The organism is Streptosporangium sp. NPDC050855, from assembly GCF_044456585.1.
GTDB lineage: Bacteria > Actinomycetota > Actinomycetes > Streptosporangiales > Streptosporangiaceae > Streptosporangium > Streptosporangium longisporum.
Genome location: NZ_JBITFY010000001.1, coordinates 339,262 through 563,827 on the forward strand (window position 1 = coordinate 339,262; position 224,566 = coordinate 563,827).

General features: G+C 72.0%; 214 protein-coding genes, 4 tRNA genes and 1 pseudogene (2 of these 219 running past the window's edge). 125 read left to right on the forward strand and 94 right to left on the reverse strand.

What is annotated here, in order from left to right; genetic code table 11:
• Both ACIBCT_RS01560 and ACIBCT_RS01565 read right to left on the reverse strand, forming a co-directional pair.
• Window positions 1-163: the beginning of a DUF742 domain-containing protein gene (locus ACIBCT_RS01560; RefSeq protein WP_399185443.1), read on the reverse strand. The gene continues 206 nt to the left of window position 1, outside the view; 163 of the gene's 369 nt are visible here — the first part of the coding sequence; the start codon lies at window positions 161-163; its stop codon lies off the left edge, out of view.
• Window positions 160-2,124 carry a nitrate- and nitrite sensing domain-containing protein gene (locus tag ACIBCT_RS01565; protein WP_399185445.1) on the reverse strand — a complete coding sequence of 655 codons (1,965 nt, stop codon included), beginning with the start codon at window positions 2,122-2,124 and terminating at the stop codon, window positions 160-162. The genes ACIBCT_RS01560 and ACIBCT_RS01565 overlap by 4 nt, the downstream gene beginning before the upstream one ends.
• A gap of 339 nt (window positions 2,125-2,463) precedes the next feature.
• Here ACIBCT_RS01565 and ACIBCT_RS01570 point away from each other — a divergent pair, with 339 nt between their 5' ends.
• The gene (locus ACIBCT_RS01570) at window positions 2,464-2,805 is read left to right on the forward strand and encodes a hypothetical protein (RefSeq protein WP_399185446.1); all 342 of its coding nucleotides are present in this window, start codon (window positions 2,464-2,466) and stop codon (window positions 2,803-2,805) included.
• Here the strand turns inward: ACIBCT_RS01570 and ACIBCT_RS01575 are convergent.
• On the reverse strand, window positions 2,715-3,284 hold the full coding sequence (locus tag ACIBCT_RS01575; RefSeq protein WP_399185447.1) for a barstar family protein: 570 nt from the start codon (window positions 3,282-3,284) through the stop codon (window positions 2,715-2,717). The genes ACIBCT_RS01570 and ACIBCT_RS01575 overlap by 91 nt on opposite strands.
• Before the next feature lie 211 nt (window positions 3,285-3,495).
• Here ACIBCT_RS01575 and ACIBCT_RS01580 point away from each other — a divergent pair, with 211 nt between their 5' ends.
• The 17 genes from ACIBCT_RS01580 to ACIBCT_RS01660 all read left to right on the forward strand — a co-directional run bounded on the left by ACIBCT_RS01580 (window position 3,496) and on the right by ACIBCT_RS01660 (window position 21,930).
• Window positions 3,496-4,476, forward strand: coding sequence for a DMT family transporter (locus tag ACIBCT_RS01580; RefSeq protein ID WP_399185448.1), 981 nt, complete (start codon window positions 3,496-3,498; stop codon window positions 4,474-4,476).
• The gene (locus tag ACIBCT_RS01585) at window positions 4,473-5,096 is read left to right on the forward strand and encodes a GntR family transcriptional regulator (RefSeq protein WP_399185449.1); all 624 of its coding nucleotides are present in this window, start codon (window positions 4,473-4,475) and stop codon (window positions 5,094-5,096) included. The genes ACIBCT_RS01580 and ACIBCT_RS01585 overlap by 4 nt, the downstream gene beginning before the upstream one ends.
• Window positions 5,097-5,154: 58 nt before the next feature.
• Entirely contained in the window at window positions 5,155-5,505 is a 351-nt protein-coding gene (locus ACIBCT_RS01590) for a hypothetical protein (RefSeq protein ID WP_344890858.1), read from the forward strand.
• A gap of 238 nt (window positions 5,506-5,743) precedes the next feature.
• Window positions 5,744-7,213: a sugar transferase gene (locus tag ACIBCT_RS01595; protein ID WP_399185450.1), complete on the forward strand. Its 1,470-nt coding sequence runs from the start codon at window positions 5,744-5,746 to the stop codon at window positions 7,211-7,213.
• Window positions 7,213-8,280 carry a glucose-1-phosphate thymidylyltransferase gene (locus ACIBCT_RS01600; RefSeq protein ID WP_399185451.1) on the forward strand — a complete coding sequence of 356 codons (1,068 nt, stop codon included), beginning with the start codon at window positions 7,213-7,215 and terminating at the stop codon, window positions 8,278-8,280. The genes ACIBCT_RS01595 and ACIBCT_RS01600 overlap by 1 nt, the downstream gene beginning before the upstream one ends.
• Before the next feature lie 79 nt (window positions 8,281-8,359).
• Entirely contained in the window at window positions 8,360-9,610 is a 1,251-nt protein-coding gene (locus ACIBCT_RS01605; RefSeq protein ID WP_399185452.1) for a methyltransferase domain-containing protein, read from the forward strand.
• Complete coding sequence (locus tag ACIBCT_RS01610; RefSeq protein ID WP_399185453.1) at window positions 9,607-10,404, forward strand: sugar phosphate nucleotidyltransferase; 798 nt, start codon at window positions 9,607-9,609, stop codon at window positions 10,402-10,404. The genes ACIBCT_RS01605 and ACIBCT_RS01610 overlap by 4 nt, the downstream gene beginning before the upstream one ends.
• Entirely contained in the window at window positions 10,401-11,051 is a 651-nt protein-coding gene (locus ACIBCT_RS01615; protein ID WP_399185454.1) for a PIG-L deacetylase family protein, read from the forward strand. The genes ACIBCT_RS01610 and ACIBCT_RS01615 overlap by 4 nt, the downstream gene beginning before the upstream one ends.
• A 5-nt stretch (window positions 11,052-11,056) precedes the next feature.
• Window positions 11,057-12,100, forward strand: coding sequence for an NAD-dependent epimerase/dehydratase family protein (locus tag ACIBCT_RS01620; protein ID WP_399185456.1), 1,044 nt, complete (start codon window positions 11,057-11,059; stop codon window positions 12,098-12,100).
• Between the two features lie 59 nt (window positions 12,101-12,159).
• Window positions 12,160-13,521 carry a DUF4910 domain-containing protein gene (locus ACIBCT_RS01625; RefSeq protein WP_399185457.1) on the forward strand — a complete coding sequence of 454 codons (1,362 nt, stop codon included), beginning with the start codon at window positions 12,160-12,162 and terminating at the stop codon, window positions 13,519-13,521.
• Window positions 13,518-14,630 carry a hypothetical protein gene (locus tag ACIBCT_RS01630; protein WP_399185458.1) on the forward strand — a complete coding sequence of 371 codons (1,113 nt, stop codon included), beginning with the start codon at window positions 13,518-13,520 and terminating at the stop codon, window positions 14,628-14,630. The genes ACIBCT_RS01625 and ACIBCT_RS01630 overlap by 4 nt, the downstream gene beginning before the upstream one ends.
• Before the next feature lie 26 nt (window positions 14,631-14,656).
• Complete coding sequence (locus ACIBCT_RS01635; protein ID WP_399185459.1) at window positions 14,657-16,288, forward strand: lipopolysaccharide biosynthesis protein; 1,632 nt, start codon at window positions 14,657-14,659, stop codon at window positions 16,286-16,288.
• A 95-nt stretch (window positions 16,289-16,383) separates the two neighbouring features.
• The gene (locus tag ACIBCT_RS01640; RefSeq protein ID WP_399185460.1) at window positions 16,384-17,277 is read left to right on the forward strand and encodes a glycosyltransferase family 2 protein; all 894 of its coding nucleotides are present in this window, start codon (window positions 16,384-16,386) and stop codon (window positions 17,275-17,277) included.
• Between the two features lie 69 nt (window positions 17,278-17,346).
• Window positions 17,347-18,240 carry a hypothetical protein gene (locus ACIBCT_RS01645; RefSeq protein ID WP_399185461.1) on the forward strand — a complete coding sequence of 298 codons (894 nt, stop codon included), beginning with the start codon at window positions 17,347-17,349 and terminating at the stop codon, window positions 18,238-18,240.
• 167 nt (window positions 18,241-18,407) lie between these two features.
• Complete coding sequence (locus ACIBCT_RS01650) at window positions 18,408-19,667, forward strand: hypothetical protein (RefSeq protein ID WP_399185462.1); 1,260 nt, start codon at window positions 18,408-18,410, stop codon at window positions 19,665-19,667.
• A gap of 74 nt (window positions 19,668-19,741) precedes the next feature.
• Complete coding sequence (locus tag ACIBCT_RS01655) at window positions 19,742-20,476, forward strand: hypothetical protein (RefSeq protein WP_399185463.1); 735 nt, start codon at window positions 19,742-19,744, stop codon at window positions 20,474-20,476.
• Window positions 20,473-21,930, forward strand: coding sequence for an O-antigen ligase family protein (locus tag ACIBCT_RS01660; protein ID WP_399185465.1), 1,458 nt, complete (start codon window positions 20,473-20,475; stop codon window positions 21,928-21,930). Before ACIBCT_RS01655 ends, ACIBCT_RS01660 begins: the two co-directional genes overlap by 4 nt.
• On the opposite strand, the gene ACIBCT_RS01665 is transcribed toward ACIBCT_RS01660, so the two are convergent.
• Window positions 21,869-22,417: a dTDP-4-dehydrorhamnose 3,5-epimerase family protein gene (locus ACIBCT_RS01665; RefSeq protein WP_399185466.1), complete on the reverse strand. Its 549-nt coding sequence runs from the start codon at window positions 22,415-22,417 to the stop codon at window positions 21,869-21,871. The two genes, ACIBCT_RS01660 and ACIBCT_RS01665, sit on opposite strands and share 62 nt — an antisense overlap.
• A 393-nt stretch (window positions 22,418-22,810) precedes the next feature.
• Here ACIBCT_RS01665 and ACIBCT_RS01670 point away from each other — a divergent pair, with 393 nt between their 5' ends.
• From ACIBCT_RS01670 to ACIBCT_RS01680, 3 genes are all read left to right on the forward strand, one after another.
• The gene (locus ACIBCT_RS01670; RefSeq protein WP_399185467.1) at window positions 22,811-23,548 is read left to right on the forward strand and encodes a WecB/TagA/CpsF family glycosyltransferase; all 738 of its coding nucleotides are present in this window, start codon (window positions 22,811-22,813) and stop codon (window positions 23,546-23,548) included.
• Window positions 23,545-26,013 carry a glycosyltransferase gene (locus ACIBCT_RS01675; protein WP_399185469.1) on the forward strand — a complete coding sequence of 823 codons (2,469 nt, stop codon included), beginning with the start codon at window positions 23,545-23,547 and terminating at the stop codon, window positions 26,011-26,013. Before ACIBCT_RS01670 ends, ACIBCT_RS01675 begins: the two co-directional genes overlap by 4 nt.
• A gap of 92 nt (window positions 26,014-26,105) precedes the next feature.
• On the forward strand, window positions 26,106-27,557 hold the full coding sequence (locus tag ACIBCT_RS01680) for a hypothetical protein (protein WP_399185470.1): 1,452 nt from the start codon (window positions 26,106-26,108) through the stop codon (window positions 27,555-27,557).
• A gap of 134 nt (window positions 27,558-27,691) precedes the next feature.
• On the opposite strand, the gene ACIBCT_RS01685 is transcribed toward ACIBCT_RS01680, so the two are convergent.
• Window positions 27,692-28,360 (reverse strand): LysE family translocator, encoded by a 669-nt coding sequence (locus ACIBCT_RS01685; protein ID WP_399185472.1) that lies wholly within the window; start codon window positions 28,358-28,360, stop codon window positions 27,692-27,694.
• A 306-nt stretch (window positions 28,361-28,666) separates the two neighbouring features.
• On the opposite strand from ACIBCT_RS01685, the gene ACIBCT_RS01690 reads away from it, so the two are divergent.
• From ACIBCT_RS01690 to ACIBCT_RS01705, 4 genes are all read left to right on the forward strand, one after another.
• Window positions 28,667-28,804: a hypothetical protein gene (locus ACIBCT_RS01690; RefSeq protein WP_399185474.1), complete on the forward strand. Its 138-nt coding sequence runs from the start codon at window positions 28,667-28,669 to the stop codon at window positions 28,802-28,804.
• Window positions 28,805-28,891: 87 nt separating this feature from the next.
• Window positions 28,892-29,893 carry an MvdC/MvdD family ATP grasp protein gene (locus tag ACIBCT_RS01695; RefSeq protein ID WP_399185475.1) on the forward strand — a complete coding sequence of 334 codons (1,002 nt, stop codon included), beginning with the start codon at window positions 28,892-28,894 and terminating at the stop codon, window positions 29,891-29,893.
• A complete protein-coding gene (locus ACIBCT_RS01700) occupies window positions 29,883-30,995 on the forward strand; it encodes a TIGR04500 family putative peptide maturation system protein (protein WP_399185476.1) in 1,113 nt (370 codons plus the stop codon). The genes ACIBCT_RS01695 and ACIBCT_RS01700 overlap by 11 nt, the downstream gene beginning before the upstream one ends.
• Window positions 30,996-31,070: 75 nt before the next feature.
• On the forward strand, window positions 31,071-33,215 hold the full coding sequence (locus ACIBCT_RS01705; protein WP_399185477.1) for a peptidase domain-containing ABC transporter: 2,145 nt from the start codon (window positions 31,071-31,073) through the stop codon (window positions 33,213-33,215).
• Between the two features lie 47 nt (window positions 33,216-33,262).
• Here ACIBCT_RS01705 and ACIBCT_RS01710 read toward each other — a convergent pair whose 3' ends face one another.
• Window positions 33,263-33,733 (reverse strand): ATP-binding protein, encoded by a 471-nt coding sequence (locus tag ACIBCT_RS01710; RefSeq protein WP_399185478.1) that lies wholly within the window; start codon window positions 33,731-33,733, stop codon window positions 33,263-33,265.
• A gap of 701 nt (window positions 33,734-34,434) precedes the next feature.
• On the opposite strand from ACIBCT_RS01710, the gene ACIBCT_RS01715 reads away from it, so the two are divergent.
• Together ACIBCT_RS01715 and ACIBCT_RS01720 are read left to right on the forward strand one after the other, a co-directional pair.
• Window positions 34,435-35,250, forward strand: a complete 816-nt coding sequence (locus ACIBCT_RS01715; protein ID WP_399185479.1) for a Scr1 family TA system antitoxin-like transcriptional regulator — start codon at window positions 34,435-34,437, stop codon at window positions 35,248-35,250.
• The gene (locus ACIBCT_RS01720) at window positions 35,241-35,453 is read left to right on the forward strand and encodes a DUF397 domain-containing protein (RefSeq protein ID WP_399185480.1); all 213 of its coding nucleotides are present in this window, start codon (window positions 35,241-35,243) and stop codon (window positions 35,451-35,453) included. The genes ACIBCT_RS01715 and ACIBCT_RS01720 overlap by 10 nt, the downstream gene beginning before the upstream one ends.
• A 144-nt stretch (window positions 35,454-35,597) precedes the next feature.
• Here the strand turns inward: ACIBCT_RS01720 and ACIBCT_RS01725 are convergent, their stop codons facing one another.
• The gene (locus ACIBCT_RS01725) at window positions 35,598-36,284 is read right to left on the reverse strand and encodes a hypothetical protein (protein WP_399185481.1); all 687 of its coding nucleotides are present in this window, start codon (window positions 36,282-36,284) and stop codon (window positions 35,598-35,600) included.
• Between the two features lie 144 nt (window positions 36,285-36,428).
• On the opposite strand from ACIBCT_RS01725, the gene ACIBCT_RS01730 reads away from it, so the two are divergent.
• A complete protein-coding gene (locus ACIBCT_RS01730) occupies window positions 36,429-36,950 on the forward strand; it encodes a 2'-5' RNA ligase family protein (RefSeq protein WP_399185482.1) in 522 nt (173 codons plus the stop codon).
• 95 nt (window positions 36,951-37,045) lie between these two features.
• Here the strand turns inward: ACIBCT_RS01730 and ACIBCT_RS01735 are convergent, their stop codons facing one another.
• A complete protein-coding gene (locus ACIBCT_RS01735; protein ID WP_399185483.1) occupies window positions 37,046-37,546 on the reverse strand; it encodes a MerR family transcriptional regulator in 501 nt (166 codons plus the stop codon).
• A gap of 28 nt (window positions 37,547-37,574) precedes the next feature.
• Between ACIBCT_RS01735 and ACIBCT_RS01740 the strand changes: the two genes are divergently transcribed.
• Entirely contained in the window at window positions 37,575-38,261 is a 687-nt protein-coding gene (locus tag ACIBCT_RS01740) for a methyltransferase domain-containing protein (RefSeq protein ID WP_399185484.1), read from the forward strand.
• A gap of 147 nt (window positions 38,262-38,408) precedes the next feature.
• Entirely contained in the window at window positions 38,409-38,933 is a 525-nt protein-coding gene (locus ACIBCT_RS01745) for a hypothetical protein (RefSeq protein WP_399185486.1), read from the forward strand.
• 34 nt (window positions 38,934-38,967) lie between these two features.
• On the opposite strand, the gene ACIBCT_RS01750 is transcribed toward ACIBCT_RS01745, so the two are convergent.
• From ACIBCT_RS01750 to ACIBCT_RS01765, 4 genes are all read right to left on the reverse strand, one after another.
• A complete protein-coding gene (locus ACIBCT_RS01750; RefSeq protein WP_399185487.1) occupies window positions 38,968-39,909 on the reverse strand; it encodes an NAD-dependent epimerase/dehydratase family protein in 942 nt (313 codons plus the stop codon).
• Between the two features lie 95 nt (window positions 39,910-40,004).
• Window positions 40,005-41,066, reverse strand: a complete 1,062-nt coding sequence (locus ACIBCT_RS01755) for a 2-oxoacid:ferredoxin oxidoreductase subunit beta (protein ID WP_344890778.1) — start codon at window positions 41,064-41,066, stop codon at window positions 40,005-40,007.
• On the reverse strand, window positions 41,059-42,912 hold the full coding sequence (locus tag ACIBCT_RS01760) for a 2-oxoacid:acceptor oxidoreductase subunit alpha (RefSeq protein WP_399185488.1): 1,854 nt from the start codon (window positions 42,910-42,912) through the stop codon (window positions 41,059-41,061). Before ACIBCT_RS01760 ends, ACIBCT_RS01755 begins: the two co-directional genes overlap by 8 nt.
• A gap of 345 nt (window positions 42,913-43,257) precedes the next feature.
• The gene (locus tag ACIBCT_RS01765; RefSeq protein WP_399185489.1) at window positions 43,258-44,724 is read right to left on the reverse strand and encodes a polysaccharide deacetylase family protein; all 1,467 of its coding nucleotides are present in this window, start codon (window positions 44,722-44,724) and stop codon (window positions 43,258-43,260) included.
• A gap of 247 nt (window positions 44,725-44,971) precedes the next feature.
• Here ACIBCT_RS01765 and ACIBCT_RS01770 point away from each other — a divergent pair, with 247 nt between their 5' ends.
• The 5 genes from ACIBCT_RS01770 to ACIBCT_RS01790 all read left to right on the forward strand — a co-directional run bounded on the left by ACIBCT_RS01770 (window position 44,972) and on the right by ACIBCT_RS01790 (window position 48,515).
• Entirely contained in the window at window positions 44,972-45,343 is a 372-nt protein-coding gene (locus tag ACIBCT_RS01770; protein WP_344890770.1) for an NADH-quinone oxidoreductase subunit A, read from the forward strand.
• Between the two features lie 68 nt (window positions 45,344-45,411).
• Window positions 45,412-45,894, forward strand: a complete 483-nt coding sequence (locus ACIBCT_RS01775) for an NADH-quinone oxidoreductase subunit B family protein (protein WP_221206268.1) — start codon at window positions 45,412-45,414, stop codon at window positions 45,892-45,894.
• Complete coding sequence (locus ACIBCT_RS01780) at window positions 45,887-46,471, forward strand: NADH-quinone oxidoreductase subunit C (protein ID WP_399185490.1); 585 nt, start codon at window positions 45,887-45,889, stop codon at window positions 46,469-46,471. The genes ACIBCT_RS01775 and ACIBCT_RS01780 overlap by 8 nt, the downstream gene beginning before the upstream one ends.
• 21 nt (window positions 46,472-46,492) lie before the next feature.
• Window positions 46,493-47,449, forward strand: a complete 957-nt coding sequence (gene nuoH / locus ACIBCT_RS01785; protein ID WP_399185492.1) for an NADH-quinone oxidoreductase subunit NuoH — start codon at window positions 46,493-46,495, stop codon at window positions 47,447-47,449.
• 127 nt (window positions 47,450-47,576) lie between these two features.
• The gene (locus tag ACIBCT_RS01790) at window positions 47,577-48,515 is read left to right on the forward strand and encodes a hypothetical protein (RefSeq protein ID WP_399185494.1); all 939 of its coding nucleotides are present in this window, start codon (window positions 47,577-47,579) and stop codon (window positions 48,513-48,515) included.
• Window positions 48,516-48,528: 13 nt separating this feature from the next.
• Here ACIBCT_RS01790 and ACIBCT_RS01795 read toward each other — a convergent pair whose 3' ends face one another.
• Window positions 48,529-50,073: a protein kinase gene (locus ACIBCT_RS01795; RefSeq protein WP_399185495.1), complete on the reverse strand. Its 1,545-nt coding sequence runs from the start codon at window positions 50,071-50,073 to the stop codon at window positions 48,529-48,531.
• A 371-nt stretch (window positions 50,074-50,444) separates the two neighbouring features.
• On the opposite strand from ACIBCT_RS01795, the gene ACIBCT_RS01800 reads away from it, so the two are divergent.
• The 7 genes and pseudogenes from ACIBCT_RS01800 (at window position 50,445) to htpX (ending at window position 59,144) form a co-directional block, all read left to right on the forward strand.
• Window positions 50,445-51,527, forward strand: coding sequence for a 4Fe-4S binding protein (locus ACIBCT_RS01800; protein WP_399186085.1), 1,083 nt, complete (start codon window positions 50,445-50,447; stop codon window positions 51,525-51,527).
• Window positions 51,524-52,060, forward strand: a complete 537-nt coding sequence (locus tag ACIBCT_RS01805; protein WP_399185496.1) for an NADH-quinone oxidoreductase subunit J — start codon at window positions 51,524-51,526, stop codon at window positions 52,058-52,060. The genes ACIBCT_RS01800 and ACIBCT_RS01805 overlap by 4 nt, the downstream gene beginning before the upstream one ends.
• Window position 52,061: 1 nt before the next feature.
• Window positions 52,062-52,358 (forward strand): annotated as a pseudogene (gene nuoK / locus ACIBCT_RS01810) (NADH-quinone oxidoreductase subunit NuoK); the annotation flags it as partial.
• A 149-nt stretch (window positions 52,359-52,507) separates the two neighbouring features.
• Entirely contained in the window at window positions 52,508-54,706 is a 2,199-nt protein-coding gene (locus ACIBCT_RS01815; RefSeq protein WP_399185498.1) for an NADH-quinone oxidoreductase subunit L, read from the forward strand.
• A 79-nt stretch (window positions 54,707-54,785) separates the two neighbouring features.
• Window positions 54,786-56,519, forward strand: a complete 1,734-nt coding sequence (locus ACIBCT_RS01820) for a NuoM family protein (RefSeq protein ID WP_399185500.1) — start codon at window positions 54,786-54,788, stop codon at window positions 56,517-56,519.
• Complete coding sequence (locus ACIBCT_RS01825) at window positions 56,516-58,222, forward strand: NADH-quinone oxidoreductase subunit N (protein WP_399185502.1); 1,707 nt, start codon at window positions 56,516-56,518, stop codon at window positions 58,220-58,222. Before ACIBCT_RS01820 ends, ACIBCT_RS01825 begins: the two co-directional genes overlap by 4 nt.
• 73 nt (window positions 58,223-58,295) lie before the next feature.
• Window positions 58,296-59,144, forward strand: a complete 849-nt coding sequence (gene htpX / locus ACIBCT_RS01830; RefSeq protein WP_399185503.1) for a zinc metalloprotease HtpX — start codon at window positions 58,296-58,298, stop codon at window positions 59,142-59,144.
• 39 nt (window positions 59,145-59,183) lie between these two features.
• On the opposite strand, the gene ACIBCT_RS01835 is transcribed toward htpX, so the two are convergent.
• Together ACIBCT_RS01835 and ACIBCT_RS01840 are read right to left on the reverse strand one after the other, a co-directional pair.
• A complete protein-coding gene (locus tag ACIBCT_RS01835) occupies window positions 59,184-60,029 on the reverse strand; it encodes a hypothetical protein (RefSeq protein ID WP_399185505.1) in 846 nt (281 codons plus the stop codon).
• Between the two features lie 501 nt (window positions 60,030-60,530).
• The gene (locus ACIBCT_RS01840; protein ID WP_399185506.1) at window positions 60,531-61,025 is read right to left on the reverse strand and encodes a YajQ family cyclic di-GMP-binding protein; all 495 of its coding nucleotides are present in this window, start codon (window positions 61,023-61,025) and stop codon (window positions 60,531-60,533) included.
• 509 nt (window positions 61,026-61,534) lie between these two features.
• Between ACIBCT_RS01840 and ACIBCT_RS01845 the strand changes: the two genes are divergently transcribed.
• Window positions 61,535-61,619: transfer RNA gene (locus tag ACIBCT_RS01845), tRNA-Tyr, on the forward strand.
• A 246-nt stretch (window positions 61,620-61,865) separates the two neighbouring features.
• The gene (locus ACIBCT_RS01850; protein WP_399185508.1) at window positions 61,866-62,459 is read left to right on the forward strand and encodes a DUF4291 domain-containing protein; all 594 of its coding nucleotides are present in this window, start codon (window positions 61,866-61,868) and stop codon (window positions 62,457-62,459) included.
• 166 nt (window positions 62,460-62,625) lie between these two features.
• On the opposite strand, the gene ACIBCT_RS01855 is transcribed toward ACIBCT_RS01850, so the two are convergent.
• From ACIBCT_RS01855 to ACIBCT_RS01870, 4 genes are all read right to left on the reverse strand, one after another.
• Window positions 62,626-63,768, reverse strand: coding sequence for a pentapeptide repeat-containing protein (locus tag ACIBCT_RS01855; protein ID WP_399185509.1), 1,143 nt, complete (start codon window positions 63,766-63,768; stop codon window positions 62,626-62,628).
• A 386-nt stretch (window positions 63,769-64,154) separates the two neighbouring features.
• Entirely contained in the window at window positions 64,155-65,078 is a 924-nt protein-coding gene (locus tag ACIBCT_RS01860) for a zinc-binding dehydrogenase (protein WP_399185510.1), read from the reverse strand.
• Between the two features lie 43 nt (window positions 65,079-65,121).
• Window positions 65,122-65,949 carry an NAD(P)H-binding protein gene (locus ACIBCT_RS01865; protein WP_399185512.1) on the reverse strand — a complete coding sequence of 276 codons (828 nt, stop codon included), beginning with the start codon at window positions 65,947-65,949 and terminating at the stop codon, window positions 65,122-65,124.
• A gap of 18 nt (window positions 65,950-65,967) precedes the next feature.
• A complete protein-coding gene (locus tag ACIBCT_RS01870) occupies window positions 65,968-67,050 on the reverse strand; it encodes an alkene reductase (RefSeq protein ID WP_399185514.1) in 1,083 nt (360 codons plus the stop codon).
• Window positions 67,051-67,191: 141 nt separating this feature from the next.
• On the opposite strand from ACIBCT_RS01870, the gene ACIBCT_RS01875 reads away from it, so the two are divergent.
• Window positions 67,192-67,617: a MarR family winged helix-turn-helix transcriptional regulator gene (locus ACIBCT_RS01875; protein WP_399185515.1), complete on the forward strand. Its 426-nt coding sequence runs from the start codon at window positions 67,192-67,194 to the stop codon at window positions 67,615-67,617.
• 441 nt (window positions 67,618-68,058) lie between these two features.
• On the opposite strand, the gene ACIBCT_RS01880 is transcribed toward ACIBCT_RS01875, so the two are convergent.
• On the reverse strand, window positions 68,059-68,580 hold the full coding sequence (locus ACIBCT_RS01880; protein ID WP_399185516.1) for a hypothetical protein: 522 nt from the start codon (window positions 68,578-68,580) through the stop codon (window positions 68,059-68,061).
• Between the two features lie 67 nt (window positions 68,581-68,647).
• The gene (locus ACIBCT_RS01885) at window positions 68,648-69,385 is read right to left on the reverse strand and encodes a phosphotransferase family protein (RefSeq protein WP_399185518.1); all 738 of its coding nucleotides are present in this window, start codon (window positions 69,383-69,385) and stop codon (window positions 68,648-68,650) included.
• Between the two features lie 155 nt (window positions 69,386-69,540).
• On the opposite strand from ACIBCT_RS01885, the gene ACIBCT_RS01890 reads away from it, so the two are divergent.
• From ACIBCT_RS01890 to ACIBCT_RS01925, 8 genes are all read left to right on the forward strand, one after another.
• Window positions 69,541-70,125: a GNAT family N-acetyltransferase gene (locus tag ACIBCT_RS01890; RefSeq protein WP_399185519.1), complete on the forward strand. Its 585-nt coding sequence runs from the start codon at window positions 69,541-69,543 to the stop codon at window positions 70,123-70,125.
• A gap of 275 nt (window positions 70,126-70,400) precedes the next feature.
• Complete coding sequence (locus ACIBCT_RS01895; protein WP_399185520.1) at window positions 70,401-70,919, forward strand: SigE family RNA polymerase sigma factor; 519 nt, start codon at window positions 70,401-70,403, stop codon at window positions 70,917-70,919.
• The gene (locus tag ACIBCT_RS01900; protein WP_399185522.1) at window positions 70,916-72,007 is read left to right on the forward strand and encodes a hypothetical protein; all 1,092 of its coding nucleotides are present in this window, start codon (window positions 70,916-70,918) and stop codon (window positions 72,005-72,007) included. Before ACIBCT_RS01895 ends, ACIBCT_RS01900 begins: the two co-directional genes overlap by 4 nt.
• A gap of 93 nt (window positions 72,008-72,100) precedes the next feature.
• A complete protein-coding gene (locus ACIBCT_RS01905) occupies window positions 72,101-72,682 on the forward strand; it encodes a TetR/AcrR family transcriptional regulator (protein ID WP_399185523.1) in 582 nt (193 codons plus the stop codon).
• Between the two features lie 103 nt (window positions 72,683-72,785).
• Window positions 72,786-74,036 carry an MFS transporter gene (locus ACIBCT_RS01910; protein ID WP_399185524.1) on the forward strand — a complete coding sequence of 417 codons (1,251 nt, stop codon included), beginning with the start codon at window positions 72,786-72,788 and terminating at the stop codon, window positions 74,034-74,036.
• A 15-nt stretch (window positions 74,037-74,051) separates the two neighbouring features.
• Complete coding sequence (locus ACIBCT_RS01915) at window positions 74,052-74,810, forward strand: SDR family NAD(P)-dependent oxidoreductase (RefSeq protein WP_399185525.1); 759 nt, start codon at window positions 74,052-74,054, stop codon at window positions 74,808-74,810.
• A gap of 225 nt (window positions 74,811-75,035) precedes the next feature.
• Window positions 75,036-75,368: a hypothetical protein gene (locus ACIBCT_RS01920; protein WP_399185527.1), complete on the forward strand. Its 333-nt coding sequence runs from the start codon at window positions 75,036-75,038 to the stop codon at window positions 75,366-75,368.
• Window positions 75,365-75,817, forward strand: coding sequence for a MerR family transcriptional regulator (locus ACIBCT_RS01925; RefSeq protein WP_399185528.1), 453 nt, complete (start codon window positions 75,365-75,367; stop codon window positions 75,815-75,817). The genes ACIBCT_RS01920 and ACIBCT_RS01925 overlap by 4 nt, the downstream gene beginning before the upstream one ends.
• A gap of 438 nt (window positions 75,818-76,255) precedes the next feature.
• Here the strand turns inward: ACIBCT_RS01925 and ACIBCT_RS01930 are convergent, their stop codons facing one another.
• From ACIBCT_RS01930 to ACIBCT_RS01950, 5 genes are all read right to left on the reverse strand, one after another.
• Window positions 76,256-77,494, reverse strand: coding sequence for an RNA polymerase sigma factor (locus tag ACIBCT_RS01930; RefSeq protein ID WP_399185529.1), 1,239 nt, complete (start codon window positions 77,492-77,494; stop codon window positions 76,256-76,258).
• 42 nt (window positions 77,495-77,536) lie between these two features.
• Window positions 77,537-77,941, reverse strand: coding sequence for a YciI family protein (locus ACIBCT_RS01935; protein WP_399185530.1), 405 nt, complete (start codon window positions 77,939-77,941; stop codon window positions 77,537-77,539).
• A 205-nt stretch (window positions 77,942-78,146) separates the two neighbouring features.
• Window positions 78,147-79,439, reverse strand: a complete 1,293-nt coding sequence (locus tag ACIBCT_RS01940) for a PP2C family protein-serine/threonine phosphatase (protein ID WP_399185532.1) — start codon at window positions 79,437-79,439, stop codon at window positions 78,147-78,149.
• 264 nt (window positions 79,440-79,703) lie between these two features.
• Window positions 79,704-79,952, reverse strand: coding sequence for a hypothetical protein (locus ACIBCT_RS01945; RefSeq protein WP_399185533.1), 249 nt, complete (start codon window positions 79,950-79,952; stop codon window positions 79,704-79,706).
• A 377-nt stretch (window positions 79,953-80,329) separates the two neighbouring features.
• Window positions 80,330-80,641 (reverse strand): hypothetical protein, encoded by a 312-nt coding sequence (locus ACIBCT_RS01950; RefSeq protein WP_399185534.1) that lies wholly within the window; start codon window positions 80,639-80,641, stop codon window positions 80,330-80,332.
• A 393-nt stretch (window positions 80,642-81,034) separates the two neighbouring features.
• Here ACIBCT_RS01950 and ACIBCT_RS01955 point away from each other — a divergent pair.
• The 8 genes from ACIBCT_RS01955 (at window position 81,035) to ACIBCT_RS01990 (ending at window position 86,112) form a co-directional block, all read left to right on the forward strand.
• Window positions 81,035-81,107: transfer RNA gene (locus ACIBCT_RS01955), tRNA-Thr, on the forward strand.
• A gap of 203 nt (window positions 81,108-81,310) precedes the next feature.
• Window positions 81,311-81,384, forward strand: a tRNA-Met gene (locus tag ACIBCT_RS01960).
• 78 nt (window positions 81,385-81,462) lie between these two features.
• Window positions 81,463-81,627 (forward strand): 50S ribosomal protein L33, encoded by a 165-nt coding sequence (gene rpmG / locus ACIBCT_RS01965; protein ID WP_030921771.1) that lies wholly within the window; start codon window positions 81,463-81,465, stop codon window positions 81,625-81,627.
• A gap of 277 nt (window positions 81,628-81,904) precedes the next feature.
• Entirely contained in the window at window positions 81,905-82,351 is a 447-nt protein-coding gene (locus ACIBCT_RS01970) for a MaoC family dehydratase N-terminal domain-containing protein (protein WP_344890670.1), read from the forward strand.
• A 1-nt stretch (window position 82,352) separates the two neighbouring features.
• Complete coding sequence (locus ACIBCT_RS01975; RefSeq protein WP_399185535.1) at window positions 82,353-82,781, forward strand: MaoC family dehydratase; 429 nt, start codon at window positions 82,353-82,355, stop codon at window positions 82,779-82,781.
• Window positions 82,782-82,907: 126 nt separating this feature from the next.
• Entirely contained in the window at window positions 82,908-84,140 is a 1,233-nt protein-coding gene (locus ACIBCT_RS01980; protein WP_399185536.1) for a glycosyltransferase, read from the forward strand.
• A 34-nt stretch (window positions 84,141-84,174) separates the two neighbouring features.
• The gene (locus tag ACIBCT_RS01985) at window positions 84,175-85,212 is read left to right on the forward strand and encodes a UDP-N-acetylmuramate dehydrogenase (RefSeq protein ID WP_399185538.1); all 1,038 of its coding nucleotides are present in this window, start codon (window positions 84,175-84,177) and stop codon (window positions 85,210-85,212) included.
• 330 nt (window positions 85,213-85,542) lie between these two features.
• Complete coding sequence (locus ACIBCT_RS01990; RefSeq protein WP_399185539.1) at window positions 85,543-86,112, forward strand: TMEM165/GDT1 family protein; 570 nt, start codon at window positions 85,543-85,545, stop codon at window positions 86,110-86,112.
• Between the two features lie 53 nt (window positions 86,113-86,165).
• Here ACIBCT_RS01990 and ACIBCT_RS01995 read toward each other — a convergent pair whose 3' ends face one another.
• Window positions 86,166-89,030 carry an AAA family ATPase gene (locus ACIBCT_RS01995; protein WP_399185541.1) on the reverse strand — a complete coding sequence of 955 codons (2,865 nt, stop codon included), beginning with the start codon at window positions 89,028-89,030 and terminating at the stop codon, window positions 86,166-86,168.
• Window positions 89,031-89,172: 142 nt separating this feature from the next.
• Window positions 89,173-89,340, reverse strand: coding sequence for a hypothetical protein (locus ACIBCT_RS02000; protein WP_399185542.1), 168 nt, complete (start codon window positions 89,338-89,340; stop codon window positions 89,173-89,175).
• Between the two features lie 285 nt (window positions 89,341-89,625).
• Here ACIBCT_RS02000 and deoC point away from each other — a divergent pair, with 285 nt between their 5' ends.
• From deoC to ACIBCT_RS02015, 3 genes are all read left to right on the forward strand, one after another.
• Complete coding sequence (deoC, locus tag ACIBCT_RS02005) at window positions 89,626-90,564, forward strand: deoxyribose-phosphate aldolase (protein ID WP_399185543.1); 939 nt, start codon at window positions 89,626-89,628, stop codon at window positions 90,562-90,564.
• A 10-nt stretch (window positions 90,565-90,574) separates the two neighbouring features.
• Window positions 90,575-92,002, forward strand: coding sequence for an aldehyde dehydrogenase family protein (locus ACIBCT_RS02010; RefSeq protein ID WP_399185545.1), 1,428 nt, complete (start codon window positions 90,575-90,577; stop codon window positions 92,000-92,002).
• Window positions 92,003-92,394: 392 nt separating this feature from the next.
• Window positions 92,395-93,300, forward strand: coding sequence for an aldehyde dehydrogenase family protein (locus ACIBCT_RS02015; protein WP_399186086.1), 906 nt, complete (start codon window positions 92,395-92,397; stop codon window positions 93,298-93,300).
• 228 nt (window positions 93,301-93,528) lie between these two features.
• Here the strand turns inward: ACIBCT_RS02015 and ACIBCT_RS02020 are convergent, their stop codons facing one another.
• From ACIBCT_RS02020 to ACIBCT_RS02030, 3 genes are all read right to left on the reverse strand, one after another.
• Entirely contained in the window at window positions 93,529-94,935 is a 1,407-nt protein-coding gene (locus ACIBCT_RS02020) for an amidase (RefSeq protein ID WP_399185547.1), read from the reverse strand.
• A 171-nt stretch (window positions 94,936-95,106) separates the two neighbouring features.
• Window positions 95,107-97,692, reverse strand: a complete 2,586-nt coding sequence (hrpB, locus tag ACIBCT_RS02025) for an ATP-dependent helicase HrpB (protein ID WP_399185548.1) — start codon at window positions 97,690-97,692, stop codon at window positions 95,107-95,109.
• A gap of 215 nt (window positions 97,693-97,907) precedes the next feature.
• Window positions 97,908-98,315 carry a winged helix-turn-helix transcriptional regulator gene (locus ACIBCT_RS02030; protein ID WP_399185549.1) on the reverse strand — a complete coding sequence of 136 codons (408 nt, stop codon included), beginning with the start codon at window positions 98,313-98,315 and terminating at the stop codon, window positions 97,908-97,910.
• Between the two features lie 127 nt (window positions 98,316-98,442).
• Between ACIBCT_RS02030 and ACIBCT_RS02035 the strand changes: the two genes are divergently transcribed.
• Window positions 98,443-99,273: an NAD(P)H-binding protein gene (locus ACIBCT_RS02035; RefSeq protein ID WP_399185551.1), complete on the forward strand. Its 831-nt coding sequence runs from the start codon at window positions 98,443-98,445 to the stop codon at window positions 99,271-99,273.
• Between the two features lie 255 nt (window positions 99,274-99,528).
• Window positions 99,529-99,681, forward strand: coding sequence for a hypothetical protein (locus ACIBCT_RS02040; RefSeq protein WP_399185552.1), 153 nt, complete (start codon window positions 99,529-99,531; stop codon window positions 99,679-99,681).
• Window positions 99,682-99,930: 249 nt separating this feature from the next.
• Here ACIBCT_RS02040 and ACIBCT_RS02045 read toward each other — a convergent pair whose 3' ends face one another.
• The 6 genes from ACIBCT_RS02045 to ACIBCT_RS02070 all read right to left on the reverse strand — a co-directional run bounded on the left by ACIBCT_RS02045 (window position 99,931) and on the right by ACIBCT_RS02070 (window position 109,009).
• Window positions 99,931-101,454 (reverse strand): RICIN domain-containing protein, encoded by a 1,524-nt coding sequence (locus tag ACIBCT_RS02045; RefSeq protein ID WP_399185554.1) that lies wholly within the window; start codon window positions 101,452-101,454, stop codon window positions 99,931-99,933.
• Window positions 101,455-101,544: 90 nt separating this feature from the next.
• Entirely contained in the window at window positions 101,545-102,858 is a 1,314-nt protein-coding gene (locus tag ACIBCT_RS02050) for an RICIN domain-containing protein (protein ID WP_399185555.1), read from the reverse strand.
• A gap of 49 nt (window positions 102,859-102,907) precedes the next feature.
• Entirely contained in the window at window positions 102,908-103,873 is a 966-nt protein-coding gene (locus ACIBCT_RS02055; RefSeq protein ID WP_399185556.1) for an SGNH/GDSL hydrolase family protein, read from the reverse strand.
• A gap of 961 nt (window positions 103,874-104,834) precedes the next feature.
• The gene (locus ACIBCT_RS02060) at window positions 104,835-105,665 is read right to left on the reverse strand and encodes an undecaprenyl-diphosphate phosphatase (protein ID WP_399185557.1); all 831 of its coding nucleotides are present in this window, start codon (window positions 105,663-105,665) and stop codon (window positions 104,835-104,837) included.
• 174 nt (window positions 105,666-105,839) lie between these two features.
• A complete protein-coding gene (locus tag ACIBCT_RS02065; RefSeq protein ID WP_399185559.1) occupies window positions 105,840-107,342 on the reverse strand; it encodes a M28 family peptidase in 1,503 nt (500 codons plus the stop codon).
• A 95-nt stretch (window positions 107,343-107,437) separates the two neighbouring features.
• Entirely contained in the window at window positions 107,438-109,009 is a 1,572-nt protein-coding gene (locus ACIBCT_RS02070) for a M28 family metallopeptidase (protein WP_399185560.1), read from the reverse strand.
• Window positions 109,010-109,224: 215 nt separating this feature from the next.
• On the opposite strand from ACIBCT_RS02070, the gene ACIBCT_RS02075 reads away from it, so the two are divergent.
• Window positions 109,225-109,410: a PspC domain-containing protein gene (locus tag ACIBCT_RS02075; protein WP_386238611.1), complete on the forward strand. Its 186-nt coding sequence runs from the start codon at window positions 109,225-109,227 to the stop codon at window positions 109,408-109,410.
• Between the two features lie 15 nt (window positions 109,411-109,425).
• Window positions 109,426-110,064 carry a lipoyl(octanoyl) transferase LipB gene (gene lipB, locus ACIBCT_RS02080; RefSeq protein ID WP_399185562.1) on the forward strand — a complete coding sequence of 213 codons (639 nt, stop codon included), beginning with the start codon at window positions 109,426-109,428 and terminating at the stop codon, window positions 110,062-110,064.
• 167 nt (window positions 110,065-110,231) lie between these two features.
• Here lipB and ACIBCT_RS02085 read toward each other — a convergent pair whose 3' ends face one another.
• Both ACIBCT_RS02085 and ACIBCT_RS02090 read right to left on the reverse strand, forming a co-directional pair.
• On the reverse strand, window positions 110,232-111,800 hold the full coding sequence (locus ACIBCT_RS02085) for an amino acid permease (protein ID WP_399185563.1): 1,569 nt from the start codon (window positions 111,798-111,800) through the stop codon (window positions 110,232-110,234).
• Window positions 111,797-112,750 carry a phosphotransferase gene (locus ACIBCT_RS02090; protein ID WP_344890612.1) on the reverse strand — a complete coding sequence of 318 codons (954 nt, stop codon included), beginning with the start codon at window positions 112,748-112,750 and terminating at the stop codon, window positions 111,797-111,799. The genes ACIBCT_RS02085 and ACIBCT_RS02090 overlap by 4 nt, the downstream gene beginning before the upstream one ends.
• Before the next feature lie 75 nt (window positions 112,751-112,825).
• On the opposite strand from ACIBCT_RS02090, the gene ACIBCT_RS02095 reads away from it, so the two are divergent.
• Together ACIBCT_RS02095 and ACIBCT_RS02100 are read left to right on the forward strand one after the other, a co-directional pair.
• Window positions 112,826-115,477, forward strand: a complete 2,652-nt coding sequence (locus tag ACIBCT_RS02095) for an FAD-dependent oxidoreductase (RefSeq protein WP_399185564.1) — start codon at window positions 112,826-112,828, stop codon at window positions 115,475-115,477.
• Between the two features lie 203 nt (window positions 115,478-115,680).
• Window positions 115,681-116,724: a hypothetical protein gene (locus ACIBCT_RS02100; RefSeq protein ID WP_399185565.1), complete on the forward strand. Its 1,044-nt coding sequence runs from the start codon at window positions 115,681-115,683 to the stop codon at window positions 116,722-116,724.
• Window positions 116,725-116,867: 143 nt separating this feature from the next.
• Here ACIBCT_RS02100 and ACIBCT_RS02105 read toward each other — a convergent pair whose 3' ends face one another.
• The 9 genes from ACIBCT_RS02105 to ACIBCT_RS02145 all read right to left on the reverse strand — a co-directional run bounded on the left by ACIBCT_RS02105 (window position 116,868) and on the right by ACIBCT_RS02145 (window position 123,592).
• On the reverse strand, window positions 116,868-117,536 hold the full coding sequence (locus ACIBCT_RS02105; RefSeq protein WP_399185567.1) for a hypothetical protein: 669 nt from the start codon (window positions 117,534-117,536) through the stop codon (window positions 116,868-116,870).
• Window positions 117,537-117,587: 51 nt separating this feature from the next.
• On the reverse strand, window positions 117,588-118,292 hold the full coding sequence (locus ACIBCT_RS02110; protein ID WP_399185569.1) for a hypothetical protein: 705 nt from the start codon (window positions 118,290-118,292) through the stop codon (window positions 117,588-117,590).
• 198 nt (window positions 118,293-118,490) lie between these two features.
• Entirely contained in the window at window positions 118,491-119,423 is a 933-nt protein-coding gene (locus tag ACIBCT_RS02115; RefSeq protein WP_399185570.1) for an STAS domain-containing protein, read from the reverse strand.
• A gap of 89 nt (window positions 119,424-119,512) precedes the next feature.
• Window positions 119,513-119,710 carry a hypothetical protein gene (locus ACIBCT_RS02120; RefSeq protein WP_399185571.1) on the reverse strand — a complete coding sequence of 66 codons (198 nt, stop codon included), beginning with the start codon at window positions 119,708-119,710 and terminating at the stop codon, window positions 119,513-119,515.
• A gap of 80 nt (window positions 119,711-119,790) precedes the next feature.
• Window positions 119,791-120,360 (reverse strand): TetR/AcrR family transcriptional regulator, encoded by a 570-nt coding sequence (locus ACIBCT_RS02125; protein WP_399185572.1) that lies wholly within the window; start codon window positions 120,358-120,360, stop codon window positions 119,791-119,793.
• 150 nt (window positions 120,361-120,510) lie between these two features.
• Entirely contained in the window at window positions 120,511-120,795 is a 285-nt protein-coding gene (locus ACIBCT_RS02130; RefSeq protein WP_399185574.1) for a YiaA/YiaB family inner membrane protein, read from the reverse strand.
• Between the two features lie 184 nt (window positions 120,796-120,979).
• Complete coding sequence (locus tag ACIBCT_RS02135) at window positions 120,980-122,239, reverse strand: RNA polymerase sigma factor (protein WP_399185575.1); 1,260 nt, start codon at window positions 122,237-122,239, stop codon at window positions 120,980-120,982.
• A gap of 132 nt (window positions 122,240-122,371) precedes the next feature.
• Window positions 122,372-122,746, reverse strand: coding sequence for a YciI family protein (locus ACIBCT_RS02140; protein ID WP_399185576.1), 375 nt, complete (start codon window positions 122,744-122,746; stop codon window positions 122,372-122,374).
• A 138-nt stretch (window positions 122,747-122,884) separates the two neighbouring features.
• Window positions 122,885-123,592, reverse strand: coding sequence for a DUF998 domain-containing protein (locus ACIBCT_RS02145; protein ID WP_399185577.1), 708 nt, complete (start codon window positions 123,590-123,592; stop codon window positions 122,885-122,887).
• A 290-nt stretch (window positions 123,593-123,882) separates the two neighbouring features.
• Here ACIBCT_RS02145 and ACIBCT_RS02150 point away from each other — a divergent pair, with 290 nt between their 5' ends.
• The 5 genes from ACIBCT_RS02150 (at window position 123,883) to ACIBCT_RS02170 (ending at window position 130,455) form a co-directional block, all read left to right on the forward strand.
• On the forward strand, window positions 123,883-124,470 hold the full coding sequence (locus ACIBCT_RS02150) for an MFS transporter (protein ID WP_399185578.1): 588 nt from the start codon (window positions 123,883-123,885) through the stop codon (window positions 124,468-124,470).
• A 309-nt stretch (window positions 124,471-124,779) separates the two neighbouring features.
• Window positions 124,780-125,385 (forward strand): copper chaperone PCu(A)C, encoded by a 606-nt coding sequence (locus ACIBCT_RS02155; protein ID WP_399185579.1) that lies wholly within the window; start codon window positions 124,780-124,782, stop codon window positions 125,383-125,385.
• Window positions 125,386-125,406: 21 nt separating this feature from the next.
• Window positions 125,407-126,660 carry a Dyp-type peroxidase gene (locus ACIBCT_RS02160; protein WP_399185580.1) on the forward strand — a complete coding sequence of 418 codons (1,254 nt, stop codon included), beginning with the start codon at window positions 125,407-125,409 and terminating at the stop codon, window positions 126,658-126,660.
• A 254-nt stretch (window positions 126,661-126,914) separates the two neighbouring features.
• On the forward strand, window positions 126,915-128,174 hold the full coding sequence (locus tag ACIBCT_RS02165) for an ROK family protein (protein ID WP_399185581.1): 1,260 nt from the start codon (window positions 126,915-126,917) through the stop codon (window positions 128,172-128,174).
• 304 nt (window positions 128,175-128,478) lie between these two features.
• Window positions 128,479-130,455, forward strand: coding sequence for an acyltransferase family protein (locus ACIBCT_RS02170; protein WP_399185582.1), 1,977 nt, complete (start codon window positions 128,479-128,481; stop codon window positions 130,453-130,455).
• Between the two features lie 58 nt (window positions 130,456-130,513).
• On the opposite strand, the gene ACIBCT_RS02175 is transcribed toward ACIBCT_RS02170, so the two are convergent.
• Window positions 130,514-131,143, reverse strand: a complete 630-nt coding sequence (locus ACIBCT_RS02175) for a TetR/AcrR family transcriptional regulator (RefSeq protein ID WP_399185583.1) — start codon at window positions 131,141-131,143, stop codon at window positions 130,514-130,516.
• Window positions 131,144-131,224: 81 nt separating this feature from the next.
• Here ACIBCT_RS02175 and ACIBCT_RS02180 point away from each other — a divergent pair, with 81 nt between their 5' ends.
• The 3 genes from ACIBCT_RS02180 to ACIBCT_RS02190 all read left to right on the forward strand — a co-directional run bounded on the left by ACIBCT_RS02180 (window position 131,225) and on the right by ACIBCT_RS02190 (window position 133,831).
• Window positions 131,225-131,992: an SDR family oxidoreductase gene (locus ACIBCT_RS02180; RefSeq protein ID WP_399185584.1), complete on the forward strand. Its 768-nt coding sequence runs from the start codon at window positions 131,225-131,227 to the stop codon at window positions 131,990-131,992.
• A gap of 104 nt (window positions 131,993-132,096) precedes the next feature.
• Entirely contained in the window at window positions 132,097-132,993 is an 897-nt protein-coding gene (locus ACIBCT_RS02185; RefSeq protein ID WP_399185585.1) for an alpha/beta fold hydrolase, read from the forward strand.
• Between the two features lie 100 nt (window positions 132,994-133,093).
• Window positions 133,094-133,831 (forward strand): AAA family ATPase, encoded by a 738-nt coding sequence (locus ACIBCT_RS02190; RefSeq protein WP_399185586.1) that lies wholly within the window; start codon window positions 133,094-133,096, stop codon window positions 133,829-133,831.
• A 208-nt stretch (window positions 133,832-134,039) separates the two neighbouring features.
• On the opposite strand, the gene ACIBCT_RS02195 is transcribed toward ACIBCT_RS02190, so the two are convergent.
• Entirely contained in the window at window positions 134,040-134,600 is a 561-nt protein-coding gene (locus ACIBCT_RS02195) for a flavoprotein (RefSeq protein WP_399185587.1), read from the reverse strand.
• A 437-nt stretch (window positions 134,601-135,037) separates the two neighbouring features.
• Between ACIBCT_RS02195 and ACIBCT_RS02200 the strand changes: the two genes are divergently transcribed.
• From ACIBCT_RS02200 to ACIBCT_RS02210, 3 genes are all read left to right on the forward strand, one after another.
• Window positions 135,038-135,445, forward strand: a complete 408-nt coding sequence (locus ACIBCT_RS02200) for a hypothetical protein (RefSeq protein ID WP_399185588.1) — start codon at window positions 135,038-135,040, stop codon at window positions 135,443-135,445.
• Window positions 135,446-135,517: 72 nt separating this feature from the next.
• The gene (locus tag ACIBCT_RS02205; RefSeq protein ID WP_399185589.1) at window positions 135,518-136,189 is read left to right on the forward strand and encodes a hypothetical protein; all 672 of its coding nucleotides are present in this window, start codon (window positions 135,518-135,520) and stop codon (window positions 136,187-136,189) included.
• Window positions 136,190-136,578: 389 nt separating this feature from the next.
• Complete coding sequence (locus ACIBCT_RS02210; RefSeq protein WP_399185590.1) at window positions 136,579-137,205, forward strand: phospholipase; 627 nt, start codon at window positions 136,579-136,581, stop codon at window positions 137,203-137,205.
• 225 nt (window positions 137,206-137,430) lie between these two features.
• On the opposite strand, the gene ACIBCT_RS02215 is transcribed toward ACIBCT_RS02210, so the two are convergent.
• The 4 genes from ACIBCT_RS02215 to ACIBCT_RS02230 all read right to left on the reverse strand — a co-directional run bounded on the left by ACIBCT_RS02215 (window position 137,431) and on the right by ACIBCT_RS02230 (window position 140,521).
• Complete coding sequence (locus ACIBCT_RS02215; protein WP_399185591.1) at window positions 137,431-138,069, reverse strand: SRPBCC family protein; 639 nt, start codon at window positions 138,067-138,069, stop codon at window positions 137,431-137,433.
• A 9-nt stretch (window positions 138,070-138,078) separates the two neighbouring features.
• Entirely contained in the window at window positions 138,079-138,468 is a 390-nt protein-coding gene (locus tag ACIBCT_RS02220) for an ArsR/SmtB family transcription factor (RefSeq protein WP_399185592.1), read from the reverse strand.
• Between the two features lie 157 nt (window positions 138,469-138,625).
• Window positions 138,626-139,507 (reverse strand): aminoglycoside phosphotransferase family protein, encoded by an 882-nt coding sequence (locus tag ACIBCT_RS02225; RefSeq protein WP_399185593.1) that lies wholly within the window; start codon window positions 139,505-139,507, stop codon window positions 138,626-138,628.
• A 57-nt stretch (window positions 139,508-139,564) separates the two neighbouring features.
• Window positions 139,565-140,521 (reverse strand): helix-turn-helix transcriptional regulator, encoded by a 957-nt coding sequence (locus ACIBCT_RS02230; protein ID WP_399185594.1) that lies wholly within the window; start codon window positions 140,519-140,521, stop codon window positions 139,565-139,567.
• Between the two features lie 39 nt (window positions 140,522-140,560).
• On the opposite strand from ACIBCT_RS02230, the gene ACIBCT_RS02235 reads away from it, so the two are divergent.
• Entirely contained in the window at window positions 140,561-141,040 is a 480-nt protein-coding gene (locus ACIBCT_RS02235; protein ID WP_399185595.1) for a hypothetical protein, read from the forward strand.
• Window positions 141,037-141,486, forward strand: a complete 450-nt coding sequence (locus tag ACIBCT_RS02240; protein WP_399185596.1) for a hypothetical protein — start codon at window positions 141,037-141,039, stop codon at window positions 141,484-141,486. Before ACIBCT_RS02235 ends, ACIBCT_RS02240 begins: the two co-directional genes overlap by 4 nt.
• Before the next feature lie 190 nt (window positions 141,487-141,676).
• On the opposite strand, the gene ACIBCT_RS02245 is transcribed toward ACIBCT_RS02240, so the two are convergent.
• The 4 genes from ACIBCT_RS02245 to ACIBCT_RS02260 form a co-directional block, all read right to left on the reverse strand.
• Complete coding sequence (locus ACIBCT_RS02245; protein WP_399185597.1) at window positions 141,677-142,120, reverse strand: SRPBCC domain-containing protein; 444 nt, start codon at window positions 142,118-142,120, stop codon at window positions 141,677-141,679.
• Window positions 142,121-142,167: 47 nt separating this feature from the next.
• The gene (locus ACIBCT_RS02250; RefSeq protein WP_399185598.1) at window positions 142,168-142,521 is read right to left on the reverse strand and encodes an ArsR/SmtB family transcription factor; all 354 of its coding nucleotides are present in this window, start codon (window positions 142,519-142,521) and stop codon (window positions 142,168-142,170) included.
• Complete coding sequence (locus ACIBCT_RS02255; protein ID WP_399185599.1) at window positions 142,518-142,970, reverse strand: SRPBCC family protein; 453 nt, start codon at window positions 142,968-142,970, stop codon at window positions 142,518-142,520. Before ACIBCT_RS02255 ends, ACIBCT_RS02250 begins: the two co-directional genes overlap by 4 nt.
• 223 nt (window positions 142,971-143,193) lie before the next feature.
• Complete coding sequence (locus ACIBCT_RS02260; RefSeq protein ID WP_399185600.1) at window positions 143,194-143,940, reverse strand: AraC family transcriptional regulator; 747 nt, start codon at window positions 143,938-143,940, stop codon at window positions 143,194-143,196.
• A gap of 118 nt (window positions 143,941-144,058) precedes the next feature.
• Between ACIBCT_RS02260 and ACIBCT_RS02265 the strand changes: the two genes are divergently transcribed.
• Window positions 144,059-145,204, forward strand: a complete 1,146-nt coding sequence (locus ACIBCT_RS02265; protein WP_399185601.1) for a MalY/PatB family protein — start codon at window positions 144,059-144,061, stop codon at window positions 145,202-145,204.
• Window positions 145,205-145,258: 54 nt separating this feature from the next.
• Here the strand turns inward: ACIBCT_RS02265 and ACIBCT_RS02270 are convergent, their stop codons facing one another.
• A complete protein-coding gene (locus ACIBCT_RS02270; RefSeq protein ID WP_399185602.1) occupies window positions 145,259-145,966 on the reverse strand; it encodes a DUF998 domain-containing protein in 708 nt (235 codons plus the stop codon).
• Window positions 145,967-146,155: 189 nt separating this feature from the next.
• Between ACIBCT_RS02270 and ACIBCT_RS02275 the strand changes: the two genes are divergently transcribed.
• Window positions 146,156-146,710, forward strand: coding sequence for a YciI family protein (locus ACIBCT_RS02275; protein WP_399185603.1), 555 nt, complete (start codon window positions 146,156-146,158; stop codon window positions 146,708-146,710).
• Window positions 146,711-147,164: 454 nt separating this feature from the next.
• Here the strand turns inward: ACIBCT_RS02275 and ACIBCT_RS02280 are convergent, their stop codons facing one another.
• Together ACIBCT_RS02280 and ACIBCT_RS02285 are read right to left on the reverse strand one after the other, a co-directional pair.
• A complete protein-coding gene (locus tag ACIBCT_RS02280; RefSeq protein ID WP_399185604.1) occupies window positions 147,165-147,320 on the reverse strand; it encodes a nucleotidyltransferase domain-containing protein in 156 nt (51 codons plus the stop codon).
• Window positions 147,321-147,486: 166 nt separating this feature from the next.
• Window positions 147,487-148,626: a serine hydrolase domain-containing protein gene (locus ACIBCT_RS02285; RefSeq protein WP_399185605.1), complete on the reverse strand. Its 1,140-nt coding sequence runs from the start codon at window positions 148,624-148,626 to the stop codon at window positions 147,487-147,489.
• Between the two features lie 196 nt (window positions 148,627-148,822).
• Here ACIBCT_RS02285 and ACIBCT_RS02290 point away from each other — a divergent pair, with 196 nt between their 5' ends.
• The 3 genes from ACIBCT_RS02290 (at window position 148,823) to ACIBCT_RS02300 (ending at window position 150,738) form a co-directional block, all read left to right on the forward strand.
• Complete coding sequence (locus ACIBCT_RS02290) at window positions 148,823-149,362, forward strand: helix-turn-helix transcriptional regulator (protein ID WP_399185606.1); 540 nt, start codon at window positions 148,823-148,825, stop codon at window positions 149,360-149,362.
• Between the two features lie 313 nt (window positions 149,363-149,675).
• Window positions 149,676-149,933, forward strand: coding sequence for a helix-turn-helix domain-containing protein (locus tag ACIBCT_RS02295; RefSeq protein WP_399186087.1), 258 nt, complete (start codon window positions 149,676-149,678; stop codon window positions 149,931-149,933).
• Between the two features lie 469 nt (window positions 149,934-150,402).
• Window positions 150,403-150,738 (forward strand): hypothetical protein, encoded by a 336-nt coding sequence (locus ACIBCT_RS02300; protein WP_399185607.1) that lies wholly within the window; start codon window positions 150,403-150,405, stop codon window positions 150,736-150,738.
• Between the two features lie 347 nt (window positions 150,739-151,085).
• On the opposite strand, the gene ACIBCT_RS02305 is transcribed toward ACIBCT_RS02300, so the two are convergent.
• Together ACIBCT_RS02305 and ACIBCT_RS02310 are read right to left on the reverse strand one after the other, a co-directional pair.
• Window positions 151,086-151,478 (reverse strand): DUF4440 domain-containing protein, encoded by a 393-nt coding sequence (locus tag ACIBCT_RS02305; protein ID WP_399185608.1) that lies wholly within the window; start codon window positions 151,476-151,478, stop codon window positions 151,086-151,088.
• 253 nt (window positions 151,479-151,731) lie between these two features.
• Complete coding sequence (locus tag ACIBCT_RS02310) at window positions 151,732-152,862, reverse strand: helix-turn-helix domain-containing protein (RefSeq protein ID WP_399185609.1); 1,131 nt, start codon at window positions 152,860-152,862, stop codon at window positions 151,732-151,734.
• A 185-nt stretch (window positions 152,863-153,047) separates the two neighbouring features.
• Here ACIBCT_RS02310 and ACIBCT_RS02315 point away from each other — a divergent pair, with 185 nt between their 5' ends.
• The 3 genes from ACIBCT_RS02315 (at window position 153,048) to ACIBCT_RS02325 (ending at window position 156,085) form a co-directional block, all read left to right on the forward strand.
• Window positions 153,048-155,084 (forward strand): SufS family cysteine desulfurase, encoded by a 2,037-nt coding sequence (locus ACIBCT_RS02315; protein ID WP_399185610.1) that lies wholly within the window; start codon window positions 153,048-153,050, stop codon window positions 155,082-155,084.
• 327 nt (window positions 155,085-155,411) lie between these two features.
• Complete coding sequence (locus tag ACIBCT_RS02320; RefSeq protein ID WP_399185611.1) at window positions 155,412-155,675, forward strand: CopG family transcriptional regulator; 264 nt, start codon at window positions 155,412-155,414, stop codon at window positions 155,673-155,675.
• A complete protein-coding gene (locus ACIBCT_RS02325) occupies window positions 155,672-156,085 on the forward strand; it encodes a type II toxin-antitoxin system VapC family toxin (protein WP_399185612.1) in 414 nt (137 codons plus the stop codon). The genes ACIBCT_RS02320 and ACIBCT_RS02325 overlap by 4 nt, the downstream gene beginning before the upstream one ends.
• Before the next feature lie 129 nt (window positions 156,086-156,214).
• Here ACIBCT_RS02325 and ACIBCT_RS02330 read toward each other — a convergent pair.
• Window positions 156,215-156,288 (reverse strand) — tRNA-Gly (locus tag ACIBCT_RS02330).
• A 131-nt stretch (window positions 156,289-156,419) separates the two neighbouring features.
• Here ACIBCT_RS02330 and dcd point away from each other — a divergent pair.
• The 3 genes from dcd to ACIBCT_RS02345 all read left to right on the forward strand — a co-directional run bounded on the left by dcd (window position 156,420) and on the right by ACIBCT_RS02345 (window position 159,382).
• The gene (gene dcd / locus ACIBCT_RS02335) at window positions 156,420-156,995 is read left to right on the forward strand and encodes a dCTP deaminase (RefSeq protein WP_399185613.1); all 576 of its coding nucleotides are present in this window, start codon (window positions 156,420-156,422) and stop codon (window positions 156,993-156,995) included.
• A gap of 764 nt (window positions 156,996-157,759) precedes the next feature.
• Entirely contained in the window at window positions 157,760-158,377 is a 618-nt protein-coding gene (locus ACIBCT_RS02340; protein ID WP_030924556.1) for a DUF47 domain-containing protein, read from the forward strand.
• Window positions 158,378-159,382, forward strand: a complete 1,005-nt coding sequence (locus ACIBCT_RS02345) for an anion permease (protein ID WP_399185614.1) — start codon at window positions 158,378-158,380, stop codon at window positions 159,380-159,382.
• Between the two features lie 130 nt (window positions 159,383-159,512).
• Here ACIBCT_RS02345 and mshD read toward each other — a convergent pair whose 3' ends face one another.
• Complete coding sequence (gene mshD, locus ACIBCT_RS02350) at window positions 159,513-160,436, reverse strand: mycothiol synthase (RefSeq protein ID WP_399185615.1); 924 nt, start codon at window positions 160,434-160,436, stop codon at window positions 159,513-159,515.
• A gap of 140 nt (window positions 160,437-160,576) precedes the next feature.
• Between mshD and ACIBCT_RS02355 the strand changes: the two genes are divergently transcribed.
• From ACIBCT_RS02355 to ACIBCT_RS02370, 4 genes are all read left to right on the forward strand, one after another.
• Complete coding sequence (locus ACIBCT_RS02355) at window positions 160,577-161,683, forward strand: RNA-guided endonuclease InsQ/TnpB family protein (protein ID WP_399185616.1); 1,107 nt, start codon at window positions 160,577-160,579, stop codon at window positions 161,681-161,683.
• Window positions 161,684-161,938: 255 nt separating this feature from the next.
• Window positions 161,939-163,735, forward strand: a complete 1,797-nt coding sequence (locus ACIBCT_RS02360; protein WP_399185617.1) for a bifunctional metallophosphatase/5'-nucleotidase — start codon at window positions 161,939-161,941, stop codon at window positions 163,733-163,735.
• Between the two features lie 399 nt (window positions 163,736-164,134).
• Entirely contained in the window at window positions 164,135-165,334 is a 1,200-nt protein-coding gene (locus ACIBCT_RS02365) for a sensor histidine kinase (protein ID WP_399185618.1), read from the forward strand.
• Window positions 165,331-166,008 (forward strand): response regulator, encoded by a 678-nt coding sequence (locus ACIBCT_RS02370; RefSeq protein WP_399185619.1) that lies wholly within the window; start codon window positions 165,331-165,333, stop codon window positions 166,006-166,008. The genes ACIBCT_RS02365 and ACIBCT_RS02370 overlap by 4 nt, the downstream gene beginning before the upstream one ends.
• Window positions 166,009-166,179: 171 nt before the next feature.
• Here ACIBCT_RS02370 and ACIBCT_RS02375 read toward each other — a convergent pair whose 3' ends face one another.
• Window positions 166,180-166,893: a winged-helix domain-containing protein gene (locus ACIBCT_RS02375; protein WP_399185620.1), complete on the reverse strand. Its 714-nt coding sequence runs from the start codon at window positions 166,891-166,893 to the stop codon at window positions 166,180-166,182.
• A 207-nt stretch (window positions 166,894-167,100) separates the two neighbouring features.
• Between ACIBCT_RS02375 and ACIBCT_RS02380 the strand changes: the two genes are divergently transcribed.
• The 9 genes from ACIBCT_RS02380 (at window position 167,101) to ACIBCT_RS02420 (ending at window position 171,898) form a co-directional block, all read left to right on the forward strand.
• Window positions 167,101-167,352 (forward strand): MoaD/ThiS family protein, encoded by a 252-nt coding sequence (locus ACIBCT_RS02380; protein WP_399185621.1) that lies wholly within the window; start codon window positions 167,101-167,103, stop codon window positions 167,350-167,352.
• A gap of 101 nt (window positions 167,353-167,453) precedes the next feature.
• Window positions 167,454-168,134 carry a DUF2993 domain-containing protein gene (locus ACIBCT_RS02385; RefSeq protein WP_399185622.1) on the forward strand — a complete coding sequence of 227 codons (681 nt, stop codon included), beginning with the start codon at window positions 167,454-167,456 and terminating at the stop codon, window positions 168,132-168,134.
• A 48-nt stretch (window positions 168,135-168,182) separates the two neighbouring features.
• Complete coding sequence (locus ACIBCT_RS02390; protein ID WP_344890407.1) at window positions 168,183-168,695, forward strand: sigma-70 family RNA polymerase sigma factor; 513 nt, start codon at window positions 168,183-168,185, stop codon at window positions 168,693-168,695.
• A complete protein-coding gene (locus ACIBCT_RS02395) occupies window positions 168,692-169,612 on the forward strand; it encodes an anti-sigma factor family protein (RefSeq protein ID WP_399185623.1) in 921 nt (306 codons plus the stop codon). Before ACIBCT_RS02390 ends, ACIBCT_RS02395 begins: the two co-directional genes overlap by 4 nt.
• 79 nt (window positions 169,613-169,691) lie before the next feature.
• Window positions 169,692-170,108 (forward strand): TlpA family protein disulfide reductase, encoded by a 417-nt coding sequence (locus ACIBCT_RS02400; RefSeq protein WP_399185624.1) that lies wholly within the window; start codon window positions 169,692-169,694, stop codon window positions 170,106-170,108.
• 91 nt (window positions 170,109-170,199) lie between these two features.
• A complete protein-coding gene (locus tag ACIBCT_RS02405) occupies window positions 170,200-170,283 on the forward strand; it encodes a putative leader peptide (protein ID WP_362807785.1) in 84 nt (27 codons plus the stop codon).
• Between the two features lie 64 nt (window positions 170,284-170,347).
• The gene (locus tag ACIBCT_RS02410; RefSeq protein WP_399185625.1) at window positions 170,348-170,746 is read left to right on the forward strand and encodes a DUF4395 domain-containing protein; all 399 of its coding nucleotides are present in this window, start codon (window positions 170,348-170,350) and stop codon (window positions 170,744-170,746) included.
• A gap of 16 nt (window positions 170,747-170,762) precedes the next feature.
• On the forward strand, window positions 170,763-171,602 hold the full coding sequence (locus tag ACIBCT_RS02415; RefSeq protein ID WP_399185626.1) for a sulfurtransferase: 840 nt from the start codon (window positions 170,763-170,765) through the stop codon (window positions 171,600-171,602).
• Complete coding sequence (locus ACIBCT_RS02420; protein WP_344890394.1) at window positions 171,602-171,898, forward strand: DUF1416 domain-containing protein; 297 nt, start codon at window positions 171,602-171,604, stop codon at window positions 171,896-171,898. The genes ACIBCT_RS02415 and ACIBCT_RS02420 overlap by 1 nt, the downstream gene beginning before the upstream one ends.
• A gap of 195 nt (window positions 171,899-172,093) precedes the next feature.
• Here the strand turns inward: ACIBCT_RS02420 and ACIBCT_RS02425 are convergent, their stop codons facing one another.
• Window positions 172,094-173,137 (reverse strand): DsbA family protein, encoded by a 1,044-nt coding sequence (locus ACIBCT_RS02425; protein ID WP_399185627.1) that lies wholly within the window; start codon window positions 173,135-173,137, stop codon window positions 172,094-172,096.
• 60 nt (window positions 173,138-173,197) lie between these two features.
• Here ACIBCT_RS02425 and ACIBCT_RS02430 point away from each other — a divergent pair, with 60 nt between their 5' ends.
• Window positions 173,198-173,749, forward strand: a complete 552-nt coding sequence (locus ACIBCT_RS02430; protein ID WP_399185628.1) for a TetR/AcrR family transcriptional regulator — start codon at window positions 173,198-173,200, stop codon at window positions 173,747-173,749.
• Window positions 173,750-173,830: 81 nt separating this feature from the next.
• Complete coding sequence (locus tag ACIBCT_RS02435) at window positions 173,831-175,135, forward strand: hypothetical protein (protein WP_399185629.1); 1,305 nt, start codon at window positions 173,831-173,833, stop codon at window positions 175,133-175,135.
• Here ACIBCT_RS02435 and ACIBCT_RS02440 read toward each other — a convergent pair.
• The 3 genes from ACIBCT_RS02440 to ACIBCT_RS02450 all read right to left on the reverse strand — a co-directional run bounded on the left by ACIBCT_RS02440 (window position 175,125) and on the right by ACIBCT_RS02450 (window position 177,326).
• A complete protein-coding gene (locus tag ACIBCT_RS02440; protein ID WP_399185630.1) occupies window positions 175,125-175,763 on the reverse strand; it encodes a hypothetical protein in 639 nt (212 codons plus the stop codon). The genes ACIBCT_RS02435 and ACIBCT_RS02440 overlap by 11 nt on opposite strands.
• Before the next feature lie 205 nt (window positions 175,764-175,968).
• Window positions 175,969-176,673: a hypothetical protein gene (locus ACIBCT_RS02445; RefSeq protein WP_399185631.1), complete on the reverse strand. Its 705-nt coding sequence runs from the start codon at window positions 176,671-176,673 to the stop codon at window positions 175,969-175,971.
• Window positions 176,670-177,326, reverse strand: a complete 657-nt coding sequence (locus ACIBCT_RS02450; protein ID WP_399185632.1) for a hypothetical protein — start codon at window positions 177,324-177,326, stop codon at window positions 176,670-176,672. Before ACIBCT_RS02450 ends, ACIBCT_RS02445 begins: the two co-directional genes overlap by 4 nt.
• A gap of 166 nt (window positions 177,327-177,492) precedes the next feature.
• On the opposite strand from ACIBCT_RS02450, the gene ACIBCT_RS02455 reads away from it, so the two are divergent.
• The 4 genes from ACIBCT_RS02455 to ACIBCT_RS02470 all read left to right on the forward strand — a co-directional run bounded on the left by ACIBCT_RS02455 (window position 177,493) and on the right by ACIBCT_RS02470 (window position 184,885).
• Window positions 177,493-179,442, forward strand: coding sequence for a hypothetical protein (locus ACIBCT_RS02455; RefSeq protein ID WP_399185633.1), 1,950 nt, complete (start codon window positions 177,493-177,495; stop codon window positions 179,440-179,442).
• A gap of 204 nt (window positions 179,443-179,646) precedes the next feature.
• Window positions 179,647-182,622, forward strand: a complete 2,976-nt coding sequence (locus tag ACIBCT_RS02460; RefSeq protein ID WP_399185634.1) for an ATP-binding protein — start codon at window positions 179,647-179,649, stop codon at window positions 182,620-182,622.
• A 270-nt stretch (window positions 182,623-182,892) separates the two neighbouring features.
• Window positions 182,893-184,179 carry a MurT ligase domain-containing protein gene (locus ACIBCT_RS02465; protein ID WP_399185635.1) on the forward strand — a complete coding sequence of 429 codons (1,287 nt, stop codon included), beginning with the start codon at window positions 182,893-182,895 and terminating at the stop codon, window positions 184,177-184,179.
• Window positions 184,169-184,885, forward strand: coding sequence for a glutamine amidotransferase (locus ACIBCT_RS02470; protein ID WP_344890365.1), 717 nt, complete (start codon window positions 184,169-184,171; stop codon window positions 184,883-184,885). Before ACIBCT_RS02465 ends, ACIBCT_RS02470 begins: the two co-directional genes overlap by 11 nt.
• A gap of 117 nt (window positions 184,886-185,002) precedes the next feature.
• Here ACIBCT_RS02470 and ACIBCT_RS02475 read toward each other — a convergent pair whose 3' ends face one another.
• Window positions 185,003-185,917: an SDR family oxidoreductase gene (locus ACIBCT_RS02475; RefSeq protein WP_399185636.1), complete on the reverse strand. Its 915-nt coding sequence runs from the start codon at window positions 185,915-185,917 to the stop codon at window positions 185,003-185,005.
• A gap of 114 nt (window positions 185,918-186,031) precedes the next feature.
• Window positions 186,032-186,394, reverse strand: a complete 363-nt coding sequence (locus ACIBCT_RS02480; protein ID WP_344890362.1) for a DsrE family protein — start codon at window positions 186,392-186,394, stop codon at window positions 186,032-186,034.
• 67 nt (window positions 186,395-186,461) lie between these two features.
• Here ACIBCT_RS02480 and ACIBCT_RS02485 point away from each other — a divergent pair, with 67 nt between their 5' ends.
• Complete coding sequence (locus ACIBCT_RS02485) at window positions 186,462-186,968, forward strand: FABP family protein (protein WP_344890359.1); 507 nt, start codon at window positions 186,462-186,464, stop codon at window positions 186,966-186,968.
• 152 nt (window positions 186,969-187,120) lie between these two features.
• On the opposite strand, the gene ACIBCT_RS02490 is transcribed toward ACIBCT_RS02485, so the two are convergent.
• The gene (locus ACIBCT_RS02490) at window positions 187,121-188,674 is read right to left on the reverse strand and encodes an MFS transporter (RefSeq protein WP_399185637.1); all 1,554 of its coding nucleotides are present in this window, start codon (window positions 188,672-188,674) and stop codon (window positions 187,121-187,123) included.
• A 73-nt stretch (window positions 188,675-188,747) separates the two neighbouring features.
• Window positions 188,748-189,236, reverse strand: coding sequence for a MarR family winged helix-turn-helix transcriptional regulator (locus tag ACIBCT_RS02495; RefSeq protein ID WP_399185638.1), 489 nt, complete (start codon window positions 189,234-189,236; stop codon window positions 188,748-188,750).
• A gap of 105 nt (window positions 189,237-189,341) precedes the next feature.
• Between ACIBCT_RS02495 and ACIBCT_RS02500 the strand changes: the two genes are divergently transcribed.
• Window positions 189,342-189,647, forward strand: a complete 306-nt coding sequence (locus ACIBCT_RS02500) for a DUF2470 domain-containing protein (protein WP_399185639.1) — start codon at window positions 189,342-189,344, stop codon at window positions 189,645-189,647.
• Window positions 189,648-189,784: 137 nt separating this feature from the next.
• Here the strand turns inward: ACIBCT_RS02500 and ACIBCT_RS02505 are convergent, their stop codons facing one another.
• Both ACIBCT_RS02505 and ACIBCT_RS02510 read right to left on the reverse strand, forming a co-directional pair.
• Window positions 189,785-190,324 carry a hypothetical protein gene (locus tag ACIBCT_RS02505; RefSeq protein WP_399185640.1) on the reverse strand — a complete coding sequence of 180 codons (540 nt, stop codon included), beginning with the start codon at window positions 190,322-190,324 and terminating at the stop codon, window positions 189,785-189,787.
• 11 nt (window positions 190,325-190,335) lie between these two features.
• The gene (locus tag ACIBCT_RS02510; RefSeq protein ID WP_399185641.1) at window positions 190,336-190,836 is read right to left on the reverse strand and encodes a hypothetical protein; all 501 of its coding nucleotides are present in this window, start codon (window positions 190,834-190,836) and stop codon (window positions 190,336-190,338) included.
• Between the two features lie 199 nt (window positions 190,837-191,035).
• Between ACIBCT_RS02510 and ACIBCT_RS02515 the strand changes: the two genes are divergently transcribed.
• The 3 genes from ACIBCT_RS02515 (at window position 191,036) to ACIBCT_RS02525 (ending at window position 194,008) form a co-directional block, all read left to right on the forward strand.
• Window positions 191,036-191,971 carry an NAD(P)-dependent oxidoreductase gene (locus ACIBCT_RS02515; protein ID WP_399185642.1) on the forward strand — a complete coding sequence of 312 codons (936 nt, stop codon included), beginning with the start codon at window positions 191,036-191,038 and terminating at the stop codon, window positions 191,969-191,971.
• A gap of 597 nt (window positions 191,972-192,568) precedes the next feature.
• Complete coding sequence (locus ACIBCT_RS02520) at window positions 192,569-192,982, forward strand: Fur family transcriptional regulator (protein WP_344890344.1); 414 nt, start codon at window positions 192,569-192,571, stop codon at window positions 192,980-192,982.
• A gap of 42 nt (window positions 192,983-193,024) precedes the next feature.
• Complete coding sequence (locus tag ACIBCT_RS02525; protein ID WP_399185643.1) at window positions 193,025-194,008, forward strand: YgfZ/GcvT domain-containing protein; 984 nt, start codon at window positions 193,025-193,027, stop codon at window positions 194,006-194,008.
• Window positions 194,009-194,149: 141 nt separating this feature from the next.
• On the opposite strand, the gene dtd is transcribed toward ACIBCT_RS02525, so the two are convergent.
• On the reverse strand, window positions 194,150-194,575 hold the full coding sequence (dtd, locus tag ACIBCT_RS02530) for a D-aminoacyl-tRNA deacylase (RefSeq protein ID WP_399185644.1): 426 nt from the start codon (window positions 194,573-194,575) through the stop codon (window positions 194,150-194,152).
• A gap of 57 nt (window positions 194,576-194,632) precedes the next feature.
• On the opposite strand from dtd, the gene ACIBCT_RS02535 reads away from it, so the two are divergent.
• Window positions 194,633-195,574 (forward strand): asparaginase, encoded by a 942-nt coding sequence (locus ACIBCT_RS02535; protein ID WP_399185645.1) that lies wholly within the window; start codon window positions 194,633-194,635, stop codon window positions 195,572-195,574.
• Window positions 195,575-195,673: 99 nt separating this feature from the next.
• On the opposite strand, the gene ACIBCT_RS02540 is transcribed toward ACIBCT_RS02535, so the two are convergent.
• Window positions 195,674-197,491, reverse strand: a complete 1,818-nt coding sequence (locus ACIBCT_RS02540) for a DUF2207 domain-containing protein (protein WP_399185646.1) — start codon at window positions 197,489-197,491, stop codon at window positions 195,674-195,676.
• Between the two features lie 203 nt (window positions 197,492-197,694).
• On the opposite strand from ACIBCT_RS02540, the gene ACIBCT_RS02545 reads away from it, so the two are divergent.
• The gene (locus tag ACIBCT_RS02545) at window positions 197,695-198,441 is read left to right on the forward strand and encodes an SGNH/GDSL hydrolase family protein (protein WP_399185647.1); all 747 of its coding nucleotides are present in this window, start codon (window positions 197,695-197,697) and stop codon (window positions 198,439-198,441) included.
• Window positions 198,442-198,642: 201 nt separating this feature from the next.
• Here the strand turns inward: ACIBCT_RS02545 and ACIBCT_RS02550 are convergent, their stop codons facing one another.
• The 15 genes from ACIBCT_RS02550 to ACIBCT_RS02620 all read right to left on the reverse strand — a co-directional run bounded on the left by ACIBCT_RS02550 (window position 198,643) and on the right by ACIBCT_RS02620 (window position 219,439).
• Window positions 198,643-200,280 (reverse strand): endo-1,4-beta-xylanase, encoded by a 1,638-nt coding sequence (locus ACIBCT_RS02550; protein WP_399185648.1) that lies wholly within the window; start codon window positions 200,278-200,280, stop codon window positions 198,643-198,645.
• Window positions 200,281-200,615: 335 nt separating this feature from the next.
• Window positions 200,616-202,175: a cellulase family glycosylhydrolase gene (locus ACIBCT_RS02555; RefSeq protein WP_399185650.1), complete on the reverse strand. Its 1,560-nt coding sequence runs from the start codon at window positions 202,173-202,175 to the stop codon at window positions 200,616-200,618.
• A 379-nt stretch (window positions 202,176-202,554) separates the two neighbouring features.
• A complete protein-coding gene (locus ACIBCT_RS02560; RefSeq protein ID WP_399185651.1) occupies window positions 202,555-205,371 on the reverse strand; it encodes a glycoside hydrolase family 9 protein in 2,817 nt (938 codons plus the stop codon).
• A gap of 135 nt (window positions 205,372-205,506) precedes the next feature.
• Window positions 205,507-208,446 carry a glycoside hydrolase family 48 protein gene (locus ACIBCT_RS02565; RefSeq protein ID WP_399185652.1) on the reverse strand — a complete coding sequence of 980 codons (2,940 nt, stop codon included), beginning with the start codon at window positions 208,444-208,446 and terminating at the stop codon, window positions 205,507-205,509.
• Between the two features lie 585 nt (window positions 208,447-209,031).
• Window positions 209,032-210,195: an ice-binding family protein gene (locus tag ACIBCT_RS02570; RefSeq protein ID WP_399185653.1), complete on the reverse strand. Its 1,164-nt coding sequence runs from the start codon at window positions 210,193-210,195 to the stop codon at window positions 209,032-209,034.
• Window positions 210,196-210,439: 244 nt separating this feature from the next.
• On the reverse strand, window positions 210,440-212,017 hold the full coding sequence (locus ACIBCT_RS02575; RefSeq protein WP_399185655.1) for a cellulase family glycosylhydrolase: 1,578 nt from the start codon (window positions 212,015-212,017) through the stop codon (window positions 210,440-210,442).
• A 266-nt stretch (window positions 212,018-212,283) separates the two neighbouring features.
• Window positions 212,284-213,696 carry a protein kinase gene (locus tag ACIBCT_RS02580; protein WP_399185656.1) on the reverse strand — a complete coding sequence of 471 codons (1,413 nt, stop codon included), beginning with the start codon at window positions 213,694-213,696 and terminating at the stop codon, window positions 212,284-212,286.
• Window positions 213,683-214,744, reverse strand: coding sequence for a LacI family DNA-binding transcriptional regulator (locus tag ACIBCT_RS02585; protein ID WP_399185658.1), 1,062 nt, complete (start codon window positions 214,742-214,744; stop codon window positions 213,683-213,685). Before ACIBCT_RS02585 ends, ACIBCT_RS02580 begins: the two co-directional genes overlap by 14 nt.
• A gap of 48 nt (window positions 214,745-214,792) precedes the next feature.
• On the reverse strand, window positions 214,793-215,347 hold the full coding sequence (locus tag ACIBCT_RS02590) for a GNAT family N-acetyltransferase (protein ID WP_399185659.1): 555 nt from the start codon (window positions 215,345-215,347) through the stop codon (window positions 214,793-214,795).
• Between the two features lie 158 nt (window positions 215,348-215,505).
• Window positions 215,506-215,835, reverse strand: coding sequence for a DUF2516 family protein (locus ACIBCT_RS02595; protein ID WP_399185660.1), 330 nt, complete (start codon window positions 215,833-215,835; stop codon window positions 215,506-215,508).
• 172 nt (window positions 215,836-216,007) lie between these two features.
• Window positions 216,008-216,439 carry a hypothetical protein gene (locus ACIBCT_RS02600; protein ID WP_399185661.1) on the reverse strand — a complete coding sequence of 144 codons (432 nt, stop codon included), beginning with the start codon at window positions 216,437-216,439 and terminating at the stop codon, window positions 216,008-216,010.
• A 6-nt stretch (window positions 216,440-216,445) separates the two neighbouring features.
• Window positions 216,446-216,955, reverse strand: coding sequence for a helix-turn-helix domain-containing protein (locus tag ACIBCT_RS02605; RefSeq protein WP_399185662.1), 510 nt, complete (start codon window positions 216,953-216,955; stop codon window positions 216,446-216,448).
• Between the two features lie 261 nt (window positions 216,956-217,216).
• Entirely contained in the window at window positions 217,217-218,137 is a 921-nt protein-coding gene (locus ACIBCT_RS02610) for a M56 family metallopeptidase (protein ID WP_399185663.1), read from the reverse strand.
• Window positions 218,138-218,506 carry a BlaI/MecI/CopY family transcriptional regulator gene (locus tag ACIBCT_RS02615; protein WP_344890285.1) on the reverse strand — a complete coding sequence of 123 codons (369 nt, stop codon included), beginning with the start codon at window positions 218,504-218,506 and terminating at the stop codon, window positions 218,138-218,140.
• Window positions 218,507-218,638: 132 nt separating this feature from the next.
• Window positions 218,639-219,439 (reverse strand): class I SAM-dependent methyltransferase, encoded by an 801-nt coding sequence (locus ACIBCT_RS02620; RefSeq protein ID WP_399185664.1) that lies wholly within the window; start codon window positions 219,437-219,439, stop codon window positions 218,639-218,641.
• A gap of 88 nt (window positions 219,440-219,527) precedes the next feature.
• Between ACIBCT_RS02620 and mshA the strand changes: the two genes are divergently transcribed.
• From mshA to ACIBCT_RS02635, 3 genes are all read left to right on the forward strand, one after another.
• Window positions 219,528-220,811 (forward strand): D-inositol-3-phosphate glycosyltransferase, encoded by a 1,284-nt coding sequence (mshA, locus tag ACIBCT_RS02625; RefSeq protein ID WP_399185665.1) that lies wholly within the window; start codon window positions 219,528-219,530, stop codon window positions 220,809-220,811.
• 45 nt (window positions 220,812-220,856) lie between these two features.
• A complete protein-coding gene (locus tag ACIBCT_RS02630; protein WP_386247156.1) occupies window positions 220,857-221,336 on the forward strand; it encodes a YbjN domain-containing protein in 480 nt (159 codons plus the stop codon).
• Window positions 221,337-221,492: 156 nt separating this feature from the next.
• Window positions 221,493-222,236 (forward strand): phosphoglyceromutase, encoded by a 744-nt coding sequence (locus tag ACIBCT_RS02635; protein ID WP_399185666.1) that lies wholly within the window; start codon window positions 221,493-221,495, stop codon window positions 222,234-222,236.
• Window positions 222,237-222,412: 176 nt separating this feature from the next.
• Here ACIBCT_RS02635 and phoU read toward each other — a convergent pair whose 3' ends face one another.
• A complete protein-coding gene (phoU, locus tag ACIBCT_RS02640; RefSeq protein WP_399185667.1) occupies window positions 222,413-223,072 on the reverse strand; it encodes a phosphate signaling complex protein PhoU in 660 nt (219 codons plus the stop codon).
• A gap of 159 nt (window positions 223,073-223,231) precedes the next feature.
• Here phoU and ACIBCT_RS02645 point away from each other — a divergent pair, with 159 nt between their 5' ends.
• Both ACIBCT_RS02645 and ACIBCT_RS02650 read left to right on the forward strand, forming a co-directional pair.
• A complete protein-coding gene (locus ACIBCT_RS02645; protein ID WP_344893375.1) occupies window positions 223,232-224,416 on the forward strand; it encodes an ATP-binding protein in 1,185 nt (394 codons plus the stop codon).
• On the forward strand, window positions 224,413-224,566 hold the 5' end (the start) of the coding sequence (locus ACIBCT_RS02650) for a response regulator transcription factor (protein WP_344890264.1). Its footprint extends 536 nt past the window's final position; 154 of the gene's 690 nt are visible here — the first part of the coding sequence; its start codon is at window positions 224,413-224,415; the stop codon falls past the right edge of the window. The genes ACIBCT_RS02645 and ACIBCT_RS02650 overlap by 4 nt, the downstream gene beginning before the upstream one ends.

Below are 224,566 nucleotides of genomic sequence, written 5' to 3' on the forward strand. Positions count from 1 at the left end.
TCGACACGTACTCGGCGGGCAGGCCCCGGCGCGGGGCGCCGGTCGCCACCACCGGGGTCAGCAGGTCGAAGGGGGCTCCCGAGGCCCTGGTCCGGCCCCGGGTCATCGTGTAGGGGCGGACGACCGGACCGGCCTCCCGGTCGAACCGGCGCTCGCCCGTCACGGCCCGCCGTCCTGCCCGGCGCGCCGCCATCCGTCCCGGAACGAGGTGAGCACGCCGCCCGGCACCCTCTCCTCTCCGTCCCTTCCGTCCCTGCTCTCCCTACCGTCCCTGGCGTTCCGGCTCTCCCGGCCGCCGGTCCGTGCCGCGCCGCTCACCGCGGGGTCCGGTCCCCCGAGGGGGTCGCCGGGCACGCTCCGCCCCGCTCGTCCGGACGGGCCGCCCTCCGCCGCGGACCGTCTCTCCTCCTCGCCGGGCCGGGGGAGGCGCAGGGCGGCCGGGTCGACCACCAGCTCCTGGGGGAGCAGCACGATCGCCGTGGTGCCCCCGAAGGGGGAGGGGCGCAGCAGGACCCGGATGCCGTGCCGGGCGGCGAGCCGCGCCACGACGAACAGGCCGAGCCGCTCGCTGTCGGCCAGGTCGAACTCGGGGGGATCGGCCAGCAGCGCGTTGAGCCGGTCCGTCTCCTCGGGGGAGATGCCCAGTCCCCGGTCCTCCACCTCGATCGCGTAGCCCCTGGCGACCGTCTCGCCGTGCACCCGTACTCGGGTGTGCGGGGGAGAGAACAGGGCGGCGTTCTCCACCAGCTCGGCGAGCAGGTGGATCACGTCGGTGACCACCGGGCCGGTCACGCACGGCCCGTACGGGACGTCGATCGTCACGCGCGGGTAGTCCTCGATCTCCTCGGACGCCGCGCGGACCACGTCGTGGACCGTGACGGGCTCCCGCCAGCCGCGCCCGGGGGTGGCCCCGGACAGGATGATCAGCCCCTCGGAGTGGCGGCGCATCCGGGTGGTCAGGTGGTCGAGGCCGAACAGGTCCTCCAGGGTCTCCGGGTCACCGGCCCGCCGCTCCATCGCCTCCAGCATGGCCAGCTGCCGGTAGAGCAGGGACTGGCTGCGCCTGGCCAGGTTCACGAACACCTCGTTGACGCCCCTGCGCAGCCGGGCCTGGTCGGCGGCGGCCTCGACCGCGGTGCGCTGGACCGAGGAGAACGCCTCGGCCACCCCGGCGACCTCGGCGGTGCTGCCGACGTCGATCGCGGGCACCTCGGAGCAGACGTCCTCGCCCCGGCGGAGCCGCCGGACCACGTCCGGCAGCCGCTCCTCGGCCAGCTCCAGGGCGGCCCGCTGGAGCCCGGCGAGCTCGCGGGTCAGCCGCCTGCCGAACCGTACCGAGACGAAGACGGACAGGGCCACGGCCACCAGGCCGAGCCCGCCGGCCAGGCCGATCCGGATCAGGACCTGCCGGGCGAGCGGCACGGAACGCTCGCCGATGCGCGCGCCCACGTCCCCGGCGCGCCTGTCGAAGGCGTCGGAGAGCGCGGTGGCGGCCGTCGCCCAGGAGGGGGACGGCATGGCGTGGGCGACCACGGCGTCCTCGATCCGCTCGAACGAGGCGTAGGCGGCGGAGTCGTGCAGGGAGGCGTACAGGGCCCGGAACTCGGGGTCGAACTGTTCCAGCCCCAGCGAGTACAGCAGCCTCCGGCCGGTGACCAGCTCGCCGAACCTGGTGTGCTCGGCCGGGGTCATGGCCCCCTCGACCGCGGCCCCGGCCAGCAGCGCGGCCTGCCGGCTGAGCATCTCGCGGCTCCGCCCGACCGTGACCAGGGCCCGCGCCTGGTCGGTCAGCTCCATGTCACCGGATATCCGGATCTTCTCGTAGGCGTCGAACGCGACCGCGATGATCTCGCCGTAGGCGTCCAGGACCCGAAGCCGGGTCTCGGCCCGGGTGTCGACCGTGCCGCGGGTGCCGGCGAGCCGGTCCAGCGCGGCGCGGAACCGGTCCAGGCGTTCCCGGGTGCCGGGGGCGAGGTCCGGCCCGGCCCTGGTGATGGTCCGTTCCAGCTCGGAGCGGGCTCGGTCCGTCCGTACCCGCTGGGCCTGCAGTCCGGCACGCGAGGCGTCCACGTCCCCCAGCACGGAGAGCGAGAGCAGGCGCTCGTGCTGGAGCGCGGTGGTCATCGCCCTTACGGGCAGAACGACGTTCTGGTAACCGTCGCGGATCGCGAGGAGTTCCCGGCCACCCTGTAGGGTCAAACCGGCCGCGAACGCCCAGATCAATACAAGGGATACGATTGGTACAAGAAGCAGGGTAAAAATCTTTACCCCGATCGTGTACTTTCGGCCAGCCATAATCCCTCGCACCATTGCACTGCGCGGTTAACGGTGGCGAAACACTAGCAACATGGATCACTTACCAACAGCCATGCACATGATTCCCTTTGGCAGGATTTATCGCATCTTGTCAGCGCGGAACCATCGACCCTTCGGGTACGTCTCTTCATGAGGAGGGAGGCACCGATGCAAGAGATCGCGGATCTGATCGGAGCCGAGGCCGAGCGGGCGGAACCGGCGGCGCTGACGCGCGGCGGGGAACTGGCGGGGGCGGGAGCGGTCCAGCTGGTCCGGTTCAGCCCGGCGCTGGTGACCGCCGAGGTCGACGACGGCGCCGCGTGCGTCGAGTTCCGCGTCGTCGACGGCGTCCTGCGCCGGCACTGCAGCTGCCGCGAGGGGCGCGCCGGCGCCTTCTGCGCGCACTGCGTGGCGACGGCTCAGTCGGTCAGGATGAGAACCGACAGGAAGGACTCCCCGGGGGCGTCGTCGGCCACGGCGTCGGCGAGGACGGTCCGGACGGCCTCGTAGGCGGGCCGGTCCGCCGCCCGCAGCGCCGACGGCTCCGTCCAGACCAGCAGGTGCTCGCCCGGCGGCAGCCAGGACAGGTCGGTCAGCACGTCGTAGAGCGCGTCCAGGTTGTGCCCGAAATGGTCGGGCAGGTCGAGGGCCTCGGCGATCGCGTCCATGGCCTCGGCGGAGGTCGTGATCTTCGCGCCGTCGAGCCGGTGCACCGTGAGGGTGCCCTCCATGGTGCCGATCGCCGTGCCCGGGGCGGCCCCGGCCGCGCCGGACGGAAAGGTCTCGGCCGCGGTGTCCGGCGTGCCGCCCTGGGCGCCACCCGACGAGCCGTTCGACGTGACGTCGGGCGCGGTGCCGCCGACGCCGTCCGAAGGCGCGGTCCTTCCGGCGCCGTCCGAAACGGTATGGGCCGCGCCGTCCAGCGGTGCGCCGCCGAACACGACGCTCACCTCGCTCACCGGCCCGTGCCGGAACGTTCCCCTGGGCATCCCGATCACCCGATCCCGTCGCCGGCCCACCGGGGGCCGTTCCCGTGCACCCCGGCACTCGTCCTGTTCCCGCTGTTCGTGCTGTTCCGGGGATGTCTCACCTGGCCGAAGTACCCGCCCCCGCCGCCCGGAAAACCGGGGAACGCACCGGCCGGGGATGGTGCTCCAGAATTCTTGTCTGGTTGTCAGACAATATGCCTACAATCGACCCATGAGAATCGCCGTGATCGGAGCCGCCGTGCTCTGGGGCACCGCGGGCACCGCGGGCGTCCTCGTGGCCGGGGTCGACCCCGTCTCCCTGGCCGCGGCCCGCCTGGTGATCGGCGGCCTGGTGCTCGCGGCCGTCACCCTCCCGGCCCTGCGGCCGACGCTCGCCCCCGGCCGCGGCGCCCCGGGCGGCTCCCCGCGGGACCCCTCCCCGGACGGCCCCCCGCGGGCCCGCCCCGCCCGGTCCCTGCGGTTCCCGGCCCGTCCGGGCCCGCTGGTGGCGGCGGCGCTGGCCGTGGCCGCGTACCAGCTCTGCTTCTTCGCCGCGGTCGGCAGGACCGGGGTGGCCGTGGGCACCGTGGTCGCCATCGGCAGCGGCCCGGTCTTCACCGGCCTGCTGTCCTGGCTCCTCGACGGGGTGCGGCCCGGGCGCCGCTGGGCCGGGGCGACCGCGGTGGCGATCACCGGCTGCGCCGTGCTCACCGGTGGCGGGGGCCAGGTGCGCGCCGACGGTGTCCTGCTCGCCCTCCTCGGCGGCCTGCTGTACGCGTTCTACGCGGTCACCGCGGCACGCGCGATCGGTGCGGGAGCGCCCTCGGACGCGGTGATGGGACTGATGTTCGGCGGTGCCGCGCTCGTCATGGTCCCGGTCCTGCTGTGGACCGGCACCGGCTGGCTCGCCGAGCCGCGCGGCCTGCTCACCGCCCTCTACCTGGGCTGCGCCACCACCGCGCTGGCCTACCTGCTCTACGGCAGGGGCCTGCGCACCACGCCGGTCGCCACCGCCGCCACCCTGGCGCTGGCCGAGCCCGCGGTGGCCGCCCTGCTCGGCGTGGTGGTGCTCGGCGAGAGGCTCACCCCCGTGTCGGCCGCAGGGCTGGTCCTGCTCGGGGTCAGCCTCGTCGCGGTCGCCCTGCCGGACGGGGACGGGGACGGGGACGCGGCCGGAAGCGGCGGCCGGAGGGCAATAGGGTCGTCGGCGTGACCCTGCCGCTGCATCCCGTCTCCGCCGTCGGCGCGCTCGCCGACGCCCTGCGCCGGCGGGTGCTGTCCGGCGAGATCGCCCCCGGCACGCCCCTGCCCGAACAGGAGCTCTCGGCCCTGTACGGGGTGGCCCGCCCGACCGTCAGGGAGGCGCTGGCCGTGCTCGTGCACGAGGGGCTGCTGCGGCGCGAGCGGCACCGCAGCGCCCACGTGGCCGAGGTGAGCGTGGCCGACCTGGACGACCTGATGTTCGTCCGGCGCCCGCTGGAGGACCTGGTGGCCACGACGCTGGCCGGCAGGCGGGTGGCGGAGGCGGACGAGGCGCTGGCCCGGATGGCGGCCCTGCCCGCCGACGCCCCCTGGTCGGAGGCGGTGGCCGGGCACATGGCGCTGCACCAGGCGCTGGTGGTCGCGGTGGGCAGCCCGCGGCTGGAACGGCTCTACGGCATGCTCGCCGCCGAGACCCGGCTGGGCCTGGTGCGGTTGCGCGAGGTCTACTCCGACCGGCACGTGCTGGTCGCCGAGCACCGGGACCTGCTGGACGCGATCGCCCGCGGACCACGGGAGGCCGCGAGAAGGGCGGTCGCCGTCCATCTCGACCATCACTGGGGCGATCGATAGGCATCGATGTGCATGGCTCTATTGCACGCGGAGCCCGGGAGTCGTCACAATCGCGCCCATGCACGGCAACTCAGTGCCGGACTCCTACGTGTACGTCACCGAAGAAGGCGTGACCCGTCACTACGCGGACGGCAGCGTCGACGCCCTCGCGTGGGAGGACGTCGTCGAGGTGCGCGTGACGGAGGAGCCGGACTCCGACATCCTGTACATCCTTCTCGACCGGCAGGGCCAGGGATGCGTGGTGCCCGGCTCGGCGACCGACGCGACCTTCCTCGCCCGCCTGCGCTACCTCCCGGACTTCGATCTGGAGCGGCTCGGCGCGGCCGTGGAGTCCGCGCGCGACGATTACGTCGTGGTCTGGCGCAGCCCCGAGCCGCCGTCGGCCCTTCCGGATTTTGAATACGACTAATTTAGAATTAGTTACATTATCCAATGGCGAAACGTACATGTTTGGATCGTTCCGTCAAGGCATTGCTTATGCTGCTCCTCGGCCGATAGTGGACAGTTACCGCTATTCCCCCGCCCAATAGTGATCACTAGTATTTCCCTGGTATCGAGGCCTCCGGCCTGTCGGGAATGTGTTGACCACTGAAATGTGATGCGCGGTGATTCACGCCGCCGCGTCCGGGCGTCGTGGGCGAGGTGGCATGAGAGCGGAGATCGAGGAGCTCGCCCTCGGACTGCCCCGGGGGCCGGCGCGGACCGCCTCCAGCATCTGGACGCACTCCTACGTCCGCATCCTGCTCGCCGGGGACGTCGCGTGCTCGGTGATCGCCTGCGAGACGGTGCTGGGCGTCCGGCTCTGGCTCGGCGCGTACATCCCCGAGGCAGAGGCGCTGCTCGGGCTGGGACTCGCCCTGGTCTGGCCGCTGGCGCTGGTGGCGGGGGGCGCCTACCGCGGGCGTACGCACGGGGAGGGCAGCGACGAGTTCCGCGCCGTCTTCAACGGCGCGGCGGGCCTGACCGCGGCCGTCGCGATCGGTGCCTACGTCACCCAGACCCCGATCGCCCGCAGCTTCGTCATGGCGATGTTCCCGCTGGCCTGCGTCCTCACCGTCGCCTTCCGCTACCGGATGCGCAAGCGGCTGCACCGCAGGCGCGCCCGCGGCGACTACATGCGCCAGGTGGTCGCGGTCGGCCACCGCGAGTCCGTGCTCGACCTGGTCATCCAGCTGCGCAGGCAGCCGCACCACGGCATGACGGTCGTCGCCGCGTGCCTGCCCACCGGCCCCGACCCGCTGACGTCCGGCCTGGTGGAGATCGACGGGATCCCGGTCCTGGGCGGCTTCTCCGACGTCGCCACGGTGGTGGCCAGGGTGGACGCCGACGCCGTCGCCGTGCTGGCCTGCCCGGAGCTGGACGGCGCCGCGCTGCGCAGGCTGGCCTGGGGCCTGGAGGACGCCCGCACCGACCTGTTCGTGGCCCCGGCGCTCATGGACGTGGCCGGCCCGCGCATCAGCATCAGCCCGGTGGCGGGGATGCCGCTGCTGCACGTCGAGCACCCCGACTTCCGCGGGGTCCGCCGCCTGGCCAAGAGCCTCTTCGACCGGACCGGCGCGCTGATGGTCCTGCTGGTCCTGGGCGTGCCCATGCTGGTGATCGCCGCGCTGATCCGCGCGACGAGTCCGGGCCCCTCCCTCTTCCGGCAGGTCAGGGTGGGAAAGGGCGGCGTGGAGTTCCGGGTGGTGAAGTTCCGCACCATGGTCACCGACGCGGAACGGCTCAGGCTCGACCTGGAGCGCGAGAACGAGGTCGACGCCGTGCTGTTCAAAATCAGGAACGATCCAAGGGTCACCCCGGTGGGCGCCTTCCTGCGCCGTTACTCCATCGACGAGCTGCCGCAGCTGCTCAACGTGCTGCGCGGCGAGATGTCGCTCGTCGGCCCGCGCCCGCCGCTGCCCGGCGAGGTCAGGCAGTACGGCGAGGACGTGCGCCGCCGCCTGGTCGTCAGGCCCGGCATGACCGGCCTGTGGCAGGTGAGCGGGCGCTCGGACCTGACCTGGGAGGAGTCGGTCCGGCTGGACCTGCGCTACGTGGAGAACTGGTCGCTCTTCCTGGACCTGCAGATCCTGTGGAAGACCTGGAGCGCCGTCACCGGCGGAGAAGGGGCCTACTAGTGAGAGCGCTCGTGCTCGCCGGCGGGTCGGGCACCCGGCTCCGGCCGATCACCCACACCTCGGCCAAGCAGCTCGTGCCCGTGGCGAACAAGCCGGTGCTGTTCTACGGCCTGGAGGCCATCGCCGCGGCGGGCATCCGCGAGACCGGGGTCGTGGTGGGCGACACGTACGCCGAGATCGAGGCGGCCGTCGGCGACGGGAGCGCGTTCGGCCTGGAGGTGACCTACATCCGTCAGGCCGCGCCGCTGGGCCTGGCCCACGCGGTGCTCGTCGCCCGCGACTACCTCGGCGACGAGGACTTCGTCATGTACCTGGGGGACAACTTCATCGTCGGCGGCGTCAGCGACCTGGTCGAGCGGTTCGCCCGCGAGCGGCCCGCCGCCCACATCATGCTCACCCGGGTCGGCGACCCCCGGCAGTTCGGCATCGCCGAGCTGGACGCGGCCGGCCGGGTGGTGGGCCTGGAGGAGAAACCGGCCGTGCCCAGGAGCGACCTCGCGCTGGTCGGCGTCTACCTGTTCACCGCCGCGATCCACGAGGCCGTGGCCGAGCTCAAGCCCTCCTGGCGCGGGGAGCTGGAGATCACCGACGCCCTGCACTGGCTGATCACCGCGGGCCGCAGGGTCGAGTCCACGATCATCTCCGGCTACTGGAAGGACACCGGGAACGTCACCGACATGCTGGAGGTCAACCGGCTGGTGCTGGAGTCCCTGGAGCCCAGGGTGGACGGCCGGGTGGACGGCGCCAGCGAGCTGATCGGCCGGGTGGTCGTCGAGGCGGGCGCGCAGGTGGAGCGCTCCCGCATCGTCGGGCCCGCGGTCATCGGCTCCGGGGCGCGCGTCCTGGACAGCTACGTCGGCCCCTTCACCTCGATCGGGGCGGGCTGCACGGTCAGCGGCAGCGAGATCGAGTACTCCATCGTCCTGCCCCGGTCGTCGATCGCGGGCGTCTCGCGGATCGAGGCCTCCCTCATCGGCCACGACGTCGAGGTCACCCCCGCGCCCGCCGTCCCCCGCGCCCACCGCCTGGTGCTGGGTGATCACAGCAAGGTCCAGATCAGCTCGTGACGACATCCGGCGGGACACGCGGGGCGACCCGTCCGCGACCACGCGGAGCCCCGCGGGGCCGTGCCCCGGGACGAGAGGCATGTCCATGACACCCTGCAGGCTGTGCGGCTCGACGAGCCTGGCGAGCGTCGTCGACCTCGGCGCCACGCCGCCGTGCGAGCGTTTCCTCACCGAGGCGCAGCTGGAGGAGCCCGAGGTCACCTACCCGCTGCACCTGCGGGTCTGCACCGGCTGCCGGCTGGCGCAGATCCCGCCGCTGATCACCCCCGAGGAGACCTTCACCGAGTACGCCTACTTCTCCTCGTACTCGACCTCGTGGGTGGAGCACGCGCGGACCTTCGTGCACGGGGCGGTGGAACGGCTCGGGCTGGGGTCCGGCTCGTTCGTGGTGGAGGTGGCCAGCAACGACGGCTACCTGCTGAGGCACGTCGCCGATCTGGGCATCCGCTGCCTGGGCGTCGAGCCCTCCGAGAACGTCGGCCGGGCGGCGCGGCAGGCCGGGGTGCCCACCTGGACGGCGTTCCTCGACCCCGCGACGGGCGCCTCGGTGCGGGCCGGGCACGGCCCGGCCGACCTGGTGGTGGCCAACAACGTCTACGCCCACGTACCGGACGTGATCGGGTTCACCCGGGGGCTGCGCGCGCTCGTCGCCGACGACGGCTGGGTCTCGATCGAGGTGCAGTACCTGCCGACGCTGATGGCGGGCAACCAGTACGACACGATCTACCACGAGCACTTCCAGTACTACACGGTCGACTCGGCGCGCGCCGCCCTGGCCTCCGGCGGGCTCCGCCTGGTGGACGTCGAGCGGCTGCCCACCCACGGCGGGTCGATCCGGCTGTGGGCCAGGCCCGAGGAGGCCACCCGGGAGCAGGGGGAGCCCGGGGAGCGGGTGGCCGCGCTGCTCGCCGAGGAGAAGGCCGCGGGCCTGCACGAGCTGTCCGGGTACGCCGAGTTCGGCGCGCGGGTCGCCCGGGTGCGGCGCGACCTGCTGGCCTTCCTGCTGGAGGCGGCCCGGCAGGGGAGGACGGTGGCCGGCTACGGCGCGCCCGGCAAGGGCAACACCCTGCTCAACCACTGCGGGATCCGGCCCGACCTGCTGCCCTTCACCGTGGACCGCAACCCGTACAAGCACGGCAGGTTCACCCCGGGGACGCGCATCCCGATCCTGCCGCCCGAGCGCCTGGCCGAGGAACGGCCCGACTACGTGCTGGTCCTGCCGTGGAACCTGCGCGAGGAGCTCGTCGGCCAGCTGTCCTACGTGCACGACTGGGGTGGCCGGCTGGTCCTCCCCATTCCCGAACTGGAGATCGTCGAGGTGAACCCGTGAAGGTCGTCCTCTTCTGCGGCGGATACGGCAGCAGGATGCGCACCGGCACCGCCGGCGACGTGCCCAAGCCCATGCAGCTCGTCGGGCCCAGGCCGCTCATCTGGCATGTGATGCGCTACTACGCGCACTTCGGGCACACCGAGTTCATCCTCTGCCTGGGCTACGGCGCCCACCACATCAAGGAGTTCTTCCTGGACTACCAGGAGACGACGTCCAACGACTTCGTGCTCCGCGGCGGCCGGGTCGAGCTGCTGTCCACCGACATCTCCGAGTGGTCGATCTCGTTCGTGCAGACCGGGATCACCTCGCCGATCGGCGAGCGGCTGCGCCGGGTCCGCGACCACCTGGACGGCGAGGAGATGTTCCTGGCCAACTACGCCGACGTGCTCACCGACGCCCCGCTGCCAGAGATCGTCGACCGGTTCGACGCGTCCGGCGCGGCCGCGTCGATGATGGTGGTGCCGCCCTCGGACACCTTCCACTGCATCGAGCTGGGGGAGCGCGGCACGGTCGGCGGCATCACGCCGGTCAGCGAGATGCCGCTCTGGGTCAACGGCGGCTACTTCGTGCTCCGCCAGGAGATCTTCGAGCACATCCCGGAGGGCGGCGACCTGGTCGGCGACGGCTGCGCCGAGCTGGCCAAGCGGGGCAGGCTGCTGGCCTACCCGCACCGCGGCTACTGGCGGCCGACCGACACGGTCAGGGAGCGGGTCGCCCTGGACGAGGCGTACTCGCGCGGCGACCGCCCCTGGGCGCTGTGGGAACGCGGGCCCGCGGCGGTGACGGTCCCGTGATCGGTTTCCGGCCGGCCGCGACGGGCCGGATCGCGCTGCTGGCCGCGCACTGCGACGACCTCGCCATCGGGGCGGGCGGCACCCTGCTCACCCTGTGCTCCGCGCGTCCCGGCCTGACCGTGGAGGCCCTGGTGCTGTCCGGCGGCGGGACCGCGCGCGAGGACGAGGAACGCGCGGCGCTGGCCGACTTCTGCCCCGGGGCCGACCTGCGGCCGACCGTGCTCAAGCTGCCCGACGGGCGGCTGCCCGCGTACTGGGAGGAGGCGAAGGCGGCGGTGGAGGAGCTGCGCACGCGCGTCGACCCGGACCTGGTGTTCGCGCCGCACCGCGGCGACGCCCACCAGGACCACCGGGGCCTGGCCGAGCTGGTGCCCACCGCCTTCCGCGACCACCAGGTGCTCGGCTACGAGATCGTCAAGTGGGACGGCGACCTCGGCCGCCCCAGCGCCTACCAGCCGCTCGCGCCCGAGGTCGCCGAGGCCAAGGCGGACCTGCTGGAGCGGCACTACCCCTCCCAGCACGGCCGCCCCTGGTACGACCGCGAGGTGTTCCTCGGGCTGGCCCGCCTGCGCGGCGTCGAGTGCCGCGCCCGCCACGCCGAGGCGTTCCACGTCGGCAAACTGACCTTCGACCTGGCTGGAGGGTGAACCCGATGCGCGTGCTGCTGACCGGGCACCAGGGGTACCTGGGGAGCGTGATGGCCCCGGTGCTCACCGCCCGCGGGCACGAGGTGACCGGGCTGGACTCCGGCCTGTTCGCCGGGTGCGTGCTGGGCCCCGCGCCCGGCGACCCGCCCGGGCACCCCGTCGACCTGCGGGACGTCACCGCCGACATGCTGGCCGGGACGGACGCGGTGGTGCACCTGGCCGCGCTGTCCAACGACCCGCTGGGCGCGCTGGCGCCCGAGCTGACCTACGACATCAACCACCGCGCCGCGGTGCGCCTGGCCAGGCTGGCCCGCGACGCGGGCGTGCGCCGGTTCCTGTACGCCTCCACCTGCTCGGTCTACGGCGCCTCCGGTGAGGACCTGGTCGACGAGGACGCGCCGCTGCGGCCGGTGACCCCGTACGCCGACTCCAAGGTCCGGGTCGAGGACGACCTGCTGGCGCTGGCCGACGACGACTTCAGCCCGGTGTTCCTGCGCAACGCCACCGCCTTCGGGTTCTCGCCCCGGCTGCGCGCGGACATCGTGCTGAACAACCTCGTCGGGCACGCGCTGCTGTCCGGGCAGGTGAAGGTGCTCTCCGACGGCACGCCGTGGCGTCCCCTGGTGCACGCCGCCGACATCGCGGACGCCTTCGCCCTGGCGCTGACCGCACCGCGCGAGGCCGTGCACGCCAGGGCGTTCAACGTCGGTGACGAGGAGAACAACCTGACCGTCGCCCGGATCGCGGACGAGGTCGCCGAGGCGGTGCCCGGCGCGGAGGTCGTGATCACCGGTGAGACCGGGGCCGACCCGCGCTCCTACCGGGTCGACTTCTCCCGCGTGCGGGCCGCGCTGCCCGGCTACCGGACCCGCTGGACGGTCAGGGCGGGCGCGGCCGAGCTGGCCGACGCCTACCGGCGGTACGGCCTGACCTCGGACGACTTCCACCGCCGCTTCACCCGGCTGGCGCATCTGGCGGCCAGGCGCGAGGCCGGGACCGTCGACGGCGCGCTGCGCCCACGCCGGGCGACGGCGGGGCGACCGGCGTGAGCGGGGCGGACGGTGCGGGCGACGCTGGTGGCGCTGGTGGCGCTGGTGGCGCTGCCGGTGTGACCGGGACGACCGGCGTGACCGGGGCGACCGGCGTGGCCGGGGCGGGCGGCGCGGGTGGCGCGGGTGGCGCGGGTGGCGCCGATGAGGGGCGCGAGATGCACGCCCTGGTGGAGCGGCTCTACCCGATCTGCCGGAGCATCACCGGCGACGGCGTGCGCCGCACCCTGGAGATCGTCGGGGAGTCCCTGCCGCTGCGGGTCAGCGAGGTGCCGACGGGCACCGAGGTCCTGGACTGGACCGTGCCCGAGGAGTGGAACATCCGCGACGCCTACGTCAAGGACCCCTCCGGCACCAGGGTCGTCGACTTCGCCGCGTCGAACCTGCACGTGGTCGGCTACAGCGTCCCGGTGTCGGCCGTCATGACCCTGGACGAGCTGCGCGGCCACCTGCACACGCTGCCCGAGCAGCCCGGCCTGGTCCCGTACCGGACGAGCTACTACGCGCGGACCTGGGGCTTCTGCCTGGCCCACGACACGCTGGAGGGCCTGCCCGGCGGACCGTACGAGGTCATGATCGACTCCACGCTCGCCGACGGCCACCTGACCTACGGCGAGCACGTGGTGCCCGGCCGGGTCGCCGAGGAGGTGCTCGTCTCCTGCCACGTGTGCCACCCCTCGCTGGCCAACGACAACCTGGCGGGGATCGCCGTGGCCGTCCGGCTCGCGCGCCGGCTCGCCGGGAGCGACCCGTGGTACACCTATCGCTTCCTGTTCGCGCCGGGCACCATCGGCGCGATCACCTGGCTGGCGCGCAACCGCGAGCGCGTCGGGCGCGTCCGGCACGGCCTGGTGCTGGCCTGCGCGGGGGACCGCGGCCCGCTGACGTACAAGCGCAGCAGGCGGGGGGACGCCGTGATCGACCGTGCCGTGCGGCACGTCCTGCGCACCTCCGGGCGCGAGCACCGGGTCGTGGACTTCTCCCCGTACGGCTACGACGAGCGGCAGTTCTGCTCGCCCGGCTTCGACCTGCCGGTCGGCTCGCTCACCCGAACCCCCTACGCCGGATACCCGGAATATCACACCTCGGGGGACGATCCGGGCTTCGTCTCGCCCGAGGCCATGGCGGACACCCTGGAGACCTGCTGGGAGGTCACCCGGGTGCTGGAGGGCGACCGCCGCCACCTCAACCTCAGCCCGTACGGCGAGCCGCAGCTCGGCAGGCGCGGCCTGTACGGGTCGCTGGGCGGGCGGAGCGACACACAGGCGGCCCAGATGGCGATGCTGTGGGTGCTGAACCTCTCCGACGGGGAGCACGGCCTGCTGGACATCGCCGAACGCGCGGATCTTCCCTTCGGCACGGTGGCGGAGGCGGCACGCGCCCTGCGCGGGTCGGGACTTCTCAAGGAGTGTTCGGAATGACGGGGTCACGGGTCGTGACGGGTGCACCGGCGGCCGGGGTCCTCGGGCTCCGGGTCGGCGAGACGGTGGAGGTGCTCGGCGAGGCCGAGATCATGGCCACCCTGGACGAGCGGGGGGAGCTGGACGGGCTTCCCTTCATGCCGGAGATGCTGGCCTGGTGCGGGCGGCGGCTCACCGTGCACAAGGTGGCGCACAAGCTCTGCGACACGATCGGCGGCAGCGGCATGCGCCGGATGGAGCGGGCCGTCCACCTGACCGGGGCCCGCTGCGACGGCGCGGCGCACGGCGGCTGCCAGACGGCCTGCCAGTTCTACTGGAAGGAGGCGTGGCTCAGGCGGATCTCCCCGGCCGACCCCGGCTCCCCGGACGGTTCCGGCTCCCCGGACGGCCGGGTCCCGTCGCGTGCCGAGGGCTCCCCGAACGGTTCCGGTGGTCCCGGTGGTCCGGGCCCGGGACGCGACCTCGCCGCGGGCCGCGCGCTGCTGCCGATCCTGCAGGCCGCCACCCGCAAGGAGCCCGGCCCGGACGGCGAGGAGCGATTCTCCTGCCAGGCCACCGAGCTGCTGCGCGCCGCGCCCACCTGCCTGCCGCTCAAGGACGTCGGGCAGTACGTCGCCGACGTGCGCACCGGGAACGTGGGCGTGCCGTGGATGCTGCGCTCGCTCCTGGTCGGCCTGTTCAACCGCTACCAGCAGGCCGCCAAGCGCCTCCTGCCGAGGTGGCTGTGGATCAGGGGCGGGATGCGCTGGGGGTTCGTCAGGGGCGAGGCCGGGGCGAAGACCCCGACGCGGACCCTGGACCTGCGGCCGGGCGAACTGGTCCGGGTCAGGTCCAAGGCGGAGATCCTGAAAACGCTCAACGGCGACCTGCTCAACCGCGGCATGGGGTTCGAGGAGGAGATGTCGCGCTACTGCGGGCACGTGGCGCGCGTCAGCGCCCGGGTCGAGCGGTGCCTGGACGAGAAGACCGGCCGGATGCTGCGGATGAAGAACCCCTGCATCGTCCTGGAGGGCGTCGTCTGCGCGGGCGCGTACAACGTCAGCTGCCCGCGCGAGTTCGTGCCGTTCTGGCGGGAGATCTGGCTCGAACGCGTCGAGGAACTCGGCTGACACCCACGAGGCGGCGGAAGGCACGGATGGACCAGCGGCAGGCACGGGACACCGGCGCGCACGACACGGGCGCGCACGGTCCCTCCGGCACGCCCGACCCCACCGCCGACGAGGCGCCCGATGCCAACACCGAGGAGACGCACGCCCCCACCGCCGACGAGCAGGTGGGGGCGATCGGCGCCAAGGCCGGGCGCGGGCTGCGCTGGAGCCTGCTGGGCAACGTGGGCACCAAGGCGACCACCTTCGTCATGGGCCTGGTGCTCGCCCGGCTCCTCGCGCCCGAGGACTTCGGCCTCTACGCCATCGCGCTCGCCGCGACCACCTTCGTCATGCACGTCAACGACGTCGGCATCATCGCGGCCACCGTGCAGTGGCGCGGCAGGGTCGAGGACATGGCGCCGACGGCGACGGTCATGGCGGTGGCGTTCAGCACCGGGATATACGGGATCTTCTGGGTGATCGCCCCGTACTTCGCCGAGCTGGCGGGCAGCGCGGAGGCCACGCCCGTGGTCCGGCTGCTCACCGCGGTCATCCTCATCGACGGCGTCACCGCGGTGCGGGCGGGCTCGCTGATGCGCGGGTTCGGGCACGACCGGCTGACCAGGGCCAACATCGCGGGCTCACTGGTCAACGCCGCGGTGGCGATCACCCTGGCCGCGAACGGCGCGGGCGCGTACAGCTTCGCCGCCGGGCAGGTCGCGGCCAACACCGTCACCGGCGTCCTGGTGCTCGCCTGGGCCGGGCTGCCGTTCCGGCTCGGCTTCGACCGGGAGGTCGCGGCCAGGCTGCTGCGCTTCGGCGCGCCGCTGGCCCTGGGGCTCGGCATCGAGGCGGTGCTGATGAACGCCGACTACGTCATCGTCGGGGCCGTGCTCGGCCCGGTCGCGCTCGGCTTCTACCTGCTGGCGTTCAACGTCTCCAGCTGGGTGCCCAGCGTGATCGGGACCGCGCTGCGCTACGTCACCGTGCCCAGCTTCTCCCGGCTGGCCGAGCAGCGGCCGGAGGCGCTCTCGCTGGGCGTGCAGCGGTCGGTGCCCCTGCTGGTCGCCTCCGTGCTGCCGGTCGCGGTGGTGACGGCCACGCTGGCACCGGAGATCGTGGCGTTCCTGTACGGCGCCACGTGGGCGCCCGCGGCCGGTGTCCTGGCGGTGCTCGCGGTGCTGATGGTCGTGCGGATGCTCACGTCCCTGGCCTTCGACGTCCTCACCTCGGCGGGCGCGACCCGGGCGACGGTGTGGATGAACCTGGTCTGGGCCGCGGCGCTGGTGCCCGCACTGTGGGCGGGGACGCACTGGTACGGGGTCCGTGGCGCCGCGATCGGGCACGCGCTGGCCGGGGTGCTGGTGGCCCTGCCGATGGCGGCGCTGGTGCTGGGCCACGCGGGGGTGCGCCTGGCCCCGGTGCCGCCCACCCTGGTGCGCCCGCTGCTGGGCTCCGCGCTCTCGGCCGCGGTCACGGTGGCGCTCGCCGGCGCGATCGCGGGGGTCGCGGGCGGGACGGACGGCGGCCCCGTGCTGCTGCGGCTCTGCCTGGCCGGGGGCGGCGGGCTGCTCGTCTACGTCCTGGTCGTCGTCCCCGCGGACCGGCTGCGCGCGCTCGGGCCGCTCCTGCGGCCCGGACGGCCACGACGGCTCGGACGAACAGGGCGTATCGGATGAACGGGGTGAGCGGGCCGACCGGAGACACCCCGAGAACCCCGGCGATCCCGGAGACCCGGGCGGCTCGGACGAACGGATGGAGAGGAAGGGACCGGATGCCGAACTCCGACACGCTGGTGTCCATCGTGCTGCCCGTACGCAACGGGGCGGATCGGATCGAGGGCGCGGTCCGCTCGGTGCTCGCCCAGGACCACGAGAACCTCCAGCTGGTGATCTCCGACAACGCCTCCACCGACGGCACCGAGGAGATCTGCCGCGACCTGGCCGCGGGCGACCGCAGGATCCGCTACCGCAGGCACCCGGAGAACGTGGGCCTGTTCGACAACTTCGTCGGCACGGTCGCGCTGACCGAGGGGGCGTACTTCCGCTGGGTGGGCGACGACGACCGGCTGGAACCCGCGTGCGTCTCCCGGTCCCTGCGGGCGTTCGCGGAGGACGACCGGCTCGTGCTGGTCACCACGCAGGTCGCCTACACCGGCCCCGACGGGACGGTCGCCACCGCCCCCCTGGACCGGCCGGGGCTGGGCTCGGACGACCCGGTCGAGCGGTTCACCACGATGCTGCGACTGCTCAACGAGAGCCACCTGCTCGTCGATCCGCTCTACGGTCTGCTCCGGCGCGACCCGACGGCCGGGATCCGCCGCAGGAACATGCTGCGCGAGGACGAGGTGTTCGCGGCGAAGCTGGCGCTGGCCGGGCCGTGGGGGCACGTCCCGGAGGTGCTGGCCCACCGCAACTGGAAGCACGACCCGCTGCCCGCCATCGCCCGCCGCCTGGACGTGCCGCCCTGGCGGGCCCGCTGCTCCACCGTCCTGCAGTGCGCCGAGCTGCTGCGCTGGCTGCGGGAGAGCGACCTCGGCCCGCGGCGCCGCCGTCGCGCCCGCGCGGCCGTACTGGCCATGTACGCGCGCCGCCACCGGCTCACCGCGGCCCGCCGGGGACGCAGGCTCGCCTCGGTCGCGTCCGGCCTTCTCGGCGCCGGGCGGTGACGGACGTCCCCGATCCGCGCGTGTCCCGGCCGACCGGCCGTCCCAGTGACCTCAGTGAGGAGAACCACCGTGACCACCGTTTTCTCCAACAGCGGGGTGGACGACGACACCCGCAGGGAACTGCTCTACGACGGGCAGGTCTTCGTCCACTCGGCGACGCCCGCCACCGGCCTGCTGGCCGCCTTCGCCCGCGAGCTGGTCGCCGAGGCGTTCGGCGGGCGGGACCCGGAGACCGCCCAGTTCGACATGCCGGTCGAGGAGTTCGCCGAGCTGCTCGCGTCGCTCAAGCCGCGCTTCATCCACCACCCCCGGTGCAAGGAACTGCTGCCGGAGATCCTGCGGGAGCTGGGCTGCGACCTGGAGCGGACCTACTTCGACGTGCCCAGGCTGCGCACCTCCACCTCCCACGACTACCTGACCTCGGGCATCTCCTACGCCTTCCACCCGCACCGCGACTGCTGGTACTCGGCCCCGTTCAACCAGGTCAACTGGTGGATCCCGGTCTACGAGGTGGTCCCGGAGAACGTGATGGCCTTCCATCCCCAGTACTTCGGCACCCCGGTGCGCAACGGCAGCGCGCGCTACGACTACGCCGAGTGGAAACGGACCAGCAGGCTCACCGCCGCCCGGCACGTGCGCGGCGACACCAGGGAACAGCCCCGGCCCGAGGAGGAGGTGACGCTCGAACCGCAGGTCCGGGTGGTGCCGGAACCCGGCGGCGTGCTGGTCTTCTCCGGCGCGCAGCTGCACTCCACGGTGCCCAACACCTCGGGCAGGACCCGCTTCAGCATCGACTTCCGCACCGTGCACATCGACGACGTGCGCGCCCGCAGGGGCGCGCGCAACGTGGACGCGGCGTGCACCGGCACCACCCTGCGCGACTTCGTACGCTGCGCCGACCTCGCCTCGATGCCGGAGGAGCTCGCCCTGGAGTACGAGGCGGAGGCCCTGGCCAGGTCCTGACCGGTCTCGGCCGGACCGGGAGCCGGACCGGGAGCCGGGCCGGGAGCCGAGCCGGGAGCGCGTCCCGATCGGGTTCCGAGCGGGTCCCGGGCGCGGCCGGGTGCGGCCGGGTGCGGGTCCCGGCCGCCACCCCGGTGCGATCCCCGTGACGCCACAGCGACGCCACAGTGACAAGGAGTTCGTGTGCCACCACCGATACCCACCCCGTCCCGGCCGTCCGGGCCGTCCGGGCCGTCCGGGCCGTCCTGGACGTCCGGGCCGTCCTGGACGTCCGGGCCGTCCTGGACGTCCGGGCCGTCCTGGACGTCCGGGCCGTCCTGGACGTCCGGGAGAGCGGGGACGTAGTGGAGTTCTGGAAGACCCTCCTCGCCCTCTCCAGACGGAGGCGGGTCGGGTTCCCGCTGCTCGGCCTGGCGCTTCTCGCCGCCGCGGTCACCTTCGCGCTGGTGCCCGTACGCCACGTGTCGAGCGCGTCCATGGTGCTGACCACGCCTCCGGCCGGAGGGACGCTGGACCCGGTCAAGCCGCAGGGGCGCAGCAACCCGCTGCTGCAGTTCAGCGACGGCCTGCGGACCACGGCCGGGATCCTCATCCTGGCCATGAACACCAAGGCGGTCATGGCGGAGCTGGGCGTGACCGAGGACGGCCCCACCGAGGTCGTGATCAACGACGGCCGCAACGACCCCAGCATGATGGGCATCCTGACGAACGGCCCCTTCGTGTACGTGAAGGTCGAGAGCGGTTCCGCCGACACCGTCAGGGTCGTCATGTCCCAGGCGCAGGTGCGCCTGCGGAGCGAGCTGACCCGCAGGCAGGAGGTGCTCGGCGCCCCGGCGTCCACCTTCATCGGGCTCGTCGACGTGGTCCCGCCCGGCCCGCCGGAGACGAACCGGAGCGGCCCCGCGCGGGCGGCGGGCGGCGCGGCGTTCCTGGTCGTGCTCCTCGGTCTCGGCACCGCGTACACCGTGGAGCGCCGCAGGGTGTTCCGGCAGCGCTCGGGCGACGGCCGCGCCGGGGTGCCGCACCCGGCCGCGGGCAGGGCACCGGCGGACCCCGGCGACGCGGCGGGCACCGGCGGCCCGGAGGGTCCGGCCGGACCGGCGGGCGCGCAGGGGACACAGGGGACACGGGGTCAGGGCGGGACGGCGGAACGCGGCGACGGGGACGCCGACGGCCGGGGCGACCGGGAACCGCCCGCCGTCCTGCACCCGGAGCACCCGGAGCACTCGGCGCACCCGGCCGGCCGGGGCGCCGACGACCCGGAGAACGGTGGCCGCGGCGACCGGGAACCGGCCGTCGTCCATCCGGCGCAACCGGCGGGCCGGGGGACGGACGGCGCGGAGAGCGCCAGGGCCATGAGACGGCGCAGGCGCAGGGCGGCGGCGCGACGGGCGGACGGCACCAGGAGCGCGCGGCGCAGACGCTAGACGACCCGGCCACCGGACGGGGAGCCACGGTTCCCGGCCCGGCGGCCCCCATCGGACAAAAGGAAGGAGAGCGCGTGGACTTCTGGGGAACGGTGCTCATCGTGACGCGGCGCTGGTACGTCGCGCTGCCGGCCTTCCTGCTCTCCCTGGCCGCCGCGATCGGCGTCTACGCGACGATCCCGACGCCCTACGTCTCGAACGCGGTGCTCGTGCTGACCATCCCGCCCACCGGCGGGAGCCTGCCGAGCGACCCTGCCCGCCCCAACGGCCTGACCAACCCCCTGCTCAACTTCGACCAGGGCCTGAGCATGTCCGCCTCCATGCTCATCCAGGTCATCGCCACCCCCGAGACGGCACGGGCGCTCGGCGTGGTGCCCGACGGCGAGACCACCTTCACGGTCACCAACGGCGGCACCAACCCCGAGGCGATGGACGGCGGGCCGTTCGTCTACATCGAGGGCAGGAGCACGACCCCGGCCGGGGCGCGGGACATCGTGACGCGCGTCAGGGACCGCGCGAGGATCGAACTGGCCTCCCGGCAGAGACAGCTCGACGCGCCACCGGCGACCTACATCGCGATGAGCGAGATGGTGGCGCCGACCGAGCCGCTTCCCCAGCGCGGAGGCAAGTCCCGCGGGGCCGCCGCGGCACTGCTGCTGGGAGTGCTCGCGAGCCTTGCGTCGGTGTTCTCCCTGGAGAGCTTCCTGGACGCCCGCGCGCGCAGGCGGGGGAGCCGGGGGCCGGCACCGTCCGCACCCGGGCCCGCGGGCCGCCCGGCCGTCCGCGCCGCGCGGGTGAGGGCCCCGTGACCGTGTCCCCCGTCGTGTCCCCTGTCGCGTCCCTCGACCGTCCCGGCCTGCGCGCGGCCGACGGGGCCACCCTCGCGGCCACGTTCGCGGTGGTCCTGATGCTCTCGCCCGCACGGCTGGTCTTCCGGGGGCTGCCGTTCTCGCTCACCCCGGCCGACGCGCTGGGCCTGTTCGCCGCGCTGTGGTGGTTCTGCGCGCACCTCACCGTCACCCTCGGCGCCGCCAAGGGCCCCAGCCTCGTGCGCACCGCGCTGTTCGCGTACGGCGCCGCGATGCTGCTCACCTACGGGTACGCCGGCACCGCCTACCTGCCGCCCGACGAGCTCGACATGGCCGACCACGCCATCGTCCTCGTCGTGGCGACGGTGGGCATCGGGCTGGCCGCGTGCGACGGCGTCCGCGACAGGGAGCGGCTGGACTTCGTCCTGAAGTCCCTGGTGGTCGCCGGGGCGGCCGTCGGGGTCGTCGCGGCGCTGCAGTTCGTGTTCGAGTTCGACCTCACCAAGTACCTGGACTTCCCCGGGTTCCGGTTCACCGCCGAGCTGCCCGCGATCCTGGAGAGGAACACGCTGCGCCGGGTGGCGGCAACCACCGGGCATCCCATCGAGCTCGGCGTGGTCTGCGCGATGATCATGCCTCTCGCGCTGCACTACGCGTTCGGCGCCCGCGACCGGGGCGTCCCCGCCCTGCGGTGGTGGCTGTGCTGCGCGCTGATCGGCGCCGGGCTGATGTTCTCGGTGTCGCGGTCGGCGGTGCTCGGGATCGCCGTGGTCGCCGCGGTGCTGATGGCCGGATGGCCGGCGCGGCGGAGGCTCTGGGCGATGATCGGCGGCGCCGGTTTCCTGGTGGTGACGAAGGTGGCCGTCCCCGGCCTGCTCAGCGTCTTCCTCGGCCTGTTCACCAGCCTGTCGAGCGATTCGAGCATCCGGTACCGGACCCACGACTACGCGGTGGCGGCCACCGAGATCGGGAACCACTTCTGGGTCGGCCGCGGGCTGGGCACCTGGTACGCGCCGAAGCACCTGATCTTCGACAACCAGTACATCCTGTCGCTGGTGGAGACCGGCGTGATCGGCCTGGTCGCGTTCTCCGCGATCTTCCTGGCCGGGATCCGGGCGGCGCTGCGCGCCCGCCACCTCAGCTCCGACCCCGGGGTACGGGACCTGGGCCTGAGCCTGGCGGCCTGCCTGGTCGTGCCCCTCGTCGGGGCCGCCACGTTCGACCTGCGCTCGTTCGCCACCGTGGCCGGGCTGTCGTTCCTGATCATCGGTGTCACCGGCGCGCTGCTGCGCACCACCCGTCGGGCGCGCGCCCCCGCGTCCGTACCGGTGCCCGTACCCACCGGGCGTGCCGGTGACGACTCCGGAGAGCCGGGAGAGCCGGGAGAGGAGGTCAACCGGCCGGACGGCCGAGCAGATCCGCCCAGGAGCCCGCCGCCAGATCGCGTTCGCTGATCGCGGTGACCGGCAGCGGCCAGTGGATGCCGAGATCGGGGTCGTCGTAGCGGACGGCGAGGTCCTCGGCCGGGTCGTGCTCCCGGTCGATCCGGTAGCAGACGTCCGCCTGATCGGTCAGCGCCTGATAGCCGTGCAACAAGCCAGGAGGAACGTAGAGATGAACGAACGCCTCATCGTCGAGGACGACCGACATCCGGCGGCCGAAGGTGGCCGAGTCCGGCCGGGCGTCGACGAGCACGTCGTGCACGGCGCCACGGGCGCACCGGACGAGCTTGGCCTCCCCCCGGCCTCCCCTGCCGTGCAGGGCCCGGATCGTCCCCCGGCGGGACCGCGACTGGCTGTCCTGGATGAAGGCGGCGGGCCGCAACCCGTGGGCTGCGGCGAGCGCGGCGTCGAAGGTGCGGGTGAACAGCCCGCGGTCGTCCCGGTGCGGGGTGGGGACGAACAACAGGACATCGTCGATCTCGGCGCGTTCGACTCTCATGGGCCCATCCTTCCGGTTCCCGGTGCCGCGGACCATGGGCGAGCGGCCTCCGGAACCCGGCAGAACGGCTCCTCGCGGCACGGGTCCGGACAGAACGGTTCCGCGCACGGCGGCTCTCGCTCGGGCGGTGCCCTGGAGAACGGGCCGGCATGGAAGGGGTTCCGCCAGAACGGCTCCTCCCGGCACGACTCCCCGGAGAACGGTTCACAGCCGACCGGGTCCCGCCGGAACGGCTCCGCGTGGAAGGAACCTGGCCGAAACGGCTCCGCGTGCACCGGGTCCCGGCAGAACGGATCCTCGACGGCCGGGCCGTCCGTTCCGACGCCTTCCCCCGTACCCGCGTCCCCGCCCGTCCCCCCGTGCGCACGCGTCCGGATCGGTGCCGTAGAGGTCATGGCCCTCACCGAGGCGGAGCTGCTGGACCGGGTGGCCGACGGATGGCGGAGCGGGCGGGGCGGCGCCATCGTCACCGCGAACGTCGACATCGTCCGCGCCGCCACCCGCGATCCCGCGCTGGCCGCCCTGGTCGGCCGTTCCGAGATCGTGGTCGCCGACGGCATGCCGGTGGTCTGGGCGGCGAGGCTCGCGGGCCTGCCCCTTCCCGGGCGGGTCACCGGGGCCTCGCTCGTCCACTCCCTGACCGGCCGGGCCGCCCGCGAGAACCGCTCGGTCTACCTGCTCGGCGGGGAACCCGGCGTACCCGAGGCCGCGGCGCGAGCCCTGGCCGCGCGCCGTCCCGGCCTGCGGGTGGCGGGCACCTGCTCGCCCCCCTTCGGATTCGACGGGAGTCCCGGGGCGGTGCGCGAGGTGGTCGCCCGCGTACGTGCCGCGGAGCCGGACCTGGTCCTGGTCGGGCTTGGGTTCCCCAGGCAGGAAAGGATCATCGAGGCCCTCCGGGCGGAGTCACCGCGCGCCTGGTACCTCGGCTGCGGGGCCGGCATCCCGATGGCGGCCGGGCGGTTCCGACGGGCACCGGTACCGCTCCAGCGGATGGGGGCGGAGTGGCTGTACCGGCTCGCGCTGGAACCGCGCCGCCTGGCCCGCCGCTACCTGCGCGACGACGCGCCGTTCGCCCTCACCCTCCTCGCGGCCGCCCTGCGCGACCGCCTGACCTCCCGGAGCCGTCGATGACCCCCGAACACCCCGACGGCACCGGCACGGCCGTTCCCGACCGGCCCCCGCTCGCCATAGTGATCGTCACCTACGCGAGCGGCCGGGTCGTCGAGGGGTGCCTGCGCTCGCTGGAGGCGGCACTGGCCGGTGCCGGACCGGCGCGGGTCATCGTGGTGGACAACGCCTCGCCCGACGACACCGTCGAACGGGTACGCGGGGCCGCGCCCTGGGCGGAGGTGGTCGAGACCGGCCGCAACGGCGGTTTCGCCGCCGGCGTGAACGCGGGCGTCGCCGCGGCGGACGGCTGCGACGTGTTCGTGCTCAACCCCGACATCCGGCTCGCGCCCGGTTCGGTGCTCCCGCTCCGGCGGGCGCTGGCCGTACCGGGGACCGGGATCGCGGCCCCCCGCCTCACCTCCGAGATCGGGGAGCTCCACCTCTCCCTGCGCAGGCGCCCCACCGTGACGAGGGCACTGGGGGAGGCACTGCTCGGCGGGCACCGGGCCGGGCGGATCCCGGCACTGGGCGAGCTGGTCGTCGATCCGGCCGCCTACGACGGGCCGCGGACGGCCGACTGGGTGACCGGCGCGGCCTGGCTGGTCTCCCGCGCCTGCCTGGACGCCCTCGGCCCCCTGGACGAGCGCTACTTCCTGTACTCCGAGGAGACCGAGTACATGCTCAGGGCGGGACGGGCCGGGTTCGCGATCCGCTACGAGCCCGAATCCCGCGCCGTGCACCTCGGCGGGGAGCAGTCCGTCTCCAGCCGGCTGTGGGCGATCTCGGCGGCCAACCGGGTCCGGATGCACCGGGAGCTGCACGGCCGGCCGCGCGGGCTGCTGATGCGGCTGGCCGTCGGGCTCAACGAGCTGATCCGGGGGGTCGCCCGGGGCCGCGGGGGAGGGCGGCGGCACCGGGCCGCGCTGCGGGAACTGGTCGTGATGCGCGAGTGGCCGCGCCTGCCCGCCGAACCGAGCTCCGCGGGCTCCGCGGGCTCCGCGGGCTCCCGTGCCCTTCGAGCCGCCCGGCCCTTCCTGACCTCCCGGACCGCCCGTTCCCCCCGCCTCCCCCGGACGGCTCCGGAGAGCCCGTCCCCCCGGACGGCTCCGGAGAGCCTTGAGGCCGGTGACGCGCCGGGTTACATCTGCTTCTCGGCGCAGGACTGGTGGTACCACAACCGGGCGCACTCGGACTTCCAGCTCATGCGCTCGATCGCCGCCCGCCGCAAGGTCCTGGTGGTCAACAGCATCGGGATGCGCATGCCGCTGCCCGGCAGGTCCACCCAGGTGCTGCGGCGCGTCGGGCGCAAGCTGCGCAGCGTCGCGATGCTCGTCCGGCGGCCGTCGCCGGAGCTGCCCGGCTTCCACGTGATGTCCCCGCTGCCCCTGCCCTTCTACGGGTCCCCGGCCGCCCGGCGGGTGAACGCCCTGCTGGTCCGTACCCAGGTGCGGGTCGTGGCGTGGGCGCTGGGACTGCACCGGCCGGTGATCGTGGTGACCATCCCCACGGCGTGGGACGTGGTACGGCCGATGCGCAGGCGGGCGCTGGTCTTCAACCGCTCCGACCGGCACTCCTCGTTCCCCGAGTCCGACCGGAAGACCATCGAGACGCTGGAGCGGGGCCTGCTGGAGGGCGCCGACCACGTGCTCTACGCGAGCCGCGCGCTGATGCGCGAGGAGATCGGAATCACCGGCGACCGGGCGTACTTCCTGGACCACGGGGTGGACGTCGACCACTTCCGCAGGCACCCGGAGAGCGAGTGGCCCGCGGACCTGCGTGCCGTCCCCGGGCCGCGCGTGGGGTTCTTCGGCGCGCTGGACGACTACCTGGTCGACGTCGGCCTGCTCGAACGGCTCGCCGTCGAGCTGCCCGACGTCTCGCTGGTCCTGATCGGCGACGCGACCGTCCCGATGGAACGGCTGACCCGGCATCCGAACGTGCACTGGCTGGGGTTCAGGCCGTACGAGCGGATCCCCGCCTACGGGTCGGGATTCGACGTCGCGATCATGCCGTGGCTGGACACCCCGTGGATCAGGAACTCCAATCCGATCAAGCTCAAGGAGTACCTCGCGCTCGGCCTCCCGGTGGTCAGCACCCCCTTCGAGGAACTCGCCGGGTACGCCGGCCGGGTGAGGATCGCCACCGGCGCGGACCTCTTCGTGGAGGCCGTACGCGCGTCACTGCGCGAGGGGGGCCCGCTACCGGCCGAGGCCCTGCGCGACTCCGTGCTCGGCGCGTCCTGGTCCTCCCGCGCCGGGCGGCTGACGGCCCTCGTCGAACCGCCCACCGGCCCGCCCGTCCGGCCGCCCGCCGAGCCGACGGCCGGACCCCCCGCCGAGCCGACGACCGCGTCGGCACATGAACCCGCGACCGGACCGGTGGCAGAACCGATGACCGAACCCACGACCGAACCCGCGACCGAACCGATGACCGAACCGGTGCCTGAGCCGCTCGCCGGACCGGCGCCGGGCAGGGTCGCCTCATGAGCCCCCGAGAGCCGGGACGGACGCCGGGACGCGGACAGGCGACCCTACGCGGGACCGGACGGTCGCTCCCGGTCCTGGCTGGGGCGGGAGCGGTGACGCTGGCGATGCTCGGCTCCTGCGCGGTCGACGCACCGGCCGGCGGGGTCCGTCCCCCGCCCACCGGTGCCACGGGCACCTCTCCCGGGGGCGCGTCCCCCACGGACGCCCTCCCGCCGGACACCTCCCCCTCACCCGGCGCCCCCTCACCCGGCACCCTCCCGACCGGTACCCCTCCGACCGACGTTCTCCCGACCGGCGGCGGGTCGAAGGGCGGCACGTCGGCCGCCGGGCACGCCTGGTCTGCCGCGGGCCCTCCCGCGACGGCCGCGCGGGTGCCCTGGGAGGGCGGCCCCGCCTACTACGGGCGGTTCGCCGCTCCGGCCGCGGCGGGCTGGACGAGGCCGTCGTTCTTCCCGGTGGGCGTCTGGTTCGAGTCGGTGATCACCCAGGCCGACGTGGACAGGGACAGGGCGGCCGGGATCAACACCTACGTGGAGCTGACCGGCACCTCGAACATGGCGCTGGTACGCAAGAACGGCATGTCGGCGCTGACGAACGTCCCCCTGCCCGGCTACGGGAAGGAGACGGTGGGCTGGCTGCTCGACGACGAGGTCGACATGTGGGCGAAGGCCGGGGACGCGCCGTGGACGGGCAAGCACCCCGGCGAGGGGCCACTGTGCATCCCCGAGAACAAGGGGTGCGGCTTCACCGTGCTGCGCACGCAGAAGAACCGGTTCCCCCGGGGGGACGGGAGGATGCACTACGCCAACTTCGGCAAGGGCGTGATGATGTGGGAGAGGGACGCGGACGCCGCCACGTTCGTCAACTACTTCACCGACGTCGTCTCGTCGGACGTCTACTGGTACACCAGCGCGAGCGTCTGCCTGGACGGCAAGAACTTCCTGTCCCTGCCGGAGTCCCGGTGCCGCCGGGCCGCCAACTACGGCGCCGTCATCGACCGTCAGCGCGAGCTGGACGCGCTGGACGGACGCCTGCAGCCGATCTACGGCTTCGTCGAGGTCGGCTGGCCCGCCGAGAACGACACCCGGGCGATCGAGCCGCAGCAGGTGACGGGAGCGGTGATGAGCTCACTGATCCACGAGGCCCGGGGCATCGTCTACTTCAACCACAACTTCGGCGGGCCGTGCCACTCCCAGCACGTCCTGCGCGAGAAGTGCGGGCAGAAGGTCAGGCCCGCGGTGGCCGAGATCAACCGCAGGATCGCGAAGCTGGCGCCCGTGCTGAACACCCAGTCCTACCGGCACCGCTTCGGCCCCGGCCTCGACACCATGCTGAAACACCACCGGGGCTCGTCCTACGTCTTCGCGATGCCCCGCGCCGCCACCGCCCCCGGCAGGCGCACGTTCACCCTGCCTCGGGGGATGCGGGCCTCACGGGCGGAGGTCCTCTTCGAGAACCGGTCCGTACGGATCGACCGCAAGGGCAGGTTCACCGACTCCTTCGCGGCCGAGCACTCCCACCACGTCTACCGGATCACCCCTTAGCGTGCCCCGCCTGAAACCCGTCACGAGGAGAGAAGGACACCGACCGCACCGTCTCCGCGGCCTTGACCTCGATGCCGATGATCTGGCCGGAGTTGTCTTCGAGCACCGCGTCCACCCCCGGCGGCCCCGATGGATCAGCGGCTCTCGGTGGCCACGCGCAGGCTCAGGGCCACGAGGACCGTGCCGCTGACCGCGTCCAGCCGGCGCCGGATCACCGGGCGGCGGAACCACGCGCCGGCCCGCCCGACCGCGGCCGCCAGCGCCAGGTACAGGACGATCTCGATGGCCACCTGGAGCGCGGCGAGCAGCGCGGTCGTGGCGAACAGCGGCCGGTCGGCCGGTACGAACTGCGGATAGAACGCGATCATGAAGGCGGCGGCCTTCGGGTTGGCCAGCATCACCAGCGCCCCCTCACCGAACGCCTTCCACCAGGCCGGCGCCGACCCGGACGCCGGCTTCCCGGTCTCGACCTCCTCGGCCGCCCCGGTCGCTCCCCGGCTGCTCCACGCCGAGCGCCAGGCCCTGATCCCGAGGTAGAGCAGGAAGCCCGCCCCCACCACGCGCAGGACGAGGAAGGCCACCTCCGAGGCGGCCACCAGGGCGGCGAGCCCGGCTGCGGCGAGCAGCGCCCACAGGTACAGGCCGGCCTCCAGGCCCAGCACCGTGGGCACCGCGCCGGAGAAGCCGCGCAGGGCCGCGCGGCGCAGGATCAGCGCCATCGCCGGACCCGGCGAGGCGGAGATCAGCACCACGGCGAGGACGAAGGCGGGGATGGAGGAGAGGAGGTCCATGAACTTCATCATGGTGACGCACCTGCCACCTGTTCAACGCGTTTTGCGCGGGCGGGTTCACCGGCTCCTTCGGGGTCGGGCACTCGCCCACGAGTGCCCGGTGATCCTCCATGTGGGCACAGATCGGCCCTGGTCGGCCCTTCGGGGCGAGGCGCCGGCCGTGCTTTGCAAGTCACTTCCAACCACGGTTGCGGTGGGTCACAAGTCATGACGGTCGCTTCCAGGCACGGTTGCGGTGGATCGCAAGTCGTGCTCGCCATCATCGCTTCACAGGGCCGCTGAGCGCGGCCCTGTGAAGCCGGAAAGGAGGTGAACGACATGCTGAGAATCGATGACCTTCCCGCCGGCGTCTCCCCGCTCGAGGGCGAGGAACTGGAGGTGGTCGCGGGCATGGAGCCCAACTGGAGCGTCTATGTGTGCACCGCCAGCAAGGGCGGCGACTGCTGGAAGGAATAAGCCGACCCCGATGACCGAGGTTCGGTGAACAACGGGGAGCCCTCGTCGGGCTCCCCGTTGTTGCGACTGCAAGGGACCAGACGAACCGTGTTATTGATCATCAGCAGCCACCGTGACGACTCGGTGCACGCCGTGCTGCCCAAACTGCAGGAGCGCGGCGTGCCGCTGCTGTGGTGGGACGAGGCCGACTATCCCGGGGCCTCCACCCTCACCACCAGCTGTCTCGACGGCCGCTGGTGCCAGACGCTGACCTACCGGGGTGAGACGCACGACCTGTCGAAGGTACGCGCCGTGTGGGACCGGCGCCCCGACCGGCCGGCCGCGACCGAGGTGCCGGAGCCGTCACAGCGCGCCTTCGCCGAGCACACGGCCACGGTCGCGATCGCCGGCGCGTACGACCTCATGGTCGACGCCCGGTGGATGCCCGCGCTGCGGCAGCACGCCGCGGCCGTCGACAACAAGCTGCTGCACCTGCACCGGGCCACCGAGCTCGGTCTGACCGTGGCCGACACGGTGGTGACCAACGATCCGGAGGTCCTGGTGCCGGCGTGGAACCGGGCCGGCGGACGGATGATCACCAAGACGCTCCAGTTCCGCCCGTTCGCACGGGACGGGGAGAACGGTCACCTGTACACCGCGATGGTTCCCAGGCGGCGGCTGACCGGGCGTCACCGGCTCCGCCACGGCCCGGCCATGCTGCAGCCGAACGTGCCCAAGGCGTACGAGCTGCGGGTGACCGTGGTGGGCGAGCGGGTGTTCGCCGCCCGCATCGACTCCCAGGCCTCACGGACGACCACCCTGGACTGGCGGCACTATCACGACGTCACGGTGGGCTACGCGGCCTACGACCTGCCGGGCGACATCAGCGACCGCTGTGTCCGCCTGGTGGCCGGGCTGGGCCTGAGCTTCGGCGCGCTGGACTTCATCGTGACCCCGGACGGCCGGTACGTCTTCCTGGAACTCAACGTCAACGGCCAGTGGGCCTTCGTCGAGCTGCGCACCGGCATGCCCATCAGCGACGCCATCGCCGACTGGCTCGCCGCCGCCGCCGCCCGCCCCGATCTGAAGGATTCCGCCGATGCCCGCTGACCAGAGCACCCGTGACCCGGCAGCCGCCCCCACCACGTCCGCCGCTCCCGCCTCCACCCCTGCTGCCGCGGCCCCCGCTCCCGCCGCCTTCGCCGACGACCTCGCCGGGGCGGTCACGCTCCTGCGGGGGCTGCCGACCGCGCGAGACGCGGTGGGCGAGGCGCGGCGGCGCGTGAGCGACTGGGCCGCCGCGCGGCCGTACCTGCGGGCCCAGCTGGCCGTCGACGAGCCGCACGGGACGACCCGGGTCGGGTACGACCTGCTCCTCGACCACCCCGAGGGCGGCACCGTCGCGGTCTCGACCGAGGTGGACGACGGCATCCCCTGGCTGGTGGACCACTCCACCCACTGGGCGGCGGCCAACATCCTCAGCGTCGACGGGACCGGGCTGTCGATCGCGGCGGCGCTGTCCACCATCCGCGCCCTGGGCGTGCGCGACCGGCAGCTCCACGAGCGGCTCGTGGACCACCGCATCCTGCTCAACGAGCTGGAGAAGACGAACCAGACGCCGACCCCGGCCGAGATGCAGGCGGCCTCAGACGAGTTCCGCCGGCGCCGGGGGCTCACCGGCCGGGCGCAGACGCTGGAGTGGCTGGCCGAGGCCGGCATGTCGCCGGAGGTGTTCGAGACCCACGCCCGTACCCAGGCGCTCATCGCCCGCGTCCGCGACCGTTTCGCCGGCGAACCCGCCCGCCGACACCTGGCCGAACACCCGGAGGACTTCGCGGTACGGCGCGCGGTGTGGGCGACCGGGCCCGACGCCGACGGGCTCGGCGCCCTGCTGGAAGGTCCGGTGGAGGACTTCCCCGCCCGGGCCCTGGCCGCACTCCAACGCCCGGCCGGGCCGTCCGGGCACAGGCTGCGGATGCACGCCGCCACCGCGCTCACCCCAAAGCTGCCCGAGCCCCTGCGGACGGTGGCCGCGGGGGCGGCGACCGGACCGGTTCCGCACGAGGGCGAGTATCTGGCCGGGGCCGTCCACGAGGTCCTTCCGCCCGACCCCGGCGCACCGGAGGTGCTCGACGCCGCGCGGGACGCGGCCTTCCAGGCGTGGCTGGACGAGCGGCGGCGCACGGCGGAGATCCGGTGGTTCTGGCTGTGAGCGCGATCGGGCGGACGAGACGGTGAGGGAGACCAGGCGATTCCAGCAGGTCCGCCAGGCCGAGGAGGTGCGGCGGTGAAACGACGCCGCGTGCCGCTGCGGATGCAACTGGCCCGCAGTGACTGCGGCGCCGCGTGCCTGGCCATGGTGCTCAGCGCGCTGGGCCGCCGCACCGGCCTCGCGGAGGTGCGCGAGCACCTGACCGAGGGCGTGGACGGGGTGAGCCTGCGGGAGATGATCCAGGCCGGGGCCCGTTTCGGGCTGCGGCTGCGGGCCTGCCGCGCTCCCATCGACACCACCGGCGCGCTGCCCGCACCGTTCATCGCCGTGTGGGAGAACAACCACTTCGTCGTCGTCGAACAGGCCGGACCGCGCGGCGCCGTCGTGGTCGATCCCGCGCGGGGACGGCGGCGACTGTCGTGGCAGCAGTTCCAGGACGGGTACTGCGGCAAGGTCCTGCTGGCCGACGCCCCCGACGGGCTCACCCCCGGCGCCCGGCCCCGGCCCTGGCGCGTGCTGCGCCCGCTGCTGGCACCCGCGCTGTCCGACCGGAAGCTCATCGCCGCGGTGCTGGTGGCCTCGCTGACGGTGCAACTGCTCGGGCTGGCCGTGCCGCTCTTCACCAAGCTCGTGGTGGACCGGCCGGTGGCGATGGACGTGACGACGCTGGTGGCCGCCGCGCTGTGCGTCGTGCTCGTGTACGGGCTGACGTCCTGGGTGCGCGCCCGGGTGCTGATCCGGCTGCAGACCTCGGTCGCGGCCGAGGGGATGCGCGCGCTCCTCGGCCACACCCTGTCGCTGCCGTACCGCTTCTTCCAGCGTCATTCCAGCGGCGACCTGCTGACCCGGCTCAGCGGGGTGGCCATGCTGCGCGACCTGCTCACCGAGCAGTCGCTGGCCTTCCTGTTCGACCTGGCCACGGCGGTGACGTACCTGACCCTGCTCATCATCGCCTCCCCCGAGCTCGGGCTCGTGGCGATCGTGGCGGCGGTGCTGCAGGCAGGCGTGGTACTGGCCACCGCCCGTCGCGGCATGCATCTGGCCTTCGCCGCCCTGCACACCAACGCCGTCACCCAGGCCACCATGGTCGACAGCCTGGCCGGCGTCGAGGCGATCAAGGCGTCCGGCGGGGAGGCGGCCGCCGTGGCCCGCTGGCGCAACCACCACGAGGAGGAACTGGCCACCGGGGCGGCCCGGGACCGGCACGTGGCCACCGTCCAGACCGTCACCGCCACCCTGCAGCTCGCCCTCCACCTGGGCCTGCTGGTGACCGTGTTCGCCTCGGCCGCCGGGACGCTGGGCGACCGGCTCGCCCTGGTGTCCCTCGCCATCGCCGCGACCGCGCCGCTCGCGTCGCTCCTGGGCATCGTCTACCAGCTGCAACTGGCCGCGGCGCACCTCGGCCGCATCGCCGACCTGATGGGCACGCCACCGGAGCGCACCGGCGGCGTCCGCCCGGAGAACGGGCTGAGCGGCAGCATCACCGTCACCAAGATCAGCGTCGGCTACGACGCCCGCACGCCGGTCCTGCGCGACCTCTCCCTGCGCATCCCGGCGGGCGCGCGGGTCGCCATCGTCGGCGCGTCGGGATCGGGCAAGACCACCCTGGGCCGTACCCTCATCGGCCTGACCGAGCCGACCGCCGGGCAGGTCCGCTTCGACGACACCCCGCTGCAGGAGATCGACCGGCGGTGGCTGCGGCAGCAGGTGGGCGTGGTCACCCAGCAGCCGCACCTGTTCTCGGGCACCATCGCCGCCAACATCGCGGGCTTCACCGACGTCAGCCGGCAGACGGTCGAGCACGCCGCCCGGCTGGCCGAACTCCACGACGAGATCACGCGTCTTCCGCAGGGCTACGACACCCACATCGGCGAGGGCGGCACGCGCCTGTCCGGCGGCCAGCGCCAGCGCCTGGCGCTGGCCCGCGCCCTGGTCCACCGCCCCCGCATCCTGCTGCTGGACGAGCCCACCGCGTCGCTGGACGCGGTCACCGAGGAACGCATCCGCCGCAACCTGCTCAAGCTCGGTCAGACGCAGATCATCATCGCCCACCGGCTGTCCACGATCCGGGACGCCGACCTGATCGTGGTGCTGCACCGCGGCCAGATCAGCGAGGCCGGCACCCACCGTCAGCTCATGGAGCACGGCGGCCACTACGCCCATCTGGTGAGCAACCAGCAGCGGACGCCCGACCCCGCACCGGTCCTCGCCCCCAGCTGAGAGCCGCCCGGTACGGCGACGACAGGTCGCCGCCGGGTGCCGATGCCCTAGGCCTCGGATCCACCGGGAGGGGGAAGGCGCCAGCGGGCCCAGACGGTCTTTCCGGGGCGGTCGGGCAGGGGGGTGACGCCGTGGTCGTGGGCGAGGGCGCCGACGATGGCCAGGCCACGGCCGTGGACGGCCTCGATGTCGAGCGCGAGACGGCGGACGCGCCCGGATCCCCGGTCGGCGACCCGGACCTCTAGCCCGTCCGCCCCTGCGAGCAGGGTGAGCCTGACCACGGGCTCGCCGTGGACGATCGCGTTGGCGAGCAGCTCACCGGTCACCAGGACGACGTCGTCGGCCAGGTGGCGCAGCGCCCAGGCGGTGAGGGTCTCGCGCACCATGGCGCGGACCTTGGCGACGATCGGCAGGTCGTGCGGCAGGTCCCAGCAGACGGCGCGCGGCTCGTCCGGGGAGCGCTGACCGGCCCCCCGCGGCGTGTCCGCGAACCGCGAGGCGTCCGGGGTCTCAGGCATGGTGGTCCCTCCTCGGGGTGAAGGTGTGCGGTGTCCGGCCTCGCGCGTCGGGTCGCGCCCGTTCACGCGGTCGCTCCCTGCCGGTGGGGGACCCTGCCCGAGGGAGTACGGGCGTCCACGCCGGTACGGCACCGAGGAAGGCCGGCGGCCTCGTGCGCGTACGGGGGATGGCCGCGCCAGCGGCAGCCGAGCGGCATCGGCGGCCGGTCCGCGTGCCGACGCACCCGGATCGGCCTGGGGTTTCCTCTGGGGGCGTGCATCAGGTCGGACCTCCACAGTCCGGTCGAGGGGCCTGTCATGGCGTGCCGTGCCGTGGCAGGCCCCGATCTGTTCGTGGGGCGGGGGCATCGCGTCGGGCGCGTGCGTTTTTCCGTCGGACTTACTCAGCGGTGACAGGTACGTGTCCGGAAGAAGCCGAGGTGCGGCCGTCGATCTGTTCTCCACGTGGCTGAGCGGACATTCTCACCCTCTCGACTCGGACATATCCGATGATTTTTCGATGCTCGCGGAGGAGCGCTCACTACGGGCACGGGAAAGCCGTTCCAGTGGCGTCCCCGGTTTCCCGGAACCCTCAACAGAGTGCCCTCTAATGGCTGCTTTGAGTGTTGAAATCTGCGGTACATCGACGAGACGGTTTGTAGAAAAGCTGTGTCGCCTGTGTCGCGGTGTGGAATTCTTCGCTGGACGGAGCCAAAATGTTCATGAATTCCGATCTCGATCCGAGAGTGAGCAATCTGGCTCTCTTCGGTGCGGAACTCCGTAAATATCGAAAAAGGGCAAAAATAACTCAGGACGAGCTGGCCGAGGTGACCCAGTTCAGCAGGAGCCTGCTGAGCTTCGTCGAGAGAGGCGAGCGCACCCCCAGTCGCAACCTGGCACAACGCTGCGACGAGGTCCTGGAGGCGGGCGGAGAGCTCGTCCAGCTCTGGGAGTACATCACCCACGCCGCGAGCCCTCGGTGGTTCCGGGGCTGGCTCGATGTCGAACCGGCCGCGCACACGCTGCACACCTGGGAGCCGCTCGTCATGCCCGGCCTGCTCCAGACCGAGGAATACGCGCGGGCGGTCATCCGCGGAGAGCCCGGCATAACCGACGAGCAGACAGAAAAAGCCGTCACCGCTCGAATGGAGCGTCAGACGATCTTGGGTCGTGACGACCCGCCCCTGTTTCGTGCGGTGATCGACGAGGGCGTTCTGTATCGCCCCATCGGTGGCGGAGACGTCATGCGCCGACAACTCGAACGGCTCGTGCGGGCGATGGAGTCCCCGCGAATCGGCGTCCAGATCGTTCCCATGGAACTGGGAGTGACAACGGGAATCCTCGGCGGTTTCGTGATCGCCCAGCTTCCAGGGAACCCGGATATGGTGTACATCGAATCTGCAACCAATGGATATGTATCAAGTCGTCCCGAAGACGTGGAGGCCATCCACGCCAGATACGACGCCCTGCGCGCGGAGGCGCAACCCCGGCGCGCGTCCATCGAGTTGATCAGAAAGGCCGAGAAGCTGTGGATCTGAGTGATGAGCTGAAGAGTGCGGCCTGGCGCAAGGCCACCAAGAGCGGATCCAATCAGGGCAACTGCCTGGAGGTGGCTCCGTTGTCGGGTGGCCGGGTGGGGTTGCGTGACACCGAGGCTCCCGAGCGGGCGCCGTTCGTGGTGAGCGCGAGCGTCTGGGACGCCTTCATCGACGGCGCCAAGAAGGGCGAGTTCGACTTCTAGTCCGACAGGACGCTCATGCCGGAGCCGATCGGTTGCGAGCCGCGATCGCCGAGTTGTCGGCTCTGCTGGAAGAGCCCGAGCAGGTCGCGTCCACCCCGTCCCCGCCGACCGGCGGACACCGGTCGGCAGGGGCCGGGCGGCCGGTCAGCAGACGCCGGGCAGCGAGCAGACCTTCACCGCCATCTTCCGGGCGTCCTTCAGCTGCCGGCGGAAGTCCGAGGCGTGCACCCCGCTGTACTCCCTGGCCTGCGTGTAGCTCACCAGGGCGCGGCCCTTGCGCACGATGACACCCCGCTGGCCGCCGATGGCCGGGCCCGCGTCCCTGCGGTCGTAGTTCTGGACGATCACCCGGACGGCCTGGTCCCCCACCTTGATCTTCTTCGTCCGGCCCTTGGCGATCACCTGGTCGCCCTGGTCGACCTCGCATCCGCCGATCCGCCTCCGCAGGTCGGCCAGGGCCGTGCGCGCAGCCCGCTCGGAGCGGTAGATCACGACCTGCTCGGCCTGGTAGACCTCCAGCGCCGTGTAGGTGACCGTCCGGGTGCTCACCCGGCCCCGGTCCGTGGAACGGCCCACGTCGCAGGGCGAGAGGTTGAGGCGTTCATGCCGGTCGCTGATCGTCCACTTCTCCTCCCCCGGGTGCTTCACCGGCTTGCGGGCCTGGGACTCGTGGAGCAGGAAGTTCCTCGGCAGTTTCCCGCCTGGCTTCTCCGCTCCCGCGTGCTGCTCCGCGGTGGCGGCCGTCCCGGTGGCCGCCGTGGCAGCGGCGCCGCCGCCCGTCAGGACGAGCGCGGTGAGCGCCCCGGCCGCCATCTTCGCCACGCGATTCATCGTCCGCTCCGTACCCGCCATGGTGACTCCCCCGTGTCCGTGCTCCGGTCTCATGCTCGGTACGACAGGCATTCCGCGCAAAAGGTTCACGCCCATGGAGAAGAGATCCGCGGCCGGGCACAGCGCACCCGTTACCGTTGCCGGATGCACACCATCGAGCTGACCTGTGACGACATGCTCGACTCGGCGGTGCGCGCGGCCTGGGACCGGCTGGCGGCCGAGGGACTTCCCAGCCAGGCCCGGCACCCGCACCCGAGCAACCGCCCCCATCTGACGCTGGCGGTCTGCGAACGGCTGCCGCCCGACGCGCCGGCCGCGTTCGCCGAGGCCTTCGGTGACCTGCCGGTGCCGGTCAGGCTGGGGCCGCTGCTGCTGTTCGCCGGCCGGGCGCGGGTGCTCGCCTGGGGCGTGGTGCCGGAGGCCCGGCTGCTGGCCGTACACGCGGGGGTGTGGCGGGTGCTGGGCGGCTCCTGCGGCGGCAACCCGCTGCACGCGCCGGGACGGTGGCTCCCGCATGTGACGCTCGCCCGCAACCTGGACGCCGCGACCCGGGCGCGGGCGGTCACGGTGCTCGACGGGCTGGCCGAGGCCACCGGGGCGTTCTCCGGCGCGCGCAGCCACGACGGCGCGCTCCGCACGACCGTCCCCTTGGCGGGACAGGGCTGACCGGGCCTGTCACCGCCGCCCCTTCCGGGGGTGCTCGACGAGCAGGCCCGGCAGTGCCGCGGCGCCGCCGCCTTGCCGTCATCCGTACGTTCGCGTCATATCAATGATCCCGGTCGCCGGTCGGCCGTGTTCGGTTCGTCCACGGTGCCTTCGGGATTCCTGCCGGCGGACTCGACGGCCCGATCCGGGGTACGGCGATCCGGACCCGTCGCGGAGGACGAGCGCAGCCGGTCGGTCAGGAACCCCTGGAAGTGCGGGCACGTCATGATGTCGTCGTGCGGGCATTCCAGGCCGCCCTCCAGCATGTCGAGGGCGGCCTGTGCCCGGGCGATCCGTGCCAGCAGCCGCTCACGGTGGCGGGCCATCACCTCGTGGCGGTCCGGTGCGGACCGGGCGGCCAGCATCGTCCGGATGTCCGCGAGCCCGAAGCCCGCCTCCTTCGAGATCAGGATCGCCGCCACCCGGTACAGGTCCGCGTCGGTGTAGCGGCGGCGGTCACCTGCACGAGCCGGTGTCATCAGTCCTTCCGACTCCCAGTGACGCAGCACGTGTGCCGGCAGTCCGAACTGGGCCGCCACTTCGCCGATTGACTTCATGTCGACATTAAGTCGCACACTGATGACCATGTCCACACTGCTTACTCTCCTTGACGCTCTCGACGACCTTCCCCAGGCCCGCGAACTGCGGGAACGCACGTACCAGGCGCTGGGCGACAGCGTCGTCGACGTCGGCTGCGGAAGCGGGCGCGCCGTCGGCGAGCTGGCCGCCCGCGGGGTGAGGGCCATCGGTGCCGACCTGGATCCCGCCATGATCGAGGTCGCCGCCGAACGCTGGCCCGCGGGCGAGTTCCATGTCGCCGACGCCACCGCGCTGCCTCTCGACGACGGCTCGGTCACCGGCTACCGCGCAGACAAGCTCCTGCACGCCCTCGCCGAGCCCGAGCGAGCCGTCGCCGAGGCCCGCCGGGTCCTGGCCGTGAACGGCCGTGCGGTGCTCACCGGCCAGGACTGGGACACGTTCGTGATCGACTCCGACGATCCCGGACTCGTCCGCACGCTCATCCACGCCCGCGCGGACGCCATGCCGAGCCCGCGGGCCGCGCGCCGGTACCGGAACCTCCTGCTGGACAACGGGTTCGTCGACGTCACCGTCGAGGTCCACACGATCGTGTGGACGGGCCCCGAGGGCCTGCCGATACTCGCCAGCCTGGGAGAGGGGGCCTGGCTCGACGAGCAGGCCGCCAGGGCGCGCGACGACCGGCTCTTCCTCGCCGTCCCGGTCTTCCTCGCCTCCGGGACCCGCGCCGGCTGAGCACCGGTCAGGCATCGACGATGATCGTCGGAAGCGTGGCGGATGACACCAGCCCACGCCGGAAGAGCGTCGACGCGGTCCTGTACGTGGTGCGATCCGGCTGCCCGTGATGCCGCCTCCCCGCCGAGGCTGTGGCATGTTCGTCGGATGAATCGTCTTTCCCGTTCCCGGATCCAGCGACGATTACGGTCGCTGGCCTGCCTGGAGGTGCTGAACGTCCCGTTGCAAGCGGTGATCTGGTTCGGCGTGTTCGGGCTGCCGGTCACCGCGGGTAACATCGCGGGCTTCGTGTTGTTCGCGCTCCTCTTGCTGGAGGGGGCGGGGTACTGGTCAGCGAAGTCGCGCCAGATAGCCACACGGAACAGGTTCCTCCCGGGGCGCGGAGCCTTCAAGATCCTCCGTAGAGGTAACGTCGCCGTGCTCGCCGTCGGACTGCTGTTCGTCGTCGGGACGGTGGTGACCGATCCGGGGATCGGCAGCTGGCCCGGACTGGGGTTCGGACTGTTCGCCGTGCTGGAGCATGTGAATTATTTTCACGTCCAGCTCATGTACGACACCGCTGAGGATCTCCGCCACCTGCGCTCACACGGCCTGCGTCACGCTCACCTGGCCCGTGATCTCGCTCTTCACGAGAAACGTGCCGCCTACCGCGTCCGCGGCGACGAACGGTGACTCCGATACCGACGTCCCCGCGCGGACCCTCCGCTCAGGCGCCCTCGCGGGCGAACCAGGCGACGGTCCGGCGCAGGCCCTCCTCCAGGCCGACGACGGGCCGCCAGCCGAGGATCTCGGTGGTGGCGGTCAGGTCGGCGATCCTGGCGCTGTCCAGGGGGCGGTCGCCGAGCGCGCCGTAGCGGGGGCGGGCCTCACCGCCGACGCCGACGCCGCCGACGATCCGGACGAGCAGGTCCACGGTGTCGCGGATGGAGGTGCCCTCTCCCGAGCCGATGTCGAAGGTGCGGCCCGCGGCCTCCGGGGTCGCGCCCGCCGCGAGGAAGGCGTCGACCACGTCGTCGACGTGGACCCAGTCGAGCTCGCGCGTGCCGCTGCCGAGCTCGGGCTCCCGGCCGCGCAGCAGCGACAGCGTCACGTACGGGACCAGCTTGCGGACGTCCTGGGGGCCCGGCCCGTAGACCATGCCGATCCGCAGGGTGCTGACCTGGACGTCCCACAGGTGGTGGAACATCCGCGCGTACCCCCCGGCGGCCCACTTGGAGGCCGCGTACGGCGAGGACGGGGCCCGCTCGCCCTCGTCCGGCCGGAGCTCCTCCAGGGAGCCCGCCAGGACCACCCGGGCCGGGGTGCCGGCGACCGCGGTCAGCAGGTTGACCACGCCGGTGAGGTTGCTGTGCAGCATCGGCAGCACGAGCTTCGGATCCCTGGCCCCGGCGACCTCGCTGGCCAGGTGGAGCACGACGTCCGGGCGGACGGAGCGGACGAGCCCCCCGACCGCGTCCGCGTCGGCGACGTCGGCGACGTGCCAGGTCTCGCCGTGCTCCGAGCCCTCCCGCACCCTGCGGCCGACGGCGTGCACCCGCGCGCCGAGCCCGCCCAGGCGCCTGACCAGATGCGTCCCGATGAAGCCACCGGCCCCCGTCACCAGCACGGGCCTGGCGCGCCAGTACGTCTCCGCCACCGGGTCGGCCATGTGCTTCCTCCTGGTTCGGGGGATTCGGGGGGAGCAAGCGGTAAGGCCCGCTCCGAGGAGCGGGCCTTACCGTGTGATCGTGCGCGTGGTACCGGTCAGCCGATGCGCCAGGTGTCCCCGGCGAGCAGCAGGTCGTTCAGGTCCCCCGGGCCCTTGTCCCCGACGGCCTCCTGGAGCTGGGCGGCCATGAGCTCGTCGTAGGACGGGCGGTCGACGTTGCGGAAGACGCCGATCGGGACGTGCTCGAACGAGGGCTCGTCCAGCCGGGAGAGCGCGAACGCCAGCGACGGGTCGGCGCGGCGGGCGTCGTGGACGAGGATCTCCTCCTCGCTCACCGCCGACCTCGGGACGACCTCGATGCCGCCGTCGGCCGCCCGGCGTACGGCCTTGGAGGCCGAGGCGATGGGCATGCCGTGCTCCAGGCGCAGCGTGATCTCGTCGCGCTGCTCCGGGTCCTTCAGCGGCTCGAAGGCGTTGTCGTTGAAGATGTTGCAGTTCTGGTAGATCTCGACCAGGGAGGTCCCCCGGTGCTCGGCGGCCTCGCGCAGCACCGACTGCAGGTGCTTGCGGTCGGAGTCGATGGTCCGGGCCACGAAGGACGCCTCGGCGCCGATGGCCAGCGAGATCGGGTTGAACGGCTTGTCCAGCGACCCCATCGGGGTCGACTTCGTGATCTTCCCGACCTCGGAGGTCGGGGAGTACTGCCCCTTGGTCAGGCCGTAGATCCTGTTGTTGAACAGCAGGATGTTCAGGTTGACGTTGCGGCGCAGCGCGTGGATCAGGTGGTTGCCGCCGATGGACAGCGCGTCGCCGTCACCGGTGATCACCCACACCGACAGGTCGGGACGGGACGCGGCCAGGCCGGTCGCGATCGCCGGGGCGCGCCCGTGGATCGAGTGGAACCCGTAGGTGTTCATGTAGTACGGGAACCGCGACGAGCAGCCGATGCCCGAGACGAACACCATGTTCTCGCGCTTGAGGCCGAGCTCGGGCACGAACGACTGGACCGCGGCCAGGATGGCGTAGTCACCGCATCCGGGGCACCAGCGGACCTCCTGGTCGGACTTGAAGTCCTTCATCCCGAGCTTGACCTCGGACTTGGGGACCAGCGAAAGTCCGCCGCCGCTTCCGGGGAAGGACACTTCGGTACTACTCACTGTCGATCACGTCCTGAATAACGCCGGCGAGTTCCTCGGCCTTGAAGGGAAGCCCGCGCACCCGGTTGTAGCTGATGATGTCGACCAGGAAGCGAGCGCGGAGCAGGAGCGCGAGCTGGCCGAGGTTGATCTCCGGCAGGAGCACCTTGTCGTAGGCGCGGAGCACCTCGCCGGTGTTGGCGGGCAGCGGGTTGAGGTGGCGCAGGTGGGCCTGGGCGACCTTGCCGCCGGCCTTCCTGATGCGCCGCACCGCCGCCGCGATCGGCCCGTACGTGGAGCCCCAGCCGAGCACCAGCACGCGGGCGTCGCCGTCGGGGTCGTCCACCGCGAGCGGCGGGATGTCGTTCGCGATCCCGTCGATCTTGGCCTGGCGGACCCGGACCATTCGGTCGTGGTTGCCGCCGTCGTAGGAGATGTTGCCGGTGTTCTCGGCCTTCTCGATGCCGCCGATCCGGTGCTCCAGGCCCGCGGTGCCCGGGATCGCCCAGGGACGGGCGAGGGTCTCGGTGTCGCGCTTGAACGGCAGGAAGGTCGTGCCGTCCTCGGCGTTCGGCCCGGAGGCGAACTCGGTGGAGATGTCGGGCAGGTCGGCCGCGTCGGGCACCTTCCACGGCTCGGAGCCGTTGGCCAGGTAGCCGTCGGAGAGCAGCATGACCGGGGTGCGGTACTTCACCGCGATCCTGGCCGCCTCCACCGCGGCGTCGAAGCAGTCCGACGGGGTCGAGGGCGCGACGATCGGCAGCGGCGACTCGCCGTTGCGGCCGAACATGGCCATCAGCAGGTCGGTCTGCTCGGTCTTGGTGGGCATTCCGGTGCTGGGACCGGCCCGCTGCACGTCGACCACGAGGAGCGGCAGCTCGGTCGTCACCGCCAGGCCGACGGTCTCGGCCTTGAGCGCGACACCCGGCCCGGAGGTCGTGGTGACGCCCAGCGCCCCGCCGAAGGCCGCGCCGAGCGCCGCGCCGACGCCCGCGATCTCGTCCTCGGCCTGGAAGGTACGGATGCCGAACCGCTTGTGCCGGGAGAGCTCGTGCAGGATGTCGCTGGCCGGGGTGATCGGGTAGGACCCCAGGAAGAGCGGGAGCCCGGACTGCACCGAGGCGGCGATCAGGCCGTAGGCGAGCGCCTGGTTGCCGGAGATGTTGCGGTAGACGCCCGGAGCGAGCTTGGCGGGCTTGATCTCGTAGGAGACCGAGAACGACTCGGTGGTCTCGCCGTAGTTCCAGCCCGCCTGGAAGGCCGCGATGTTGGCCTTGGCGATGTCGGGCTTCTTGGCGAACTTGGTCTCCAGGAACTGGATCGTCGCCTCGGTGGGCCGGTGGTAGAGCCAGCTCAGCAGCCCGAGGGCGAACATGTTCTTGGAGCGCTCGGCGTCCTTCTTGGACAGCTCGAAGCCCTCCAGCGCCCGGACGGTCAGCGAGGTCAGCGGCACCGGGTGGACCCGCCACTCGGCGAGCGAGTCGTCCTCCAGCGGGCTGGCGTCGTAGCCCACCTTCTGCAGGTTGCGCTTGGTGAACTCGTCGGTGTTGACGATGATGTCGGCGCCGCGCGGCAGGTCGGACAGGTTGGCCTTGAGCGCGGCGGGGTTCATCGCGACCAGGACGTTGGGGGCGTCACCGGGGGTGAGGATGTCGTGGTCGGCGAAGTGAAGCTGGAAACTCGACACGCCCGGCAGGGTGCCTGCGGGGGCGCGGATCTCGGCCGGGAAGTTGGGGAGCGTCGAGAGGTCGTTGCCGAACTCCGCGGTTCCGGCCGTGAAGCGGTCACCGGTCAGCTGCATGCCGTCGCCGGAGTCCCCGGCAAACCGGATGATCACGCGGTCGAGTTGCTGAACCTGCTTGGTCACAGCTCAGTCCTCCTCGACGCGACAGCGCGCCGTTGTTCGTGGCACATTCTTTTTTCCATGCTAGATCCTCGGGGTGACGCGTAGTCTTTTCGCGCTCCACTCGGCGGAGGAAAGTGACCTTTGTCGCATTGTCCTCGGCGGCCTTGAGTCGAAGCCTGGGGGCGTGCGTGCACGGCGCATCGCGGGCGTCCATCGGCCCGCGGAGAGGTCACGATCGCGGACGGCCGGCCCGACACAGCCCGGCCGCGATCCTGCACAGGTCGACGTGCAGGCGGCCGAAGAGGACGGTTGTGGTCACGCCGTCCAATATATGTCCCGTCCCCGAGCGGCTCTCATCGCCTCCGGTTATGGCCTCATAGCCCCAGGGTATGACGCGGGCAGTCGCTCCGGCGCCTCGGGGGCCGCCCCGGAGTCGTAGATCCAGCCCGGCCGCATCGTACGCCCACCGTACAGCTCGGGGACGGTGACGAAGGTGTAGCCCGCCGCGGTGAGCCTGCGAAGGATCTCCGGGGCCGCGTCCACGGTGGGGCCGTGGAAGTCGTGCATCAGGACGATCGACCCCGGGCCGGTGCGTGCCACGACCCGGCCGGCGATCGCCCGGGGGTCGGGGTCGTTGCGGTCCTCGGCGTCGGCGTTCCAGCGGACCACGGCCATGCCCAGCTCGCCGGCGACGGTGGCGACCCGCTGGTCGATCCCGCCGTAGGGCGGGCGCATCAGCGTGGGGGCCTGGCCGACGGCCTGGGCGATCGCGTGCTGCGCGCGGTTGAGCTGCGAGGTGACCATGAGGGTGGTCAGCCCGCTCAGGTCGCGGTGCGACCAGGTGTGGTTGGCCACCAGGTGCCCCTCGTCCCGCATCCGCCGCAGCAGGTCGGGACGGGCCGAGGCGCTGGAGCCGAGGCTGAAGAAGGTGGCCCTGGCGCCGTGCCGGCCGAGGACGTCGAGCAGCCGCCCGGTGTCGGGGCCGGGCCCGTCGCTGTAGGTCAGCGCCACGCACCGGGTCCTGGCGCAGTCCACGCCGCCGGCCTTGGAGCTGCGGGCCGGGGGCTTGTCGGTGCTCGCCGCGAGCATGTCCTGCCACGCGCTGCCGGACGGCCCGGACGCCGACAGGACCGCCCGCCGCGCCCGCAGCCCGGTCGGCGACAGCAGCGGCTCGGAGACGGCCGACGGCACGGCGACCGCCACCCGGCCGGTGTCCCTGGGGCCCGCCTGCCCGTCGTCGAACTCCACGACGAGGTCGCCGCGCGGGTTGAAGACCAGGGAGTCGAACATCCTCGGGTCGGGCCTGAGCGGGTCGAGGCGTACCGGCGTGCCCCGCCGGGCCATCTCGTCCCCGACCGCTCCGGCCAGCGTGGCCAGCGCGGCGTCGTCCCTGATCAGGTCCGCCGATCCCATGACGCGCCGGTCCGCCCGGTCGTACCAGAGGGTGGTACGGGACTCCCGCCAGCCCGCGTCCATGGACCGGCCGATGCGCAGCCGTACCCCCAGGACCTCCTCGGAGGCGGCGGCCAGCATCCAGTCCACGTTAAACTCGGGGGCGGCCGTGGTGTCACCGGGGGTCTTCTGCCAGGTGAAACGGTGAAGCTCGTCGTCGACCACGTCGCGGAGCCGGTCGGTGAGCCGGGGGGCTCCTGCGAAGGCGGGGTAGGCGGCGTGCACCCGCCGGCCTCCGCTCTCGCCGGTGCTCAGCGTCCTGGCGGTCAGGCCATGGACGACGGACGGGTCCACGTAGTTGATCATCGTTGGTTCCGAGGGCAGGGTCCGCGTGATGGGGGAGGCGGTGGCTGCGCCGCAACCGGCGAGCATTGCGACCATCCAGGCGATTCCTCCGATGAATCGCTTTTGTGGCATAAATAGATATTAAACCTACCAATGACCTATTTACCTTTATTTGATATTAAGTGCACGGAGGCTTTAGCCGTTCCGTTCCCCGAACGACCGCCGCTTCCTGCTCCGGTCCGGGACCGGGGCCGCCTCCCGGTCCGCCGCGTGACGGCGGCGGTGGATCCTGCTATAGGTAGGACGAGGGAGCTCCGCCGCGCGGATCCCGGGAGGAGGGGCCATGAGCGGATATTTCGGCTCATATGTAGTGGTCCTCGCGCTGTTCGCGATCGGCCTGCTGATCGTCGCGGGAGCGCTGCTCGTCAACCGGGCGCTCCGTCCCAGCCGCCCCACCCACGAGAAGCTGCTCACCTACGAGTGCGGCGTGGACCCGGTCGGCGACGGCTGGGCGCAGTCCCAGATCCGCTACTACGTCTTCACCTACCTGTACGTGGTCTTCGCGGTGGACGCGGTCTTCCTCTTCCCGTGGGCGACGATCTTCGCCGCGCCGGGATTCGGGGCGGCCACCCTGGCCGAGATGTTCGTCTTCCTGGGCTTCATCGCGCTCGGCATCGTGTACGCCTGGCGCAAGCGCGTGCTCACCTGGACCTGAGTCCCGGCGGGCCGCCGGAGCGCGGGCGCCGACACTGAAGGAGAATGCGTGCCATGGCGGATCTCCCGATGCCCACCGTGGGGCCGGTCTCGCGGCTGGCCCCCAAACCCATGCGCTTCATCCTCAACTGGGGACGGCGCTACTCGCTGTGGGCGTTCAACTTCGGCCTGGCCTGCTGCGCGATCGAGTTCATCGCGACCTCGATGAGCAGGCACGATTTCATCAGGTTCGGGGTGATCCCGTTCGCCAACGGCCCCCGGCAGGCCGACCTGATGATCGTCTCGGGCACGGTGACCGACAAGATGGCGCCCGCGGTCAAGCGGCTCTACGAGCAGATGCCCGACCCCAAGTACGTGATCTCCTTCGGCGCCTGCTCCAACTCCGGCGGCCCCTACTGGGACTCCTACTGCGTGACCAAGGGCGTCGACCAGATCATCCCGGTCGACGTGTACGTGCCCGGCTGCCCTCCCCGGCCCGAGGCCCTGCTCCACGGGATCATGATGCTCCAGGAGAAGATCGCGGCCGAGAACCTGGGGGATCGCTATGCCTGACCTGCCCGACGCCACGTCCGGGACCGGATCGGCGGCGGGGTTCGCGGCCGGCCTGGCGCGGGACGGGCGCGCCCGGGTGTCGGACTCCTTCGGCCAGACCACGGTGGACGTCGAGGCCGGCGACTGGATCGGCGTGCTGACCTCGGCCCGGCAGGCGGGGTTCGAGTTCTTCGACTGGCTGACCGCGGTGGACGAGCCCCCGGAGGAGTTCGCGGTCGTCGCCCACCTGTACGCCCCGGCCTGTCGCTCGCACCTGCTGCTGCGCACCCGCCTGCCGCGGGCCGACCCCCGGCTGCCCACCGCGGTCGGGGTCTTCCGCGGGGCCGACTGGCACGAACGCGAGACCTTCGAGATGTTCGGCGTCGTCTTCGAGGGCCACCCGTACCTCGTGCCGCTGCTGCTGCCCGAGGGCTTCGAGGGGTTCCCGCTCCGCAAGGACTTCGTCCTGGCCGCCCGGGTCGCCAAGGCGTGGCCGGGGGCCAAGGAGCCCGGCGAGTCCGACCACGGCTCGCCGAGCCGCCGCAAGACGCTCCCGCCCGGGGTACCGGCCGGCTGGGGACGCGACCGTGGTGCCTGAGACGCCCCGCCGGAGGTGCCCGTGATCGCCGAGGTGCTCGACGCCGCCGTCCGGCTGCTCGTGATCGTCGCGGCGTTCCTGGTGCTGCCGCTGGTCGCCGGGCAGATGGAGCACAAGGTCATGGCGCACATGCAGGCGCGTCTGGGCCCCATGTACGCCGGGGGCTTCCACGGCTGGGCCCAGCTCGTCGCCGACGGGGTCAAGTTCATGCAGAAGGAGGAGATCGTCCCGGCCGCCGCCGACCGCCGGGTCTTCGCCCTGGCGCCCGGGGTCGCGCTGGTCCCCTACCTGCTGGTGATGGTCGTGATCCCGGTCGGTCCCGGCCTGGTCGGGGTGGACCTGGACGCCGGGCTGTTCTTCGTCCTGGCCGTGATGGGGGTCGGCGTGCTCGGCTCGGTCATGGCCGGGTGGTCGTCGGGCAACAAGTACTCGGTCCTGGGCGGGATCCGCTCGGCGGCCCAGCTCATGTCGTACGAGCTGCCGCTGGTGCTGGCCGCCTCCAGCGTGGCGATGGCCGCGGGCACGCTCTCCCTGCCGGGCATCGTGCAGGCCTGGCAGTGGTGGTGGCTGCCCTGGCAGGCGATCGGCGCCGTGGTCTTCTTCGTCGCCGGGCTCGCCGAGCTGCGCCGCCCGCCGTTCGACATGCCGATCGCCGACTCCGAGCTCGTCATGGGCCCGATGACCGAGTACACCGGCATGAGGTTCGCGCTGTTCATGCTGGCCGAGTACGCCGGGATCATCGTGGTGTCCGCGCTGACCACCGTGCTGTTCCTGGGCGGCTGGCAGGGCCCCTTCCTGCCGGGGCCGGTCTGGACGCTGCTCAAGGTCTTCCTGCTGGTCTTCGTGATCATCTGGCTCCGGGTGAGCTACCCGCGCCTGCGCGAGGACCAGCTGCAGCGGCTGGCCTGGGTCGTCCTGGTGCCGCTGGCACTGGCGCAGCTCGCGCTGACGGGGATCGTCAGGGTCGTCGCCGGCTGATCCCGCGTCGTTCCTCGCCGGTCCTCGCGCGATCGGCCCGCCGTACGCGATGATCTGACGTTCGAAGCGCCCACGCTGGGCAGGGAAGTAATACACCCTGTGACGCCACCTGCCAAGGACGGAACGCATGACCCTCGCGCTTGCCGTGGAGAACGACGAACTGGTCGTCGACGTGCCGGAACACCCACCGGTGCGGCTGCCGTTGACCGGCGAGGTCCGGGCGCGCACGATGCTGATCTTCGGCTACCCCGGCAGGGGCAGGACGAGGTACGGCCTGGCGGTGCTGGACGACTCCGGCCTGGTCATGCTGGAGGCCCCGGGTGCCCGCTCCCGGGAGGAGGTGGAGGCGTTCGCCGCGGCCAACGGGCTGGAGTTCGAGTTCCGGACGTTCGACACCCCGCAGCGCGCCAGGGTCGCGCTGGCCCGCAGGTCGCCCCGGTGGCGCGCGGTGACCTGGCGCCGGGCCCCCGCGCCGCTGCCGCGCCTGCGCGTGCCCGGCGCGCGAAGCCTCAGGCCGCCCCTGAGCTCGCCCAAGGTGTGGTGGCGCGAGCAGCTGCTGTACGTGCTCATGTGGGCCGTGCTCGCCTACGGGGTGGCCTTCGTGGCGCTGGTGCTGCTGAACCTGACCGACACCCGCGCCGACGTCACCCGGGGGATGGGCCCGCTCGGCATCGTCGCCCTGGTGCTCGCGGGGCTCACGGTCGTCGGGGCCGTCGTGGTGGTCGGGATCGGACGGCGCAGGACCCGCAGGCAGACCGCGCAGGGGCGGGTCCTGCGGCGGGAGGGACAGCCGCACTGCCGGCTGGTGGTCGTCCACGAGCGGCTGCTGCTGGAGACGGCGCGCAGGACCCGGGAGCTGGAGGCGTCCGAGCTGCTGCTGTACTCGGCCGAGTCCGGGGTGAGCGGCCTGCTGGTCGGCGGAGGGCTCTTCCACCTGCCGGGCCGCTGGGACCCCGAGGAGGTGGAGCGCTTCGCCTCCGGGAACGATCTGCAGCTCCAGGTGCGCGCGCTGACCCACGAGGAGTACCTGACCCTGTCGGCCCAGGCCAGGGACGCGGTGCCCTGACCCCTGTGCACGATCAGTGCACGATGCGCAGCATGATGTCGGAGGCCGTGGGCCGGTTGGCGGGCAGCTTGTCCAGGCAGGCCGCGGCCAGCGGGCGCAGCGACGGCGGCATGGGCGACAGGTCCGGGTGGTGGTTGATCACTCGGTTCAGGATCGCGGGGATGGTGTCCTCCCCGAACGCCGCCCGTCCCGAGGCGGCGAAGAGCATCGTCGCGGCCCAGCTGAACACGTCGGTCTCGGTGCCGATCGCCTCGCCCGCGAGCTGCTCGGGCGACATGTAGGCGGGGGTGCCCATGATCTTTCCCGAGGTCGCGGTGACCTGGTCGAGGGCACGGGCGATCCCGAAGTCGATCACCCGGGGGCCGTCGGCGCCGATCAGCACGTTGGCCGGCTTGAAGTCCCGGTGCACGACCCCGGCCCGGTGGATCGCGGCCAGCGCGCCCGCGGTGGCCAGCGCCAGCCGGGTCAGCCCGTCCTCGTCGCGCGGCCCCCTGTCGCGGACCAGCTGCTCCAGGGAGACGCCCTCCACGTACTCGCTGACGACGTACGCCTGGTCCTCGGTGATGTTCACGTCGAGCACCCGGGCGGTGGAGAACGTCGCCACCCTGCGGGTCGCCTCCACCTCGCGCAGGAAGCGCTCCCGGACCACCCGGTCGCCGCTGACGTGCTCGTGCAGCACCTTGATCGCGACCTTCTGCCCCTGCGGGGTGAGCGCCAGGTAGACCTTCCCCTGCCCGCCCTTGCCCAGCTCGCCGATCAGCCGGTACGGCCCCAGCCACCCGCGCGGGGTCCCGGCCGCCGGGGTCGACGCCGCGGGACCGCGGGGGTCCCGAGCTCCCTGAGCGCCCTGAGCGCCCTGGAGGCTCTGGAGGCCGTGAGGATTCCGGGGGCGGTGGGGGCCGTCGTACGGGCCTGGGCCGTGAGAGCCGTCGTACGGGCTTGAGCCGTGAGGGCCGTCGTACGGGCCTGGGCCCTGGGGGCCGTCGTACGGATTTGGGCCGTGAGGGCCGGAGTCGTACAGGTGGGTGTCGTGCCGGCGATCGTGCGGGCGGGCGCCGTGCGAGGTCTGCGACCCCTGAGGCCCCCCGTACCGAGGGGGCTCCATGTGCGGGCGCGGGGACTGCCACTGCGCGGGAGGGCGCGCGGCCGGGGACACCGGATGCGCGGCCGGGTACGGGGTCCGTACCTGCCCGTGGAGCGGCCGGGCGTCCACCTGCGGGTCCCGGAAAACCGACTCCCTGAGGATCACGGCGTGGATCAGCCCGCCGATCCAGCTTCCGAACAGGCCGATCGCCCCGATGGTGTCCAGCCAGACCGGGATGCGGTCGGAGCTGCCGTAGATGGAGGCGCCGACCATGAAGACGCCGATGCCGACGCCGTAGACGACGGCGGCGAAGACCAGCAGCGGGCTGCGCAGCCTGCGGGCGGCGTGACCGATGATGGCCGGTGTACCGATACCGCAGGTCAGCAGGGGGACCAGTGTCCACAGCACGCTCCACGCCATGGTGGAACGCGCCGGTGGCCGCGGCTGCCATGCCGGCGGCCCGTAGTACGACATGGGCGAACAATACGATTTTTCCGGCATTGCCGCAGAACATTGGGCGCCGGGGCGGCGAGTCAGGGTCGGTTATCGAACACACAGTCTGTGGATAACTTCTGTGGATAACTCGCCGCCATGGGGATTCCCGCGGTCCGGGCCATACCACCGAGGTCTCCGGGCGCCCGCCGCATTCCCGAGCGCCCCACCGTGCGTCATGATGTTGAGTTGTGGCACGGATACCAGGAGTGGGGTTGGCGAAGGGGCTCTCCGTGACCCTTCGCCACATGCTGAACAGGTCGGTGACCCAGCAGTACCCCGAGGTCCGGCCGGAGCTGCCGCCCCGGAGCAGGGGGGTGATCGCGCTGGTCGAGGAGAACTGCACGGTGTGCATGCTCTGCGCCCGCGAGTGCCCCGACTGGTGCATCTACATCGACTCCCACAAGGAGACCCTCCCGGCCCCCGAGGGCGGCCGTCCCCGCGCCCGCAACATGCTCGACCGCTTCGCGATCGACTTCTCCCTGTGCATGTACTGCGGGATCTGCATCGAGGTCTGCCCCTTCGACGCCCTGTTCTGGTCCCCGGAGTTCGAGTACGCCGACGGAGACATCCGTAATCTTCTGCACGAGAAGGACAGGCTGGCGGGCTGGGCGCAGACCGTCCCGCCGCCCCCGGCCCACGAGCCCAACGCCGACCCGCCCAAGGAACTGGCGGCGGCCTCGCGCCCGGTCCGCCCCCGTCCCACACCTGCGGCGCCCCCTCCCGGCGCGCCCTCCGGTACGTCTTCCGGTACGCCCGGATCGGGTTCTTCGGCGCCCGGCTCTTCGGCGTCCGGTTCCGGTACTGCGGTCTCGGAGTCCGGTTCTTCGGCGTCCGGGGCCGCAGCGGCGTCCGGGGCCGGGTCGGCGCCTGGGGCGGCGTCCGAAACCGGCCCGGCGGCGTCGGGTTCCACGGGTTCCCGGGGGTCTGCCGGGTCTGTGAGCTCTGCGGGCTCCCCGGGCACTTCGTCCGCCCCTGCCTCCCCTCGTGCCTCCGGTGCCGAATCCCCGGCCCCGGGCACCTCGGGTTCCGCTCCCTCGGACGCCCCTGCCTCCCCGGCCTCGAACGCCCCCGGCCCTCCGGTCTCGGATGCGCCCGGCCCTGCGGGATCGGCTCCGACTTCTTCGGCGTCCCCGGATTCTTCGACGTCCGCCGCGTCCCCGGGGGCTGCGGCCTCCGACGCCCCCGCCGAACCGCCGTCCGGACCGCCCGCCCGGCCGCCCGGCAGGCCCTCCAGGCCGGCCACCTCGGCGAGCCACGCGAGCGTCCGCGCGATCCGCCCGCCGGGGTCCCTTCCCAAGCCCACCGGTTCGTCCACAGGCGGCTCGTCCGTCGAGAAGTTATCCACAGGTAGGGGTGGCGTGCCCCCGGCGACGGACGCGCCGGAGCAGACTTCTCCTGCGGATCCGAACGGAGAGCCGGAGGAGGAGACGTGACCGAGGTGCCGTCCTATCTGTCACCGAGCGGGCAGGAGATCGTCTTTCTCCTGCTGGGCGCGGTGGCCGTCGGGTCGGCCCTGCTCGTCGTGACCACCCGGCAGCTCGTCCACGCCGCCCTGTGGCTGGTCGTCTGCTTCGGCGCGCTGGCGGGGTGCTACCTGGTCCTGACGGCCGAGTTCGTCGCCTGGGTCCAGGTGCTGATCTACGTCGGTGCCATCGTGGTCCTGTTGCTGTTCGGCATCATGCTCACCCGTGCCCCGATCGGCAGGAGCGCCGACCTCGACAGCCCGAACAGGCCCACCGCCGCGATCGTGGCGATCGCCACCGCGGCCGTGCTGGTCACCGTCGTCGTCGACGGCTTCCGCATGGCCTACGCGCCCCTGGAGCCCGGTGCCGGTTCCGCGCGGGAGCTCGGCTCCAGCATCTTCCGCAACTGGGTGCTCCCGTTCGAGGCGCTCTCGATCCTGCTGCTCGCGGCCCTGATAGGCGCCGTCGTGCTGTCCCGCACCGACATTCGCGGGAGGGACTGACGTGCACATCGTCTACCCCGCCGTCGTCTCGGCGCTGCTGTTCTCGATCGGCGTGTACGGCGTGCTCGCCCGGCGCAACGCGATCCTCGTGCTGATGTCCGTCGAGCTCATGCTCAACGCCGTCAACCTCAACCTGGTCGCCTTCGACGTGTGGTTGCGCGATCGGTTGCACGGCGGGCAGGTCCTCACGCTGTTCGTCATCGTGATCGCCGCCGCCGAGGTCGGCATCGGCCTCGCGATCATCCTGGCGCTCTACCGCAACCGCCAGACCGTCGACCTCGACCGTCTCCGCTCCCTGGCGGAACCCACCGACGCCGACCCCGCCGACGCGAAGTCCACCGGCACCGACCCCGCCGGCACCGATTCCACCGGCACCGGGTCCGATGACGCCAGGCCCACCGGCACCCGGCCCGTCGCTCCCGCAGCCACCGGGCCGCGTGACACGACATGATCACCGTCGCCGCCCTCGTGATCCTGCTGCCCTTCCTCGCGGCCGTCGCCGGGCTGCTCGGCTCCCGCTTCCCTCACCGCCCCCGCGGTGTCACACCCCTCGCACCCGCTACCGCCAGGACCGACACCGCCCAGACCACCGCCACCGCCCAGACCACCGCCACCGCCCAGACCACCGCCACCGCCCAGACCACCGCCACCACCGGGACCGCCACCCGCACCGGAACCGACCCCGGGACCAGCGCCGAGACCGGCATCACCGCCGAATCCACGGCCGAATCCACGGCCGAATCCACGGCCGGCACCACGGCCGAGCTCAGGGCCGGCCTCAAGGCCGACAGCGCCGCCGGCCGCCGGGCCGCCTGGATCGCGGTGGTCCCCACCGCGGTCTCCGCCGTCCTGGCGCTCTGGCCGGCCTACGCCACGTGGACGGCCGGCCGGGGCGGAACAGGGGCGTCCACTCCGGCGGGAGCCGGTGGCCAGGACGCGGCCGGCGGTGCGATCGAGGGGGTCACCGCGACCTTCACCGTCATCGAGACCGGCTCGGTGCCCATCTCGGTGGGGCTGCTCGTCGACGGCCTCGCCGCCTCGATCGCGGTGCTGGTGACCGTCGTCGCGCTGGCCGTCCAGGTGTACTCCGTCGGTTACATGCGCGGCGACCGGCGATACCCGTCGTACAGCGCCTTCATCGGCCTGTTCACCAGCGCCATGCTGCTGGTCGTCTACTCGGCGGACCTGCTCGTCCTCTACGTGGGATGGGAGGTCATGGGCCTGTGCTCCTACCTGCTGGTCGGGCACTGGTGGGAGGAGAGGGCCAACTCGCGGGCGGCGATCAAGGCGTTCCTCGTCACCCGGATCGGAGACGTGGGTTTCCTGTTCGGCATCTTCGTCCTCGGGACGGCGGCCGGAAGCTTCAGGATCGCCGACGTGATCGCCGCCGTCCCCGCGATGTCGTCGGGAACGCTCGTCGCGGCCACCATGCTGCTGCTGGCCGGGGTCGCCGGGAAGAGCGCCCAGGTGCCGTTGCACGTCTGGCTGCCCGACGCGATGGCCGGACCGACACCGATCAGCGCCCTCATCCACGCGGCCACCATGGTCGCCGCCGGGATCTTCGTCGTCGCCCGCCTCTACCCGGTCTTCCTCGGAGCCCCCGCGACCCTGGACGTGCTCGCGGTCATGGCCGCGATCGGCATGCTGGGCGCGGCCCTTGCCGCGCTGGCCCAGGACGACCTCAAACGCGTCCTGGCCTACTCCACCGTCAGCCAGCTCGCCTACATGGCCGGTGCCCTGGCGGCGGGTTCCCGAAGTGCCGCGGTCTTCCATCTGATCACCCACGGAGCCTTCAAGGCCCTGCTCTTCCTCTGCGCGGGGGCCGTCATCCACGCGGTCGCCTCCAACCTGATGAGCACGATGGGGGGCCTTCGCAGGGAGCTTCCCGTCACCTTCGCCGCGATGACGATCGGCCTCGCGGCGCTGATGGGCCTCCCCCCGGCCAGCGGTTTCTTCAGCAAGGACGAGGTGCTGGTGGCCATCGAGCGCTCCCTGTCCGCCGGGCCGCTGAACGATGCCGTGGCCCTGCTGCTGTACGGGTGCGCGCTCGCCACGGTCGCGGTCACCGGCGCCTACGCCACCCGGGTCTGGCTGCGCACCTTCTTCGGACGGCGCGCCCCGGCGAACCCCGTACTCGCCCTCGGTTCCGCCGCGGAGACCGCGTCCGGCACCGTCCACGCCGCCGTGCACCGGACACCGGCCACCATGCGCTGGCCCATCGTCGTCCTGGCGGTCCCGGCCCTGCTCCTCGGCTTCGCCCGGATCGGTGACGTGCACTGGGGGACCGCGGCTCTCAGCCTCGCGGTGGCGCTGCTGGGCGCCGGAGTGGTCTACGCCGTGTGGCGATCGGAACCGGGGAGTGACCCGGCCCGTCTGCTCGGCCCTCTCCGCGTCCCCTGTGAGCGCGCCTTCCATGTCGACGCCGTCTACACGGCCCTCTTCGTCCGGCCCGTCCTGCTTCTTGCCGGTCTGGTCGTCCGTGCCGACGGCCGCGTGGTGGACGGTGCGGTGCGCGGCTCGGGCCGGACGACCCTGGGCGTGGCCGGGCTGGTCCGCCTGGCACAGAACGGCAACGCGCAGCTCTACATCACCGGCCTGCTGGCGGGCGTCCTTCTCTTCGCGGCCGGGGCGGTGATCTTCAAATGATCTCTCTGCTTCCCCGGGGTGTCATGGCCCTCGCCGTGCCGCTCCTCGCCCGTCCGGCGGTGACACGCCGTTGACCTCCATGAGCTGGTTGCCGCTCGCGCTGCTCGCCCTGCCGCTGGCCGGGGCGGTCGCGCTGCTCGTGCCGTCCCGTGCGGACGCCGTGGCCCGGGGGCGGCTGCTCCGTGCGTACGGCCTGGCCGTCTCCGGGGTCACGTTCGCGCTGTCGGTGGTGCTGGTCGCCGCCTTCGACCACGGCGACGCCGCCCGGGTGCAGTTCGCGACCGACCTGGCCTGGATCCCCGGGCTCGACCTCCGGTTCCATCTCGGCGTGGACGGGATCTCGCTCCCGCTGGTGGTGCTGACCACGCTGCTGACCTTCCTCTGCTTCGTCTACCTGTGCCGGGGGCGGGCCGACGGCCCCGGGCAGCTGCTGCGGTCCGGTTCCGGCGGCGACCGGCCGCGGGCGATGGTGTTCACCCTTCTCGTCCTCGAGGTCGGCATGGTCGGCACGTTCCTCGCGCTCGACCTGCTGTTGTTCTTCGTCTTCTTCGAGGTCGTCCTCATCCCGATGTACTTCCTGATCGCCGTCTGGGGCGGCCGGGCCCGCCGGGCGGCGGCGATCAAGTTCATCCTCTACACCCTGCTCGGCTCGGTGGTCCTGCTGCTCGGCCTGCTGCTCATCTGGTCGCAGACCGGCACCCTGGACATGACGGCCCTGGCCGAGGCGCGGGGGATCGGCATGTCCCGCCCGGTGCAGACCATCGCCTTCCTGGCGGTCGGCATCGGGTTCGCGGTCAAGACACCGATGTGGCCGTTGCACACCTGGCTGCCCGACGCCCACACCGAGGCGCCGACCGTCGGCTCGGTGCTCCTGGCGGGCGTACTGCTCAAGATGGGCACGTACGGCTTCGCCCGCATCGCGATCCCGGTCCTGCCCGACGGCGCCGCCGCGACGGCCCCCTGGCTGGGCGCCTTCGCGGTGGCCGGAATCGTCTACGGCTCCCTGGCGTGCCTGGCGCAGCGCGACCTGAAGAGGATGATCGCCTACTCCTCGGTCGGTCACATGGGCTTCGTGCTGCTGGGGTTCGCCACGCTCACCCCGGTCGGGATCAACGGGGCGTTGTTCGGCAACATCGCCCACGGCCTGATCACCGCCCTGCTGTTCTTCGTGGCGGGAGCGATCAAGGAACGCCACGGCACCTCCGACATGCCCGCGCTCGGCGGCGGCATGCTGACGCGCCTTCCCCGGGTGGGGTCCCTGCTCACCTTCGCCTGCGTCGCCTCGCTCGGGCTGCCGGGGCTGGCCGGCTTCTGGGGGGAGATGCTGGCCCTGCTCGGCGCCTTCCAGCCCGCCGCGGGCCTGTCCCGCCCCCTGTACCTGGTCTTCATGGCCCTAGGAGGTCTCGGCACCGTGCTGACCGCCGCCTACTTCCTGCTCATGCTCTCCCGCGTCACCCACGGCAGGGGCACCGAGACGGTCCACGTCCCGATCCTCACCGCCGCCGCCACGGGCGGCCTTCCCGCCACAGGCCCGACCACGGTTCCGGCCGCGAGCCCGACCACGGGCTCCGTCGCGGGTTCCGCCGCGGAGGAGGACACGTCCAGCGCCGGAGAACGCGCGGTCACGTCGGCACACGGCACGACAGGCCGCCCGCCCGCCTCCACCGGCAGGGCGCGCATGCCCGACGTCATGGGTCACGAGCTGGCCGCCTGGGTGCCGCTGGTCGTGCTGATCCTGTTGTTCGGGCTCTGGCCCAAGGCGCTCCTCGCCCTCACCGACCCGGTGGTCCGCACCCTGGTGGGGGCACCGTGATCCAGCCCATCGACTACTACGCGGTCGCGCCGCCGCTGATCCTCGCCCTCACCGCCGGGCTCGTACTGCTGCTGGACGCCTTCCTGCCCCGCAGGCCGCACGTCCGGCGGGCACTCGGCGCGGTCACGCTGGCCGGGGTGATCGCGGCCCTGGCGACGGTGATCTCGCAGGCCGTACGAGCCGGCGATCCGCTGAGGACCTTCTGCGTGCCCGAAGGGCTGCTCGGCTCCCCCCGCGCGGCGATCGGAGGTCTCGTCCGCCTGGGCGGCACGCCCGCGACGGCCACCGCGGCGCCGTGCTCCTTCGTGGTCGACGACTTCACGCTGATCTTCGCCGGGCTCGCGCTGGCCGCGGGGGTCGTCGTGGTGCTGCTGTCGGCGGCCGAGCTGTCCCGTGCCGACATTCCCGTCGGGGAGTGGTACTTCCTGCTGCTCTGCACGCTGGCGGGCGCCGTCGCCCTGCCCGCCTCCCGCGACCTGATCATGCTGGTGGTCGCGCTGGAACTGGTCTCGCTGCCGGTGTTCGCGCTCACCGCGCTCAGGCGCTATGACGGCCGCAGCTCCGAGGCGGCGGTGAAGCTCTTCCTGGTCTCGGTGGTCTCCACGGCCGTCATGCTCTTCGGCGTCTCCCTGCTGTACGGGACGACCGGCACCGTCTACCTCGGCCGGATCGCCCAGGCACTGCGACAGGTCGGGCCCGCTCCCGGAATCCGGCCGGGTCTCGTGGATCCGGGCGGTGTCACCGCAGGCTCCTCGCTCCAGATCGACCAGGCGCCGCCCGCCGTGGTGACCGTGGCCGTGGTGCTCGTCCTCGCCGGGTTCGCCTTCAAGATCGCCGCGGTGCCGTTCCACGCCTGGGCGGGTGACGTCTACCAGGGCGCGCCCGTACCCGTCGCGGCCCTCCTGTCGGTCATCTCCAAGGCGGCGGGGTTCGCCGGGCTGATCCTCATCCTGATCGTCGCCCTGGGCGGTCAGGGCTCCACCTGGGTCCCGCTGGTGGCGATCATCGCCGCGCTGACCATGACCGTGGGGAACCTGCTGGCGCTGCGCCAGCGCGACGCGGTCCGTCTGCTCGCCTGGTCGTCCGTCGCCCAGTCCGGCTACATCCTCGCCCCCCTCGGGGTCAGGAACGGCCAGGCGATGAACGCCTCGATCGCCTACCTGCTCTTCTACGCGGCGATGAACCTCGGCGCCTTCGCCGTGGTCACGCTGGTGTCCAGAGGACCCGGGGGAGGAAGGCTCGACGACTACCGGGGGCTGGTGTTCCGCAGCCCGGCGGCCGGGCTGGCGCTGGCCTTCTTCCTGATCTGCCTGGCGGGCCTGCCCCCGGGGCTCGCGGGGCTCTTCGCCAAGATCGTGGTGTTCCGGGAGGTGCTCGGCGCGGGCGGTGGCTGGCTGGCCGCGGTGATGGCGGTCAACACGGTCGTGGGCCTCTACTACTACGTCACCTGGGTCGTGCGGATCCTCACCCCGGCCCCGGTCCCGGCCCTTTCTCCGGTGGTCCCGGCCGGTGAGGGGGCGGCAGCGGGCGAGCCCGGTGTGAGCGGGCCCGGAGCGGATGAGACACCTTCCACCGGGCGCGGGGCCGGGTGGTTGCCCGCCGCCGTGGCCGTCACGCTGGCCGCCGTCGTCGCGATCGTCTTCTCGGCCGCCCCCCAGCTGGTCCTCGACCTCGTCCCCGCGGCGCTCATCGCCGCAGGCTGAACCGACCGGGAACGTTCGACCTGGGCAGAGACGTTGTCACAGGTGAGTCGGCATCGACCGGGAGGGGGATGAAGTGCACCACAACGGTCTGCGTACCGCGGCCCTCCTCGGCGCGCTGTCCGCGGTGATCATCGCGGTGGGGGCGTGGTTCGGGGGCGGCGCCGGCGTGCAGATCGCGGTCGTGACCGCACTGGCGGTCAACGCCGTCGCGTACTTCTTCTCCGACCGCATGGCGCTGTCCGCCATGCGCGCCCGGCCCGTGAGCGAGGTCGAGCAACCGGTCCTCTACCGGATCGTGCGGGAGCTCTCCACCGAGGCCCGCCAGCCCATGCCCCGGCTGTACGTCTCGCCGACCATGCAGCCCAACGCCTTCGCGACGGGACGAAATCCCCGTAACGCCGCGGTCTGCGTGACCTACGGGATCACCCGGCTGCTCGACGAGCGCGAGCTGCGCGGGGTCATCGGCCACGAGCTCTCCCACGTCTACAACCGCGACATCCTGATCTCCTCGGTGGCCGGCGCGCTCGCCACGATGATCACCTACCTCGGTTACGTCGGGCTCTTCTTCGGCGGGGACGACGACGAGGGGCCCGGTTTCGTCGGTGCCCTCCTCATGCTCGTGCTCGGCCCGGTCGCGGCGGGGATGATCCAGACGGCCATCTCGCGTTCCCGCGAGTTCCAGGCGGACGAGTCCGGAGCCAGGCTGACCGGTGACCCGCTGGCCCTGGCCTCGGCACTGAGGAAGATCGAGATGGGCACCCGCCGGTTGCCCCTCCCGGAGAACGGCCGCATCGTCTCCGCCTCACACCTGATGATCGCCAACCCCTTCCGCGGCACCGGGATCAGCAGGATCTTCTCCACCCACCCGCCCACCGCCGAGCGCGTCGCCCGCCTGGAGCGGATGGCCGGCTACCGCCGCTGACCCCGTCCGGAAAAACGGCTCCCTGCGGCCCGGGACGGATCACGGGCTCAACCCGGCGACGATCGGATGGTGGACCGACCCGGGCACGACGAAGCCACCGGCCCGTTCCGTCCCGCCCGTCTCCCGATCGACCCGATACCAGGTGTAACGGCTACCACCCCCCTTCCTCGCCCGGCGCGAAACGACCGTCTGCAGCTCCAGCTCACCCATGACGTTCCAGCGCAGCCGGGTCGCGGTCCTGCCGTACGGGACGGTGACGGGGGTGCTCGTGAGAGGGACGCCGGACGTCACGCTCCACAGATCGATCCCGGCGTCACGTTCCGTGAAGTGGGCGACGGTCTCGCCTCCCGGCCCGAGCGCGCCTCCCAGGGGCGCGCGTCCCCGCTCGGCGAAAGGCGACATCGAGTACACCCGCGCCTGGAACGTGTCGTCCACCAGCAGCACGAATTCCGCGTCGGGACTGAAACTCCACGGTCGCAGCCCCGACGGCACCGTGGGGCCGGCCCCGCTGCGGGTGTCCAGGATCCGGTGCTCCCCTCCGGCGCTCAGCACCACGTACCGCCCGCGCGGGGAGAGTTCGATCCGCGTCGCACGCATGGCGGTCGACCAGGTCACGCCCGGCACCGCGCGTACCGCGTCCGAGGCCACCTTCCGCACCACCAGCGCCCCGCCGTCGAGCTGGAAGTAGGCGACATGTCCCCCGTTGGGGGACAGGGCCAGTGGAGCACGCCGTCCCCGCGAAGAGAACACCCGGGCGTCGGTGAGGTCGACGACGTCGTCCCCCCGGCCCCAGAGCCTCCACGGGGCGCAGAGGCAGCCGTCGAGCCCCGCGTACCGGGCCGGAGACCGCACGTCCACGGCGCGTGCCGGAAGGGGAACCGCCATCGCCATGACGAGCACACCGGCACAGACGCCCAAACGGCGGAACGATCTCATGGAGAACCCCCGAGTCCCCGGACAACGGGGGCGTCCGCTACGTACCGGCCACTGTACGCCCCGGCCGAGGTCCGGCCGGTGATGCCGTCGCGGATGTCGTCATCCGGTCCGGCGACGGAACCGAACCTCCCTGCCGGCAGGCCGGAGATCCCTTCGCGGAACGGCCCCTGCCGGTCAGGGTGGACGCTCGGTCACGGGCCCTCCCATGACGGGAGCGGTGGACGGCGCGCCGGCCACACGTCCCGGACGGCCTCGCCGCATCGGCGGCCGTCCGGCACCGCGGACGCCGGGTGTCCCGACGGCCGGTGGCCGCGCCGATTCGAGCAGGTGAGCGGCCGGGGCATGGGAGACCTCCTGCCCCGGCCGTGTGCCCTGAACGTGCCCTGGGCGTGCCCTGATCGACGACGGGAATCATGGAATCCCGGTCCAGGGCGCCGATCGCTCGCCCGGCTAGCGGTAGTTCGAGAACTGAAGGGCGATCTCCAGGTCCTTACCCTTGAGTAGGGCGATGACCTCCTGGAGCTCGTCCCTCTTCTTCGAGCTCACGCGCAGCTCGTCACCCTGGATCTGCGCCTTGACGCCCTTGGGCCCCTCGTCACGAATGATCTTCGAGATCTTCTTGGCGTGCTCCTGGTCGATGCCCTCCTTGAGGGTCACCACGAGGCGGTACTCCTTGCCCGAGAGCTTGGGCTCGTCCGCGTCCAGGATCTTGAGCGAGAGCCCCCGCTTGATCAGTTTTTCCTTGAAGACATCGAGGACCGCGTTGGCGCGCTCCTCGCTGTTGGCCTTGATCTCGATCGCCTTCTGTCCCCCCGACCAGGCGATGGTGGCCCCGGTACCCTTGAAGTCGAACCGGTGGCCCACCTCCTTGAGCGTCTGGTTCAGCGCGTTGTCGGCCTCCTGGTGGTCGATCTTGCTGACGATGTCGAACGATGAATCCGCCAAAGTACAATCCCCTCTGACCCGGTAGAACTATCAGCCACGGCCCGGCTCCCAGGTGCCGCGGACCTCGAATCGCGGCGACGTCCGCGAGCCGGTTCGGTAGACGCGTACGTAACGGATCAGCCTAGCCAGCATCTCTCACCGATGCCGAGGCGGTGGCGTGTCCCATCCCGGCCCCGTCGCATTCCCGCCACCCCGGCCGACCCCCCAACTCGACCCCCATCCTGTACGCGTCCCGTTTCCCGGCTTTCACGGGCGTCATCACGACCCGCACCCGCCACACCGGCCCGTCACCGTGCCGACCCCCGCTTCCTTCCCGCCGCATCCTCCTCGCGTCGGCACCGGACCGTCTCCCACGCGTCCCTCTGACCCCACCCGTAGCCGTCAGGAACAGCCGATACGCCCTAAAGGCCCAGGTGGGGGCGGGTAGGGGGCGGCACGCGCCGCCGATGTCACGTCACCAGCCGAAGTCCGCTATTCTTCTTCCTGTCGCCGCCGCAAGCGGAGGACGCGGCAGGTTGCCCGAGTGGTCAAAGGGAGCGGTCTGTAAAACCGTCGGCTCAGCCTACGCAGGTTCAAGTCCTGCACCTGCCACCAGCAGAAACAGCAGCTCAGAGGCCCTCCGGGGCCTCTTTTGCGTTTCCGGGCCATGCAGCCGGATGCCACCCTGAGCGGCCCTGTGTCGGTGGTCGCGCAATATACGCGCAATGATCCTGAGGCCGTTTCCCCGGGCCGTGCCGGGCTCTCGGAGCGGTTCAGGGATGAGGGGCGGCCGGTGAAGCCGAAGGAGACGGCTTTTAAATCAATGGATCCTCCCAGTGGCCGGCCCTCATCCTGACCCCTATGGAAGAACCAGAGCGCAGGATCCGGGCGGTCCACACCGCCTCAACGGTCACCGTCTACCAGGCCTACGCTCCGGAGATCGGCCTCCCCGCCGCTCGCCGTGGACGCTTCCCCGCCGCCTGGAAGCGAGACCGGATGACGTGGGTCAAACCATCGTTCCTGTGGATGATGTACCGCTGCGGTTGGGGCACCAAGGAGGGACAGGAGACCGTCCTGGCCATCGAGATCGTCCGCGAGGGGTTCGAATGGGCCCTGCGCCACGCGTGCCTGTCGCACTATGAGCGTGGACTTCATTCCGACCGGGACACCTGGAAGCGGCAGCTGAAGCATGCGCCGGCCCGAGTGCAGTGGGATCCCGAACGCGATCTCCGCCTACAGCCGCTGCCCTACCGCTCACTGCAGCTCGGCCTCTCGGATGAGGGCGCCCGCCGGTACGCGGACGAGTGGACGGTCGCCATCACCGACGTGACTCCGCTTGCTCGCGAGATCCACGCACTCATGCGCAACGACGAGCCGGACACCGCGGTCCGTCTCCTGCCCGAGGAACGTCCTTACCCTGCCGGGGACGAGCTTCTGGCCCACCTACGTCCGTGATCCGCTCATGACTCCTGAAGGCTGTCTCTCGACTCGGTGGACGGACTGACGTCGGACCTGGTGTGCAGATGCTGTCGGCGGAGCTTCGTGAGCTCATCGAGGTGTTCACCGGGCTGAGCCCGGCTCAGTTCCGGCCTGAATTGATAAATACCTACCCCGGCAGGGCCTACTTGGCCGGAGGGTCGTTCTCAGCGGTTGCCGCCTGGACCGCGAACTCCTTGTAGGTCCTGGGACGGATGGGCGGGAGCGATCGCCGCCGTACGGGTCTGAGGTGGGAGAAGTCGAATCCGTCGGGCCACACGGTGGTCTCGTCGAACACCACGTGTTTCAGTGAGGCGCCCGTCAGAACGGCTCCGGTCAGTGTGGCTCCTCGGAGGTCGCTGTAGTCCAGGCGGGCGCCGCGCAGGTTGGCGTTCCGTAGCTCGGCCCTGGTCAGGTCGGTGCCCCGGAGGTCGGCGCACTCGGCGATGGCCCGGGTCAGGACGGCATCGCGCAGGTCGGCCTGGTAGAGGACCGCGTCGACAAGGATCGCCCCCGCCAGCCGCACTCCGGTGAGATCCGCACGGGTCAGGTCGGCGCCGACAAGGGAGGCTTCGGCCAAGTCGCTGAAATGAAGGTCCACGTCGTGAAGCCTGGCGGAGGCGAGGTTGGTCTTGGGCAAGACCGTGCGGTCAAGGCGGAGCACCTGGTTCCGGACCGGGTCCCGGCGGCCGAGGACGGTCAGTGCCGCGTGGATGTCAGGGGCGCGGAGGGAAAGGTTGACAGCGCTGCCTGGTGCTGTGGTGGCGTGACGTGCGTGCTGGATGTCTCGTTGGGGATCGCGGGCTCGGTTGCCGATGAACGCGGAGAGGATCTCCCCGATGACCTGGCGGTCGGTCGTGGAGGAGCGGGAGATACGTTCCAGGGCGTAGATGCCGCCGAGGCGGACGTCCACGCTCGGGTCGCCCAGATGCGCGATGGCGGAGGCGAAGGACTCGGTGGCTTGCCCGTGGCGGCTGAGCTGTAGCTGGTGCCAGGTGAGGTAGGCGCCGATCAGGAGCACCAGGCCTCCGACGCCCTGAAGCAGGGCCGTGCGGATGTTGTTCACAGCAGCGGCGTAGTCGGCCGGCGGCTTTGCCGTACCCAGGTCCCATGCGAGCAGGTAGCGGGGGAGGAAGACGGCGCCGGCCAAGGCGGCGAGCCCCAGAAGCGCGGCAAGGATGAAGGGACCCGAGATCCGGGACAGCACGGAGGGGCGGACACCTGCGATCTTGTCCGTCCGCACGGGGTGACCGGGGAGAGGGGAGATGTGATCTTCGAAGCGCTTCATGGACTCACCAGAGATCGGCTTCCGGGGCCTCCAGCGTGACTAAAGGTCGTCTCGTCGACAAGCTGCACGGCAGCGCCGACGTTACGAGACAGCCTTCAGGCAGGCTCCAGCCGCACCACCGTGTGCTGCGTGGCCGGCACAAACGAATCGAAACAACCTCGGAATGCCAAAGGGTCCCGGAGGGTGTTCCGGGACCCCGGTCGTGCGGCGTGCGTCTCATGCGGTCAGCGCGTCACTGATCCGCTTGTCGGCGATCTCTTTCTGCCCGTCGTGGCACTTGGCGTAGACCCTCAGCAGGACGCCCACACCGTGGCCCGCCCGCTCGCCAACGCCTTGACCGCTTTCCGCTTGAGCTCTTCGTGGTACCTCTTGCTCGTCTGTTCTCTTCAGTCGCTTTCCTGGACGTCGAGGACGGCCTTTCCGGGGACCTGCCGGTTCAGCAGCTGTCCGATGGCTTCTTCGTAGGAGTGCCAGCCGCCCCGCCAGCCGACGGGGATCTCCAACCGGCCCTGCGCGGCGAGGCGGACGAGGTACCGCAGGTCGCCGCCGAGCGGTACGGAGATGTTGAACGTCTCGATGCGCCCGCGATCGTGGCCTGTCCGGGCCTGCTCGAAGTCGATCGTGGTCGGTTCCTTGGACGCCATGCCCACCGCCGCGACGACACCGCCGGACGAGAGCCGCTGGTACGCCTCCGCCAGTTGCCGGCCGCCGACGTTGTCCACCACGCCGTCGACCCGTCCCTTCATGGTCTGCGGGCCGATGACGACCTCCGTCGCGCCGAGGGCGAGCAGGCCCTTGCCGCGTCCGGGCGAACCGACGGACGCGACGACCTCCGCCCCGGCCAGGTTCGCGAGCTGCACGGCGTACCTGCCGACGCCGCCGGACGCCCCGGTGACCAGCACGCGTCGGCCCAGGAGGGGGCCGAGCCGCCGGACGGCCTGCAGTGCGGTGACGCCGGCGACCGGCAGCGCCGCCGTGGATCCGAGGTCCACCCCGTCCGGAACGACCGCGAGCTCGTCGGTGTCGACCGCGCGGAACTCCGCCCACGCGCCTGCCCAGCCGAAGGTGACCACGCGTGCTCCGCTCGCCGGGCCTGAGCCGTCGGCGGCCGGAGTGACCACGATGCCCGCCGCGTCCCATCCGGGGATCGTGCCGTCCGGAAGTTCCGGCGTCCGGAAGGCGACCTCCCCGAAGTTGAAGGAGAACGCGACGACCCGGACGAGCGCCTGTGACGGGCCGGGTTCCGGGACCGGCGCGCCGTCCATGCGCAGCATGTGCTCGTCGGCCCGGTGGTGAACGAGTGCTCTCATCCGCTGTCCGATCTGTGTGTGCGCCGAGCCGGCCGTGCGCATCTCAGCCGCGCCACTGGTCGGCGTGCTCGGCGATGAACTCCCCGATCGTGCGTGGCGCGCGTCCCGTGACCTTCTCGACGGTGTCGCTGACCCTGGCGAACGTCCCGTCGTGCACCCGGCCGAACATGTCGCCCACGACCTCGGCGAGCCACGGGGCGGCTCCGGCGACGGCCGCCGACAGCGGCGGGACCGTGGCTGTGACCTGGACGCCGATCGCGGCTGAGATGTTCGCCGCGATGTCGGCGGTGGTGACCGCCTCCGGGCCGGTCACGGTGTAGGCCTTGGCGTGGTGGGTGGCAGGGTCCGCGATCGCCTGTACGGCGACGGCGGCGATGTCGCGGGTGTCGACCCAGGCGATCGGCGAGCCGCCGGTGGGCAGGCTGATCACCCGCTCGTGGCGGATCGCGTCGAGGAAGTAGCGTGGATCGGTCAGCACCTGCTGGAACCACGACGGGCGGAGGATCGTCCAGCGGTTCGCGTTGCCGGTGACGGCGTCTTCGACCTGCCGCACCCAGCCGCCGGCCGCGACACGCTCCGCGCCCTGCTCGGAGACGAGGACGATGTGGGCGGCCGGTGCGGCGGCGATGAGTCGCGTGACCAGCTCGGCGGAGTCCTGGACGTCCGGGCGTCCAAGGTGGATCGCGTCCACCCCGTCCACCGCCTTCGGCCAGGTCGACCGGTCCCGCCAGTCGAAGGGGACCGTTGTCGGCTCCTGTGAGTTCCGCGAGGACCCTCCGCGGACCACGGTGTCATCGCGTTCGGCGAGTTGCGCCACCACTTCGCGGCCGGTCTTCCCGCGCGCTCCGGTGACAAGGACGGTTCTGGTCATGCTCATCGGTCCTTTGACCTATTCGGCGTTCGCCAGCGTCGGGTAGTCGGTGTAGCCGGTGTGGTCGCCGCCGTAGAACGTCGCCTGGTCCGGGGTGTTGAACGGACCGCCGGTCTTGATGCGCACATCGAGGTCGGGGTTGGCCAGCCACAGGACGCCCAGGGAGACCGCGTCCGCGATACCGGCCTCCATCGCCTGCTGCGCCGCGTCGACGGTGGCCGGGAAGACCTCCATGGTCTCGTGCGGGTTGAGGATGAGCGTGCCCGGCCATGCGGCCCGAAGCTGCTTGGTCAGGTCGCGTGTGCCCATCTCGACGACGTGGACGTAGGCGATGTCGAGCACCGCGAGCTCGTTGAGCAGCGCGGTGTAGACCGGAAGCGGGTCCGCTTCGACCATGGCGTTGTACGGGCTGCCCGGCGAGACTCGGATGCCGACGCGGCCGGCGCCGGCCACCTCGGCGACCGCGCGCACGACCTCGACGGCGAAACGGATGCGGCCGGCGACGGAGCCGCCGTACTCGTCGGTGCGCAGGTTGGTGTTGTCGGCGAGGAACTGGTGCACCAGGAAGCCGTTCCCGGCGTGCACCTCCACCCCGTCGAAGCCGGCCTCCAGGGCGTTGCGGGCGGCCTGCGCGAACTCCTCGACGGCGTCGGCGATGTCCGCGGTGGTCATCTCCCGCGGCGTCGGGTGGTCCACCGGGCCTTCGAGGCTGATCATCTGTTCACCGGAGACCACCGGGGACGGCGCGATGGGCAGCTCGCCGTTCGGGTACAACGACGGGTGCCCGATCCGGCCGCAGTGGGTGAGCTGCGCCACGATGCGGCCGCCCTTCGCGTGCACGGCCTCGGTGACCGTGCGCCAGGCCGCCACCTGTTCGGCACCGTGCAGGCCGGGGGTCAGGATGTAGCCCTGGCCCAGCACGCTCGGCTGGATGCTCTCGGAGATGATCAGACCGGCGCCGGCCCGCTGGGCGTAGTACTCGGCGGTCAGCGGGGTGGGGACGCCCTCCGGGGTCGCCCTGTTCCGCGTCATCGGGGCCATCACCAGGCGGGACGGCAGCCGCAGTGTGCCCACCGCCACCGGGTCGAACAGAGTGTTCATGACTTCTCCTCGCTGAGGAACGCGGATGTGGCCGGACGAGAATTACTTGATCGGCTCATGGATATCGTGGCACGATTCCTTGAGTCAATCAAGCAATCTCGGATCCTTGAGCGACTCAAATTCCTGGCCTACAATCGCTCCATGGCAGTGCCCTCCGTACCCGCGAGCGCCGCGACCGACGTCGAACAGGCGATGTTCGACTTCGTCGACGCCTACAACCAGGCGTGGGAGGCCGCGGCGAACGAGCACGGGCTCAGCACCGCCCACGCCTGCGTGCTCGGACGCGTCGAGACCCGCCGCAGCATGGGGGAACTCGCCGAGGAACTGCGCTGCGACGCCTCCAACATCACCCAGATCGTCGTCCGCCTCGAGGCACGCGAGCTGGTGCGCCGTGAGCCCAACCCGGAGGACAGGCGCTCCCGGCAGATCGTGCGCACGCCGGACGGCGACGACCTCTACGAGGCGTTCGAGGAGTCCTTCGAGTTCCCGAGGGCGGCCGCGGCGAACCTCACCGCCGCGGAACGCGCGCAGTTGACGGCGCTGCTGAGGAAGGCGATGCGGGGATGACGTGCCAGGGGAAGGCGACCGGCGACACCTGATCGGTGGACGGGTGGGGGAACGCGGCTCTCGCCCTGAGCGCGGCGGTTCCCATCCCCCTGGTCCAGCTCCCGTACCAGTCGGGCGATGGCCTGGCTGAACGGTTCGACTCGATCCACCAGGCGGACGATCATCTCATCGACCGTCAGCCCCGGCTCGCGGCACACGATCTTCCAGGCGTACGCGATGGGGCGTGGCGGATCCGCCGACCGGCTGCCGCGTAGCGTGACCTCTGAGGAGCCGGGCGAGCGCATCTCTGTTCACGGGAGCAGGGTACGCACGGTGCCCAGGCTCACATGAGGGCCGCGCGTGGGAGTCGCCCTGGAACTGTCCGGCCGGGTGACCGCGAGGAACCCCGGCGCGACCGGCGTGGCGAGCGGCTGCGGACGATCCTGCGGGTCGTCCGAGAGCCTACGGATGCGATGGTCCAAGCCCGTAGCGGACGTAGCGGTCACCGGGAGGGGTGAACTCCATGCCGTTCTCGTCGAGCGCGTTGTAGATCGTCACCTGACCGTTCGGGAAGCCGAACCCCACGGACACGATCCGGCCCTCACCCAGGCGCTCGTCCCTCCACATCAGCAGTTCCACCGCCGAGCAAGGCCGTCCGACCAGTGCGGCGAGGTCACCCGGTGCATCGTCACGCCATGCCAGGTGGAAGCCGGACCAGTCCGGTGCGCGCGCCGGATCGATGGTGTTCCAGGTGATGGAGAGCTCGTCGAACTTCCAGTGGTTGATCTCGACCTGTTCGCCCTCGAAGTCCAGGAGGATCGGGCAGTCGGCGAACCAGGCGTCCTCGTCGAGATCCCATACCACCAGGGCCCGGGTCAGCCGCCGGCCGACGAGACGACCCAGCCTCGCCCCGTGAGCGGTGGTGATCGCCGAACGTCCGCTCAACCATTCCGGCCGATATCCGGGAACTCCGAAGTCGAACATCCCGCGATTGTGCCCGAGCATCGGTGCCCGGCAGAACGGCACCCGTAGCCGTCAGGCTCGTGCGACCTCACATCCGCGATCTCAGCACGTCGACCTCGCAGCCTGGTGAGGACGGGTCGAAGCCGTGCTCGACCAGCCAGCGGATCGCCAGCAGGCTTCGCAACGACCACCACGCGCGGATCACGTCGAGGTCGACGTCGGTGCCGTAACCGGCGAGGACGTCGCCGAGGTGCTCCTCGTGCCCGAGCGTCAAGGTGGCGAGATCGAACAGGGCATCGCCCTGGCTCGCCTCGGACCAGTCGATCACGCCGGTGAGCTCGTCACCGTCGACGAACACGTGGGTGATCTGCAGGTCGCCGTGCGTGAACACCGGTGCCCACGGCCGGAGCGCGGCCTCGGCGACGCGGCGGTTGCGCGTGACCAGGTCGGCGGGAAGGACGCCGTTCGTGACGAGCCACTCGCATTCACCGTCGAGGTCCGATGCGATCTCGTCGAGGCTCCGACCGGGCCATGGCGGCAGCGGCGCGTCGTGCAGCATTCGTGCGGCGGCACCCGCCGCGGCCCACGCCGCCGGCGACGCGCTCGACGGCTCGCCGAGGCGGCCGAGCGCCGTCCCCGGGAGGGCGGCGAGCGCGAGCACGGGCGGTTTCCGCCACAGGACCTCCGGAGTGGGGATCGGCGCCATGGCCATCGCCTCGACCTCCACGTCGGTACGCGTCCGATCAGCGTCGATCTTCAGGAACACGTCACCGACGCGCAGGGTCGCGCGCTCCTGATGGGCGACGACGACCTCGACCTCTTCCACGCCCGCCATTATCACGAGGATGATCATCGGTGTCGCCGGGTTCGTCACGTGCGACTCCGCGGCCGACCACGTCCCGTCGCCCGTCGCGACCGAGTTCGCCGGGCTGTTCCCGTCCGGCTATCGGCTCCACCGGTGACCGTGCCAGCCTCTACGCCATGCTCATCAGATTCGGGACGAGGGACGACGCCGAGCACATCGCGGTGCTGCACGCCGAAAGCTGGCTGACCGCCTACGCGGGGATCATGCCCGACGACTATCTGAACGGACCGCTGCTCGACGAGCGCAGGAGCGTGTGGAACGCGCGCCTCACCGCCGCTCCGGAACACGATCACCCCCCGTGCCTGCTGGTGGCCGTCGAGGACACCGTCCTCGCGGGGTTCGTCTACCTCGGCCTCCAGGCCGACGGCCGCGTCCTGCTCGACAACCTGCACGTCCGGCCCGCGAGCAGGGGTTCCGGAATCGGTCACCGGCTCATGCGTCACGCCTTCGCCTGGGCCGCGACGCGGCATCCGGGCAGGGTCCTGTACCTGGGCGTGCTGCGGGGCAACACCTCCGCGATCGCCTTCTACCGGCGTCTCGGCGGCCGGCCCACCAGGGAGTTCGTCCAGCGCTTCCCCGCGGGGTTCGACCTGCCCGCCGTCGAGTACACCTGGGATCCGGACGCGGTCCGCTCGCTCGCCGGCCACCGTTCCGCCGGTGATCGCCAGGCCTCCGGCGGGGGTCCTCCGAACCCGGAATGATCCCGATCACCGGACGCGGGCCCTCGGAGCCGGCGCTTCCGCGGACGCCGGGACCGGTCTCCGATCCGGACGTACCGCGCGGACGCCGGGGCCGGTTTCCTGCCCGGACGCACCTCGCGGACGTCAGGACCGGCCTCCTGCCCGGACGTATCGCGCGGACATCGGGGCCGGTTTCCTGCCCGGACGTACCGGAGCGGACTTCTCATGGAAAAACAGAAGGGCTACAACCATTCATCCCATGAGACGCGTTAGCAACGGGGGAGGGGGAGATCACATTGAATGATCACGACGAGTTCCGCGAGTTCGTGCTCGCCCGCCAGCAGGCGCTGATGCGCGTCGCCTACCTGCTCATGGGAGACGCCCACCTCGCGGAGGACCTCCTGCAGAGCGTCCTGATCAAGGTGGTGGGGAAGTGGCCCAAGCTGTCCCGGGACGGCAACCCCGAGGCGTACACGCGCAAGGCGCTGGTCAACCAGTCCATCTCCTGGTGGCGCCGGCCACGTCTCGAGTCACCGAGCGCGGACCCGCCGGAACGCGGGGCCTCCCATGACGAGGCCACGCTCGACCGGATCGTGCTCCGCCAGGCGCTGGCCAAGCTGACGCCCAAGCAGCGTGCCGTGATCGTGCTGCGCTTCTGGGAGGACCTCACCGAGACGCAGACGGCCGAGACGCTCGGCTGCTCGGTGGGCACCGTCAAGAGCCAGGTCCATCACGCGCTGGCCCGCCTGCGCACGCTCGCGCCCGAACTGGCGTACCTGCTGTCCGATCCCGAGGTCAGGGAGGTGGCCCGATGACGAGGCTGCACGATGCGCTGGACGACATCGCCCGCGAGGCTCCCCTGGTGGACCTGGCCGATCGGGTCATCACCGGTCACCGGAGCAGGCGTCGTACCGGCCTGGCGGCGGTCGCCGCGGCGGTCGTGGCGCTCGGCATGGCGACCGCGGTCGTGACGCCGCCGGGGGAGCGGGGGAACGGGACGGTGGCGTCGCGCGGGACGGACACGCTGCCCGACCTCCCGGACGGCAGGGTGGGGCCGCTCAGCCACGCGTACCTGACGGAGTGCGAGGTGAGGCAGGGGGAGGGGGGCCTCGACTGCGACGCCGCCGAGTGGCGGGTGGTCACCCGCTCCGGCACGACCTACCGGGTGCCGCAGGCGCTCGCCGTCACCGCCGACCGCCGGCGTGTTCCCACCGCGATCAGCCGGGACGGGCGCATGTTCGCCTACTACAGCCGCCGGGCCCAGGCGCACGTGGTCCGCGACCTGGTGAGCGGTTCCGAGGTCGTCTCCCCGGTCACGGTGAAGGAAGGGCGGATCGGCGTGGGCTCCATGCTCGTGGTCTCCGACGACGGCCGTTACGTGATCTTCGATCCGCGGGAGGGGACCAAGAAGCCCGGGTTGCTGATCGACGTGCGGACCGGCAGGACGGTGTCGATACCGGGCGTGTACGAGCCGGTCGGCGTCAAGGACGGCGTCGCCGCGCTGGTGCGGTACAGAAAGACCGACCTGTGGCAGATGCCCGTCACCGGCGGGGGCACGCCGGTGCGCTTCGACGGCGCGTTCATCATGTTCAGCGAGCTCGCCCCGGACGGCCGCACGGTGGCCGCCTTCGAGCACGCCGACCTCATGAAGCGCACGCTCACCCTTCTCGACACCGGGACCGGGCGGACCCTGCGCAAGGTCGCCATCCGCGGCCTGCCGGAGGACGGCAGCGTCACCGACACCGCCCTGTGGCGGAACGAATCCGAGATCACGATCGTGTACGGGAAAGGCGAGATCAGTACCTATGCGGTCGACGTCAGGACCGGCCAGGCCCGGCGGCTGGTCCGTTACCGGGCCACGTTCCCGTCCGTGATACTGCCGGGAGTGGCGGGTATCCCGTAGCGCCGCGGGCCGGGACTCCCGGCCGGGGGACGACCGGTCGTCCCCCGGCCCTGATATTTGACTGATCGGTCTCGTATGGCTAGGGTCCGTGGTGTGGCAAGGACCAAGGAGTTCGATCCGGACGCGGCCCTGCAGAAGGCGCTGGAGCTGTTCTGGGAGCGGGGGTACGAGGCGACGTCCATGGCCGACCTGGTGGAGCACCTGGGCATCGCCCGGGCGAGCATCTACGCCACCTTCGGCGGCAAGCACGACCTCTACGTGAAGGCGTTCGAGAGGTACCTGCAGACCAGGGACCCCCGGGTCGTCGAGGTGCTCTCCCAGCCGGGGCCCGCGCTCCCGGCCGTGCGGGCACTGGTCGAGGCGTACGCCGAGGAGTCCCTGTGCGACGAGCGCAGGCGCGGCTGCATGGTCGTCAACGCGGCCGTGGAGGTCATGTCGCGCGATCCGCAGACGGCCCGCCGGGTCGAGGCGAGCTGGGACAACCTGGAGACCGCGCTGACCTCGGCGCTGACCCGGGCGCGCGCGCAGGGCGAGATCCCGCAGGACAGGGATCCACGTGCCCTGGCCCGGTTCCTGCTGGTCATGATGCAGGGCATGCGCGTCCTGGGCCGTGCCCACCCCGACCCCGCCAGGCTGCGCGACGCCACCGCGCAGGCGCTGGCCGTCCTGGACTGAGGAAGTGATCACCGTGACGCGAGGCGCTTCCGCATGCCCCGAAACTGGAACGATCGATCTAGAAAAACGTGCCTCACGGACGGCGTTCGCGCTGCTCGGAGCCGTGCAGGTCACGCTCATCGCGACGATCACGGTCATCACCGTGGCGCTGCCCGCCGTCCAGCGGGATCTGCGGGGGGACGACACCGACCTGGTGCTGGTCACCTCCGCCTACGGCCTGTCGTTCGGAGGGCTGCTGCTGCTCGGCGGGCGGCTGGCGGACCTCCTCGGCCCCAGGAGGGTGTTCGTCACCGGCATGGCCGTCTTCGGCCTCGCCTCGGTCGCGGCAGGTCTCGCCCCCGGGACGGGCGTGCTGGTGATCGCCCGGTTCGCCCAGGGGGCCGGTGCGGCGCTTGCGGCACCGGCGGCGATGGCGCTGCTGGGCGTCGTGTTCCCCGATCCGCGCCGCCGGATGCGGGCGACGGCGGTGTGGGGCGTGCTGAGCAGCGCCGGTGCGACCGCGGGGATCGTGCTCTCCGGCGTGGTGACCACCTGGGTGCCGTGGCGGTGGGTGTTCCTGGTGCCGGTCGTGGTGGCGGCCGTCGCGGCGACCGTCACGCCGAGGCTCCTGCCCGTCGACCCCCCGCCGCGCAGGAGCCGGATCGACTGGCCGGGCGCGGTGCTGGCGACCGCCGGGCTGGCCGCGCTGATCCACGGGGCCGAGCGCCCGGGCTGGACGGTCCTCGCGGGTGTCGTGCTGCTCGTGCTCTTCGTCCTGGTCGAGCGGCGCTCGGCGGCACCGCTGATGCCGCTGCCGTTCCTGCGCGGGCGTGCCCTGCCGCTGGTCGCCGTGATGCTCTGCGCCGGGGCGATGGCGAGCGGGTTCTTCCTGCTCTCCCTGTACCTGCAGCAGGTCCGCGGCCTGTCGCCGCTGTGGACGTCGGTCGCGTTCCTGCTGTCCGCCCCGGCCGTCCTCGTGTCCGCTCCCCTGGCCGGGCGGCTCGTCCCCCGCCTGGGGATCCGCCGCGTCCTGGCGGTCGGCCTGGCCGTCGCGGGCGCCGGTCTGCTGCTGCTCAGCCTTCTCGACGCGCCCTACGCCGGCCTGGTCGTCTTCCCCTGCGGGGCGGGGATGACGTTCTCCGCCGCCGCGCTCGCCGTCATGCGTGACGCGCGGGACGGCGAGGGCGGCCTGGCAGGGGGGCTGCTGAACACCGCGATGGAGATCGGCCCGCCCCTCGGCCTCGCGGTGCTGGTCTTCCTCGCGGGCGCTCACTCACACCACCCGTCGAGCGGCTACGCCTTCGCCCTGCGAAGCGCCGCCGCCGCTCTCGTCGTCACCGCTCTGTTCTCGGCGCTCCCGCGCCGTACCAGGTAACCGAAGGAGAAGATCATGACAGCACGTTTCACCGGCAAGGTGGTCCTCGTCACCGGAGGGGGCTCGGGCATCGGCCGGGCCGCCGCGCTCGCCTTCGCCCGGGAGGGCGCGACCGTGGTGGTCGCCGGGCGCGGCGCCGCGGCGCTCGAGGAGACCGTGAAGCTGATCGAGCACGAGGGGGGCCGGGCCGACGCGGTGACCGCCGACGTCTCCTCCTCCGCGGACGTCGCCCGGCTCGTCGCGACCACGGTGGAGCGCCACGGCGGCCTGCACGTCGCGTTCAACAACGCGGGGGTCGTCGAGGGCGGCATGCTCGCGGACATGGACGAGGACGCCTGGGACCGCCTGCTGGCCGTGAACCTGACCGGCGTCTTCCTCAGCATGAAGCACGAGATCGCCCACATGCTCGGCAACGGCGGCGGCGTGATCGTCAACACCTCCTCCAACCTGGGCGCCCACATGCGGCTGCCGTTCCTCGGCGCCTACGCGGCGTCCAAGGCGGCCGTGAGCGCGCTGAGCCGGACGGCCGCGAAGGAGTACATCGGGCAGGGCATCCGCGTCAACGTGCTCAGCCCGGGGCCGATCGACACCTCCATGTCCCTGTGGCCCGGCGAGACCGAGGCCGACCGGGCCGAGCGGCTCAAGGGCGCGCTGCCGATCGGCAGGGTCGGGTCGCTCGACGAGGCGGCCTCCGCCGTGCTCTGGCTCGCGGCGCCCGAGTCGGGATTCGCGGTCGGCCACGACCTGGTCCTCGACGGGGGCGCCACCGCCTGAGGGAGCGGCCGTCGCCCGCCGGCCCGGGACCGCGATCCCCGGCCCGGGACCGAGACCGTGATCTCCGGCCGGACGGGCGGCGACCGCTCCGCAAGTCCGGCGAGCGCCTCGGGAGCCCCCGCGCCCGTCGCGGGCGCGGGGGTTGCATCCTGTACCGGGGTACGGGCCTACCGTCGAGGGCAGGGCCGCTCGCGACGGACGGGCGGCGTGGCGCAGGGAGGGCTCATGGAGTGGGTGCCGGCCGTATGCACGCTCCCGACCGGAGAGCGACCGTCGCGGATCGCGGAGTTCGACGAGCTGTTCGCCTCCGCGCTGCTCGGGCTGGAACGCGTGGGGGCGACGCACCTGCGGCTCACGCTGGACGGCGGAGCGCGGGTGCGGGAGACCGTACGGGACCTGATGGCCCGGGAGACGGGCTGCTGCTCGTTCTTCACCTTCACCCTGGTGCCGGACGACGCCGGGTCGACCGTGGACGTGGAGGTCCCCGCGGCGTACGCGGGGGTGCTCGACGGGCTGGTGGCCCGGGCGATCGCCTCGGCTCCCCGGGACGTGTCGTGAACGGGGGCCCGCTGCGTACCGGAGAGGTGGCCGAGGCGGCGGGGGTCAACGCGCAGACGCTGCGCTACTACCACCGGCGGGGTCTGCTGCGAGAGCCGCCGCGCAGCAACGGGGGGCACCGGCTCTACCCGCCGCGGACCGTGACGGTCCTGCGGATGATCAAGGCGGCGCAGCGGCTGGGCTTCACCCTGGAGGAGGTGGCCGACCTGGTCGAGGCGACCGCGCACCGCCGGGGCGGGCCGGACGGCGGCCTGCGGGCACGCGTGGAGGCCAAGCTCGGCGAGGTGGAACGGAGGATCGAGGACCTGCTGACCGTCCGCGAGACGCTGATCCGGGCGGTGGACGCCGGGTGCGACGACCTGGAGGCGTGCGCGGCGAACTCGTGCTGCCCCCTGCCGTTCCCCGACCCGGCGGACGGGGGTCACCGGGCGGATCCCGGTGGGTCCTGACCGGCGGGGACGGCTTCCGAGGGTGATCCCGGAGGGTCCTGACCGGCAAAGACGCCTTCCCGGGGGATCCCGGGGAGCCTTGACCGGCGGAGACGCCTTCCGGAGTCGGATCCTGGAGGGGCCTGACGGCGGGGACGCCTTCCGGGGGGCGGGTGCCGTGTCCCGCGGGCCGGGACGGCGGGGCGGGGTGCGCGGGCGGTCGCGTGTCACCGGCCGCCGAGATGTGTGAAATGATCTTCATGGCGTTCTTCCGGTCGTGCCGGGCCTCTCGAGCGGTTCCCGCATGGGGGGCGACCGGGGACGCCGAAGGGTCCCGGATGTTCCTCCGGGGCCCTTCTCGCGTGGTCCGGCGGACGGCCGTGGCCCGCGCCTCGTGCCTGTGCCTCGCGCTTCCGGGACGGGGCCGCCCCGGGCCCGTTCGTGCCGTACGCGACGCCCTCAGGAACCCTCGGGGTCCCCGGCCTCTCCGGTGTCCATGGCGGCGAGCCGGGCGGCGCGGGTGGTGAGGTGGTCCCGCTCGGGGATGCTCGTCGTGCGGCTCGCCGCGACGCGGTACTCCTCGACGGCCGCGTGCCGGTCACCGGCCATCTCCAGCAGGTGGGCCCGCGCGGTGTGGAGGCGGTGGTGGCCGGCCAGGCGGCCGTCGGCCTCCAGCGCCCCGAGCATGCCGAGGCCGGCCCGGGCGCCGTGCGCCATGGCGGCGGCGACGGCGCGGTTCAGGGAGACCATCGGGTTGTCGGACATGCGCTCCAGCAGGCCGTACAGCGCGAAAATCTGCGGCCAGTCGGTCTCCTCGGCCGTGGCGGCCTCGTCGTGGAGCGCGGCTATCGCCGCCTGGAGCTGGTACGGGCCGACCGCGCCCCCGGCGAGGGCCGCGGTGACGAGCGCGACGCCCTCGGCGACGGCCGCGCCGTCCCACAGGCCGCGGTCCTGCTCGGCCAGCGGGGTCGGGGCGCCGTCCGGTCCGGTACGCGCGGGACGCCGGGCGTCGGTGAGCAGCATCAGCGCGAGCAGCCCGGCCACCTCGCGGTCCTCGGGGAGCAGGTCGTGGACCGTCCTGGTCAGCCGGATCGCCTCGCGGGCCAGCTCCACGCGCTGCAGGTCGGGGCCCGCGCTGCTGGCGTACCCCTCGTTGAAGATCAGGTAGAGCACGTGCAGCACCGAGGCGAGCCGTCGTGCCCGTTCCTCGGGCAGGGGCATGCGGAAGGGGACGCCGGAGGCCTTGATGCGCTGCTTGGCGCGGCTGATCCGCTGCGCCATGGTCGCCTCGGGGACCAGGAACGCCCTGGCGATCTCGGCCGTGGTCAGGCCGCCCACGGACCGCAGGGTGAGGGCGATCGCCGAGGCCGGGGTCAGCGCGGGGTGGCAGCACAGGAAGAGCGTGGTGAGCGTGTCGTCGCGGTCCGCCGCGCGTTCGTCGTCCGCGGCCGGTGCCGTCCTGCGGTCCGGGGGCGCCTGCGCGGCCACCCGCTCCTCCCGCAGGCGCCGCGCCTGCTCGTTGCGGACCCGCTCGGTCATCCGGCGGGAGGCGACGTGGACGAGCCAGCCCCGCGGGTTGCCGGGCACCCCCTCCACCGGCCACTGGGCCACGGCGTCCAGGAGCGCCTCCTGGACCGCGTCCTCGGCGGTGGCGAAGTCGCCGAAGCGCCGGGTGAGCACGCCGACGACCTGCGGCACCAGCGGGCGCAGCAGGTCGTCGACGACGGGATCATCCAGCGGTCACAGCTCCTCGGCCGGGCTCGCCGACATCACCTGGCGTACCTCGATCGGCATGTTCAGCGGCCTGCCGCCGGGACCGGGCGCGGCCGAGACGTACGCGGCCAGCTCGATCGCCCGCTCGGGGCTCTCGCAGTCGACCACCCAGTAGCCGACCAGGAACTCCTTGGTCTCCGGGTACGGGCCGTCCGTGATCACGGGGGAGCCGCCCTGGCCGGCCCGCACGATCCTGGCCTGGTCCGGAGCCGCGAGCCCCTGCGCGTCCACCAGTTCCCCGGCGGCGCCGAGCTTCTCACCCGTGGCCCGCATGAACTCGATGTGGGCCATGACGTCCTCCACCGGCCAGGTCTCGATGGGGGGAAAGTCGGCCTGTGCGCCGGAGGACTGCATCAGCAGCATGTACTTCATGGGTTCGCTCCCTGTTCCCGGGCGCCTGTGCCGGCGCTCTCCCCGTGGTAGAAGCCGGTCACCGCTTTCTCGACATTCTTACCGGCGATCCCGGAAGAAATCCGGCCGCGGTCGCGGGCCGGTCGCCGTTCCGGGCTTTGACGCGGTCACGGACGCGGTCACGGACGCAAACACGGACGCGGACACGGTCGTGATCGCGGGGCGGTCAGGGGGGCGGGACGCGGAGCGCCAGGATGGCCATGTCGTCGGTCATGTGCCCTCGGCTGTACTCCAGGGCGGCGTCGCCGATCCGCCGTACGGTCTCGTGCGCGTCCAGGTCCGCGCAGGACGCCAGCAGGGCGATCAGGCGCTCGTCGCCGAACAGGTCCTGCTGCCCGGGCGGGTGGGCCTCGGTGACGCCGTCGCTGTAGAGCAGCAGCGTGTCCCCGGGCCGCAGGTCGAAGCGGACGTTCTCCAGGCCCGTCTCCTCCAGGACGCCCAGCACGACGCCGCGCGTGCGCAGGGCCTCCACCGTGCCGTCCCCCCGCCGCAGGAGGGCGGAGGGGTGCCCGGCGGTGGAGAGCATCCCGGTGAACCCGTCCCCCTCGGGGCGGAAGATCGCGCAGACCGCCGTCAGGAACCGGCCGTCCTTGACCCGCTGGGCCAGCAGGGCGCGGTTCAGCTGCTCCAGCACCTTGCTGGGCGAGACGTGGCGGGGCGCGTCGGCCCGCATCGTGTACCGGGCCAGGGCCGTGATCTGCGCGGCCTCCACGCCGTGCCCGCACACGTCGCCCAGGATCGCGCACCAGCGCGGGCCGCTGGCCATGAACAGGTCGTAGAAGTCGCCGGTCACGTTCACCCCGCCCGCCGCCGGGATGTACGTGGCGGCGGCCTCCAGGCCGGAGACCTCCGGCATCATCGGCGGCAGCAGGCTCTCCTGCAGGGTCCGGGCCAGTTCCTCGGAGACCCTGCCCGCGGCCTGCAGCTCGGCCACGTGCCGTTCGGAGCGGGCCAGCGCGTCCCGGAGCATGATCTCCCCCGACACGGCGCGTGCCAGGGTGGCCAGCGTCTGCGCGTCGATGTCCGTCCAGGTGCGCGGGGTCTCGTCCACCACGCAGAGCCCGCCCAGGACCTCGCCGTCCGGGCCGTGGATGGGGTATCCGGCCCAGGCGCCGATCTCCAGCCGCTTCACCGCCGCCAGGCAGTCCAGGCGGGGGTCGGCGGCGACGTCCCCGGCCAGCAGGGGCTCGTTCGTGGCGATCAGGATGTGGCAGGGGCTGTCCGCCACCGGGCTCTGCCGCTCGGACATGGAGAGCTCGCCCATGCCGATCGCGCTCTTCCAGAACGACCTCCGGTCGTCCACCAGGGTCACGAACGCCCGCCGCGTGCCGGTCACCCGGGCGGCCAGCAGGGCGAGATCGTCGAACGAGGGCTCCGGCTCGGTGTCGAGCAGGCCGGTGGCCTGTACCGCCGACAGGCGCTTGGGGTCGAGCACCGCCTGCGGGATCTCAAAGCCCATGTGCGCAACCGCCTTCTTCCCGGCCCGCCGCCCGCGGACGCGCCGCCGCGACGGAGGGTCCCCGGGACCGGCCCAGGACCGGTGATCGTGTCTCCTGGAACGAAGCGGGCCGCCGCGCGGCCGGTCCGCGCCGCGATGGTCCGGAGGCGGTGCTGCCCTCCCGGCCGCGGATCACACGGTCCCGCGGTAAATCGTACGGTGCCCTGGTCACCCGCTCCCGACCCGCCTCGCGAGTACTTTTCGTACGGTGCCGGAAAGCGGTTGCTACAGACCCATCTCGGAGGTCAGCAGGCGGTGCGCCCGGTCGACGTCCTCGGGGGTGTAGCCGGGAATGCTCCGGTCGAGCCGCTGGAGGAGATCCATCAGGGCCTGCTTCTGCGCCAGGTTCCGGACGGGGAGCCGGTCGAGGTCCACGCTCATCAGCCAGTCGAGCAGCACCACCGCGTCGGCGGTCCGCAGGCTCAGCGGGGTCGTTCCCGAGGCGGCCGTCCCCAGGCCGGGCGTTCCGCTCATGCGAGCAATCTACTCCTACGCAGATATGCGAAATAACCCATTTTGTCGTATGAATTTGTCCTTTCCTCGTGCCCGGGGGATCGCCACGCTCGCCCGCTGCTCGAAAACAGTCGAAAATCCATAAAAACTGATATGTCCGGCTTTTTATCCGCCGGCCTCCCGGGCGATCCGCGATGCCCGGCTCCGGGCGCCGCCCATGCCGCCCATGCCGTCCATGCCGTCCATGCCGTCCGGGCCGCGTGCCGACCGTGACCGGGTCGCGTCCGAGCCGCCTGTCGACCGTGCCGGCGCCGTGCTCGGGCCGCGTCCGGGGGCACGTCCGGGGTGCGTCCCGGGGTGCGCGGAGCCTCACCCGGATCCGGTGCGCCGGGGCCGTCTCACCGGCTGAGCGCGGCCCACAGGGTGCCGAACTCCTCGGGGGTCAGGGCGTTCAGCCCGAAGTCGTCGGGGTAGATCGGGCCCTCGGCCAGGAAACCGTGCTCGTCCTCGATGTGCCTCCACGAGTACGTGCGGGCGATGCCGTCCGAGCCCAGCTCGGCGTGCCTCACCGGCCAGTACTCCCCGCCGTCGTCGAGCACGGTCTCGAACAGCCATACGTGGCCGTCGTCGTCCACGCCGTGCCAGTACAGGTGCGGCCGGTCGCTCTCGTCGAGCGCGCGGATCGTTTCTCTGCGACGGTCCTGCAGCATCGTGCTCCTTGGTGTCCCGCGGTTTCCCGCAAAAGCTGGCGAAAGGGGCATAGCCCGCTTTTTACTGTGTTGCGCGTTCTCGGTCCGCTCCAGGCGGAGATCAACGGTCATGCGGCGGACCTCGGTCCCTCCCGGCGGCGGGCGGTGGTGGCCAGGCTCGTGACGGCCGGCGGGCACGTGGTCCCCGCCGATCGTTTCATCGACGACCTGTGCCACGGGCGGCCCTCGCCCGAGGCGCCGGCCGGGGCGGGGCGCGCGGTGTGGGCGGTGTCACCGGCACGCCGGGGTTTCCGGGGGAGACGGGGTGATCCGAGCGGTCCTCGATTGATTTCGCATCCCGCTGCGGAGCCGTGTATGGTTACACCTGTCCGCAAGCGAGAGCGACACGGACAGGCCCCTTTAGCTCAGTCGGCAGAGCGTCTCCATGGTAAGGAGAAGGTCTACGGTTCGATTCCGTAAAGGGGCTCGACAGCCTAAAAGCCCTGACCTTCCGGTTGGGGCTTTCGGCTTGGTCGGCCCTAAAGGTGCAGGCCAGAAAATACTCAAGGTTCCGACGCGCCGGCGGGCATACTGGGGTGACCCAGAAGGGATCGCCCCGACCTGCACAAGTTCGCAGGCACTCGACGGGTCGGGTATCCTTGCGGGGTCGGTCGATTTCGTCGGCCTCAAGGCGGAGTAGCTCAGCCAGGCAGAGCAAACGGCTCATAATCGTTGTGTCGCCGGTTCAAGTCCGGCCTCCGCTACTACCCACCGGGGTCTCCTCCATCGGAGGAGACTGCCGCGGGTTGTCCAATGTCTCGAACGTAGAAAGGCACTCCCAAGTGGCTGCCACCGACGTTAGGCCCAAGATCACGCTGGCCTGCCAGGAGTGCAAGCACCGCAACTACATCACGCGGAAGAACCGGCGCAACGACCCGGATCGGCTTGAGCTGAAGAAGTACTGCCCGAACTGCAAGACGCACCAGGCGCACCGCGAGACCCGCTAGTCCTCGCGAAGCCCCCCGCCCGGCGTCGGGGGATGAGTGCCCCGTCGGCACGTACATGCTCCACGACAAACCGGCGTCCCGAACGGGGCGCCGGTTTGTCGTGTTCCTCCATGTTCTCCGCCCGGACGTTGGTCCCGATGGAGACCCCCGCCGCCTGCCCGCCGGGCTACGGTTTCCCGGTGGGCCCCGCGGCCCGCATCCTGGATGCTCGTCCTGTCACTGTCAGCTCGACCCACCGGCGCCGGCCGTGCCGTGCCGGTGCCCGCAAAGGAGCACGATGGCTCTGAACCGCGACTTCGTGGGGCGGGCGTCCGCGCCCTCCGCCCCGTACGAGGTCAGCCGCGTGAAGATCAAGGAGTTCGCGGCGGCGATCGGCGACGACAACCCGGTCTACCGGGACCGGGAGGCCGCCCGGGCGGCGGGCCACCCCGACGTGATCGCGCCGCCGACCTTCCCCATCGTGTTCAGCCTGTCCGGGGGGTCGATCCTGACCGATCCCGAGCTCGGCCTGAACCTGGCCATGGTGGTCCACGGCGAGCAGCGCTTCGAGTACCGGCGGCCGATCCGGGCCGGGGACGAGCTGGTGAGCGTCTCCACGGTGACCGACATCCGCGTCGTCGGGCGGAACGAGCTGATCACCGTCAGGAGCGACATCGGCACCGTCGAGGGCGAGGACGTGTGCGTCGCCTACAACACCATCGTCGAGCGCGGAGGGGCGAGCTGAGATGGCCGCTACGGTCAGGTACGACGAGGTCGAGACGGGGCAGCAGATCCCGCCCGTCGACTACCCGGTGCGCCGGGCCAACCTGGTGATGTACGCCGGGGCCTCCGGTGACTTCAATCCCATCCACTGGAACGAGCGCTTCGCCAAGACCGTCGGGCTGCCCGACGTGATCGCGCACGGCATGTTCACCATGGCCCAGGGCGGCCGGTTCGTCACCGACTGGGCGGGCGACCCGGGCGCGGTCGTCGACTACGGGGTGCGGTTCTCCTCCATGGTCGTCGTCCCGGACGACGACCGGGGCGCGGTGATCACGGTGAGCGGGATCATCGAGGAGAAGCTGGAGGACAAGCGCGTGGTGGTCGCGCTGACCGCCAGGTCCAACGATTCGCGGGTGCTGTCCAAGGCCCGCGCGGTGGTCCAGCTCTCCTGACGCCCGCAGGCGGGCCCCGGCGCGGCCGGGGCCCGCCCGGGGTGCCTTCCCGGGACGGCCGAGGGGCGGTCGGCGGCAGTCGGGGGAGGGCCGAATCTTCTCCCGGTCCGGGGGTAGCGTCCCGGCATGAGCGAAGCACCGACCTTCGAAGTGTGGCCCACGGTAGCGTCCCTGCCCCGGGAGGGTGGCCGTACGGCCCAGGCGGCCTCGCCCTCCACGGACGACGCCCCCGCCCCCATCACCCCGGGTGGTCACGACGCCGGGCGGACCACCGCCCCGCCGATCGTCACGGACACCGGCCCCGACGGCGCGGCGCGCACGGGCACCGGTGAGGCCGGCGACGCCGGTGGCACCGGTGAGCGGCGGGTGGACGCCGACGACGCCGGCGGGCGGGAAAAGGACGCCGATCCCGGCCGGGTCGCCGGGGCGGCCGACCCTGGCCGCGACCCCGGCGGGCTCGGGGAGCTGGACGCCAACCGGATCGCCGAGACCGAGGCCGCCCCCGGGCCGACGGCCGACGACTCCCAGCTGCTCGGCCGCTCCGAGGACCACGACGGCCATCCCGAGCGGATGGTCTCCTCCCAGCTGCTCTGGGACGGCAGCCTCTCGGTCTCCCGGATGGACGAGAGCATCGTCCCCCCGGCCGGGGTCGAGGAGGCGAGCGCGCCGCGCGCGACGGTCACCGTGGCGCTGCTGGTCGACGGCCGCCCCGACGACGTGCGCGAGTGCGTGCGCGCCCTGGTCGCCCGTACCGAGGTCAAGGTCCTCGCCCTCGACCTGGGGGACGTGGACGGCGCCGGGGCGGTCCTGCACGAACTGGCCGGGGAGTTCCCCCGGCGCGTGGACGCCTGGCACGTGGCCGAGCTCCCGCACTGGCGGGGCGGCTCCGCCGGGTGGGGGGAGAGCCGGAACGCGCTGCTGCGCCTGGACGACTCGGACGTGCACGTCGTCATGGACACCTCGGTCATCCTGGACGGCGACGCGGTGACGCCGCTGGTCAAGGCCCTGGAGGACGAGAACGTGACCGCGGCGGGCTGGGAGGGCGTGACCTTCGGCGACGACGGCCGGGGATGGGCGGACGCCGAGGCCGGCGAGGTCCGGGGGCTGCACGGCCACCTGCTGGCGGTCAGGCGCGACGCCGCGCTGGCCGCGGGCGGATTCCCGGCCGAGGCCCGCTACCACGGCGACGCCGGCCTGGAGTTCTCGCTGGGGCTGCCGGGCACGCTCGTCGCGCTGGGCAAGGACCTGCCGGTGCACCGGGAGCGGGACCACGCCGACGACGGCGTCGATCCCGCCTACCGGGAGAGGGAGACCGCGGGGACGCGGGAGCGGGTGCTGGCGCTGCTGCGCTCGCCGTAGGCTGGTCACGGACGTCGGCCGGGGTGGGGAGCGCATGACGGAGCGGGTGACGGGTGTACGGCTGGCGCCGTACACCACGCTGGGGCTGGGCGGGCCGGCGGGGAGGTTCGTGCGGGCCGGGTCGGCCGAGGAGATCGTCGAGCTGGTGGCGGCGGCGGACCGGGCGGGCGAGCCGGTGCTGGTGCTCGGCGGCGGAAGCAACCTGGTCGTCTCGGACGACGGCTTCGACGGCCTGGTCGTGCGGGTCGACTCCCGGGGGGTCCACCATGAGGGGGACCTGGTCACCGTGCAGGCCGGCGAGGACTGGGACGTCCTGGTCGAGCGGGCCGTGGCCGAGGGCCGTACCGGGCTGGAGTGCCTGTCCGGCATCCCGGGGCTGGTCGGGTCCACGCCGATCCAGAACGTCGGCGCCTACGGCCAGGACGTCTCCCAGACGATCACCCGGGTCCGGGTCTACGACCGCCGGGCCGGCGAGGTGCGGGAGCTGACCGCCGCCGAGTGCGGGTTCGCCTACCGGCACAGCGCGTTCAAGGAGGACCTCGGGCGCCACGTCGTGCTCGCGGTGACCTACCGGCTGGCCCGGGAGGCGCTCTCGGGCCCGATCGCCTACCGCGAGCTGGCCTCGCGGCTGGGCGTCGCCCTGGGCGACCGGGTGCCGCCCGCCGAGGCCCGCGCCGCCGTGCTGGAGCTGCGCCGGGGCAAGGGGATGGTGCTGGATCCCGGGGACCCGGACACCCGCAGCGCCGGGTCGTTCTTCACCAACCCCGTGCTGACCGCGTCGCAGGCCGCCGAGCTGGAGCTGCGGGCGCCGGGCTTCCCGCGCTGGGACATGCCGGAGGGGGCCGTCAAGGTCCCGGCCGCGTGGCTGATCGAGAACGCGGGGTTCCCCAAGGGGTACCGCCGTGGTCCGGCCCGCATCTCCACCAAGCACACCCTTGCGCTGACAAATCCAGAGATGTCGGCATCGACCGAGGAGCTGCTCGGTCTCGCGCGGGAGGTCCGGGACGGCGTCCTGGAGAAGTTCGGCGTCACCCTCGTCAACGAGCCCGTGATGGTCGGCACCCGCCTCTGACCACCGCCCCGCGAGGACCCGCGAGGGTCTGGTGAGGGAGCGGGCAGGGGCCGGGTGGGGGGCCGGGGCACCGTAATGGGCATCCGATTTCGGCTGCTATGGTCTGATGGAAAGACCCGAAGGGGAGTAGTCCCAATCGCGTGATCGACATGCTGGCGTCTCGGACGCCCGGTCGCGCGGGCCCCGGATCCGGCCGTTCGGCGCGGTTCCGTGGCGGACGAGACCTTCGGCCTGGCAGGCACTCATCGATGCCGCCGGGCCGGAGCCGTGCCCGAGACTCCCCGGGTACTTCCCTTCCGCCCGGCTGCGCGCGCGGGAAGGGCACCCTCGTTGGAAGCGTTCTGGATCAGCCTCGTCGTGATCTTCGTAGCCGAGCTGGGCGACAAGAGCCAGCTCATGGCCATGACCTTCGCCACCCGGTTCAGGGCGTGGCCGGTCCTGGCCGGCATCACCATCGCCACCACCGTGGTGCACCTGGTCAGCGTCGGCGTGGGCGGGCTGGCCGGTGACCTTCTCCCCACCACCGCGATCACGGTCATCGCCGGGCTCGCCTTCCTCGGCTTCGCCCTGTGGACGCTGCGCGGGGACGAGCTGACCGACGACGAGGCGGCCAAGGCCCAGCGCACGGTCCGGTCGGCGATCATCGCCGTGACCGTCGCCTTCTTCCTCGCCGAGCTGGGGGACAAGACCATGCTGGCGACCATCACGCTCGCCACCCGCCACGGCTGGTTCGGTACCTGGATCGGCTCCACGGTCGGCATGGTCGCCGCCGACGCCCTGGCCATCCTGGTCGGCCGCATGCTCGGCAGACACCTGCCCGAGCGCATCATCCGGTACGGCGCCGCCGCCGCGTTCGCCGTCTTCGGCGTCATCCTGCTGGCCGAGGCGCTGCTCGCCTGAGCGGCCCGTCCTCTCCCGGGCGGCCCGTCCCCGTCCGGGCGCCGCCCGGACGGTCAGCCGATCAGGGTGAGGCGGTGGGCCGCGGCGGCGGCCTCGCCCCGGGTGGAGACGCCCAGCTTGCCGAGGATGTTGGAGACGTGGACGCTCACGGTCTTGGCCGAGATGAACAGCTCGGCGGCGACCTCGCGGTTCGACCGTCCCAGGGCGACCAGCCGGAGCACCTCCAGCTCACGCGGGGTCAGCACGGACTCCCCGGCCCCCGGCCGGTCGCCGAGAAAGATCCCGATCCGGCGGGCGAGCACCTCCAGCTCGGTGACCAGCGGCCCGGCCAGGAGCGACACGGCGATCGGGTGGGCCGTGCGCAGCCGGTCCGCGGCACCGTCGCGGTCACCGGCGCCCGCCGCCGCCCGCGCGGCCCGCAGCAGCGATCTCGCGCGCTGGAAGGGACGGCCCAGCCGTTCCCAGGCGGCGGCGGCCGCGTCGTGGTCACGGGCGACACCGAGCCGGTAGGCCTCGGCGACCGGGCTGTCCACGGTCACCGCGCCCGCCGCGCTCTCGACGTGGGCCCGCAGCGCCGCCGCCCGTTCGGGGGCGAGCGGCTCGACCGCCTCGCAGACCCCGCCGAGCAGGGCCAGCACCTGCCAGCCCAGCATGGGCTTGCTCGTGATCTGCGCCTCCCGGGAGACCCGCTCGGCGACCTCCAGCGCGGCCAGCGGCTGCCCGTCGAGCATGTGCAGGCCGACCAGGAGCCGGGCGTTGCCCGTCAGCTCCTGCATGAACTCCTCGGGGGCGACCCCGAAGGCCCCCACCTCGTCCAGAACGGACCTCAGCACCTCGGCCTCGCCCCGGGCGGCCGCCACGTCCCCGCGTACCCTCCGCAGGTGGTGGCGGGTGCGCAGGGAGGGGTCCATGCCCAGGGTCTGCTCGACCAGGTCGACGGCCTCGTCGAACCTGCCCAGCGCCTCCAGCGCCTCGGCCCTGTTGTTGGCGATGAACGTGCCCTCGACCCGGTAGCGCCCGTACTTCTTCGCCAGCCGCTCCCCTTCGAGGGCCAGCTCGATCGCCTCGGCGGAACGGCCCATGTTGTTCAGCGCGTCCACGTTGTTGGCCAGGGCGCGCAGGATGATGCCGCCTCCCAGCTCGCCGATGGCCTGGGCGGTCTCGTTGAGCTCGATCGAGGCCCCCAGCCGTCCGGCGATGGAGTCGCTCAGCGCCAGGTTGAGCAGCAGCTCCGCCTCCAGGGGCCCCTTTCCGTGCTCGCGCGCGATCCGCAGCGCCTCCTCGGTCAGGGAGGTCCCCTCGGCCAGTTCGCCGCTGAGCGTCAGGTACAGGCCCAGCTTGGACAGCACCTGGGCCCGTTCCAGCCCCGGTTCGGGGACCAGCCGCTCGGCGTAGCGCAGGTCGTCGAGCACCCCGGGCTTGCGCTTGGACAGCTTGAACTGCGAGCGCCGCACGAGCAGCCCGGCCACCCGCGCGGGTTCGGCCCGCTCGTCGAGCTCGTTCAGCGCGGCCATGACGAACTTGGTGCCCCGGTCGGCCTCGCCGCACGCGCTCGCGGCCTCGGCGGCGTGCTCCAGCACCGTGGTGTGGTCCACGCCGATGCGCTCGGCGGCGTCGGGGACCTTGCTCCAGAGCGTGAGGACCCGCTCCAGCAACTGCATCATCTCGTTGTAGGCGAAGCTCCTGGCGGCCTTGCCCGCGGCCTCCCAGGCGGAGATCAGGGCCCACAGGTCGTCGCGGGCGGCGTACCAGTGGTGGGCGATCTCGATGGCGGCCCTGCCGTGCGGGACCAGCGTGCGGTCGCGGCCGATCTCCTCGGCGAAACGGGCGTGCAGCCGTACGTACTCGCCGGGCAGGAGGTCGTCGTGCACGGCCTCGCGGATCAGCGCGTGCCGGAAGACGTAGGCGTTGCCGTCGGCGACCTGCAGCACGTTGGCCGCGATCGCGGTGCGCAGGGCGTCGTCCAGGTCGACGTCGGACAGGCCGCTGACCGCGGCGAGCAGGGCGTGCCCCACCCGGATGCCACCGGCCGCGGCGACGCGCAGCACCCGCTGCGTCTCCTCGGGGAGCCGCTCGACGGAGCCGATGATCAGATCGTGCAGGGACTCGGGGAAGGTGCAGTCGCCGCCGCACTCCATCAGCGCCTCGACGAAGAGCGGGATGCCCTCGCTGCGCTGGAAGACCCTGTCGACCTGGACGAACTCGGGCGTGGTGCCGAGGATTCCGGCCATCTGGGCCGCGACCTCGGCCCGGGTGAGCCGGGGCAGGTCCATCCGCACGACGTCGTCCAGCCGTCCGAGCTCGGTGAGCACCGGCCGCAGCGGGTGCTGGCGGTGCAGCTCGTCGGACCGGTAGGTGAGGACCATCAGCACCGGCGCGGTGCGCAGGTTCCTGCTGAGGAAGGCGATCAGGTCGCGGCTGGAGTTGTCGGCCCAGTGGACGTCCTCGATGAGGAGGATCACCGGGCGGCGCTCGGCGAGCCGTTCCAGCAGGGTGAGGATCTGTTCGAAGAGCCGCGCGCGGGCGGTCTCGCTCTCGGTGTCGCCGCTCGGCTCGCCGAACTCGGGCAGCAGCCGGGCCAGGTCGCGCCCGCCGCCCTCGGGGAGCAGGCTCGCGATCTCCTCGGCGCCGTGCTCCCGGACCAGCTGGCGGATCACCGCGGTGAACGGCGCGTAGGCCAGGCCCTCGGTCGACAGCTCCACGCAGCCCCCGTTGAGCACGTGGGCGCCGTCGGCCGAGGCCCGCTCCGCGAAACATCCGAGCAGACGCGACTTCCCGACACCGGCCTCCCCGCCGAGCAGCACGGTCGTCGCCCTGCTCTTGCGGGCCTGCCCGAACGCTTCGGCCAAGTCCGCGAGTTCTGTTTCGCGCCCCACGAAAACAGGACTCACAGCCCGACCAACCATGTCTGTCAGCATGTCATGCCTTACTCGGGCCAAGCCTTCTATTTATCCTTGGGCGAAATGCCGTCCCAGGACGACGGGGCCGGTTCGGGCGCGGTTCCGGACAGGGATGAGGCCCGGCCGGGCGGCGGGGGGCGACCGGGCTCCCTGGCCGGGCTCACGACGAGATGATCTTTCCGAAGAGGCCGCGGCGGCGCTTGGCGGAGGTGTCGCCGGTGGACTCCCGGTGGACCTGGACCTCGCGGGCGCGGCGGTAGTCGGCCGCCTCCGCGCGGAGCCTGGACGTCCTCTCGGAGATGAGCTGGAGGTGAAGTTCGGGACCCATGAGGGTTCCTTCCTGTTCGAGTGCCTGTCGGCGCTTTCCTGACACACTCCAGATTCGTCCTAAGGCCCCCCGGCCCACATCGGGAGGATGTCCTATCTCCGGGTGCGGGCCGGCCGAAAACCTCCCTAGGGCGGGTACGCACCGCCTTAGCCGCCCGCCTCGCCTCGGCCCGCCGCCCGCCCCCTGGCCGGGTCGGGCGAATGTTGACGAAAACGGGTGAGGGTGCTGGGCAGGGTCCAGTTTGGAAGTAATCACCCCAGTAGGCATGCTGGAGAGGTGTCAACTATGACGACCTCGCTCAACGACGTGGCCACGTCCAACGTCACGCTGCGAAGCTTCCTGAACGGCCTGCCGGGTGTCGACCGCGTGGGCGCCGACCAGCGCGCCGCGATGCTCGGCACCCGATCCATCAAGACGACCGCCAAGGCCCGGGTCATCGACCTCGCCATCGGCATGGTGGACCTGACGACCCTCGAGGGAGCCGACACCCCGGGCAAGGTCCGCGCGATGTGCGCCAAGGCGGTCCGCCCCGACCCGTCCGACCCCTCGGTGCCCCGGGTGGCCGCGGTGTGCGTCTATCCCGACCTGGTCGCCGAGGCCGCCGCGGCGGTGAAGGGCTCCGGCGTCAAGGTGGCCAGCGTCGCGACCGCGTTCCCCAGCGGGCGCTCCTCGCTCGACGTCAAGATCGCCGACACCAGGTTCGCGGTGGCCGCCGGGGCCGACGAGATCGACATGGTCATCGACCGGGGGGCGTTCCTGGCCGGGGACTACGTCAAGGTCTTCGAGGAGATCGCCGCGATCAAGGCGGCGTGCGGCACCGCGCACCTGAAGGTGATCCTGGAGACCGGTGAGCTGGCCACGTACGACAACGTGCGCCGCGCGTCCTGGCTGGCCATGCTGGCCGGGGGCGACTTCATCAAGACCTCCACGGGAAAGGTGCAGCCCGCCGCCACCCTCCCGGTGACGCTGGTCATGCTGGAGGCGGTCCGCGACTTCCTGGCCGCGACCGGCCGCCACGTCGGGGTGAAGCCCGCCGGAGGCATCAAGACCACCAAGGACGCGATCAAGATGCTCGTCCTGGTCAACGAGACCGTCGGAGACGACTGGCTCACCCCCGACCGGTTCCGGCTCGGTGCCTCCAGCGTCCTCAACGACCTGCTGATGCAGCGTCAGAAGATGGCCACCGGCAGGTACGCGGGTCCCGACTACTTCACCCTCGACTAGGGGCGTTCACATGTTCGAGTACGCACCGGCGCCCGAGTCGCGTGACGTCGTCCAGATCAAGCCGTCCTACGGCCTGTTCATCGGCGGCGAGTGGGTCGACTCCCAGGGCACCGAACGCAACAAGACCGTCAACCCCGCCTCCGAGGAGGTCCTGGCCGAGATCGCCTGGGCCGACGAGGCCGACGTCGACCGGGCGGTGGAGGCCGCCCGCAAGGCGTTCGGCGTCTGGTCGGCGCTGCCCGGCTCGGAGCGGGCCAAGTACCTCTTCCGGATCGCCCGGATCATCCAGGAACGCTCGCGCGAGCTGGCCGTGCTGGAGACCCTGGACAACGGCAAGCCGATCCGCGAGTCCCGCGACGTGGACCTGCCCCTGGTGGCGGCCCACTTCTTCTACTACGCCGGCTGGGCCGACAAGCTCGGTCACGCCGGGTACGGCCCCGCCCCCCGCCCGCTCGGGGTGGCCGGGCAGGTCATCCCGTGGAACTTCCCGCTGCTGATGCTCGCCTGGAAGATCGCCCCGGCGCTGGCCTGCGGCAACACGGTCGTCCTCAAGCCCGCCGAGACGACCCCGCTCAGCGCGCTGCTGTTCGCGGAGATCTGTACTCAGGCGGACCTGCCGCCCGGTGTGGTCAACATCGTGACCGGCGCCGGTGAGACCGGCGCGGCCCTGGTGAACCATCCGGGGGTCGACAAGGTCGCCTTCACCGGTTCCACCGAGGTCGGCCGCCGCATCGCCAGGTCGGTCGCGGGCTCCGGGAAGAAGGTCACCCTGGAGCTCGGCGGCAAGGCCGCGAACATCGTGTTCGAGGACGCCGCGATCGACCAGGCCGTCGAGGGGATCGTCAACGGGATCTTCTTCAACCAGGGTCACGTCTGCTGCGCGGGCTCCCGGCTGCTGGTGCAGGAGTCCATCGCGACCGAGCTGCTGGACGCGCTGAAGCGCCGGCTCGGCACGCTCCGGCTGGGCGACCCGCTGGACAAGAACACCGACATCGGCGCGATCAACTCCGCGGCCCAGCTCGCGAAGATCCACGAGCTCTCGGACCTGGGGGAGGCTGAGGGCGCCGAGCGCTGGTCCCCGGCCTGCTCGCTGCCGGAGCGGGGCTTCTGGTTCCCGCCGACCATCTTCACCGGCGTCGCCCAGTCGCACCGGATCGCCCGCGAGGAGGTGTTCGGCCCGGTGCTGTCGGTGCTGACCTTCCGTACCCCGGCCGAGGCGGTGGAGAAGGCCAACAACACCCCCTTCGGCCTGTCCGCGGGCGTGTGGACGGAGAAGGGCTCGCGCATCCTGTGGATGGCGGACAGGCTCCGCGCCGGCGTGGTGTGGGCCAACACCTTCAACAAGTTCGACCCGACCTCGCCGTTCGGCGGCTACAAGGAGTCCGGGTACGGGCGCGAGGGCGGCCGGCACGGGCTGGAGGCGTACCTCGATGTGTGAGCGGCACGCCGCCGGGCGGCGTTCGCGCCGGGCCCAGAGCACCCGGGGCCACGATTACGCCCGCGCCGGACGGCCGGTGCTGCGGGGCTGGTTCGCGCACCGGTGCGGCGTGAGCCGCTGCGGTCAGATCTTCGTGCCGGCCCGGCTGGCGCAGCAGGAGAGCTCGTGGAGAGGGCTGGGAAATGAGTAAGGCGGACAGGCCGGGCCGGTCGCGGGCGTCCGACGCCTCCGGCGGGCAGGCCGGGGGACGGGCCGGGAAGCGGTCCGAGACGCGGGCCGGGGACCAGGCCGGCACGCGGGCCGAGGACCAGGTCGAGTCACAGGCCGACACGCGGGTCGAGGCACAGGCCGGGGACCGGGTCCGGGAGCTTTCCGGCGAGCGGCCCGCAGGCGTGGGCGGGACCGCGGACGGGCAGGCGGGCGACGGTGGCGGCACCGTCCGCACGCCGGACCGGCTCGCCGTGCGCAAGACGTACAAGTTGTACATCGGCGGGGCGTTCCCGCGGTCGGAGAGCGGAAGGTCCTACCCCGTGACCTCCTCCAGCGGTGACTTCCTCGCCAACGCCTCCAGGGCCTCCCGCAAGGACGCCCGTGACGCGGTGTCGGCCGCCCGCAAGGCCTTCGGCGGCTGGTCGGGGGCGACGGCGTACAACCGCGGGCAGATCCTCTACCGCGTCGCCGAGATGCTGGAGGGCCGCAGGGCCCAGTTCGCCGCCGAGCTGGCCGACGCCGGTACGAGCGGGGCGGGGGCGGTCGTGGACGCGGCCGTCGACCGGCTGGTCTGGTACGCCGGCTGGTCCGACAAGATCGCCGCCGTGGCCGGGTCCTCCAACCCGGTCGCCGGGCCCTACTTCAACATCTCCTCGCCGGAGCCGACCGGGGTGGTCGCGGTGGTCGCCCCGGACGATCCGCTGCTCGGGCTCGTCTCGGTGCTGGCACCGGTGATCGTCACGGGCAACACCTGCGTGGTGATCGCGAGCGAGCGCGCCCCGCTGCCCTCGATCACGCTGGCCGAGGTGCTGGCCACCTCGGACCTGCCCGGCGGGGTGGTGAACGTCCTCACCGGCTCGGTGGCGGAGATCGCCCCCTGGCTGGCCGCGCACATGGACGTCAACGCCCTCGACCTCACCGGCGTCACCGACGAGGCGCTGGCGGTCGCGTGCGAGGAGGCGGCGGCGGAGAACCTCAAGCGGGTGCTGCGCCCCGGCGTGACCACCGACTGGTACGCCGACCCCGGCACCAGGCGCCTGACGGCCTTCCTGGAGACCAAGACCGTCTGGCACCCCACCGGCGTCTGAACCGCCCCGCGGTCACGGCCGGAGCGGACGACGGTCCGCTCCGGCACGCGACGGCTCGCGGCGGCGCGTGACGGCCCGCTCCGGCCTGCGGCCCTGCGGGGTGGCGCGTGAGGTCCGCTCCGGTGTGCGGCCCTGCGGGGTGGTGCGTGACGGTCCGCTCCGGTGTGCGGCGCTGCGGGGTGGCGCGTGGCGGTCCCCCGCGGCCCTGTGCGGTGGCGTGCGGCGGGGTCAGGGGGGCGGGGCGTGGCGTGGCCAGGGCCGTTCCGCCTCCAGCCGCCCCGCCAGTGCCAGCAGCTGGGACTCGCCCCCGGGCGCGGCCACGAGCTGGACGCCGATGGGCACCCCGCACGAGTGCATGCCGTACGGGACGCTCATGGCGGGCCAGCCGGCGATGTTCCAGGCCGCGGTCGCGGGCGCGTAGGTCAGGTTGACGCGGGCGTTCGCCAGCAGGCCGCGGCGTCCCCAGCGTTCGGCGGGCGGAGGCGGCGCGGCGAGGGTCGGCATCACCAGCACGTCGGCGTTGCCGAACCACTGGTCGGCGCCGTGCGCGCGCCAGCGGTCACGGCCGGTCGCGCCGTCCGCGCCGAACCTGGCGAGCAGGCGGCCCGCCCTGGCCAGCGACCGGGAGCGGCGTTCCAGCCCGCGCGGGTCGAGGCCCTCGACGTCGCCCCTGGCGCAGGCGAACCAGGTGGCGACGGCGGAGGTGGCGAGCCAGGAGGGCATCCGGTCGGTGCGGTTCACCACGGTGTGCCCGGCGTCGCCCAGCACCTCCGCCGCCCCGGTGACCGCCTGCCGGAACTCCGCGTCCATCGGCAGTCCCGGGGGCAGCGGCAGGGGCGCGACCGCGATCCGCAGCCTCGGCGTCTCCGACAGGGTCAGCCCACCCGGATAGTCGTCGATGGCGCTGCCCACGCCGAGCGCCTCGCTCTCCCCGGGCCTGGCCAGGGACATGTCGTCCGCCATCACGGCCAGCGCCAGCGCGAGGTCCGCCACGGTCGTGGCCAGCGGCCCGTTCTCCGACATCCCGTACCAGTCGTGCTCGGGCGGCGGGACCACCCCCTGGCCGGGCTTGATCGAGACCAGGCCGCAGCAGGCCGCCGGGATGCGCAGCGAGCCGAGTCCGTCGTTGCCGTGCGCCAGCGGCACCATGCCCGCCGCAACCGCCGCCGCGCTCCCGCCCGAGGACCCGCCCGGGGTACGCCCCAGGTCCCAGGGGTTGCGCGTCACCCCGTACACGCTGTCGGAGAAGGCGGCCAGGCAGAGCTCGGGCACGTTGGTGATGCCGACGACCACCGCGCCCGCCGCCCTGAGCCTGGCCACCACGGGGTGGTCGGCGTCCGCGGGCGCGTCCGGCGTGGCCGCGGAGCCGTTGCGCGACACCGCGCCCTCGACCGCGACGTTGTCCTTGATCGCGACGGGCACCCCGGCGAGGGGCAGGCCGGCCAGGTCCTCGCGCCGCTCCAGCAGCCGGGCCTCGGCCAGCGCCCGGTCGGCGAGCACCTCGCGGAACGCCCCGACGCGGCCGTCGCGCTCGGCGATGGCACCGAGGTGCTCCTCGACGACCGTGGACGCGGTGACCTTTCCCCCTCGTACGGCAGCCGCGATCTCCACTGCGGAACTTCCCACCCACGACATGAACCGAGTGTGGTCCGGCGAGTCCGCCAGGGGAAGCGCGCCACGTATCGATCCGATGTCTTGTCCGGATCATCGGCGTTATCCCACGCGGGCCCGGCCCGCGCAGACCCGGCCCACGTCGGCCCGGCCCGCGCAGGCCCGGCCCGTGCCGGTGGGATGTGCCGCCCCGGGCTACGTCCCGCCCGGCCGGCGCCGGGGGTTGGTACGGCGGGTGGCCGGGGCCGCCATGGGGTCGTCGGGCCAGGGGTGGCGGGGGTAGCGCCCGCGCAGCTCGGCGCGGACCGCGCGGTACCCCTCGCGCCAGAACGAGGCCAGGTCGGCGGTGACGGCGGCCGGGCGCCCCGCCGGGGAGAGCAGGTGGATCACCAGCGGTACCCCGGCCACGCGCGGGGCCTCGGCCCAGCCGAACAGCTCCTGCACCTTGGCCGCCAGCACCGGCCGGTCCCCCGAGTAGTCGATCCTGATCCTCGACCCGCTCGGCACCTCGATCCGTTCCGGGGCCGTCTCGGCGAGGCGGGCGTTCCACGGGACCAGGCGGTGCAGCGCGGAGACCACGTCCAGGCGTTCCAGGTCGGACCGGCGGCGGGCCCGCGAGAGCTCCGGCTCCAGCCAGCGGTCGGCCGCCTCGATCAGCGCCTCGTCGTCGGTCGCGGGCCACGGGTCGCCGAGCGTGCGCCGGCAGAAGGCCAGCCGCTCGCGCAGCGCCACGGCCTCGGGCGTCCAGCGCAGGAGCGACAGCCCCTCGACGCGCAGCCCCTCCAGGACGGCGGGACGCACGTCGGCGCCGCGGAGCACGCCGGAGGAGAGCTCGATCGCACCCAGCCGCTCCACCCGGCGCGCGGACACGTCACCGCGCCGTTCCCCCGGCGGCACGCGCCAGGTGATCTCCTCGCCGGACGCGTACAGGGGGGCCGCGGCGAGCCTGGCGGTCTCCTCGTCGATCACCACCGCCTGCCTGATCCGGGCGGACGCGGCACCGGCGGGCCGGTCCGCGACCGCGACCGCGAGCCACTCCGCCGTCCCCAGCCGCGACCCGGAGGGCAGCTCCGCGGCCGTCCCCGAGGCCATCAGGTACGACCCGCCGCGCCGCCGCGCCACCCGCTCCGGGTAGGCCAGCGCCACGACGGTCCCGGCCACGGTGTCGTCGCTCCCGTCCCGCACGGCGCCGTCGTCCCCCTGTGGCGCGGCACCGCCCTTCCCCTTTCCACGGCGCGGGCCACCGCCGGGGACGGCCCGCGCCAGGCGCCCGGCCTCCTGGCGCCAGCGCGCGGAGAACGCGTCGCCGCCGCGGCGCGCGGAACGCCAGACCGCCACCAGGTCGTCCCCGGCCTCGCGGGGCAGCTGCTCGGACAGCAGGGCGACGACCTCGGCCGCCCGGGGCCCGGCACCGGCGTCGATCAGGGCCCGCGCCAGGCGCGGGTGCACCCCGGCCACGGCCATCCGCCGTCCCCGGCCGGTCACCCGGCCCGCGGGGTCGAGGGCGCCCAGGGCGCCCAGGGTGCGGCGGGCCGCGTCCATCGCCGCGGGCGGGGGCGCGTCGAGCAGGGCCAGGCCGGTCGCGGCCGGGTCCCCCCAGCAGGCGGCCTGGAGGGCGAACCCGGTCAGGTCGGCGAGGGCGATCTCGGGCCGCGCGTACTCGGGGAGCCGGTCGTGCTCGGCCTGCGACCAGCACCGGTAGACCACGCCCGGCGCCTCGCGGCCCGCGCGCCCGGCCCGCTGGGTGGCCGACGCCCTGGAGGCCCGGACCGTGCTGAGCGACCCGAGCCCGCGGGCGTGGTCGGTACGGGGCTCCCTGGCCAGGCCGGAGTCGACCACGATTCGCACGCCCGGCACGGTCAGGCTCGACTCGGCGACCGAGGTGGCGAGCACCACCCGGCGCCCGGCGCCCGGGGACAGGACCGCGTCCTGGACGCGGGCCGGGGCCTGGCCGTGGACCTGCAGGACGTCGATGCCGTCGATGCCACCGCCGCCGAGCTGCGCGGCCACCCGCCCGATCTCCCCGACGCCAGGCAGGAAGCAGAGCACGTCCCCCTCCCGCTCGGCCAGGGCGCGCCGCACCACGCCGGCGACGTGGGTCAGGAACACCGGGTCCACCCGCATGCCGTGCGGCGGCGCGACGGTGCCCGGGGGAGGCGCCCAGACGGGAACGACCGGGTGCATGGTGCCGGAGGCGTGCACGACCGGCGCGGGGTCGCCGGAGCCGGACGGGCCGGGATCGCCGGAGCCGAGCAGGCGGGCCCAGGGGGCGGCGTCGGCGGTGGCGGAGGTGGCGACGATCCGCAGGTCGGGGCGGAGCGTGGCGCGGACGTCGAGGAGGAAGGCCAGCGCGGTGTCGGCGTCCAGGTGCCGTTCGTGGCACTCGTCGAGCAGGACCGTGTGCGTGCCGTCGAGCTCGGGGTCGCGCTGGAGCCGCTGCAGCAGGACGCCGGTGGTGACGACCTCGACGACCGTTCCCGGGCCGGTCCTGCGCTCGCCGCGGATCGAGAACCCGACCTCCGCGCCCACCTCCGACTCCAGCATCCACGCCATCCGCCTGGCCGCCGCCCGCACGGCCATCCGCCTCGGCTCGGCCACGACCACCCGCTTCGGCGGCGCGTCGTCGAGGCCGTCGAGGAGGCCGGCCAGGGCGAGGGGGACGAGCGTGGTCTTGCCGGTGCCCGGGGGCGCGGTGAGCACGGCGACGCCCCGCTCGTCCAGGGCCGCGAGGAGCTCGGGCAGGACGTGACGGACGGGCAGGCCGGACCGGTCGGGACGCACCCGTCCAGTGTCCCCGAGGATCGTGCCCGCCGGGCCCGCGGCGGGGCCGGATCGGCTCCTTGGGGCGGGGTCGGCCGGGACCCGAGGCCGGGGTTCCCCGGCCCGGCCCGGACCGGGGTACCGGTTTCCCGGGCCGGTCAGGGCCGGGGTGGTGGTTCCCCGGACCGGACCGGGGTGGTGGTTCCTCGGGCCGCTCGGGGCCGGGGGTTCCTCGGTCAGGAACGGCGGGCGGGGACCGGGGCGGGGGCGTCGTACTCCAGCCGGGCCCGTTCGACCTCGGGCAGGTTGGCGGCGGCCCACTCGGCGAGCGTGGCGAACAGGGGGCCCAGGCTCCGGCCCAGCTCGCTGATCTCGTACTCCACCCGCGGGGGGATCTCGGGGTGGTAGGTGCGCACCACCAGGCCGTCGCGCTCCAGCTGGCGGAGCCGCTGGGTCAGCACCTTCGGGGTGATCGTGCCGATGTGGCGTTCCAGCTCCACGAAGCGCATCCGGCCGTGCTCGTTGAGGGCCCACAGGATCGGGGTGGTCCAGCGGCTGAACACGATGTCGACCACCGGGGCGACCGGGCAGGCCCCCTCGGCCCCGGCCGCGGAGTCCACCCTCCAGCTCGTACCGGCGTCCATGGACGTCCTTCCGATAGTCACTTTCTCCTAGGTACCTACTATACGCAGGCTGTTAGCGTCACGAAGGCGCCGGAGAACGACGTCCGGCGGAGTGGACTACCTGATGAATCCGAGAACGGGGTTTTCGATGATCGTGGTGACAGGGGCGACGGGGAACGTGGGACGGCCGCTGGTGAGGGCTCTCGCGGCGGCGGGCGAGCAGGTGACGGCGGTCTCGCGGCACCCCTCGGACGAGATCCCGGAGGGCGTGCGGCACCGGCGGGCCGACATCACCGACGTGGAGAGCCTGCGTCCCGTGCTGGAGGGTGCCGACGCGCTCTTCCTGCTCATCCCGGGAGGAGGCGCGCATCCCCCGGACGTCCTGGACGCGGCCAAGGCCGGTGGGGTCCGCCGGGTGGTGCTGCTCTCCTCCCAGGGGGCAGGGACGCGGCCACGGGCCCGCTCGCACGACCCGCTCCGCGCCTTCGAGGACGCCGTACGGCGGTCGGGCCTGGAGTGGACCGTCCTGCGGCCCGGCGGCTTCGCCTCCAACGCGTTCGCGTGGGCTCCGTCGATCCGTTCCGGGCGGACGGCCGCCGCGCCGTTCGGCGACGTCGGGCTGCCGTTCGTCGATCCGGAGGACATCGCCGAGGTCGCGGCCGTGGTGCTGCGCGAGGACGGCCACGACGGCCGCGTCTACGAGCTCACCGGACCGGCGCCGATCTCTCCGCGCGAGCGGGCCCGGTTCATCGGCGACGCCCTGGGGGAGCCGGTGACGTTCGTCGAGCAGAGCCGCGAGGAGGCCAGGGCGCAGATGCTCGGGTTCATGCCGGAACCGGTCGTGGACGGCACCCTCGACATCCTGAGCGAGCCGTCGGACGCCGAACGGCGGGTGAGCCCCGACGTCGAACGCGTCCTCGGCCGCCCGCCCCGCGGCTTCGCCCACTGGGTGGCCCGCAACCTCGCGGCCTTCGCCTGACCCGAGCCGGACCCGTGACACGGGTCCGGGACGGTACTGGTGACGGGGCGGGCCGGAACGGGCGATGGAGCGGGCCAGGACGGTACAGGTGACCGGCCCGGACGGGTGACGGGGCGGGCCCGGACGGGTGACGGGCGGACCGGGACGGGTGACGGTGGACGCGACCGTGACGACCGGGGCCCGCGATCGCGGGCATGCCGTCATTTTTCCGGTCACGGTGGTGTCCGCCGTACCGGACGGGGGAATGATCGTCTCGTGATCGGGCTGACCGCCATGTTCGCCGCCGCCGTGACCGCCTACCGAGACGCCGCCCGGCTCCGGGCGGACGATCCGCCGTCCCCCACCCGGGCCTCCCCGGACAGGACCGTCCCCGCCGGGGTCGTCCAGGACGAGATCGCCCCCGCCTGAACCGCCCGGACCAGCCCGTCTGAACCGTGCGGACGAAACCCGCCTGAACCGCCCGGACGAGCCCGGCGGACCCGTCCGGACGGGCCCGCCCGGACCCTTCACGCGAGATCGCGCCCCCTCGGGGAGCCGGTCTCCGCGGTGCCGTGCCGCCCCGGTGGGCCGTTCGAACCGGATGGGCGCCCTTCGCGGGCACGGCCCGTCGAGCGGCCCATGGCCCGTCGAGCACCCGGCGGTTCCACCGCGGGGCGGTCAGCCCCAGCGCTGCAGCAGCCGGTCGTACTCGGCCTGGGTGACCGGCAGGACGGTGCCGTGGCGCGGCCGGCCGGGCATGGTGTAGCCGGAGACGGGTGACCACTGCCGGGTGTTCAGGTCGGTGGTCGTGAACGGTACGTAGCCCCGGCCCCCGTACTCGTCGATGAACATGTACCAGCGCTCCTCGGTGTTCGACATGAAGACCAGCGGGCCCTCGCCCTGGTCGAGGGCGTTGTTCCCTATGCAGTCCGCGACGAACGAGTAGTCGCGGTTGAGCACGGTCGCCGACCTCTCCGCGAGGATGAACTTGCCGCACGCGCTCTGCGACGCGCTCCGCTCGTCCTTGGTGAAGCGGTAGTAGGTGCCGTTGTGCTTGACGAGCGTCGAGTCGATCGTCGAGTAGCCCTTGTCGACCCAGACCTGCGGGGCGCTGAAGGTCCGGAAGTCGGACGTCGTGGCGTACATCATCCGGTTGTAGGTGGTGCCCGTGTGGTTCGGGTCGGTGGTGGCGTACAGCTTCGACGCCCAGAACACGACGTACTGGCCGAGTGTCTCGTCGTAGTACGCCTCCGGGGCCCACGTGTTGCCGGCCGTGTCCGGTGAGACGCGGACCAGGCGCGGCGCGCTCCAGTTCACCAGGTCGGCCGACTCCCAGACCACGATGGACCTGCTGCCCGTCCGCTGGGCCTGGTCCCAGTTGCCGTTGCCGTAGATCCGCAGGTCGGTGGCGATCTGGTAGAACCTGTCGCCCTGCGGCGAGCGGATGATGAACGGGTCGCGCACGCCGCGGGTGCCCACGGTCGAGGTCAGCACGGGCTGTCCGCCGTTGAGCTGGCGCCACCGGGTCGGGTCGTTGCCCTGGCTGAGCGCGAAGTAGACCTGCTCGCCGGCGGAGGTGCCCTCGCCGGTGAAGTGGCTGAACAGGTAGCCGGCGTACTTCGGGGTCGGTGCCGTGCCGACGCGGACCAGCTGCCACTGCTGGTTGGTGCCGCCGTTGTCGGTGTACTGGGAGATCCGCGCGCCGTCGGCGGTGGACTGCTCCCAGACGTCGAGGGCCTTGCCGCTGTTGCGGTTGACGAGCTTGACGTATCCGCCGTCGGTGTCCACGACCCGGAACTGCTGGTTGGTGCCGCCGTTGTCGGTGTACTGGACGACGTTCGCGCCGTTCGCCGTGGACGCCGAGGCGATGTCCACCACCTTGCCGCTGTGGCGGGCCCGGATCTTGTAGTGGCCGCTGCCGGCGTCGGCGAACTGGAACTGCTGGCCCGCCTGGTCGGCGCGGGTCCGCTGCTGGACGGCGGCGCCGTCGGCGGTCGACTGGCCGGCGATCTCGATCGCCTTGCCGCTGTGCCGCGAGACGATCTGGTAGTACGCCGCCGGGTCGATCACGGCCGCGTTCGCCGGTGATCCCGTGACCACCGCGGTGACGCCGCTCGCGATGAGCGCGACGAGGAGGACGAATACGGTGCGACGTCTGTGCGGACGTCGCGGTGAGGTCCGATCGTGGAGAAGCTGTGTCATTGAACCCGTCCCGTGTGGTTGTGAAGGGTCGCCGGTGTCATACCGGTGCCCCCGCCCTGTCGTCCGGGCGGTGCCCCGGCGGGTCTCGCGTCAGACGCGGCGCCGGGTGAAGCGCTGGTTCGGACCGCTGTTGTAGGCCCACTGGGAGATGCGGGCGCCGTCGGCGGTGGAGTGTTCCCAGACGTCCATGGCCAGGCCGGACTCCCGGTTGACGAGGCTGATCACGTCGCCGCCGTGGTCGACCACGCGCCACTGCTGGCCGGTGGCGCCGCTGCCGGCCTGCTGGACGACATCCGCGCCGGTCGCGGTGCCCGTGGGCTGGAGGAACAGACCACTGTGCCGGGCCTTGAGGCGGACGTGGCCGTCACCGGAGTCCATGAACTCGAACTGCTGGTTGGGGCGATTGCCTGCGGTCCACTGGATGAGCCCTGCGCCGGCGACGGTGGAGGCCCCGTCGATGTCGGCGGCCTTGCCGCTGTGCTGGGCCACCAGGCTGTAGGCGGCCGGGCCGCCGGGCGAGTCACCCAGCTGGGCCTCCCACCTGGTGTTGGGCCCGGCCGCGTCGGCCGGGAGGCGGTCTCGTGCGGCGGTGTCGCCGTACATGGTCCAGCGGGCCCAGTCGACGACGGTGTTCGGGAAGCGGTTGTCGCTCCAGAAGCTGGTGTGGCTGCCGCCGACGAAGGTGAGGAACGCCTTGGGCCAGGTCATCTCCGTGTACGCCTGCCGGGCCGAGGCGTACTGCGTGGTCGAGTCCCGGTCGCCGTGGACGAACAGGACCTTGGCGGAGACCGAGGCGGCGGGGTTGCCCATGTCCTCGCAGGACTGCGGGTTGGCGGAGATGATCCGGCTGTCGGGCCAGGAGGTCAGCAGGCCATGGGTGATCATGCCGCCCAGGGAGTGGCCCGAGACTCCGACGCCGAGGCCGGTGTCGATGTGCCCGGCCAGCGGTCCGCTCGTGTTGAGGGCGAGGGTCTGGGTGAGGACCTGCGAGACGTCCTTGGAGGTGTTGCCGTTCCTGACGTCGGTGAAATCGTGGTTGAAGTGCGGTGCGGGGACGACGAAGCCCGCCGCGGCCAGGGCACGGATGATGAACAGGGAGTTCTGCGGGCTGCTCTGGAAGCCGTGGGTGAAGTTGTAGACGGGGAAGACACCGCCTGCGACCGGGGCGTTCGTCACCGGGTTGCCGCCGGCGGTGCCGGTGGCGGGGTAGTAGACGTAGGTGGTGCACGGGCGGCTGCCGCGGGTCCAGTCGTACCGGCGCACGCCGACCGCGAACGGTGTGGCCGGCGCCGGGTCCAGCCGCACGGCACCGGCGAGCGCCTGCCCCGCGCCGAAGAGGGAGAGGCCGAGGCCCGCCGCTCCGGCCGCGCTCACGCTGAGAAATGTCCGCCGTTGCATGGTCATGGATGACTCCTTGGGTGCACGGATGGCTGTGACGGTCGTGGTTCGGTCGTCACCTCAGGTACGCGGAGAGGGCGAGCCGCTGGTCGCGTACCGCCCTGGTGACCAGGCCCGCGATCTGGCGTGCGCCTCCCGCCTCGAAGTGGGTGTGGTCGTCGGCGAAGAACGCGCCGACGGGGCCGGAGGAGTAGTCGTCGTTGAACGGGCAGAAGCGCAGGCTGTTGTAGAGGGTGATGCTCAGTACGTGCAGGTCGATGACCGGGGCGCCGGTGGCCCGGCCGACGTCGAAGGTCTCGGTCAGGAATCCGCGGGTGGGCACGGCCGTACCGCCGCTGCACCTCAGGGTGGACACCGGGGTCACCAGCGTGGGGTGGGCGCCGCGCTGCTGGGCGGCACGGACCATGACGGTGAGCAGTTCGCGGTAGCGGGCGGAGCCGACGTGGCGGGGACAGGTGGACGAGCCGTCGTTGATGCCGAACTGGATGAACAGGTGGTCGCCGGCCTTCATCCCGGTGGAGGCGTCGAGCATCGCCTGCCAGCGGGTGGAGTAGGCGGTGGAGCTGAGCACGCATTCCCCGGTGGAGTTCTTGGTGCCGGTGACGGCGGACTCGTACAGCCAGGTCTGGACGCTGCGGCCGCCTATGGCGCTGTTGACCACGCCTGCGTCGGCGGTGAGGTAGCCGCCGAGTTCCCTGCCCCAGCCGACGATGGTGCCGCCGGAGCTTCCGGCGACGGTGGAGTCCCCGGCCAGCCAGACCGTGGTCCTGCCGGGGGCGGGCACGCCGGTCTCCAGGTGGTCGAGGTTGGGCAGGCCGCCTGCGGTGGTCGGGCTCAGCCGGATGACGTTGTCGCCCGCGTTCAGTGTCACGGTCAGGGTTCTGGTGACCCAGGTGGTCCAGGCGCCGGTGGGGTCGAAGGCGCTGTTCGCGTGGGCGGTCTCAGGTGCCGCGGGCCCCGGTCTTCCGGGAGCGGGATGCTCGGCGGGCATGGTCGCGGCGGCGCATGACGCCGATGGCACCGAGATCCTTTTCATGGAGTCCTCAGAGGGTCAGGGTGGGGATCGGGAACGGAGATCACAGCGGTCGCCGGAGCGGACGGCGCGGCCGGTCGTGCACGGGACCGGTGCCGGCGTCGCCGGCCGAGGTCGTCCGCGGACGGGCATGACGGGCAGAACCGCCGGCGCTCGCGTCCCGGGCCCGGGTGGGCGTCGGTCCGTTCGAGCCGTCCCGGTGTCGTTGCGCCGGGAGCCGGTGTCGGCGGTCGCGGTCAGGTGGGGGTGGCGTCGCCGCACGTCCGGCGACAGGGGTGACGGGGGGCGGGCGTGATGCCACGGGCGGGGGAGACGGGGGGCGAAGTACGGGCGGGGTGAGGGGTGAGGCCGCGCGTCCTCACAGGCGTGAAGGGGCTCTGTGAACGTGCACAGTAACGCACAACCCGGCGCGCTGAAAGTGCCTACTCGAAGCCGGAGATGGAGGACGGGACAGCGGGCAGACGATCGCCGTCAGTGGTGACAGGGGCCTTTTTCACCCTGTGAACGCTCCCGGAATCCCCGGCTCTGTCCGGGGGCGACGTGAACGTTTCATGCGTCCCCGTGATCCCCGCCCATGGGGGCCGGGCTCGGCGGCGGCACGGACGTCGGGTTCCACGGGCGACCGCGTGGCGGAGGCCGTCCAGGTCACGTGCGGTACGAGCCGTCGAGCGGGTCCGGCCGCGTCGCGAGGCACGGCAGGGACGGGGTCGGGAGGCCGGAGGGCGACCTTCGGGCGCCGGGGGGCCCGGAGCCTTGACCGCCGGCGCCGACGCTCGTAACCTCCGGCATGTATATCGTTTTAATCGCTCCGCCCCGTCCTCAGGAGCCCCGTCATGCGCGCCGCCCGCCCAGCCTCCACGGTCCTGACCGCACTCGCGCGCGCCCTCCCCGGCCGCTTCCGACACCATCGGCGACGACATCCGCTCGACGGTGAAACGGCGTCGCGACACTAGGCCGAGGGGTCGAGGACTCCCGTGCTCACCAGGGCGATGATGACGACGCCGAGGATGATGCGGTAGATCACGAAACCGGTGAAGCGGTGGGTGCTGATGTACTTCAGGAACCACGAGACCGCCAGGTAGCCCACCATGAAGGAGATCACGGTGGCCAGGATCGTGGGCCCCCACTCCGGGGCCTTTCCCTCACCGATCTTGAACAGCTCCAGGAACCCCGCGCCCAGCACGGCCGGGATGGCCAGCAGGAAGGAGTACTTCGCGGCCTCCTCCCGGCGGTAGTCCAGCAGCAGGCCGGCGCTGATCGTGCCGCCCGAGCGGGAGACTCCGGGGATCAGGGCGAGCGACTGGGCGAAGCCGTAGATCAGGGCGTGGGTGAAGCTGAGGTGCCGCTCCAGGGTGAGCCGGTTGCGGGCGGTGTGGTCGGCGAACCACAGGACCAGGCCGAACACGATCAGCGTCATGCCGATCAGGCGCAGGTCGCGGAAGGCGCCCTCGATGGAGTCCTTGAACAGCAGGCCGAGGACCACGATCGGGATCGTGCCCACGATGACGTACCAGCCCATCCGGGCGGCGTGGTGGCTCCGCAGGGCCGGGGTCCACAGGGACCGGGTCCAGGTGGAGACGATCTCCCAGATCTCCTTGCGGAAGTAGATCACCACCGCGGCCTCGGTGCCGAGCTGGATGACCGCGGTGAACGCGGCCCCCGGGTCCTGCCAGCCGAAGAACGCCGACACGACCCTGATGTGGGCACTGGAGGAGATCGGCAGAAACTCCGTCAATCCCTGAATCAGTCCGAGGACCACCGCTTCGAACCAGCCGATCACTTGAGCACCTTCCGTACCAGCGTGTGCATGACCTACGCGAGGCTAGCGGAGCGGAAGGGGCGCCGTGACAGGGCGTCCGGCCGGAACGCGAAGGGTGCGACCCGCGGCGGTGCCGTCCGGACAGGATCCGGACGGCACGAGGGGGAAGGGCCGCGGGCCGCACCCGGTACGGACTTAGCGGGTCACCCTGACGTCGTCGATGCCGGCCTCGACCAGGGAGGCGCCGGAGGCGTCACCGGCCTCGACCAGGATGCGGACGCTCTGCCCGGCGAAGGCGGAGATGTCGACGTTGGCGGTGGCCCAGGCGCCGTCACGGTTGGCGGCCGAGCCGAGCTGCTGGAAGACCTGGGTGGTGGTGGAGCCGACGACCTTCACCCGCAGGAAGTCGGCGTTGGAGGCGTTGGAACCGTGCGCCAGGTACCAGGAGAAGCCCAGTTTCAGCGTCCCGGTCGGCAGGGTGATGGCCGGTGACCGGATGCTGCTGACCCCGCCGTCCAGGTCGTGGTCCCCGGCCGCGGCACCGGCGAGACGGCCGGTGACCAGGTCGTTGCTGCCGCTGACGGTGGTGCCCAGCTGCTTGGTGCCGGTGGAGGTGGTGGCCTCGGGGTCACCGCGTTCCCACGCGCCGGCCGTGGCGGTGTCGGTGCCGGACGGGTTGGCCGTCCAGCCGGTCGCCGTCTCGAAGGTGTCCTGCCAGATGGCGGGCGGCGGTGGCGTCGTGACCGCGGTCGTCCACACCGCGTACGCGATGGCGTCGGAGTTCCGGTTCAGCGCGGTGTCGTTGACGTTGGTGATGGTGTCGCACGCGCGGTGGTAGCAGGGGTCGAAGGGCTGACCCGCGGTGCCGCCCCACAGGGTGGCCTGGGCGCTGGTCTTGGTGCCCTCGGCGCCGGTGAAGGTGCCTCCCGCCGGGATGCCCACGGCGATGAACGGCCCGTAGTCGGAGCGGCCGTCGAAGTCGGTGCCCCGGGTGGCCACGCCGATCGAGCTGAAGTACGCCTGGAGCGTCGCCTCCAGCTGCGCCGATCCCGCCGGGCCGGGGCCCGAGCCGACGCCGTCGGAGTTGTCGCCGTCGTAGAGGAAGTAGCCCGGGTTGGGCGAGCCGACCATGTCGAAGTTGTAGTAGCCCTTGATCCTGGACCGCTCGGTGGAGGAGAGGCCGTTCACGTAGGCCTGGGAGCCTCGCAGGCCGAGCTCCTCGGCACCCCACCAGGCGAAGCGCAGGTGCCTGGTCGGCGCCAGCGACTGGCGGGAGACCTCCAGCGCGGTCTCCAGGATGGCGGCGCTGCCCGTGCCGTTGTCGTTGATGCCCGGACCGGAGGCCACGCTGTCGAGGTGGGCGCCGATCATCAGGGTGTTGTTGGTGTCGCCTCCGGGCCAGTCCGCGATGACGTTGTAGCCGGTCGCGCCGCCGTAGGTGAACGACTGCAGGGTGGTGGTGAAGCCCGCCGCGTCCAGCTTGCCCTTGACGTAGTTGGCCGAGGCCAGGTAGCCGGGACGGCCGTGGGCCCGGTTGCCGCCGTTGGCGGTGGCGATGGACTGGAACTGCGTGAGATGTGCCTTGACGGCGGTCAGCGAGATGTCCGGTGGGGCGGCCGCTGACGCCGACGGGGCGGTGAAAGCCAGGGGGATGGCGAGGATCGCCGCCATGCCCGTGGTCCACAGTTTGCGCATCATGCTCCTCGGATGTGAGGGTGGGGGGTCCCCCGGGCGGCGCGCCCCCCTGTGCGGAGGCGCGCCGTGAAACCGTGGTGCGTTCGCGTGACCGCTCGCTAGCGGGCGGCGCCCTCGGGCGCCGTCATGAACCTCGCGGAGCTCGCGGAGCTCTTGGCGAGCGCCGCGGCGTTGCGGTCGGGGATGCCGGTCAGGTCGTAGGCGTAGAACGCGGTGGCGTAACCGACGGCCTTGGAGTTGCGCTCGAGCGCGGCGGCGTTGATGTTGGTGATGCCGTCGCAGGCGGAGTGGTAGCAGGGGTCGTAGGCGACACCGGCGGTGCCGCCGAACTTCGCGGCCTGCTCGGGGGTCTTGATGCCCTCGGCGCCGGTGAAGATGCCGCCGGCCGGGATGCCGTTGGCGATGAACGCGCCGTAGTCGGAGCGGCCGGTGAAGTCGGTGCCCTCGACGGGCAGGTTGCGCTTGGCGTAGAACGCCGCCAGGCGCTGCTCGATCTCGGCCGATCCGGTCGGGCCGGCCGGGGCGCCCTCGGCGTCGGAGTCGTCACCGTCGTACAGGAAGGTGCCGTCGTTCGGCGAGGCGACCATGTCGAAGTTCAGGTAGAGCCGGATCTTGTCCCGCTCGGCCTGCGACAGGCCCGCGACGTACTGCTCGGAGCCGAGCAGGCCGAGCTCCTCGGCGCCCCACCAGGCGAAGCGCAGCCGGTGCTTGGTGGGCACGTGGGCCAGCTTGAGCGCGGTCTCCAGGACGGCGGCGCTGCCGGAGCCGTTGTCGTTGATGCCGGGGCCCTCGGGCACGCTGTCCAGGTGGGCGCCGACCGCGACGATCTCGCCGGACTTGCCCCAGCGGGAGTCGGCGATCAGGTTCTTGGTACGGCCGACCTCGGTCCTGGCGTCGACCTTCAGGTGCACGGTCGTGTTCGGGCTGTCGGCCAGGTCCAGGCCGACGGCCGTGCTCGCCATCACGATGGGCATGTCGAAGCGCCACTCGATGATGTCGAAGACGAGCGGGTCGGTACGGCCCGGCTGACCCTCGTTGAAGAAGATCACTCCGGCCGCGCCGGCGGCCTTGGCGTTGGTGGCCTTGTCGATGAACGGGCAGGTGCCGCGCTGGATCAGCGCGATCCGGCCCGCGACGAAGCCCTCGAAGTCGGAGGCCTCGCAGCCCGCGGTCGAGGTGTTCGGGGTCGGCGCGGGCGGGATGACCGCGTCGACGACCTGCACCTGGGCGGTGACGTCGCCGCCGGCGGAGGAGATCACGGTCACGAAGTCGGCCGGGGTGGCGTAGGTCTTCGCCTCGGGGGCGGTCTGCTCCAGGACCGGGGGGCTGAACTCCTGCCAGCCGAGCGGGAACTCGACGTCGGTCGTGGAGGTCTTGTATCCGGCCTTGCGCAGCTTGTCCTGCACGTAGGCCAGGGAGGCGTCGTAACCGGGCGTGCCAGCGGCCCGGTTGCCGCCGTTGGCGGTCGCGATCTCCTGGAATTTGTCCAGGTGCTTCTGGACGTTCTTCCCCTTGATCTGTGTCGCGAACACGTTGGCCAGCACGTCGGAGACGACGGGGCCGGTGGTCGCGGGGGCCGCGCTCGCCGGGACGGTGAAGGCGAGGGGGAGGGTGATGGCCGTGACCAGGGTGGCGGTCCGGACCATGGTGCGGCGGAACCTCAGGCGCATAACGCTCCTAGGGTGGAACGGGAGGGAATTCCCTGTTGCTGTACATGGCGGAACGTACCGTGACCAAACCCGATCGCCTAGACGTATCTCGGCTGAGATGGGCGAAAAGTTATGGGGCCGACCCTGTCAGGGTTTTCTCAGGGGTGTCTCGGGAACGGGCAGAAGGCGGCCACTCGTTTGAAGAGACATAGAACACCGAGGCGGGGAGAGACATCGTGCACCGTTCGAGAAACCACAAGATAATCGCCGGCGTCTGCGGCGGGATCGCCGAGACCTTCAACATGCCGCCCACCCTGGTCCGGGTGTTCTGGCTGCTGCTCTCGCTCATCCCGGGACCGCTCTGGGTCGCCTACGTGCTCATGTGGATCTTCGTCCCCAAGGCGCCGGCGGTTCGCTACTGAAAATAGGCTGGGGGCATGAGGCGACGCCCACTGTCCCTGGTCCAGGATGACCTGGTCGACTACGAGAAGGCCATGGAGCGGATGACCGACCTGGTCGGTCTGCGGCAGCGCGACGAGTGCTCCGACACGCTCTGGCTGCTCAGCCACCCATCGGTGTACACCGTGGGCAGGCGGACCGACGAGCGCCACCTGCCCGACCCGTCTCACGGCATCCCGGTCGTGAGCACGGGTCGCGGGGGGCAGCTCACCTATCACGGCCCCGGACAGCTGGTCGGGTATCTGATCGTCAAGCTCGGCGAGGGCGAGGGGATCGTCGACTACGTCCGCGAGGTCGAGCTGAGGCTGGTGCGCGCGCTCGGCGCGCTGGGCGTCCCGGCCGAACGCCGCGACACGCCGCCGGGCTCGGAGCTGCTGACCGGCGTGTGGACGAGCGAGACCGGACGCAAGATCGCCTCCATCGGCATGCGCCAGAGCCGCGGCGTCACCAGCCACGGGTTCGCCCTCAACGTCGACGGCGACCTGACCCCGTGGAGCTGGGCGGTGGCCTGCGGCATGCCCGAGGTGGACATGACCTCCATGCGCCGGGAGGCCCCGGACGCCGCGGCGATGGACCGGGTACGGGCGGCCGTGGCCGAGGCCTTCGAGGCGGTCTGACCGTCCCTTCCGCGGCCCCAGGGGCTCAAGGACCTGCAAGACCTTCGGGATCTCCGGGACGTCCGGGACGTCCGGGACGTCCGGGACGTCCGGGACGTCCAAGGGCGCGTGACGGCCCGGCGCGGCTCCCCGGGGAACCGCGCCGGGCCGTCACGGGATGCGGCGGGTCAGCCGGTGGGGTCCCCGCCGGTCGTGCCCGCCGGTCCGGCCGGGTCGAACGCCTCGGCCATGTCGACCGTGCGGCGCGGGCCGGTGAACCAGTGCCGGGCCGACAGCACCCACCACAGGCCCACGCCCAGCACCATCACGCCGACCACGATCGGTGCGTAGTTCACCGAGGTCCAGGTGAACTCGTCGCTGAACGGCACCGCGGACGGCACCAGCGGCATGATGAAGTAGATCGAGATGATCACGATCTCGATCAGGGCGATCCAGCACATGACCTTGTACTTGCGTCCCAGCGTCCAGGGGCCGGGCTGGAACCGGTCGCCCATCCGCAGCCGGAGCCAGATCGGGATCGCGAAGGCGATGTAGAGGCCGATGACCGCCACCGAGACGACCGCGTAGAAGGCCAGCGGCACCCCGCCGGGGGCCTCGTACAGGGCGGGCAGGGTGAGGACCAGCGCGACCGCGCAGCCGAAGATGATCGCGTTGACCGGGGTGCGGTTGGCGTCCACCTTCGACCACAGCCGCCAGCCGGGGATGGCGCCGTCCCGGGAGAAGGCGTAGGTCATCCGGGACATCGAGGTCACGCAGCTCATGCCGCAGAAGAACTGGCCGATGGTGGAGATCGCGAAGATCGCCGTGGCCAGGTTGCCGGGGAGCGCGCTGTCGAAGATGGCGCCGACGAAGCCGCCCGCCTCGTTGATCGCGTTCACGTCGGTGGCCGCGAACAGGAAGGCCAGCAGCAGGATCCAGCCGCCGATCGCCGAGTAGAAGATCGACTGCCACAGTCCCCTGGCGGCGGCGGTGGAGGCGCCCTGGGTCTCCTCGGACACGTGCGCGCACGCGTCGAACCCGGTGATCGTGTACTGGGTCAGCAGGAAGCCGAGCGGCAGCACGTAGAACCAGTAGGAGGAGTCGGAGAAACCGGAGTTGTTGATCGTCTCGGTGAAGACGAACGACATCGACTGGTGCGCGTCCGGACCGAAGATCAGGATCAGCACGACCACCGCGGCGCCGAACACGTGCCACCAGACCGAGACGTTCTGCAGCGTCGAGATCAGCCGGTGGCTGAAGATGTTGATCAGCGCGTGCAGGACGAGGATCACCGCGAACAGGATGAACGCGTTGTTCAGATTGGGGTCCCAGCCCGGGAGGAACCGGTTGAGGGTGATGTTCAGGAACGTCGCGCAGCCGTAGTCGACCGAGGCCGTCACCGCGATCAGCCCGATGAGGTTGAACCACCCCGTGAACCAGCCGTGCACGGGCCTGCCCATCTTCGCGGCCCACCAGTAGATCCCGCCCGCGGTCGGGTAGGCCGACACCAGCTCCGACATGCAGAGCCCGATGATCAGAATGAAGATCGAGATCAGCGGCCAGCCCCACGAGATGGCGATGGGGCCGCCGTTGTTCCACGCCTGGCCGAACGTGGTGAAGCAGCCGGCCAGGATGGAGATGATCGAGAAGGAGATGGCGAAGTTGGAGAAGCCGCTCCAGGTTCTGGACAGCTCCTGCTTGTAACCGAGTTCGGCGAGCCGCTTCGCGTCCTCGTCGACCGATGTGGGCTTGGTCATTCAAGCCTCCTTGCATGGTGGTGCGGGGGGTGTGAAGATCCGGGGCCCGCGCCCCGGACGTGATCGACGAGCCGTCCGAACCCCGGGTCGTCCAGGTCCCGTACGGCTTGCGAGAACTTGTCGGCCGCCTCGGCCCGGTAGTCGAAGTCGGCGTCGGCCGCCTGCTCCCTCAACAGTCCGTGGTGCACGGCGAACCAGAGCGTCCAGGTCAGGTTGGACATGATCAGGTTGAGCCTGACCCGGGCGGTGAACCGCCGGTCGTCGGCGCCGAGGTAGGCGCGGGCCAGCCGGGCGGTCAGGTCGGGGTCGTAGTCGGCCTCGGCGGCGATGTCGCCCAGCTCGAAGGCCGGGTCGTTGTTCCCCGACAGCTGGTAGTCGACGATCCTGACCTCGTCGCCGCAGCGGATGAGGTTCTCCGGCAGCAGGTCGTTGTGGCAGGGCACCGTGGGCGGCGGATCGGCGGCCAGCGCCCGTTCGATCTCCGCGGCCGCGGGAAGGCGGTCGAGGTAGCCGTCGGGTACGTCCAGTTCGTGGGTACGGCACAGGGTGAGGAACTCGTCCAGCTTGCGGAAGATGGAGAAGTCGTTGACGAACCGGGGGCCGGCGTGCAGCCGGCGGCAGGCCGCGGCGATCGGGCCGGGGAGCCGCCGTACCGCGTGCGCGTCCAAGGTGACGCCGTCGAGGTACTCCAGCACCAGGGCGTCGGGGAGGCGGTGCAGCACCCTGGCGCCGATCCCGGCGTCGGCGGCGCGCACGGTGTTGGCGATCTCCTGCTCGATCGGGATGCCCAGGCCGGCCTCGGACACCCGGGGGTCCAGCACGCGCAGCAGCCATCGCCGCCCGTCCGCCGCGTCGAGACGGACGATCCGGTGGCTGAGACCCCCCTTGATCGGCGTCTCGGTCACGGGCTGCCCGGCCCATGCGCGGACGTCCGCCCGGAGATCTGGCATGCTGCCCTCCTTTGGCCTACCTTCAGACCATTGATCCGATTTTGCGAGCACGGTGTTACAGAGGGGTTGCGAACCTTGAAACTTCCCAGCTCTGCGCGGGCGGTCGTGATCGGCGGCGGGGTGGCCGGGTGCAGCGTGGCCTACCACCTGGCACGGCTCGGCTGGACCGAGGTGCTGCTGGTGGAACGGCACGAGCTCACCGAGGGGACGACCTGGCACTCGGCCGGTTTCGTGGGTCAGCTCCGCTCCACCGTCACCCAGACAAAGATGATCATGTATTCGGCGGGCCTGTACCCCGAGCTGGCCGAGCTCACCGGTCTGGACCCGGGCTGGCACGGGGTCGGCGGCCTGCGGCTGGCCACCACGCCAGAACGGGTGCAGGAGTCGCTGCGCCTGGCCGGGGCCGCGGAGACCTACGGGCTCGACCTGGAGATGCTCTCCGGCGCCGAGGCGGGGCGAAGGCTCCCGCTGCTGAACGTCGAGGACGTGCGGGCCGCGCTCTGGCTGCCCGGGGACGGCTGGCTGGACCCGGCGCTGCTGGCCAGGGCGCTGGCGGCCGGGGCGCAGAAGCTGGGCGTGCGGATCCTCACCGGGACCCGGGTGACAGGGCTCGATGTGGTGGGCGGCGCGATCACCGGCGTACGGCTCGCGCGGGGCGACGGGGAGGCCGGGGAGACCGAGGAGTGGTCGGTCCAGGCGGAGACCGTGGTCATCGCGGCGGGCGCGGCCAGTGGCCGGGTCGGGCGGCTGGCCGGGGTGGACGTCCCGGTCGTGCCGATCAAGCATCAGTATGTCGTCACCGAGCCTTTCGAGGTCTCCTCCTTCATGCCCACGGTGCGGGATCCGGACAACATTGTTTATTTTCGGGAGGAGGGCGGCGGGATTCTGGTCGGCGGATATATCCGTGACCCTGAGATATGGGATACGGCCGAGCCGCTGCAGGAGCCTAGAACCCTCTTTTCCCCGAATATGCCGAAATTTCAGGAATCGTGGGATTCGGCGGTGCGGCGCGTTCCCGGCCTGGCCCGTACCGAGATCGTCAAGGTCGTCCACGGCCCCGAGGCGTTCACCCCCGACGGCGAGTTCCTGCTCGGCGAGACCCCGGTCCGCGGGCTGTGGGCGGCGGCCGGGTTCTGCGTGCACGGCCTGGCCGCGGCGGGCGGCGTGGGCAAGGTGATGGCCGAGTGGATCGTGGACGGCTCGCCCGAGTACGACGTGTTCGCCATGGACCTGCGCCGTTTCTCCGGTCACGCCCGTTCGGCCTCCTGGGCCCGCGCCAGGGCCCTGGACGCGTACTCGACGTACTACGACATCGTCTACCCCGGCGAGGAGCGCACCGCGGCCCGGCCGCTCCGCCGCTCCCCGGCCTGGGTACGGCACGTGGAGCTGGGGGCGGCGTTCGGCGAGAAGTCCGGCTGGGAGCGGGTCAACTGGTTCGAGTCCAACGCGCGCCCGGCGGGCTCCGGCGTCACCCCGGACGGCCGGGACACGTCCGGCGACCGTGACACGTCCGGCGTCCCCGCCCGGGGCGGCTTCCCCGCCCGGGACAGTGACGACGGCCGGGACGACGACGGCCAGGACGGCGACGACGGCTCGGAGTACCGTCCCGAAGGATGGGCCGGGCGGGTCTGGTCGCCGGCCGTCCGCCGGGAGTGCCTGGCCACCCGGGACGCCGCGGGACTGTTCGACCAGAGCTCGTTCTCCAAGCTGGAGGTCGCGGGACCCGGTGCGCTGGAGGGGCTGCAGCGGGCGTGCGCCGGGCGGATCGACCGGCCCGTGGGCTCGGTCGTCTACACCCAGCTGCTGAACGCGCGGGGCGGCATCGAGGCCGACCTGACCGTGACCCGCCTGGCCGAGGACCGTTTCCGCCTGGTCACCGGCACCGCGTTCGGCGTCCACGACGCGGCCTGGCTCCGCGGCCAGGGCCTCGACGTCCGCGACGTGACCTCGGCCCACGCCTGCTACTGCCTCTGGGGCCCGCGGGCCCTCGACATCCTCGGCTCGGTCTGCCCGGACGACCTGACCTTCGGCTACCTGCGGGCCCGGGAGATCAGCGTGGGGAACGTCCCGGTACTGGCCCAGCGGGTGACGTTCGTGGGCGAGTTCGGCTGGGAGCTGTACTGCCCCGCCGAGTACGGGCTGACGCTGTGGGACACGCTCATGGAGGCGGGGACGCCGTTCGGCATGCGCCCGGCCGGGTACCGCGCGATCGACTCGATGCGCCTGGAGAAGGGCTACCGCGTCTGGGGGCTGGACATCACCCCGGAGACCACGCCGTACGAGGCGGGCCTGGGCTTCGCGGTCGCCCGCGACAAGGACTTCCTCGGCCGCGCCGCCCTGGAGGGCCATGGTTCCCGCGGCCCTTCGAACACCGGCACCCCCGACACCGCGGACACCCCCGGCACCCCCGGCACCTCGGGCGCTTCCGGTGCCCCCGCAGGGGCCGCGCCCGCGCGGCGCCTGTTCTGCCTGGTCCTGGACGACCCGCGGCAGGTCTGCCTCGGCGGTGAGCCGGTCCGCTCCGGCGGCCTGCCCGTCTCACGGGTCACCAGCGGCGGGTACGGCCACCGCGTCGACCGCTCGATCGCCTACGCCTACCTGCCCGCGGGCACGGCACCCGGAGACCGGGTGGAGGTCGGCGTCACCGGCGTCTGGACGGGCGCCGCCGTCGTCGCGGAACCCCTCTACGACCCGTCCTCCGAGCGGATCCGCCACCTGCCCTCCTGACGCTCCCGGCCCCCTCGCCTCCCCGGGGAGGCGAGGGCGTCACCGGTGCCCGATTTCCCGTACGCCCCCTCGGCACCGTGCGCATCGGCCATCCTGTGTCACGGAGACCGGCGTTCTCGATGCCCTCCGGGGCCGTTCGAAAGGGTGGTGACGGGACACCGTGGATGAACGGACGAATACCCCCTAAGGGTATGAGGAGGGTGATGAACGGCGCGATGAGAGTGGGCGCGTACGCGCTGGGGCTGGTCGTGGTGTTCGGCGGCGCCCTGGGGACGGGCCGGATGGCCGGGTCGGTCGCGAGCACGGCGGAGGCCACCCGCGGCCCCGCTCAGGGGCCGGCCCAGGGTACGGACCGGGACGCGGGCCAGGGTGCGGGGCGGCACACCGGTCACGGTGCCGCGCCGGACGCGGGGAACGCCGCGCCGCCCGGCACCGCGCAGCCGACGGCGCGGGCGCCGGTCGTGCCCGGCGGGCTCCAGATCTCCCAGGGCGGGTACAGCCTCCTGCCGGAGACGGACGAGGTGAAGGCCGGTGAGCGGACCGACTTCCGTTTCTCGGTGATCGGTCCCGACGGCCACCCGGTCGACGAGTTCGCGGTCCAGCACGACAAGAAGCTGCACTTCATCGTGGTCCGCCGCGACCTGACCGGATTCCAGCACCTGCACCCCGTCCAGAAGGGGGGCGGGATCTGGTCGGTCCCGCTGGAGCTTCCCTCCGCCGGGGAGTACCGGGCCTTCGCCGACTTCGCCCCCGAGGGCGGCCGGGCCATGACGCTCGGCATGGACCTGTCGGTCGCGGGGGACTACCGGCCGGAACCGCTCGCCGTTCCGGCCGGGACCGCGAAGGTGGGCGACTACACCGTCACCCTCACCGGGGGCCTCGTCGCCGGGCGTACCAGCATGCTCACGCTCTCGATCGCCGAGGACGGCCGGCCCGTCACCGACCTGCAGCCCTACCTGGCCGCGTACGGCCATCTGGTCGCGCTCCGCGACGGGGACCTGGCCTACCTGCACGTGCACCCCGACGGCGCGCCCGGTGACGGGCGCACCGCGCCCGGTCCGGACATCACCTTCTACGCCGAGGTGCCCAGTTCCGGGACGTACCGTCTCTTCCTGGACTTCCAGCACGCCGGGACCGTGCGCACCGCCGTGTTCACCGCGGTCACCGCCCCGGACCCGGAGGCCGGCGGGGCCACCACCCCGGCCGAGGACGCCCACGGTTCCCACGAGCACGGTCACGGGCCGTGAGACCCCGCGGGGCCGGACGTTCCCCGGATCGGGCGCTCGGATCGGGCGCTCGAATGGGGCGCTCGGATAGGGCACCCGGATCGGCCCCTGGCCCGGGTCACCGCCTGGCCCGGGTCACCGCTCGGGCCGGGGTGCCGTCCGGCTCAGGGCACCGGCCGGGGCAGTTGTGCCGGCCGGAGCCGGGCGCCGGTCCCCTTCGGTCCGGGCTTCCCCTTCGGCCCGGTCGTTCCCTTGGGTCCGGCCCGTTCCGCGGGCCGGAGGATCCTTCTGACCCGCTCCTCGTCCGCGGTGTAGATGTGCGGCACGTCGACGAAGATCCGCATCGGCCCGCAGCCCACGGTGAGGCCGTCCGCGACCTCCCTCTGGATCCCGCGGAGCGGCACGTAGTTGAGATAGCAGGTGAACGCGTTCTGCGACCGGAAGGCCGCGGTCATGACCAGACGCCCGGCCCGGAGCCGGAAGGCCAGGCTGGTCAGGCAGGGCACCGCGTCGGGAGGCTCGCCGGGAGCGGTCAGCGAGATCCAGCCGCTCTTGGTGTACGGCTTGGAGCGCAGCACGTCGGAGATCCAGCCGAGCTGGTCGACGCCGAGGAACTGCCGCAGCCGTCCCCCGTAGCTGTACTTGAACGGCGGGACGATCGACCGCTCACTGAACTTGCTGGCGTACAGCGGGATCTTCCCCGGGTCGCCGTGGCATCTCAGGATGGGATCGTCCCAGCTCAGAGCGTTGATCTCGAACAGTACGGCCGGGGCTTCGATGATCGGGCCGCGGTCGTCCAGGGCGGGACCGCCGCTGTCCGTCACGTGTCGCATCAGCCAGATCCACGTCTCCCCACAAGACGCGAACCTGAGGAGGTCGGGCATTCATGTCTCCACGTTGGGGAAATGGTAGGGATTGTGTGGGAGCCGGCGTTGCCGGGAGACGTTGGCGCGCACGTAGTAGACGAAATAGTGGATCAGCGCGAGCAACCCGATGATCACCAGCAGCAGGGCCGGGGTGGGCTCGGCCCCGATCAGCCCGAGCACGCCGACCGCGATGTAGGAGCCGTTGACCAGTGCCAGCATCATCACGTTGATCCCCGGCCACGCCAGCGGCGCGTACGTCTCCGGATAGCGGGGATCGACCGGCAGGTTCGGACTCCAGCCGAGGGTAGAGAAGTGGTCCTTGAGGGGAAGGACGTACAGCAGGCGGAAGTTGTTGAGCGCCCGCGCCGTCCTCATGTGCGCGTTGACCGCCTCGATCAGCCGCAGGAAGGGCAGCACGTTGAGCAGCCCGAACGCGGCGACCGTCGCGAACAGGTACCACGGGACGCTCTCCCAGGCGGCCAGCGCGTCCGGCCTGACCACCTTCGCGCTCGCCAGCGCGACCGCGGCGGCGAACGGGGCGGCGAGCAGGCTCATGGACAACCGGGTCATCTTGATCCGCTCGTCCTTGGCCGCCAGGTAGACCTGGTAGGTGCCGGTGAAGTCGACGGCCAGCAGGCTGACGAACTCCCTGGGCTCCACGGGCGGCGCGGGTGGAGCCTCGGGCGGTGCTTCCGCGGTCGCCCGCGGCGGTGTCTTCCGCATCGGGACCCCCACTTTCGACGAAGAGTGGATTTTCCCGTAAGAAGATATTGACTCAGTTGTAAGGCCAATGGGGGCGTTTTAACGACATACGTATTAAGGCTTCCGTGGACGCCTTTCGGGTGCTCCCCGGGCGGCTTTTCGGGCCGCTGGGGCCCGCGGTGCCGGTGCCGCCGCTCTCCTCGTCCGGCCCCGTCATGGTCAAGGGGACGGGACCTGCTCCTCCGGGACCCGCTCTTCCCCGGCCGCGCTCGTCCCTGCCTCGCGCAGCGCCTCCTCCACGGAGTCGGCCATCGTGAAATAGCTCAGCAGCCCGGTGGTCGCCAGCATGTGACGCAACGTCCGGCTCGCCCCGGCCACCACGAGGCGCGTCCCGGTCTCCTGGCTCCGGCGCAGGCTCCACAGCAGCTCCGCGAGCCCGGTCGAGTCGCAGAAGGTGATCCCCGTCAGGTCCAGGATGAGACAGGGGGGCGCGGCCGGGGTCGTCGTTCCGCCCGCGGTGCCGGGGGACGTCTCCGAAGGGGGCGGCACGTCCGGGGAATCCGGGGAAGGGGAGCCCGGGGAAGGGGGCGCCGGAGGGGCGGGCGGGGGCGGGGGCTCCGGGGAATCGGGAGGAAGGGGCGGCGGGGTCCCGGGGAAGAGGGGCGGCGGGGTGCCCGGGGAGAGGGGCGACGGGTCTCCGGGGGAGAACGGCGGGTCGCCGGGAGAGACGGGTGGCGGGCCTGCGGGGAAGAACGGCGACGGGACGCCCGGTTCCAGCGGTGACGGGCGCTCCGAGGAGAAGTGCCGCTCCCCGGGGAACGGGCGCTCGGGGAAGAGGGAGGTCTCCGGGGCGAACCGGTGCCCGGGGGAGAAGGGACGCTCCGGGGCGAGGGGGCCGTCCACGGAGGAGGTCGTGGGGGAGGGCTCCGCGAGGAGGGGGGAGGCTCCGGGGAAGATGGTCGGGGTCTCGGGTGCGGACGGGGGCGGAGCCGCGGGCGACGGCAGGCCGTCACCCATGTCCCACACCCGGGTGAGCTCTCTGCGGAAGACGCGCGCGTAGTCGTAGTCGAGCTCACCGCTCGCCCGGACGACGATGGCGTCACCGTAGGTGTCGGCCGATATGGAGAGGGGTTTCGCATCTTCGGGTGGCATGGAAAGGCTCCTTAGACCCGCGGTTCACAGGGCGGGCGTTCCCCCCGTCTTACCAGGTATGCGGATCCCGGTCTCCCGGCACCTGCCGTTCATCCCCCGTCACGGCGGGCGTTCTGCTTGGCGATCCCCTGGAGGACCGCGGTGACGTGCGGGGAGCAGACGGGGTCACGGGAGTGCCGGCCGGAGAACCAGCGCGTCTCGATCACGTAGTCGGCCCGGTGACCGCAGAGGCACACGCCGGAGGTTTCGGAGTCGAGCGGGACGACGGCCGTACGGTGAGTCACCATGAGTTAACTTTAGATGCCTTTGATGTTTTTGTGACGTTTATCATTGTTGCGAACGCACACCGGAGTCCCTCGGGCCTCCTTCAGGCCCGCGTCGTCGCCGGATCCGTCGCGTCCGCGCCGAGCGCCGCCGGCGCGGCGGCCACCACCGGAGGGCCGAGCCGTTCGGCCGGGACGTCGGCGAACTCAACGGTACAGTCCGAGAGGCCGCCGATGGCCACGATCGCGCGGGCGCGGGCGTCCAGATCGGGCTCGGGGTCCGGTGCGAGGAGCAGGGCGACGAGCCGCCGCCGCCAGACCGTCACGCGCCGTCCCAGGTCGAGGGGGGCCAGGGCGGCCAGCTCGCGCACCGCCATCGCGGTGACCTCGCGGTGCCGGAAGGTGATGTCGAAGTAGGTCTGCAGGAGATCGCGCCGGTCGCGCGGGGCGTCCGCCTCGGCCTCGTCCAGGAAGGCGTCGATGTCGTCGATCAGCGGCTGGACGATGCTCCGGAGCAGTTCCTCCCGCGAGGTGAAGTGGTAGTAGAGCGCGGGCTTGGTGATCCCCAGCCGGTCGGCGATGTCGCGCAGGCTCGTCCGCTGCACGCCCCTCTCCGCGAAGAGCTCCCTCGCGGCCGCCCGGATGCGCGCCTTGGTGTCCGACGGCCTGGCCACCCGACACCTCGTGTCTCCCGCCCGGACCTTCCCGTACGCGGGACGCGGGTGATCGGACCAGGGTAGCGCCGGGCGGGAACCGCTTACCTGCCGACAGGTGAGCGGGGGCGCCTCCGGCCGGTGCGTCCCGAGCGGGACGGGGCCCGGGGATCAGTCGTTCTTGAAGGGGTCGTGCTCGGCCAGCAGCTTGTCCAGTCTGGCCTGGTCGACCCGGCTGACGACCGCGGCCTCCTCGTTGCGGTCGCGCACGCACTTGGCCAGCGTGAAGGTCGACGTCACCACGTACAGCAGCCCGAGGGCCATGAAGGACCGGACCCAGACGGTCACGGGCAGGTACGTGATGCCGATCGCCAGGGCCGTCACCGACAGCCCGAAGGAGATGACGGCCTGGGCGTAGAAGGCCGTCGTCGTCGTGTTCTTCACCGGTCGTGTCATGCCACCATCGTCGGCGCGATCCGTGCGCGGCACATGGGCGCGGTTACTTAGTTACTCGTGAGTACGATCTCCGTGCCCCGGTGGCCGGGCCCCCGGCCCTTCCCCTCCCCTTGCTCGTCCCCGTTCCCCGTTCCCCGTTCCCCGGGCTCCGTCGCGCCACGTCCCGGACCCCGGGTCCCGGACGTCAGCCCTCCGGATCCTTCGCGCGGGCCAGGAAGAGGACGCGCTCGTGCTCGTTGCGGGTGAGCCCGGCGGCCCGCCCGAACTCCGCGCGCGCCTCGTCGAGGCGGCCCAGCCTGGCGAGCAGATCCCCCCGTACGGCCGGCAGCTGGGGGTAACCGGCGAGCGCGCGCTCCGCCGTCAGCCTCTCCACGATCTCCAGCCCCCGCGCCGGGCCGTACGCCATCCCCACCGCGACCGCGCGGTTCAGCTCGGCCACGGGAGAGGGGGAGACGTGGACCAGCAACCGGTAGAGGGCGGCCATCCGCTCCCAGTCGGTGTCGTCGGCGGACGACGCGCGGGCGTGACAGGCGGCGATCGCGGCCTGCAGGCCGTAGGGCCCCAGCGTGCCGAGCGCCTCGGCGCGTTCGAGCGACTCCAGCCCGCGGCGTACCAGCAGCCGGTCCCAGAGCCTGCGGTCCTGGTCGAGCAGGAGGACGGGCCCGCCGTCCGCCCCGGTCCTGGCCCGCAGCCGGGACGCCTGGATCTCCATCAGCGCGACCAGGCCGTGCACCTCGGCCTGGTCCGGCATCAGGCCCGCCAGGATCCGTCCCAGGCGCAGCGCCTCCTCGCAGAGCGAGGGGCGCGTCCAGTGGTGACCGGCGGTCGCCGAGTACCCCTCGTTGAAGATGAGGTAGACCACCTCCAGGACCGAGGAGAGCCTGCCTCCCAGCTCGTCCGGCGGGGGCATCTCGATCCGCACCCGCCTGTCGGCCAGTGTGCGCTTGGCCCGGGAGATCCGCTGCCCGACGGTCGGCTCCGGCACCAGGAAGGCGCGGGCGATCTCCCCGGTGGTCAGGCCGCCCAGCAGCCGCAGGGTGAGCGCCAGGCGTCCCTCGGCCGGCAGCACCGGATGGCAGGCGGTGAACAGCAGGCGCAGCACGTCGTCGCCGACGGGGTCGTCGAGGGCGTCCTCGACCTCCTCCTCGGCCGCCCACCGGCGCAGCTCCAGGTCCCGGCCGACCTCCTCCAGCTTGCGCTCGTAGGTGTTCCTGCGGCGCAGCAGGTCGATGGCCCGGTGCTTGGCGGTGAGCATCAGCCAGGCGCCGGGGTTGTCCGGCACGCCGTCCACCGGCCACTGCTCCAGCGCGATGACCAGGGCGTCCTGTGCCAGCTCCTCGGCCAGCCCGATGTCGTTCACGATCCTGGCCAGGCCGCCGATCACCCTGGCGGACTCGATCCGCCAGACCGCCTCGACCCTCCGGTGAGCATCGTCGACCCCCATGACGACCGATCCAATCACTCCGTCCCCCGCACGCGACGGCGCCCCCGCCGCCGCGCGATCGCGAGGTGCGGCCGGGGGCGCCGCCACGGCGCGCCGCCGGTCAGGACGGCGGCACGGCCGGAGGGGACGGGGTCAGGACGGGGCTGCGAAGTCCTCGGGACCGAAGACGCGCAGCACCTCGGCCTCGCCCTCCCAGCCCTCCCAGTGGTCGCGGTGCAGCTTCAGGAAGCGGGAGGTCCACTCGATCGTCTCCTCCTTCGACCGGGTCTGGTAGAGGGCGTAGCTGATCATCTCCTTGGCCTCGGCGAACGGGCCGTCGGTGACGGTCAGCTTCCCCCCGGCCAGCTCGACCCGGGCGCCCTCGGCGCGCGGGGCCAGCCCGCCGTTGTCCAGCAGGGCGCCGGCCCGGGTGGCCTCCTCGCCGAGCATGGTGATGGCCTCCATCAGCTCGGCGGGCGGCGGGGTCGTGGGCTGGTTGAGGACCTTCAGGGTGACCAGGTAGCGCATCGGACGTCTCCTTCTTCGACGGTGGTTCTCGGTGTTCTCGGTGGTGTCGCACGACGGTGTTCTCGGTGGTGTCGCACGACGGTGGTGTCGGTGGTGCCGGGCGACGGACGGGGTGTTCTCCGGCGTGCGGGGCGCCGGTCAGGCGTGTCCGGGTGAGACGCGCCCGCGGAGGTGGATCGACAGGGCCGCGAGCCAGGCCCACAGGCCCACGAGCCCGGTGATGAAGGTCATGATGGACCAGGTGGCCCCGCCGCCCGCCGCGATGCCGAGGAAGGTCACCAGGAAGATCACACCGGTGATCCGCGAGTACAGGGCCCATCCCCCGCGACCCTCGGCGGCGAACCTGCTCCCCGCGACCAGGCAGGCCACGGTCACGCACACGAAGCCCACGGCGCCGACGACGAAGTGGAGCGTCCCGTGCCAGCTCACCGGTCCCGGCCCCTCCGGCGTGCCCGCCGGGAACCCCAGCCCCGGATCCGCCGGGAAGATCCCCGCGCCGATCAGGCTCACCCCGTACGCGGCGACGAGCCGGGGCAGCCAGGTCGCGCCGGTCCCGCCGGTGAGGGCCCGGCGCAGGCCGGCCGCGCAGGCGACGGTCGCCAGCCCGGTCAGGACGAGGTTGGCGATCTGGATCCATCCGAGGTCGCCGTTGGCGAGCATGCTCCAGGCGTGGCGGGTGAGGTCGAAACCCTCCCGGGTCAGTGCCTGGACGACCGAGACCACGACGTACACCGGCCCGGCGATGACGCCGAAGGCCAGGAGCGACGTCGTGACGCCCGGCGCGGGGTCGCCGATCCTCCGGCCCGTGGCCCTCCTGTCGCCGGTACCCGTCGTCTGCTGGGTCATGGCCTGTCTCCTCAGCTGTCCGGGGCCGGTCCGCTGTTTCTTCCGGCCCTTGTGACCAGGCTTCGAACGGGACCGGGCCGATTCGACAGACCGCCCGGATTCTTTTCATGATTTTTTACAGGGGGTACGGCTCCGGCCCCCGGAGGGGGCTCCCGCGCCCGGAAGGGCTCCCGCCACGGGACCCGTGAGGGAGGGGGCCGTTCCGGGACCGCGCCTGCGTGCCGGGCCGGGCCCCACGGTCCACCGACCCGATCTTCACGGCGGGCCACCCGGCTGAGAGGATGTCTCCCGTGACCTCCAGTACGACCGGCCCGGCCGCCACGCGAGCGGACATGACGTTCCGTTCCGCGCGCGCCGCCGTCTTCGCCGTGGTCTGCCTGGGGTTGAGCGTGGGAGCGCACGTCCTCGCGGGAGGCTCGGTCTCCGCGCCAGGTGCCGCCGCCGCCCTCGCCGTGGCCTTCGCGACGGCCCTGGCCGTCTCGGGACGCGAGCGCACGACGGTGACGATCCTGCCGCTGCTGGCGGGCGTGCAGGCCGTCCTGCACGTGCTGTTCTCCCTCGCGCACGCCACGTCCCCGGCCGAGGTGATGGGACACGTCCACTCCGGGCTGCTGCCCGGTCTGGGCATGCTGGTGGCGCACGGGTGGGCCGTCGGGCTGACCGGGCTGTGGATGGCCCGCGGCGAGGCGGCCCTGTGGGCGCTGCTGCGCAGGCTCGGCGTGCGGCTCCGCCGGGTGCTGATCGTGTTCGTCACCCCGGTGCACGTCCCGTTCCCGGCCACGGGCACGGCCGAGCCGGGAGTCCTCCGCTCCGCCGTGCTGCGCCACGCCGTCAGCAGGCGCGGCCCCCCGGCGACCGTCACCGCCGTCTCCGGCTGACCCACCGGGTCACCCGGGGCCCGTTCCCTCCTCCCGCGCGCACGCCCGCGCGGGCCTTCGCCGATGCCGCCGCTCCGGCCGCTCGTGTCCCCGCCCCGGCCGTTCGTACGGCCGCAGGGCCGCCCGCGTGACCCCGGGACCGCTCTCATGCGCCGTCCGGCCACGTGTGTACGGCAGGGGCGCGCGCGTGGCCGTCCGGCCGCCCGGCGCACCGAACCATCGTGACGATCCCGGCCGTCCGCCCGGCGGCCTCCTCGGCGGCGTTCCGCCGGGTCCCGCCGGCCGTCCGGCCGGAAGAAAGGCATCACCATGTCCGCTCGACGTACCACCCCCGCCCCGATCCGCCGCGCCGTCTCCGCGGGGATCCTGATCGCGGCCGTGACGGTCCTCGGCGCGTGCGGGTCCGAGGGGTCCCCGGCCCCCCAGGGAGCCCCGGCCGGCACGGCACCGGCCGCCGTCCCGAGCTCCGCGAGCTCCGCCGCGGCCGCTCCCGGCGCCACGCTGACGATCACCGACCCCTGGGTGAAGACCGCCCCGAAGGGGATGAGCGCCGCCTTCGGCACCCTGGTCAACCCCACCGACGCCGAGGTGACGGTCGTCTCCGGGACCTCCCCGCTCTCGCCGGTGATCGAGCTGCACGAGGTCGTCGAATCCGGGGGAAAGATGATCATGAGGCCCAAGGAGGGCGGGTTCGTGATCCCGCCCCGGGGCACCCACCGGCTCCAGCCCGGCGGCGACCACATCATGCTGATGGGCGTCACCGAGGAGGTGAAGCCGGGAGCGCGGATCCCCTTCACCCTCACCCTCAAGGGCGGCGGGACCCTGGAGTTCACCGCGATCGGCAAGGAGTTCGCCGGCGGCGAGGAGCACTACGAGCCCGGCACGCACCCGAAGGGGGACAAGGGTGACGGCTGACCGGGAAACGGAGTAGAGCTCATGCGGGAACCTCGACTCAGTCGCAGAGGCCTGCTCGCGGGGGGCGCCGCCACCGCGGCCGGCGCCCTCGCCGCGTGCGCGCCCGACCAGGTCCTCCCCCCGGCCGCCACCCGGCCCGCCGCGGCGTCCCCCGCGCCCTCGGGCGTCTCCCGCGTCCCGGGCGGTTCCGACGGCTCCGGCGGCCTGGTGACGGAACCGTTCGACGGCGTCCACCAGGCGGGGATCGCGACACCGCCGCAGACGTACGGGGTCTTCGTCGGCCTTGACCTGCTGCCCGGTGTCGGCCGCGAGGCGCTGGGGCGGATGATGCGGCTGCTCACCGACGACGCCCGGCGGCTGACCCAGGGCAGGCCCGCCCTGGCCGACACCGAGCCCGAGCTCGCCGTCCTGCCCTCGCGGCTGACGGTGACCTTCGGGTTCGGTCCCGGCCTCTTCACGGCGGCCGGGCTGGCCGACCGCCGTCCCGGGCAGGTGGCGCCGCTGCCCGCGTTCACGGTCGACAGGCTGCGCAAGGAGTGGAGCGGCGGGGACCTGCTGTTGCAGATCTGCGCCGACGACGCCCTCACCCTGACCCACGCCCTGCGCATGACGGTCAAGGACGCCCGCGCGTTCGCGAAGGTCCGCTGGACCCAGCGGGGCTTCCGGCGCGGCGCGTACACCCACGCCGCCGGGCTGACCCAGCGCAACGTCATGGGACAGCTGGACGGGACCGTCAACCCCCTCCCGGGCACCCCCGACTTCGACCGGGCGGTCTGGGTGAACGACGGCCCGGCCTGGCTGCGCGGTGGCACCACGCTGGTGCTGCGGCGCATCCGGGCGGAGATGGAGACGTGGGACGCCGTGGACCGGGTCGGGAAGGAGTTCACGGTGGGGCGCCGCCTGGACAACGGCGCCCCGCTCACCGGGCGGGACGAGCGCGACGAGGCCGACTTCACCAGGCTCAACGCGATCGGCTTCCCCGTCATCTCCGAGCAGGCGCACATCCGGCGGGCCCACGTCGCCGATCCGGGCATGCGGATGCTGCGCCGGGTCTACAACTACGACGAGGGGCTCACCCCGGACGGGCACGCCGACTCGGGCCTGCTGTTCGCCTCCTACCAGGCCGACATCGACCGGCAGTTCGTCCCCGTCCAGCGCAGGCTGGCCGAGGCCGACCTGCTCAACGAGTGGACGACCCCCATCGGCTCGGCCGTCTTCGCCATCCCGCCGGGGTGCCCCCCGGACGGCTGGATCGGCGAGAGCCTGCTCGGCTGAGACGGCCCCATCGCTCCGCCGGTCCCTCCTCGCCCTGGACGAGGGGGGACCGGCGGGCTCCCCGGTGCTCGCGTCCCCCGGCGTCACGCGGGAGTCACACGCGATCCCGCCCTCCTCGTGACGGTGCCGGGCGGGCGCCGATTGGTATTCTCGCGTCGTGACAGGATTCGTCCCGCCGCCCGCGGGCGGCGCGAGCCTCCTGTCCCGAGGTGGCGCAGCAGGATGACAGTCCCCGAGTCGTCAGGATCCCCACGATGCTGAAAGCCGGTCGGTCCCAGGAGGAGATCCGCCGGCACAACCTGGGCGCCCTGCTCCGGCAGGTGCACCTGGGCGGGCCGGTCTCCCGTACGGTGCTGGCCGACCGGATGGGCCTGAACCGGAGCACCATCATGGCGCTGACCGCCGAGCTCACCTCGGCGGGCCTGGTGCGCGAGGAACGCCCCACCGACACCGGCAGGGCGGGCCGGCCCTCGCTGGTGGTCCGGCCGGAGTCCGACCGGGTGTACGTGCTGGCCTTCGACGTCCGGGTGGACCGGCTGGTCGCGGCCAGGGTCGGGCTGGGCGGGACGGTCCTGGAGCGGATGGAGGCGGTCCGGCCGCGCGCCGGGGCCGACCTGGACGACGTGGTCGGGGTGCTCGCCGGGTTCGCCCGGCGGCTGCACCGCGAGGCGAGCCCGGAGGCGATCTGCGTCGGCGTCGGGGCGGCGTACTGCGGCATGATCCGGCCCGGCGACGGGATGGTGCGTTTCGGGCCGAACATGGGCTGGGTGGACCAGGCGTTCGGCACCGAGCTCGGCCACCGGCTGGGGCTCGGGCTGCCGGTCGCGGTGGGCAACGAGGCCCACCTGGGAGCGCTGGCCGAGCACGAACGCGGCGCCGGGGTCGGCTTCGACAACCTGGTCTACCTGCACGGCGACGTCGGCGTGGGAGGGGGGATCATCGTCGGCGGCAAGCTGCTGGACGGTGACGGCGGGTACGGCTGCGAGCTCGGGCACATGATGGTGAACCCGCACGACGGGCGGCCCTGCGGGTGCGGCTCCCAGGGCTGCCTGGAGGCGGAGGTCGGCGAGCAGGCCCTGATCGACGCGGCCGGCCGCTCCGCCGACCTCTTCGGCCGCGAGGGCGTGCGGGCCGTGGTGGAGGCCGCCGACCGCGGTGATCTCAGGGCCCGGGACGCGCTGCGCCGGATCGGCGACTGGCTGGGCATCGGGGTGGCGAACCTGATCAACCTGTTCAACCCCGGCATGGTGATCTTCGGCGGGATGCTGCGCGAGGTCTACCCGGGGGCGGCGGCTCAGGTCCGCGACCGGGTGGAGGCCAACGTGCTGATGATCTCCCGCAAGGCGCTGCTGCGCACCTCGGCCCTGGGGGACGACGCCACCCTGATCGGCGCCGCCGAGCTCGCCTTCGCCAGGGTGCTGGCCAGCCCCCTGGAGGTGCTCGCCCAGGGCGACGCCGTCCCGGGCCGCGCGCCGCAGACCGGTGCCCGCCCGCGCGACGCCATGATCCGGTGAACCCCCGGCCGGCGGACGGCCTCACGCCTCCGGGATGAACCGTCCCGACGATCGTCCTTGCCTGGAAGGTCCCCGCCGCACGGTGACGACGGTGCTCGCGCGCCCGTCGCGCGGCCTCGCCGGCTCCGGGCGGACCGCGGACCGCGGGGGCCCGGAAGGACGCGACACCGCTCATCGCCCGGGCCGGGAGGTATAGGTTCTTCTGACGATATGACGGTACGACCGGGCCGGATGCCCGTGGCATGACGGCGCGACCGGGCCGGGTGCCCGCGGCGGGGCCCGTCATCCAGCGCGGAGGTGAAGGGTGTCGGCTCCCGTGGACGTCCTGCCCACCGGCCGGTCGGCGGCACGGGCGGCGCGGGCGGCACAGGCGGCGCGGGCAGGGACGCGGAGCGAGCGCAGGCCGGAGATCGAGGGGCTGCGGGCCGTCGCCGTCCTGCTCGTGGTGATCTACCACATCTGGCCGCGTCGGGTGTCCGGTGGCGTGGACGTGTTCCTGATGCTCACCGGCTTCCTCATCACCGGCTCCCTGCTGCGCACGGTGGAGCGCCGCGGGCGGGTGGAGTTCGGCGCGTTCGCCGCGCGCCTGGCCGGGCGGCTCCTGCCGACCGTCGCCCTGGTGCTGCTCGGCGTGCTGGCCGGGACGCTGCTCTGGCTCCCGCGGACCCGGTGGCACGACACACTGGCCGAGGTGTTCGCCTCCGCGCTGTACTACGAGAACTGGCACCTGGCGTCGGCGGCCGTCGACTACCTGGCCGGGGGCAACGCGGCCGGCCCGGTGCAGCACTTCTGGTCGCTGGCCGTCCAGGGCCAGTTCTACGTGCTGTGGCCGGTCCTGCTGGCCCTGACGGCCGCGGTGGCCGCGCGCCACGGCCGGAGCCCGCGGGCGGCGTTCCTCGGGGTGACGGCGCTGGTCTTCACCGCCTCGCTCGCGTACTCGGTGGTGCGGACCGCGGCCGACCAGCGGTGGGCCTACTTCGACACCGGGGCCCGGCTGTGGGAGTTCGCCCTGGGCGGGATGCTCGCGGTCGTGCTGCCGTACCTGCGGCCCCCCGGCGCGGTCCGGGTGGCGCTGGGCTGGATCGGCCTGGCGGGGCTGGTGTCGTGCGGGCTGCTGCTCCAGGTCTCCACGGTCTTTCCCGGGTACGCGGCCCTGTGGCCGACCGGGGCCGGGGTGATGATCATCGTGGCCGGGGTGACCGGCAGCGCGTTCGGCGCCGACCGGCTGCTCACCCTGCGTCCCATGATGTACGTGGGGAGCATCTCCTACGCGCTGTACCTGTGGCACTGGCCGATCTTCATCTTCTACCTGGCGCAGACCGGCCGTACCGCGGCGAGTCCCAAGGGCATCGCCCTCATCCTGGTCGCCTCCTTCGTCCTCGCCGCGGCCACCACGGCGCTCACCGGCCGGATCCCCCTGGGCGGCACGGCGCGCCCGGCGGCGATCGGCCTGGCGTGCCTGCTCCCGGTGCTGGTGGTCGCCGGGGTGTGGACGTCCCGGCAGGACGACCAGGTCCGGCAGGAGGGCGGCATCGTCCCGGCCCCGGCCGTGGCCGCCCGCGACCGCCCCCGGACCTACGCCGACGGCTGCAACCAGGTCACCGGCCGCGACGAGCTGCTGACCTGCCGGTACGGCGCCGCGAACCCGACCCGTACCATCGTCCTGGCCGGCAACTCGCACGCCGCGCACTGGTTCCCGGCCCTGCACGCCATCGCCGACGCCAACGGCTGGCAGGTGGTGAACATGACCAAGGGGGCGTGCGCGCTCTCCACGAAGCCGCAGCGCTACCAGGGCAGGGCCTACCCCTCCTGCGACCGGTGGCAGCGGGACGTCATGGCGGAGGTACGGCGGATCGAGCCGGACCTGCTGGTCACCACCGCGACGATCTCCAGCCCGTTCGAGCGCGGCGAGACGCTCCCGGGCGGGTACGTCGAGCGGTGGCGGCAGCTCGGCGCGATGGGCGTGGAGGTGCTGGCGATCCGCGACACGCCCCGCATGCCCTTCGACCCGCCCGAGTGCGTCGAGGTCAAGGGCCCCGGGGCCTGCGTGGACGACGAGCGGCACAGCCTCGCCGCGGTCTCACCGGCCGCCCGGCTCCGCCGCCCGCCGCCCAACGTGACGTTCGCCGACCTCACCCCGCTGCTCTGCCCGCGGGACCGCTGCCCCTCGGTCATCGGGAACCTGATGGTCTACTCCGACAAGGGACACATCACCGCCACCTTCATGCGGAGCCTGGCGCCCGTGCTGGAGAAGGAGGTCCGGCGGGCCCTCGGCCCCTGATCCCGGCGTCCCCTCCCCGCCGGACGCGGCGCCAGGAAGGACCGCCGCAGGCCGTGCGTCAGCGTGGCGGGCCCGGCTCGCGTCCCGGCCATGCGCTCAGGGCCAGCTCGGCGACCTCGGCGAGCTCGGCCGCGCCGGCGCCGTCCCGGGCGCGCTGTGACATCCCCTGGACGACCGCGGCGAAGTACCCGGCCAGCGCGCGGGGACTCGCGTCGGCGGGGAGCTCGCCCTCCCGCTGCGCCGTACGCAGGCGGGCCTCGAAGACCGAGAGGTTGGCGTTGCGCAGGTCGCGCAGGAACGCCTCGACGTCGGCGTCCTGGGGGGTGACGTTGGTCGCCGCGCTGATGGTCAGGCAGCCGGCCGGGTGGGAGGGGTCGGGGTAGGTCGCCGCGGCCTCGCGCAGCACCCGGGCGAACGCGCCGTACGTGGTGGGCTCCTCCTCCAGGGCCACGCCCACGAACGCGCCGACGGGCGAGCGCCCGTAGGTGCGCACCACCTCCCTGAACAGCGACCGCTTGTCCCCGAAGGCGGCGTACAGGCTGCCCGGCCTGATCCCCATCGCCTCGCTCAGCTCGCCGACGGAGGTGGCCTCGTAGCCGCGCTCCCAGAACAACCGGACGGCCACGGCCAGGGCCGCCTCGCGGTCGAATGTGCGCGGACGTCCCCGTGCCGCGCCTGTCGTCCCCATGCCCACATTCTAGAGCGATCCACCAAGAAATGGTGTTACCGTATTTGTTGGTAGGTCACTCAACAAAGAAGGGCGGTCGGCATGTACGCACTGGAGGACAAGGTCGCGCTGGTCACCGGTGGCAGCCGGGGGATCGGACGGGCCATCGCCGAGCGGCTCGCCCGGGACGGCGCCGTGGTGGCCGTCGCCTTCGCCCGCGACGAGACCGCGGCGGACGAGGTCGTCGAGCGGATCCGCAAGGACGGCGGCCGGGCCTTCGCGATCCAGGCGGAACTGGGCGCGCGGGGTTGCGCGGCGACGCTCTGGGCCGCCTTCGACGCCGGGATCACGGAGCACGCGCCCGGCGGAGGCGTCGACATCATCGTGAACAACGCCGGTATCGGCCGCAGTTCGGACCTGGTCTCGCTCACCGAGGAGGAGTTCGACGAGGTCTTCGCCGTGAACGTCCGGGCGCCGTTCTTCATCGTGAAGGAAGGGCTGGGGCGGCTGCGGGACGGCGGGCGGATCGTCAACATCTCCAGCGGCGTGGCCCGCCTCGCCATGCCGGAGATCATCGCCTACGGCTCCACCAAGGGCGCCCTGGACACCTTCACCCTCAACCTCGCCAAGCAGCTGGGCCCGCGGGGGATCACCGCGAACTCGGTGGCCCCCGGCATCGTCGACACCGACGTCAACGCGGGGTGGCTGCGGGGCAACGCGCAGGCCGAGGCCCACGCCGCGTCGCTGGCCGCGCTGGGACGGGTCGGGCAGCCGGAGGACATCGCCGACATCGTGGCGTTCCTCGCCTCCGACGACGCCCGATGGGTGACCGGCAGGGTGATCGACGCGACCGGTGGCGCCGGGTTGTGACCCTCCCCGCCAGGGCCGGCGGCGTCGGTCCGTCACGCGTGCCCGCGCCCGGTTCTGTCGGTGGCGCTCGGTAGCGTCGGGGGCCACCGGACGAAGGGGGCACCATGGCGACGGCGACGTCCCGCGACGGCACGCGCATCGGATTCGAGCGGACGGGGGCGGGGCCGGCGCTGGTGCTGGTCGACGCGGCGGGCGGGTTCCGCGGGTTCGGTCCCATGGGCCCGCTCGCCGAACGCCTCGCCGACGGGTTCACGGTCGTGACCTACGACAGGCGCGGGCGCGGCGAGAGCGGCGACACCCCGCCGTACGCGGTGGAGCGGGAGGTGGAGGACCTCGCGGCCGTGATCGAGGCGGCCGGGGAGCCGGCGTTCGTGCACGGGTTCTCCTCCGGTGCGGCCCTGGGCCTGCTCGGCGCGGCGGCCGGGCTGCCGATCACGATGCTCTCGCTTCTCGAACCGCCGATCACCCTCGACCGGCCGTCGCGGGAGGACGGGGCGGGGGGTGACGCGGACGGATCGCACGAGGAGGAGCCGCAGGGGAGCGGGCCGGAAGGGGGCGGATCGCACGAGGAGGAGTCGCACGGGAGCGGGCCTCGGAAGGACGGGGCGCAGGGGGAGGGTGACCTCGCGGCCGAGATCGACGAGCTCGTCGCCTCCGGTCGCCGGGCCGACGCGGTCGAGCACTTCCACAGGAGCATCGGCGTCCCCGACGAGATCGTCGCGGGGCTGCGGCAGGCGCCCTTCTTCCCGGCGCTGGAGGGCATCGCGCACACGCTCGCCTACGACAGCCGGATGACGTCGGCCGTCTCCGCCGCCACGCTCCGGTCCGTCACGGTGCCGACCCTGGTGATCAACAGCTCGTCCAGCGACGAGCGTCTGCGCGGCTGGGCCGCGGACGTGGCGGCGGCCCTTCCCCGGGGGCGTCACCTGACCCTTCCGGGCGAGTGGCACGGCGTGTCCGAGAAGGTGCTGGCCCCCGCGCTGGCCGGTTTCTTCGCATGAGCAGCGCCCCCCGCCCGTACGGGCCGGACGTGGCACGCCACCCGTACCGGCCGGAGGGAGACCGGGCGCGGCCCGTGCCCGGACGTGACCGCGAGGGTCCGTGTTCCTCACCGGCCTGAGCGTCCCCCGTCCACCGTCCGGCTGGCCCGCGACCCTGCCCGCCGTGCGGCATCTCGCCGAACACGGTCTGGACCTCACCGTCCCGGTCACCTTCCTGGTGGGGGAGAACGGTTCCGGGAAGTCCACGATCGTCGAGGCGATCGCCGACGTGTGCGGCGTCAACTCCGAAGGCGGCAAGGCCGGCACCCGCTACGCCAGTACGGGCCCGGTCACCGAGCTGGGCGGGGTCCTCGACGCCGACTTCACCGTCACCGGCCTGCGCCTCACCCGGGGGCCCCGGCTCAAGCGGCGGGTGTTCTTCCTCCGCGCCGAGACCCTGATCAACCTGGGACGCGGGGTGTCGGGCCTGCCCGGATACTGGAAGGAGCACCCCGACGAGCAGTCCCACGGGGAGGGGTTCCTCACCGTGCTGGAGCACATGGTGAAGGGGCCGGGCATCTACCTGCTGGACGAGCCGGAGGCCGCCCTGTCGTTCCAGTCCTGCCTGCGGCTGGTCGGCCTGATGGACCGGGCCGCGCGCGAGGGCGGGCAGATCATCTGTGCCACCCACTCACCGATCCTGACCAGCCTCCCCGGCGCGCGCATCCTGGAACTCGGCGAGGACGGCATCCGGCCGAGGGAGTGGGAGAGCCTCCAGATCGTCGACCACTGGCGGCGCTTCCTCGCCAAGCCGGACTTCTACCTGCGCTACGTCCTGGACGACGACACCGGCGACTGACCGCCCGGCCCGACGATGGGCGGGCCGGGCTCTCCCGCGGGGACCGTTCCGCTCGCGCCGGGAAGTGCTCGCTCCGGGAAGTGCGCAGGCCGGGATCGGCCCGTTCACGCCGCGGCCGTTCACACCGTGACCGCTCATGCCGTGACCGTTCATGCCGGGGCGACTCATGCCATGACGGCTCAAGCTGGGGCCGCTCACGTCAAAGCGTTCACGCAGGCCCGTCCGGTGGTCGCGACGTCAGCTCCCGCATGGAGCTCACGGCGAGGTGCCACGGGTGGTCGCCGCCGACATCCGCGTCGGAACCGTCGCCGGGCTCGAACTCCCCGGGGCCGGACAGGACGCGCACGCCCTCGGCGCGGAGCCGCTCGACGCTGTCCCGGAACGGCGTACGGGAGGCCAGGGCGGCGCTGACGAACGGCAGGACGACCACCGGGATCCCCAGGCCCGGGGCCTCGGCCAGCAGGCCGAGGGCATAGGTGTCGGCGATCCCCTGGGCGAACTTGTTGACGGTGTTGTAGGTCGCGGGCGCGACGATGATCGCGTCGGCCCGCGGCGGCTTGGGCTCGTCCGGCGTGCGGTACCGGCTGCGCACGGGACGGCCGGTCTGCCTCTCCAGGGCGGGGACGTCGACGAAGCCCAGGGCGGACGGGGTGGCGACGACCTGGACGATCCACCCGTCGTCCTGGGCGAGCGTGACGAGACGGCCGACGCCACCGGCGGCACCCGCGGCGCACACGATGACGTAGAGGACCCGGCCGGACCCGGTCACGCGGGGACTCCGCGGGGTGCGGTGCGCTCGCGTGCCTCGTCGTGGACGCCGGCTCGGGCCGCTCCGGTCCACCCGGCGCGTTCACGGTGTCGCATCTCGCCCTCGTCCTCCGCTCCGTCGACGAGGTCCACGGTACGCGGGCCCGGAAGCGGTCCCCGTCCGGCCCGGGTCTCCGTCCGGCCAGGTCTCCGGTCGGTCCCGGTCTCCGTCCGGCCCGGTTCTCCGGTCGGGCCGCTTCCCGTACGGCACGCTTCTCCGTCCGGGCCGCGGGCGGGAGCCGGGAGGCGCCGTCGGCCCGCTCGCCACTCACCGTCTGACGACGATCACCCATCTCCGGCCGTTTCCGGCGTACGATACCGCCCTCTCGAATCCCCGTGGTCGCGATCCGGCGGTGCACATCGTCGGAGGCGGCCGTCGCCGAAGGAAGCGTGAAGATCGTGACAGAAGGCGAAGCCCCCCGTACCCGGCGCGGTGCGACAGGCGTCCGGACCGGTGTGATCCTGGCCGTGGCGTCCGCGGTGAACTACCTGGCCTGGCTGGGATGGGACCGGCAACGGGACGTCGCGCCGGACGGCACTGTCAGCGGCCCGTACCAGACCTGGCAGGTGGCGGGGCTGGTGATCGTCCTGGGGATTCTCGCCGTCGTCGCCGGCCGGCGCGGTCACCCCGTGCTCGGCACCGCCGCCGTCGCCGTCGTGACGTGGCTGGCCTGGTCGGTCGACGCCGCCCTGTCGGACGACAGCGGCCTGTGGGTCGTGGGTTCCCTGCTGCTCCTGCCCGCCCTCCTCCTGGGCGTCGGCCTGGTCGCGTTCCTGGCGTCCCGGCGCGGAGGCGCGGCCGGATAGGCAGGCCACCCGGCATCCCGGTGTCACCCGTACCGACCATAGGTAGATTGGCTACATGTAGTCCATCTGCCTATGGAAGGGGTGCTGACGGTGACCCCCACCGCCCGCCATCTGCTCGTGTGGTCGCACGTCGTGACCTCGGTGGCCTGGATGAGCCAGGCCCTCGCCCTGTTCGCGCTGAGCGGTTACGCGATGTCCTCCGGTGACGACAGCGGTTACGCGATGGCGGAACTGCTCGACACCCAGGTGCTGCTGCACTTCGCCAACGCCTCCGCCTTCACCGGGCTGATGCTGTCCGCCATGACCCGGTGGGGCTACTTCCAGTACTGGTGGGTGCTGGTCAAGTTCGCCATCACGCTCTCCCAGCTCTACGCGGGCATCTTCCTGCTCGGCCCCAGGCTCACGGCGCTCGCTCACGGTACGCGCGACGCCGACCCCGTCCTCCTCGGGGCGACGCTGCTCATGGTCTCGGCCATCGCCTTCCAGGCGTGGGTGTCGGTGGCCAAGCCGTGGAAGCGGACCCCCTGGGGAACGAGGCCCGTGAAACCTCCCGCGCCGCCGGCCTGGGTGCCCGGCTTCGTGCTCCTGGCACCCGTTCTCGACTACGTCCTCGCCACGTTCGTGGTCGGCAACCCGACGCCGCTGTTCTGCGTCCTCACCGCGCTCCTCTACCCGCTCTGGCGGGCCCGCGCCTCCCGGCGGGAGAAGGGCGGCCGGGTCCCCGCCGCGCGCTCGCGCGAGTGAGCGGGCGGCCCGCGACGGCCGGTCCCCACGAATGATCGGGCTGTCCGGGACGGCCGGTCCCCGCGGGTGGGCCGACGTCCCGGGACGGCCGGTCTCCACGAGTGATCGGGCTGTCCGGGAAAGCCGGCCCCCGCGGGTGAGAAAGGGGACTTTCCGGGAAGTCGAGTCCGCGATGGGCGACCGCGCGCCGAGGCCCGGTCGAGCCGCCCGTCCCTTCGGGATGCGTTCTTACAACAGGCTGTCATCCTTGTAAAGAGCGACCGTTAACGAACACCGGTGTTGATCTTGACGAAGATCTGCTTCGGTGTTCACGGCCGTTTCGCCGCATTGTTGGCCGTGGCAGATTTCTGCCGCCCACGAGGCACACCCCCCGGACAAAGGCAGAGACCATGGTCAAACGCGCCCTGGCAACCGTCGCCCTCTTCCTCGCCGCATCCCTCGGACTGGCGCTCCCCGCTCACGCCGTGACGCTGGAGCAGAAGCTCGCCGCGCTCTCCAACTTCTCCCAGCCCACGGCGGCCAGCGCTTCGAGCTGGCGTGCCGCCTGGCAGAACCAGGGAGCCTGGGCGGGCTACGGGTTCGACTGGTCGACCGACCTGTGCTCGACCAGCCCTGACCAGCCGCTCGGCTTCGACTTCCGGATGCCGTGCCGCCGTCACGACTTCGGTTACCGCAACTACAAGGCGGTGAGCCGGTTCCCGGCGAACAAGGCGCGCATCGACAACGCCTTCCACTTCGACATGAAGCAGGTCTGCGCTGGATACTCCGGCGTCTCCAAGACCACCTGTGACGGTCTCGCCTGGACCTACTACCAGGCGGTCAAGGAGTTCGGCACCCTCAACGTCACCAAGGCGCAGATCGAGCGGGTCCGCCAGGCCGCGCAGGAGCAGGCGGCGCAGGAGCAGGCCACCCAGGACCAGCAGGCCACCCAGGACCAGCCCGCTCAGGAGCAGGCGACCCAGGAGCAGCAGGCCACCCAGGAGCAGCCCGCTCAGGAGCAGGCCGCGCAGCAGTGAGTGCGAGGCGGCCCGGGAGCGGGCCGCCCGGCAGCCGGTGAGTGACCCGTCCGCTCCCCGCGCGAGCGGGGAGCGGAGGACCGCCGGCGACATGACGAGGCCCGCCCGGATCGCCCCCACCCATCGGGGTCCACCGGGACCGGACGCCTGACGGACACCGGAAACGACCGGGCCCGGATCGGGGACGACCTCCCGATCCGGGCCCCGGTCGTGGAACGCCCGTGTTCAGGAGGACGTGGAGCCCTCTTCCGGGGCGAACTGCGCGAGCGCGGCCTCGACCGCGGCGGCGGTGTCGGCCTCACCCGCGGTGCCCGAGGCCTCGACCGTGGCCGTCCACGCGCGCACCGACCGGAGGGAGAACTCCCGGCCCTCCGGCGAGTCCGCCACCGTGAGGGGGTCGGGGCCGTTCTCGCCGCCGACGAAGAGGTCCAGTGCCAGAAGGGCGCTGTCCCATCCGGGCCCGACGTAGAGCGCGCCCGCACCGCTGCCCACCATCGCCAGGGGAACGGTGTGCTCGAGTTCGAGGGTGGTGCCCTCTCCGGCCGGGATCAGGCGCACCTCGACCAGGCTGCTCTCGCCCCCGAAGGTCACCCTGAGCAGGCGGGGCGGCTCGCAGCGCAGGATCCTCCCGCCGGCGTTGCCTTCCAGCTGGAAGTCGCCGCCGGCGCGCAGGTCACCGCTGACCGGCAGGAACCAGCGCTTCATGCGGTCGGGGTCGGTCAGGGCGTCCCAGACCTCCTCGGCAGAGGCGTCGTAGTCGCGTCGCAGCAGGACGGCGACGTCCTCGCCGTCCCCGCCGCCGTCGCCGGGCCGGGTGCCGACCTCGCGGTGGATGGCGTTGATCTGGGCGATGATGTCGAGCATGACCTTCTCCTAGGTGTGCGGGGTGCCGGGCGTGGTGTCCGGGCCCCCGGTCGTCGTGTCCGGGTCCGTGGGGGAGCCGCGTTCGCGCCTGCCGCGGGAGATCTCGACGGCCAGCGCGTCGAGGTGCCGGCCCCAGAACCGGCGGAAGCGTTCCAGCCACATGTCGATCTCCCGTAACGGTGCGGGGTCCAGGGCGTACAGGCGTCGGTTGCCCTCCGACCGGACCGTCGCGAATCCGTTGTCCCGCAGCACGCGCAAATGCTGCGACACCGCCGATCGAGAGATCGCGAACTCCTCGCGGATCGTCGCGGTGATCAGGCCGGAGGTCTGCTCACCGTCGACGAGCAACTCCAGGATCCGGCGCCGGACCGGATCACCGAGAACGTCGAAGGCGTTCACGGGTCCGACTATGCCAGTCTCCGCTTATATAAGTCAATACTGTTATAGCGGTGACCTGCTGACTTCCTCCCGCTCGCCCGGACCGGCGCGCGATCGAACGCGCCCCTTCCCCGTCCGACCCTCACTACCGGTCCCGGCCCGGCCGTCGCACCGCGGCTCAGGGCCGGTCCACGACCGGGTCCTCCAGGACCTGGACGAGGGTGCGCGCCTGGACCCCGTCGCTGTCGGGACCGGACAGGCCGGCCATGGTCACGAGGGCCTTCCACAGTGCCCATCCGCGTGCGCGCCGCCAGGCGTCGTCGGGAAGACCGGCGGCCTCCCGGAAGATCTTCCGCTCGTCCCCGGCGAAGTGGGTCCACGCCATGACGAGGTCGCATGCGGGGTCACCGACGCCACAGGTGCCGAAGTCGATGACCGCGCTGAGCCTCCCCCCGGTGGCGAGCAGGTTGCCCGCGGCGACGTCCCCGTGGAACCACACGGGCGGGAGCGGCCAGGCCGAGGTCAGCGCGCTCGCCCAGACGGCCCGGCAGGCGGCGGCGTCGACGCCGTCCCCGAGCCTGGCGAGGGACTCCTCGACCTCGTCGCCGTAGGCGCTGGGATGGCAGCCCCGGAAGAAGGAGTGACGGCCCGCGGCCGGTCCCCGCTCCGCCGGGGCCCGGCGGAGCGCGGTCAGGAAGCCCCCGAGATCGCGCGCCAGCTCGGCCCGGTCGACGTCCGCGGCTCCGTCGACGGTCTCCCCGGGGATCCAGTGCCGTACCGACCAGGGGAACGGATAGCCGGCCCCCGGGCGCCCGGTCGCGACCGGCGCCGGTACGGGCAACGGCAGGTGCCCGGCCAGCACGGGAAGGCAGCGGTCCTCCTTCTCGACGCTCGCCACGTACCCCTCGGCGCTCGGCAGGCGCACGGACAGCCGGTCGCCGAGCCTGAAGGTCCGGTTGTCCCAGCCCTGGCGGGGCACGGGCTCGACCGGCAGGTGGGCCCACCGGGGGAACTGCTCGGAGACCAGGGCGCGCACGAGGCCGGCGTTGATGTCGATCACGCACCCCATTCTGCGCGTACCCGGCGGGCGTCATCCACCGAGATGATCCGGGCGCGGTCAGCCGGAGGCGTAGCGGGCCGCCAGGGCGCGGGAGGTCTCGGCGAGGCGGGCACGCAGCTCCGGGGGACCGAGGACCTCGACGTCCGCGCCCATGGCGAGGAACACCCCGTGGGCGTGGTCGATCGACTCGATGGGCAGCAGCGCGCGGATCCAGCCGTCAGGCTCGGCGGTCCCGGTGTCGTCCAGGGCCCGGGCGGCAGCGCCGGTGAGGCGGGACGCGGCGCCGGGCGAGAGGCGGACGACCGCCTCGTCCCGGTACAGGCGGGCGTGGAAGCCGGCCTGGTACCCCTCCCAGTGGCGGGCCAGGTCGAAGTCACCGGGAGGCTCGAACTCCTCGTCCCGCACGATGAGGCCGAGGATCTGGTCGACCCGGTACGTCCGCGGCCCCGGCCCGGCCACGACGTACCAGCGACCGGCCTTGAGCACCAACCCGTACGGCTCCAGGCGCCGGTCGACGTCGGTCGGCTCCTTCCAGCGGCGGTAGCGGACGTCGAGCACCCGGCCGCGCCACACCGCGTCGGCGACCTGCGGCAGGTACGGCACGTCGTCGTCCCCGGCGTACCAGCCGGGCGCGTCGAGGTGGAAGCGGGAGCGCATCCGGTCGGCCTGCGCGCGCAGCTCGGGCGGGAGTGCCGCGCGCAGCTTCAGCTGGGCGGTCGCGAGCGCCGAGCCGAACCCCAGGTCGGCCGCGGGGCCCGGGATGCCGGACAGGAACAGCGCCTCGGCCTCGCCGGTGTTCAGGCCGGTCAGGCGGGTGCGGTAGCCGGCCAGCAACCGGTAGCCGCCGGAGTGGCCGGCGTCCCCGTACAGGGGCACGCCCGCGCCGTGCAGCGACTCGATGTCGCGGTAGACCGTCCGGACCGACACCTCCAGCTCCCCGGCGAGCTGGGCGGCGGTCATCCGGCCCCTGGTCTGGAGCAGCAGCAGGATCGACAGGAGCCGGCTGGACTTCACTGACACAAGATGTCAGTGAACCGGCCCTACGGTCCAGCCATGGCTTTCACCGAGAAACTGCTGCGGGTGCCGCCCCCGATCGAGGTGGGGGGCCGCCGCGTCAAGCGCTACCACGTCACCGCCGACCCCTCCGGCATCGATCCGGCGGTCGAGAAGGCGGCGTACGCGATGCTCCCGGAGCTGCTTCCCGAACCGGACGGCACGCCACCGGCCACCTTCGTCGTCCTCCACCGGGGCGGGGACAGCGGGGCGTACATCAACGCGTACAGCTGGGTGTGGGACAACGCCCTGCACTTCGGCGGGGCGGTGGCGGGCCAGCCCGTGCTGGGCTGCCCGGACACCGACCCGGCGAACTTCGTCCGGCTGGAGCGGTCGCTGATCGGCTGCGTCTGGGAGCTGCCGCCCGTCCTGCACGAACGCGACGCCTGGGTACGGCACGTGCTCGCGCCCGACTCCCCCGACCTGGACGCCTACGTCGGTGACTCGCTCCCCGAGGGCACCACGGGAGACCGCCCGTGAACGACTTCGACTTCCTCGCCGGCACCTGGGACGTCGCCAACCGGCGGCGTACGGACTTCCTCGACGAGACGAGCGAGTGGGAGGAGTTCCCGGCCGTCAGCCGCGCCTCCCGGCACTTCGAGGGCGGGGCGAGCTTCGACGAGATCACGTTCCCGACCAAGGGCTTCACCGGGCTCACCCTGCGGCTGTACGACGTCGAGCGCGAGCAGTGGTCGCTGTACTGGTCCAACAGCCGCACCGGCACGCTGTTCCCGCCGGTCGTCGGCCGCTTCACCGACGGCCGGGGCGAGTTCCACGGGGACGACACCCACGCCGGGAGACAGGTGCGGGCGCGCTTCGTCTGGTCGGACGTCACCGAGCGGTCCGCCCGCTGGGAGCAGGCGTTCTCGCTGGACGGGGGAGTGACCTGGGTGACCAACTGGATCATGGAGCTGACCCGCCGCTGACCCGTTGCCTGCAGGCCGCGCGGGGGTGCGACGGCCGTCCCGGCGCCGGCCGGCCACGCGCCGGCACCGATGGTCGCGGGCCACGACACGACGGCACCTCCACCGGCGGCGATGCCACCGGTGGAGGTGCCGTCGTGGCCCCCGTGACGCTACGGCCGACCCGGGATCCCCCGCCGGGCCGAGCGGGACGTCAGTTCCAGTTGTCGACCTTGATGTCGTCGGGGGCCGGAGCACCCTGGCCGTTCTCGACCAGCGACTTCAGGCTCATCAGGAAGGTCGCCCACTTGGTGCTGCAGTGGTGCATGAACTCCACCGGCTCCTTCCAGCCCATGTGCTTGAAGAGAATGACGGTGTGGTCGTCGGCCTGGGAGAGGTTCCAGTCCACGTGCGTGCCGATCCACTCCTCGGGCCCCTCGACCACTTCCCAGAGCACGTGCTTGTCCGGGTCGAGATCGAGGGTCTTCATGTCGAACCCGCCGTTCGGGAACCGGAAGCGGAGCACGCCGCCGACGTCGCTCCCCTTCCCCTGGGTGTCGGTCGTCCACCAGCCGGCGAGCCCCTCGACGGTCGTCAGGGCCGCGTAGACCTCGGCCGGAGACGACTTGATCGCGACCCTGTGCAGGATGTCCACCATCGTTGTTCCTCTTCCCCGTGTTGTTTCTCGAATGATCTTCATGGATCTCACTGCCGCGCGTCGCGCTGGTCCTTCGCGCGCTGGACGGCCTCGGCGATCCGCTTGATGTGCCGGAGCCTGGCGTCCCATGACGCCCCCACCGACGACAGCTGCGCGACCGCGCGGGCGAGTTGCGCCTCGTCCACCCGGTATCTCCTCTCCCGGCCGGCGGACGTGGCGTGCACCAGGCCGACGCGGTCGAGGACGCCGAGATGTTTCGCGATGGCCTGCCGTGTCACGGGCAGCCGCTCGCTGAGGCTGGTGGCGGTGCCGTCACCGTCCGCCAGGAGCAGGTCGAGCATCCGCCGACGGGTCGGATCACCGACCGCGGACCACAGGTCGTCGTCGACGGCGGCGGTCACGAGGCCGCCGCCAGCCGCGTGACGTACTCCCCGAGCCGGGGGACGAAGGTGTCCCAGCCGGTGACGTGCTGGCCGTACTGCTCCTCCAGCTTGGCGGCCTCCCAGCCCATCTCCCGGAACCCGGACTCGGTGAGCTTGATCGTGGTGCCCGTGCCCGACGGGGTGAGCTCGAAGACGACCAGCAGCGAGGGGACGGTGTCGTCGACTTCGCCGCCGGGGTAGCCCCAGCGGAACGAGAACAGCCGGGGCGGCTCGGCCTCCACCACGGTCATCGGGGCGACGTCGCCCCTGTCGCCCCAGACGAACTCGCCGACGGCTCCGGGCTTCGTCTCGAAGTGGGCGTCGTCGGTCCACCACTGCGAGATGTGCTCGGGACGGCTGACGACCTCGAAGACCACCTCGGGCGAGGCGTCGACGTGGATCTCGCGTTCGATGCTGCCGTACTCCATGCTCTTCACCTCTCTATGCGCAACGTTTGGTTGCACTTCACTGTAACGCGCCGGCGCCTCATCGCGCAACCATCGGTTGCGTGATGGGGGAGCGGTCCGTCCGAGCCCCGCCCCCGCCCGGGAGGGGAGCCGCAGATCGTGATCGGCGAGGGACGAGGGGCTGGACCGGAGGCCGTACGCGACACGGCCTGCGGACCTGCTCGACGTCCGAGGCCGCCCTCCTTCAGCGGTGCGCGCGGTGGGTGCCGGGGGTGTGGCCGAAGGCGCGGCGGAAGACGTCGATGAAGGCGCTGCTGGAGGCCCAGCCGCACCGGGACGCGACGACCGTGACCGGGACGTCCTCGGCCAGCAGCCGCAGGGCATGGTGCAGGCGCACCTGGGTGCGCCACTGCGGGAAGCTCATCCCGAACTCGGCCCTGAAGAGCCGGCTCAGCGTACGGTCGCTGACGCCGGCCTCGGCGCCGAGCCGTGCCAGGGTCCGGTCGTCGGCCGGATCGTCGCGCAGGACGGCGCACACCGCGGCCAGCCGCGGATCCCTGGCGGCGGGCACGTGGACGGGCTGCTGCGTGGAACGGCGGAGCCGGTCGAGCAGGACGGCCCGCAGGCGGAGTCGCTCGGCGGCCGGGCCGCCGGGCTGCCCGGTGTAGGCGATGATCAGCTCGCGCAGCAGCGGGTCGACGCCGATGACCGCGGGCCGGTCCAGGCGCAGCGGGTTGTCCTCCACCGGCAGTCCCACCAGGTGCAGGACGGTGTCACCGTAGGCGCGATGCTCGTGGACGGCCCCGGCGGGGATCCAGATGGCCCGGGTGGCGGGGGCGATCCAGCTCCCCGCGTCGGTGATGACGGACAGCACGCCGCGACCGGCGTAGACGATCTGGTTCTCGTCGTGGCGGTGCGCGTCGATCCCGGCACCGGCGGGCAGGGGACGCAGGCCCGTCATCGCGGCCGGGGTGTGGCGGATTTCCGACATCAATTGTCATTTTATCGGAAGCGGGACGCCGTACGCGGAACCGATCATCGAGGGGACGGATCCCGGAGAGCCCGTCCCCGGCACACCCCTTTCCGCACGGCCTTCAGGAGCCCTCATCATGGACGATCTCGCGATCCCCTCCCTGGCGGAGCTGCGCAAGCGCCGCAGCGCGAAATGGCGGACCTTCCCCAACGACGTCCTGCCCCTGCCGGTGGCGGAGATGGACCTCCCGGTGGCCGAGCCGATCGCCAGGGCCCTGCACGAGGCGGTCGACCGGTCGGACACCGGCTACGCGGCACCGACCCGCGACCTCGCGGACGCGGTCAGCGGCTACGCCCGGCGTACCTGGGACTGGAAGATCGACACCGACGGCGTGCGCACCGTCGCCGACGTCGGGATCGGCATCGTCGAGGTCCTGCGCCGCGTCGCCGGCCCCGGGGACCGCGTGGTGATCAGCCCGCCGGTGTACGAGCCGTTCGCCTGGTGGGTGCGCGAGGTCGGAGCCCAGGTCGTCGAGGCACCGCTGGCCGAAGGGCCGCGGGGACGGCGGCTCGACCTGGAGGCCCTGGAACGCGCCTTCGCCGACCGCGCCACGGCGTACCTGCTGTGCAACCCGCACAACCCCGTCGGGCTCGTCCATCCACGCGAGGACCTGGTCGCGCTCGCCGGGCTGGCCGACAGGTACGGCGTCCACGTGCTGTCCGACGAGATCCACGCCCCCCTCGTCCTCCCCGGGGCCGAGTTCGTCCCCTTTCTGGAGGTGTCGGACGCGGCCAGGCGCCGGGGGTTCTCGTTCCTGTCCGCGAGCAAGGGCTGGAACCTGGCCGGGCTCAAGGCGGCCGTCGTCGTCACCGCGGACCCGGCACCCAGGAGATACGTCGACCGCCTGCCCGCGCACTCCCTCTACCGCACCGGCCACCTCGGGGTGATCGCCACGGTGGCCGCGTTCAACGACGGTGACCCATGGCTCGCCGGAACCCTCGCCATCCTCGACCACAACCGGAGGCTGCTGGGCGAGCTGCTGGCGGAGTCGCTCCCCGAGGCCCGCTACGGACCACCGGAGGCGGGCTTCCTGGCCTGGATCGACCTGCGCGCCCTCGGCTGGGGAGACGACCCCGCCGCGCACATCCTCGACGCCGCCCGGGTCGCCCTGAACGCCGGGCACCGCTACGGCTCCGCGGGCGCCGGGTTCGCCAGGCTGAACTTCGGCTGCTCCCCGCGGACCCTCACCGAGGCCGTCGCCCGCATCGCCGCGATCCGCTGAGGGGGCCGTGGGATCACGGGCACGCCGGCCGCGTGCCTGCGGAGGCGTCCCGTCTCACCACCCGGTCCGGCGCGAGACGATCCGCGCCACGATGATCTGCCACGCGGCGTACGCGAGGACGAGGATGCGTTCCGGCCATCCGATCGGGACGTCGGGGCCGAAGCCACCGTCACCGGCCCCGAGCAGGACGGCCTGGGCGACCATGAACATGACCAGCGCCGCGAAAGGCAGCGCCGCGCTCCACCACAGCGCGCGCCTGACGGTGGAGAACGAGCCGTCGCGGGCGAGCCCGAAGGCGATCAGCAGCGCCGCGACCGGAAGGAACATCAGCGCGAGGCCGGCACCGAGCCCGTGCAGCGTGCCGGTGGTGGACAGCCGATCCTGCGGGGTGCCGAGGGGATCGGTGACGAAGACGCCGCCGACGACCGTACCGGCGGCCACGACCGCCAGGACGACCGCGCCGATCCGGGCGGGGAGCCGCCGGGGCCGGGCGAGGAGCGCGATCGCCAGGGCCCCGTAGCCGGTCGCGGACAGCAGGAACGCCACCGTCATGAGCCACCCGAGGTCGCCGAGCGCGTACTCGCTGGTCGTCTGCCAGCTCGTCGAGACGTCGGGCCGGATGAGGTGGAGCAGGGCCAGCAGGAGCAGGAACGCGATGCCCGCGATCGACGAGACGCCGGCGGCGCGGGCCGGGAACGACCGCTCCGCGGGCGCGGCCGTGCGCCGGTCGTCCTGCGGGGGCGAGGGAGGTGTGAGGGTCACGATGCACTTCTTCCTGGAGCCGGACGGCGTCCTCGGAAGGTGGTAGAAGCCACGTCGTGATTCTCGACATCCGGCCGGGGAAACGGGACGACGGCGATGCCGACGAATCCGATGGTCGTCATGGCGACCACCGGCCTTCCCCTCCCACCGGTCATCCCCCGGCGCCGCGATCATCTAGCCTGACCGGCCATGGAGTACTTCGTGTACGGCCGCGACCGCCCCGGCGCCTTCGACCTCAAGATGAGCCTGAACGACGACCACTGGTCCTTCATGGACGGGTACGGGAGGCTCCTGATCGCCCGCGGACCCACGCTGAGCGGTGACGGCGACGACGCCGAGTCCACGGGCAGCCTGCACATCGTCGACCTCCCGGACGCCGAGGCCGCCCGCAGGTTCGCCTACGAGGAGCCGTACCACCGCGCCGGTGTCTTCGAGTCGGTGCTGCTCTGCCGTTTCCGCACCCTCCAGGGCAGCACCATGTGGGACTTCACCGAGGCCGTCGACGGCCACGGCCGGTTCCTGGTGATCACCACGGGCGACTCCGCCCCCGCGCCGCTCACGTCGAAACACACGATCCTGTACGGCGAGCTGCTCGATCTCGACGGCGAGGCGCGACTCGGCCGGGCGGCCATGGTGGAGGCGCCGGACCCGCAGGCCGCCGCGGCGATGCTCCCGGCCGGAGACGACCGCACGGAGGTACATTTCTGGCGCTTCGGCGGCAGACCGCCGAGCGCCACCGCGTGACCCGAGAGGGAGTGCCCGCGTCTCCCTTCTGAGGGGCACACGATGAGGGCGAGACGAGTATGGACGGCGTCCGGTTCGTTCGTCATTCCGGAACCCGAAGCGGGCACTCCTCGTTGGTCACATGGAAATGTCCCCTCAGATTCAACGAGCGACGAGGCCGTCGTCGAGCCCGACGAATCAATGACACTTCCGCCGAGTCGTCGCACTGCACACAGACGATCAATGGCTGTGCGACGACGAGACCGACGACTGCGCCTTCATCACCAATGGACGCTGCCGGGACAGCAGTGGCTTTTCCGGTCGTACTCGGAAAAGGCGATGACCGCCGTCGCCTGACCCGTGACGAGCGTGTGCGCCACCGTGTCGAGCGGAAACACCCACGACAACGGTGCCGGTCGTGGGCGGGAGGTCCGGAGCGCCGGCCGTACGGCGATCGCGCACACCGGTCGGGAGATCAGAAGTGCGTCGCGACCCCGAACACGTCGCGAAGCCGGGCCATGTCGTGACGGTCCCGGTCGGTCGGCTCGTACCCCTGATGGAAGTGAACCTGCTGGGCGACCGACAGGCAGGGCACCGGGACGCCGTCGATCACGCCCGTGACGAAGAACATGGGAACACCCTGCCGGCCCCGGCCCGGGCCGCGTCGATCGGTCAACGGCGCCGGCCGGGTCGTGCGCACCGCCGACGGCATCCCGATCCGGGTGCGGCCGGCCGGTCCGGTACCTCGGACCGGTCGCCCCGCGTGCCCGGGACGCCAGGGGAAGGGGCTTTTCCCCTCACCTTCTCCAGGCGTCCAGGCAGCGCGCCATGAACCGGAAGGGGACGGCCTGCCCCCTGGTCTGGTCGACGGTGCCGGCCAGGTGCAGGTCGAGCTCCGGACAGTGGAAGAGCCAGGTCCCGGTGACTCCCGAGTGGCCGACGAGCGTGACGGGGCGGCGCCCCGACGACATGAGCCGGCCGACCCGGAAGAACATGGTGCCCAGTCCGTACCGGAGGATGGGGATGTTGCGCAGCCGGTTGCGCCGCTCGGTGAGCAGTTCCAGTGAACAGGCGTCATCGAAGAGGTCGCCGTCGAGCAGCGCTCGCTGGAAGGCGAGAAGATCGCCGGTGGTGCTGAACAGGTCGTTGGAGGACTCGATCATCGAGGTCAGCTCCACGCGACGCTGTTTCGCATGAAGCGGTGAGGGCGTCGCGGTCGCAGGGTCCGGCGGGCGATGGCCCGGGAGCCAGGTGTGCATGAGGCCGAGCGGACCGAGGATCCTTTCGGTCAGCAGCTCGGCGAACGGCCGCCCGGTCACCGTCTCGACGATGCGGATGAGCAGCTGGAAGCCGGTGTCGGAGTAGCGTGCCTTCTGCCGGGCGGCCGTGAGGTCCTGCGGCTCGAAGTGCGGGCGCTGCTCGCGCGTGGCCCGCATCGTGTCCTCGAAGGTCCAGGCCACGTCCTGACCGGCGACGAGGCGCTCGTACAGGCTGGGGCCTCCACCGCGCCTCTCGAAGTGGTCCGGCAGTCCGGACGTGTGACTCGCGAGGTGGCGCACCGTGATCGCGGACGTCAGGTCGATCCCCCCGAGGACATGAAGCCCGTCGATCGTCTCCGCAGGCAGATAGTCGCCGATCGGCGCTGCCAGTTCGAGTTCGCAGCGCTCGTGCGCCTGCAGCACCAGCGTGACGATGAAACGCTTGGTGACGCTCGCGATGAAGAACGGGGTGTCGGGACGCAGTGGACGACCGTCGGCACCGGCAGGCCCGGAGGCGGCGGACCAGCGCCGTTCCCCGTCACCGCTTGTGACGGCGACGTTGGCGTGGTGCACGCCGCGTTGCGCCACGAGGCTCTCCAGCAGGCGCGTCAACCTCGCGTCGACGTCGTCGGGAACGCGATTGTCGTGGGCGAGGGTCGTGGCGAGCGGCGATGTCACGTGAACGTCCCCTGTCTGTGTTTTCCCAAGGTGCCCCCTCGGCGCCATGTCCTCCACCGGCCGGGGCGGGGCCGGCCGTCATCCGTGACGACCGCCGCGACGACCGCCGTGACGACCGCCGTGACCATGAGCATCACCTCTCGGGGATGATAACATGTCTAATAGACATGTCTATGAGAGTCAATAGACTCGACCGGTGGCCCACGTGATCCTCGGTCTGCTCCTGATCGCCCCGCAGACCTTCTACGACCTCATCAAGGGATTCGAGGCCGGCATCGCGCTCTTCTACAGCGCCAGCTCCGGCAGCATCAAACGCGCACTGGACACCCTGCTCACGCGAGGGCTCATCGAGGTCGCCAGCGTCGAGGCCGGAGGCCGGGGACGGAAGGTGTACCGCCTGACCGACGCCGGTCGCCGGGAGTTCCACGCGTGGATGACAGGGGACCTGACCGGGCCCGATCTGGAGACCGCGGCGCTGTCCAGGCTCTACTTCCTCGGCCTGCTGGAGCCGGCCGAACGCGTACCGGCGCTCCGTCGCGTCACGGCGCGCATCGAGGCCGACCTCGCCACGCTCTCGACCCTCGACGAGCACCTCGGCATCCCGGACATGCCCGAGGAGCACCGCGACCTCGCCACCCACCAGCGCGCGACGCTCGACTACGGCATCGCCTCACACCGCTTCGCGCTCGACTGGTTCCGTGCCCACATCGACCGGTACGAGACGCCGGAGCACTGACACCGCACGGACGCGGTCCCGGATCGTCGGACGCTCGCCACCTCGGCCACCTGGCCTACCACGGTCACCACCGCCTCGTGCTCGACTTCGGCACGGGGTTGCCGGTGGTGCGGAAGGCGAAGAGACGCTGACGGCCCGGTGACCGCGTGCAGCGCCGCTGAACACGGTCATGGCCAACCGGAACGCCGTGGGTTGCCGCCGGGGTTCGCTCAGGACGTGAACCTCCTCTCGCTCGACAGTGCAGATGATCTTCCTTTTCGCCGCGGTCAAGATCAAAGGATCTGGCACGCGAGTGAGCAAGCGGGAAGAGATCATGAGCCGTCCCGGCGCAGGAGCCGCATATGAGGCGGCGCGGATCCGTTTCGAGCTTGGTGAGGCGGTACGGCTGCGCCGCGAACAGCTCGGGCTGACCCAGGCCGAACTGGCCGAGCGCGCCGGGTTGAAGCAGCCCGCGGTGGCGCGGTTCGAGGCGGGCGGGACGATGCCGACGATCCCGATGGTGGAAAGACTTGCGGAGGCGTTGGAGATGCGGCTCAGTGTCCGGTTCCAGCCGTTGCGTGAGGCGAGCTGATCTGACCGCGAATTCCCGTGAGTGGCCGTTGTTTCCTGCCTGTTCCGGCACGCCTCTGGCACATGATCAAGGCCCTGCCCCCTCCTCGCCGGGACCATTCAGGCCGTCGAGGTCGATGAGAGTGAAACTTTCAGCGGCCAATCTGAAGTTTCGTAGATCGCGTCTCCGTGTATTTACTGTTCGCGACAGAGTCGCGTGACCAATGATACGTGAGGTGTCCTTGAGGCCGGGCCTCAAATCGCCATGCTGGACGGTCCAAGATCTGTTCTATAACCTCCGGGTGGTCCAGCACTTTTGAATGATGAGGTGTGAATTGACCGAACGCTCGCGGGGACGTCGCCTGACGACGCCGATCGCACTCGCCATCACGGCATTGGCCGCGATCCTCCTGCCCGTCACACCCGCCCATGCCGCGTACGGCCCGGATCAGCAGGTCTATGTTCAGGTGACCGCCAACGACGGATCCGGAATGCAGCTGGCCCGACTGGAAGGGACCGTCGCGTTCGACGATTCCAACACGAGGTACCGCTACTCGCTGAATCTCTGCTGGCAGAGCGGTTCCTATCCCCAGCCGTACTTCTCCATCAAGGTCAACGGCTCGCCCGCGGGCTCCCCGGTCTGGACCGGTAACACCTCGGCTGCCGGGTGCCAGCTGGTGGCCCTGTACAGCGCCGACGTCAACGCCGGCAGCGCCGTCTACAACCTCAGCTTCGACGTGACCGCGGGCTGGTTCAGCAGCAGCAACGGATATCAGCACATGACGCGTACCAAGAGCAGCGGCATCTACGACAATCCCTTCAACTGAGCCGGAGCCACGTGATCGCCGTCCGGATCGACGAACGGACGGCGTGGCCGACAAGGCGGAAGGCGAGGACGGAACATCCGTTCCGGCCGGCCGAAGACACGCCCCCTGTGCCCTGACCGGGAACAGGGGGTGTGTCATGACAGCGGAGCGCCGGCTGAAGGTTCGAGGAAACGAAGAGGAAGCCGTTACTTCTTCATCAAGGCGAACTCGCGATACCTGCCGACGAAGCCCGGCATGGGTGAAATCCATCCAAGCCGTCGAGTCCCGTGGTCGTCGACGACGGGTGAAACCCGGCCCCGCGGCGACGATTACTCGAATTCACCCGAGAGCTGCCGGGGGAGAAAGTCTCATGTGTCGTTGACATCGGGTTCTTGAACGACGGTTCCCTGATGATAGAGAACCGTCCATCCACGAGAACCGTGCTGCCAGATCGTGGCTCGTCGTGTGACCCGCCCGTTGAGGACCAAGGTGTACGTCAGCAGGTAGACGTCGGCGGCCAGCTCCCGACAATGGAAATCGGACGTCTTCCACTCCTCGGCCGGCGGATCCTTGTGGCGTTCCTCCAGGGCGTCGAGCACGTACGCACGGCTGTAACGTCTTCCTGACGCCCCCGTCTCCCAGAAATCCGGCGCAGTCAAAGCCTCGAAATCCGCCCTTGTCGTTCCGAACTCGGGCCGATGGAAGAGCGGTTCCCGCCGGACGAGCTCATCGAGGACATCGCGCAGCCGCTCATCGGTCATAAGGTCGGGTTCCATCCTCAAGACCTAACACGGCCGGGCTCGGCCGAGCATCCCGATCGGGTCCGATGCTCCTGGAGGGATGAGTCCCTCACGCCCATACTCCGGCCACGCCCGGCCTGCGGTCGGTTCGCGGACGGGAAGGCATCCGCGGAGTCCGGGAGCGAGAGATGCGTGTGCACCTCGATGACCCCCGGCAGCCCGAGCCGGAACCCGGTCACCCGTACCGCGTCCTCCGTGCCCCGACGTTGACGAGTCAAGCGGTGATTCGGGTCATCTCCCGCAGCTCCCCCCGGGTCGACTCGCAGTCCATCGCCCGCAGCCGGGCCAGCACCGGTCCGGCGTCCGCGTTGAACCGCAGCTCCTCCGGGCAGCCCTCGACGATCCGCCACAGCAGGGCCATGGCCGCGCCCGAATCGCCGTCCATCGCGTGCGCGGTGGCCACGGCCAGCAGGTGCCGCGCCTGATGGTCCTTGTCGGGGAGGCGGTCGGCGTCGACGCCCGCCGCGAGGCGGATCGCCTGCGCGTACCGGCCCGTCCGGACCGCGACCGCCACCCGGTGCAGGTCCACCTCCAGTGCGAACTCCGGGCCCAGCCGGGCGCCGATCTTGCGGGCGTGGTTCAGCAGCTCCTCGGTTCGCAGCACGTCGCTCTCCTCGGCGGCGGCGAGCGCGGCCGTCAGGTAGCAGAGCCCGGTGACCTCCGGCGACTCGGGCCGGTCGTCGATCACCGCCAGGCACAGCCAGCGCGCGTCGGCGTACCGGCCGAGCGAGACGAGCACGCCCGCCACCTCGGCCTTGGTGATGGCCGAGCCCGCCGAGGAGGCCACCGCGCGATCGGCGGCGACCAGGGCCAGCGCGTGCTGGCCGCAGCTTCGCAGCAGCGCCGCGAACAGCCGGTACGTCTGGGTGAGGATGGCCGTACCGGCCTCCCGGTCCGTGCCGGTGGCGGCCCTGGCCGACAGGTCGGCCATCGACAGCAGCGACGGCAGGCGGCGGCGCGTCTCGGTGTAGCGGTGGGGCGAGCGCTGCCAGACCTCCCAGGCCGTCATCACGTGGCGCTGCACCCGCGGCACGCTCTCGGGCGCCTCGCCGGTGAACCGGCCGGGCAGCAGCAGCGCGTTCCCGACCTCGTCGAATTCGCCGTGGTCACAGGCGTGCGGGAGTTTCGCCCGGCCGCTGACGAGCTCGGAGAGATCCTCGACGCGGAGCACTTCGGCGATCCGCATGATGGTCGACAGCCGGTCCAGGGGTCTCACCCCGTTCTCGACCAGGCGGAGCCATTCCTCGCTGCAGCCGACCAGGTCGGCCAGAATTCTCCGGGTAAGGCCACGCGAGCGGCGCCTGGCCATGATCCGCGCGCCGTCAACCAAGAAATCGCCGGCCATGCCGCCACATTAGGTGAGGAATTCGAGACCCTCGGTGGCAGGAAACGACGGCAACTTCTTGCCATTCATACCCCCCTGGAATGTGGGTTATTCTGGAGGGTTCACCATGATGCAACTCCAGTTGGATTCAGCCGGTCGGGCTCCGCCGACACTGCCGCTACACCATTCGGCAGGAGGAGACCACGATGGCGATCGACGTCGAGTCGATTCGGAAGGAATTCCCGTTCTTCGAAACCGCCCCTGACGGTTCCCGCCCACCCGTGTACCTCGACAGCGCCGCCACCACACAGAAGCCCGCCGTTGTCCTGGACGCGTTGAACCACTACTACATCCGCACCAATGCGAATGTGCACCGGGGCGTGTACCGGCTGGCCGTACAGGCGACCGAGCTGTACGAAGGAGCGCGAAGCACGATCGCCACGTTCGTGCGGGCACCGCGAGCCGAGGAGATCGTGTTCACCAAGAACGCGACCGAGGCCGTCAACCTGCTGGCCAACTCCTTCATCTGGGCGGACGGGCCGCTCCGCATCGGCCCCGGCGACGAGATCGTCCTGACCGAGATGGAGCACCACTCCAACCTGATCCCCTGGCGGCTGCTGGCCGAGCGGGTGGGGGCGAAGGTCAGATACCTCGGCATCACCGACGACGGCCGCCTGGACCTCTCCGACCTGAGCGAGAAGATCACCGAGCGGACCAAGGTCGTCACGGTCGTGCACGCCTCGAACATCCTGGGCACGGTGAACCCGGTCGCGACGATCGCCGCCCGCGCGCACGAGGTCGGCGCCCTGATGGTCGTCGACGCGGCCCAGTCGGTCCCGCACCTCGGCATCGACGTCACCGCGCTGGGAGCCGACTTCGTCACGTTCTCCGGCCACAAGATGTGCGGACCCACCGGGATCGGCGCCCTGTGGGGCAGGTACGAACTCCTGGAAGCGCTCCCGCCCTTTCTCGGCGGCGGCGAGATGATCGAGAACGTCACGGTGGACTCCATGCACTACGCCGCGCCCCCGCTCAAGTTCGAGGCCGGCACACCCCCGGTCGCGCAGGCCGTCGGCCTCGGCGCCGCCTGCGACTTCCTGAGCGGGATCGGCATGGACGCGATCGCCGCCCACGACCAGGCCCTGATCGAGTACGCCCTGGACCGGCTCGGCGACGTGCCCGGCATCCGCTTCATCGGCCCGACCGGCACCGCGAACCGGCTGCCGCTGCTGTCGTTCGTGGTGGACGGCGTCCCGCTGCAGCGCATGCGTACGAGCCTGGACGAGGCGGGCATCGCCGTTCGTTCCGGCAACCACTGCGCGCAGCTCGCGTGCAGCCGGTTCGGCGTCCCCGCCGCGATCCGCGCCTCGTTCTACCTGTACAACTCTCCCGACGAGGTCGACATCCTCGCCGAGACCCTGGAGACGGCCACCAGGTCCCGGACAGCCGTGACCGCGGACACCTCCTTCGACGTCGGCCAGGTACGGCCGTACAAGGACATCCTGCTCCCGTCGATCTTCCAGCCGTGGGCGGAGCACCTGGTCGAGGCGCTTGCGCCGGCCCCCGGCACCAAGGCGCTCGACGTCGGCACCGGCCCCGGCACCGTCGCGCGGGTGCTGGCCAGGGCGGTCGGCCCCACCGGTGCCGTGGTCGGCACCGACCTCAACCCCGCCATGCTCGCCCTCGCCGCCGAACCACCCACCGTCGACGGCGCCCCCATCCAGTACGTGGAATGCGGCGCCACCCCGCTGCACGTCTCCGACGAGGCGTTCGACCTGATCACCATGCAGCAGGTCCTGCAGTTCGTTCCCGACCGCGGCGCGGCGCTGGCCGAGATGCGCCGGGCCGCCCGTCCCGGCGCGCGGATCGCCATCGCCACCTGGCAGCCGCTGCACCGCAACCCGCTCTTCCGTGCCCTGTACGACGCCGTCGCCACCGTCCTCGGCCCCGACAGGGCGGACCTCTTCGAGGAACCGTGGTCCCTGCCCGGGATCGAGGTCGCCACCCTGGCGAAGGAGGCCGGTTTCGTCGACGTCGAACTCCACGAGTGGACGCTGCCGGTCACCGTTCCCGGCGGGCCCGACGCGATCTGCTGCCTGTTCGACTTCTCCGCGGTCGGTCCGTACATCGGTTCGCGTCGCGCCGACCTCACGGCCGCCGTACGCGCGAACCTGGCGCACTGCACGGACGAGACCGGCGTCCACTCGGAGACCGCGGTGACCCTGGTGACCGCTCGGACCTGATCGTCGCTCTTTCCCAGAGGGCCACCTTCCGTCGGGAGGTGGCCTTTTCTCCGCACGCACAGGGTGAGGCGCGGACCGCCGATATCGACCGAGCGATCGTTGGTAAGAAGCGGTGTGAGGCAGAGCACGTGACCACCACGCACGTGTTCGAGAGGAGCGCATGATGGGTCACAGCCGTTGGGAGACCTATAGGACGAAGCGTGTGCGCGAAATGGGATCGGACGCGCAGCCTCCAAGATCGAGAAGTGGATGCGGGGCAGACCTGGTGCTCGGTTCCCGCTGGGCATGGCCATCGCTGTCGGTGGCATGATAAGTAGGATAAAGAGCATGAGTGAGCCTACCGGTAAGTACTCGATCACCATGCCGCGTGACATCGCGGAGGCAGCACGGTCCCGGAGCGGCCCTTCCGGTCTGTCCGCCTACGTCACCGCCGCCGTCGCCCGCCAGATCGAGCGCGACAACCTCAGTGAACTCATCCAGGTCGCCGAGGCCGAGCACGGCCCCATTGCCGACGACGAAGTCCGGGCACTGCGCGACCAACTCAACCAGGCACGGCAGGGACAGGCCCAGGGTGGGACGGACGCTGTATGACCCGTTCTCCCGCCACCCCCGGCGGCACGCTGGTCCTCGACAGCGAGGGACTGGCCAAAGTCGTCCTGCGTGACCGCACGGTCACCACATGGCTCGCCCTCGCCCGCGCCGACGATCTCCGCGTCATCGCCTCCGCCGCCACCCTCGTCGAAGTGGTCCACCCCCGCATCAACCGGCCGGCTCTGGAGTGGTCGCTGTCCCGACTTGTCGTCGAACCGGTCACCGAACCGATCGCCCGCCACGCCGCCGCACTTCTGTCCGGCGCCGGCCTGCACGGGCACACGTACGCCATCGATGCGATGCTCAGCGCAACAGCCCTCGCCGCCCCCGGCCCCGTTACGGTTCTCACCTCCGACCCGGAGGACCTTGCCGCCCTGTGCGGCGGACGCGTCACCGTCATCAAGGTCTGAGCTGCGCGCGATGACGAGCATGACGGAGCGGTGGGAGCAACGAGAGCCAATGGCCCGAGAAGATCGAACGGTCCTGGAAACGACGAAGGCCCGGGTCGGGAATGCATCCCTGACCTGGGCCTTGAATCGTGGAGCGGGTGACGGGAATCGAACCCGCGCTGTCAGCTTGGGAAGCTGATGTTCTGCCATTGAACTACACCCGCGTGCGGTGTGCCGCGTGACCACTCTAGCGGAAACTCGGGAGGCTCTGGACCTCCCCGGCGCGAGATTCTCGGCATCCCGAGGTGCGGGAGCGCCGCCGCCCCGGGGGCGTGGCGTTGGTAGGTTGCCTCACGTGCTGCTTTCCGATCGTGACATCGCCGCGGAGATCGAGGCCGGAAGGGTCAGGATCGACCCCTTCGAGCAGGAGATGATCCAGCCCTCCAGCGTCGACGTACGCCTGGACCGTTACTTCAGGGTCTTCGAGAACCACCGGTACCCGCACATCGATCCGGCGGTGGAGCAGCCCGATCTGACGCGGATGGTGGAGCCGGACAAGGGTGAGCCGTTCATCCTGCATCCGGGGGAGTTCGTGCTGGCCAGTACGTACGAGGTCGTCACATTGCCGGACGATCTCGCCTCGCGGCTGGAGGGCAAGAGCTCGCTGGGCAGGCTCGGCCTGCTCACCCACTCCACGGCCGGATTCATCGACCCCGGGTTCAGCGGGCACGTCACGCTCGAACTCTCCAACGTCGCGACGTTGCCGATCAAGCTCTGGCCGGGGATGAAGATCGGCCAGCTCTGCCTGTTCCGGCTCAGCTCTCCGGCCGAGTATCCGTACGGCTCGGAGAAGTACGGGTCGCGCTACCAGGGGCAGCGGGGGCCGACGCCGAGCCGTTCGTACCTGAACTTCCACCGGACGCCCATCTGACGGTCACCGGATCCGGGGCGACCGAAACCCGGGAACCAGCGGTCCGTAAGCCGGGGAGCCGGAAGCCGAGGGCCCGGGAAGCCGGAAGCCGATGGATGGGGAAGCCGGAAGCCGAGGGCCGGGGAGGAACCGGGAGTCGAGGGCTGCGCAGCCGTAAGTTCGAGGGACAGCCGTAAGTTCGAGGGGCAAGGGAACCAAAGCCGCGAAACAGGGGCCAGGAGGCCGAAGGGGCGCACGGCCGCGAAGCGGGAAGCGGAGGGCGCGGGCGCCGGGTGACGTGGGCACGCGACCGGGAACCCGGGACGCCCGGCCGGAAACGGACGACCGGAGACCGGGAATCGGCCGGGAGCGGGACGGCCTTCCGGGGGAAGGACGCCTGCCGGAGGAAGGTCCGGACGCGGCGGGACGGCAGGTCGTGATGGAAATCACCCTGCTCGTCGTGCGCGATCGCGGACCCCGGCCGACCTCCGTGGATCTCCGTCAGGCACGCCGAAATCGGGGATCCCGGAGGACGGCACGGGCGACGCGCCGGACGGGCTTCCCGGAGAGAGTCCTATACGTGACCTGGCTTCGGCATAATGTGGCCGAAAACCAGCAAAACGGTCACGGAAAGTTGCCCTCCAGGCTGCCTCAAGCCGAGTGTCTCCGGGTATGCGCCGGGTAGCGACATGAGGAAGAGTGCGTGTCTAGCGGGTGAAGTTCGCATTTCCGCTGGTAACCCGTACCCTTCTCTGCGGACCATCCCCGCACATCTGGAGAACGACGTGCGCCTGCGTCTCACACCGAGTGAGGACAGCTACTACGACTTGTTCGCCGACTCGGCGAACAACCTCGTCACAGCGTCCCGTCTGCTGGTAGAGATCATCAGTGACGGATCGGACCGGGAAGCCCTGGCCGAGAAGATGCGCGCCTGTGAGCACGCCGGTGACGAGCGTACTCACGCGATCATGAACCGGCTCAACGAGAGCTTCATCACCCCCTTCGACCGCGAGGACATCTACCGCCTCGCCTCGAACCTCGACGACGTCATGGACTACATGGAGGCGGCCGCCGACCTCATCGTCCTGTACCAGATCGACCACCTTCCCAAGGAGGTCGTCCGGCAGGTCGAGGTCCTGGAACGCGCCGCGGAGCTCACCGCCGAGGCCATGCCCCGGCTGCGCTCGATGAAGAACCTGAACGAGTACTGGATCGAGATCAACCGGCTGGAGAACCAGGCCGACCAGGTCTACCGCCGCCTTCTCGCCAAGCTCTTCGGCGGGGAGTACGACGCGTTGACCGTCCTCAAGATGAAGGAGGTCATCGACCAGCTCGAGATGGCCGCCGACGCCTTCGAGCACGTGGCCAACACGATCGAGTCGATCGCGGTCAAGGAAAGCTAAGTGGATCTCACGCTCGCACTCGTCATCGGCGTGGTGGTCGTGGCGCTGGTGTTCGACTACACCAACGGCTTCCACGACGCCGCGAACGCGATCGCGACCTCCGTCTCGACGCGCGCGCTGACGCCGAGGGCCGCGCTGTTCATGGCCGCGGCCATGAACTTCCTGGGTGCGCATCTCGGTACGCAGGTGGCCGCCACGGTCGGCAAGGGCATCATCGACGCCCCGAACGGCAGTCACGGCCTCGTCATCGTGGGGGCCGGACTGATCGGCGCGATCACCTGGAACCTCGTCACGTGGTACTTCGGCCTCCCCTCCTCCAGCAGCCACGCGCTGATCGGCGGCCTGGTCGGCGCCGCGATCGCCTCGGCGAGCACCGTCCACTGGGACGGGGTGCTGGAGAAGGTCGTCATCCCGATGATCCTGTCCCCGCTGATCGGCTTCAGCCTCGCCGGGCTCATCATGATCGCCATTCTCTGGGGGTTCCGCAGGTCTCAGCCCTCGAAGACCAACCGCGGGTTCCGGCTCGCGCAGACCGTCTCCGCAGCGGCGATGGCGCTGGGCCACGGTCTCCAGGACGCCCAGAAGACGATGGGCGTCATCTTCCTGGCCCTCGTGGTCGGCGGGTACCAGAACAACGGCGACCCGATCCCGCAGTGGGTCATCCTCTCGGCCGCCACGGCCATCTCGCTCGGCACCTACGCGGGCGGCTGGCGGATCATGCGAACCCTGGGCCGCCGGATCATCGCGCTCGACCCCCCGCAGGGGTTCGCGGCGGAGACCGCCGCGGCGACCGTGCTCTACACCGCGGCCATCGGCTTCGGTGCCCCCATCTCGACCACCCACACGATCACCAGCGCCATCATGGGCGTCGGTGCCACCAAGCGCCTGTCGGCCGTGCGGTGGGGTGTCGCGGGCAACATCGTGACCGCCTGGATCCTGACGATCCCGGCCGCCGCGCTGGTCGCCGCGCTGTCCTACTTCGCGCTCCACTGGATGGTCGAGTAGCGGGCCGCGAGGGCCGGGGCGGGCGCGCCGCCCCGCGGAGGCCCTCGCCGACGACCGTGCGGGAACGCCGGTCGGGATCCCTCCCGGCCGACGTTCCGCCGTCACGGAGCCGCACGGCGGACGGCGCGCTCTACCGCCGGTACATCACGTCGACGTCCCACCGGGTGAAGCCGAGCTTCTCGTACAGGCGGATCGCCGAGGGGTTGCTCTCGTCCACGTACAGCATCACCTGGCCCAGGCCCCGCGACCGCAGGTACTCCAGGCCCGCCAGGGTCAGCGACCGGCCCAGGCCGCCTCCCCGCTCGTCGGGGTCGACGCCGACCACGTACACCTCGCCGATCGGCTCGTGGGCGTGGTCGCCGTCGTCGTGCACCTTGGTCCAGTGGAAGCCCACCAGCCGGTCGCCGCCCCCGGGGCCGTCCTGCCGTACGGCGAGGAAGAAACCGTCCGGGTCGAACCACGGCTCGTGCCGGCGCAGCCGGAGGTCCTCGATCGTCCACGCGCCCTGCTCGGGGTGATGGGCGAAGGCCCGGGCGTTGAGCGCCACCCACGCCTCCGGGTCGGAACCGCCGGGCTCGAACGTGCGCAGCCGTACGCCCTCGGGGAGCTCGAAACCGGGCAGGTCGCCGGACAGGGGGCGGCGCATCCGCCACAGCGATCTGACCTTCTCGAACTGCGCCGACCGGGCGAGAGCCTCGGCCGCGGGGTGCCCGCCGTGCGCCCACAGGCGCAGGCGCCCGCCGGCCCGGTCGAGCGCGGCCCGCAGCAGGTGCGCCCCGTGCCCGCGCCGCCGGAAGGCCGGGTGGACGACCAGTTCCCCGACCGGGCCCTCGACGGGATCGGCCGGGTCCACGTGCGCGTAGCCCACCAGGTCGTCCCCCTCGTACAGGAGCACCGCCCCGATCTGCTCGTCGCCTCCGTAGCGCAGGTGCAGCAAGGCCTGTTCGTTGAGCGGTCCGACCCCGTCGGCCTCGGTGGCCGCCTCCGCCACCTCGAGGATCGCGGCCACCTCGGCGCCGCCGAGCGATCCCCGGTGTTCCACACGCGCGTTCATCGAATAACTCCTGTGGATACTGCGGCCTTCAGACCGGAAAGAAAACGGGAGCGCGAAGGCGCTCTGGTGCCTGAGCGGGCCTGGACCCGCACGACCCGTTCCACCCACCATTTAAGTGATCCTGTCGTATTGTGCGAGGCGTGGCGCAGATCGTGAAGCGGGCCTTCAGGTTCCGCTTCCACCCGACGGACGAGCAGGCGGAAATACTGTCTCGCACGTTCGGCTGTGCTCGCCTGGTGTACAACAAAGCGCTCGAACACCGCAGCCGCGCCTACACCGTGGAGGGCCGGAAGGTCTCCTACGTGGAGTCCTCGGCCGCACTGACGCAGTGGAAGAAGACCGAGGACCTGGCGTTCTTGAACGAGGTGTCTTCGGTCCCGCTGCAACAGGCGCTGCGCCACCTGCAGGCGGCGTTCGCGAACTTCTTCGCCAAGCGGGCAAAATATCCGACGTTCAAATCCCGCAAGACGTCGCGGGCCGGCGCCGAGTACACCCGTAGCGCCTTCCGATGGAAAGACGGCCAACTCACCCTCGCCAAGATGGACGGCCCGCTGAACGTCGTGTGGTCGCGCCCCCTGCCCCAGGGGGCCGAGCCGTCCACGGTGACCGTGTCGAAGGACGCGGCCGGGCGGTGGTTCGTGTCGATCCTGTGTGAGGACCGCATTCCTCCACTTCCCCCCGCGAGCGGCACGGTCGGCGTGGACGCGGGCATCACGGCACTGGCGACGCTGTCGACCGGGGAGAAGATCGTCAACCCCCGGCACGAGCGGGCCGACCGCCGCAAGCTCGCCAAGGTCCAGCGGAACCTCTCGCGCACGGAGAAGGGTTCGGCGAACCGGCACAAGGCGAAGCTCAAGGTGGCGCGCGTTCACGCTCGTATCGCCGATCGGCGTCGCGATCATCTGCACAAGGTCACCACGCGTCTCGTCCGTGAGAACCAAACGGTCGTGATCGAAGACCTCACCGTGCGCACCATGGTGAAAAACCAGAGCCTGGCACGCGCCATCTCCGACGCCTCCTGGCGACAGATGCGCACCATGCTGGAGTACAAAGCACAGTGGTACGGGCGGAAACTGCTGGCCGTGGACCGCTGGTTCCCCTCGTCGAAGCTGTGCTCGGCGTGCGGAACCATCCAGCCATCCATGCCACTGGGCACCCGTGAGTGGGTGTGCGCCTGCGGCACGTACCATGATCGGGACGTGAACGCCGCGAAGAACATCCTCGCCGCCGGGCTGGCGGAGAGATAAAACGCCTGTGGAGCTGACGTAAGACCTCACAGAGAGTCCTCTCTGACGGGCGGTTGGCAGTGAAGCAGGAACCCTCACGAGCGACCGTGGGAATCCCCTCCCTCCAGGGAGGAGAGGATGTCAAGATGTGGACTCTAGGCGGGCGTGCCGGTCCCGCGTACGTCGGGGACTGGCAAAAGCCGCCATGTAGCGATCCGGTGAATCGTTATCTCTCGGACGTTCCACGGTCAGAAGGTCCCCCTAGTGTCGTGGTTCATGATGTCTCGTTCCTTCCAGCGGCTGGCGATGGCGGGCGTGCTCGCCGGGGCCGGTCTGGTGCTCGCGATGGGACCAGCCGAGGCGGGCAACAAGCCCGCCAAGACGGTGCCGGTCCGCCTGCTCTCCCTCAACGACTTCCACGGCAACCTCGAGCCTCCGACCGGGTCCTCCGGCCGCATGGTCGACGAGACCGGCGCCACCGTCGAGGCCGGTGGCGCCGCGTACGCCGCCACGCACCTCAAGCAGATGTCGGACAAGAACACCCTCAAGGTCGCCCAGGGCGACCTGATCGGCGCCACCCCCCTGATCTCCGCGGCCTACCACGACGAGCCGTCGGTGGAGTTCCTCGGCAAGATCGGCGTCACCGCCTCCGCCGTGGGCAACCACGAGTTCGACGAGGGCTACGCCGAGCTGCGGCGCATCATGAACGGCGGCTGCCACCCGGTGGACGGCTGCTCGCCCGCGGGTGAGTGGAAGGGCGCGAAGTTCACCTACCTCGGCGCCAACGTGATCTTCAAGCGGCCGACGCAGACCGCGGAGAAGCAGGCGCTGGACGCCCTGGGCGGCAAGAACACCGGCGCGCTGCGCGACCTGCTCCGGCAGTACGGCATCCCCGCGCTGCCCCCGGTCGCGATCCGCTGGATGAACGGCGTGCCGATCGGCTTCATCGGCCTGGTCACCCAGAGCACCCCGAGCATCGTCACCTCCGAGGGCATCAAGGACCTGGAGTTCATCGACGAGGTCAAGGCCGCGAACGTGGCGTCCAGGCTGCTCAAGCTGGTCGGCATCAAGGCCCAGGTCGTGCTGGTGCACGAGGGCGACCAGGTCACCGCAGGCCAGTCGCCGGACGCCTGCAGCGCCCAGCCGGGCGCGGGCAACCGGATCGCCACGCAGGTGGACGCCGAGGTCGACATGATCCTCAGCGGTCACTCGCACCAGGCCTACCTGTGCACGGTGTCCGACCCCAAGGGCGCCAAGCGCCTGTACAGCCAGGGCGGTTCCTTCGGCCGCGTGATCACCAAGGTCGACTTCCAGGTGGACGTCAGGACCCGTGACGTGGTGCGCTCCACGGTCGTGGCCGACAACCAGGTCGTGACCAGGACCGTCACCCCCGACCCGGAGATCACCGCGTTCGTCCAGACGTGGAAGGACCGTGTCGCGCCGGTGGCCAACAGGCCGATCGGCAGGATCACCGCGGACATCACCAACACCGCCGTGGCCTCCGGGGAGTCCCCGCTGGGCAACCTCATCGCCGACGCCCAGCTCGCCGCGACGAGGACCGGCGGCAACGCCCAGATCGCCCTGATGAACCCCGGTGGCGTACGGGCGTCCCTGAACTACGCGGGTTCGCCCGCGGGTGAGGGCGACGGCGTGGTGACGTACGGCGAGGCGTTCACCGTGCAGCCGTTCAACAACCTCACGCAGGTGGTCACGCTCACCGGTGCCCAGCTCAAGACCGTGCTGGAGCAGCAGTTCACCGGCGGGCCCAACGCCCAGGCGTTCACCAAGATCCTGCAGCCCTCGTCGAACTTCACCTACACCTACAGCGCGAGCGCGCCGTGGGGTTCGAAGGTCTCCAACATGAAGATCGACGGCGTCGACGTGACGGACACCCAGACGATCCGGGTGGCGGCCAACAACTTCCTGGTCGGCGGCGGGGACGCGTTCCTGGCCTTCAGGGACGGCACCGACCTGTGGAGCGGCCCGCTGGACATCGACGCCTTCACCGCCTACTTCGCGGCGAACCCGACGATCGCCCCGCCGGTGCCCGGCCACATCACGGTCGTGCCGTGACACCTGCGGGACACGCGGCGCGCCCGTCCGGGCCGGAGCGGCGCTCCACCGGGACGCGGCGCGCCGTGCCGGCCGGGACGGGAGCGGGCACGGCGTCGCGTACGCGCTGAGGTACGACCCCGCAGTCGAGGCCCGCGGGTGGGGCCCGCCGGAGAAACGTCCGGCGGGCCCCACGTGTGTCCGGGCCTCAGGGCGTGCCCGGCCCCCAGGGGGTGGTCCTGTGACACTTCGGGGATTCCGTGGCGGCTCCCGGGGGGCGTGCCCGGCCCTCAGGGGTGTCCCGCGGGCAGAGGCCGCGCGGTGTGCGGGCCGCGGGTCCGGTGCGTACCACCGGGGATGTACGCCGATCTCCTCCTCGTGCCGGTCGGCGGGCGGGAGACCCTGTCCTACCGTGTCAGGGTGAGGATCGGGAGGGCCGACGCGCTGATCGCGTTCGGTGTGCTGACGGGGATCGTCGCGGGCGTCTACGGCCAGATGTCCACCTCGGGCTCGCCGGAGCGCCCGCTGGACGTGTTCGGCATCGCGTTGATCATGACGTCGGCACTGCCGCTGGCGGTGCGGCGGAGCAGGCCCGCGACGGTGGGGGTGATCACGGTGGGCTGTGCCCTCGCCTACTACGCCTGCCGGTACCCCGGGGTCTTCACCGCCGCGCCCGCGCTGATGTCGATCTACACGGCCACCTCCATGGGACGGCGCCGCCTGGCGATCGCGCTCGCCGCCGCGCTGGGCGTGGGGATCTACGGCCTCATCGCGCTCTCCGACGTCGACCCTGCCCCTCCGGGAGGACTCTCCCTGATCAGCGGCTGGGTGGTGGCGGTGGTGGTCGTCGGAGAGATGACCAGGAACCGCCGCGCCTACCTGGAGGAGGTCGAGCGGCGCGCGGCCGAGGCCGAGCGCACCCGCGAGGAGGCGGCCCTGCGCAGGGCGGGCGAGGAGCGGCTGTGGATCGCCCAGGAACTGCACGACAGCCTCACCCACAGCATCTCGGTCATCAACGTCCAGGTCTCCGTGGCCGCGCACCTGCTGGACTCGGACCCCGGGCGCTCCCGGGAGGCGCTGGCCGCGATCAGGGAGGCGGGCCGCGACGCCATGTACGAGCTCCGCGCCACGCTCGGGGTGCTGCGGCAGGGCGACCCGGACGATCCCGGGGCGGGACTCGCCCGGCTGCCCGGCCTGGTCGCCCGGGCCGAGGCGGTGGGGCTGCCGGTCAAGGTCCTCGTCACGGGGGAGCCGCGGGACCTGCCCCCGGTCGTCGACCGGGCGGCCTACCGCATCACGCAGGAGGCGTTCACCAACGTGCTCCGGCACGCAGGGCCCGCGTCGATCACGCTGACCACCGAGTACCGGCCCGGGACGATCGTGATCTCCGTGGAGGACGACGGGGCGTCGGAGGTGGGGGTCGTCACGCAGGGAATGGGGCTGATCGGGATGCGCGAGCGGGCCGTCGCCGTCGGAGGGTCGTTCACGGCCGGGCCGCGTGCGGGAGGGGGGTTCGCCGTCCGGGCCGAGCTGCCGCTCACCGGGCCGTTCCCGGCCGAGTCCCCCGTCACCGGGACGCCGCCGTCCGCGCCCGAGCCGTCAGGGAGGGGACGCCGGTGATCAGGGTGCTGCTCGCCGACGACCAGGCGCTGATCCGGGGGGGGTTCCGCGCGCTGCTCGAGACGGCCGGTGACATCGTCGTCGTCGGCGAGGCGGGCAACGGCGTCGAGGCCGTCGAGCTCTCCCGCGCGCTGCGGCCGGACGTGGCGCTGCTGGACGTCAGGATGCCGCTGCTCGACGGGATCCAGGCCACCAGGAGGATCGGCGCCGACCCCGAACTCGACGCGGTGCGGGTGGTGATCCTGACCAACTACGCCCTGGACGAGTACGTCTTCGCGGCCCTGCGGGCCGGGGCCGGCGGTTTCCTGGTCAAGGACATCGAACCCGCGGAGCTGCTGAGGTCGGTGCGGGTGGCCGCCGCGGGGGAGGCGCTGCTCTCGCCCTCGGTGACCCGGCGGCTGATCGAGGAGTACGTGTCCACCCCGCCCAGGCCCGTGGCCGGGCCCGGTCTGGAACGCCTGACCGTGCGGGAGCGCGAGATCATGGCCCTGGTGGCCACCGGCATGTCCAACCTGGAGATGGCCGAGCACCTGACGATCAGCCACGCCACCGTGAAGACCCACGTCAGCCGGTCGATGACCAAGCTCGGGGCCCGGGACCGGGCGCAGCTCGTCGTCTTCGCCTACGAGTCGGGGCTGGTCACCCCCGGTGCCCCGCCGGACGTGCGTGCCTGACGCCCGACGTGCCCGCCTGACGCCCGACTGACGGCGGACGTGTGTGCCCGACGCGGGGCGGGCGAGGGATCGCCCACCGGGCGCGCCGATGCGCCCACCGGGCGGGGCCCCGTGGCCGGCACGTGACCGGGCACGGAACGACGGGACGGGTACGGGGCCGTGGACCGGCCGTCAGTTGTGGGCGGGCTCGCGCTCGTCGACGGGCTCGTTGCCGCGCTCGGGCACGAACCGGTACCCGACGTTGCGCACGGTGCCGATCAGCGCCTCGTACTCGGCGCCGAGCTTGGCGCGGAGCCGCCGGACGTGGACGTCCACGGTGCGGGTGCCGCCGAAGTAGTCGTACCCCCAGACCTCCTGGAGGAGCTGGGCGCGGGTGAAGACCCTCCCCGGGTGCTGCGCCAGGTACTTCAGGAGCTCGAACTCCTTGAAGGTCAGGTCCAGGGCGCGGCCGCGGAGCCGGGCGGTGTAGGTGGCCTCGTCGATCGACAGGTCGCCGTTGCGGATCTCGTCGGGGACGTCCTCGGCCGCGGAGAGGCTGAGCCTGCCCACGGCCATCCGGAGCCGTGCCTCGACCTCGGCGGGACCGGCGGTGTCCAGGATGACGTCGTCGACACCCCACTCCGCGGTCAGCCCGGCCAGGCCGCCCTCGGTGACGATCACCACCAGCGGGCAGGCGACACCCGTGGTCCGCAGCAGCCGGCACAGGCTCTTGGCCTGGACGAGCTCGCGGCGCGCGTCCACCAGGATCGCGTCGGCGGGCGGGGCGTCGAGCAGGGCGGACGCCTCCGCCGGCGAGACCCGTACCGAGTGCAGCAGCAGTCCCAGCGCCGGAAGCACCTCGGTCGAGGGCTCGAGGGCGTTGGTGAGCAGCAGGAGATTGCTCACGATGTCTCCTTCCCGCGTCATGCCGGCAATAAGCCGTACAAACACGTAAGGACCCGGGGGCTACATTGCCCAGGTCCCGTAGTAGGTGAGGATAACCCACGGGGATGAAGCGTTCAGCGAACGTCCACCTGATGAACACGGGTTCTCCAGGTGAATTCGCCGTAATGGCGTGGTAACCCTGCGTGCGGTCAAGGAGATGATTCACAGATGGCGACGGGCATCGTCAGGTACTGGGCGGCGGCCAAGGAGGCGGCGGGCGTGGCGGAGGAGCCGTTCGAGGCCGCCACCCTCGACGAGTTGATGACCAAAATCACATCGGGCCGTGACGCGCTCGCCCGCGTGGTGAGACGGTCGTCGTTCCTGGTCAACGGGGATCCGGTGGGGTTGCGGGCGCACGGGACGGTCGTCCTGGCCGACGGGGCCACGGTGGAGGTGCTGCCCCCCTTCGCGGGCGGCTGAGCCGCGGGAGGCTACCACCTGGGCGTCGTTTCGGACAGGATGGCCAGGGGAGATCACGCCCACGGCCTCACCCCGGAGCCGGAGAGTGAACAGGGAGTCGGATGCGTAAGCTCATCGCTTTTCTGGTCCTGCTTCTCGTCCTCGTCGCGGTCCTGGACCGGGTGGCCGTCACCGGGGTGCAGCGTGAGATCGCCCGGCAGGCGACGGCCAAGTACGACCTGTCCGCCCCGCCCGAGGTGACCATCGCGGGCATCCCCTTCCTCACCCAGGCGATCGCCGGCCGCTACGAGAGGGTCGACGTCGCCGCGGGCGCGATGACGATCTCGGGCGTGGCGCTCTCCAGCGTCGACTTCACCCTGCACGGCGTCACCGCGCGGCTGGAGGACCTCGTCATGCGCCCCCAGCAGGTGGACATGCGCGCCGAGCGGGTGGAGGGGGCGGTCGTGGTCCCGGTGCGGGCGCTCAACCAGCGGGCGCCGCGCGGGGTCAAGGTCAGCGTCGCGGGCGACGCGCTCCTCATCAAGGGGGAGATCACGGTGCTGGGACAGCAGGTGCCGGCCGAGGCGACCATGAAGGTGGAGATCGTCCAGGGCGGCCTGCAGCTCCTCGCGGAGAAGGTGACCCTGGGCGGCGGCATCGCGGTGCCCGACCCCAACCGGTTCCTCAACTACCGCATCCCGCTCGGGAAGCTGCCCTACAACCTCAAGCTGACCGACGTCCGGGTCGTCCCCGGAGGGCTGCGCATCTCGGGGACGGCCTCCGACGTGCCCCTGCGCGGCTGACCGTGTCCCGTGTCTGAACCGGATCGCCCCGGCGTACGTCGTGAGGGTGTGAGCCAAGCCGGAACCGCCGACGAGCAGCTCGTCAGGGCGCTCTTCGACGAACACGGCGGGCCGCTCTACGGCTACGTGCTGCGGCTGACGGGAGACTCGGGAAGGGCGGAGGACGTCGTGCAGGAGACACTGCTGCGGGCCTGGCGCCACCCGGACGCGCTGACCGGACGATCCATCCGCGCCTGGCTGTTCACGGTGGCCCGCAACCTCGTCGTCGACCAGCACCGCGCGCGCAGCTCGCGCCCGCCGGAGACGGGCGACGAGGCGCTCGCGGTGGTGCCCGCCGAGGACGAGCTGGAGCGGGCCGTGGAGTCGTGGGCGGTGGCCGAGGCGCTGGCCGCGCTCAGGCCCGAGCACCGCGAGGTGCTGGCCGAGGTCTACTACCAGGGCAAGTCCGTCCGGGAGGCCGCCGACGCGCTCGGCATCCCCGCCGGAACGGTCAAATCGCGCACGTATTACGCGCTTCGGGCGCTCAAGCTGGCGCTGGAGGAGCGGGGGCTCGCGCCATGACGACGACCTGTGACGAAGTACGGATGTCGCTCGGGGTCTACGCCCTCGGCGCGCTGGAGCCGGACGAGCGGGCGCCGGTCGAGACCCATCTCGCCGGGTGCGCCCGGTGCCGCGCGGAGCTGGAGGAGCTGACCGGGGTGGCCACGTTCCTGGGCAAGGTGTCCCAGGACGACGTGGCGCAGGTGGCGAGCCCGCCCGGCGCGGTGCTCGACCGGCTGCTCAGCGCCGGTGTCAGGCGACGCCGTACGAACCGGCTGATGCTCTCGCTGGCCGCCTCGGTGCTGGTGGTCGGGCTCGGCGGCGGGACCCTGTGGACGGTCTCCCAGTCCCAGCAGGACGTCGGCACGGCGGTCTCCGCGCCGCACCCGGCCGCGGGCGGGGAGACGGAGGCCGACCAGGGGGCGGACGCCCGAAGCGGAGGCCGGGAGCAGGGGGAGACGCTGCGGGACCCGGGATCGTCCCAGGACGACGCCCGGACCAAGGCCGCGCCCTCGTCGCCCTCGTCGCCCTCGTCGCCCCCTTCGCCGTCGTCGCGGCGGCCCCTGCCGTCGTCCTCGCCGTCCTCGACCGGGTCCCGCCCGTCCGACCCGGAGTCGCAGATCATGCTCGCGCCGAGCGAGGTGCGGGCGGCGGATCGGAACGGCGCGGTCCGCGCGGTGGCGACCGCGTCCGTGGCGCGGGGGGTCACCACGGTCAGGGTCGTGCTCACCGGGGTGGCCGACGGCACCCGCTGCCGACTGAGGGTGTTCGGCGACGGCGGCCTCAGGCAGACGGCGGGCGTGTGGACCGTCGGCGGGGCCGCCCAGGACGCCTCGGGCGCCTTCGTGACGACGACCACGATCCCGCCCGAGCGCATCACCTCGTTCGAGATCGCCACCGCCGGGGGACGGGTGCTGATCACCCTCCTCGTCCCCTGATCGTCCCCTGATCGTCCGCCGGTCGGCACCGGCCCGTCCGCGGGAATCACGCGGGGGCCCCGGCGCGTTGTCCTTCGTCATGACCGGGTGGACGGTACTGGCCGTCACGCTCGCCCTGGCCACGCTCGCGGGCGTGCTGGTGCGGCGGCGCGACGGCGTGGTGCGGGAGGCGAGGGGCGGGGTGGAACGGCTCACCGCGGACGACCTGCAGATGGAGCTCGGGGAGCGCGCGACCCTCGTGCAGTTCTCCAGCGCCTTCTGCCAGCCGTGCCGGGCGACCCGGCGGATCCTCGACGAGGTGGCCCGGATGGTGCCGGGCGTCGCGCACGTGGAGGTCGACGCCGAGTCCCGTCTCGACCTGGTCCGGTCGCTGAACATCATGCGCACCCCCACGGTCCTCGTCCTGGACGCGTCCGGCCGGGTGGTGCGGCGGGCCTCCGGCCAGCCCAGGAAGGCGGACGTGATCGGCGCCCTGGGGGCGGCGGTGGGCGAGTGAGCGGGGCACCCTACCGTCCACCGAACGATCTTGTCTCAGAAATTGGACGGGGATGTGACAGATGGCGGGACGCCGGGGTAATGTCATGGGCATGAACCCGACGACAGAGCTGCTCACGAAGCGGCGCGCGGTTGATTTCTGCCGCGTGACCACCGCGCTCTGTCGCGTTTCCTGAGGGCGATCTCAAGCGGCCGTTCGAGCCGCACCGATCTGCACGACCCTTCAGGGAGCATCACGCGATGCAAGCCGATCCCCGAGCTCTCCGTTTCGCCGCGGCCGTCACCGCCGTCGTGCTCGCGCTCGTCCTGGTCACCGGTAACCCGTGGTTGCTGGCCGCCCAGGCCGTGGTGTTCGCACTGGGCGTCGCCGGCCTGTCGCCGTACGGAACGGTCTTCAGGGCTCTGGTGAAGAGTCCTCCCCGGCAGGTGGAGGACGCCTCGCCGCCGCGCTTCGCGCAGGCGGTGGGACTCGCCTTCGCCCTGGTCGGCCTGGTCGGATACGTCGCACAGATCACGCCGCTGGCCCTCGGCGCCACCGCCGCGGCACTCTTCGCCGCCTTTCTCAACGCCGCTTTCGGGCTCTGCCTCGGCTGCGAGATGTACTTGATCATTCGTCGTTCACCACCCGCCGCACGATGATCCCGGAGGATCAAAAATGAGCCGCTCCGCCGTCCTGGTCGACGCCGACTGGGTCGAGGCCAACCTCGACACCCCCGGTGTCGTACTCGTTGAAGTGGACGAGGACGCCAGTGCCTACGACACGGGCCACATCCGTGGCGCCGTGAAGATCGACTGGAAGCAGGACCTCCAGGACCCGGTCCGCCGTGACTTCGTCGACCGTGAGGGCTTCCAGGCGCTGCTGTCGTCCCGGGGCATCTCCAACGACGACACCGTCGTCCTCTACGGCGGCAACAACAACTGGTTCGCCGCCTACGCCTACTGGTACTTCAAGCTCTACGGCCACGAGAACGTCAAGCTCCTCGACGGTGGCCGCAAGAAGTGGGAGCTCGACTCCCGCGAGCTCGTCAAGGACGTCACCGAGCGTCCCGCGACGAACTACCAGGCCAAGGACCAGGACCTGTCCATCCGTGCCTTCCGTGACGACGTCGTCGCCGCGATCGGCAAGCTCAACCTGGTCGACGTGCGCTCGCCCGACGAGTTCACCGGCAAGCTGCTCGCGCCCGCCCACCTCCCGCAGGAGGCGGCGCAGCGCGGCGGCCACGTTCCCACCGCCCGCAACATCCCGTGGTCGAAGACCGCGAACGACGACGGCACCTTCAAGACGGACGAGGACCTCAAGGCCCTCTACGAGGGCGAGGGCGTCGACTTCTCCAAGGACACCATCGCCTACTGCCGTATCGGGGAGCGCTCCGCGCACTCGTGGTTCGTCCTCCACGAGATCCTCGACCAGGCCAGCGTCAAGAACTACGACGGATCGTGGACCGAGTACGGCTCGCTGGTAGGCGTGCCGATCGAACTGGGAGAGGCCCGCTAATGACTCAGGGATGCGCAGCTCCGGAACAGACGGCCGCGATTCCGGCCGGGATCGACCTCGCGGGACAGGCCGTGATCCAGGGCGTGGTCTCGGGCGCCGGCAGGGCGTACGCCCGCCTGCTCGACCACGCCGGCGAGTTCACCGGTGAGGTGGTGGTGTCCGACGAGGGCGTCTTCCGCTTCTTCGCCGCCCCCGGTGACTGGACCGTCCGCATCATCGCGGGCGGTGGCGTCAGCAAGGACATCCCCGCCCAGGCGCGCCTGGGCGAGGTCACCCAGCTCGCCGTGAGCGTCTGACCCGGCAGGGCCGGACCCGTTCACCTCGTCAAGGACCGGTACCCCCTCGGGGGGTGCCGGTCCTTGCGCGATGCGGGGCCTTTTTTCATGCCTGTGGCCCGCGGCCTTCCGCCGTCCCGCTCCTCCGCTCGTTCCCGTCTTCCCACTCTTCCGCTCGTTCCCGCCTCCCGTCTTTCCGGGAAGGCGGTCGGAAGGTCAGGCGGGAAGGCGGTCCTCCACCCGCCGTACGGCGTCGGCGTAGTCGGGCTCGGGGGACATGGCCGCCGCCAGGCGCAGGTGCGGCAGCGCCTGCCCGTGCCGCCCGGCGCGCTCCAGCGTCCTGCCGAGCAGGAAGCGGGCGTAGTGGTCGCCGGGGGTGCGCTCCAGCAGCGACTCCAGCGTCTCCCTCGCCCGGCCGAGCTGGGCCGAGCCGAAGTAGGCGCGGGCCGCCAGCAGGCGAACGGCGGGGTCGTCGCCGTGCTCGGCCAGCAGCGGCTGCAGCGTCCGCAGGGCACCGAGCGGGTCCCGCAGACCCAGCAGCGCCTCGGCCTGGCGCAGCCACCGGACCTCGTCGGGGACCTCCCTCGGCGGAGCGGCGTCACGTACCAGGCCGGCGAGGACCTCCGGAGGCTGCGCGCCCGTGACCGCGGTGTCGCCGACCACGAAGGTCGGTGAGGTGGCGACGCCGTGGGCCTTGCCGCGCAGCAGCTCGGAGCGGACCTCGTCCGTGCCGTCGCCGCGCTCCAGCGCCTCGGTCATGCCGTCCAGGCCGGCCTCGGCGGCGAGCGCCGCCAGGGTGGCGCGGTCGGCGATGTCGGCGCCCTCGGTGAAGTGGGCGCGCAGGATCCGCTCGACGACCGCGTCCTGGAGCGCCGCGCCGCCCCGCCCGTAGGCGAGGGCGATCACCCGGTGGGCGTCGAACGTGTTCGCCCGCCACACCGCGCCCCGCCACACCGCGCCCTGCCGCGGCGCGGCGTCGCCGGTGCTCTCACCGATCCGCTCGGCGGCGGCGGCGTTCGATACGCGGGCCCGGTTCTCGGCCGGGGTCAGGGTGGGGTGGCAGGCCCGCAGCGCGCCCTCGGCGACCGGGTCGCGAAGGGCGTCCTCCAGGGGCTCGGACGGTATCGGGGCCATCGGGTCGATGAGGTACGGCCGCCAGACGACCTCCACGTCCTCGCCGAGTCCGGCCTTCTCCAGGCGTCGCTTGCCGACGTAGGCCCAGGGGCAGACCAGGTCCGCCCAGATCTCCATGCGCTTCATGGCCTCTGCAACACACGACAGGCGTCGTTTATTCGACACATGTCGTTTAGGCTTGGCGGCATGCCCGCAGACGATCCGAGAATCCGCAGGACGCGGGCCCGGCTGCGCTCCGCCGTGCTGGAGCTGGCCGGTGCGCGCGACCCCGACTCGATCACCGTCGCCGAGATCGCCCAGCTGGCCGGGGTGAACCGGGCCACGGTCTACGTCCACTACCGCGACCGTGACGACCTGGTGCTCGACGCCATGGAGACCGCCGTCGCCGAGCTGGCCGCCGACGCCGCGCGGTGCCCCTACCGGGAGCCGGGGCCGGTGCCCGCGTCGCTGATCGCCCTGTTCGAGCACATCGGGGAGCGCGCCGGGCTGTACCGGCGGATGCTCGGTCCGTACGGCAGCGCCCGGTTCCGCGCGCGGCTGCACGAGGCCCTGGCCGCGGGGCTGGGCGACCCCTTCGCGGCGGGCTCCAGGCCTCCCGGGCACGACGACGTGCCGCCGGAGATACACGCCCATCACGTGGCGGGCGCGCTGGTCGGGATCGCCACGTACTGGCTGGGGGAGCATCCGCCCCGTCCCGCGGCCGACATCGCGGCGGCGGCGTGGAGCCTGGTCCGCTGAGCCCTCCGCCGCGTCGGGCGGTTTTCCTGTGGCCGGTGAGGCCGGGGCCCTACGATGCATCGGGTGTCCGGAAGGTCTGTCATGCCGCCAGTTCCGTCCGTTTCCGCGCCGCCCGCGCCGTCGCGGGCCGCCGGACGGGAGCCGGCCCCGCTCTCGGCGTCCTCGCTGCCCGCGCACATGCTCGGGATCCTCGCGGCCGGCGCCCTGTCGCTGGTCGTCTGGTTCTCGATGGGACGGGTGGTCCGGGCCCTGCTGATGGTGGCCGCCAGCGAGGTCTCCCACGGCGACCACCGGCAGGTGCGGCTGGTCGTCACCATGTTCCTGTTCACCCTGATCGTGCTGACCGAGCTCGTGGTCATGGCCGGGATGCTGCACTCGGTACGCGGGGCGCTGCGGGAGATCCGGGCCCGGCGCCAGGACGGCGAGGCGGACGAGGGCATGTTCGGCGCGCTGAACCGCGCCACCCTGGTCTTCGCCACCATCTACCTCGCCTGGGGCTTCCAGAGCGCGGACGCCCGGGAGTTCATCGCGGTGGACACGGCCAGGCGGATCGACCAGGACCTCGCCGGCAGCCTGGCCGGCAGGGAGATCGAGGGCGGCACCGGCCTGATCGCGCTGGACCCGCGGATCTCCCTGACCATCGCCGTGGTCGCGTACCTGCTCAGGACGCTGTTCGGCTGGTGGCACGCCAACGGCAGGGTCACCGGGAGCGGCGTGGCCGCGACCTTCTTCGAGCTGGCCTTCGCCTTCTACAGCCTCAACGCGCTGTTCGCCTTCGCCGAGGCGCGCTCGGACTGGCTCGACCACCGGGCCGTCGTGTCGGCGGTCGAGGGCTGGGCCGAGAACGCGCGCGAGAGCCTGCCGTGGTGGAAGACGTTCTCGCACGCGGTCGGCGACGTCTGGCCGCACGTGGTGGAGGGCCTGATCGTCCCGCTCACCTGGCTGACGGTGGCCTCGCTCGTCTACGGCGCCTTCGCCGAGGACACCCGCGCGGTCGTGCGGGGGACCCGGCTCGACGACGTGGCGACCCGGGTGGAGCGCTCGCACCGCCTGACCCGCACCACGATGAGCCAGGCCACGATGGGGCTCCAGGAGCGGTGGATCCCCCCGGTGAACGCCTTCCGGCTGGTCACCCGGGGCGGCCCCGCGCTCTTCGGCCTGTTCTGCCTGTGCCACGTCGGGATCCGGGTGGCGGCCGACCACGCGGACCGGGGCGTCCGGATGCTGATCGGTAGCGAGGAGCCGTTCGTCTGGGTGGCGCTGGGCGGGCCCACGGGCTTCCTGCGGGACCTGGTGGTGGCGGTGCTGACCGTCTGCCTGCTGGCGGCCACGTTCGACATCGCGGCCACCCGGAGCCGGGAGACGGGCCGGGCGCTCACCGGGTGAAGCGCAGCACCCGGTCCTGGGGGATCTCCTCCTTCGCGCTCCTGGCGAACATGTCCTTGACCGACTCGCCCTCCACCAGGCGGGCCGTGGAGGGGCGCAGGTGGACCTCGACCTGCTCGGCCACCCCCGCGGGCACCATGCCGACCAGGTCGTAGGAGTAGGGCGTTCCTGTCCTGTGGTCCTTGACCTCGTCGGGAACGTCGTCGCCCTGGGACAGGGCCTTCCAGACGCGGCCGTCGGGATGCCTGATCTCGACCCCGGGCTCGCCGCGCCGGCTGACGCCCTCGGCGTCCAGGGAGGTCCTGGTCACCTTGATCTTGAGCCATGTGCGGCCCGGCGCGGGCTTCTGGCCGGGCAGGTCGTCCACTTCCTTGACCGTGACCTTCCAGGAGACCCGCATCAGGGTCGCCTCGGCCCCCGCGGCGACCGTCAGGATCCTGTCCGGGGGGTGGGTGTCCCTGTAGACGGTGTAGCCGTTCCAGGTGGAGGCGGCCAGGGCGAGCACCACGGCCCCGGCCGCCCCGGCGGCCCGCAGCGCGGTACGCCCGCGCGGACGCGAGCCCGCGTGACGCCCGCGGGACCGGGCGGACGCCTCACCCGGGGACGGCGCCTCGTCCCGGCCAGGCACCCCGTCCCGGACGTCCGTCGCGTCCCGCGAGGGTGTCGCGTCCCATGCGGGAGCCCCGTCCCATGCGGGAGCCCTGTTCTGCGTGGGCGTCCCGCCCCCTGCCGGGGCCGTGCCCCGCGTGGGCCGCGGCTCCCGCTCCGGTGAGAACCAGTCGCGCTCCGGCCCGTTCCCCGGCGTGCCCCGGTACGGCGTTCCCATCGGCCCGTCACCCCCTGCCGGCCGGCGTGTAGACGTCCTTGGCGGCCGAGATCAGGCGCTTGGCGGCCTCCTCGTCCAGACCCAGGTCGATCTCGATCTCGGGCCCGTTCGGCTCGACGATGAGACCGCCCTGGGGGGCGAGCACGATCCGGGAGCCGGCCAGCTCCCCGGGCGGGATCTCGAAGACCGCCACGCCCTCGGTCCACCAGCCCGGCTGGACGAAGGGGTGGACGATGGTCGAGGTCTCCTCCATCCGGTCGGTCGCCTCGTAGCCGCGCCCGCTGTCGGCCAGCAGCACCGGGGCGCCCAGCCGCTGCGGCTCCCGGGTCGCCGTGGCGCCCACCTCCACGATGACGAAGATCCCTTTCGTGGTGACCCGCTTCTGCCCGTCAGGGGGGTCCCCGGAGCCGCCCGGGGGCGCGTTCGCGATGGACCGGGCGGCGTGCACCGCCTTGACCCGGGCGGAGAAGCGGGAGCCGGTGACGTTCTCGCCGACGCTCCCGGTCCAGGTGAGCGGTGCGTCGTGGTCGGAGACGCCCGCGCCGAAGGCGTGCAGTCCCACGGCCGCGACCGCCAGCGCGATCCCGGTGAGCACGGCGCCCGCGGCGCGCCACCGGCCCGGCCGCTCGCCGTCGCGGCCGGGCGTCCCCGGTCCCTCCCGGGACTCCGTTCGCGGTCCCGTCTCCGGGTGGGGGCGGACGGGGGTGCTCACGAGCGCGTTCCCTTCGGCACGACGGGGAGCGTCACCCGGGCGGCGGTCACGGGCTTCAGCCTGTCGCCCTCGCCCTTGGTCACCAGGTGCCAGCCCGGCGTCAGGGTGATCCCCTCCCTGAACTCGTACCTGCCGACGTCGATGGTCAGTTCCCGGGGGGCCTTCTGCCCCTCCGCCAGCTCGTAGGCGACCACGACCCTGGCCGGCAGGGCCGGGTGCAGCTGACCGCCCTCCCCGCCGGGGCCGGACACCGACGGGCCGTACTTCCCGCCGATTCTGGGGGTGATCGCCAGCAGGGACGAGCCGAAGGACGGGCCGCCCGGCCCGCCGCTGTACGGCAGCCCCATGGACGCGGTCTCCTCGCCCTTGTTGACGACCTCGAACTCGATCTCCAGCAGGCGCTTGGCCGGGCCGCCGAACGCGCCGGGCTCGCTCACCGTCCGGGACTCGACGAACCGGGTGGTGAACTGCTCCTGGTCCAGGGTGGCGCCCGGTCCCAGCCGCTTGGGCGGACGGTCCGGAGCGGTCGCCAGGCCGCCGAGGGCGGCGACGATCGCCAGGCAGGAGGCCGCCGTCAGGGCGGCGAGGGGGACCGCGACGGGACGCCGCCGGCGGGTGGACCCCTCGGGGGGATCCTCCGGGGAGGCAGTCATGGGAGACGATGGTAATCGGTGAGTCCGTCCCATCCGCCTCATTTATCCCTTAAGCACGGGTGAACCCGGGGAAAATGCAGCGGATTGGCGGGAACGCTGCCCGAATGGGAGGTCGAACTCTTACGCTGTCTCCGAGGCTTCCGATGAGCCCGATGGCGGAGGTTCCGTGGCGGACGTGCATCCCGAGCATGCGCAGCTCCAGGCGGACCGGATCTACCTGGGCTGGCAGTATGCCTTGTTGCACCCTGATCCGGGTCCGGCCCCCAAGCGACCCTCCCCGCTGGAGAACCCTCCCGAGCCCGTCGATCCCGAGTGGATCCGCAGGGAGCGCCTGAACGAGGACCTGCTGAACCGGCCGGTCAGGATCGTGCGCGCGTTCATGGCGGGGCTGGCCACGCTGATCCTCGTGCTGGGCGTCACCGAGATGCTGAGCTGGTCGTTCGCCGCGGTCGGGGTGATCGCCGCCGGTGGCATCGCGGCGTTCTGCAGCTACGCCGTGCACCAGGGCGACCGGGCGGTCCGCCACCGCATCAGGGAACGCGAGGCGGCCGGGGACCGGCTGCGCGAGGAACGCGACAGGGAGCTCTTCCTCGCCCAGGAGGAGCACGCCGCCCGCTACCGCGAGTGGGCGGAGAAGAAGGAGCGGCACGACCGCCAGCTCACCTGGTACGCGGTGGCCGTGCCCGACGAGATCGACCGGATCGACGTCGCCGGAGGCACCCTGCCCGGCTGGTCGGCGCTGATCACCCTGCTCGGCGCGACCCGCCTCTACAGCGGCGGCCACCTGACCGTGCTCGACCTGTCGGAGGGCGCGGTAGCCAAGGACCTCATCGAGCTGGCGCGCAGGGGCGGCGACGAACCGCTGGTCTGGGTGCTCCCGGTCGACCTGCCCCGGCTCGACCTGGGCGCCACGCTGGCCCCCGAGGCCTTCGCCGACGTCCTCGCCCACGTGGTGAGCGTCAGCGAGGAGCACCGTACGACCAGGGACCTGTCGTTCGACAACGCCATCCTGGAGCGCGTCCTGGAGGTCCTGGGCGAGAGCGCCACGATCAACCAGGTCACCGCGGCGCTGCGCGCCCTGGCCCAGGTCGGCGACCCGCGCGAGGACCTGCGGCTCGGCCTGATCACCGCCACCCAGCTGGAGCGGATCGGCACCCTGTTCGGCCGGGGCGTCAGCGACCGGGTGGTGATCGAGCGGGCGTGGGCCCTGGAGTCACAGCTGCGCAAGCTGGAGACCCTGGGCTCGGAGGCGGTGCGCCTGCCGCCCGCGCGCCTGCGGGTCGTGTCGATGGACCGCCAGGCGGGCGTGTTCGGCAACCGGGTCCTCGGCACCTACGTGGCCACCGCGCTCACCCACATCCTGCGCCAGTCGCCCGCCTCCGAACGGCCCTGGTACCACACGATCATCGTGGCGGGCGCGGACAAGCTCCGCGGCGACGTGCTGGACCGGCTCATGGACGCCTGCGAGACCTCCAGGACCGGCCTGGTGCTCACCTACCGCTCGCTCACCCCGACCGTACGGGAGCGGCTCGGCCGGGGGCACGCGGCCGTGACGTTCATGCGGCTGGGCAACGCCGAGGACGCCCGGATCGCCAGCGAGCACGTCGGCACCGAGCACCGCCTGGAGCTCGCCCAGCTCACCGAGACGATCAGCGCCGCCGGGGCCGGGATGGACGGCGGCTACGTCTCCACGGTCGGCCAGGCCGAGGAGGGCGAGGACGGGCGCGAGACGACACCCGCCGACCTCAAGGAGGACATCACCGAGTCCACCGAGTGGGGCCGCCGCGCGACCAAGGCGATGGGCGAGACCGAGCGGGTGCTCCACCGCTCCAGGGAGTTCCTGGTCGAGCCGCACCAGCTCCAGCAGCTCCCCACCACCTCCGTGATCGTCACCGACGCCACCGCCGAGGGCCGCAGGGTCCGCCTCGCCGACGCCAACCCGGCGATACTGACCTTCCCCAGGACGACGCTGGGCGAGTTCGACGAGATCAGGGACGCCGTGCTGGAGCGGGCGCAGGGCAGGCGGCCCGACCCGCACGAGCCGAACCCGTTCGAGGACGCGCCGCCCAACCTCGGCCCGCCCCCGGCCAGGCTCGACTGGCGCCGCCGCCGATGAGACGACGGCCGGGCCGGTGGGTACGCCAAGGGGGCGTCCGTATGTCGTAATGGGATGGTCAATGCGGAGGTGCGAGCCCCGAGTCAGGTTCGACCGTGGTCACGGGGGTGGCCCACCCCCGATCACGCGTCGGCCGGTACGGCGGAGCGATCCGTGAAGCGTCAACCCTCCGGCCTGGAGCCGGGTCCCCCGGGTGGAGACCAAATGCAGCCAAGTGTGTCCCGTCCGCCCCATGCCCTGACCGGGCCCTGGTACAGAATCCAGGCGATCACGGCGCCCTCGCGCAGTTCCTCGGCCGAGTGGGACTTCGTCACCGTCCTGCCCGCCGTGCTCTCCACGGCCCAGCGCGGCCGGCCCTTCGTGGTCGGCTGGCTCTCGCGGGGATCCGGCGCCCCGCTGGAACTGATCACCAACGCGGGGCCGCTGACCCCGCCGCGCCCGCCCCGCAGGGCCGCCACCGCCGAGCCCGAGCCCGTCCCTGCCGGTCCCGAGCCGCTGCTCTTCCCCGGCGGCGCCCGCGGCGTGCGGATCGGCGACGAGTGGCTCCGCGACCTGTCGGACCTGGCCTGGACCGTCTGCCCCGGGCGGCAGGCCCCGCCGCTGGGCGGTCGGCGCGAACCGGACGCCGACGAGATCAGGCGGCCCACGCTCTTCGAGTCGACGCTGGTCACGCTCATGTCCCGGCCGTTCGCCTGGCTGGTGGTGGCCGAGCAGACCGACCTGCTGGACGCCGAGGTCGCGCACCTGCGCACCCAGCTCAACGTGCTGCGGCAGTACGGCGACGCCTCCGAGCGCTCCCGCTACGACGCCGAGCGGGCCGAGCGGCGCATGCAGGAGCTGGACGCCTTCCGCGAGGCCGGGCTCTGGAACGTCCGGGTGCTGGCCGGGGCCGCCGGGCCGGACGAGCTGCGCCAGATCGCCCCGGTGCTGGTCGGCTCGGCCGAGATGAGCCACCACCCCTACCGCCTGCGCAGCGCGCTGTCCGGTCCCGTCCTGGGGTTCGCCGAGGCACTCGCGACGACGCTGCAGGACCCGGCCGACGGCGCCGCGGCCCCGTTCGCGGCCACCGCCGGGGCGCTGGCCGCCCTCGCCGGGCTGCCGCACCGGGAGGTCCCGGGCGTGCGGGTGCTCGACGCGGGCTTCTTCGACGTGACCAGCGAGGCCGACACCGTGCCCGGCGCGCTGACCGTCGAGCTCGGGTCGATCCTCGACGGCCAGGACCGGCCGGTCGGCTCGTTCAAGGTCCCGCTGGCCACCCTCAACCGGCACGCGTTCGTCACCGGCGCCACCGGTTCCGGCAAGTCCCAGACCGTGCGGCACCTGCTGGAGCAGCTCACCGGCGCGGGCATCCCGTGGCTGGCCATCGAACCGGCCAAGTCCGAGTACGCCGCGATGGGCGGCCGCATCGAGCACCTCGCCCCGGTGACCGTGATCAACCCCTCGGCCCCGGAGAGCGTGCCGTTCAGCGTCAACCCGCTCGCCCCCGAACCCGGCTACCCGGTCCAGGCGCACATCGACATGGTGCGGGCGCTGTTCATGGCGGCCTTCGACGCCGAGGAGCCGTTCCCGCAGATCATGTCGCTGGCCCTGCAGCGGGTGTACGAGGCCAACGGCTGGGACGTGGTGACCGGCTGGGCGGCCCCCGGCGCGGCGGTGCGGCCCGCGGTGCCGACCCTGGAACAGCTCCAGCGGCACGCGATGGACGTGATCAAGGAGATCGGGTACGGCCGGGAGGTCCAGGCCGACGTGGAGGGCTTCATCTCGCTCCGGCTCCGGTCGCTGCGGGTCGGCTCGGCGGGCCGGTTCTTCGAGGGCGGGCACCCGGCCGACATCGGCGACCTGCTCCAGCGCAACGTGGTGCTCGCCATCGAGGACGTCGCCAACGACGAGGACAAGGCGTTCCTGATGGGCACGCTGATCATCCGGATCGTGGAGCACCTGCGGATGCGGGCCAGGAAGGAGCGCAGCAGCGGGCTGCGGCACGTCATCGTGATCGAGGAGGCGCACCGGCTGCTCCGCGACCGGGGCGCCGGGCGGGCCAGCACGCACGCGGTCGAGCTGCTGGCGGGCATGCTGGCCGAGATCCGCGCGTACGGGGAGGGCATCGTGGTCGCCGAGCAGATCCCCACCAAGCTCGTCTCCGACGTGGTGAAGAACACCGCGCTGAAGGTCATCCACCGGTTGCCCGCCGAGGACGACCGGCACCTGGTCGGCGCGGCGACCAACCTGAGCGAGGAGCAGTCGCGCCAGGTCGTCTCGCTCCCGCCGGGGGTCGCCGCGGTCTTCGCCGACGGCATGGACCGGCCGCTGCGCATCCAGGTGCCGCTGGGCGAGGACCGCGAGCGCCCGGTGCCCGGCCACCTGCCGCCGATCTGCGGGCGCCGCTCGGCCGCGTGCGGGCAGGAGTGCCAGGAGGGCCGGGCGTGCACGCTGGTCGAGCTGCGCGAGGCCGACCTGCTCGCCGAGGCGCCGGAGTGGGCCTGGCTGCGGATCTGGACCGACACGCTGGTGCTGGCGTTCTGCACCAACCGCCCGGTGCCGGGGGTGCCGCGCGCGCTGGCCGACCTGTGGTCGGAGCTGCCCGCGCGGCGCCGCGAGTGCCTGCTGGCCACGACGGTGGAACGGAGCGTGGGCCGGCGCGCGTGGTCGCTGCGCACCGTCGGCGACCCGGCCACGCTCACCGAGCAGGTCGCCGCGGTCGCGACCCGGCTGCTCGGCCCCGACCGCGAGCCCGGCGAGCGGCCGGGACCCGCGTGGGTCATCCCGCAGGTGCGGTGGCTGCACGAGGTGGACCGGCTCTTCCCCTACGGCCGGCCCGCGCCCAACCCGCGCGGAGCCGCACCGGTGATGGAGTACGCGCTGTTCAGCCGCGCCTCGGGCGCCTCGGAACTGCTCGGCCACCGGGCCAAGGCATTGCGCCACCACCCCCTGTCCATGGAGGTGGACCGCAACCGGGAACTGGCCTGGCGGGCGATCCTGGGCGACGACGAGCGCGAGGGGGTGGACCGCGACGTCGACACCGTCACGATCGGCATCGACCCGGCCGAGCGGCTCCGGCACGTGGCCCAGACGATGGGGGCCGGCTGGCTGGAGAGCGTGCTGTCCTGGCCGCGCCGGTTCGTCCTGCCGTTCGACGGCGGCTCACCGGAACCGGCCGAGCTCGCCTTCGCCGAACGGTGAGGCGTCCCGTCCGCGGACCCGGGACGGCCCGGGACGGCGCGGAGTGGTCCGGAGTGGTCCGGAGTGGTCCGGGGTGGCCCGGGGTGGCCCGTTCCGCTCCCGTCCGGCCCGATGATCCGTTCCGGGCGGGCGTACGGCGCGCGGCCGGAGGTGGAGGTACCGAAGCAGGGCTAGGATCTGCGGCATGAACGATTCGGCGATCCCGGTCCCCGGGCGGGGCCCGCGGGCCGCGGGGTCGTTCCACGACCGGTCGCCACGCGAGGAGACGGCATGACTCAGCTTCCGCTGCGGGCGCAGCTCGCGACCGCTCTGGGCCGCACGGCCGCCACCCTGTCCCGGGTCACCGGACGCGGGGACGGGTCGGTGATCGGGGGCCGGGTCAGCCTGGTCCTGGAGCCCGACCTGCTGCGCAAACTCGCGCACGACCGCAAGCTCGTGCTGGTCAGCGCGACCAACGGCAAGACCACGACGACGCGCCTCATCACCTCCGCGCTGTCGGAGCTCGGCGACGTCGCCACCAACGCCTTCGGCGCCAACATGCCCGCCGGGCACGTCTCGGCGCTGTCGTCGGCCAAGCACGCCCCGTACGGCGTGCTGGAGGTCGACGAGAAGTACCTGCCCGAGGTGATCGACACGACCGGCGCGGGGGTCATCTGCCTGATGAACCTCAGCCGCGACCAGATGGACCGGGCCGGGGAGATCTGGCTGCTCGCCCAGAAGTGGCGGCGGGCGCTGGCCGGGAGGAACACCCACGTCATCGCCAACGCCGACGACCCGCTGGTGACCTGGGGCGCCTCCACCGCCGCCTCGGTCACCTGGGTGTCGGCGGGGCAGCCGTGGAAGGAGGACTCCTGGTGCTGCCCCGAGTGCGGCGGCCCCCTCGACCGCAAGGGCATGGAGTACGTCCCGCCGGGCGGCGTGGGCAGCGGTGCCCCCTCCGTCGCGGGGGAGAACGACTGGGCCTGCCGCGAGTGCACCTTCCGCCGCCCCGAGCCGTCCTGGGTCCTCGACGACGACGCGGTCGTCGACCCGCGCGGCCGGCGCTGGGTGCTGGACATCCAGCTCCCCGGGCGCGCCAACCGGGCCAACGCGGCGATCGCGCTGGCCACCGCCGAGGCGTTCGGCCTGCCGGTCGAGCGGGCGCTGCCCCGGCTGCGCGAGGTCAGGTCGGTCGCCGGCCGCTACACCACGGTGGAGCGCGACGGCCGGCACGCCCGGCTGCTGCTGGCCAAGAACCCGGCCGGCTGGCTGGAGGCCTTCGACGTGCTCGACCCCTCGCTGCCGGTCGTCCTCTCGGTCAACGCCCAGGGGCCCGACGGCCGCGACACGTCGTGGCTGTGGGACGTCGACTACCGGGTGCTGCGCGGCAGGCCGGTGTTCGTGACCGGCGAACGCCGGCTGGACCTCGCGCTCCGGCTGGACGTCGCCGACGTGCCGTTCCAGCTCGTCGGCTCGTTCGAACAGGCGCTCGGCGCGCAGCCGCCGGGCAAGGTCGACGTCATCGCCAACTACACCGCCTTCCAGCAGATTCGATCGGAGTTCGGTCGTGCAGTCTGACAGCGCCCTGCGCCTCGTCTGGATCTACCCGGACCTGTTGAGCACGTACGGCGACCAGGGCAACGTCCTGGTCCTGGAGCAGCGCGCCCGGCGTCGCGGCATCCCGGTCGAGACCGTGCACGTGCGCTCGGCCGACGCCGTCCCGGAGAGCGGTGACATCTACCTCATCGGCGGCGGCGAGGACCGGCCGCAGATCCTGGCCGCGGAACGGCTCCGCCGCGACGGTGGCCTGCACCGGGCCGTCCAGCGGGGAGCGGCCCTGCTGGCGGTGTGCGCGGGCTACCAGATCATGGGCACCACGTTCGGCGGCGAGGAGGGCCAGCCGGTCGACGGCATCGGCCTGATCGACATCGCCAGCGGCCGGGGCGAGGGCCGGGCGGTCGGGGAGCTGGCCGGGGATGCCGACCCGGTGCTCGGCATCCCGACGCTGACCGGGTTCGAGAACCACATGGGCGTCACCCGGCTGGGACAGGGCGTCCGGCCGCTGGCGCGTACCGCGGTGGGCACGGGCAACGGCGACGGCACCGAGGGCTGCCACATCGGCAAGATCGTCGGCACCTACCTGCACGGCCCCGCGCTGGCCCGCAACCCCGGCCTCGCCGACCTGCTGCTCACCTGGGCGGTGGGCGCCCAGCTTCCGCCGATCGACGACGCCTGGTTCGAGCGGCTCCGCGAGGAGCGCCTGGCCGCGGTACGCCCGGGCTGAGGCGGTGGGCCCGGGGCCGGACCGGACGCGGTCCCGGGCGTCCGGAACGGCCCGTCTCCGGTACGCGTGACCGTATTCACCGCGGACCTGCCGTGGCCGTCCCCGAGGGGGAACCCTCTACGCCCAGGACGAGCCCTGGCCGGTGGCGAAGGTCGCCGCGTGCTCGCGGGCCCAGGTCGTGAAGCTGCGCAACGGGCGACCGAGCAGCCCCTCCGCGATCTTGTGAGTGTCGTCGTCGTGCTCGCTGAACCATCGCAGTGTGGCCAGAAGATGCTCGATGTCGTGGTCTCCCATGCCCATCGAGCCGAGCACCGCAGGCGCCTCCTCCACGCTCACCTCGTCGAGCACGATCGGCAGCCCGGTCGCGTCGCGCAGCGCCTGGACGCGCTCGACGGCGCTGACGGGCCGGCCGGCCACGTGGACCCGACGGCCGTCGAAACGTTCGCCCAGCAGGACGTGTGTGATGACCTCGGCGAGGTCGCTCTCGTGGATCAGCGGCACCTTGGCGTCGGCGTACGGCACGCGGATCGGGCGCCGCTGCGCGATCCGGCTGATCCAGCTTCCCCCTGCCAGGGGGTACGTACCGGTCAGCGTCGCGGCCATCACCGCGGACGGGACGACATGGGCCCACGCCATGCCGGACCGCTCCACCACCACCTCCACCGCCAGCCAATGCCAGTACTCCGGCGGCAGCGTGATCTCGATGTCGGGGCCGTGCGACGACAAGTTCACCACCTTGGCGACACCACGGGATCGGGCGAGCTCAAGGGCGCCGTGGACGGTCGCCGGGTCCGCCCCCGCCAGGAACACCGTGCCGACCCCGTCGAAGACGTCCGGTGTCTCCTCCCACCGCGTGATGCAACCGGGGACGAGTTCCACCTGGCTCGGCCAGTCGCCCGTACCGGGTTCGGCGAGGACTCGGGTGGCGACGTTCCGTTGCAGCAGCTCGGTCACCAGGGCGCGTCCGACGGGCTCGGTCGGCACGGCACCGGGATAGTCGACCAGCGGGGCCACGGTCACCAAGGTGAGCACGCCAAGAACCTCCCATACCCAGAGTGACGGTGTACAACGCCGCCGGTCGCCGGCGGCCTCGGGCCGCGACCACACCCACGACCGCGATGAGCCGGATTCGCCGGTGGGCGCCGTTCAGTAGACGAGGGCCTGGACGCCCTCGCCGAGGACCTCCTCGACGAACGTGGGGGCGCCCGCGATGCGGACCCCCTCGATCACGTCGTCGACCGTGATCTCCCGCCGCGCCGCGCACTGCGTGCAGAGCGTCACCCTGCCACCGGCCAGGACCGCGCCGAGCAGGTCGCCCAGCCCGGCCGCGTGCGGGAGGGAGAACGTCTCCGCCCGCCCGGGGAGGGCGAACCACGACGCCTCGCCGGTCAGCCAGAGTGAGACGGGTACCCCGCTCGCCAACGCCGCCGCGGCCACCGTGAACGCCTGGTTGCAGCGCTCGGGTGCGTCCTCGCCGGCGGTCACCTTGATCACCAGTGATCGTGCCATGTGCGAAGCCTATGCGGGTCCCCCGCGCGGGCGCGAACCGTACCGGGGCGGCTCTAGGCTCGGACCCATGGACGTTCCCGAACTTCATCCCGATCTTGAGCCGATCGCCTTCCTCGTGGGCAGGTGGGAGGGCGCCGGAGTCGGGGGATATCCGACGATCGAGAGCTTCAACTTCGGCCAGGAGATCGTCTTCGGTCACAACGGCAAGCCGTTCCTGACCTACACCAGCCGCACCTGGCTGCTCGACGAGGCGGGCGCCAAGGTCCGCCCGCTGGGCACCGAGACCGGTTTCTGGCGCCAGCTTCCCGGACGCCAGCTGGAGGTGTGCCTGTCCCACCCCACCGGCATCGTGGAGATCTACGTCGGGGAGGTGGTCTTCCACAAGATCGAGCTCCAGACCGACGTGGTGGCCCGTACCGCGACCGCCAAGGAGTACACCGCGGGCCACCGCCTGTACGGCCTGGTCAACGGCAACCTGATGTGGGCCTACGACATGGCGGCGATGGGGCAGCCGCTCCAGTCGCACATCTCGGCCGAGCTCAAGCGGGTGGGCGACTTCGTCCCCGACAGCTGATCCGCGGGAACCGGCCGGGGGCGCCGCCGGGGTCGCGGGCCGGTCCCGGCCACCGGCCGTTCGCGGTCGTCGTCGAGCGCTGCCAGGCGCTGTCAGGCGCGGTCAGATGTTGCCAGGCGCTGCCAGGCGCTGCCAGGCGCTGTCAGGCGCTGTCAGGCGCTTTTCGACCGGGCCGCGGGCCGTCCGGGAGCCGCGTCCCCGGTGCCGGTGTCCCGGGCGGTGACGTCCCCCGCCGCGGTGGTGTCCCGGGCGGTGCCGCCCGTCCCCTCGGCCGCGTCGGTCCCGGGGCGGCGCAGCGTGAGGAGCGCGACCACGAGGGCGGTGAGCAGCAGGGCCGCGGAGACGGTGAAGGCCAGGCGGTAGCCGCCGGTCAGCGCGGCGGCCTGGCCCTGACCGGCGACCAGCAGCTCCCCGGTACGCGAGGCGGCCAGCGTGGACAGCACCGCGACACCGACGGCCATGCCGACCTGCTGGGTGGTGTTGAACAGCCCCGACGTCAGGCCCGCGTCGTCGGCCCGGGCACCGGACATGCCGAGCGAGGTCAGTGCGGGCAGCACCAGCCCGCCACCGGCGATGAGCAGCATCACCGGGAGCAGGTCGGTGACGTAGTCCGCGTTCACCGGGACACGGCTGAGCCAGCCCATCGCCCCGAGCAGCAGCGCCAGGCCCGCCACCAGCACCGTGCGCTCGCCGAAGCGGGTGTTGAGCCGGGCGGAGACGAACAGGGACACGCCGCCGATGGACACCGCCGCGGGCAGCATCGCCAGGCCGGTGTCGAGCGCGCCGTAGCCCAGGACCTTCTGCACGTACAGCGCGAGAAGGATCTGGAAGGCGAACATGGCCGAGAGCGTCAGCATCTGCGCGAGGTTGGCGCCCACGACGTTGCGCGAGCGGAGGATGCGCAGCGGCATCAGCGGGGTCCTGGCGGTGGCCTGGCGGACGAAGAACGCGGCCAGCAGCGCGAGCGACAGCGCGCCGAGGCCGAGGGTGTGCGCCGCGAACCAGCCGTACTGCTCGACCTTGACCACGGTGTAGATGCCGAGCATCAGCCCGGCGGTGACCAGCACGGCGCCGAGCGCGTCGGCTCCGGCGGCGAGCCCGGCCCCGCGGTCGTCCGGCAGCACCCGGATCGCCAGCGCGATCGTGGCCAGCCCGATCGGCAGGTTGATGAAGAAGATCCAGTTCCAGCTGAGCGCGTCGGTGAGCACCCCGCCCAGCACCTGGCCGATCGAGGCTCCGGCGGCACCGGTGAAGCTGAAGACCCCGATCGCCTTGACGCGCTCGCGCGGCTCGGTGAACAGCGTCACCAGGATGCCCAGGACGACCGAGGAGGCCATGGCACTGCCGACGCCCTGCAGGAACCGGGCGCCGATCAGCAGGCCGGGCCCGCCGGCGGCCCCGGCCAGCAGCGACGCGGCGGTGAAGACCGCGTTGCCCGCCAGGAACATGGTCCTGCGGCCGATCAGGTCCCCCAGCCGGCCGGCCAGCAGGAGCAGCCCGCCGAAGGCGATCAGGTAGGCGTTCACCGTCCAGCTGAGCCCGGCGGGTGAGAATCCCAGGTCCCGCTGGATGGCCGGCATCGCCACGGTGACGATGCTGCCGTCCAGGATCGTCATCAGCATCGCGGCCGACAGGACGGCGAGCGCCGTCCAGCGTGACCTGCCGGTGCCGGCCGGGTCCGGCGGGGAGGAAGGGGTGGGTGACATGGTCGTCTCCTGTCCGAGAGGGAACAGGAGAGACCGTAGCAGATAGTTTTGTTGTAGACGATCCCTGTCGGATCTACTTTGTGCTCTGCCGTGCCCTCCGGGCCGCCTGCGGGGCCTCGACCGGGGTGGCCAGGTGTCCTTCCGTCAGCCGCCTCATGGCCCTGACCAGCACCTCGGCCTCGTCGCCCGGCAGCGAGTCCAGGATCGCCCGGTGGACGCCGTCGACGATCTCCTGACTCCGCCGCGCGACCTGGGCGCCCTTCTCGGTGACCACGATGATCCGTGCCCGCCGGTCCGTGCGGGACGGCCGGCGCTCGGCGAGCCCGGCCTTCTCCAGGGCGTCGACGGTGACGACCATCGTGGTCTTGTCCATGTCGCCGAGCTCGGCGAGCTGGATCTGGGTGCGCTCCTCCTGCAGGGCGTGGACCAGCACGCAGTGCATGCGCGGGGTGAGCCCGATGTCGGCGAGCGCCGCCGCCATCCGGGTCCTCAGGACGTGGCCGGTGTGGTCCAGCAGGAACGACAGGTCCGGCTCGGTGCGGGTGACTGCCATGGCGATCATGTGCCTCAGTCTACCAACTGGTTTCCTTGTGGATTATCTACGTCAGGACGCATCTGGGTCGGACGCCTCGCGATCCCGGGAACGACCCGTCGTTAGGCTTCCGGGATGGACACTCCCTTCACCCCCGACGTGGTCGAGGCGATCAGGCGTCACATGAACGACGACCACGCCGACGACGCGCTGCTGATCTGCCGGGCCCTGGGCGGGCGGCCCGAGGCCACCGCCGCGACGACCACCGGCGTCGACGCCGAGGCGATCGAGTTCGCCGCCGTGGTCGACGGGCGGGAGGTCACCGTGCGGGTCCCGTGGGGCACCAGGCTGACCGAGCGCGCGCAGGTCCGCGCCGAGGTGGTGCGGCTCTACCGGGAGGCGTGCGCCGAGCTCGGCGTCCCGGCCCGGGGCGAGCACTGACCGCAGGCCCCCGGGACCCGGGTGTCGGACGAGGGGGGCGGGGTGACCCGGAGATCACGTCCGCCCCGGGAGGGTGCGGCGCCCGGGGACGCCGTCCCGTTCGGCGGGGCCGGACGAGGTCCGGCCCGCGACGTCCCTCAGGAGGCGACCTCGATGCGGGCGGTGAGGCCGTAGTTGAATCCCTTGCCGGGAGTCGACCTGCCCTCGACGGCCTGGGGCTCGCCGCTCGCGATCACCGGGATGCTGAGCAGCAGGTCGTCGCCGATGTGGTCGTCCTCCCAGACCTCGATGGTGAACGAGGCCCCCGGCGTCACGGTCAGCCGGGTGTACGGCCCTGCGGACCTCTGGGTGCTCCCGGAGCACTTGGCGGCGGCACTCGTCCAGGTCCAGCAGTACCCGAGCCTGGTCTCGGCCTCCTCGCCGTTGGTGGGCCACATGTAGTACTTGTCCTGGCCGTCCTTGAGCTCGACGCGGACCTCGTCCTGGCCCTTCTCCTCCAGGTCGAACGCCTCGAGCGAGCCGAGGACCAGGACGAGCTCACCCGCGACGGGCGCGCCGGACTTCAGCCGGACCTTCCGCTCGCCGGGATCGGCCGCGGCCTGGGCGGGTGCGGCGAGGAACGCGGCCAGTGACAGTGCGGCGGCCGTGGTGGCGACTCCGGGCAGGAGCGTGCGCATGTGATCCTCCGTCAGGCGTAGGTGGGCTCAAGGCGGAAGACGAACCGGTAGTGGTAACCGTTGATGTTCGCCTCGTGGGGCTGGTACTGCGTCTCGCTGATCGGCTTCGGCCAGAGCGGCACGTTGATAAGCACGTCGTCGCCGATGTGGTCGTCCTCCATGAGCGCGACCATCAGGAGCCGTCCGTCGGCGGGAAAGGTCGCCGAACCCGAGTTCACCGACCTGGTGTTGGTGCCCTCGGGGCAGGCGTCTCCGGCGACGTGGACGCAGTCGAACCGCGCGACCGACAGGTCGTCGTCGTTGTACGGGAAGACCCGCTTCACCGTCTTGTCCTTCTGGGCGATCACGTAGATCTCGTCGTGCCCGCTCTCCTCCAGCTCGTACGCGACGATGCTGAGCAGGGAGACCCGCACATTGGGGGCGGGCTCGTCGGCGTGGGCGGCGCCGCCCGTGAGCAGTGTCCCCGCGAGCAGCGCGCCGCCGAGCGTCACGCGGGTGGATGACCGGAACATCGTCGTTCTCCGTTCGTCGGTGATCGTGCGCCGCCATCATGGGCCGGGGCTCTTGTGGTCTCCTTGGAACTCACTGCGCCCGGCGTTCCCGCCGTGGGCGGCCGGTGAGAGGTTGATGACGGTCGAGTCACTGCCGAGACTCTGCGTGACGTTCGTGGAAAGCTCCGAGTACCAAAATTTCCTGAAACAGGGAGGTGCGGTGAAGCCACGAGCGCTCGTCCTGGCGCCCATGCGGGGTCCGGAATGGAACCGTCTCAGGGAACTGGTCGACGTCCACTACGACCCGGCCGAGCACCGCCCCCACCGGGCGGACGACCTCGCCCGCCGCCTGGCGGACACCGGCGCGCGCATCCTCGTCACCGAGGCCGACGAGGTGGCCGGCCCGGTCCTGGACCTTCCGCTGCTGGTCGTGGGGTGCGCCCGCGGCGACGCGGAGAACGTGGACCTCGTCACGGCCACCGGCAGGGGCATTCCCGTGGTCTGCGCCCCGGGGCGGGACGCCGACGCGGTCGCCGAGCTCACCCTCGCGCTGATCCTCGCGGTGACCCGCCGGGTGGCGGTCGGCGACCGGGAGATCCGGCAGGGCGCGGTCTCCCGCCTCCGGCACCGCGCCTGGGAGCTCGCCGGCCGGACCGTCGGCCTGATCGGCTACGGGGCGGTCGGCCGCGCGCTGGCGTGGCGGATGAAGGGGCTGGGCATGCGCGTCATGGTGTACGACCCCGAGGCCGAGGAGAACCGGTACGGTCTCGACGTCCTGCTGGCCCAGGCCGACGTGGTCTCGGTGCAGGCCCCGGCGTCGGCGGGCCCGCTGGTCGGCGCGGCGCAGTTCGCCGCCATGAAGACCGGAGCGATCTTCGTCAACACCGCCGACCCGTACCTGTACGACATGAACGCGCTGGTGGGGGCGTTGAAGACGGGGCACCTGGCCGGTGCGGGTCTCGACCGGTTCGCCGGGGAGTGGCTGGAGCCCGGTCATCCGCTCACCGACATGGACAACGTGGTGCTGACCCCGCACGTGGGCGCGTCCACCTACGACACCGAGATCAACCACACCAGGATGATCTGCGAGGACATCGTCAGGGTGCTGGGCGGGGAACGCCCGCTGCACTGCGCCAACCCCGGCTTCCGGGAGTGACCGCGCGTGGGGGACCGTCGTGACGGCGCGGGGCCGCGGAGCGTTCGGCCGGTCGCGCACGGAGCGTTCGGCCGGTCGCCTACGGAGTGTGGGGCCGCCTACGGAAGGAAGGCCGGAAAGGGAAGAACCCCGGGCCACTTCCCCCTGCCGGGCAGGGGGGCCGGTGGACTACAGGCGGGATCGCTCCCGCCCTCCGGCGGCCCGAGGTTCCGGTGATTGTCTTGGATTCGCCGAACGTCGCCAGACGCCCGGACAGAGTCCGGTCGCGGCGTCCTAGCGGACAGCCACCTCGCTAGCCCAACTATGATCAACCATTGTTCGGACCACCTCCTTTCGGCGTGCCTGTACGTTATGAAATCCTGGGCCCGAGGGCAAATGAATATCCACATCGGCCGTAAAGATCTTCAGACCCGCCCCTGACCAGGCGTTTCCCTCGGCCGCGGTGCCGCTCACGAGGCCGGCCGCGGCGCGGTTCCGAAGCGCCCGCGGGGTCGCCCGCGGCACCGCGCGGACCGTCCGCGAGGCCGGAGGGGAAGAGGGCCGAAGATCCGGTGATCACGACGGCGAGCAGGGCCCCGGTGCTCTTAGACTCGTGCCATGACCGAGACGTCGTGGCATGAGGAACTGCGGGCGCGCGGTTACCGGGTCACCCCGCAACGCCAGCTGGTGCTTGAGGCGGTCAAGGACTGCGAGCACGCCACCCCCGAGGAGATCTGTGCCCGGGTGCGGGAGACCGCGCGCGGGGTGAACATCTCGACCGTCTACCGGACCCTGGAGCTCCTGGAGGAGCTCGGCATGGTCACCCACAGCCATCTCGGGCACGGCGCCCCCACCTACCACCTGACGGCCGAGGCCGACCACGTGCACCTGGTCTGCCGCGGCTGCGGGGAGATCAGCGAGGTCAGCCCGGACCTGGTGAAGAACTTCGTCACCCACCTGGACACCGAGCTCGGGTTCGCCACCGACGTGCACCACCTGACGATCTTCGGTCGCTGCCGCGACTGCCGCTGAGCCGCGGCCGTCGCTCCCGGCGGGGCCTCGTAGGCTGGGGGTATGCGAAGCCCTCTGCTGGACACTCCCGGCGCGGTCGCGGCCGAGGCCCCCGACGCCGACGTCGCCGGACACTACGGCGACCCGTTCGCCGAGCAGCGCGCGCTGCTCGCCGGGGAGGCGATGGTCGACCGGAGCAACCGCGAGGTCGTCCGGATCGCCGGGCCCGACCGCCTGAGCTGGCTCAACAGCCTCACCTCGCAGAAACTCGACGACCTGCAACCCGGCCGGCCGACCGAGACGCTGCTGCTGGACGCCCAGGGCCGGGTGGAGCACCACCTCGTCCTCGTCGACGACGGCGAGGCCGTGTGGGCCCATGTCGAGCCGGGCACCGGTGCCGCGCTGGCCGCCTTCCTCGACCGGATGCGGTTCATGCTGAGGGTCGAGGTCACCGACGTGACCGAGCGTTACGCCGTCGTCTCCGTGGGCGCGAAGGCGCGTCCCGTACCGCCCGAGGGGACCGTCGTCATCGGGCAGGACCTCCTGCTCCCGCGCGAGCTGCTGGCGGTCGGGGTCGGCCTGGGCCTGGCCGGGCTCTGGGCGTACGAGGCGCTGCGGATCGAGGAGTACCGTCCCCGCCTGGGCTTCGAGACCGACCACAAGACGATCCCGCACGAGGTGGGCTGGATCGGCACGGCCCTGCACCTCAACAAGGGCTGCTACAAGGGGCAGGAGACCGTGGCGCGGGTCCACAACCTGGGCCACCCGCCACGGCGCCTGGTCTTCCTGCACCTGGACGGCAGCGTCGACACCCTGCCCAGGCACGGTGCCCCGGTGACCCACGACGGCACGGAGGTCGGCTCCGTCGGCAGCTCGGCGCGCCACCACGAGCTGGGTCCGGTCGCGCTGGCCGTGATCAAGAGGACCGTGCCGGTGGACGCCACGCTGGAGGCCGGGGGGGTGGCCGCCTCCCAGGAGGTGGTGGTGCCGCCGGACGCCGGGCGCAACGTCCAGATCGACCCCGCGCTGCGCCGCCGCATCCGCTGACCGCTCGACGCCCGTCCCGGCCCTGACCCGGCCCTGACCCGTCCCGGACCGGTCGGGTCCTGTCACGCCTTGGACCGGCCGGGTCCTGTCCCGGACCCGGCCGGGTACTGTCGTGCTCCGGACCGGCCGGGGCCGAGGCGGTCACACCTCCAGGATCAGGGTGATCGGCCCGTCGTTGGTCAGGGCGACCTTCATGTCCGCGCCGAACACCCCCGTCTCCACCCGGGCGCCCAGCTCGCGCAGCGCCGCGCAGACCGCCTCGACCAGGGGCTCGGCCACCGGGCCCGGCGCGGCGGCCTGCCAGGTGGGGCGGCGTCCCTTGCGGGCGTCGCCGTACAGGGTGAACTGGCTGACCACCAGCAGCGGCGCGCCGACGTCGGAGCAGGACCTCTCCCCGGAGAGGATCCGCAGCCCCCAGAGCTTGGCGGCGAGCCTGGACGCCTCCGCCGGGGTGTCGGTGTGGGTCACGCCCACCAGGACCAGCAGTCCGGGCTCGTCGACGGCCCCGACCGTCACACCGTCCACCGTCACCGACGCGGAACTCACCCGCTGCACCACAGCACGCATGTCCCCATCATCCCGTGTCGTGCCCCCTGCCTAGACTCTGGGCGAAAGGAGACAACGGTGTCTGCTGAGTCATTGTTCGTCGATGTCGTCCGGTCGGGGTTCGTGGAGTCGGTCCACCGGGCCAGGGTGCTCGCGGTGGCCGCCGACGGGTCGCTGGTCAGGGTGCACGGAGCGGTGGACGCCCTGGCCTCGCCGCGTTCGTCGGTGAAGCCCCTGCAGGCCCTCGCCATGGTCCGCGCCGGGCTCGGCCTGACCGGGGAGGCGCTCGCGCTGGCGTGCGCGAGCCACTGGGGGGAGCCGTTCCACGCCGAGGGGGTACGCGGCATCCTCGCCGGGGCCGGGCTGGACGAGAGCGCGCTGCGCTGCCCGGAGGACCTGCCGCTGGACGCCACCACCCGCGACGCGGTCCTGCGCTCGGGGAACGGCCCGGCCAGGGTCCACATGAACTGCTCGGGCAAGCACGCGGCGATGCTCGCCACCTGCGTGGTCAACGGCTGGCCGACGGAGACCTACCTCGACCAGGCCCACCCGCTGCAGCGGGCCGTGCGCGCCACGATCGAGGAACTGACCGGGGAGCGGATCGCGGCCGGCGGGGTGGACGGCTGCGGCGCCCCGCTGTTCTTCGTCTCCATGCTCGGTGTGACCCGCGGGTTCCGCGCCATGGTCATGGCGGGACCGGGCACCCCGGAGCGCCGCGTCGCCGACGCGTTCCGCGCCCATCCCGAGTGGACCTCGGGCACCGGCCGGCCGGAGGCCCGGCTGATGCGGGCCGTCCCCGGCCTGATGGTCAAGGGCGGCGCCGACGCGTTCCTGGCCTTCGCCCACACCGACGGGCGCGCGGGAACCGTCAAGATCGAGGACGGCGGCCAGCGGGCCGTGATCCCGGCCACGGTGACGGCCCTGACCGCCCTCGGGTTCGAGGGACCCGAGCTGGACGAGCTCGCCACCGTGAGCGTGCTCGGCGGCGGGCGCCCGGTGGGCGAGATCCGGGTGCGCTGACCCTCCCGCCCCCGTCGCCGTCGCCGTCGCCGCCGTCGCCGTCGTCGCCGTCGTCCCCGCCGTCCCTCCAGGCCCGGGGAGGACGGCGGGGGCGGGGCGTCAGAGCGAGCGGAACTGCCGGGTGGTGGAGATCGCCCCCGAGGTGGTCATGGTGAACGTGCGCATCGAGTCGGCGAACCTGGACAGGTCCCACTCGGCCGGGCCGTGGTACCAGTACAGGTGGTCGGCCTCCCGGCCGTCGCCGGTGACCGAGGAGACCACCCGGGCCCACCGGTCCACGCTGTCGAAGATCACGGCGTAGGGCAGGTAGCGGGAGAACAGCTCCACCCGCTGGGCCACCGGGACGTCGTGGCCGATGTCGCCCGTGGACAGGTACTCCCTGAACCCCAGCGTGTGGGCGAGGGCCCCCGCGCCCTTGGCGGTCTTGGCGGGCATGTACTGGCCGCCGACGGCCAGGGCCGCGCCCGCGATGATCAACGCCAGGCCGAGCAGCCCGTACGTGGTGAACCAGGCCAGCGCGACCGTGGCCAGCACGCCGAGCACGGTGAGCACCACGCCCGCGGTCGTCCAGCGGGTACGGACCGTGTCGGGGCGGCGGGCGAACCAGCCCTGCGAGACCACGTCGCGGTAGAGCGCCTCGCGGACCTTGCCCAGCTTGGCCCCGAACGAGCCGTGCAGCTCCGAGAGCAGCACGGCGTCGCGGTCGTCGAAGATGGCGTCGTAGAGCTCCCGCTCGTACGGCATCAGCGAGGTGACCTGTCCGCCGGGCAGCCGCACCAGCCTCCAGTCGGGCGTCTGGTAGGTCTGCCGGGGCTGCTCGTCGATCCTGAGGTAGCCCCGCACGGCCAGGTCGACGATCGTGGCGGTCACGTCCACCACGTCGGCCTGCTCGTCCATCAGGGTGCCGATCTGGCCGGGACGGACGCCGTCCGGCGGGGCGAAGTGACCGTCCCGCACGCCGCTGAGCGACCCCGACTCGTGGCCGACCACGCGGGCGTCGCGTCCCCGCGTCCAGTACAGCAGGGCGAGGCCGCCGAGCAGCAGGAGCAGCAGGGCGGCCAGCGCGCCGCCGGTGACGGTGTTCACGGCGAAGGCGTTGGACAGCTCGAAGCGGCGCTCCAGGACCGGTGCGCCCTTGCTGGCGTCGCCGGGATAGCCGACGACCACGGTGAGGACCTCTCCGGCGCCGAGCCCCTGCTGCCCGAACTCACCGGTGACGCCGGTGTGGTCCATGGACGCCTCGGTGCAGGCCATCGCCGAGGTCGGCGGGCCTGCGAAGCACGACAGGCTCTGCATCGCGGCCGGGCCGTTCACGACGACCTTGGCCCGCTCGACCGGGACCGACCAGCCGCCCACGGCGTACCAGCGCAGTTCCTGGGCGCCGGCCATCGGGGTGACGGTGCCCCCGACGTCGTACTCCAGCGTGGCCTTGCCGGTGCCCTTCAGGGTGATGGCGCCGTCGGCCAGCGTGGCATCGCCCTTGAGGCCGGTGACCGGGTAGAGCCGGTCGTCGGTGTCGTCGTGGCGGGTCCGGCCGACGAGGCTCCGCGACGGCGGGGGCCCTTCGAAGACGACCTCCTCCTTGACGTGCAGTACGCCGTCCTGCCGGAGCTCCAGCCGGACCGTCGTGCTCGTCACCCTGCCGGCCCGCACGGCGGCGGGCACGGAGCCCGCGAGGCCCACGGAGCCGACGGAGCCCCCGAAGGTCACGGAGCCCCTGGTGGACACCGAGGCCACCGAGGTCGCCGGGGAGCCGGGGAGGGCGACCACGGAGGCCGGGACGGGGGACGCGGGCACCGAGGGGGCCGCGGAGGCGAGAACGGGGGACGCGAGGGTGGGGGACGCGCCGAGCGCCAGGATGAGCACGGCCGTCACGGCCCGCCTCCCGGCCACCCGGCGCCAGAGGGATGCCGCCATGGCTCGCGAGCTTAGCGAGAACCGCCCGCCCATGACGGACACTCCCAAACCCGGTTTTTCACCCGATGAGTACTCATGTACGTCGTCTGGTGGATCAAGACGCGGCCCGCGTCCCGGATCCTTCCCGAGGATGCGGCTTTCCGGCCACGGCAACCGACGGGTATCTGCCATCATGTCGGCAGTCCGACGTTTCCCGAGGTGGCATGCGCGCGCCCGTACACAGACGACCGTGGGCGCCCGCGGTCGCGTTCCTCGTGCTGATCTCCTGTCTCGTCCCGGGATGCAGCCTTGTGACCGGCACGGCCGTACCGGTCCCGGGCGGTACGCCGCACCCCTCCTCCGCCGTGACCATGCCGCCGTCCCGGGCCCCGCTCGTCATGGTCATCGGTGACAGCTTCACGGTCGGCTCCGGTCCGGTACGGGGATGGAACGGCTACGCGGCACGGGTGGCCCGGGAGCTGGGCTGGCAGCTCGTCACCGCGGGTGCCGCCGGGACGGGCTACGTCAACCCCGGCAGGGTGGGGCGGACCTTCCAGCGCTCCTTCGAGGAGGAGCTCGCCTGGCGTCCCGCGCCCGATCTGGTGATCGTCTCCGGCGGGCGCAACGACCGCCGGATCAGGGCCGCAAGGATCGAGAACGCGGCCGTCCGGCTGGTGGAGTCGATCAGGCGGCGGTGGCCGCACACCGGGATCGTGATGGTCGGCCCGATCTGGGTGGCCAAGGCGCCGCCGTGGGCGTACCGGATCAGGGAGGCCGTCGCGATCGCGGCCGAACGACTGGAGGTGCCCTTCCTCGATCCCCTCGACGTGCTCGACACGCACGGCCGGGGGTGGGGTCGCGGGGCCGTCCTGCCCGACGGCGTGCACCCCACCCTCCTCGGCCATCTGCGCCTGTCCCGCTGGATGATCGCCGCGTTGCGGGAACACGGCATCGAGGCCGGCCCGTCGTAGCGAGGCCCCCGGACCGTACGGCACACGGCCCGCGCGAGGCCCCTACGGCACGCGGTCCGCTCCGGCGAGCCGCGCGACACGGTCACGACACGGCCCGCATGACACGCGATCCGCATGACACGGCCCCGCGCGGGCCGGTGGGATCCGCGCGGGGCCGGGTCGGGTGACGGTGCTCAGGGGACGGCGTTCAAAGGACGGCGGTCAGGAGATGACGGGGGTGGGCGGGGCGCCGGTGCCGTTCCAGGTGCCGATGAAGCCGAAGGTGGTCGATCCCCCGGCGGGGACGGAGCCGTTCCAGGCGGCGTTGACGAAGGTGAAGGCGGTTCCGGCACCCGAGACGGTGGAGCTCCAGCTCTGGGTGACGCCCACCCCGGCCGGGTAGGTGAGGGTGGTTCTCCAGTTGGTGACGGCTGCGGTGCAGGTGACGGTGACCTCGCCCTGGAAGCCGCCCTGCCAGGAGCTCACGGTGCGGTAGGTGGAGGTGCAGCCGGTGGGCGGGGTGGAGGTGGTGGTGAAGGTGGTGGTGGCCGAGGGGGTGGAGGTGTTGCCGGCGGCGTCGCGGGCCACGACGTGGACGGTGTAGGCGGTCTCGGCCGACAGGCCGCTCAGGGTGATGGAGTTGGTGGTGGAGGAGCCGAGTTTGGTGGTTCCGCGGTAGACGTCGTAGCCGCTCACGGCGCGGTCGTCGGTGGAGGCGGTCCAGGTCAGGCGTGCGCCGGTGGAGGTGATCTGGGACGCGGCCGGGGTGCCGGGCCTGGTCGGGGCCTGCGTGTCAGGGGTGCCGGTCCCCCCGGCCAGGGCGTCGTGCACCGCCGTGTACGCGGGTTTGGCGGCGTAGTTCTCGTCGTAGATCAGGGCCGCGCCCTGGCCGGAGAAGGTGTCGGGGACCCAGGAGTACTTGTCGGTGAAGCCCCACAGCGTGATGCCCGCGCACTGGGGCACCGCGAGACAGGCCTTGACGATGTTGGTGTAGTAGGTGGCCTGCAGGGCGTCCTTGGTGGCGTCGCGCGGTGTCTGCATGCGGATGTCGATCTCGGTGAACCGCACCTGGACGCCGAGGTCGGCGAAACGCTGCAGGTTCTCCTGCACCTGGCCCGGGAAGCCGTACTGGATGGCCAGGTGGCCCTGGAAGCCGACGCAGTCCACCGGGACGTCCGCCGCCCGCAGCGAGCGGACCAGGTTGTACATCGCGGTGCTCTTGGCGTTGACGCCCTCGACGTTGTAGTCGTTGATGCAGAGCCTGGCGTCGGGGTCGGCGGCCCGCGCGGCGCGGAAGGCGTCGGCGATGTAGCTCTCGCCCAGCTTCTGGTACCAGAACGAGGTGCGCATGTTGCCGTTGTCGTCGAAGACCTCGTTCACCACGTCCCAGGAGACGACCGCGGGGTTGGAGGCGTAACGGCCGACGACCTTGGCGATGTGGTTCTGCATGGCCGCGCGCATGGCGTCGGCGCCGAGGCTCTGCACCCAGTCGGGCGTCTGGTTGTGCCACACCAGCGTGTGCCCGTGCACCTGCTGGTCGTTCTGGGTGGCGAAGTCGACGATCGCGTCCGCGCCGGCCCAGGTGAACTGGTTCTGGCTGGGTTCGGTGTCCGTCCACTTCATCGCGTTCTCTGCGGTGATCTGGTTGAACTCGCCTCCCGCGATGTCGCGGTAGGCGCTCTCGTTCGCCAGGGGGCCGGTGGCGAGCGCGGCGCCGATGAACTTGCCGCGCGCCTCGGCGTGCTCGCGCAGGGGGGAGTCGGCATGGGCCGGTGTGGCGGGGAGCACCGCCATGGCGGCCGTGGCGATCGGGATCAGGGCGGCCGCGGCCGCCCTGAGCGCCGTGCGGAAACCGGACACGGGGGGTCCTTTCTCGGGGCCGGGGAGATCCGGCCGGGAACTGCGATCGGGAGGTCGGCGGGGAGGTCTGAGGCGGAACCGAGGGAGGGGGCACGGCGGCCGGCCGTGCCCCCTTGCCCGGCGGACCGGGCTCCTGGCGGTCCTTCACCGGACGCGCTCCCCGGGAGAGCCGTGCCCTGGGGAGCCGCGTGGAAGGTCTCCGCGAGGGAGCCGCCGTCGTCCGGGCGGGTCCCGTACGGGTGCGTCGCCGTACGGGACCCCGTCGGGGGAGCCGCTCCGTGGGAGCCGCTCGCGAGGGAGGAGCAGGGGAGGAGCAGGGGAGGACCAGGAGAGGACTAGGAGATGACGGGGGTGGGCGGGGCTCCGGTGCCGTTCCAGGTGCCGATGAAGCCGAAGGTGGTCGATCCCCCGGCGGGGATGGAGCCGTTCCAGGCGGCGTTGACGAAGGTGAAGGCGGTTCCGGCCGCGGAGAGGGTGGAGCTCCAGCTCTGGGTGATGTTCACGCCCGCGGGGTAGGTCAGCACGCTCTTCCAGTTGGTGACGGCTGCGGTGCAGGTGACGGTGACCTCGCCCTGGAAGCCGCCCTGCCAGGAGCCCGCGGTGCGGTAGGTGGAGGTGCAGCCGGTGGGCGGGGTGGAGGTGGTGGTGAAGGTGGTGGTGGCCGAGGGGGTGGAGGTGTTGCCGGCGGCGTCGCGGGCCACGACGTGGACGGTGTAGGCGGTCTCGGCCGACAGGCCGCTCAGGGTGATGGAGTTGGTGGTGGAGGAGCCGAGTTTGGTGGTTCCGCGGTAGACGTCGTAGCCGCTCACGGCGCGGTCGTCGGTGGAGGCGGTCCAGGTCAGGCGTGCGCCGGTGGAGGTGATCTGGGACGCGGCCGGGGTGCCGGGCCTGGTCGGGGCCTGCGTGTCAGGGGTTCCCGTACCGCCGAAGATCGTGGCCTCGACCGCGGTCTGCGCGATGCCGTTCGCGCCGTTGAAGAGCCGCTCTCCCCAGGGGGTGAGGTTGGCGACGTTGAAGTTGGTCACCTGGTCCAGGTACTCGACGCCACCGCCGTTGCCGCTCCACGACCACCCGAAGTAGCCGATGCCCCTGGCCTGGGCCTGGGCCATGATCGTGTCCTCGTCGGGGTTGCCGTCGGAGTGGTTGAAGCCGAACTCGCCGATCACCAGCGGCAGTCCCGCGGTCTGGAACGCCTGCAGGTAGGAGGTGACCTCGGCGGCCGTGTCGAACACCCCGTACATGTGCACGGAGAAGACCGTGTTGCGCTGCGGGTCGGCGGCGGCGACGGTCGCCGCGTTGTCGCGCATGGTGAAGCTCCAGTCCTGGCCCCAGTTGGGGGCGTCCACCATCAGCAGGTGCTGGAACCCGTTGCTGCGCATCCGGGTGATCGCGGCGGAGGTGGCCTGGGTCCAGTTCGGGGTGGTGGCGTTGTTGCCGATCGGCTCGTTGCCGATGTTGATGACGACGTAGTCCTCCTGGCCGACGAGCGCGCTCTTGACGCCGATCCAGTAGTCCACGGCCTGGTCGAGGGTGTAGGCGCCGCTCTGCTCGCCGTAGCCGGTGGTGTCGTGGTTCTCCAGCACGCAGATGAGCTTGTTCTGCTTGCAGAGCGAGACGACGTTCGCCACGTCGGCGGCGTTGTTGGCGGTCCACCGGCCTCCGCTGAGGACCACCCGGACGGCGTTCGCGCCGAGCGACTTGATGTCCGCGAACGAACCGGTCTGGCTCGCGTACCAGGTGTGCGCGTGGCTGGTGCCGCGCATCACGAACGGGGTGCCGTTGCCTTCGACGATCTTCGTGCCGCTGACGTGCAGGCCGACGGCGGCGTGGGCGGGGGACATCGAGACGAAGAACGAGAGAAAGAGCGCCGCGAGCAGCGCCAGTCGTGTTCGCATGACCTACCTCTGGTGGAGAGTGCCCGGCCGGGCGGAGGGGTCGTCGCGCCCGGCCGGGGCGTGGGGACGGCGGCTCGGGGGAGCCGTCGCCGGGATTCCGGGACGAGATCCCGGCCCGCGGTGCGCATCACCGGGACCGAGGTCTGGGAGAACGGGATCTGGTGGGGAGGTCCGGAGGGGCGGGGGCCCGGCCCGCGGTGCGCATCACCGGGGCCGAGGTCCGTGGAGGTCTGGAAGGAGAGGGCCCGGCCCGCGGTGCGCGTCACCGAAGCCGGGACCCGGGGGAGGACGGGGGCCCGGCCCGCGGCGCGGATCACCGGAGCCGGGACCTGGGAAGGCGAGGTCCCGGCCCGCGACGGGTGGCACCGCGGGCCGGAGCTCAGCCGGTGGTGCAGGTCACCGGAGTGGGGACGCCGTTGGTGCCGTTCTGGCTCGCGGTGAAGCCGAACGACGTCGAGGCGTTCGGGGCGAGCGCGCCGTTCCAGCCCACGTTCCTGACCGACACGTCCGCTCCCGTCTGGGTGTGCGTGCCGCTCCAGAGCTGGCTGATCGTCTGGCCGTTCGGGAACCTCCAGGTGACCGTCCAGCCCGTGATCGCCGAGGTGCCCTCGTTCTTGACGGTGACCTCGCCCTGGAAGGCGCCCTGCCAGCTGCTGCCCACCTTGTAGGTGGCGACGCAGCCGCCGGCCGGGGCCTCGGTCGTGGTGAACGAGGTGCTCTCGGAGGCGGTCGAGGAGTTGCCGGCCGCGTCCCTGGCCACCACGGAGACGGTGTAGGCCGTCGCCGGGGTGAGGCCGGTGAGGGAGTGGGAGGTGCCGGTGGCGGTGGCGACCTTCGTGGTCCCCCGGTAGACGTCGTAGCCGCTGACGCCCACGTTGTCGGTGGAGGCCGTCCAGGTCAGCGTGGCGCCGCTGCCGGTGATCGCCGAGACGGCGGGCTTGCCCGGCCGCGTGGGCGCCACGGTGTCCTCCTCCGGGGCCTCGGTCGTGGTGAACGAGGTGCTCTCGGAGGCGGCCGAGGAGTTCCCGGCCGCGTCCCTGGCCACCACGGAGACGGTGTAGGCCGTCGCCGGGGTGAGGCCGGTGAGGGTGTGGGAGGTGCCGGTGGCGGTGGCGACCTTCGTGGTCCCCCGGTAGACGTCGTAGCCGGTGACGCCCACGTTGTCGGTGGAGGCCGTCCAGGTCAGCGTGGCGCCGGTGCCGGTGATCGCCGAGACGGCGGGCTTACCGGGCCGCGTGGGCGCCACGGTGTCCTCCGGCTCGTCGCCGGGCGGGTTGCCCCAGATCCTCGTCGTACCGGAGTGGACCGTGATGTTCTGCACCCGCACCGGGGTCGCGCCGGGGGTGGTGGCGACGCCGGTGTACGACCAGTCGTTGGACGGGTCCCAGGTGCCGGTGCTCGCGAGGCGGAACTGCACCTCGCGCCGGTGCTGCGACTGGCCGGCCGGGGCGATCGAGCTGTTCGAGCAGTCGATCGTGACGTAGTAGGTCTTCCCGGACAGCAGGGTCGGGCCGGTCGGGGGCTTGCACTGGTTGTAGGCCGAGGTCACCGTGACCTGGCTCGCGGTCGTGTCGCCGTCGAGGGTGAAGTAGTAGCGGAACGAGCCGTCGGTGAGCTGGCGCGCCGGCCAGGCCGACTGGTTCCTGACGATCGCCTTGATCTCGGTGAACGTCGAGCCGGTGGCGTTCACCCCGGCCTCGATGAAGATCTCCGGGCCGTCAGGGGTCTCGGCGACCGGGAAGTTCGCCGCGGGGGCGCCGCCGTACTCCTTGTACAGACGGGCCAGCGCGCTGGTGAAGCCCGCGTTGTAGTCGGTGGCGACCTCGTTCATCACGTAGTCGTCGCGCTTGTCGGTGTAGGCGTCGTCGGGGTCGGGCGGGCCGCCGACGAGGGCGCCGTACAGGGTGTGGCGGGTCTCGACCGGGTTGGTCATCTGGTCGGTCCACGAGCCGTGCGCGGTGCGGTGGTGCGGGTTCTTCGGCGGGTTGGCGCCGAACCCGATCACGTACGAGGACTTGCGCGGGTTGTCGCCGAGCGCGTAGTTGATCTGCCTGACCGCGAAGTCGTGGTAGCGCGCCTTACGCGTCGCGTCGGTGATCGAGTCCGAGTGGACCAGCGCCGCGAACGAGGTGTTGGCCGCGTAGCGCAGCGATCCCCAGCGGTCCAGGACGGCCTGGCCGCCCGGGGAGTAGCGGATCCGCTGCCCGTTGACCCCGACCGTCCAGTAGTCCAGCCAGCGGTTGGCGTCGTCGAGGTAGCGCTGCTTGCCGGTCAGCTTGTGCAGCAGCACGTAGGCGCCGTAGGACTTGTCGTCCCAGGCGATCGTCCACTTGTAGGACTTGGTCGTGGACTGCGGCTCGGTGCCGAGGTTGTCGTAGTACGCCTCGGCCTTGGCCAGGTAGGAGGCGTCCTGGGTGGCCCGGTGCAGCCAGATCGCGCCCCAGACCAGCTCGTCGTTGTAGCCGCTCCAGGACTGGTAGTACCCGGCGGCGTCGGTGATGCAGTCGCTGTACTTCTTCCGCACGGTGTCGGCGAAGGTGTAGAGCTGCTTGGCGTGCGTGAGCAGCGTGTCGGCGTACGCCGGGTTCGTCGGGCGGAAGACGATCGACGAGGCGGCCATCGCCGCCGCGGTCTCCCCGGCCAGGTCCGAACCGCCGCAGGAGGCGTCGATCTTGAACGAGGGCCGTTCCATCTGCATGGCCTCGGCCGGGCCCCACCAGGCGTGGTCCTTGCCGCCGTGGCCGACCTGCCCGTAGAGCACGTTCGGCGACGGGTGGGCCTTGATGAAGTAGTCGTTGACGAACTTGAGGTTGTTCAGCAGGTGGGTGAGCTGTCCCGAGGAGGCGTACGCGTCCCGGTACTCCACCGCGCCCCAGGCCAGCATCGTCGCGCTGGCCGCCATCGGCAGGCCGAACTTGACGTGGTCGCCCGCGTCGTACCAGCCGCCGGTCAGGTCGAGGCCGACGTCCTGGCCGTCGGTGAGGGCGGAGTCGCCGCGCCAGCCGACGCGGTTCCAGCTCGGCAGTCTCCCCGCCTGCTGGGCCTCGTAGAACCAGATGGACTTCTGCAGCGCCTCGCCGTACGCGAAGGCGGGTGCGGCTGTCCGTGCGGTGGTCTGGGCGGCTGCCTGGGCGGCGGCCGGTACCGGCACGGCGGCCAGTGCCAGCAGCGCGAGCGCCGCCAGGGTCTTCTTCATGGGGGGTGCCTCTCGGAGGTGGTGCTCGGGGCGTGACAGCAGGTCAGGGATGCCGTCACGCCCCGAGGTCTCAGGGGAGGTGACGCCGGCCCGGCGGACCCGGCTCGCGAGGAGCCGGGCCCGCCGGGCGCGGGATCAGGGGAAGAGCCGGCCGTACTCGGCCAGGGCGACGGCGACGTCGACCTGTGCCCAGAAGCGGTGGTAGTTGAAGGACGGGGCGGGCCCGGTGCCCTTCAGGAAGGCGTCCACCTTCGGCCAGTCCGGGTCGTTCTTGTAGAAGGACCGGATGGACAGGAAGGTCGAGTTGGAGTTGATCACGTCGCCGTTGGGCATCTTGCCGGTCCAGCCCGGGGGCACGTAGACCGGGTCGTTGAGGCGGCTGTAGTCGGCCTTGGTCTCGGTGACCGAGACGCCCTTGGCGTCCTGGTTGTTCCTCCACATGCCGTCGAGCAGGCCCTTGGCCACGTTCTTGGCGGTGGCGTTACCGGACTTGGCCGCGTAGTACATCAGCACCTTGGCGTACGAGCCCGCCACACCCACGTCGGTGGTGTAGTCCCTGATGCTGACGTGCAGGCCGGCGTTGGAGCCCGGGTTGGTCGGGTTCCAGGTGTCGGGCTGGCCGGTCCACACCAGCGTCGAGGGGATCTGGTAGGTCCCGTCGGCGTTGATCGTGGTGTTGTCGGTGGCCCACTTGACCCACTTGTCCAGCACGAGCTTGGCGTCGGCGTTGCCGGTCGCGTAGTACAGCTCCGCGACCCGCTCCATCGACCAGGCCTGGAAGCCGAACCACTGGTTGGACGGCGGGTCGTGGTAGACCGGCTGCCAGTCGTAGGCCATGCCGTAGAAGGTCGGCAGCGTCGACGGCGGGGCCGCGTAGTGACCCTGCCAGCTGTTGGTGGCGCCACCGGCGATGGCACCCTCGGTCGACTGGAGCCAGCGGTAGAACTCAAGCTGACGCTTGGTGCTGGTGGTCCAGTCCTGCACCGCGGTCGCGCCCTTGGGCTTGAGCGCGTCCACGCTGGACAGCACCCAGGCGGCCATCGGGTTCTGGTAGCCCGAGTGGTTGTGGCTGGAGCCGATCCTCCAGGCCCAGCCCGCGGAGGTGTCGTAGGCGCCGCCCCAGGCGTAGTACCAGCTCAGCAGGTAGGCCGAGCTGTCCTTGCCGGTGCCGGCCGGGCACGAGGTGCTGGTGCAGCCCTGCTTCTTGAAGTACTTGTCGTACATCGCGTAGCGCAGGTAGTCGCCCATCTTCGCGGCCTTGGAGACGGTGGCCGAGACCTGCGCCTCCTTGCCCTGCTCCTTGGCCCAGGTGTGCGCCCAGTAGGCCACCTGGACGGCGCGGGCGTCGGCGTCGGGGGCGTTGGTGTACTTCCACTGCTTGGCGTAGGAGCTGTCCCCGGTGAACAGGTCGAGGAAGCCGTTGGGGCCGCCGTGCTTGAAGGTGTCGCAGGACGGCTGCGGAATCGTCTCGAAGACCGACTCCTCGGGACCGCGCTGGTAGGTGTTGATGTACGCGGGCTTGGTGGTGCCGTCGCCGCAGCGGCCGAAGCCGTAGGTGTTGTCCACGTCGAGCAGCCAGTGCATGCCGTAGACGTCACTGGTGCCGTAGGCGGTCTTCAGCTCGTTGGCGATCGGGTCGACGCCGACCGAGACGCCGCCGTCCAGCTTGGACGGGTACTGCTTGATGTCGTCCCACTCGCCGGCGTACGTGGCGGGCTTGGCCGGGTTGTAGGAGGCGTTGGTCGGCTGGTCGGCCGTGGCCGGGATGATGTACTTCTCCATCGAGGCCCAGGCCTCGTTGAACCGGCTCCAGTCGCCGGTCACCTTGCCGTAGGCGGCCTCCAGCCACAGGTAGTAGCTGTAGGCCTCGGAGGTGGTCTCGTGCCCGTGGTCCGGCGCCTCGACCATGAAGGTCTCGACCGAGTGGTAGGGCACGCCCTGCGGCGAGAAGTACCCGTTCGCCGGGTCCTTGATCTTGTTGTACATCGTGGTGAAGCGCTTGATGTACTCGTTGTCGCCACCGGTGGAGTCGTTGTCGACCTCGGTGGCGGTCGCCTTGCCCGCGGTGTGGCCACTGGCCGTCGAGGTGAACTCGGCGCTGCCCGAGGCCTCGTCGCTGTCCTCGGCGGCGGCGATCCGGACCGTCTGGGCGGTGTTCCAGTTGGCCGTGGTGAAGGTCAGCGACGCGCCCGAGGAGACGGTCAGATCGCTGTCACCGCTCGTCCTCGCGGTCGTCACGGTGACGTTCGAGGCCGGTGCCTTGGAGAGCTTGACCGCCAGGTCGGCGTTACCGCCCTCGGCGACCGCGAGCGTGGCCGGGGTGACGACCACCGCGGCGGCGGAGGTCCCGGAGACGGTGATCCCGGCGGGGGCGGAGGTGGTGGCCAGGCCCTTGTCGTCGGTCGCCCGCGCGCTGACGGAGTAGCTGCCCGCCGCGACGTTCGTCCAGTTGTACGTGTACGGCGCGGTGGTGTCGGTGCCCACCACGGTGCTGCCGTTGAGGAACTCGACCTTGGAGACCGTGCCGTCGGGGTCGGAGGCGTTCGCGGTGAACTCCACCGTGGCGGGCGCGGTGAAGGTCGCTCCGGCCGTGGGCGCGGTGAGCGTCGCGGTCGGCGGCTGGTTGACCGGGGTCGTCCCGCCACAGGTGGTGCCGTTGACGGTGAAGCTCGTCGGCTTGGGGTTGGACCCGGACCAGTTGCCGTTGAACCCGACGCTGGTCGAGGCGCCCGTCGCCAGGTTGCCGTTCCAGGCCAGGTTCTTGGCGGTGACGCTCTGGCCGGTCTGCGCCCAGGTGGCGCTCCAGCCCTGGACGAGCTTCTGCGTGGTCGTCGGGAAGTCGAACCCGAGCGTCCAGCCGGTCAGCGGGTCGCCCAGGTTCTTGATCGACACGCTGGCGGTGAAACCACCCTGCCAGTCGTTGGTGCTGTAGGTCACGTCGCAGGCGACGGCCGCGGCGGCCGGAGAGGCCGCGAGCGCGGTGGTCGTCCCGGCCGCCAGGCTGATCAGCGCCAGCGCGGCGACCCGCCTTCGGAGGCGTGGGAGCGCTCCCGCTTTGATGGGGAATCTATACATGAAATGGGCCTCCATGGGTGGGATCGACGCTAAGCCGCTGGTGGTGACTTTGAGTCGGATCGAGCAGAGGAGAGAAAGGGTGGGAGCGCTCCCATAAGGGATTCTGGGGACGGGGGCGGGGATGTCAATGGCATGTGCCCCCGGTTACGTCGATGTTTCAGGCCCCATGCCGCCAGGCTGCTGCGATCCGGACGGCGTTTTTCCCGGGTCGTGAAACTTTCAAGCTTTCCCGATCTTGAAGCTCGAGCGCTTGCTTGTGGGCGGGCCCTGCCCGGCCCCCGCCACCGGCGAGGTCACGGGCGCCCGCGGGTGGCCGGACACCCGTCATGAAGGACCCGCGGGCCTCGTGCCGAGTCGTGCCGCACCGCGCCGGAGAACGGCGGCGGGCCGGGGACGCGAAAGGCCCCGGCCCGCCGTGGAGATCGTGGACTCCGGCGCGCCGGGGCGCGAATTCACGGTCCGCCGCGTTTTCCCGGAATGCCGTTCACGGGCCGTTCCGTGTCGTGTGAATCGCCGGACGGAATGGCCCGGTGACCGTTCCAGGAAATGCGGACGGGTGGCATGCGGGAGGGAGGTTCCCGCGGATCAGCCGCGATGACGGCGGTTGCGCCCGCGGTCCCTCAGCGTTATCACGCTCCCGTCACGCTGGCGGTTCCTGATGCTGCTCCGGTCACTCCCGCCCGTGGACCGCGCGGACGCCGCCGACGCGCAGAGGCCGTCGGGGCCGACCACCAGATCCAGCGGTACGGAGGCCGCGGGATCGAGCAGGGCCGTGCCCGGGAAGGTCGCCACGAGGCTGCGGATTCCCGACGGCAGGCCGGTCACGGTCAGGGTGGCCTGGCCGCCCGCGTCCAGCAGGGCCGCGCCCACGCTCACCCCGTCGGAGAAGAACTCGACCGGGCCGGTGGGCGCGGTCGGCCCCGCCGAGGTGACGGTCGCGGTGGCGAGAAGCCTGCCCGCCAGCCGCGGGGAGCAGGCCGCGGACAGCGTGACGCCGGTCGACCTCGGCGGATCGGCCGCGCACAGGGACCGGGCGACGATGTCGGTGTCGAGGGTGACGGCTCCGTTGCGGGCCAGCAGGCGGCCGTCGACGGTCACGCCGATGGTGGTGGTGATCGAGGTCAGCGCGAGGATGTTGCCCGCGAAGCTGGAGCCGGTGCCCAGCGTGGCCGAGCTGCCCACCAGCCAGAACACGTTGCACGCCTGGGCGCCGTTGATGAGGTTGACGGTGCTGGCGGAGGCGGTCGTCAGGGTGGAGGCGGTCTTGAAGATGAAGACCGCGTCGGGGTCTCCCTGGCCGTCCAGGGTCAGCTCCCCGGTGATGCCGAAGGTGCCCGCGGCGGAGTCGTAGGTGCCCGGGGTGACGGTGGTGCCGCCCAGCTCGGTGGGCAGGGTGGCGTCGACGGCCTGACCGGCGGCGTTGTCGTAGGCGGCGGTGAGGTCGACCTGGGCCTGGGCGGCGACGGCGCCACCGGCGTTGACGGTGCCGACCACGACGCCGGGCGGGAAGCCGGTGACGGCCACGCCCGGGCTCACCCCGATGTCGCCGGTGACGACGGTGATACCGGTGTTCGTGACCGTCGTCCCCGCCAGGACCGCGAAGTTCCCCGCGGTGCCGAGCGGCACCGGGGTCGCCGCGGCGGCGGTGCCCGGTGTCGCGGTCACGCACCCCAGCGCCACCGCGCCGGCCAGCGCCCCCGCCAGCCAGGAACGAACGATATTCCGAGGGATGGCGCGTGAGGAGCCCATGCCCATCATAATCATTTCCTCTTCTTTTGGTATTTCCCCGTTCAGGCGCATTGCCGATGATGCGCCATTTTTCTCACTGTAACGATCGGCCACATCGTATTCGTCATACGACATGCGAGGTTTTTCGGCGGCCATTGATGCCGAATGTGAGGAATGTACGGCGGGCATGCCGCGGGGGCGCGCCGCCCGGCGGCACGCCCCCGCGATGTCGACGGGCGACGCCCGTCATGGGAGTGGGAAAGGATCAGGAACAGGCGATCCCGGACGCGCCGGGGGTGGAGGGGCCGTTGGCGGTGAAGCCGATGACCACGGACTGGCCCGCCGCCAGGTCGGCCGCGTGCCCCGGTGCCTTGGCGGTGAACGTGGTCCCGCTCTGCGTGACGGTGGCGTTCCAGCCGCTGCCGAGCGTCACCCCCGACGGCATGGTCCAGCTCGCCGACCAGTTCCTCCAGGTCGACGTCCCGGCGTTCTTCACGGTCAGCGCGCCCTGGAAGCCGCCCGACCAGGAGTTCGTGACCGCGTACGTCGCCTGGCAGGTCGTGGGCGTCACGGTGGGCGTCGGCGTGGGCGTGGGCGTGGGCCCGCCGCCCCCGCCGACCGGCGGGATCAGGTACGGCTGCAGGATGCTCTGCTTGGCCTGGTCGATCGTGGTCCAGTCGTCCTTGGCGATGCCGCCGGTGTCACCGGAGTTGGGGTTCCACGACCAGTAGGTGAAGGACATCCCGTTGACCCCGGTGCCGGTGTACTTCATCAGCTCCTGCAGCCAGGTCTTGTCCACGGCCGCCTGGAGCGTGGTGCCGAACTCGCCCAGCATGATCGGGGCGATGTTCTGCTTGTGCAGGTAACCCCAGTACTTGTCCCAGATGGCGGGCATGTTCGCGGGGTAGTCCGGCGCGTCGAACCACGCCTGGCGGTAGACCGAGGTGGCGTACTCGTGCGGCGAGTAGACCAGCCGGTTCGGCACGTTCAGCCGCACCGGGAACTCCCCGGCCTTGGAGAGGTTCCCGCCCCACCAGCCGCAGTCCTCGTCGTTGCTCGGGTCGTTGTCCCAGACGTTCGACAGGCCGCCGCTCGGGCAGCTCACGCCCTCGACGAAGATCAGCCAGTTGGGGTTGACCGAGAGCACCGCGTTGCCCGCGCGCTCGGCGGCCAGCCGCCAGTCGCGGGCGGTGTCGCCGCATCCCCAGCAGGCGCCGGTCGCGGCCGGGTTGGTGCCCTCGGCGTGCGGCTCGTTGTGCAGGTCGGCGCCGATGACCGTGGTGTTGCCCGCGTACCGCTGGGCGAGCGCCTTCCAGTCGTTGATCCAGGTGCTCTCGGGCGTCGAGGGGACGTACCACAGGGCCGACTGGCCGGCGGAGGTCGGGCGGTGGCGGTCGAGGATGATCCGCATGCCCTTGCTGCCGGCGTAGTCGATGACCTTGTCGAGGATCTGCAGGGGGCTGTTGCCGACCAGGTCGGGGTTGACGAAGTCGTTCACGCCGGAGGCCGTCGCGCCCGGCTTGAGCGCGTCGTTGGAGAACGGCACGCGGAGCGTGTTGTAGCCGAGCGACGCCATCGTGTCGATCTGGCTCCGCCAGGGGTTGTTCGACCACAGCCCGTGGAAGGTCTTGTTGTCGGTCTCCATGCCGAACCAGTTGATGCCGGTCAGCCGGACGGTCGCGCCGGTGCTGTCGACGATCTTGTTGCCGGAGGTGTGCAGGTAGCCGGTACCGGTTCCGCCCGCGGCACCCGCGGGAGTCGAACCGAGCGCCACCGTCAACGCGGAGGTGGTCAGGAGCGCCGCCAGCGCAGCCGACCACCTGCGAAAACGCAGGACTTTCATGGGAGCCCTTCGAGGAGGGGAACTGGTCGCGGGCAGGAGGTCCCGCGATCGAGGGGTGCGGCCGGTCGCGTTCGTCATGGTTCGGCGCCCACCCCGCGGTCGTCAACATCACGGCCGCTGCCGTTCCCGCCGGAAACGGACCCGCGACCCCGTCTAGCTCGTCCGGGGCGTCCGCGGCCCGGGTCGGCGCCAGGTGAAAGTTTCACCGGCCCCGCGAGGAGCCGGTGAGGGAACGCCGGACCCGGGACGTCGCGTGCCGGACGGCCTCACCCGGCCAGCGCGACCGAGACGAACACGAGCTGCGCCTCCAGCGCGTGCCGGAAGTCGTCGGGCAGCGTCCCCTCCCGGTGCCGGTCGGCGATCTTGCCCCGGATCGGGGCGAGGTCGCGGGAGCAGCAGACGCTGTTGGCCAGCACCTGCCGCAGGTCCAGCGCCACGTCGGGACGGATCCTGCCCTCGTTCTCACCCCTGGCCAGTACCGCGTTGAAGCGGCGCACGCTCTGGCTGAGGCTCGGGACGGAGGAACGGATCGCCTCGGTCCAGGGCGTCTCCTCCGCGGCCTGCCCGCCCCGCTCGCGGAGCTCGGGGGGCTTGCGGGGCTCGCCGAGCTCGCGGCGCGGGGAGGGCGGGAGGCTGAGGGTGGGACGGGCCGAGGCGACCGGGGTCGGACCGGCCGAGTCGAGGACGGTGGGGGTGGCCGTGCCGTGCACCCGAGGACCGGCCACCTGACCGGTGTGAGGCCCGGACAGCTGGGTCCAGATCGTGACCCCGGCGAGCAGCGCCACGGCCGTGGCGACCACCGCCCAGCGCAGCAGCCGTTCCCGGGCGGCCGGGCGGGGAGGGGCCAGGGCCAGCCTCAGGCCGTCGGCCACCTCCTGCGCCCTGGGCCGCGCCTCGGGCCGCTCCAGCAGGCAGGACTGGCAGAGCGCGCCGATCCGCGCGGGCATCCCCGGCACCTCCGCCACCGGGGGCGGGCCCTCCCGGTGGACGTTCTCGATCTCCTCCCAGGTGCGTTCCGGGTACGGGGGAGCGCCGGTGAGCATCTCGAAGAGCAGCACCCCCAGCGCGTAGACGTCGCTGGCCGGATCGGCGACGGTGCCGGTCAGCCGCTCGGGCGCCACGTACGGTGGCGTGCCGTAGTCGGAGGCCCGGTCGTCGTCGTCCTCGCCGATGAACGCCGCGATGCCGAAGTCGAGCAGCTTGGCGCCGGTCGAGGTCAGCAGCACGTTCTCGGCGGTGACGTCCCGGTGGACGATCCCCCGCTCGTGGGCGACGGCCAGCACGGTGGCCAGCCTGGCGGCGATCAGCGCCGCCTCCGCCCACGGCAGGGGACCCTCGGCGATCCGGTCCGACAGGGGACGGCCGTCCAGCAGGCGCATCACCACGTAGGCGGCCAGCCGCCCCTGCGCGGTCACGGCCTCCCCGTAGTCGTAGACCTCGATCGCGTCGGGGTGGATGAGGCGCGCGGTGGCGCGCGCCTCCCTGCGGATGAGCTCGCGCTCCCCGCGGTCCACCCCGAGCTCGCCGTCCAGCAGTTTGACCGCGACCATCCGCTGGAGCGACTGGTCGAAGGCGCGCCAGATGACGCTCATGCCGCCCCACGCGATCCGCTCCAGCAGCATGTATCTGCGGGTCAGCACGTCCCCCGCGCGCAGTCCCCCCGGGTCAGGTGGACTCACGGACCACCAGCTCGGTGGGCAGGATCGGGTTGTCGCACGGGCTGTCGGGTGACCCCATCGAGAGCAGGAGCAACCGGGTGGCGAGTGCGGCGAACTCCTCCACGGGCTGGCGGACCGTGGTGAGCGTGGGCGAGGTCCGGCGGGAGGCGGGAGCGTCGTCGAAGCCGATGACGGCCACGTCGTCGGGCACCCGTCTGCCACTCCGGCGCAGCGTCTGCAGCGCGGCGGCGGCCATCACGTCGGAGGCGGCGAAGACCGCGTCGACGTGCGGCATCCGGCGCAGCAGCCACTGCATGCCGTGCACCCCGGAGGCGTGGCTGAAGTCGCCGTAGGCGACCTGCACGCCGGTCATCCCGGCCAGCGCGAGGGTCTGCAGGAACCCGTCCAGCCGGTCACGCGCGGCCGGCAGGGCCGGTGGTCCCGCGATGACGCCGATGGACTTCCGGCCGCCGAGCAGCAGGTGCTCGGCCGCCTGCCGTCCGCCGTCACGGTTGTCCATGTCGACGTGGGGCAGGTCGATGCCGTCCGGGGGACGGCCCGCGCTGCGCACCGGGATCCCCGAGGCGGCCAGGGTGACCACGAGGGGATGCCGGTCACGGGCACCGATCAGCAGGACGCCGTCGATCCCGCCGGCGACGAGCGGGGGCGTGGCGATGGTCGAGGTCGCCGCCGTGGCGGTCATCACGGCGAGCGGTACGCCATGCCCGGTGAGCACCTCCTCCGCGGCGGTGATCATCCGCGCGTAGAACGGCTCGGTGAACAGGCGGTGGGCGGGTTCGCAGACGACCAGGGCCACCACCTGGTCCGTTCGGCGGCCTGAGCCGCCTCGGGGAGCACGATGCCTTACATAACCGAGACGCGAGATTGCGTCATGCACCTGCCTACGAGTCGACGTGCTGACTCTGACTGAACCAGTGAGTACCCGGGACGCGGTGGCGGGGGAGACCCCTGCCTCCGCTGCGACCTGGGCAAGTGTGGGTAGATCGGCCATAACTTCCTCCACACCAAGATTCCGCACAGGTGGGAGCGCTCCCAGTGAACGTAGCATTGTTTCGGAAGTGTCAAAAGATGTTTCCGAAAAATCACCATATGTCTGTCAAATTTCTCTGACAACCCAGTCAGAGGCAAGTATCGACATGATGACGGAGTCGTACCACTCGCCGCCCATGAACAGCGCATCACGGCAGACCCCCTCCTGGACGAAACCGAGCTTCCGGTAGACGTGCACGGCCCGCTCGTTGAAGGCGTAGACCTCCAGGCCCACCCGGTGCAGCGCGGTGGTACGGAAGACGTGGTCCAGGGTGAGCCGGATCGCCTCGGTGCCGTACCCCCTGCCGTAGGCGCGCGGGCCGACGAGCGCGATGCGCAGGTTGCAGGAGAGGTTGTCGGCGTCCAGCTCGTTGAGCACGATCTCGCCCACGTAGGCGTCGTCCCCGGCGGCGCAGATCGCCAGGTCCAGCCGGTCGGCCTGCGCTCCCCGCGAGCCGTACCAGCCCTTGAGCGCCTCCGGCTCGGGCCTGCCGTGCGAGCCGGTCAGCCGGACGGTCTCGGGATCGTTGACCAGCTCCCAGAGCCCGTCGACGTGCTCGGGACCGACCGGCCGGAGCGTGACGCGCTCTCCGGGAAGGGTCGGCTTGTGCGCGAACATCATCCGGTGTGTCTACCGGTCACCGGTCCGGGGGGCAACCCCCTGACCGAGGGGCGGACGCGCGAAGGCCCCGCCGGGGGCCGGTGGAGCCCGCCCGTCGCGGGGCACGCGGTCACGCGGTCACGGAGCGGATCGGGTGGATCAGGTGGATCAGGTGAGGGCTACCAGGGTCCGTACGGGCCCTGGTTGCCGCCGCCCTTGCCGATCTCCCGCACGGCGGGGCGCACGTCGGCCAGGTAGATGCCGGAGGCGATCACCGAGGCGATCGTGAAGATGCTCAGCACGCTGAGGTACTGCACCGCGGCGGCGAAGCCGAACAGCGCGGCCAGGCCCAGGATGACCAGCCAGAGCTTCTTGCTCTGCTTACCGGTGACCGCGAACGCGCGCGCCGGGGTCTTCACGGCGTGCACGAGCGCCCAGCCGGAGAGCGCGAACACGCCGACGGCCAGGATCCAGAAGACCAGGTCCAGGGCACCGTGGATTTGGATCATCGTCTCTCCAGAACGCTCGCCTCACCGGTCACCCTCAGCCTAATGCCGAAAGCCCTCCCCGCGTCGTCCGGACCCGCACGTAACGGGCGGTCCGGGGCCGGCAGGGCCGGGACGGGCGGGCCGGTGGGCTCGCGCCCGGCCCGCCCCTCGGGAGGACGGCCCCGCACCGGGCTCAGGAGGTGGTGGACCTGCGGGTACGGGTGTTCTTCCTGGTGGTGGCGGTGGCCGCGATCGCGGGCTCGGCCGCCTCGGAGACCTCCTCCAGCTCCAAAGCCGCCTCGCCGCTGGCCTTGGAGACGACCTTGCGGCCGCGGGTGGCGAACTCCTCGTACAGCTCGGTGGCCCTGCCGGCGAACTGGTCGGCGTAGTCGCGCGCCTTGACCGGGATGTCCTTGGCGTAGAACTCGGCCTTGCCGGCGATCTGGCGGGCCCGCTCCGGGATGTCCTTGGCGGCCTCGCGGATCTCCTCGCGGCGGCTCTGCAGCCTCTGGATCCGCTCGGGAAGCTCGAGCAGCTTCTCGACCGCGAAGTCACCGGCGCCGGCGACGGCGTAGAACGGCTTGGACTCGGCCAGCTTCTTGACGTCGCTGTTGATGATGGGCATGAATGATCAGCCTTCCTTGATTTCCTTGATTTCCTTGATGGCGTGGTCGTCGCCCGGGGACGTCCCGTACGGCCTCAGCGCGGAGAGGTAGTCCTCGGGCAGCGGGGTCTCGTCGTCCCCGGAGGACGCGCCTGCCTCGGCGGCGAGTCGCGCCTCCTCCTCGGCGGCCGCGGCCTGGTTCTCCTTGCGGAACGACTCGTAGATGTCGACCAGCACCTGACGCTGGCGCTCGGTGATGAGATGGTCGGCCCTGATCGCGGCCAGCACGTCGCTCTCCTCGGGCTCGCGCTCCTCGATGAGGCCCGCCTGCACGTAGAGAGCCTGGGAGGAGATGTGCAGCCCCTTGGCGATCTGGTTCAGGATCTCGGCGCTGGGCTTGCGCAGCCCGCGCTCGATCTGGCTCAGGTAGGGGTTGGAGACCCCCGCCGCCGTGGCGAGCTGCCGGAGCGAGATCTTCGCGTGCGTGCGCTGCTCGCGGATGTACTCACCGATCGAGCCGACCTTCGGTAATGCCATGTCTCGATACTGCATCACCCTGCTTGCAATTGCAAACAGGTTGGCTAACTCCTGCAAGCACCCGTGGTGAGGGCCGTTCTGTGAACGCTCCCGGACACGCCTGGGGTGCCGGCCGCGCGCCCGGGGTGCGGGCCGCGGACGTGACGGAGGTCGTGGGCGTGACGGTCATGGGCCTACGGGTCGTGGACGCGGTAGCCGTGACGGTCGGGACGTGACGGGCCAGGGGCATGGCGGCCGTGGTCCCCGGGGCGCCGGTCGGGGTCAGTGCGGGATCAGCCAGAGCAGCGGGGCCGAGGAGGTCAGGACGACCGAGAAGGTGACGATGGCGTAGCGGACGCGGCGAGGCATGACCGGCCCCGGCGTCACCAGGCGCTCGACCCGGGCCATCACCGCGGCCGCGGAGGTCGCCGCGCCCAGCGCGCCGCGCGGCGTGGGGACGGCGTCCGCCGTGCCGAAGCGGAGCAGGGCGGTGGCCAGGCGGCGCGCCGAGCAGCAGCGCCGCGCGACGTCGTCGGCGGCCATCTCCACCAGCAGGGCCACCTCGCCCTGGGCGTCCCTGACCACCCGCGACCAGGGCAGCGCGCGGCGCAGCGCGGCGAAGGGCAGCAGCACCAGGTCGTGCCGCTCGCGTACGTGGGCGGCCTCGTGGGCGAGCACCGCGGTCAGCTCGTCGGCCGAGAGCAGCTTCAGCGCCCCCTGGCTGACCACCACCTGGGAGCGGAGGCCGGGCACGCAGTAGGCGGTGGCGCCGGGGTGGTCGAGCACCCGGACGCCGGGCACCACCGGGTCCTCCCTGGCGATCAGGGTGAGCAGGGCGCGGTGGCGCTGCCGGGCGCGGAACGTCTGCACCCCCGCGGCGAGGAGCACCAGGATCAGCACCGCGAGCGCGGTCAGCCCGGCGATCAGGGCCAGGATCCTCGGCAGGTCGTACGGTCTGGGAGGCGAGTGGCCGTCGAACAGGGCGGCGCCGAAGCCGCCGAGGCCGCGCAGCACCCCCTGGCCGTAGGGCTCCAGGGCATATCCCAGCAGGGCCCCCGTACCGGCCAGGCCCCAGGTGACGCCGAGCGCCTGCCAGAGCACGATGGCCACGTGCGGAGCGCGGTAGGTCCAGCGCGCCCAGGTCAGCCGCCAGGCTCCGACCGCGCAGACCAGGGCGAGCATCGCCAGGGCCGTGGCGGTCATCTATTCGCCCTCCAGCTCCTCCTCCAGGTCCGTCAGGGCCCTGCGCAGGATGTCGGCTTCGGTTCCGGTGACGGCCTGGGCGAACCGGGTCAGGGCCGCCGACCGGTCCCCGGTCATGTCCAGCGCCTCCAGCATAAGCTCCGCGATGTAGGCGTCGCGGCTCTCCGCGGCCTCGTACCGCCAGGCGCGGCCGTCACGGGTGCGGAGCAGGAAGCCCTTGCGGGTGAGCCGGTCGAGCACGGTCATCACCGTGGTCGGCGCGAGGTCGCGGTCGGCGATCAGGCGGCCGACCTCCCGCGCCGTCACCGGGGACGGCTGTGCCCAGATGATGTCCATGATGCTGCGTTCAAGCTCGCCGAGTCCCTTCACGCCTTCAAGACTAACTCCCGCACCACGAGGGGTAGTACTACGGGTTGTCGAGTGACCTTCGTCACAGCCTCCTGACCATGGAAGATCTCCTCTCGCCGGAGTCGCCGGAGTCGCCGGGGTCGCCGCGCCGGGTCACCGGGGTGCGACCGCGCTCCAGGGAAGGGTGATCTCGCCGAGCCGCCAGCGCGACCGGCCGCCGAGCGGGGGACGGCCGGCCAGGGGCCAGGTCGTGGCGAGCGCCTCGGCGGCGGCGATCCACCGCTGGCGGGAGCCGTACGCGCGAAGGGGGGCGCTGATCGCCCAGGCGCGGTCGAAGTCGCGCAGGAAGGCGTGGACGGGCTCGCCCGGGACGTTGCGGTGGATGAGCGTCTTGGGCAACCGGTCGGCCAGGTCCGAGGGACGGTCGAAGGCGTCGAAGCGGGCCGACAGGGTGAGCGTCACCGGGCCCGAGCGGTCCAGCCCGGCCCAGACCGCGCGGTGCCCCACCTCCGAGCAGGTGCCCTCGACGATCACGCCGCCCGGCGCGAGCCGCTCCGACAGCATCCCCCAGTAGGTCCACGCCTGCTCCTCGCCGTACTGGCGCAGCACGTTGAAGGCCCGCACCAGCAGGGGCGGCCTGGCCACCGGCAGCTCGAAGCCGCCCAGCGCGAAGGAGAGCCCCGGGCGCTCGTACGGCCTGGCCGCCGCCACCCGGGCCGGGTCGATCTCGACGCCGACCACCTCGACCGAGGGGCAGGTCCGGCGCAGCCGCAGGAACATCTCCAGCGTCGTGGTGTGCGAGGCCCCGTAGCCGAGGTCGACCACCAGCGGGCGGTCGGCGGCGCGCAGCAGGCGTCCGTGGGCGGCGGCGATCCACCGGTCGGCCCGCCGCAGGCGGTTGTGGCCGGTGGTCCCTCTGGTGATCTCCCCTATCGGCTTCGGCACCCCCCTCATCCTGCCAGGGGGGTCACGAATGGCCCCAATCGCGGTTATGTGTCGGGAATGTTACGGATTTCTCGGTGGTTGAGCTCTCTCGGAGGTGGTGTCGGTGAGGCGACGGCGCGTCGGCAGAGTGGCGACGATCAGCATGCACACGTCCCCCCTGGACCAGCCGGGGACCGGGGACGCGGGCGGGATGAACGTCTACATCGTCGAGGTGGCCAGACGCCTGGCCGAGCGCGGGGTGGAGGTGGAGATCTTCACCAGGCAGACGTCCAGGGACCTGCCGCCGATCGTCGAGATCGTCCCCGGCGTCTCGGTACGCCACATCACCGCCGGGCCGTACGAGGAGCTCGACAAGGGCGACCTGCCCGGCCAGCTGTGCGCCTTCCTGTCCGGCGTGCTGCGCGCCGAGGCCATGTACGAGCCGGGCCGCTACGACGTCATCCACTCCCACTACTGGCTGTCGGGCCAGGTGGGCTGGCTGGCCAAGGAACGCTGGGGCCTGCCGCTGGTGCACACCATGCACACCATGGCCAAGGTGAAGAACCTCCTGCTCGCCGACGACGACCGCCCCGAGCCGACCGCCCGGGTGCTGGGCGAGCAGCAGGTCGTGGAGGTCGCCGACCGCCTGGTGGCCAACACCCCGACCGAGGCCCGCGAACTCGTCGAGCTGTACGGCGCCGTCCCCGACCGCGTCGAGGTCGTCAACCCCGGCGTGAACCTGAAGATCTTCCGCCCCGCGTCCAAGGAGGCGTCCCGGCATCGGCTCGACCTGCCGCAGGACGCCCACGTCCTGCTGTTCGTCGGCCGGGTGCAGCCGCTCAAGGCCCCGGACGTGCTGCTGCGCGCCGCCGCCCGGATGCTCGTCGAGGACCCCTCGCTCAGGTCGAGGCTCGTCGTGGCCTGTGTCGGCGGGCCCAGCGGCAACGGCCTGGCCCGCCCCTCCTACCTCACCGACGTGGCCGCCTCGCTGGGCATCTCCGACGTGGTCAGGGTCGTCCCGCCCACGCCCCAGAACGAGCTGGCCGACTGGTACCGCGCCGCCGACGTCACCGTCGTGCCCTCGTACAACGAGTCGTTCGGCCTGGTGGCCCTGGAGTCCCAGGCGTGCGGCACCCCGGTCGCCGCCGCGTCCGTGGGCGGGCTGCGCACCGCCGTACGCGACGGCGTGTCCGGAGCCCTCGTGCAGGGGCACGACCCCCACGACTGGGCACGGACGCTCGGCCGGTTCGTCTACGAGCCCGCCTGGCGGGACGAGCTGTCGGCGGGCGCGGTGGAGCACGCCGCGGCCTTCGGCTGGTCGGCCACGGCGGCCAGGCTGGAGCAGGTCTACGCCGGGGCGATGGCGAACCTGCACCGGCTCCAGGTGGCGGCGCTCTCGTGAGCCCGGCTCAGGCGCTCTCGTGAGCCCTGCTCATAGGGTGGGGTCATGCGCGAAGTGATCGAGGCGGCGCTGAAGAGCGCCGACGCCTCCTACGAGGAGCCCCGTCCGGGAGCCTTCCTGGTGAAGCTGCCGGGCCAGCACAAGCTCGCCACCATGACCTGGCTGATCGTCGGTGACCAGGCCCTGCACGTGGAGGCGTTCTTCTGCCGCCAGCCCGACGAGAACCACGCCGAGTTCTACCGCTGGCTGCTCACCAAGAACGGCACCACGTACGGCGTGCACTTCGCCCTCGACCCGATCGGGGACGTCTACCTGGTGGGCAGGCTCCCGCTGGAGGCCGTCACCGACACCGAGATCGACCGGCTGCTGGGCTGCGTGCTCACCTACTCAGACGAGGGGTTCGACCGCGCCCTGGAGCTGGGCTTCGCCTCCTCGATCCGGCGCGAGTGGGAGTGGCGCGCCAAGCGCGGCGAGTCGCTGGCCAACCTCCAGGCGTTCGCCCGCTTCGCCGACCCCGAACGCTGAGCCCTTCCCCGGCCTTCTCCCGGGGCCCCTGCCAGGGCCCTTCGCCGAGCCCTTCACCGGTCCCGCGCTCCTTCCCGGGCGCTTCCCGTCCCCGGGCACCGGGCCTCGCCCCGGGGGCCGGGGTCCGCCCGGAGGGGGCCCACTAAGCTGGTCGGCATGTCGACTTTGGTGTTGCTCAGGCACGGTGAGAGTGAGTGGAACGCAAAGGGTCTGTTCACCGGATGGGTGGACGCGGGGCTCTCGGCCAAGGGTGAGGAGGAGGCGCGGCGCGGCGGACGGCTGCTGCTCGACGCGGACGTGCGGCCGGACGTGGTCCACACCTCCCTGCTGACCAGGGCGATCCAGACGGCCAACCTCGCGCTGGGCGCCGCCGACCTGCTCTGGCTGCCGGTCCACCGGTCCTGGAGGCTCAACGAGCGCCACTACGGCGCCCTGCAGGGCAAGGACAAGGCGCAGACGCGCGCGGAGTTCGGTGAGGAGCAGTTCATGCTCTGGCGCCGCTCCTACGACGTCCCGCCGCCGCCCATCGCCGACGACGACGAGTACTCCCAGGCGGGTCACGCCCGCTACGCCCTCATCCCCAAGGAACTCCTCCCCAGGACCGAGTGCCTCAAGGACGTCGTCGATCGCATGCTGCCGTACTGGTACGACAGCATCGTCCCCGATCTCGCGGCCGGGCGGAGCGTCCTGGTCGTCGCGCACGGCAACTCGCTCCGGGCCCTGGTCAAGCACCTGGACGGGATCGGCGACGACGAGATCGCCGGGCTCAACATCCCCACCGGCATCCCGCTCCGGTACGAGCTGGACGAGGACTTCCACCCGGTCACCAAGGGCGGCCTGTACCTCGACCCGGCCGCGGCCGAGGCCGCCATCGAGGCCGTGGCCAACCAGGGCCGCTGAACCGGGCCGCTGAACCGGGCCGCCTCACCGGCCGCCGACGACAAGGGCCGTCGGCCCCCCGTACGCACGGCACGAGACAGGAAAGGGCCCGCGGGATCCGCTTCGAAGCGGATCCCGCGGGCCCTTTCCTCATGGGCGTCCGCCCATCGGGTCGTACGAGGCCGGGGGAGCGGGGGTCAGAAGGCGTTGGAGTCCGCCGGCCGAGAGCCGGTGACCAGGTAGACCACGTCGTGCGCGACCCGGACCGCGTGGTCGGCGTAGCGCTCGTAGTAGCGGCCGATCAGCGTCACGTCGATGGCCGGCTCGACGCCGTACTTCCAGTCGGGGGCCATCAGGATCGTGAAGAGCCTGCGGTGCAGCCTGTCCATGGCGTCGTCGTCGGCCTCCAGCTCCAGGGCGGACTCCACGTCGCGCGAGGCGATGCAGCTGCCGGTCTTGGTGATGAGGCGCTCGGCGATCTGCCCCATCTCCAGGATGGTGGCGCGGATCTCCGGAGGGATCGCGGAGTCGGGGTGACGCAGCCTGGCGATCTTGGCGACGTGCTCGGCGAGGTCGCCCATCCGCTCCAGGTCGGTGCCCATCCGCAGCGCCGCGATGATCATTCTGAGGTCGACGGCCACCGGCTGCTGCCTGGCCATCAGGTCGAAGATCGTGGTCTCGACCTCCGCGAAGATCCTGTTGACCTCCTCGTCCTGGGAGATGACGCTCTCCGCGAGGTGCAGGTCGGCGTCGAGCAGGGCGGTGGTGGCCCGCGATATCGCCGACCTGACGAGCCGGGTCATCTCGACCAGCCGCCCGGTGAGCGCGTCGAGTTCTTCGTGGTAGGCGTCTCGCATGCCCCTCACGCTATGAGAGGAACGGTGAACGAACCCCGACCGTAAAGTGAACTTTGTGGGAAAGGCCGTGGTCATGCCCCCCGGACCGTCCCTCCTGGGAAGGGCCCGACCTACCATCGAGGACGTGACAGCCTACGGGAGGACCACGTGAGTGAGCTGATGGCGAGCCTGGCCGCGCTGGCCGGTTTCGTCGTGGGAGCGCTGGCCGTGATGGTCGTCCGACAGAACCATGAACAACAGCGGAGTGCGATGACGCCGATCGACAGCGTGGAGGCCGGGGCACTGCCGCAGGGGGTCGCCTCGGTGCTGGCCGTACTGCCCTCCTCGGCGGTCGTGCTCGACAAGGAGGACCGGGTGCTGCGCGCCAGCTCGGCCGCGCGCGCGTTCGGCCTGGTCAAGGGTGACCACCTGATGGCGGCCGAACTCCTGGCCCTGGCCAGGAAGGTGCGCAGGGACGGCGAGATCCGCGAGAGCGAGATCGAGGTGGCCGGCCACAAGTTCGGCCAGGAGTCGACCAGCTTCGCGGTACGCGTCGCCCCGCTCGGCTCCTACGGCCAGGTGCTCGTCCTGGCCGAGGACCAGACCGAGCACCGCCGCGTCGAGGCGGTACGCCGCGACTTCGTGGCCAACGTGAGCCACGAGCTCAAGACGCCGGTGGGCGCGCTCTCGCTGCTGGCCGAGACCATCCAGGACGCCGCCGACGACCCCGAGGCGGTCACCCGCTTCGCCGGGCGCATGCAGCACGAGGCGGCCCGGCTCACCTACCTCGTCCAGGACCTGATCACCCTCTCCAGGATCCAGGGCGCCGAGCCCATCCCCACCCCGGGCCCCGTCCTGATCGACGAGGCGGTGCACGAGGCCATCGACCGGTGCAACACCACCGCGGCGGCCAAGGACATCGCCCTGGTCACGGGCGGCGTCGAGGGACTGCAGATATGGGGTGACGACGAGCTGCTCGTCACCGCGCTGCGCAACCTCATCGACAACGCGGTCGCCTACAGCCCCGAGCACACCCGGGTGGTGGTCAGCGCCCGCGCGGCCGGCCCGCACACCGAATCCGTCGAGATCAGCGTGAGCGACCAGGGGATCGGCATCCCCGAGAGCGCCCAGGAGCGGATCTTCGAACGGTTCTTCCGCGTCGACGCGGCACGATCGCGCGCGACCGGCGGCACGGGCCTCGGCCTGGCCATCGTCAAACATGTGGCCGCCGCCCACAACGGCGCGGTCACCGTGTGGAGCAAGGAAGGCTCCGGTTCCACCTTCACGCTCCGCCTGCCCGCCTTCGGCGGCATGGCGGTGGCGATACCAGCCACCACCACGATCCCCCTGGAGGCCACGCAGTGACCCGCGTGCTTGTTGTCGAGGACGAGGAGTCGTTCTCCGATGCCCTGTCGTACATGCTGCGCAAGGAGGGGTTCGAGGTGGCCGTGGCCACCACGGGGCCCGAGGCGCTGGAGACCTTCGACCGCAACGGGGCCGACCTCGTGCTGCTCG

Bases quoted from the DNA above. Each gene is read 5' to 3' on its own strand.
- ACIBCT_RS01565 (WP_399185445.1), bottom strand. From the start codon at position 2,124: ATGACCACCGCGCTCCAGCACGAGCGCCTGCTCTCGCTCTCCGTGCTG.
- ACIBCT_RS01570 (WP_399185446.1), top strand. From the start codon at position 2,464: ATGCAAGAGATCGCGGATCTGATCGGAGCCGAGGCCGAGCGGGCGGAA.
- ACIBCT_RS01575 (WP_399185447.1), bottom strand. From the start codon at position 3,284: ATGCCCAGGGGAACGTTCCGGCACGGGCCGGTGAGCGAGGTGAGCGTC.
- ACIBCT_RS01580 (WP_399185448.1), top strand. From the start codon at position 3,496: ATGAGAATCGCCGTGATCGGAGCCGCCGTGCTCTGGGGCACCGCGGGC.
- ACIBCT_RS01590 (WP_344890858.1), top strand. From the start codon at position 5,155: ATGCACGGCAACTCAGTGCCGGACTCCTACGTGTACGTCACCGAAGAA.
- ACIBCT_RS01595 (WP_399185450.1), top strand. From the start codon at position 5,744: ATGAGAGCGGAGATCGAGGAGCTCGCCCTCGGACTGCCCCGGGGGCCG.
- ACIBCT_RS01605 (WP_399185452.1), top strand. From the start codon at position 8,360: ATGTCCATGACACCCTGCAGGCTGTGCGGCTCGACGAGCCTGGCGAGC.
- ACIBCT_RS01620 (WP_399185456.1), top strand. From the start codon at position 11,057: ATGCGCGTGCTGCTGACCGGGCACCAGGGGTACCTGGGGAGCGTGATG.
- ACIBCT_RS01630 (WP_399185458.1), top strand. From the start codon at position 13,518: ATGACGGGGTCACGGGTCGTGACGGGTGCACCGGCGGCCGGGGTCCTC.
- ACIBCT_RS01635 (WP_399185459.1), top strand. From the start codon at position 14,657: ATGGACCAGCGGCAGGCACGGGACACCGGCGCGCACGACACGGGCGCG.
- ACIBCT_RS01640 (WP_399185460.1), top strand. From the start codon at position 16,384: ATGCCGAACTCCGACACGCTGGTGTCCATCGTGCTGCCCGTACGCAAC.
- ACIBCT_RS01665 (WP_399185466.1), bottom strand. From the start codon at position 22,417: ATGAGAGTCGAACGCGCCGAGATCGACGATGTCCTGTTGTTCGTCCCC.
- ACIBCT_RS01670 (WP_399185467.1), top strand. From the start codon at position 22,811: ATGGCCCTCACCGAGGCGGAGCTGCTGGACCGGGTGGCCGACGGATGG.
- ACIBCT_RS01675 (WP_399185469.1), top strand. From the start codon at position 23,545: ATGACCCCCGAACACCCCGACGGCACCGGCACGGCCGTTCCCGACCGG.
- ACIBCT_RS01685 (WP_399185472.1), bottom strand. From the start codon at position 28,360: ATGATGAAGTTCATGGACCTCCTCTCCTCCATCCCCGCCTTCGTCCTC.
- ACIBCT_RS01690 (WP_399185474.1), top strand. From the start codon at position 28,667: ATGCTGAGAATCGATGACCTTCCCGCCGGCGTCTCCCCGCTCGAGGGC.
- ACIBCT_RS01700 (WP_399185476.1), top strand. From the start codon at position 29,883: ATGCCCGCTGACCAGAGCACCCGTGACCCGGCAGCCGCCCCCACCACG.
- ACIBCT_RS01710 (WP_399185478.1), bottom strand. From the start codon at position 33,733: ATGCCTGAGACCCCGGACGCCTCGCGGTTCGCGGACACGCCGCGGGGG.
- ACIBCT_RS01715 (WP_399185479.1), top strand. From the start codon at position 34,435: ATGAATTCCGATCTCGATCCGAGAGTGAGCAATCTGGCTCTCTTCGGT.
- ACIBCT_RS01725 (WP_399185481.1), bottom strand. From the start codon at position 36,284: ATGAATCGCGTGGCGAAGATGGCGGCCGGGGCGCTCACCGCGCTCGTC.
- ACIBCT_RS01730 (WP_399185482.1), top strand. From the start codon at position 36,429: ATGCACACCATCGAGCTGACCTGTGACGACATGCTCGACTCGGCGGTG.
- ACIBCT_RS01735 (WP_399185483.1), bottom strand. From the start codon at position 37,546: ATGAAGTCAATCGGCGAAGTGGCGGCCCAGTTCGGACTGCCGGCACAC.
- ACIBCT_RS01740 (WP_399185484.1), top strand. From the start codon at position 37,575: ATGTCCACACTGCTTACTCTCCTTGACGCTCTCGACGACCTTCCCCAG.
- ACIBCT_RS01745 (WP_399185486.1), top strand. From the start codon at position 38,409: ATGAATCGTCTTTCCCGTTCCCGGATCCAGCGACGATTACGGTCGCTG.
- ACIBCT_RS01750 (WP_399185487.1), bottom strand. From the start codon at position 39,909: ATGGCCGACCCGGTGGCGGAGACGTACTGGCGCGCCAGGCCCGTGCTG.
- ACIBCT_RS01765 (WP_399185489.1), bottom strand. From the start codon at position 44,724: ATGGTCGCAATGCTCGCCGGTTGCGGCGCAGCCACCGCCTCCCCCATC.
- ACIBCT_RS01770 (WP_344890770.1), top strand. From the start codon at position 44,972: ATGAGCGGATATTTCGGCTCATATGTAGTGGTCCTCGCGCTGTTCGCG.
- ACIBCT_RS01775 (WP_221206268.1), top strand. From the start codon at position 45,412: ATGCCCACCGTGGGGCCGGTCTCGCGGCTGGCCCCCAAACCCATGCGC.
- ACIBCT_RS01780 (WP_399185490.1), top strand. From the start codon at position 45,887: ATGCCTGACCTGCCCGACGCCACGTCCGGGACCGGATCGGCGGCGGGG.
- ACIBCT_RS01790 (WP_399185494.1), top strand. From the start codon at position 47,577: ATGACCCTCGCGCTTGCCGTGGAGAACGACGAACTGGTCGTCGACGTG.
- ACIBCT_RS01795 (WP_399185495.1), bottom strand. From the start codon at position 50,073: ATGTCGTACTACGGGCCGCCGGCATGGCAGCCGCGGCCACCGGCGCGT.
- ACIBCT_RS01800 (WP_399186085.1), top strand. From the start codon at position 50,445: ATGCTCTGCGCCCGCGAGTGCCCCGACTGGTGCATCTACATCGACTCC.
- ACIBCT_RS01815 (WP_399185498.1), top strand. From the start codon at position 52,508: ATGATCACCGTCGCCGCCCTCGTGATCCTGCTGCCCTTCCTCGCGGCC.
- ACIBCT_RS01820 (WP_399185500.1), top strand. From the start codon at position 54,786: ATGAGCTGGTTGCCGCTCGCGCTGCTCGCCCTGCCGCTGGCCGGGGCG.
- ACIBCT_RS01835 (WP_399185505.1), bottom strand. From the start codon at position 60,029: ATGGCGGTTCCCCTTCCGGCACGCGCCGTGGACGTGCGGTCTCCGGCC.
- ACIBCT_RS01850 (WP_399185508.1), top strand. From the start codon at position 61,866: ATGGAAGAACCAGAGCGCAGGATCCGGGCGGTCCACACCGCCTCAACG.
- ACIBCT_RS01855 (WP_399185509.1), bottom strand. From the start codon at position 63,768: ATGAAGCGCTTCGAAGATCACATCTCCCCTCTCCCCGGTCACCCCGTG.
- ACIBCT_RS01860 (WP_399185510.1), bottom strand. From the start codon at position 65,078: ATGAGAGCACTCGTTCACCACCGGGCCGACGAGCACATGCTGCGCATG.
- ACIBCT_RS01865 (WP_399185512.1), bottom strand. From the start codon at position 65,949: ATGACCAGAACCGTCCTTGTCACCGGAGCGCGCGGGAAGACCGGCCGC.
- ACIBCT_RS01870 (WP_399185514.1), bottom strand. From the start codon at position 67,050: ATGAACACTCTGTTCGACCCGGTGGCGGTGGGCACACTGCGGCTGCCG.
- ACIBCT_RS01875 (WP_399185515.1), top strand. From the start codon at position 67,192: ATGGCAGTGCCCTCCGTACCCGCGAGCGCCGCGACCGACGTCGAACAG.
- ACIBCT_RS01880 (WP_399185516.1), bottom strand. From the start codon at position 68,580: ATGTTCGACTTCGGAGTTCCCGGATATCGGCCGGAATGGTTGAGCGGA.
- ACIBCT_RS01890 (WP_399185519.1), top strand. From the start codon at position 69,541: ATGCTCATCAGATTCGGGACGAGGGACGACGCCGAGCACATCGCGGTG.
- ACIBCT_RS01900 (WP_399185522.1), top strand. From the start codon at position 70,916: ATGACGAGGCTGCACGATGCGCTGGACGACATCGCCCGCGAGGCTCCC.
- ACIBCT_RS01915 (WP_399185525.1), top strand. From the start codon at position 74,052: ATGACAGCACGTTTCACCGGCAAGGTGGTCCTCGTCACCGGAGGGGGC.
- ACIBCT_RS01920 (WP_399185527.1), top strand. From the start codon at position 75,036: ATGGAGTGGGTGCCGGCCGTATGCACGCTCCCGACCGGAGAGCGACCG.
- ACIBCT_RS01935 (WP_399185530.1), bottom strand. From the start codon at position 77,941: ATGAAGTACATGCTGCTGATGCAGTCCTCCGGCGCACAGGCCGACTTT.
- ACIBCT_RS01940 (WP_399185532.1), bottom strand. From the start codon at position 79,439: ATGGGCTTTGAGATCCCGCAGGCGGTGCTCGACCCCAAGCGCCTGTCG.
- ACIBCT_RS01945 (WP_399185533.1), bottom strand. From the start codon at position 79,952: ATGAGCGGAACGCCCGGCCTGGGGACGGCCGCCTCGGGAACGACCCCG.
- ACIBCT_RS01950 (WP_399185534.1), bottom strand. From the start codon at position 80,641: ATGCTGCAGGACCGTCGCAGAGAAACGATCCGCGCGCTCGACGAGAGC.
- ACIBCT_RS01970 (WP_344890670.1), top strand. From the start codon at position 81,905: ATGGCTCTGAACCGCGACTTCGTGGGGCGGGCGTCCGCGCCCTCCGCC.
- ACIBCT_RS01975 (WP_399185535.1), top strand. From the start codon at position 82,353: ATGGCCGCTACGGTCAGGTACGACGAGGTCGAGACGGGGCAGCAGATC.
- ACIBCT_RS01980 (WP_399185536.1), top strand. From the start codon at position 82,908: ATGAGCGAAGCACCGACCTTCGAAGTGTGGCCCACGGTAGCGTCCCTG.
- ACIBCT_RS01985 (WP_399185538.1), top strand. From the start codon at position 84,175: ATGACGGAGCGGGTGACGGGTGTACGGCTGGCGCCGTACACCACGCTG.
- ACIBCT_RS01995 (WP_399185541.1), bottom strand. From the start codon at position 89,030: ATGCTGACAGACATGGTTGGTCGGGCTGTGAGTCCTGTTTTCGTGGGG.
- ACIBCT_RS02000 (WP_399185542.1), bottom strand. From the start codon at position 89,340: ATGGGTCCCGAACTTCACCTCCAGCTCATCTCCGAGAGGACGTCCAGG.
- deoC (WP_399185543.1), top strand. From the start codon at position 89,626: ATGACGACCTCGCTCAACGACGTGGCCACGTCCAACGTCACGCTGCGA.
- ACIBCT_RS02010 (WP_399185545.1), top strand. From the start codon at position 90,575: ATGTTCGAGTACGCACCGGCGCCCGAGTCGCGTGACGTCGTCCAGATC.
- ACIBCT_RS02020 (WP_399185547.1), bottom strand. From the start codon at position 94,935: ATGTCGTGGGTGGGAAGTTCCGCAGTGGAGATCGCGGCTGCCGTACGA.
- ACIBCT_RS02030 (WP_399185549.1), bottom strand. From the start codon at position 98,315: ATGGACGCCGGTACGAGCTGGAGGGTGGACTCCGCGGCCGGGGCCGAG.
- ACIBCT_RS02035 (WP_399185551.1), top strand. From the start codon at position 98,443: ATGATCGTGGTGACAGGGGCGACGGGGAACGTGGGACGGCCGCTGGTG.
- ACIBCT_RS02045 (WP_399185554.1), bottom strand. From the start codon at position 101,454: ATGACACAGCTTCTCCACGATCGGACCTCACCGCGACGTCCGCACAGA.
- ACIBCT_RS02050 (WP_399185555.1), bottom strand. From the start codon at position 102,858: ATGACCATGCAACGGCGGACATTTCTCAGCGTGAGCGCGGCCGGAGCG.
- ACIBCT_RS02065 (WP_399185559.1), bottom strand. From the start codon at position 107,342: ATGATGCGCAAACTGTGGACCACGGGCATGGCGGCGATCCTCGCCATC.
- ACIBCT_RS02070 (WP_399185560.1), bottom strand. From the start codon at position 109,009: ATGCGCCTGAGGTTCCGCCGCACCATGGTCCGGACCGCCACCCTGGTC.
- lipB (WP_399185562.1), top strand. From the start codon at position 109,426: ATGAGGCGACGCCCACTGTCCCTGGTCCAGGATGACCTGGTCGACTAC.
- ACIBCT_RS02085 (WP_399185563.1), bottom strand. From the start codon at position 111,800: ATGACCAAGCCCACATCGGTCGACGAGGACGCGAAGCGGCTCGCCGAA.
- ACIBCT_RS02090 (WP_344890612.1), bottom strand. From the start codon at position 112,750: ATGCCAGATCTCCGGGCGGACGTCCGCGCATGGGCCGGGCAGCCCGTG.
- ACIBCT_RS02100 (WP_399185565.1), top strand. From the start codon at position 115,681: ATGAACGGCGCGATGAGAGTGGGCGCGTACGCGCTGGGGCTGGTCGTG.
- ACIBCT_RS02105 (WP_399185567.1), bottom strand. From the start codon at position 117,536: ATGCGACACGTGACGGACAGCGGCGGTCCCGCCCTGGACGACCGCGGC.
- ACIBCT_RS02110 (WP_399185569.1), bottom strand. From the start codon at position 118,292: ATGCGGAAGACACCGCCGCGGGCGACCGCGGAAGCACCGCCCGAGGCT.
- ACIBCT_RS02115 (WP_399185570.1), bottom strand. From the start codon at position 119,423: ATGCCACCCGAAGATGCGAAACCCCTCTCCATATCGGCCGACACCTAC.
- ACIBCT_RS02120 (WP_399185571.1), bottom strand. From the start codon at position 119,710: ATGGTGACTCACCGTACGGCCGTCGTCCCGCTCGACTCCGAAACCTCC.
- ACIBCT_RS02130 (WP_399185574.1), bottom strand. From the start codon at position 120,795: ATGACACGACCGGTGAAGAACACGACGACGACGGCCTTCTACGCCCAG.
- ACIBCT_RS02135 (WP_399185575.1), bottom strand. From the start codon at position 122,239: ATGGGGGTCGACGATGCTCACCGGAGGGTCGAGGCGGTCTGGCGGATC.
- ACIBCT_RS02140 (WP_399185576.1), bottom strand. From the start codon at position 122,746: ATGCGCTACCTGGTCACCCTGAAGGTCCTCAACCAGCCCACGACCCCG.
- ACIBCT_RS02145 (WP_399185577.1), bottom strand. From the start codon at position 123,592: ATGACCCAGCAGACGACGGGTACCGGCGACAGGAGGGCCACGGGCCGG.
- ACIBCT_RS02155 (WP_399185579.1), top strand. From the start codon at position 124,780: ATGTCCGCTCGACGTACCACCCCCGCCCCGATCCGCCGCGCCGTCTCC.
- ACIBCT_RS02160 (WP_399185580.1), top strand. From the start codon at position 125,407: ATGCGGGAACCTCGACTCAGTCGCAGAGGCCTGCTCGCGGGGGGCGCC.
- ACIBCT_RS02165 (WP_399185581.1), top strand. From the start codon at position 126,915: ATGCTGAAAGCCGGTCGGTCCCAGGAGGAGATCCGCCGGCACAACCTG.
- ACIBCT_RS02175 (WP_399185583.1), bottom strand. From the start codon at position 131,143: ATGGGGACGACAGGCGCGGCACGGGGACGTCCGCGCACATTCGACCGC.
- ACIBCT_RS02180 (WP_399185584.1), top strand. From the start codon at position 131,225: ATGTACGCACTGGAGGACAAGGTCGCGCTGGTCACCGGTGGCAGCCGG.
- ACIBCT_RS02185 (WP_399185585.1), top strand. From the start codon at position 132,097: ATGGCGACGGCGACGTCCCGCGACGGCACGCGCATCGGATTCGAGCGG.
- ACIBCT_RS02205 (WP_399185589.1), top strand. From the start codon at position 135,518: ATGGAAGGGGTGCTGACGGTGACCCCCACCGCCCGCCATCTGCTCGTG.
- ACIBCT_RS02210 (WP_399185590.1), top strand. From the start codon at position 136,579: ATGGTCAAACGCGCCCTGGCAACCGTCGCCCTCTTCCTCGCCGCATCC.
- ACIBCT_RS02215 (WP_399185591.1), bottom strand. From the start codon at position 138,069: ATGCTCGACATCATCGCCCAGATCAACGCCATCCACCGCGAGGTCGGC.
- ACIBCT_RS02235 (WP_399185595.1), top strand. From the start codon at position 140,561: ATGGCTTTCACCGAGAAACTGCTGCGGGTGCCGCCCCCGATCGAGGTG.
- ACIBCT_RS02245 (WP_399185597.1), bottom strand. From the start codon at position 142,120: ATGGTGGACATCCTGCACAGGGTCGCGATCAAGTCGTCTCCGGCCGAG.
- ACIBCT_RS02255 (WP_399185599.1), bottom strand. From the start codon at position 142,970: ATGGAGTACGGCAGCATCGAACGCGAGATCCACGTCGACGCCTCGCCC.
- ACIBCT_RS02260 (WP_399185600.1), bottom strand. From the start codon at position 143,940: ATGTCGGAAATCCGCCACACCCCGGCCGCGATGACGGGCCTGCGTCCC.
- ACIBCT_RS02265 (WP_399185601.1), top strand. From the start codon at position 144,059: ATGGACGATCTCGCGATCCCCTCCCTGGCGGAGCTGCGCAAGCGCCGC.
- ACIBCT_RS02275 (WP_399185603.1), top strand. From the start codon at position 146,156: ATGGAGTACTTCGTGTACGGCCGCGACCGCCCCGGCGCCTTCGACCTC.
- ACIBCT_RS02280 (WP_399185604.1), bottom strand. From the start codon at position 147,320: ATGTTCTTCGTCACGGGCGTGATCGACGGCGTCCCGGTGCCCTGCCTG.
- ACIBCT_RS02295 (WP_399186087.1), top strand. From the start codon at position 149,676: ATGAGCCGTCCCGGCGCAGGAGCCGCATATGAGGCGGCGCGGATCCGT.
- ACIBCT_RS02300 (WP_399185607.1), top strand. From the start codon at position 150,403: ATGCAGCTGGCCCGACTGGAAGGGACCGTCGCGTTCGACGATTCCAAC.
- ACIBCT_RS02305 (WP_399185608.1), bottom strand. From the start codon at position 151,478: ATGACCGATGAGCGGCTGCGCGATGTCCTCGATGAGCTCGTCCGGCGG.
- ACIBCT_RS02310 (WP_399185609.1), bottom strand. From the start codon at position 152,862: ATGGCCGGCGATTTCTTGGTTGACGGCGCGCGGATCATGGCCAGGCGC.
- ACIBCT_RS02315 (WP_399185610.1), top strand. From the start codon at position 153,048: ATGGCGATCGACGTCGAGTCGATTCGGAAGGAATTCCCGTTCTTCGAA.
- ACIBCT_RS02320 (WP_399185611.1), top strand. From the start codon at position 155,412: ATGAGTGAGCCTACCGGTAAGTACTCGATCACCATGCCGCGTGACATC.
- ACIBCT_RS02325 (WP_399185612.1), top strand. From the start codon at position 155,672: ATGACCCGTTCTCCCGCCACCCCCGGCGGCACGCTGGTCCTCGACAGC.
- mshD (WP_399185615.1), bottom strand. From the start codon at position 160,436: ATGAACGCGCGTGTGGAACACCGGGGATCGCTCGGCGGCGCCGAGGTG.
- ACIBCT_RS02360 (WP_399185617.1), top strand. From the start codon at position 161,939: ATGATGTCTCGTTCCTTCCAGCGGCTGGCGATGGCGGGCGTGCTCGCC.
- ACIBCT_RS02380 (WP_399185621.1), top strand. From the start codon at position 167,101: ATGGCGACGGGCATCGTCAGGTACTGGGCGGCGGCCAAGGAGGCGGCG.
- ACIBCT_RS02385 (WP_399185622.1), top strand. From the start codon at position 167,454: ATGCGTAAGCTCATCGCTTTTCTGGTCCTGCTTCTCGTCCTCGTCGCG.
- ACIBCT_RS02395 (WP_399185623.1), top strand. From the start codon at position 168,692: ATGACGACGACCTGTGACGAAGTACGGATGTCGCTCGGGGTCTACGCC.
- ACIBCT_RS02400 (WP_399185624.1), top strand. From the start codon at position 169,692: ATGACCGGGTGGACGGTACTGGCCGTCACGCTCGCCCTGGCCACGCTC.
- ACIBCT_RS02405 (WP_362807785.1), top strand. From the start codon at position 170,200: ATGAACCCGACGACAGAGCTGCTCACGAAGCGGCGCGCGGTTGATTTC.
- ACIBCT_RS02410 (WP_399185625.1), top strand. From the start codon at position 170,348: ATGCAAGCCGATCCCCGAGCTCTCCGTTTCGCCGCGGCCGTCACCGCC.
- ACIBCT_RS02415 (WP_399185626.1), top strand. From the start codon at position 170,763: ATGAGCCGCTCCGCCGTCCTGGTCGACGCCGACTGGGTCGAGGCCAAC.
- ACIBCT_RS02420 (WP_344890394.1), top strand. From the start codon at position 171,602: ATGACTCAGGGATGCGCAGCTCCGGAACAGACGGCCGCGATTCCGGCC.
- ACIBCT_RS02425 (WP_399185627.1), bottom strand. From the start codon at position 173,137: ATGAAGCGCATGGAGATCTGGGCGGACCTGGTCTGCCCCTGGGCCTAC.
- ACIBCT_RS02430 (WP_399185628.1), top strand. From the start codon at position 173,198: ATGCCCGCAGACGATCCGAGAATCCGCAGGACGCGGGCCCGGCTGCGC.
- ACIBCT_RS02435 (WP_399185629.1), top strand. From the start codon at position 173,831: ATGCCGCCAGTTCCGTCCGTTTCCGCGCCGCCCGCGCCGTCGCGGGCC.
- ACIBCT_RS02450 (WP_399185632.1), bottom strand. From the start codon at position 177,326: ATGACTGCCTCCCCGGAGGATCCCCCCGAGGGGTCCACCCGCCGGCGG.
- ACIBCT_RS02460 (WP_399185634.1), top strand. From the start codon at position 179,647: ATGCAGCCAAGTGTGTCCCGTCCGCCCCATGCCCTGACCGGGCCCTGG.
- ACIBCT_RS02465 (WP_399185635.1), top strand. From the start codon at position 182,893: ATGACTCAGCTTCCGCTGCGGGCGCAGCTCGCGACCGCTCTGGGCCGC.
- ACIBCT_RS02480 (WP_344890362.1), bottom strand. From the start codon at position 186,394: ATGGCACGATCACTGGTGATCAAGGTGACCGCCGGCGAGGACGCACCC.
- ACIBCT_RS02485 (WP_344890359.1), top strand. From the start codon at position 186,462: ATGGACGTTCCCGAACTTCATCCCGATCTTGAGCCGATCGCCTTCCTC.
- ACIBCT_RS02490 (WP_399185637.1), bottom strand. From the start codon at position 188,674: ATGTCACCCACCCCTTCCTCCCCGCCGGACCCGGCCGGCACCGGCAGG.
- ACIBCT_RS02495 (WP_399185638.1), bottom strand. From the start codon at position 189,236: ATGATCGCCATGGCAGTCACCCGCACCGAGCCGGACCTGTCGTTCCTG.
- ACIBCT_RS02500 (WP_399185639.1), top strand. From the start codon at position 189,342: ATGGACACTCCCTTCACCCCCGACGTGGTCGAGGCGATCAGGCGTCAC.
- ACIBCT_RS02505 (WP_399185640.1), bottom strand. From the start codon at position 190,324: ATGCGCACGCTCCTGCCCGGAGTCGCCACCACGGCCGCCGCACTGTCA.
- ACIBCT_RS02510 (WP_399185641.1), bottom strand. From the start codon at position 190,836: ATGTTCCGGTCATCCACCCGCGTGACGCTCGGCGGCGCGCTGCTCGCG.
- ACIBCT_RS02520 (WP_344890344.1), top strand. From the start codon at position 192,569: ATGACCGAGACGTCGTGGCATGAGGAACTGCGGGCGCGCGGTTACCGG.
- ACIBCT_RS02525 (WP_399185643.1), top strand. From the start codon at position 193,025: ATGCGAAGCCCTCTGCTGGACACTCCCGGCGCGGTCGCGGCCGAGGCC.
- dtd (WP_399185644.1), bottom strand. From the start codon at position 194,575: ATGCGTGCTGTGGTGCAGCGGGTGAGTTCCGCGTCGGTGACGGTGGAC.
- ACIBCT_RS02540 (WP_399185646.1), bottom strand. From the start codon at position 197,491: ATGGCGGCATCCCTCTGGCGCCGGGTGGCCGGGAGGCGGGCCGTGACG.
- ACIBCT_RS02545 (WP_399185647.1), top strand. From the start codon at position 197,695: ATGCGCGCGCCCGTACACAGACGACCGTGGGCGCCCGCGGTCGCGTTC.
- ACIBCT_RS02555 (WP_399185650.1), bottom strand. From the start codon at position 202,175: ATGCGAACACGACTGGCGCTGCTCGCGGCGCTCTTTCTCTCGTTCTTC.
- ACIBCT_RS02560 (WP_399185651.1), bottom strand. From the start codon at position 205,371: ATGAAGAAGACCCTGGCGGCGCTCGCGCTGCTGGCACTGGCCGCCGTG.
- ACIBCT_RS02565 (WP_399185652.1), bottom strand. From the start codon at position 208,446: ATGTATAGATTCCCCATCAAAGCGGGAGCGCTCCCACGCCTCCGAAGG.
- ACIBCT_RS02570 (WP_399185653.1), bottom strand. From the start codon at position 210,195: ATGGGCTCCTCACGCGCCATCCCTCGGAATATCGTTCGTTCCTGGCTG.
- ACIBCT_RS02575 (WP_399185655.1), bottom strand. From the start codon at position 212,017: ATGAAAGTCCTGCGTTTTCGCAGGTGGTCGGCTGCGCTGGCGGCGCTC.
- ACIBCT_RS02585 (WP_399185658.1), bottom strand. From the start codon at position 214,744: ATGCTACGTTCACTGGGAGCGCTCCCACCTGTGCGGAATCTTGGTGTG.
- ACIBCT_RS02590 (WP_399185659.1), bottom strand. From the start codon at position 215,347: ATGATGTTCGCGCACAAGCCGACCCTTCCCGGAGAGCGCGTCACGCTC.
- ACIBCT_RS02595 (WP_399185660.1), bottom strand. From the start codon at position 215,835: ATGATCCAAATCCACGGTGCCCTGGACCTGGTCTTCTGGATCCTGGCC.
- ACIBCT_RS02600 (WP_399185661.1), bottom strand. From the start codon at position 216,439: ATGCCCATCATCAACAGCGACGTCAAGAAGCTGGCCGAGTCCAAGCCG.
- ACIBCT_RS02605 (WP_399185662.1), bottom strand. From the start codon at position 216,955: ATGGCATTACCGAAGGTCGGCTCGATCGGTGAGTACATCCGCGAGCAG.
- ACIBCT_RS02610 (WP_399185663.1), bottom strand. From the start codon at position 218,137: ATGACCGCCACGGCCCTGGCGATGCTCGCCCTGGTCTGCGCGGTCGGA.
- ACIBCT_RS02620 (WP_399185664.1), bottom strand. From the start codon at position 219,439: ATGAGGGGGGTGCCGAAGCCGATAGGGGAGATCACCAGAGGGACCACC.
- ACIBCT_RS02630 (WP_386247156.1), top strand. From the start codon at position 220,857: ATGCGCGAAGTGATCGAGGCGGCGCTGAAGAGCGCCGACGCCTCCTAC.
- ACIBCT_RS02635 (WP_399185666.1), top strand. From the start codon at position 221,493: ATGTCGACTTTGGTGTTGCTCAGGCACGGTGAGAGTGAGTGGAACGCA.
- phoU (WP_399185667.1), bottom strand. From the start codon at position 223,072: ATGCGAGACGCCTACCACGAAGAACTCGACGCGCTCACCGGGCGGCTG.
- ACIBCT_RS02645 (WP_344893375.1), top strand. From the start codon at position 223,232: ATGGCGAGCCTGGCCGCGCTGGCCGGTTTCGTCGTGGGAGCGCTGGCC.